Here is a 230,686-nt window from a genome sequence, read left to right as displayed (position 1 = left end):
ATCGAGAACAGCGCGCGATCCCAACCGAAGACGAAGCCGGCGCCCGACAAAATGAACAAATTGACGAACATGACGATCTCCCCGACCGAAAAAGGCGTTTTGCGCGACACGAGAATGGCGATGATCTCCGTTCCGTCGAGCGAGCCGCCGTTGCGGATCACGATCCCCGTGCCGACGCCGAGGAAAATGCCGCCGAACACGAACGCCAGCAGCGTATCCGTCACGAAAGCATCTACCGGGTGCAGCAGGACGGTGCCGATCGACAGAACGGTAATGCCGAGCAGCGTCGACAAAGCGAACGTTTTGCCAATCTGTTTGTAACCGACGATCAGGAACGGCAGGTTCAGAATGAACAGGAAGATCCCGAGCTTCCAACCGCTGAGGTACGAAGCCATGACGGAGATGCCGGTGATCCCGCCGTCGGTAATATTGTTGGGTACGAGAAACAACTCCAGTGCCACGGCCACCATGACTGCTCCGAATATGATAAAAAAGGTTCGGAGCAAAATTTGCGAAAACGGTCTTTTGTGATGGGCACGCGGCGCAGAAGGCTTGCGGGCAGGCGGCTTGGTTAACTTTTCATTCATTATTCACTGTCCTTCCCTCTATATGAATGCTTGCTAGGATAGGGATGCTTGCTATAATGTTCGTTCCCGTACGGTCGCGTACGGATAAGGTCATGCCGTATACTGCTGCATACAAATACGTATATTGTAATTATGCCATAATTTTTGACGGTTTGTCTCGTTTCTGCCTTGTTTTACTCCACAGCAAAAAGCCGCCTTCTCCCGAAGCGGGAAAAGACGGCTGTGATGGTTTAAACTGGCGGAGAGGATGGGATTCGAACCCATGTGGAGTTGCCCCCTAACGGTTTTCAAGACCGCCCCGTTATGACCGCTTCGGTACCTCTCCAAGTATTCAAATTGCATACCCCTATGGGCAAAGCGATTTGAAGAATTCTGCGCCTAGCCAAAATCTTTCTCCGTAAATGTCCGTTCCTATCATATCCCATCGCTTCGCTTCGCGCAAGGTCTATCGCTTGTCACGAAACGAAGCGCCGGATAGGAGTCAAGCTTTACGCGTTGGGAGCGATCACTTTCACGCCGCGCATATACGGTTGAAGCACTTCGGGAATGACGACGCTGCCGTCTTCCTGTTGGTAATTTTCCAGAATGGCGGCGACCGTGCGGCCTACGGCGAGGCCCGAACCGTTCAGCGTATGCACAAATTCCGGCTTGCCTTTCGGTTCGCGGCGGAAACGGATGCTGGCGCGGCGCGCCTGGAAGTCTTCGACGTTCGAGCACGACGAGATCTCGCGGTACATGCCGCTTTCCGGCAGCCACACTTCGAGATCGTACGTCTTGGCGGCGGTGAAGCCCATATCCGCCGTGCACAAGGCGATGACGCGGTAAGGCAGGCCGAGCAGCTGAAGCACGCGCTCCGCGTTCGCCGTCATCTGTTCCAGCTCGTCGTACGAATGATCCGGATGCACGATCTTGATCATTTCGACTTTGTTGAACTGATGCTGACGGATCAGGCCGCGCGTATCGCGTCCGGCGGAACCGGCTTCGGAACGGAAGCAGGCGCTGTAGGCGATATACTTTTTGGGCAGGTCGCCCGCTTCGATAATCTCGTCGCGGTGATAGTTCGTCACCGGCACTTCGGCGGTCGGGATCAGGTAATACTCCGTATCCTTCAGCTTGAACAGATCCTCTTCGAACTTCGGCAGCTGGCCGGTTCCGTAGAGGCTGTCCTGATTAACGATATAAGGAGGCAGCATCTCTTCGTACCCGTGCTCCTCGCTGTGCAGATCCATCATGAAGTTGATCAGCGCGCGTTCCAGACGGGCACCGAGCCCTTTGTAGAACGTGAAGCGCGAACCCGTCACTTTGGCGGCCGCTTCAAAATCGAGAATGCCGAGATTCTGCGCCGTGTCCCAATGGGCTTTCGGCGCGAAGTCGAACGTTCTCGGCTCGCCGACGCGGCGAATCTCGACGTTGTCGTCTTCGGAAGCGCCGATCGGCACGTCTTCGTTCGGAATATTCGGAATCGCCATCGTGATGGCGTCGATTTCCGTCTCCAGACCGCGGACTTCTTCGTCCAGCTGCTTGATCCGGTCCGAAACTTCGCGCATCTCGACGATCAGATCGTCGGCGTTCTCACGGTTCTTTTTGAGTCTGGCCACTTCGCCCGAAACGGTATTCCGGCGGTTCTTCAGCGTCTCGGCTTCCTGCAGCTTCTCGCGGCGTTCGCTGTCGAGGCGCGGGAAATTCGCGATCAGGTCTTCGGATTTGCCGCGGTTCGCGAGCGCCTGCTTGACCCGATCATAATCGTTTCTTAATATTTTCACATCCAACACGGGAGCTTCATCCTTTCGGTTCTCCGGTCCTGGACTGACGCACCATATCCGCAAAATAGGCATGCAGCCGGTAGTCGTCGGTCAATTCCGGATGAAATGACGACACGAGAAGATGCCCTTCGCGCGCCGTTACCATTTCTCCATTATAAACCGCCAACACTTCGACGTCTGCACCGATTTCACGAATTAAGGGCGCCCGGATAAAAACGGCACGCACCGGCTCGTCGATTCCTTCGATCGGCAGGTCGGTCTCGAAGCTCTCCCGCTGACGTCCGAACGCGTTGCGCGCGACCGTCATGTTCATGAGACCGAGATGCGGTTCTTCCTGCCCTTCGATCGATGTGGCGAGCACGATCAGCCCGGCACACGTGCCGAAGATCGGCCGGCCCGCCGCCGAAAACTCCCGGATGCGCTCGATGAAGCCGTACTTGCGCATCAGCTTGCCGATTACGGTGCTCTCGCCGCCCGGAATGACGAGGCCGTCGAGACCTTCGAGCTGCCCGACCGTCTTGACGGCGCAGCTCTCGGCTCCGGCCCGTTCCAGGCTGCGGATATGTTCGGATACGGCGCCCTGCAGGGCAAGCACGCCGATCTTGAGGTTCGAATTCGTCATCGTGCGATTACCAGCCGCGATCCTGCATGCGCTCGGAAGGAGCCAACTGCTTGATGTCGATGCCTTTCATCGGCGCTCCGAGGTTCTTCGATACTTCGGCGATCAGGCGGTAGTCGTCGTAATGCGTCGTCGCTTCGACGATGGCACGCGCGAATTTCTCGGGGCTGTCGGATTTGAAAATGCCGGAGCCGACGAACACGCCGTCCGCGCCCAGATGCATCATCAGCGCCGCATCGGCCGGAGTCGCCACGCCGCCCGCCGCGAAGTTCACGACCGGAAGTTTGCCGTTCAGGTGGATATCGAGCAGCACTTCGTACGAAACGCCCAGGTTTTTGGCTTCGGCGTACAGTTCGTCTTTGGACAGGTTCTTCACTCTGCGAATCTGACCGTTGATCAGGCGCATATGGCGGACCGCTTCCACGATGTTGCCGGTTCCCGGCTCGCCCTTCGTGCGGAGCATGGAAGCTCCTTCGCCGATCCGGCGCAGCGCTTCGCCGAGATCTTTGGCGCCGCATACGAACGGAATCGTGAATTCCTGCTTGTCGATATGGAACACTTCGTCCGCCGGTGTCAGCACTTCGCTCTCGTCGATATAATCCACGCCGAGCGATTCCAGCACTTTGGCTTCCACGTAATGCCCGATACGGGCTTTGGCCATGACGGGAATCGATACGACCTTCATGACTTCTTCCACGATGGTCGGATCGGCCATACGGGCTACGCCGCCCGCCGCCCGAATGTCGGACGGAACGCGTTCCAGCGCCATAACCGCCGTCGCTCCCGCCGCTTCGGCGATTTTGGCCTGTTCGGCGTTCATGACGTCCATGATGACGCCGCCTTTTTGCATTTCCGCCATGCCTCTTTTCACGCGCGATGTTCCTGCTTCCATTGTCGTAGCCCCCGTTGTGTTCCGATTTGGTCAAGCCGTTCTACCGGTGAATTTTACAGCAGGGGCTGCGCGCATACAATCGATTCGGCGCGATTTAGAACAGGTTCTTGATGCCTTCGAACAGATCGGAGAAGAATCCGCCGATTGCCCGCATCAGCTGCTTGAACCAGCCGGCTTTTTCGACGTCCGCGGAAGCGACGAGATCTACCGTTTTGGTCTGCGCTTCGGCTGCGCCTTTCGCTTGGTACGTATAGGTCGCGGTGCCGACCTTGTCGCCTTTGGCGATCGGCGCTTCAAGTGCGGAATCGATGCTGGCCTGCATTTTGAGGCTGCTGGCATCCGCTCCCTTTTGCACGACGAAGCTGAGCGCGCCGGCCGTCTCGTAGGCTACGGACTCTTCCTTGCCTTTGGTGACGACCGCGGGCGCTTCGCCTTCGATCGCCTGGTTCGCCGCGACCAACTCCTTGATCTCGAAGTTGTTGAAGCCGAAATCGAGCACTTTGCGCGTCTCGACGAAGCGGGAACCCTGATCGTTGGCGTCCGTGCCCATCACGACGCTGATCAGGCGCATACCGTCGCGGACGGCCGTGCCGGTAAAGTTGTTGCCTGCCGCTTCGGTATGGCCGGTCTTGAGGCCGTCAAGCCCTTCGTAGGCATAGGCTTTGAAGTTCGGCACTTCGGCGTTCGATTCGAGCATCCAGTCCAGATTGTCGATCCGCCCGCTGGCGCCGGGACGGAACTGGAAGAACGGAATCGTCGTGAATTCGTTGAAGTCGGGATGGTCGGTGACGATGTATTTCGCCAGCAGCGCGGCATCGATCGCCGACATGACCGTCTCTTTGCCGTCGGACGGCCGGGAATCGGCCGGCATGTCGGCAATGTTCAGGCCGGTGGAGTTGGCGAAGTGGGCGGTCTTCATGCCCATCCGCTTCGCTTCGCTGTTCATCAGCTTGACGAACTCGGTCTCGGTCGGCGCGACGGTCTCGGCCAGCGCCACGGTCGCGTCGTTCGCGGACCCGATCGCCATCGCGATGTACAGATCCTTCACGGTGTGCTGGTCGCCTTCGGCCAGGAACACGCGGGAGCCGATCTGGGCGGCCGCGTTTTTGCTGACCGTGACGACGTCTTCCCAGCTCATCTTGCCCTGCTTGACCTGTTCGGCCACGATGTATTCGGTCATCATCTTCGTCATGCTGGCCGGAGGAAGCGCCACGTCGGCGTTCAGGGACAGCACGATTTCGCCGGTCGTCGGCTCAAGCAGAACGGCCGATTTGACGGCGAGGTTCAGGCTCTCGACTGTGGGAATGGCTTTCGGGGCCGCGGCAGGCGTCTTGGCCGCCGGAGCCTCGGTCGTTTGCGATTTGGTCGTGTCCGCGGCTGCGGCACCGGCCAGATTGGCGGGAACGACGGACAGACAGAGCATATGGATAAGCAGAACGGAAGCCGCGCTTCTTTTGAGCAGTTTCGGCTGGTTGATCCGGTTCTTCTCGATTTTGGTTTTATGGGTGGAAGGCATGCGTTTCAATGGATTAAATACTCCCCTCGTGCTCAGTTTCTTGGTCAGGCCTTTCTAGTCTAACACAGGGTTGGGCGGCATGTCTTCCCACGGAATGTGACAAACGGGAAAGTCCCGGTCCGCGGCGGGATGCCCGTGCGCAGGCTTACGAACGTACTTTCGGAGGGCCTCAAGTTCCCGGGTTTCCGTCAAAAAAGCGGACCGGGCAAACAGCCCGGTCCGCTTCGAAAATGGTATGCGGTTCAATATGCGCTGCGCCCAGGCGCTCAAATGACGCTTAGACGGAATAGTTCGGCGCTTCCTTCGTAATCTGCACGTCGTGCGGATGGCTCTCGCGCAGGCCCGCTCCGGTGATACGGATAAACTGGGTATCGTCGCGCAGCACGGCGAGATCGCCGGCGCCGCAGTAGCCCATGCCCGAACGCAGGCCGCCGACCAGCTGGTTCACGGTGTCGGACAGCGGTCCTTTGTAAGCGACGCGGCCTTCGATGCCTTCCGGAACGAGCTTCTTGTCGTCGTCCTGGAAGTAACGGTCTTTGCTGCCCTGCTTCATGGCCGCGATGGAACCCATGCCGCGGTAGACTTTGAAGCGGCGGCCTTGATAGATCTCGGCTTCGCCCGGGCTTTCTTCCGTGCCGGCGAACATGCTGCCGAGCATGACGGCGTGGGCGCCGGCCGCGATCGCTTTGGTGATCTCGCCGGAGTATTTGATGCCGCCGTCGGCGATGATCGGGATGCCGTATTCGCGGGCAACCGTCGCGCAGTCGTAGATGGCGGTAATCTGCGGCACGCCGATACCGGCGATAACGCGGGTGGTGCAGATCGAGCCGGGGCCGATCCCGACTTTGACGACGGAAGCGCCGGCTTCGATCAGGTCGCGCGTCGCTTCGCCCGTCGCCACGTTGCCGGCGATGATCGTCAGCTCCGGATAGCGGCTGCGGATATTGCGGACCGCGTCGAGGATGTTGATATGATGCCCGTGCGCGGAATCGACGACGATTACGTCGACGCCCGCGGTCACGAGCGCGTCGATCCGGTCTACCGCGTCGCTCGACACGCCGACGGCGGCGCCGACCAGCAGGCGGCCCTGCGCGTCTTTGGCGGCGTTCGGGAACTGGATCGCTTTTTCGATGTCTTTAATGGTAATGAGACCTTTGAGCACGTTGTTCTCGTCGACCAGAGGCAGCTTCTCGATCTTGTGCTGCTGCAGGATGCCTTCCGCTTCGCGAAGCGTCGTGCCGACCGGAGCCGTCACCAGTTCTTCGTGCGTCATGACTTCCTTGATCGCGATGCTGTAGTCGTGGATAAAGCGCAAATCGCGGTTGGTCAGGATGCCGACCAGCTTCTCGTTCTCGTCGACGATCGGCACGCCGGAGATCCGATACTTGCCCATGAGGACTTCGGCATCGGAGACGAGGTGATCCGGACTCAGGAAGAACGGATTCGTGATGACGCCGTTCTCGGAGCGCTTCACGCGGTTCACTTCGTCCGCCTGCTTCTCGATCGGCATGTTTTTGTGAATGATGCCGATGCCGCCTTCGCGCGCGATCGCGATCGCCAGAGGCGCTTCGGTAACGGTATCCATGCCGGCGCTGATCAGCGGAATATTCAGCTTCACGCTGTCACTCAGTCTCGTGGACACGCTGACTTCCTTAGGCAGAACCTCCGACTTTCTCGGTACGAGCAATACGTCGTCGAACGTCAGACCTTCTTTGTCGAACTTGCTATTCCACACGCGATTTTGCCTCCTTTTTTGTCTGGTCCCAACTGCCGTTTTTTCCTTATATGGAAAGCTGAAAGGGCTTTTCTGAAAATATATTATTGCAATCTTAGCAAAGGGGGTATGGGCTGTCAAGGTGAAAAAGCTTGCAGGGACGCGGGCTCCGGGGCCGTTTCGGCAGGCCGGAAATCTGTCCGCCCCGTATGGACACGCCGCGTTTTTTCAATAATTTTCCTTTGCCTGCCTACCTGCTTGGAAAGTCCTCTTTTACAACGTATTTTCGCGGCCCAAAACGCTTTTCGCTTTCTGCTTGAACCCGGCTCCAAAAGCTGCGAATAAATCAAACATTATAACGTTATATTGTTTTTTGAAATAAGCGATGGTATGTTGGAATGGAATTCCATGCTTGATCCCGAATATCCGATCTCTTATCCCAGCGGAAGAAAGCAGGTGCTTCATGCCCAACAATTTCGTACTGCGTCAAGTCCGCCTGACGGACGGCCGCGCGGTGGATCTGACGGTGGAAAACGGCGTGATCGCCGGAATATCCCCGGCCGGCTCGAACGCCCGGGCGGCGGCCGCGTCCGGACCTTCGATCGACTGCGAAGGCCGGTACGTCTCCAGCGGCTGGATCGACCTGCACGTGCATGCTTTTCCCGAATTCGAACCTTACGGCGACGCGATCGACGAGATCGGCATTCGCTGCGGCTCGACCACGATCGTCGATGCGGGCAGCTGCGGCGCCGACCGGATCGCCGAGCTTGCCGCCAGCCGAAGCGGCGCCCGGACCCGGCTGCTCGCTTTTCTCAACGTGTCGCGTCTCGGGCTGCAGCGGGTCGACGAACTGTCGCGCCTCGACTGGATCGACCGCGAAGCCGCCCTCTCGGCGGCGCGCGCGCAGGCCGGCTTCGTCGTCGGCTTCAAAGCGCGCATCAGCGGCAGCGTCGTCGGCGACAACGGCCTCGAACCGCTGCGCCGGGCGGTCGCGATCGCAGATACCGCCGGGCTGCCGCTGATGACGCATATCGGCTCGGCGCCTCCGGCGATCGAAGACGTCATCCCCCTGCTGCGGCGCGGCGATATCGTCACGCATTACCTGAACGGCAAAGCCAACAACCTGTTCGACGACAGCGGGCGGCCGCTGCCGGTGCTGCGTGACGCGATCGCGCGCGGCGTCAAGCTGGACGTCGGCCACGGCACCGCCAGCTTCTCGTTCAAGACGGCCGAACAGGCGCGGCGCGCCGGCGTTTTTTTCGATACGATCAGCACCGATATTTACCGCGGCAACCGGCTCCACGGTCCCGTCTACGGCATGGCCAGCGTGCTGACCAAGTTCCTGTCGCTCGGTTATCCGCTGGCGGACGTGATCGACGCGGTCACGAAACGCCCCGCGGACTGGCTGAACCGTCCGGAGCTCGGCCGTATCCGGGTCGGCGACGCCGCGAACCTGACCCTTTTTTCCGTTGAAGACAAGCCGTCCCTGCTGACGGATTCCGAAGGAAGCACGCGCACGTCGCGTCAGACGATTCAAGCCGAAGGAGTGATTGTGAATGGGCAGTACACTGCATGCCAAGTACGGTCTTAAACGGGTCATCAACGCAAGCGGAAGAATGAGCATTCTCGGCGTGTCCGCGCCGACGGATACGGTGATGGACGCGATGCGGGCCGGCGGCCAGAGCTACGTCGAGATCGCCGATCTGGTCGACAAGGCCGGAGCACGGATCGCGGATCTGCTCGGGTTCGAATCGGCGCTCGTCGTCAACTCCGCCTCAAGCGGTATCGCCCTGTCGGTCGCCGGTATCGTCACGGGCGGGAAGGTCGGGGCCAGCCTGCGGCTGCACCGGTCTCCTCTTTTGCAAAATGAGATCGTCATGCTCAAAGGCCACAACGTCCAATACGGCGCGCCGGTCGATACGATGGTCTATCTGGGCGGCGGAACGGTCGTCGAAGCCGGCTACGCCAACGAAGGCACGACGGCGCAGCTCGAAGACGCGGTGACGGAACGCACGGCGGCGATCCTCTACGTCAAATCGCATCACGCGGTCCAAAAAAACATGGCGTCCGTCGAAGAAACGTGGGCGCTGGCGCAAAAACTCGGCCTGCCGCTTATTATCGACGCGGCAGCCGAAGAAGATCTTCGGCGTTACGCGTCGTGCTCGGATCTCGTCATCTTCAGCGGTTCCAAAGCGATCGAAGGGCCAACGTCGGGCCTCGTGGCAGGCAAGCGGCGTTACGTCGACGCGGTCAAAGTGCAGCTGCAAGGCATCGGCCGCAGCATGAAAGTCGGCAAGGAAACGACGTTCGGCCTGCTTCAGGCGCTGGACGAATACCTGGACAAACCCGACCGCAGTCAGCAGGAAAAAGAAACGCTGCAAACGCTGCTGCCGCTCGGCGAGCTGGACGGCATCACTGTAAGCCTTGTGCAGGACGAAGCGGGCCGCGCCATCTACCGGGCCCGCGTGCAGATCGACCCGCAGCTTGCGGGTACGGACGCGGTGCAGACGGTCGAAGCGCTGAAAAGCGGCGAGATCGCGATCTACACGCGCGATTACGGAGCGCGGCAGGGTTATTTCGATCTGGACCCGCGGCCGCTGCTCGGCGACGATATCCACGTGATCGAGCGCAGGCTGCGCGAACTATTCAAAGGGGGCAACTGAGCGATGGGCGAACACGGAAAGTTGACGAAACAAGACGGAGCGATCGCGAAGCGCCTGTACCGGGAACGGGCGGCGCTGAACGTGCTGGCGGGCAGCGTGGACAACGCACGGGACGTATTCGAAGCGGCCGAAGGCCATGTGCTGGTCGGCGTGCTGTCCAAAGCGTACAAGACGGTGCCCGAAGCGGTCGACGCGATGCGGGAATACGGGCGGGCGATCGACGACGCGGTCTCGATCGGGCTCGGGGCCGGCGACAACCGCCAGGCGCAGGTCGTAGCCGAGATCGCGCGCGAATATGCCGGCAGCCATATCAACCAGGTGTTCCCGTCCGTCGGGACGACGCGCGGGAACCTGAACGGCACGCCGGGCTGGATCAACGCCCTCGTCTCTCCTTCGGGGCGGCCGGGTTACGTGAAACTCTCCACGGGTCCGTTCAGCGCCGCGGCTTCGGAGCAAGCGATCGTGCCGGTCAAAGCGGCGATCGCGCTCGTGCGGGACATGGGCGGCAGCGCGCTCAAGTATTTCCCGATGAAAGGGCTATCGCTCGAAGCCGAATACCGCGCGGTCGCGCAGGCCTGCGGCGAAGAAGGCTTCGCGCTGGAGCCGACCGGCGGCATCGACAAAGACAACTTCGAAGAAATTGTGCGTATCGCGCTCGAAGCGGGCGTGCCGCAGGTGATCCCGCACGTCTATTCCTCGATCGTCGACGAAGCGAGCGGCGATACGATCGTGGCGGACGTGGCCGGGCTGCTGGCCGTCATGCGCCGGCTGGTCGACGACCATGCCTAAGAGCGTCGCGGCTTTTGGCGAAGTGATGATGCGGCTGGAGACGCCGGGATTTCGCCTGCTGTCGCAGACCGATACGCTGCAGGTGTCGTATTCCGGCAGCGGCGTCAACGTGCTGTCGGCGCTCTCGCGCTTCGGCCACCTCGCGCTGCCGGTCACGACGCTGCCGGACAATCCGGTCGGCGACGCGGCGGAAGCCAATCTGCGCAAGCTCGGGCTGCTGCCGCATTACATTCGCCGCGACGGCATGTATCTGGGCATGTACATTCTGGAAGCCGGCTTCGGCGCGCGGCCCGGCCGGGTCACGTACACGAACCGGCAGCAGAGCAGCTTCAACCTGGCCGCCGAAGGCGCTTATCCGTTCGACGAAGCGGCCCGCGCGGCAGACGTCGTCCATTTCTGCGGCATCGCCCTCGCCATGAACGATACGGTCCGGCGCAATGCGCTGCGGTTCGCCGAAGCGGTCCGCGCGGCGGGCGGCACCGTCGCGTTCGACTGCAATTATCGGCCGGGCCTGTGGGGACCGGACGGTTATGCGCAGGCGCGCCCGTGGTATGAAAAAATGTTACAATTGGCACAGATCGTCTTCATGAACGAAAACGACGCGATCCATGTGCTCGGCCTGCCGCTTCCGGGCGGGGACCGGCTGGAGCAGCTGCAGGCGCTGATGCCTGTCGTCGCCGGGCGGTACGGCACGGCCGTGCTGGCCGGCACGCACCGCGGCATCGAAAGCGACGGCCGGCACTCGCTGCTCGGCTATCTGTATCGGGCAGGCGAATTTCATTTCTCCGACCGGCTGACGTTTCCCGTCTACGACCGGATCGGAGCCGGCGACGCGTATGCGAGCGGTATTTTACACGGGGAACTGTCGGATTTTCCGGCCGATCGGACGGTCCGCTTCGCCGCCGCGGCCTCGATGCTGGCGCACACGATCGCGGGCGACACGCCTTTCTCCTCGGAAGCGCAAATCTTCCGGGCCATGAACGAAGGAGCCGGCGACATAGAAAGGTAGGAACGAACCATGGCGACAAGCCGTACCAAACAACCGCTGTACCTGAAAATCCACGGCATTCTCAAAGACCGCATCCTGCACGGCCAGTATCCGCTCGACGCCTACCTCCCTCCCGAGCCCAAGCTTGAGGAGGAGTTCGGCGTCAGCAAGATTACGGTCCGGGGCGCGGTCAAACTGCTCGTGCAGGAAGGGTATGTGGAGACGAGCAGCGGCAAAGGCACCCGGGTCGTCCGCAATACGTCCACTTCCAAACGGTTCACCTGGAAAAGATTTACGGAGATTCTGGTCGAAGAAGGCCACCGGATCGATAAAAAAGTGCTGGGCGCCGCAATCGTCCCTACCGGAAGCGACGAGCGGCTGCGGGATCTGTTCGGCGCCTCCTGCCTGCGGATCGAACGGCTCTATTCGCTCGACGACGCGCCGTACATCCACTACACGCATTATTTGCCCGCGCACGCGGAAGACGATCCGGCGCAGCCGGCGCTCGAAGGACAATCGCTGTACGGTTGGCTCGAAGAGCAGGGCATTGCCATCGCGCGGATGCGCGACGAATTTTCGGTCGGTTCGCCGGGGGCTGCGGCAGCCGAATCGCTCGGGGTGGAAAAAGACGCGGTGCTGCTGAAACGGGTCCGGCTCGCCCACGACGAGACCGGCCGCGCGGCGGAATACAGCGAAGGCTTTTACCGGGACGGGATGCATCCTTATGTGGTTTATTATGAGGTTTAGGTGGGGGGCCGCGAGTCCTTTTCGACCTGCGCTTCGTTGCCCTTTCCCCTTTTGATTGGAATAAGAGCCGTCGGTAAAGGGGAAAGGGCAAAGGCGCTCCGGTTCGAAAAGGACTCGCTCTGTGGGGTAGGGGAGAGCGCAGGTCGCGCAAGCTTGAAAGCGGACTAATTAAGGGATTGAGAGATTAAGGGATTGAGATCAAGGGATTAAGGTCAAAAGATTAAGGTCAAGAGATTAAGGTCAAAAGAGGACCACGGCTTCCGCTGTAGGCGGAGAGCGTGGTCTTTGGTTTGCGGTTTGGGGAAAGAAGAAGAATGAAGGGCGTATAGAAAATACCAAGGGCAAAGGGTGAAGACTAGAAACGAAAGCTAAGGGCAAGGGTGAGGGTTAGGTTGCTTTTTCGGCAGTGTGGAGGCTTTGAAAAGAAGGTTTATAAAGTCGAAACGCTCAAATTAAGCCGCATGGCCGGGGGAGTACAAAAATCAAAGAGGACCACGACTTTCCGGTGTACGCGGAAAGCGTGGTCTTTTTGGGTGCGGGCAAGGCTGGCCAATCAACTTAAGGGGGATTGGGTCGAGACTGATGGAGCAAGAAAGAGATCAAGACAGACGGGTCAAGAGAGATCGGATCAGATCAGGTCGTCGTTCATCGCCTTCACGATCAACGCGGCGAACAGGCTGTTGGACCAGGCGAACCATTCGCGGGAAAAATCGCTCGGGTCGTCGGGGTGGAAGCCTTCGTGCATGTAGCCGGTGCCGGCGTCGGTGGCGAGCAGCATCTCGATCAAGTCTTTGATCTCCTGCTCGTCGTTCGACGTCAGGGCCTGCATGGACAGCGCCATATGCCAGACGTAGCCTCCCGGCGTGTGCGGGCTGCCGATGCCTTTGGCGAACTTGCCTTCGAAATAGAACGGGTTGTCGAAGCTGAGCGCGAAGCGGCGGGTGTTCTGATAGACCGGATCGTCGGTGCCGACGTAGCCGATGTACGGAATGGACAGCAGGCCCGGCGTGCCGGCGTCGTCCATCAGCGAGTAATTGCCGTAGCCGTCGGTCTCGAACGCGTAGATTTTGCCGTGCTTCGGATGGTCGACGATGCCGTAGCGCCGGATGCCGAAGTTGATCTCCTTGATCAGCTTCGCGGCGCGGCCGGCCAACTCGTCGTCCCGGTAGATCTCCGACGCGATACGCTCGATATGGCCGAGGATGACGACGGCGAACATATTCGCCGGGATGTTGTAGCCGAATTCGCACGCGTCGTCGCTGGAGCGGAAGCCGGACCAGCTCATGCCGGTATAGTTGGTCGGCATGCCGCGTCCGTCGTTGTACAGCGTCTCCGTATCCTGCTTCGTGTCGCGGCGGAAGTAGTACGGCGATTTGTCGTCGTGCCGCTGCTCGGTCGCGATGACCCGGACGACCGTGCTGAGCGCCCGGTAGCAGTCGGTGTCGAACATGGACGTCCGCCCCGTTTCCTGCCAATACTGCGCCAGCAGCTGTACCGGGAAGCACAGCGAATCCAGCTCGTATTTGCGTTCCCACATCCACGGACTGAGTTCGCAGTCGTCGGAATCGCGGTAATGCCGGCCGTTGGCCGTCTCGTTGAACGCGTTCGTATACGGATCGATATTGATGTAGAACAGCTGCCGGGCGATCAGCCCTTCGATGATCCGCTGCAGGTCGGCGTCGTTTTTGGCCAGCGGAATGTAATGCCGGACCTGCTCCACGGAATCTCTCAGCCACATCGCCGGGATGTCGCCGGTATAGATGAACGTCGTGCCGTCGTCCAACAATTTGGTAGTCGTCTCAAGCGTATTGGGAAAACAGTTCCGGAAAACCTGCTGCAGCTTGGGGTGATGCGCAAGCCGTTGATCGGTCTGTTCGAGATAACGCTCGACCGCGCCTGGCAATTTGGGAATCGTGCTCATGAAAAACGCCTCCTGCTCGCAATAAAGGATAGGTGTTCGTAGGGTCATGGACAAGGGATCGAAAAAAAGCGGCGGAAACGGTCCCGCAAGCAGCTGCCAATTCCGCGGATTGCGGGTGCGGCTGCGGGTTCCCCGGGTGCGGACGGGTACGCGAGCGGCTGGATTGCCGGCTCTGCGGGTGCAGGTGCGCCACTCCGGCGGCCGGTTCTACTCGCGCACGAACGGCTCCAGCGCGAACGTCACAATCTTCGCCGCGCCGACCGCCGCTTCGATCCGGCTGCCGTTCGCGGACGATTCGACTGCCGCGTCTTCCCCGCTCTGCGCGGCCGGTTCGTGCCGGCGTTCCAGAATATCGCTGCCGTATACGCCGCCGACAGCAAAGTTCGGTTGGAACGCAAGCGCCGTCTCCCGGCCGGACAGATTGTACCAGCGTACGATCACGTCTTCATGTTCTTCGGACAATTTGAGGGCGGACAGCGCCAGATGCTCGCCGCTCCAGCTCAGGAGCCGGTATTCGGCCGGCAGCGGACCGGATTGACGTGCCAGCGCCCGGTGGAACCACGGCGTCTGGTATTGGTAAGCCTGCGCGAACGCGCCGGATTCGATCACGTCCCCGGCATGCGGGCAGACGGCGTATTCCAGCGTATGCTCGCCGAGGCATTGGGCTTCCGGCGTCTCGAACACGCCCCAGTCGCCGAGTTCGGACACGCTGCGCAGCAGCGTCACGGCGATTGTGCCGGTACCGCCCTGCAGCACTTCGTACTCGTTCAGTCCTTTGTTGGCGACGGTCAAGCCGTGCGTGCCGTCGGACAGGCTCACGAACGCCTGCTGATGCTGGGCGTTGCTCGGATTGATCCATTCCGGGGCGGGCACGATGTCCCGCTCCGCCGCTTCGAAGATCGAATCGGCGAGGACGGTCTCCGTCCGCAGGCCGGTCGGCAGCAGAACCCGCAGCCGATGGTCGCGTGCCCGATTGTCGAGCGACACGGATACCCGCACGCCGCGGCCCGAGCGGTCCAGCGAGACCCGCGTCGTCAGCTTCAGCAGCGTCGTTTTCGCAGAACGTCCGGCTTGGCGCTTGAGGAACGGAACGAGCTTACGCTTCTCGTCTTCGAACCGGTCTTCCGCCCCGACCGGAATCTCCCATTCGTGCACGATCTCGTACGTCACGCGGTACGCTTCGTCTTCGACGAGCGCTATGCTCGCCTGCAGGCTTTCGGTCGTCAGCATGCGGTCGCCTTCCGGCTGCCGGAATACGTATTCGTTGCCGATATCGCCGCAGTTCTCGTACAGGCCGAGGTTGTCGTACCGGCGGCCCGTGACTTTATCGGTCAGGGTATACGAGCCGTTCTCCGCGAAGCGGACGGCGAGAAATTGATTTTCCATGCCCTGCGGCGTCGAGACGACTTCTTCCGCTTCGGATTCGTTCGGCTGCCCTGCGGCTTCACGATTTGTCGATACGGCCCCGGCCGCTTCGCCGTAAGCCGAGCCGCCGTCCGCCTCCGGTACCCAGGCGTACAGCTTGTAGCCCAGCGCCGGCACGTCGGCCGCTTCGAACGTCAACCGGAACGTCCGCGCCATATAAGGCACGCGGAACCCGTCGTCCGGCAGGTCGTAGCCGAACTGCGCGCCGAGATCTTCGATCCGCGCCGCCACGAAGCGCCCTTGCGGATCGACGACCCGCCCCGGGCCGAGCGGCAGGGCATCCAGCTGCTCCGCGATGCCGTGCGGAGACGGCCCTTCCCGGAAGTCGGTGCGGGCCGCCTGCACTTCGACGGTCACGACGCCGCTGCGCGTCCAGCCCGTCGTATTGAACAGGGCGACCGGCCGCGCGTTCTCCGGCCACGCTTCGACCGTATCCGTGCCGATGGCAGCGCCGATCGCGCCGAGACTCTCGTCGATCAGCGCTTCGGCCATATGCCGGCTCTTGTCGAAGCGGGTCACCATCTCGCGGTGCACTTCGTCGACGCTGCAGCCGCAGATGCTGTCGTGCGGATGGTTCTGCATCAGCGTCTTCCACGTGTAAGCCAGCGGCTCGTGCGGATAAGGCTGACCGGCGGCAAGCTTCGCCATGACGGCCAGCGGTTCAGCTCCTTTTTCCAATATCGTCTGTCCGGTCTGGTTCAACTGCTTCAGATAGACGCGGGCCGAAGCGGTGTTGACGAGCGTCCCCCACCCGTCGGTGCGCGTGCTGCGCAGTTCGCCGTGCACGGTCACCCACTCTTCGCGGTTATGCCGGGCCAGCGCTTCGAGATACCGGTCGAACGTCGAATGCACGAAGTCCACGTCCGGATAGAGCGCCGAAGCGGTCTCGATCGCGTCGCCGAGATCGGTCTGGATCGGCTGGTGGTCGCATCCGTTCATAAACAGAAGCTCCGGCGTCGAGGCGTATTTTTCCGCGTCCGTAAGCTTCCGCTGCCAATAGGCCCGCGCTTCGTCTTCGCCGACGGGCACTTCGTTGCCGTTGCTGTACCAGTTCGCGAACAGGACGCCGACGACGCTCGAACCGTCCGGCGACTCCCAGTTCATCTCCGAATAAGGCGACTCGTATTCCCCCGGCGCATCGCTCACCTGATTGTCGAAGCCGGTCGGCTTGACGCCGCGCCCGAACACGGCCGCTTCGATATCGGCCTGCTTGAGCAGCTGCGGCGCCTGGCCCATATTGCCGAACGAATCCGGAAAATAGCCGAGCTTCGACACCGGACCCCAGCGGGCCGCTTCGCGGTGACCGATCAGCAGATTGCGCACATTCGCTTCCGAACTGGTCAAAAACTCGTCCTGCAGCACGTACCACGGTCCGATGATGATCTTTTGATCGCGGATCAATTTGGCCAACCGGTCCCGCTGATCCGGGTAAATCTGCAAATAATCGTCGATGATAATCGTTTGTCCGTCGAGATGGAAATAGCGGTAGCGCTCGTCCTGCTCCAGCGTATCCAGCAGTTGGTTCATCAAGGTCGTCAAGCGCAGATGGTGCGATTCGTACGGCAAATACCATTCCCGGTCCCAGTGGGTGTGGGAGATGATATGGGCGGTTTTTCGAGTCATGGACAACGTCCTCCTTGGTCTCGCTTCTATTCGTTGCGCGGTGCGTTTTATGCGTTTCCCTGTACGCTAGACATGTTGTCATACTCGCGGTGGAAGCGCAATATGTGGAATTTTCGTGGCTCCTTCCGGCTCATATTCGACACATTTCGCCCTGGGGCCGAGCTGACATCGCGGTTCTTTTTGACGTGGAAAAGCGCTCCACTGCGCGGTTTGTCAGCTTTTCGGAAATGACAATGCGCAATACACATATTTACGGTACCGCCCGGGCTTCGTTAAGCTTGGTCTTGTAAGCGTTATCCATCAAGCATGAAGCAGACGTGCACGCCGATCTGCCGGACGCCGCAAACGGCGGTCCGAGACGCATCCGGCGTACACGCCATAGAAGGGGGAAATCCATGAAGGCATCCAAAACACCCGGCGCCGAGCTTCCGCTTCTGAAGAAGACTTCGAGACGCGCGCAAATTCTCGGCAACTGGGAGCTGTACCTGTTCATGCTGCCGGCGGTCCTGTACTTCCTTATTTTCCATTACGCTCCGATGTACGGTATCCAAATCGCCTTCAAAAACTTCGTTCCTTCCCTGGGCGTTACCGGAAGTCCGTGGGTCGGCTTCGACCACTTCGAGCGGTTCTTCAATTCCTACTATTTCTGGGATCTGATCTGGAACACGTTCAGCATCAGCTTCTATGAACTGGCTATCGGATTCCCGCTGCCGATCATTCTGGCGCTGGCGTTCAACGAAGTGAGCAACGGCAAGTTCAAAAAGACGGTCCAGACCGTCACCTACGCGCCGCACTTCATCTCCGTCGTCGTCATGGCGGGCATGATCATCACGTTCCTCTCGCCGAGCAACGGCATGATCGTGATGCTGATCGAAGCGCTCGGCTTCAATGCGCCGCAGTTCCTGACCGATCCTGCCTGGTTCAAGACGATGTACGTGCTGTCCGGCGTCTGGCAAAGTACCGGCTGGGGCACGATCATCTACCTGGCCGCGCTGTCCGGCGTCGATCCGCAGCAGCACGAAGCCGCGATCGTCGACGGGGCGAGCCGCTTCAAGCGGGTGCTGCATATCAATCTGCCGAGCATCCTGCCGACGATCACGATCATGCTCATCCTCAATATGGGCAACATCCTGACGGTCGGCTACGAAAAGATCCTGCTGCTGCAAAACTCGCTCAACCTAGAGTCGTCCGACGTCATCTCGACCTACGTCTACAGAGCCGGTCTCGTCGACGCGCAGTACAGTTTCTCGACCGCGGTCGGATTGTTCAACTCGGTTATCAACGTCATCTTGCTGGTGACGGTTAACTGGATCGCCCGCCGCACTAGCGAAAACAGTTTATGGTAGTTCGTTAAGCGAGTTGAGTTTCTTGTTTAGATCAAAACATTTAACGCGCTTAATGGACCAAGTTCGTTAAGCGAGTTGAGTTTCTTGTTTAGATCAAAACATTCAACGCGCTTAATGGACCAAGTTCGTTAAGCGAGTTGAGTTTCTTGTTTGAGATTCAAACATTTAACGCGCTTAACGAACCAAGTACGCTTAACGCACCCGAAAGGAGAGACCTCCATGATCAAAGCGATCCAAGAGTCCAAAGGCGACAAGATCTTCCTGATCTGCACCTATGTCTATCTGTCCGTCGCCCTGCTCGTCGTGCTGTATCCGCTTATCTACATTCTCAGCGCCTCGATCAGCAGTCCGCAGGCAGTCAACTCCGGGCAGATGTGGCTGTTTCCCAAAGACGTTACCTGGGCCGGCTACGAGCTGGTGTTCAACAATCCGAAGATCTGGAACGGTTATCTGAACACGATCATCTATACGCTCGTCGGCACGCTGCTCAATCTGGCCGTCACCCTGCCCGCTGCGTATGCGCTCAGCCGGTCCGATTTTGTCGGCCGGGGCTGGTTTATGGCTTTTATCCTGCTGACGATGTTCTTCAGCGGCGGGTTGGTTCCGACGTATCTGGTGGTCAAAAACCTCGGCTTGATCGACACGATGGGCGCGCTCATCCTGCCGGTCGCCGCCTCGGTATGGAATATCGTCGTCGCCCGCACTTTTTTCCAATCGGCGATTCCCAAAGAACTGCAGGAAGCGGCGCATATCGACGGCTGTACGAATCTCAAGCTGTTCTGGCGCGTCGTCCTGCCGCTCTCGGCCCCGATCATCGCGGTCATGGCGCTGTTCTACGGAGTCGGACACTGGAACAGTTACTTCCCTTCGCTGATCTACCTGAACAGCGAAGACAAATATCCGCTCCAGATGGTGCTGCGCCAAATTCTCGTCCTGCAGGAAATGTCCGCGGAAACGACAGGCGCGGCGATCAGCGGAGACATCGCGCAGGCCATGAATTCCAAAGCCGAGACGGCCTCGCTGATCAAGTACGGGGTCATCGTCGTCTCGACGCTGCCGATCATCGCCGTGTATCCGTTCCTGCAGCGATATTTTGTCCAGGGGGTGATGGTGGGTTCGGTCAAGGGTTAAGTTGAAATCATCCATTCAAACACAGAGGGGGATTTACCATGAACATCCGAAGCAAAGCCTGGAAGCTGCTGATGGTTGGAGGGCTTGGCGCCTCGCTGCTGGCAGGCTGCGGAGGCTCCGACGAAGCGGCAAGCAGCGGGGAAAAAGTGACGGTCAGCAAGGAAGGATTCCCGATTGTCGAGACCCCGATCAAACTTACCATGATGGCGCCGGACGTCGGGATTCAGAACTGGGAAGACATGGTCGTCCTGCAGGAAATGGAGAAAATGTCGAACGTCTCTTTTGAATACAAAAACGCGCCCAAAGAAAGCTTCGATACGAAAAAGAACCTCGTCTTCGCCAGCGAAGATTACCCGGACGTCTTCTACGCCGCGGGCCTGACGCCGTCGGAGCAGCTCAAATACGGCGAACAGGGCGTGCTGCTCCCGCTCGAAGGACTGATCGACGAATACGCGCCGAACTTCAAAGCGCTGCTGGAAGAATACCCGGACGTGCGCAAATCGATCACGGCGCCGGACGGCCATATCTACTCGCTGCCGGTCGTCGAGTTCAGCCAGCACTGGTACCGCAATCCGATGTGGTACAACGGCGAGTTCCTGGACGCGCTCGGGATCGACAAGCTGCCGGAAACGACGGAAGAACTGTACGATTACCTAAAGCGGGTCAAGGAAGAAGATCCGAACGGCAACGGCGAAATGGACGAGATTCCGGTCTCTTCGGTAACGACCGCGGCCGCCAACGTGCGGGATATCCGGACCTGGCTGCTGGGCGCGTTCGGCATCTATGAAGAAGAAATTTACGTAGACGACAGCGACGTCGTGCATTACACGCCGGTCGAAGAAGGCTACAAACATTACCTGGAGTACATGAACCGTCTGTGGGCGGACGGCCTGCTCGATCCGGAAAGCTTCTCGCAGACCGGCGAACAGAAAAAAGCCAAAGGCCAAAGCAACCGGCTCGGCCTGTTCTCCGACTGGCATGCCTACATGACCAAAGGCGGCGAACCGTCCGACAAAGATCCGATGTTCCTGCCGGTACGCAGCGAGTTCGTCGACCAACCGGCGATCGCCAAAAACCGCGGCATTACGACCGGAGCTTTTGCCATCACCAAAACGAATCCGTCGCCGGAAGCGTCGATGCGCTGGGTCGATTACCTGTACTCCTACGAAGGTGCGCTGCTGTTCAACAAAGGACCGGAAGGCACGCTTTGGGAGTATGAGAACGAGGCGGATCGCACCAAAAAAGCACTGCCTGTTCCGGGCGGCGGAGATTCGGAAGAATACCGCTCCACGCTGACGCCGAACTACGGTATTCCGGCTCCGACCATCTCGATGGACGATATTACCAAAGGCCTGAAGAACGATTTCGATCTGTGGGTGGAAAAAGAAACGCAGACCAAACTGCTCGACAACGGAGCGCGCGCGCCGTTCCCGGCCCTGTTCCTCACCGTTGAAGAACAGTCCGAGATCAACAGCCTGAACTCCGACCTCAGCACGTACGTCAAGCAGATGGAAGCGAAGTTCATCACGGGCGCCGAGCCGATCAGCGGCTGGGACGCTTACGTCGAGACGCTGAACAAAATGGGCGCGAACCGCGTCAAAGAAATCAATCAAGCCGCGTACGACCGCTGGAAAGCGAACTAAGCGTCGCAAGCAATATCGTGTGGACGCAACACCGGTTGGACACACGATCGTGTGGACGCAAACTATGAACACGGCCGCGGGAGCCGCGGAAAATCGAAGTGCACGGACGGATCGTCGGCCGGGCGGGCGCGAACAGCGCTCGCCCCGGCGGCGGCCCGCCGCGCCTCCCTTTCCTGCTCCTGCGGCCGTTCTTCTATTTAGACGGGAAAGGCGCTGATGTTCTTATGGAACGGAAACCTGATGAATACGCAACGCGGGAAGCACGATTCGAACTGCAGCCGCAGCCCGGCAGGCGAAACCCGAGTCCGCGCCTCGAAGCGGCCCGGCCGCGGATCGAGGAACTGCTCGAACGCATGACGCTCGAAGAAAAGATCGGCCAGTTGGCCCAGCCGTTCGGCTGGACCTGTTATACCCGTCAGGCTGACGGCACCGTCGCCCTGACGGACAGCTTCAAGCGCCGGGCAGCCGCGGGCGGCGTCGGTTCGCTGTACGGCACGCTGCGCGCCGATCCGTGGACCGGCGTGACGCTTGAGACCGGGCTGTCGCCGGCCGAAGGCGCGCAGCTCGTGAACGAGATGCAGGCCTACGCGCTGGAGCACGGGCGGCACGGCATTCCGATCCTGTTCGGCGAGGAATGCTCGCACGGCCATATGGCGATCGGCGCCACCGTGTTCCCGGTGCCGATCTCGATCGGCAGCATGTGGAACCCGGATCTGTACCGGGAGCTGTGCCGGGCGGTGGCGCTGGAGACGCGCAGCCAGGGCGGGGCGGCGACCTATTCGCCCGTACTGGACGTCGTGCGCGATCCCCGCTGGGGCCGGACAGAAGAATGTTACGGCGAAGATCCGTATCTGACGTCCGTACTGGGCCGGGCAGCCGTTGAAGGGCTGCAGGGGCCGAGCGGCGATCTCGGGGCGGACGATGCTATTCTCGCGACGCTCAAGCATTTTGCCGCCTATGGCAGTTCGGAAGGCGGCCGCAATTCCGCGCCGGTCCATATGGGTCCGCGCGAACTGCACGAGATCGACCTGCTGCCGTTCCGCCATGCGGTAGACGCCGGTGCCCGGTCGGTCATGACCGCGTATAACGAGATCGACGGCGTGCCGTGCACGACGAACCGCCATCTGCTTCAGGACATTCTGCGCGACGCCTGGGGCTTCGACGGCTTCGTCATAACGGACTGCGGCGCGCTCGGCCTGCTGACCGCCGGACAGAATACGGCCGAAGACGGCGCGGAAGCGTCGGCGCAGGCGCTGCGCGCGGGCGTCGACATGGAGATGTCGGGCGAGATGTTCGACCGGCATCTGCTCTCGGCCGTGCACAGCGGGCGGCTGGGCGAAGCGGACGTGGACCTCGCGGTTCGCCGGGTGCTGGAGCTGAAGTTCGAACTGGATCTGTTCGAGCGGCCGTTCGCCGATCCGGACCGGGCGCGGCAGGTCATCGGCAGCGGCAAGCACCGGGAGCTGGCCCGCCGGGCCGCGGCCCAAAGCCTCGTGCTGCTCAAGAACGACGGCGGCGTACTGCCGCTTGCGCGGTCCGCTTTCGACAGCAGCGGCGGCCGTGCCGGCCTGGATGGCAGCTCCGCCGGCACGGACCTGCCGGAAGGCTTCGGCCGGATCGCCGTCATCGGCCCCAACGCCGACGCGCCGTACAACCAGCTCGGCGATTATACGTCGCCGCAGCCGGACGGCGCGATCACGACCGTGCTGGGCGGCCTGCGCGCCGCACTCGGCGATGCCGCCGGCGAACGCGTGCTGCATGCGCCGGGCTGCCGGATTCGCGGCGAATCGCGCGAAGGCTTCCCCGCCGCGCTGGCCTGCGCGGAGCAGGCCGACGCGATCGTGCTCGTGCTCGGCGGATCGAGCGCGCGCGATTTCGGCGAAGGCACGATCGACCTGCAGACCGGAGCTTCGGTCGTCACGGGCGACTCGTGGAACGACATGGAATGCGGCGAAGGCATCGACCGTTCGACGCTGAACCTGGCCGGCGTCCAATTGGAACTGGCGCAGGAGATCCACAAGCTGGGCAAGCCGGTCATCGTCGTCTATATCAACGGCCGGCCGATCGCCGAGCCGTGGATCGCGGAGCATATTCCCGCCATCTTGGAAGCGTGGTATCCCGGGCAGGAAGGCGGACATGCGATCGCGGACGCGCTGCTCGGCGACGTCAACCCGTCCGGCCGGCTGACACTCGGCATTCCTAAGCATGTCGGCCAGCTGCCGGTCTACCACTACAAGCGCCGAACCCGCGGCAAAAGATACCTGGAAGACGATTTCGAAGCCCAATATCCGTTCGGCTTCGGCTTGAGCTACACCTCGTTCGACTATTCGAACATCCGGTTGGACCGGTCGTCGATCGAAGCGGACGGACAAGCCGTCGTCTCGGTCGATATTCGCAACACGGGCAGCCGGGCCGGCGAAGAAGTAGCCCAGCTCTATGTGTCCGACCTTGCCGCATCCGTCGTCCGGCCGGAGAAAATGCTCAAAGGCTTCCGAAAAATCGCATTGGAACCCGGCCAGTCCCGCACCGTCTTTTTCCCGATCGGGCGCGAGCAGCTGGAATTCGTCGGGCCCGACCTGACCTGGATCGTGGAACCGGGGAATTTCCGCCTGACGGTCGGCCCGAGTTCTGTCGAAGGCTTGAGCATCGAACTTGCCGTACATGCCGACAAGCCCGCCGCGCGATAGCGCAGCCGGCTTGCACGGTTCAGCCTATGATTTATAGCATACTCGTTTCAACCCATTCTTGAAGCTGGAGGTCTTTTCCCATGAAAATCACCCGACATCCCGACAATCCGATCGTCGTGCCCGGTCTGTACGAATGGCGCAAAGCGACCGTCTTCAATCCCGCCGTCATCGTCGACAACGGCAAATTTTATATGATCGAACGGACCGCCGGATCGCTGACGCCGTGCAAAAATTACCTCGGTCTGCTCGAAAGCGAAGACGGCGTGCACTTTACCCACGTCAAGGAAGAACCGATCCTAACGCCCGATCAGCTCGGCTTCCCGTATGGCAGCGTGCAGGACCCGCGCGTCGTCAAGATCGACGGCACGTTCTACCTGAACTACGCCCTGCGTCCGTGCGCGATGAGCTATTACCCGACCGGCACCGGCATTCCGGAACGCTCGATCCCGACCTATCCCGACGGCTGGGGCGAACAGCCCGGCCACTGGTTGACCCGTTCGTCGATCGCCAGGTCCGATAACCTGATCGATTGGGAATTCGTCGCCGACACGACGCCGCTTGAGATCAACGACCGCGACAACATCCTCTTCCCCGAAAAGATCAACGGGCGATTCGTGCTGCTGCGCCGCCCCGAAGAATACGTCGGCGAAGCGTACGGCACGGAGAAAGCGGCGATGTGGATCACCTACTCCGACGACCTTATCCATTGGGACGAGCCCAAGCTGCTGGCTGCAGCGGAGAATCCCTCCTGGGAATCCCGCAAGATCGGCGGTTCCACGCCTCCGATCCGGACCGACGCCGGCTGGCTCGTGCTGTATCACGGCGTGGACGACGACATCGTCTACCGCGTAGGCGCGCTGCTGCTCGATCTGGACAATCCGGAGATCGTGCTTGCCCGTACCTGGGAGCCGATCATGGAACCGGAGACGTATTACGAAAAATTCGGCTACCAGATTCCCAACGTCGTGTTCCCGACCGGCAATATCGTCAAAGACGGGCTGCTGTACATCTACTACGGGGTCACGGACACGGCGATCGCGCTGGCGACGGTGCCCGTGGACGAATTGGTCGGGCATCTGCTGGAGCAGGTGGAGCCGGCCGGGCAGACGGGGCGGAATTAAGCTCTTTTCGACGCTTTCTGCTTGCGGTACTGCCCGGGGGTGAAGCCCATTTCTTTTTTGAACCGCCGGATGAAGTTGGGCGCGTCCAGATAGCCGACCTGCTCGATGATTTCTTTGAGGGGAGCGCTCGTCGTCTCCAACTGCCGGATCACTTCTTCGACGCGGCTGCGCCAAATGTACTGCGAAAAATTCAACCCGGTCTTTTCCTTGAAGCTGCGGCTCAGATAAGACGTGGATACCGAATACTTCAGCGCGAGATGTTCCAGGCTCAGCGTATAATCGGAGAATCGGTCGTCCACGTCTTTTACGATGTCGTCGATCAGCGTGTCGCGCGTCTCTTCCGTGTTGCGTTCGACCTGCGCGCAGATCTCGGAAGCAAGCGACAGCAGGCGGCTCTCCAGTTCTTCCAACGTTTCAAAAGAAGCCAGAACCGAAATGTCCGCAAACACTTCCCTCATGCCGAGTTCCGACGCCGTTCGCAGCAGCGAGTTCAGCACGTCGAAGCAGATACAGCGCAGCAGCGGCGCGGACAGCGGTTCTTTTTTGAGCGTATCCATGATGTCCGACAAGATGCGTACCGCTACAAGCGTACTGCCCTGCTTGAGGCTCTGATCCAGCTTGAGAATCAGTTTACGCGAGATCCAGAAGCTGCCTTCTTCCGCCTGTTCGGGCCCGGCCAGCTGCTCGAAATACGTCACCTGCCCGCGTCCGTTCATCTTGCGGTGTTCCAGCGCCGTAGCCGCTTCCACGAACGACTGGTTAAGCGAGTCCAGATCTGCATAAGCGGACCCAACCCCGATATGCGGCACGGACTGCAGCCCGTCGACCGCAAGCAGCCGGACCGCTTCGATCGTACGCGCGATTCTCTCTTGCAGCCCGTCCCCTCCTTCCTGCTCTTCCAGGGCAATCACCAGCGCAAGCTGGTCGACGGCGGAAAATTCGACCCCGAACACGCGCGCGCCGGTGCCTTCCACGACGAAATGACTAAGCGCATCGCGCACCGCATACCGTTCTTCCGAAATCCGGCGTCCCTCCGCAGGCTCGCTCCAGGACAGGATCGCCGTGAGGTATTGCCCTTGACCGTCCCCGAAGCCCAGCCCGATCCCGTCGATCGTCCGCATCATCTCCCGGTCGTCCGGACGGCCGTGCTTGAGCAGGAGCAGCAGGCATTGGTTGCGCACGAACGGCTGCTGCATATCGATTCTCGCATTGTATTCGCGGATCGTCTGCCGGATGGAATCCCATTCGTTCGACGCTTTGGCCGCCGCTCCGCTCTGGATGCCGACGAATTCCATCAGGTCTTTGACCGGATGGTACTGCCGTCTGGCCAGCATCATCGCCGCGAGGCTGCCCGTGACGACGACGAGGGCGAAGACAATCGCGATCAGCGTCTGCACATGGGCCACCCGTCCGAAAAACTGGTGGCTCGGCATCGCCATCACATACGTCCAGCCGTTTTCTTCCGACGTGACCGACACGACCGACTGCTTCTCCCCGGCCAGCGTCATGCTGTGAATGCCCGGCTCCAGATCGGCAAGCGTCCCCCATTCCGCGCCCGGCGTCTCCGTTCCGCGGCTGTTGGTCGTCAGCACTTCTCCTTTTTCGTTAAAAATGTAATTGCTGCCGTTCACGTCGTTCAAAATGGAGTCCATCACGCCGGTCAGCTTGGATTCCTTCATTAAATACACGACCGCTCCATACGGATACGGATCGTTGGTCTTGATCGGCACGATATACGTCAACATCGGCTCCTGGCGCGAATACATATTGACCATCTCCGCGGCGCGGATCAGCGGCTGATCGATCTCGTTCAGATTGCGCCGCACTTCTTCCGCTGTCCAATTCTCGAATCGGTACTCCCGGTTGAAGACGACGTCCAGATTCGCGAGTCCGCGGTAGGAATAGATCAGCGAATCGCCGTGCATGTACAGCAGCAGGTCTTCGACGATGCTGTTGCTCGCTTTGTAGTTGGCCAGTGTGCGGATCGCTTCCTGCGCATACAGCGTATGGTCCAGCATGTAGGGAGTGAGATGTTCGTCGTACGAAATCCGGCTGGCAAGCGCATGCAGTTCGTTCATCCGGTCGTCGATCGTCAGCTTCACTTGATTGAGCTGGTTGATCTTGGACTGCTCGATTTCGGAGCGCAAATTTTTGACAGCGCTATCATATACAAAGACGGTAAGAGCCGTCAAAGGAATCAGAAAGGCCAGTATATAAGAAAGCGCGTATCGGAACAAAAGCTTGGACTTCATTACGTTCCATCGTTCCTGAAAAACGAAACGGGATCCGTAGAAAGCTTGTATGCTGCGTTTCATGGTGTGCTTTTGCCCCCTTTCGACCGATGATGTTCTAAACATTATAACGTTATATTGAATTTGACGCTAGAGGGGGGAGCGCGCCTTTTTCGACCTGCGCTTCGTTGTCCTCCCCCTTTTCTCGATTGGAATAAGAGCATCTGGCTGGAAAAAGGGGAAGGACAAAGGCGCTCCGGTTCGAAAAAGGCGCGCTCCCAGGCGGGGAAGAGGGAAGGCCTCTCAAGCCTCTACGCGCTTGAGAGAGATTAAGAGCGGGAAGGGCGGGCGGCTGCAGCGAGCCGCCTAGAAGAGGCAGCGGCTTTGCCGGCTGCAAGGGCGCAAAATTAAGGGCAACAGCAAGGTACAAGTACAAGATCAACGGTAAAAATAACGATGAACAAGAAAAAAAGCCTTTACCGATTAAACGGTAAAGGCTTTTTCTTTTTGGCTTGGCGGCTTCCTACTCTCCCAGGACCCTGCGGTCCAAGTACCATCGGCGCTAGAGGGCTTAACGGTCGTGTTCGAGATGGGAACGTGTGGAACCCCTCTGCCATCACCACCAAACCTAGGCTTACGAAGTAAGCCGGAACAGATTGTCTTTAGGAAACGAATATCCCGATTGGGCCTGTGTTTCCTAAACAAGCTCTGTCTTGTACAAGGTTTGCACCTTGAAAACCGGATCCGAAACGATCCACTTCGCGTCATGAAGTGTTTGCCTGCGCAGTGTGCTCAACCGAAGCAGAGGCTTCCGAAGAGTCTGGCTGCGCAAGGCTGTAGGATAAGCCCTCGACCGATTAGTACAGGTCAGCTACACGTATTGCTACGCTTCGACCTCCTGCCTATCTACCTCGTCGTCTCCAAGGGGTCTTACCACTTGCATGTGGGAAATCTCATCTTGAGGGGGGCTTCACGCTTAGATGCTTTCAGCGTTTATCCCTTCCGCACGTAGCTACCCAGCGATGCTCCTGGCGGAACAACTGGTACACCAGCGGTGCGTCCATCCCGGTCCTCTCGTACTAAGGACAGCTCCTCTCAAATTTCCAACGCCCACGACAGATAGGGACCGAACTGTCTCACGACGTTCTGAACCCAGCTCGCGTACCGCTTTAATGGGCGAACAGCCCAACCCTTGGGACCTACTTCAGCCCCAGGATGCGATGAGCCGACATCGAGGTGCCAAACCTCCCCGTCGATGTGGACTCTTGGGGGAGATAAGCCTGTTATCCCCAGGGTAGCTTTTATCCGTTGAGCGATGGCCCTTCCATGCGGTACCACCGGATCACTAAGCCCGACTTTCGTCCCTGCTCGACCTGTCCGTCTCGCAGTCAAGCTCCCTTATGCCTTTACACGCTGCGAATGATTTCCAACCATTCTGAGGGAACCTTTGGGCGCCTCCGTTACATTTTAGGAGGCGACCGCCCCAGTCAAACTGCCCGCCTGACACGGTCCCTGTACCGGATCACGGTACGAGGTTAGAACTAGCATGCGATCAGGGTGGTATCCCAACGGCGCCTCCCCGAAGCTGGCGCTCCGAGATCTAAGGCTCCCACCTATGCTGTACAAATCGCACCCCAGTCCAATATCAAGCTGCAGTAAAGCTCCATGGGGTCTTTCCGTCTTGTCGCGGGTAACCTGCATCTTCACAGGTATTAAAATTTCACCGGATCTCTCGTTGAGACAGCGCCCAAGTCGTTACGCCATTCGTGCGGGTCAGAATTTACCTGACAAGGAATTTCGCTACCTTAGGACCGTTATAGTTACGGCCGCCGTTTACTGGGGCTTCAATTCAGAGCTTCGCGTTGCCGCTAACCCCTCCTCTTAACCTTCCAGCACCGGGCAGGCGTCAGCCCGTATACTTCGCCTTGCGGCTTCGCACAGACCTGTGTTTTTGCTAAACAGTCGCTTGGGCCTTTTCACTGCGGCCCCTCGTGCTATTCACACTACCGGGGCACCCCTTCTCCCGAAGTTACGGGGTCATTTTGCCGAGTTCCTTAACGAGAGTTCTTCCGCGCGCCTTAGAATACTCTTCCCACCCACCTGTGTCGGTTTGCGGTACGGGCGCCTTCACCTGGCTAGAAGCTTTTCTTGGCAGTGTGAGCCCAGGACCTTCGCTACTGTAATTTTCGCTCCCCATCGCAACTTGTTCTTAGAGCCGGCGGATTTGCCTACCGACCAAACTTGTTACTTGGACGGACATATCCATCAGTCCGCGTCCCTTCCCTCCTGCGTCACTCCATTGCTCGTAACGGTTTACGGCGGTACAGGAATATCCACCTGTTGTCCATCGACTACGCCTTTCGGCCTCGCCTTAGGTCCCGACTAACCCTGAGCGGACGAGCCTTCCTCAGGAATCCTTGGGTTTTCGGCGGATCAGATTCTCACTGATCTTTTCGTTACTCATACCGGCATTCTCACTTGAATACAGTCCAGCGCTCTTTCCAGTACACCTTCAATCCGTATTCAACGCTCCCCTACCCCTGATGCACAAGGCATCAAGCCATGGTTTCGGTGGTGTGTTTAGCCCCGTTACATTTTCGGCGCAGAGTCACTCGACCAGTGAGCTATTACGCACTCTTTAAATGGTGGCTGCTTCTAAGCCAACATCCTGGTTGTCTGGGCAACTCCACATCCTTTCCCACTTAACACACACTTGGGGACCTTAACCGATGGTCTGGGCTGTTTCCCTTTTGACAATGGATCTTAGCACTCACTGTCTGACTCCCGGATATAAGTTGATGGCATTCGGAGTTTGACTGGACTTGGTAACCCTTGGCGGGCCCCGCACCCAATCAGTGCTCTACCTCCACAACTCTCAATCCGAGGCTAGCCCTAAAGCTATTTCGGGGAGAACCAGCTATCTCCGGGTTCGATTGGAATTTCTCCGCTACCCCCACCTCATCCCCGCACTTTTCAACGTACGTGGGTTCGGGCCTCCAGTGCGTGTTACCGCACCTTCACCCTGGACAGGGGTAGATCACCCGGTTTCGGGTCTACACCTACATACTAAAGTCGCCCTATTCAGACTCGCTTTCGCTGCGGCTCCGGCTTCTCACCTTAACCTTGCATGTAAACGTAACTCGCCGGTTCATTCTACAAAAGGCACGCCATCACCCCTTAATTGGGCTCTGACTTTTTGTAAGCGCACGGTTTCAGGTTCTATTTCACTCCTCTTCCGAGGTCCTTTTCACCTTTCCCTCACGGTACTGCTTCGCTATCGGTCACCAGGGAGTATTTAGCCTTGGCAGATGGTCCTGCCGGATTCATACGGGGTTTCACGTGCCCCGCACTACTCGGGATCCGTCTCGGAGAGAGCTTGCTTTCGGCTACAGGGCTATCACCTGCTGTGGCGGGTCGTTCCAAACCTCTTCGCCTACCAAACTCCTTTGTCACTCCGTGTGAGACGTCCCACAACCCCAGAGAGCAAGCTCTCTGGTTTGGGCTGTTCCGCGTTCGCTCGCCGCTACTGACGGAATCACTATTGTTTTCTCTTCCTCGGGGTACTTAGATGTTTCAGTTCCCCCGGTCTGCCTCTGCCGAGCTATGAATTCACTCGGTCAGTAACTGGGTATGAGTCCAGCTGGGTTCCCCCATTCGGAAATCTCCGGATCAACGCTCACTTACAGCTCCCCGAAGCACTATCGCGGTTCGTCGCGTCCTTCGTCGGCTCCTGGTGCCTAGGCATCCACCGTGCGCTCTTACTTGCTTAACCAAACTTCATTAGGAAATCGTCTTCCGAAGAAGAGATCTTCCAGACGCGAAGTTTTTCGTTTCGGTATCCAGTTTTCAAGGAACAACTTTTGGGTGCCTCACTTCGTGTGGATCAAAAGTTGTTCTCGCGTTAAGCGAAAATCTCTTGACCTTCCCAAGTGAATCCAAAAGGAATTGAAAGAGTTCCCTCTCTCAAAACCGAACAGTGAGTGTTAGAGTGTCTCTATTTTTTATCTCCCGAGAGAAGCGGGACTGAATGTTTCCGTTGCAGGAAACGATTCTCCATAGAAAGGAGGTGATCCAGCCGCACCTTCCGATACGGCTACCTTGTTACGACTTCACCCCAATCATCTATCCCACCTTCGGCGGCTGGCTCCTTGCGGTTACCTCACCGACTTCGGGTGTTATAAACTCTCGTGGTGTGACGGGCGGTGTGTACAAGACCCGGGAACGTATTCACCGCGGCATGCTGATCCGCGATTACTAGCAATTCCGACTTCATGCAGGCGAGTTGCAGCCTGCAATCCGAACTGAGACCGGCTTTCTGGGATTGGCTCCACCTCGCGGCTTCGCGACCCTCTGTACCGGCCATTGTAGTACGTGTGTAGCCCAGGTCATAAGGGGCATGATGATTTGACGTCATCCCCGCCTTCCTCCGGTTTGTCACCGGCAGTCACTCTAGAGTGCCCATCCAAGATGCTGGCAACTAAAGTCAAGGGTTGCGCTCGTTGCGGGACTTAACCCAACATCTCACGACACGAGCTGACGACAACCATGCACCACCTGTCTGGCATGTCCCGAAGGAAAAGCTTATCTCTAAGCCGGTCATGCCGATGTCAAGACCTGGTAAGGTTCTTCGCGTTGCTTCGAATTAAACCACATACTCCACTGCTTGTGCGGGTCCCCGTCAATTCCTTTGAGTTTCAGTCTTGCGACCGTACTCCCCAGGCGGAGTGCTTAATGCGTTAACTTCGGCACCCAGGGTATCGAAACCCCGAACACCTAGCACTCATCGTTTACAGCGTGGACTACCAGGGTATCTAATCCTGTTTGCTCCCCACGCTTTCGCGCCTCAGCGTCAGTTATAGGCCAGAAAGTCGCCTTCGCCACTGGTGTTCCTCCACATCTCTACGCATTTCACCGCTACACGTGGAATTCCACTTTCCTCTCCTACACTCAAGCGGACCAGTTTCGGATGCGAATCGGGGTTGAGCCCCGATCTTAAACATCCGACTTAAGCCGCCGCCTGCACGCGCTTTACGCCCAATAATTCCGGACAACGCTTGCCCCCTACGTATTACCGCGGCTGCTGGCACGTAGTTAGCCGGGGCTTTCTTCTCAGGTACCGTCACTCCGGGTGCAGTTACTCACCCGGACGTTCTTCCCTGGCAACAGAGCTTTACGATCCGAAAACCTTCATCACTCACGCGGCATTGCTCCATCAGGCTTTCGCCCATTGTGGAAGATTCCCTACTGCTGCCTCCCGTAGGAGTCTGGGCCGTGTCTCAGTCCCAGTGTGGCCGTTCACCCTCTCAGGTCGGCTACGCATCGTCGCCTTGGTGAGCCGTTACCCCACCAACTAGCTAATGCGCCGCAGGCCCATCTCTCAGTGACAGCTTGCGCCGTCTTTCCTCATTCTCCGATGCCGGAAAATGATGTATCCGGTATTAGCATCCGTTTCCGGAAGTTATCCCAGACTGAAAGGCAGGTTGCCTACGTGTTACTCACCCGTCCGCCGCTAACTGTCAGAGAAGCAAGCTTCTCTTCCAATCCGCTCGACTTGCATGTATTAGGCATGCCGCCAGCGTTCGTCCTGAGCCAGGATCAAACTCTCCATTAAGGTGCAACCTCTGTTGCACCCGCGACTCCGATTAGAGACCCCATAGGGCCTGGATTCGGACAAAGCGGATGATCTTGAAGTTGACTTGTCAAGAAAGCACCATGTGCTCGTTAAAACGTGGCGGGAATTTGCATTCCCTATATTCACTCTAAACCGTCTTGTGCTCCAAGATTCAGATCCGAAGATCAAAACCCTTCGCTAAGCGCGGTTCCTCGAATCACTTGGCCCGGCTGGGTTCCGTGATTCTCGTTACTCACTGTTCAGTTTTCAAAGAACAAACTCGTTAATCTCTTGGGTATTACTCGGTCTTACTCGTGTGCCCCGCTCGCTTGTTTCGCTCGCAGCAGCAACTCTTATATATTAGCATGTCCGTTTCCGTTTTGCAAGCCTTTTTTGAAATCTTTTTTTCAACTTCTTGCGAAGCGTCTATTTCGATTTCATCTTTGTCCTGCTCACTCGTTCGAACCGCTCGGTCACTCTCTCAAGGCCGTTCCTAGAATATATCACGCTGGAACAAGGAAGGCAAGCACTTTTTTCAAAAAACGATTATTTCCTATATTCGCGCCGCCGCTCCTCTTCTATTCCCGCATTCTAAGCCCGCTTCCCCTCGGGTCTGGGCCACAGCGTATAGCTGAAGCTGATGACGAAGTCGATGCCCAGCACAATCGCCCAGCGCATAATCCACTGCTGCAAAGCTTCCGATCGCTGTGCATCCCCGATCAACAGAATCATAAGGGCAAGCAGCCCGCTGCCGATCGTCCAGGCCAACAGATGCCGATACCAACTCCGTCTCTCCATAGCCGCATGAGCCGTCCCTCGCTTGGGCTTGTCTTCCGGTGCCGGACCGTTCGCGAACTTGTGCGCAAAGCGCTCGTCCGCCCATCGGATCATGCTGTGCCCGAACGCGACCGTGCACCCGAGATAGACAGCCGCAAGCCCGTGTACGAAGCCCGCTTCGCCTCCCTGCCGGATATCGAGGATCGTAGCCGTGAGCAGCACCAGATCGACGACCGGCGTGAGCATCAGCAGCAGCGCACCCGCTTTCTTTTTCTTCAGTACGTAGCGGGTGACCAGCCCCGCCAGGATGATCACCCAAAATCCGATCTCGCACGCCACGATCAACCAACCGATCATCACTCTTCCCCCTCTTTTTTAACACAACCGTATTATATAGAACATAGTAACACACTCGTACCAAAAAAGAAACCGTTAAAATACATCTGTGTTATAATGGGGATATGCCAAAAATCGTCGATCACGAACAACAAAAAATCAAAGTCGCCGAAGCCGCCTGGAGAGTCATCCGCCGCTCGGGCATCGAACAGGCTTCCGTCCGCAACGTCGCGCAGGAAGCCGGCGTATCGCCGGGGTCGATGCGGCATTACTTCTCCACGCAGGCCGAACTCTTTTCCTTCTCCATGCATCTGGTCTCGGAACGCGTCACCCGACGGGTCTCGGCTTACTCTTTCGATCGTCCGGTGCCGGAAGTGGCCCGAGACGTGCTGCGCGAATTGGTGCCTTGCCATGAAGAAAGCCGTTCCGAAATGGAAGTATGGTTGGCTTTCGCGTCAAAAACGATGTCGGAACCTTCGCTGCGCGAACACGCGGACCGCGTCTACGAGCAGATGAAGCACGCGATAACGCTGATTCTTCAAGCGCTCGTCGAGTACGAGTTTGCTTCGAAAACGCTGCGCGTCGAAGAAGAAGCGGTGAAGATGCTGACGTTCGTCGACGGGGTCGCGCTGCACGGACTGCTGTATCCCGAACGCATGCCGCCCCCTTTAATGGAGAAACTGCTGGATGAATACCTCGATGCTTTGTGCAAGAAGACTGATTAATCCGCAAAAGGAGGACAAAAAAAGGAGAAGGCGCCGGGGCGCCTTCTCCTTTTTGGTGTATGTCGTTAGATGTGACGTATGCCGATTGCCGCGCCTACAGATTCCGCATGTGCGGGAACAGAAGGACGTCGCGGATCGACGGAGCGTCGGTCAGCAGCATGACCAGACGGTCGATGCCGATGCCGAGACCGCCCGTAGGCGGCATGCCGTATTCCAGCGCGCGGATAAAGTCTTCGTCCATCTCGTGCGCTTCGTCGTTGCCGTGCTCTTTCTCGACCAGCTGCGCTTCGAAGCGCTGGCGCTGGTCGATCGGGTCGTTCAGCTCGCTGAACGCGTTGGCGTGCTCCCGCGCGACGACGAACAACTCGAACCGGTCGGTAAAGCGCGGATCTTCGTCGTTCTTTTTCGCCAGCGGCGAAATTTCGAGCGGATGTCCGGTTACGAAGGTCGGCTGAATCAGCGTCTCTTCCACGAACTGCTCGAAGAAGGCGTTCAGGACGTGCCCGAACTTCATGTGCTTCTCGACCGGAACTTTATGTTCCTTGGCCAGCGCATGCGCTTCTTCGTCGGTCATAGGCGCGCCGAAGTCCACGCCGGTCACTTCCTTGACCGCATCGACCATAGACACCCGGCGCCACTGCGGCTTGAGGTCGATCTCCTGGCCCTGGTACTGGATCGTCGTCGTGCCGAGCACTTCCTGGGCGATATGCGCGACCATGTTCTCCACCAGGCTCATGATGTCCTTGTAGTCGGCGTAAGCTTCGTACAGCTCGATCATCGTGAATTCCGGGTTGTGGCGGGTCGACGTGCCTTCGTTCCGGTAGACGCGGCCGATCTCGTATACTTTCTCCAGACCGCCCACGATCAGGCGCTTCAGATGCAGCTCGATCGCGATCCGCATGTACAGTTCCATGTCGAGCGCGTTGTGATGCGTAATGAACGGACGAGCGGCCGCGCCGCCCGCGATGGAATGCAGCGTCGGCGTCTCGACTTCGAGGTAGCCGAGCGAATCCAGGTAGCGGCGCATCGACTGGATGATACGCGAACGCAGGATAAACGTCTGCTGCACTTCCGGGTTGACGATCATGTCGACGTAACGCTGGCGGTAGCGCAGCTCTACGTCCTTGAGTCCGTGATACTTGTCGGGCAGCGGCTGCAGCGACTTGGTCAGAACGGTCAATTCCGAGACTTTGACCGTCGTCTCGCCGGTCTTCGTCTTGAACACCGTGCCGCGGATGCCGACGATGTCGCCGAGATCGAGAATCGTAAACGCGCCGTATTGCTCCTCGGCCACGCTGTCTTTACGTACATATAATTGAATACGGCCGGTCAGGTCCTGAATATGGGCGAAGCTGGCTTTGCCCATCGCGCGCTTGGCCATGATGCGGCCGGCCAGGCGCACTTCGATCGCTTTTTCTTCCAGCTCGTCTTTGTCCATCGTGTCGTACTTGGCCATGATACCGGCTGCCGTCTCGTCGCGTTCGAACTTGGCGCCGAACGGATCGATGCCGAGCTCTTTCAGTTCACCCAGTTTTTCGCGGCGTACCTTAAGCAGTTCGCTCAATTCGACTTCCTGGTTTTCCTGGTTCGTGTTTTCTTCAGACACTTGTGTTTCAGCTCCTGTCCTTAGCGGCGGCCCGCATTGGAAATGCTTTGCCGGCCTCGCTTATCGTCAACCTATATTATCGTTGCAAATCGTCGCTTTCGTCAACCGCGAAAGCCGCAGCGCCGACAGGAAAAGGCGCCTGCTGCGCAAAGCGGCACAAAAAAAGCTCCCGCTTCCGCTTGGACAAGTGCCAAAACGGAGACGGGAAGCCCGGGGTACCGGAAAAGTGCTGCTTGTTTGTCCGGAATTGAATTATTTTCTGATGCCGAGGATCGTGTATTGAAGCACACCCGCCGGAACGCTGACGTCGACCGTCGCGCCTACGGATTTGCCCAGCAGCGCCATGCCGACCGGACTTTCGTTGGAAATGCGGTTCTCCAGCGGATTCGATTCCGCAGAGCCGACGATGGTGTACTCCACTTCGTCGCCGAATTCCAGATCTTTGACCTGAACGGTCGATCCTACGCTGACGACGTCGGTCGCGATCTCGTCGCTGTTGATGATCCGCGCGTTGCGCAGCATTTTCTCCAGCGTGATGACACGGCCTTCGATGAAAGCCTGTTCGTTTTTGGCGTCTTCGTATTCGGAGTTTTCGCTGATATCGCCGTAGCCGATCGCCACTTTGATCCGTTCCGCGACTTCGCGGCGTTTCACGGATTTCAGGTGCTCCAATTCATCTTCCAACTTCTTCAGCCCGTCCTGGGTGAGAATAACCTCTTTATCGCTCATCTGTACCGATTCTCCTGTCATGTGAATAGTAGATTTTCGCACTCTCACATCCGGTTAATTACGAAATCCCTGTAAAGACGGCGATGACAAAATAGAAACGATCACGCCTTTTAAGACATCGACGCACTGCGTTTCTCGACTTAAGAAAGATATTGACGGGCAGCCGGGGCCGAAGCCGTTATATCTCCAAGAACGTCGGCGCGGCACGTTGACCCGGCCCGAAGTTCTTTGCCCGCGGAAGTCCCCGAAAGGATTCGCCGGACTCAATGCCGGCAGCCGGGCAGCCAACGTACGAAGCACCGTTCGCGTCTATACAATGCCGCATCCAGGCAAAGCGCGCATATTCCGCATTTTGGAAATTATGTTGGTGAGGCGAATTTATACTGACAAATTATATGGGAAGCACTACGAAAAGTCAATGTGTTTCCGGGCCCAAATGAAAACGTTTTATTTATACAAAAAAGGACCGGATTTCCGGCCCTTTTCGTCGAATGATCGCGGATTTTGGCCGAAAATGTTCCACGGGGAGCACTCAGGCTTCGGCGGCGACAAGCTGCGGCAGATTGGCCAGGTATCCGTCGAGGATGCGTACCATCTGATCGCGGGTCGTGCCTTCCATGATCGTGTCCTTGATACTCGCGGAACCTTTGAGCCCTTTGAGGTACCACGACAAATGCTTGCGCATTTCGCGTACGGCGACGTTCTCGCCCTTGAGCGCGATAAGGCGGTCCATATGCAGGACGGCGATGCGCACTTTGTCTTCCGGCGGCGGATCGGTGAGCAGCTCGCCGGTCTCCAGGTAATGGATGGTGCTGTACAGCATCCATGGGTTGCCGAGCGCACCGCGGCCGATCATGACCCCGTCGCAGCCCGTCGTATCGAGCATGCGCTTGGCGTCTTCCGGCGTCAGGACGTCCCCGTTGCCGATGACCGGAATGCTGACGGAAGATTTGGCCAGCTTGATCCAGCTCCAGTCGGCGTGCCCGGTATAGAGCTGCTCGCGCGTACGGCCGTGGACGCTGATCGCGCTCGCCCCGGCCGCTTCGGCCGCTTTGGCGTTCTGCTCGATGAAAATATGCTCGCTGTCCCAACCGATACGCATCTTGACCGTGACCGGCTTTTGGACGGCGGCGGTCACGGCGGAGACCATCTCGTAAATTTTCTCGGGGTTGAGCAGCCAACGGGCGCCGGCATCGCATTTGGTCACTTTGGGAACCGGGCAGCCCATGTTGATATCGATAATGTCCGCGTTGGTCTCCTGGTCGACAACTTTCGCCGCTTCGACAAGCGAAGCGCGGTCGCCGCCGAAAATTTGCAGGCTGAGCGGCTTTTCGCGTTCGTCGACGAACAGCATCTCGCGCGTGCGCTTGTTGCCGTTGAGAATCGCTTTGTCGCTGACCATCTCCGCGCAGACGAGTCCCGTGCCGAACTCTTTGGCGATCAGGCGAAAAGCGGGATTGCAGACGCCGGCCATCGGAGCCAGCACGACACGGTTTTTCAGTTCGATCTCGCCGATTTTCAGCATCGTAAACTCACCTCATTTATCTATTGAAGCCCTTTCGGGCGAAGCGGCAGGACGGCATTAAGGAAACAGGGGGCCGGAAAAACGGGCGATGCCCGCTGCCGGGCCGAGCTCGGCCAACGAGCGGTCGACGAGCGCGCGCAGGCCGGAAGGCTCTTCCGGCGGCACGACGTCGTCGAGCGGCACGAGCACGAAGAAGCGTTCGTGCATACGCGGATGCGGCAGCGTCAGCTCGGTCGTCTCGACCGCGAGGCCGTTCATCCACAGCAGGTCCAGATCGGCGGTTCGCGGTCCGAAGCGGATATCGCGCACCCGGCCCAGGCGGTCTTCGACCGTCTGCATAATTTCGAGCAGCCGGTGCGGCGGCATCGACGTGCCGACTACCGCGGCCATGTTCAGAAAAGGCGGCTGGTCGGCGTAGCCGACCGGATCGGTCTCGTATACGTCGGAGACACGCAGCACTTCGATCTCCGGCTGTTCGTTCAACAACCGCAGCGCCTCGCGCAGCGTCTCTTCGCGGCGGCCGAGATTGGCCCCCAAAGCAATATAAGCCTCTGATTGCTCAGAGGTGGAAGTTCGGGCGTGTTCGTTCATCATGCCTGCTCTCTCTTTCGGCTCCGGCGAATCTCCACGGTCACGCCTTCGAAATGGATATCGAACGGAGGATGCGGCTTGGTGACGCGTACGGTCGCCGCTTCCACCCTAGTATAAGTGCGCAGCACCGCGGATGCAATACGTTCGGCGAGCGCCTCGATCAGCTTGACGGACTCGCCTTCGACGACGCTTTTGACCGTCTCGTGCACTTCGGCGTAATTGACGGCCTGCTCCAGATCGTCGGTCAATCCCGCCGCGGACAGGTCCATTTCAAGTTCCAAACCTACGTAGAACCGCTGTCCGAGCCGGCGTTCTTCCTCGAATACGCCGTGGCGTCCGTAATATTCCATGCGGGAGATGATCATTTTGTCCATAATAGTTCCGCCTTTCCGCGAAAAAGATTCAGGCTGCGCGGAGAGCCGGGAACGCTTCGCAAGAAGACGCCCGCGGCACTCGGTTCGCAGCCTGCCTGAATTTATGTACGGGGTTCGTAGGAGCGGCCGGACTCCGCGTACAGCATGGCGTCGCACATGGCCACGGTCCGTTTGATCGAAGCGACGTCGTGCACCCGCACGATCTGGCAGCCTTCGGCGATGCCGAAAGCGACGGTCGCGGCGGTGCCTTCGACGACGTCGTCCGCCGGCAGGTTGAGCACTTCGCGGATAAACCGTTTGCGCGACGTGCCGAGCAGCACGGGGAATCCCAGTTCGACCAGCCGGCCGAGCTGCGTCATGATCCGCAGATTCTCTTCGCCGTTCTTGGCGAAGCCGATGCCCGGGTCCAAAATGATGTTCTCGTCCAGCACCCCGGCGGCGCGGGCGATCTGCACGCTCTCCATCAGATCGGCGGCGACGTCGCCCAGCAGGTCTTCGTAATTCGGTTCGGGACGATTATGCGTCAGCACGATCGGACAGCCCGATTCCGCGGCGACCTGCGCCATGCGCGTATCGGCTTTGCCGCCCCACACGTCGTTGATGATATGCGCGCCGGCCGCCAGCGACTGGCGGGCGACTTCGGCTTTGTACGTGTCGACGGACAGCGGAATGCCCGGCATCTCGCGCCGCAGCGCTTCGATCACCGGCAGGATGCGCGACAGTTCTTCGTCCAGCGAGACGGGATCGGCGCCCGGACGGGTCGACTCGCCGCCGATGTCGATCAGGTCGGCTCCGGCCAGCACCATCTCGCGGGCATGGCGGACGGCCGCTTCGATGTTCACGTAACGGCCCCCGTCGGAAAAAGAATCGGGCGTGGTGTTCAGAATCCCCATGATTCGCGTGGCGCGGCCCAGGTTCAGGCGGACGTCGCCCCAAGCGTAATGACGGATATGAAGAATAGGCTTCATGTGTTAGTTCCCCGTTTCTTTCGTATAGTGGCCGTACTCCTCCGTCAGGCGAAGCGTCAGCGGGCCCGGCCTTCCCGCGCCGATCGCAAGCTCCGTGCCGTCGGGCTGCCGAAGCAGCCGCACCGGCACGATCCCCTGGACCGAGCCGGTCAGGAAAATCTCGTCGGCTTCGGCCAGTCGGTCCAGACCGTATCGGCCTTCCCGGACCGGAATGCCGAGACGTCGCGCCAGCTCAAGCACGAACGCCCGCGTAATGCCGGGCAGAATGCCGGTATCGACAGACGGCGTGTGCAGCGTGCCTCCGGCAGCGAAAAACACGTTCGCGACGATGCCTTCGGCGATATGCCCTTCGCGGGTAAGCATCAGTCCTTCGGCGCCTTCGGCGCCGGGAATGCCGTCCAGTTCGCGGCGGCCCAAAATGCCGTTCATGTAATGGAGCGATTTGAGCCGCTCCGCCCCTTCGGGCGTATTGCGGCGCGTATGCAGCACCTGCAGCGTGCGGCCTTCCGCGTACCAGGCGGCCGGCGGCGTCGGCAGCGCCTTGACGTAGACGATCCGGTTCGGCCGCTCATAGAAGCGGCTGGACGGCAGGCCCAGCTCGTCGCAGCCTGCGGTCAGCGTCAGCCGGACATAGCCTTCGGCCAGCCCGTTCGCCGCCAGCAGCGCGGCGATTTCCGCCCGCAGCGCCTGCGGATCGGCGTCCCAGCGGATACGCAGTTCGTCGCAGCCGCGAAGCATACGCTCCAGATGGCGTTCGAACATAAACGGCTCGCCGCCGTAGGTGCGGAACGTCTCGAACAAGCCCATCCCGTACATGAGGCCATGATCCATGACCGACACGGCGGCCTGCGCCGTATCGACGATCCGGCCGTTCAGCCCGACGTAATTCGCGGCGCCGCTCATGCCCGCACGTCCGCGGCGGGAGTCCGCCCGAGAAAGCGGGCCAGCATGCGGTGCCCATGCTCCGTCACGATCGACTCGGGATGGAACTGGACGCCTTCGACCGGATAGTCCCGATGGCGCAGTCCCATGATCTCGCCTTCCGCCGTCCAGGCGGTCACTTCCAGGCAGTCCGGCAGCGTGGCGGCCTCGACGATCAGCGAATGGTAGCGCGCGGCGGTCAGCGGCGAAGGCAGCCCTTCGAACACGGACGCGCCGCGATGCAGGATCGGCGAAGTCTTGCCGTGCATCAGACGGTCCGCGCGAATGACGCGGCCGCCGAAAGCTTGCCCGATCGCCTGATGGCCGAGACATACACCGAGAATCGGAATCTCCGCCTTGAACTGCCGAATGACGTCAAGCGTGATGCCGGCGTCGTCCGGCGTGCACGGTCCGGGCGAGAGCAGCAGGCGATCCGGCGCCAGCTCCCGGATGCCGGCAGGATCGATCTCGTCGTTGCGGCGGACGATCACCGTCTCGCCGAGCTCTCCCAAATACTGGACCAGATTATAGGTAAACGAATCGTAATTGTCGATGACCAGAATCAATGGGATTCCCCTTTCCCGTCTTCGGCCGCCGCCCGCTCGGCGCACCATACGGCCCGGCCGACCGACCTCGCCTTGTTATGGCTCTCGCGATATTCGCGGTACGGATCGGAATCGATGACGATGCCCGCTCCCGCCTGCATATGGCCCACGCCGTTTTGCACGACGAGCGTGCGAATAATAATATTTAATTCCATATTGCCTCCGTAGTCAATCCAGCCCATCGAACCGGTATACGGTCCGCGGCGCACCGGCTCCAGCTCCTCGACGATCTGCATCGTGCGCACTTTGGGCGCACCCGTGATCGTTCCGCCGGGAAATACGCCGGCGATAACGTCGTACGCCGTTTTGCCCGGCGCAAGGTCCGCTTCCACCTGCGACACCAGGTGCATGACGTGCGCGTAGCGCTCGATCGTCATCAGTTCCGGCACATGGACGGAACCGTAGGCGGCGACCCGCCCGAGATCGTTGCGCTGCAAATCGACGAGCATGATATGCTCGGCCCGCTCTTTCTCGCTGCCGGCCAGTTCCTCGGCCATGCGAAGGTCTTCTTCCGGCGTCGACCCGCGCCGGCGCGTTCCGGCAATCGGCCGGGCGGCCAGCCGGCCGTCTTCGAGCCGTACGAGCAGCTCCGGCGAACCGGAGACCAGCTGAAACTCCAGAAAGCGCAGCAGGCCCATGTACGGCGACGGGTTCACGAGGCGCATCCACTCGTAGACCTGTTCGGGCGAAGCTTTGAGCTTCCGCTGTTTGCGCAGCGACAGATTGATCTGGAACACGTCTCCGCTGCGAATGTATTCCTGCACGCGGCGTACCGCCTGTTGGAATGCCTCCTGGGCAAACGACGCTTCAAAGCCGTCCACGTCGCTGCGCCCGTCCATATGCCGCTCCGCTTCCGCGGCGATCTCGATCCGGCGCTTCGCGTCCCACGGCAGTGCTTCGCGTTCGAACTCGCGCCAGCGCCGCAGCATGCGCTCCGCTTCCCGCTCCGCCTGCGCGTAGGCGGACGCAAGCGAACGCCCGGCGCCGCCTGCCTGCGCCCCGGCTTCGGCCGAAGCTTCCGATTCGGCGGCCGGCAGACAGACCGAGACATATACGGCCTGCTCCTGGTGATCCACGATCCACAGCTGGCGCAGCCGCATGAACGCGTAGTCCGGCAGGCCGCCCTGGGCCAGGTCGTCTTCGGCCAGCGCCGGCAGCCGTTCCAGCGAACGCGCGACGTCGTACGCGAGGAAGCCCACCGCGCCGCCGCAAAATTTGGGGCCGCCGGGTACGCGCGGCGCGCGGTGCGGCTCCATCCAGGCGCGGATCACGTCGAGCGGGGCGCCCTGCACGGCCTGTTCCGCCGGCCCGACCGGCTCGGGATCGAGCCGGTCCGCAAAATCGGTAATTCGTGCCGCTTCGCCCCGTCCCTGCAGCACGGATTCGGCTTCCAGTCCGAGAAACGTATAGCGGCCTTCCTTCCCGCTCTCCAGCACGAAAGCATAAGGCGACGCTTCGCTCCAAGCCCGCAGCCAAGACTCGGGCAGCTTCTGCAAAGTGTCGCGCCGCAGATAAGGAAGCCGGGTATACCCCTGTTCTCTCCACTCCGTCCACTGCGCAAGGGATGTCATCGTCTCGCTCAACCTGACTGCACTCCTTCGGATATCGTCCAAACGATCGGATTCGATTTTTGTCCATTATACGACGAAGGGACGGCCTAAGGTAGCGGCAAAACGAAACGGGAGTTCGGGCAGGCGCAAATTCGGGACTTAAGCATGCAGGAAACCGTGAAAAACGAGCAGGAATTGGCCTTTACGCACAACACCCCCGCCTCATGCAAGCGCAAGGAGCGGGGGTGTTGGACATATTCGGTTAAAATCGTTCGGCTTCGCAGCCGTCGATCAGTTCTCGAAGTTGTACAGCGGCGTGCTGAGGTACCGTTCGCCGTTGCTCGGGATGATGACGACGATCCGTTTGCCCTTGCCGAGTTCTTTCGCCACTTTGAGCGCGGCGAATACGGCGGCGCCGGACGAAATGCCGGACAGGATGCCTTCTTCCTTCGCTACGGTGCGAGCCGTCTCGAACGCTTCGTCATTTTCCACGTGCAGAATCTCGTCGTAGATCTTCTGGTTGAGAATATCCGGAACGAAGTTGGCTCCGATACCCTGAATCTTGTGCGGACCCGGCTTGCCGCCGGCCAGAATCGGCGAAGCCGCAGGCTCGACCGCGTAGATCTTCACTTCCGGGAAGTTCGTTCTCAGCACTTCGCCGGCGCCGGAGATCGTGCCGCCCGTACCGATGCCCGCCACGAATGCGTCCAGCGTACCGCCGATCGAGTGGATGGCTTCCACGATTTCGGGTCCCGTCGTCTCGCGGTGGATCTTCACGTTCGCTTCGTTCTTGAACTGCTCGGCCATGAAGTAATCCGGATTCTCGGCCAACAGCTCTTCGGCTTTGCGTACCGCTCCGTTCATGCCTTCCGATCCCGGCGTGAGCACGAGTTCCGCTCCGTAGGCACGCAGCAGGTTGCGGCGCTCAAGGCTCATCGTTTCCGGCATGACGATCACGGACTTGTATCCTTTTGCCGCCGCTACCATGGCCAGGCCGATGCCCGTGTTGCCGCTCGTCGCTTCGATGATCGTGCCGCCCGGCTTCAGGCGTCCGTCCGCTTCGGCCGCTTCCACCATGCTGATCGCGATCCGGTCTTTAACGCTGGCGCCCGGATTCTGATATTCCAGTTTCAAATAAATCTCCGCGCTGTCTTCCGGAACGATCCGGTTCAAGCGGACGAGAGGCGTATCTCCGATCAGATCCGTAATGCTGTTAACGACTTTGGCCATGGTAAATCCTCCTTCGAAAGTGGGTACACTTATATCCGATTTCCCGGAACTTAATCCGAGTGAAAAAGTAGGTTTTCAACTTCTTTTATCTTAGCAAATCCGAATGCGGCCTGTCAACGAACACCGGGCATACGGAGACGGTCTATTTTTCGCTATAGCCGCCGTCTCCTTTGCTTCGGCGCGTTTCGCTCGCGGGGCAGGGGGTAAATCTCGAATAAGCTTATCTAAAATCAGGATTTGCCTACGAAGGAGGACGACGACATGAAACGGAACACCCTGCTCGGAGTCGCTGTCGGTCTGGGAGCCGCTTACCTGCTGCGCAGCAAGGAATCGCGCGGCAAGCTGATGACCCAGATCCAATCGATGGGACGCAAAGACGACAAGATCAGCAACAGCACCGTCATTTGACCTTGCAGCCCCGGCGGCAGGCGATGCGGACGGAGCATTCCGCATTCCGCCGCGCCCGAACGCCGATAGGCGCCGGCAGCTTGCGGAAGTTCGCGCAAGCCGCACTCGGCAAAAAGCCGTTCCCGGCAGGGAACGGCTTTTTGCTGTTCGTTTTGAGCGATTCCGACTTGGTAACGGCCGTCGATCGAAAGCTGTTCATTAAAAGCTGTTGATAGAAGGCTGTCGATCGAAGACTATTGATCGAAGGCTGTTACCGGCAGCCTGGACCGGCGGCTTTGTCAGCGGAACGCTTTTAGCGGCGGGTCTGTTCCAGAATGCTTTGCAGGTCTTCGCGCTCGAACTGGTACGCTTCGTTACAGAAGTGGCAGACGACTTCCGCCACACCCTGCTCGTCGATGATCGCCTGGATCTCTTCGGACCCGAGGCTGATCAGCGTACGTTCCACGCGCTCGCGCGAGCATTCGCAGCGGAAATCGATGTTCAGCGATTCCTGGATCTGCACGTCCGGCAGCACCCATTTGATCAATTCTTCCGGCGACAGCCCCTGATCGATCAATGCCGATACCGGAGGCAGCGAAGCGATAGCGCCTTCGATCGCGTCGATCTCTTCGTCGGCCAGGCCCGGCAGCAGTTGCACGATCAGGCCGCCCGCGCTGATGACCTGGCCTTCCGGCGCGACGAGCACCCCGATGCCGACAGCCGAAGGCGTCTGTTCGGACGCCGCGAAGTAATACGTGAAATCTTCGCCGAGTTCGCCCGACACGATCGGCACGCTGCCGCGGTAAGGTTCCTTGAGGCCCAGATCCTTGATGACGTACAGGAACCCTTCGGTTCCGACCGCGCCGGCCACGTCGAGTTTGCCCATGGCGTTGCTCGGCAGGTGGACATGCGGGTTATCGACATAACCGCGCACTTCGCCTCTGGCATTGGCATCGGCGACGATCTGGCCGAGCGGCCCGTCTCCTTTGACCTGAATCGTCAGTTTCTCTTCGCCTTTAAGCATCGCGCCCATCATGGCGGCCGTGGTCAGCGTGCGTCCCAGTGCAGCCGTGGCCGTCGGGAATGTGTCGTGACGCTTGCGCAGCTCTTCGACCAATTGGGTGCTCCGTACCGCGAACGCGCGGACTTTGCCGCCCAGCGCGGTTCCCCGCACGAGGTAATCGCGTTCTTCCGATGATTCGGACTCTCCGTTTTGTTGATGCATAGGCTCCAGATTTTCCATGAGCAGTTTCCTCCGCTTCCGGCCGCTCGCGTGAGCGGCCTCTATAGTTGGACCGTTATCGGGTCAAAGCTTTGTTGCGTTCGTAGATCAGGCGCAGCCCTTCGAGCGTAAGCAGCGGATTGACTTCGCGGACCGACTCGGTCTCTGCGCAGATCAAAGGCGCGAGTCCGCCGGTCGCGATCACCTGCAGTTCCGTATTCATCTCCTGACGAATCCGTTTGACGATGCCGTCCACCTGTCCCGCATACCCGTAGATAATGCCCGACTGCATCGCATGGATGGTGTTGCGTCCGATGACCTTCTTCGGCTTCTCCAGCTCGATTCTCGGCAGCTTTGAAGCTCTCTGGTACAACGCTTCGGTCGAGATGCCGATCCCGGGCACGATGGCGCCGCCCAGGTAAGTGCCCTGCGCGTCGATGCAATCGAACGTCGTGGCCGTGCCGAAGTCGACGACGACTACCGGCCCGCCGTACAGTTCCACGGCGGCGACGGCGTTGACGATCCGGTCCGCGCCGATCTCGCGCGGATTTTCGTAGCGGAGATTCAAGCCGGTCTTGATGCCGGGGCCGACGACCAACGGCGTCTTTTTGAGATAGGTGCGGCACATCTGCTCGATCACGCCGACGATCGGGGGAACGACGGACGAGATCATGACGCCTTCGATCCGCTCCGCTTCCACGCCCGCCATGCGGAACAGATTGTAGATCATGACGCCGTACTCGTCGCTCGTCGTCTGCCGGCTGGTGCTGATTCTGAAATGGTGCAGCAGTTCGCTGCCTTCGTACATGCCGAGCACGATATTGGTGTTCCCGATGTCCACTACAAGAATCACGCGGTTGTTGTCCCCCTTTGCGTTGATCTCATGCCTCATAACAAAAGACCGGAAAACGAGAATTCGTTTTCCGGTCTCGCTTGTGAAAGGTCGACCCTGACAAAATGGATCAGCGGATCAAGATTGCGTGCCGCTGCCGCCGGAGTCGCCGCGTTTGTTCATCGGATCGTTCGGGATATCGCCGTCTTTGCCGAGACCGACAGGATCGGACTCGTCCAGACGAACGTTCGTCTCGCCGATGCTGTCGAAAGTCGGTTCAGCCTTGGGCTCCGAACCTTCGCCGTCCGGCGTGTTCGTCGAGCCTTCCGGCCCTTCGAGCGTACCGGTCTCGATCAGATTGCGGATCTGGTCGAGTTCCAGCGTTTCGACTTCAAGCAGCGTATTCGCGATCAAATGCACTTCTTTGGCATGATCGGTCAGAACCTGACGCGCTCTCTCGTACGATTCGTTAATAAAGCGCTGCATTTCCTGGTCGATCTCATGCGCCACGGCATCGCTGTAGTTCGGCTCGTGTCCGAGATCGCGGCCCAGGAACACTTGGCCCTGGCCGGTTCCGAACTGCATCGGACCGAGCTTCTCGCTCATGCCGTATTCCATGATCATGCTGCGCACGATGCCGGTCGCCTGCTGGAAGTCGCTGTATGCGCCCGTGCCGATCTCGCCGATAAACAGTTCCTCGGAGACGCGTCCGCCCAGAAGGCCGGTTACGCGGTCGAGCAATTCCTGTTTCGTGACGAGCATACGGTCTTCCTTAGGCATCATAATGACATATCCGCCCGCGCGACCGCGCGGAATGATCGTCACCTTATGCACCGTGTCGGCATGTTCGAGGAAGTAACCCACGATCGTGTGGCCCGCTTCGTGGTAAGCCACGATGCGTTTCTCGCGATCGCTGATGACGCGGCTCTTCTTCTCCGTGCCGACGATAACGCGGTCGATCGCTTCGTCGATTTCTTTCATCGAGATGTCTTTGCGATCGCGGCGTGCCGCGATCAGCGCCGCTTCGTTCAGCAGGTTTTGCAGATCCGCGCCCGAGAAACCGGTGGTGCGCTTCGCGATCTTGTCGAGCTGAACGTCTTTGGTCAGCGGCTTGTTGCGTGCGTGAACGTGCAGCACCGCTTCGCGGCCTTTGACGTCCGGACGGTCGACCGTAATCTGACGGTCGAAACGTCCCGGACGCAGCAGGGCCGGATCGAGAATATCCGCGCGGTTCGTCGCCGCGATGATGATGATGCCTTCGTTTTCGCCGAAACCGTCCATCTCGACGAGCAGCTGGTTGAGCGTCTGCTCGCGTTCGTCGTGTCCGCCGCCGAGGCCTGCGCCCCGCTGACGTCCGACAGCGTCGATTTCGTCGATGAAGATAATACAAGGCGCGTTTTTCTTCGCGTTTTCGAACAAATCCCGAACCCGCGAAGCGCCGACGCCGACGAACATTTCGACGAAGTCGGAACCGGAGATGCTGAAGAAGGCTACGCCCGCTTCGCCGGCTACCGCACGGGCCAGCAGCGTTTTACCGGTACCCGGAGGGCCCACGAGCAGAACGCCTTTTGGAATTCTTGCGCCGAGCGCCGAGAATTTGCGCGAATCTTTGAGGAATTCGACCACTTCGACGAGCTCCTGCTTCTCTTCGTCCGCACCGGCCACGTCGTTGAAGGTTACTTTTTTCTTCTCTTCGCTGTACAGTTTGGCTTTGCTCTTGCCAAAGTTCATCACTTTGCCGCCGCCGCCCTGGGACTGGTTAAAGAGGAAGAAGAACAATACGAACATCAGGATAAGCGGAATGAACGAGGTGAATAAGGTTAACCAGATGCTTTGACCCTGCATCGGCTTCCATGTTACCTCTACGTTGTTCGCTTCCATTTTAGTCGTAAGATCGCTAACCACCGTTTCGGTGGATGGAATATACGTCGAGAACGTCTTTGGCGCGTCGGCTTTCAACGGAGCCTTGTACGTACCGGTCACCAAATAAGCGTAGTTATCGAATTGGAACGTAGCGTTGGCCACGTTGTCGTTCTGAACCTGCTCGACCAGTTCGTCGTATCTTGGAGCTTGGGCCGTATCCCGGCCGCCGTTCAAAAATTGAATGATGCCTACCACGACAAGAAAAAGGATTAAATAAAAGCCAGAATTCCGGATGAACCGATTCATCCCCAACCTCCTCTCAAGACACTGAATTTATTTTACCATAGTCCGTTCACACATCACAAATTCAGACGCGGAGCGGACTTCGAAGCGCAAATCCCGGTCTCGCCGCATCGGTCTCGCCGACCTTTCGGTCCCGATCCCGCCGCACGCCCGAACCGTCTATTCCTTGGTGTAAATCTCCGGTTTGAGTACCCCGATATACGGCAGGTTGCGGTAGTGTTCCGCGTAATCCAGGCCGTACCCGACAACGAATGCGTCCGGCAAAACAAAACCCGTATAGTCCGCTTCCATGTTAACCGAGCGGCCCGACGGCTTGTCGAACAGCGTAACGACCTTGACGCTCTTGGCGTTGCGGTTCTTCAGCAGTTCGATCAGGTGGCTGAGCGTCAGCCCGCTGTCGATAATGTCTTCCACGATCAGCACGTCGCGTCCTTCCACCGTCGTGTCCAGATCCTTGATGATCTTCACGACGCCGGACGACTTGGTTGCCGCTCCGTAGCTCGATACCGCCATGAAGTCGAGCTCGATCGGTACCGTAATGCGTTTGACCAGGTCGGCCATGAAAATGAAAGCGCCTTTCAACACGCAGATGACGAGCGGATTGCGGTCCGCGTATTCGCCGCTGAGCTGCGCGCCCAGTTCCTTGATTTTGGCCTGGAGTTCCTCTTCGCTGATAAGCACTTCCTGAATGTCGTTTTGCAACGTGCATGACCCTCCCACAATTGTGATCTGATTGAGACTTGATCTTCTTTCTATCTTATAAACCAAAACCGTCAACAAAGAGCCCGATCTATCCGAATATATAGAATCTTCTCGCTCCGCCCGTCTATCCAGGCATGTCCGGAGCGCCGCAGGCCGGCCAGCCACACGATGCGCCCCTGCGCGTCGCATACGACCGGAATCAGGCCGCGCTCGGACGGAGCGATCTTTTCGTCGATCAGCAGATCTTTGACTTTCTTCGTGCCGGCTCCTCGCGGAAGCTCGATCCGATCTCCCGGAAGGCGCGAACGCAAGGTCAGCGGGTACTGCAGCCGATCCGCGTCGAACGCGACTTCCCGGCGGTCCGGATTCCTCATCGTTTCGACGTCGGGAATTTCCCGCTCCTCCCTGAAGACCATATCGAAACTTCCGAACTGCAGCCTGCGCATACCCGGCTCCCTGTCGATGCTCACGGTTCGAAGAACGCCGGGCTCGGGTCTGCCGAGACGGAAAAACGCACGATCGTATTCGCGCGTGCAGGTCCGTCCGTATCCGAGGTCCAGCGTCCAGGTCGAATCTTCGGAAGAGACCAAGCGCCGGCGGACAAGCTCCACCTTGGCAAAATCGGTCTCCATGTCCGGTTCCGACAGGTAATTTAATATTAATTTAACGAGCCTGCGTTGTAAAGCGACGGGCTCGGCGGAAAAGGCTCCCGTCCGAAGCTCCGTGCCGTTCGGACCCTCCGCGCAGGTCCGCTCAAACGCAAGCGCGGCCTGTTCGTTCAAATAATCTTCTTCCGGGCCGAGCGTGTCGGCCAGCCGGTTCAGCGCCGCGGTCAGCTTCCCGTTGTAACTCTCCAGATGCGGGATCGTCTCCAGCCGAATCCGGTTTCGGACATAATCGGGCCGGGCGTTGCTGCTGTCCGTCACGTAGCCGATCCCGTTTTGTTCGCAAAAAGCAATCAAATCGGCTTTGCCGAAACCGAGCAGCGGCCGCACCAACCGAACGCCGTCCCATTCGCGTACCCGGCGCATGCCGCCCAGTCCGCCGGTTCCGCTGCCGCGCAGCAGATGCAGCAGGACCGTCTCCGCCTGGTCGTCCGCGTGATGGGCCAGCGCGATAGCGGACGCGCCGTGTCTGCGCGCCGCGTCCCGCAAAAACCGGTAGCGCAGCTCGCGCGCCGCCGCCTGGGTGCCGAGGCGCGCTTCGCGCTTGTACCCGCCGACGTCCGGTTCGCCGAGTTCGAACGGCAGGCCGAGCCGGTCCGCGGCTTCGCGCACCCGCTCGGCTTCCGCCGCGGATTCTTCCGGCCGCAGGCCGTGGTTCACGTGCGCGCAGACGAGGCGGAGATTCCGCCGCTGCGACAAGCCGTGCAGCAGATGCAGCAGCGCCATCGAATCCGGTCCGCCGGACACGGCGACCACGATCGTGTCCCCGCCGCGCCACATGCCGTATTCGCCGGCTTCGCGGTCCAGTCCTTCCAACAATCGGTTGTCGTCCTTCACCGTCTCCCTCCTCGTCTCATAGCGACAGCGCCGCGTACACGACAGCCCCGAGCAGCAGCAGGGAGCCGCAGAACGCGGCTGTCAGCATCCTGGAAGAGCCTCTCCGCGCTTTGGCGGGATGCAGACGGCAGAGCGCTTTCCAGTAGGCATGCGCTTCCCCGGAGCCCGTGAAGCGCCCGTGCAGCGCCCGCTCCAGCCAGGGGCGGAAGACTTGCAGCGCCGGAATCCGGCCGGCCAGCTGGACCAGGTCTTCCGCGCTGCGGGTCTGGGGCAGCAGCGCCCCGTCGAGCCGGCGCAGCCCCCGCTCGTCGAACACGTGCAGGCAGAGCACCGCAAAAGCGAACAGGTCGTAACCGGGATCGGCGGTGCGACTGCCCGCGTTCCAGTATTTGCGGTCGTACCAACCGCTGTACTGCTTCACGCTCGCGCCGATCGCGCTGGCGCCGCCGTAATCGACCAGCTCCACGGCGCCGCTCTCTTCGACCAGAACGTGGCATGGCTTGAGATCGCCGAAAATGAAGCCGGCGCGGTGCAGCCCGGACAGCCGGTCGAGCAGGCCGAGCCCGGCGGCTCCGATCTGGCGGTATCCGTATTTGCGAATATAGGCGTCGATCGGCATGCCGCGCACGAATTTCATTACGTAAAAAGGAATGGAACGATCTTCGGTCCGGAACCGGTCGGCGTCGAGCAGAAACGAACGATGGTCGCCGTTTTCAAGCTCGCGCTTTTTCAGCTCGGCCAGCACTTCGACTTCCGCTTTGAGTTCCGGCTTTTCCGGGCCGGCTTTGAGCGCTGCCGGATGGCCGGCCGCCGACCGCACCAGATAGACGTTGCCGTTCGCTCCGCGTCCGATCAACGCCTGTATCGTGTACTGCCCGCCCTGGTGTTCTCCGGTTACGACCTTGCCCGGTGTGAATTCCGGCAAATCTGGTGCTGCCACTTGGCATCCCGTCCTTTCCGGCGCGATTGCGGCCGATCTCACAGTTTCGGCAGTTTTTGCACATTTTGAAGCCCATCTTATCTTTTATCGGATAAAAAGCACGGTTCGCTGAACGCTGCCGCGAATCAAAGCAAAAAACCGCGAGCGGCTTGGCCATTCGCGGTGATCGCAGCTATACAAACCAAAGGATCGTCTTACGATCTCTTGGCTCCACGGCCTCCACGCTTGGATTCCGTGTTTTTCTTGATGGAAGAGATGCGTTCTTCGCTGTCTTTAAGGAAACGGGTCAATTTATCATCGAACGAAGGCTTACCGAATGCGGGCTTGCCGAATGCAGGTTTACCGCCGCCAGGAGGCCTCGAAGGTCGGCCGCCGCCACCGCCGCTGCCGCCGCGGTTGAATCCGCCACCACCGCCACCGCCGCCGCTACCGTTGTAGCGTTCGCCGCCACCGCCGCCGCTGCTCGGTCCGCGGTCGCGATCCGGTCTAGGAGGACGGGAGGAAGGAGCAGGTGCAGAACCGGCAGGTCGATCCACCGTTTGCTTGATGGACAAGCCAATCTTGCCGTCTTTGTCGACGTTGATGACTTTGACCGTCACCATATCGCCAATCTTCAGGTGATCGTTCACATCTTTTACGTAGTTGTCGGCGATTTCCGAGATATGAACAAGACCCGTGACACCTCCGGACAAATCCACGAATGCTCCGAAATGCGTAATGCCTGTCACTTTGCCCTCTAATTTGGTGCCTACTTCAATTGCCATAGAATGAAATGATCCTCCCTTAAAAATATACAGCCGAATCTGTCAAATTCCGGGCTGCGGTGATTTGATTATAACGGAAGCGGAAACGGCGGTCAACAAACAAAACCGCATAAAACCGCGGAAAACCTACTCTCCTCCGCCTTCTCCGGTGACCCGGATCGGGATTTCTTCCGGTTTGAACATATTGTATTCCTTGCGGGCAATTTGGGCGATATATTCAGGATCCTGAAGTCGCTTGATCTCCGTTTTGACTTCGCCCAGCGCCGTCTCGCTTGACGCTTTGGCCGTCGCTCGTTCTTCCAGCTGCGCGGACTTGTCCGCGATGACCGACGATTGGCTGATCAGGGTATATCCCGACCAGAGAATCAGAACCAGCATCAGGACAGCCCATAAACGAAGACGCTTCTTGCCGCTCTGCTGCCGGTTGGACGATGTTCGCCGGACCTCGGTCCGATCGTTCTTCGGTGCTCGTTCAGGCTGTTGTCGATTGGGATTTCTTGCTGCGGAAGTCGCTCTCATGCTTATGGAACCCTCCTTCACCGGACAGATGCCGGCCGTTATTGGATAGGAATGCAGCGTACCGATCTTCCCGCCGGAAAAGGAATCCGGCACGCGGCTTCACACTTTGTATCGGAAGAAAAGCCGCCAGACTCGATAGAGCGGCGAAAAGATTATCACTCTGCCTGGGCAGCGGTTCATAGTCCGCATGGCCTACCTTGAAGATCTACTTAGAACATTAACACAAAAGAAGAAGAATTGACGCGAAAACGCGCAAATTTAGCCTAAAAAGGCGTTCCCGCCGCAGCGGAAACACCTTTTTGGGTTTGTCAAACGACTTCGTTAAAAGTTAAAACCGTCTTCGCGGGGAATCGGTTCTTCCTTGACTAGGGTATACATGCCTGCCGCTTCATCTTTGCGGGTCGTATCCGCGAGGCGTTCGACCCGGACGGTGACGAGCTTCTGCCCGAACTGCACGGTAATTTCGTCGCCGACTTTCACCGAAGCGCTGGGCTTGGCCTCGCGGCCGTTGATCAGCACGCGGCCCTGCTCGGACACGTCCTTTGCTACGGTACGCCGCTTGATGAGCCTGGACACCTTCAGGAATTTATCGACACGCATAATTACTTAACCGCGTCTTTGAGTTTGTTGCCCGCTTTGAACGCAGGAACGCTCGACTCGGGAATCGTGATCGGCTCGCCGGTTTGCGGGTTGCGACCTGTACGGCCTGCGCGCTTGCGGGTCTCGAACGTGCCGAATCCGATCAGTTGAACTTTGTCTCCGCCAGCGAGTGCTTCGGTTACGCCGTCCATGAAGCCGTTCAGTACCGCTTCGACTTCTTTTTTGCCTACTCCGCTTTTTTCCGCGATGTTGTTGATCAGTTCGGTTTTATTCATTGCATTCATTCCTCCCGGGATTTTAAGGTCGCGTCCGCCTGTCCGCCAGGCCGGCTGCCGGATACGATCCGAAAGCGGGCGATGCCGGAGACGTAACGCTCAAAATGATAAGCGAAGCACGGGCAAGCCCTGCGCTGTCGCGTTTATCCGATTTGTCGGACGGCCGTTCGCGCCGGAAGGCACCGATCCTCGTCTTGCGGATTCGGCGCGCTGTTCCGGCGGCGGAAGCGGCCGCGGTCATAAGGGCGCTTCGTCTTACTCCGTCGTCTTCGCTTCGTTCCACAATGCGTCCATTTCCGCGAGCGTGCTGCCCTGCGGGGAACTTCCCCGCTCGCGCAGCTTGCGCTCGATGTAACGGAACCGGCGGCGGAACTTGTCGTTGACGAGCGAGAGCGCTTCTTCGGGATCGGCATCCAGAAAACGGGATGCGTTGACCGCGGAGAACAGCAAATCGCCCAATTCGAGCTTGAGGGCGTCGGCATCGGCCCCCTCGGCCAACCCTTGGCGAAGCTCGCCCAATTCTTCTTCGATCTTGGCGAAGACGTCTTCGATGTTATCCCAGTCGAAGCCGGCCTTCGCCGCCTTCTTCTGGATCTTGTACGCCTTCATAAGCGCCGGAAGATCTCTCGGCACGCCGTCCAGCAGGGAGGCTTCCGGAGCGTTCTCGCCCCGCAGCTTCTTCTCCTCCGCCTTCATGGCGTCCCAGTTCTTCAACGCTTCTTCGGTGCTGCCGGCCGCGGTATCGCCGAACACATGCGGATGGCGGAAGATCAACTTCTCGTTCAGTCCGCGAATCACGTCGTAGACGGTGAACGTGCCGACTTCCTCTTCCATGCGGGAGTGAAGCAGAATCTGCAGCAGCAGGTCGCCCAGCTCTTCGCGCATATGGTCGGGGTCGTCGTCGTCGATCGTCTCCAGCACCTCGTACGTCTCTTCGATCAGGTTCTTGCGGATCGAAGCGTGCGTCTGCTCGATGTCCCACGGACAGCCGCCCGGGCTGCGCAGAATGCCGACGATCTCGTGCAGCCTGGCAAAACTGCCGGCCCGAAGCGCTTCGTCGTCGCTCCGGGGAACGTACACGAGCGACAGGTTGCCGTATCCTTCGAGGCGGTCCAGCTCGTACAGCGGAACGCGAAGAATTTGCTCTTCGCCTTCCACGCCGAGCGCATGGCCCACGACGACCGGATGGTCGTCGGGATAAACTTCCATCAATCCGAGTTTAACCTCGGAAGCGGTCAGCGAATCGTAAACCTGGCCAATCAGCGTATGCAGGGAAGGCCGAATCAGCTCGGCCGTCACGCCCGAGGAGTCCAGCAGCTGGAATCCTTCGATCGGATCGAAGCCGAGCCGCACGAAAGCCTGGTCGAGGAAGCTCTCCCCGCCGAGCACCTTCAGGGCGACGCCGGACTGCTCCGCATATTCGCGCAGCAGCAGCACCGTCTTCTCGGCGACCATCGGATGGCCCGGCACGGCGTAGACGATCGGTTCGTCCGCCGCCAGCTCCACGAGCCTGCGCGCGATCGTCTCGTAGACGTCTCCGAACGATTCGTTGTCTTCGTAGACCGAGTCGAACGAATCGAACGCGATGCCTTCGGCGGCGATCCGGTTCATGACCGGATGTTCCTGCGTCCGGACATAGATCCGGCCCGCGCCCTGAAGGACTTTCCATATGCCCAGCGTCAGCTGGTCCGGATCGCCGGAACCCAGTCCGACTACCGTAATTCCCGTACTCATTGCCGATTCATCCCCTTCCGCTGCACCTCGCATTTTACCACTATATCACGGGTTCTCGCGAATTGCGAATCCTAAATGCGTACAAGCGTTCCCTTGAATAGAAAAATACATTTTTTCCCTCAAGCGTGTATTGCAGCCAGGGAAAAGGCGGCGAAATCGCGGCTCGACGGCCGATCGGCGCCGGTCTACGATTCGCGGCGCAGCCGCCGCGCGAAGGCGGCAAGCTTCGTGCCGCCGGGCAGCGCGGACAGCTCCGCGTCCGATACCGCGCGGGTGTAGATCAGCGCGGCGGCGAAGGCGATCACGCCTGCGGCGACGCCGGAGAGGCTGGTCAGCATCGCGCCCGCGCGTCCGTCGAGGCCCGCGGCGGTCAGCAGCCCGTCCGCCAGCAGGCGGACGGCATAGGCGGCAAGCGCCGTCAGCCCCGCCAGCAGCAGGGGCTGGAGCAGCGTGCGGCGCACGCCGCGGCGCAGCCCGGTCAGGCGGGCAAGCAGCAGGACGCCGAGCAGCGCGGCGACCATGTAGGACACGGCGCCGGCCAGAGCGGCGCCGGAGATGCCCATGTAAGGCACGAGCAGCAGGTTGAGCCCAAGCTTCAGCACGGCCGAGACGAGCAGGAACAGCGCGGGCGCCCGAACGGCGCCCATGCCCTGCAGCAGCGCGGCGGACACGATGCCGAGCGTACCGCCCGCGGCGGACAGCGCGGTCCAGCGCAGCGCGTCGGTGCCCTGGTCGTCGGCGTACAGCATGACGTTGACCGGGCCGGCGAGCACGGCCAGGCCCGCGGCGGCCGTCAGGCCGAGCAGCCACAGCCAGCGCAGCGCGACCGAAGCGGATACGGCGATCCGCCCTTCTTCGCCGCGCGCTTTCGCTTCGGCGATAGCCGGCAGCAGCAGCGTGGAGAGCGAAGTCGCCAGCATGAAGACGAGCTGCACGATCGGGATGCCGCGGTTATAGACGCCGAACTGCTCCATCGCCGCAAGGTCGCCCCACCCTCCGCTTTGCAGCAGCCGGGGCACGGTAAGCGTATCGACGAGGCTCAGCAGCGGCTGGGACAGCGAGCCGACGAAGACCGGCACGGCATAGATCAGCAGCGGCTTGATCCACCGCCACACGGAGCCGCCCTGCGGGTCGGCGGCCCCCGCCACCGGAAAAGCCGGCGGAGCAGCCGGCTGCTCCGCCCGCTCTGCGAATTCCGCCTGCTTGCGCTTGCGGTGCCGCCGCCAGAACGCCAGCATGACGAGCAGTCCGGCCAGACCGCCGGCAAACGAACCGAACGCCGCTCCCGCGGCAATCCGCTCGTCGGAAGCGCCGGCCGAGTTCAGCGCCAGCAGCAGCGCGATCATGACCCCGACGCGCACGATCTGCTCGCTGACTTGCGAGACCGCGGTCGGCAGCGCCTGCTGCTGCCCCTGGAAGAAGCCGCGCAGCGCGGCCATCGGCGGCACGACGAGCAGCGCGAGCGCGACCGCGCGCAGCGGCAGCAGCGTATGCTCGCTGCCGATCCAGCCGGACAGCAGCGGCGCGAGAACCCACATGCCGAGCGCCATCAGCACGCCGGCGACGCAGCCGGTCAGCAGGCCCGCGCGGAGCACGGCGCGTACGCCGCGTTCATCCGCGCCGGCGATCCGCTCGGCGACGTATTTGGAGATGGCCGCCGGCAGCGCGGCCGTGACGAACACGGCCAAAAAGGCGTAGAACGAATAAATGGTCGTGTAGATGCCGAACACGCCGTCCCCGCCCAGGTTTTGCAGCGGGATCTTCTGCAGCGTGCCGATCATTTTGGACAGGATTGCCGCGGCGCCGAGAATGAAAGCGCCCCTGAGCAAGCCGGACGAGGTGGACGTCTTCACGCCGCAGCCCTCCTTCTTGCCGGGAGCCCTTCGGGCTTCCGGCCGTTTTTTTGGCTCAAAAAAATAGCGCGTGGAAGCGCGCTATTTTTGAGTTTGACTATGGCTGCCGCCCGGGGGCGGCGCATGGGTTTACTTGCCGTCCGTTTTGGTCTCGGTACCGGCGTCGGTCGACGTGCCGGCAGCGCCGGATTCGTCGGTCGCCGCACCATCGGTAGCGGCGCCTTGATCGGCACCTTCCGTTACGGCGCCGTCTGTTCCTTCGACAGCTCCGGGAGCCGTGCCTTCGGCTGCAGGCGGCGTTGTGCCTTCCGGTGCAGCGCCGTCGGTTCCTTCAGGCGTCGTGCCTTCGGCCGCAGGCGGCGTTACCGGATCTTTGAACTCTTCCTTGCTCTTCGTGATGCCTTTCAAATCTTTTTCCATGAACGCGTTCAGCTTGTTGGACGCCAGGGTACGGCGAACCGAATCCTTCACTTCGTCCGTCAGCGTGTCGGTTCTTTTCTCGACCTTGATCACGTGGTAGCCGTATTCGGTTTTGACCGGATCGCCCACTACGCCGATTTTTTGTTCCAACGCCGCTTTTTTGAACGCGTCGACCCATTGGCTAACCGCGGCGCCTTCATACAGGCCGCCGTTCGAAGCCGAACCCGGGTCTTCCGACAATTCTTTGGCCACTTTGGCGAAATCTTCGCCGCCGTCGACTCTCGCTTTGGCTTCTTTGGCCAACTTCAGCGTTTGCGCTTCGGTGCGCTTTTTGCCTTCCGCATCCGTGAAGTTGATCAGGATATGGCGTACGTCCGCCGTGATGTACGATTCTTTGTTGGCGTCGTACTCTTTTTGCACTTCTTCGTCCTTGACCTGGTTGGACATGTACTGCACGGCCGTCATGACCTGGGTCATGTAGGTCGTCAGGTCCGCTTCGGTGATGTTCTGTTCTTTCAGCATGGTATTGAGCTGCTCCTGGTCGACCTGGGCTTTCATCTGGTCGAGCTGCTCGGTCGCCATATCGGCGCCCTTCTTCTTCTCTTCGTCCGTCGCTTTGCCTTCGAGATAGTTATAAGCAATCTGCTGGTCCAGCATATAGTTTTTGATATCGGCCGAATCCATCATCGACGCATAGGTCGGCTGCAAAAATTTCATGACGTTCAATTCTTTGTTGAACTGGTCTTCCGTGACGTTTCCCCCGTCGTAAGTGGCCAGTACCTTGCTGTCTTCGACCTTGGCCGTATCGTTACCGGAATCGGCTTTGTCGCCGCAGGCGGCCAGCACGGAAAAAGACAAGACCGCAACGGCTCCGAGCGACGCCAATTTTCCCCATTTTCTATGACTTGACTGCATCATGAAGTTCTCCCTTCGATTTGAACGCTTGTTGGAGGGCATCCAGAACCCGTTCCAGCGTCCCTAAACGCTCGGATTCCGGCAGGCTCCTGCCTTTGATTTGGAACGCAAGAGGCGTACCCTGCTTAAATTGTACACTGCTTTCGAACTGATTTCCAACTTGCGCGAGTTTGGAAGGATCGGCCGCTTTCTCCTGTCCTTCGTAGAACGTGACGAGAAGATCGTCTCCTCTTCGTGCGATGCTCTCGATGCCGTACGTCCGGCCGTAAATTTTGAAGCGCGCGACCTGCATCAGGCGCACGACCGCTTCCGGCAGTTCGCCGAACCGGTCAAGCAGCTCGTCTTCGAGTTCGAGCACTTCTTCGAAGGTGGTCGCCGCGGCGACCTTTTTGTAAATCTCGATCTTCTGGATGCTGTCGTAAATGTAATCCGAAGGCAGGTACGCGTCGATCGACAGGTCGATCATCGTGCTCCAGTGCTTGTCTTCCGCCGGCGCTTCGCCGAGCATCGAGATTTTGCGCTTCTGGATCTCTTCGGCCAGCATCTGCGAGTACAAGTCGAATCCGACCGACGCGATGAAGCCGGACTGTTCCGCGCCGAGCAGATTGCCCGCGCCGCGAATCGACAAGTCGCGCATGGCGATCTTGAAGCCGGAACCGAGTTCCGTGAATTCCTTGATCGACTGCAGGCGTTTCTCGGCGACTTCGGTCAGCACCTTGTCTTTTTGATAAGAGAAATACGCATACGCGATCCGGTTGGAACGGCCGACACGCCCGCGCATCTGGTACAGCTGCGACAGGCCCATCTTGTCCGCGTCGTGCACGATCAGCGTATTGACGTTCGGAATGTCCACGCCCGTCTCGATGATGCTCGTGCTGACGAGCACGTCCGATTCGCCTTCGAGGAAGTCGAGGATCGTCCGCTCCAGTTCCTGTTCGCTCATCTGCCCGTGACCCACGCTGACGCGCGCGTCCGGCACGAGCTCGGAAATTTCCGCCGCCTTCTCGTGGATGCCCTGCACGCGGTTGTACAGGTAGTACACCTGTCCGCCGCGCGCGAGCTCCCGTTCGATCGCTTCGCGCACGAGCGTCGGGCTGTATTCGACCACGTACGTCTGCACCGGGAAACGGTTCTCCGGCGGCGTCTCGATAACCGACAGATCCCGTACGCCCAGCATGGACATGTGCAGCGTACGCGGAATCGGCGTCGCCGTCAGCGTCAGTACGTCCACGTTCGTCTTGAGCCGCTTGAGCTTTTCCTTGTGCGTCACGCCGAACCGCTGCTCTTCGTCGACGATCAGCAGGCCGAGGTCCTTGAACACGAGATCCTGCGACAGGATGCGGTGCGTGCCGATGATGACGTCGATCGTGCCCTGCTTGACGCCCTTGATCGTCTCGTTCTGTTCTTTGCGCGAGCGGAAACGGCTGAGGACGCCGATATTGAACGGATACCCTTCGAAACGTTCCCGGAACGTCTCGTAATGCTGCTGCGCCAAAATGGTCGTCGGCACGAGGATCGCGACCTGCTTGCCTTCGATCGCCGCCTTGAACGCCGCGCGGATCGCGACTTCCGTCTTGCCGTAACCGACGTCTCCGCACAGCAGGCGGTCCATCGGACGGGTCATCTCCATGTCGCCCTTGATCTCTTCGATCGCCCGCAGCTGGTCGCGCGTCTCTTCGTAAGGGAACGTGTTTTCGAAATCGTTCTGGTCCGGCGTATCCTTGTCGAAGCTGTACCCGGCGGAAGCCTGACGCTCCGCGTACAGCTTGATGAGGTCGTCGGCGATGTCCTGCACGGACGAACGGACTTTGGTCTTCACTCTCGTCCACTCGTTGCCGCCCAGCTTGTACACTTTCGGCTCTTTGTCTTCGGCGCCGACGTACTTCTGGATCAGGTCGATCTGTTCGATCGGTACGGACAGCTTGTCGCCGCCGGCGTACATGATATGCATGTAGTCTTTATGGATGCCGCCGACTTCGAGCGTGCCGATGCCGAGGTATTTGCCGATACCGTGGTTTTGGTGCACGACGTAGTCGCCGACTTTCAGCTCGGTATAGCTTTTGATACGCTCGGCGTTGTCGATCTGCTTCGTGGACGTGCTTTTGCGCACTTTGCGCTGCTTCTGGGCGAACAGTTCGCCTTCCGTAATGACGACGAGATGGGCGGAAGGCAGCTCGAAGCCGCCCTGCAGATGGCCGCGCATAATCTCCGGCGTCTCGATCTCGTAGTCTTCGAGCACCTGGCGGATGCGTTCGGCCCGTTCGTCGTCGCCGGCCAGCATGATGACGCGCATATTGGATTTTTTCCAGCGTTCCATCTCGGCTTTCAGCACGTTCATCTGCCCGTGGAAGTCCTGCATCGTCCGGCTGACAACGTTGACGACCTGCCCCGGATGGGTGCGCGGAATCTGGCGGACGAACAGCGACAGGAACAGCGTCTGGAAGGGGCGCTGGTAGATGGCCGTGTCGCCTTCGAGCGCAAGCGGCAGGTCCGGCAGGCTTTTGCCGCTCTGCAGCAGGTGCAGGTTCCATTCGGCTTCGTCCCGTTCGAGCTGCGCGGCTGTGTCGAGCAGGCGCGAAGGCTCTTCCATCATCAGCAGCGTGTCGTCCGGCATGTAATCGTACAGCGTCCGGCGTTCCGGGTAGATCAGGGAGACGTATTTGTACATTTCCGGAAAATGGATCTGCTGGCGCAGCAGTTCGATCTCCCGGCCGATTTCTTGCTGCAGCGCCGTTTTGGCTTTGCGGTCGGTCATGCGCTCCAACTGCTTCTCCAGCAGCTCCGCCGCGGCATCGGCCGCCTGGGACATACGCTTGCCGCTTGCGACAAGCTCGCGACTCGGACGGATACGGACGCTTTTCACTTTATCGATCGAACGTTGGTCTTCCGGGTCGAACGTGCGGATCGAGTCCACTTCGTCGTCGAACAGTTCGATCCGGTAGGCAAGCGCGGACGTCGTCGGGAAAAAGTCGACGATTCCGCCGCGCACGCTCATCTCGCCCCGCGTTTCGACACGTTCCACGCGCGAATAGCCGAGTTCGACCATGCGCAGCAGGAAGTGTTCCAGGTCGAGCGTGCCGCCTTCTTCGATCGTGAACTGGGCGGCGCGGATCTCTTCCGGGTCCGGCACGAAGCGGCGCAGGCCGGAGAACGGCACGACCAGCACGCCCTTGAACCCTTCGGCGCAGCGAGTCAGCACTTCGATACGCTGCGCGATGGTCTCCGGACTCGAGATCGCCGATTCCGCCGCGACCAGTTCGTTGGCCGGGTAGAACAGCACGCTTCCTTCGGGAAGCGCTTCCTGAAGATCATCCGCGATTTTTTGAGCCGAAAAAATATTGTGCGTGACGATCAGCAGCGGACGTTCCAGCTCCTGATGCAGGCCCGCCATCATCAGCTGGCGCGCCGAGCCCGACAAGCCCGCGACCAACTGTTCCTTCATCCCGGCCGCAGCGGCCTTTTGAATCGAGATAAAGTCCTGGTCCCGGGCAACTTCTTTGATAAGCGCGTTTAACAAGGGGGCACCTCTCTTATGCTTGTAGAGTAAAAGAATGCAAGGCAAAGGCCTTGCGATGCGCCTGGGCGCATGGCGGTAAGGCCTTCTTGATTATCCGTTGAACCGGGCCATCGTCTGTTCGAACGTATGGTCCAGACTGTGTTCGAGCGCGTCGCACGTTTTTTCGATCATCTCGTCAAGCAGAGGCTGCTCCGCTTTGGCAAAAGGAGCCAGCACGTAATCGACGACGGCCATGCCGTTTTGCGGACGGGAAATGCCCATGCGCACCCGGTCGAACGTCTGCGTGCCGGTATGCTGAATGATCGACTTGATGCCGTTGTGGCCGCCGGCGCTGCCTTGATAGCGCAGCCGGACTCGGCCGACTTCGGTGTCGAGATCGTCGTAGACGACGATCAGGTCTTTGAGTTCGACTTTATAATAGTCCATGTAGGCGCGAACCGATTCGCCCGACAGGTTCATGAACGTCATCGGCTTGATCAGAACGATTTTCTCGCGGCCGATCATGCCTTCGCCGATCAGCGCTTTGCACTTGCTTTGATTGATCGAAATGCCGTGCTTTTGCGCCAAGCGGTCCAACGCCATGAAGCCGACGTTATGGCGCGTCTTCTCATAATTTTTGCCGGGATTGCCCAGCCCTACGATCCATTTCATCCGTTACGACTCCTCGCCTGCAATCGTTATGGTTCTGCTGCGTATTTTTGTTACAATATAAGGATAAAGCCTATTAGGGACACAGGCACGGCCCGCCGAAGCGGGTCCTGCCCGCCCGTTCACCAAAGGAGCTGTAAAGCCACATGTACGAATTCGGAGCCCTACTCAAGGACAACCGCCATTTTCACGATCATATGAACGCCGGAGTTCCCGTCGAAGTCTATCATCAGGACGTGCCTGTCGATATCGGACGGGTTACGGGCATTCACGAAAGCTTTATCGAAATCGGCCAATCGCTGTACCACCGCGGCCGTTACGTGTTTCTGTCGCGCCCGGGCTACTAAACGCCGCATCCCGCTTCCCGCAAGGGAGGCCCGGGCAAAATCACGCCGAGAAGGGTTACGCCTCCTTCCAGGAAGGAGGCGTAACCCGCCGCAGGCTTTATCGCAAAGCTGCCGAACTTACAGTTCGAACAGTTTGCTGATCGACAATTCTTCGTGCACGCGAATGATCGCTTCGCCCAGCAGAGGCGCGACCGACAGCACTTTCAGCTTGTTCGTCGGATTCGGATGCGTGATCGGAATCGTATCGGTCACGATCACTTCTTTGAGCGGCGAATTCTCCAGGCGTTCCATCGCCGGTCCGGACAGCACCGGATGGGTGCAGCAGGCATAGACTTCTTTGGCTCCGCCTTCGACCAGCGCGTTCGCGCCGAGCACGATCGTGCCGGCCGTGTCGATGATGTCGTCGATCAGGATCGCCGTCTTGCCTTCGATATTCCCGATAATGTTCATGACTTCGCTGACGTTCGGTTCCGGACGGCGCTTGTCGATGATCGCCAGCGGAGCGTTCAGCAGGTCCGCCAATTTGCGTGCCCGCACGACGCCGCCGTGGTCCGGCGAGACGACGATCGGATTTTCGATCTGCTTCGAACGGAAATACTGCGCCAGAATCGGTACGCCCAGCAGATGGTCGACCGGAATGTCGAAGAATCCCTGAATCTGCATGGCGTGCAGGTCCATCGCGATGACGCGGTGCGCGCCGGCTTTTTCGATCAGGTCCGCGACCAGCTTGGCCGTAATCGGATCTCGGGAACGCGCTTTGCGGTCTTGACGGGCATAACCGTAATACGGAATGACGACGTTGATGCTTTTTGCGGAAGCGCGCTTCAGCGCGTCGACCATGACCAGCAGCTCCATCAGGTTGTCGTTGACGGGCAGGCAGGTCGACTGGATGATGTAGACGTGGCTGCCGCGTACGCTCTCGGACAATTTGACCTGGATCTCTCCGTCGCTAAAGCTCGTCGTGTGCGATTCGCCCATCGGAATACCGATGTAATCGGCGATTTGGTTCGCCAGCTTGGGGTTCGAATTGCACGTGAATATTTTCAGCTTTGAATCGCAATAAGTCATAATAGTGTAAACCCTCCGTGCTGGTCATTAGTGGACAAGGCCGCCTCGGGCGGACCCTGTCTCCGGTAAAACGATGCCTCGCCCGCAAATTGCGGAGCTTCGAACTTCCCGACGTTGCCTATTTTCCCGAAAGGAGGCCCGGCTGCTCAGCCCGGCCTCCTTTTCGCCGTTTACTTATTCGAATTCGCTTCTTTTTTCGCTTTGGCGCGAGCCTTGATCTTGTCCGCGTAACCCGGCTTGTTTTCCTGCCGGGCTCTGCCGATCGCCAGATCGCCGGCCGGAACTTCCTTCGTGATCGTGGAGCCCGCAACCACGTAAGCGCCCTTGCCGACGTGAACCGGAGCGATCAGGTTCACGTTGCTGCCGACGAACGCGTCGTCTTCGATCTCGGTGAGCGATTTGTTGAAGCCGTCGTAGTTGACGGTGATAGCGCCGCAGCCGATATTGACGCGGCTGCCGACTTTGGCGTCGCCGACGTAGCTCAGGTGGGACACTTTGGAGTCCTGCCCGATCTCGGCGTTTTTCACTTCGACGAAGTTGCCGACTTTGACGCCGTCCGCCAGGGCGGAACCCGGACGAAGATGTGCGAACGGTCCGACCGACACGTGCGCACCGACTGTGGAGTCGCGCACGACGGAATGCGAGACCGTCGCGTCGTCGCCGATCTCGGCGTTTACGATTTCCGCGTTCGGCCCGATCGTGCAGTCTTCGCCGATCCGGGTCGATCCCGTCAGGACCGTGCCCGGATGCAGCACCGTATCCGAACCGATCGTCACGTCCGCGCCGATGTAGGTCGAAGCCGGGTCGATCACCGTTACGCCTCCGAGCATGTGCGTGCGCACGATACGCTCGCGCATCGCCGCTTCAGCCTGGGACAGCACGACGCGGTCGTTGACGCCGATCGACTCGGTGAGGTCTTCCGTCGCGTAGGCGGCGATCTTGTCGCCTTCTCCGCGCAGGATGCCGATCACGTCGGTAATGTAATATTCGCCCTGCGCGTTCTCGTTGGTCACTTTGGACAGAGCCTCGAACAGTTTGCGGTTGTCAAAGCAGTACGTGCCCGTGTTGATCTCTTTGACCGCGTTCTCTTCCGGCGTGCAGTCCTTCTGCTCGACGATGCGCAGCACGCCGCCGTCTTCGCCGCGAATGATGCGTCCGAGTCCGGTCGGATCTTCCGGAACCGCGGTCAAAATGGTCGCCGCGGCGCCTTCGCCTTCGCCTTCATGCAGCGCGATCATCGCTTCGATCGTCTCCGCGCGCACGAGCGGCGTGTCGCCGCAGATCAGAATCGTCGTTCCTTCTTCCCGGCCCAGAAGGGCCTCGGCCTGACGTACCGCATGCCCCGTGCCCAACTGCTCGGCCTGAAGCGCGTAATCGACCTGATCGCCCAGGTAAGCCTGGACTTCCTCCGCGCCGTGACCCACGATAATGACCGTGCGCTCGCTGTTCGTCCGGCGAACCGTATCCACCACATGACCTACCATCGGCTTGCCGCATACCGGATGCAGCACTTTGTACAGCTTCGACTTCATCCGCTTGCCCTTGCCGGCGGCAAGAACAATCGCCATCCTCTTCAATGCTCCGCCTCCTCTTTATTTACCCGGAAATAACCGTTGCCTCTGGAGGCGACGGTTATTGGGGATTCGGCCTTCGCCGTTATTTCTGCGTCTGCTGCGTGCCTGTCGTTTGTCCGCGCGCGAACAAGGTTCGCTCCCGGCACAAATGCGAATTTGAGCCTCATCCCGCTATGGGCGGCGACCGCCAAAGAACGGTTCGAAATCCGTTTCCTTCGCTTCGCTTTCCGATTTCGCGATAAGTATTTACTTATACTGAATATATCGCATTCTTGGCAAAAAGAAAAGGGAACCGAATCCCCCGGTTCCCTCTCCCTTTTGAAATTATGTGTGGCTTACGCGCCTTCTTCGATGACTTCTTCCACTTCCGCGCCTTCGACGCCCGCACGTTCGTATTCTTCCAGAACGGCAGCTTGAATTTTCTCGCGGGTTCCCGAAGAGATCGGATGGGCGATATCCCGGAATTCTCCGTCCGGCGTACGCTTGCTTGGCATCGCGACGAACATTCCGTTATTCCCGTCGATCACCCGAATGTCGTGCACGACAAACTCGTCGTCGATAGTAATCGAAGCGATCGCCTTCATTCTGCCTTCGGAGTTGACTCGGCGGAGTCTAACAGCCGTAATTTCCATTTCGGTTCACCACCTTTTTCGTTAGAGGACTTGTAGTTATGAATTCCACGCCGACTTCCAATATCCTTCTTTTTCCGGCCGGAAATTATGAAATCGCGGAATTTTTTTTGCTTTTATTCCCGAAATCTACGGATATCTCCGTTTTCCGCTGAAATTCGTTATCATTACGAATGAGTTTAGGTAAAATACCTACTTTATAGTAATGTATCCGCGATGTTTTGCCTCCGTTTTGAAAGAAAAGCGAAATTTAAATAAAAAAAGCATTTCCCGACGGGAAACGCTTTTCTGGCGCCGAAAGATCCGATATGCGGTATCGGGCGCTTATTTTTCGAAATAATTGCCCGGCTTCACGCCGACCGTCCGGTTTTTGGCATCGACCGTCTCCAACGTCACCAGCGACACGTAATCTTCGAACAGCCGCTCTTCCGAATCGACCGAGCCCGAATCGAGCAGCACGCCGACTCCGGCCACTTCCGCGTTGAACTCGGCCAGCAGGTCGATCATGCCGCGCACCGTTCCGCCCGCTTTCATGAAATCGTCCACGATCAGCACGCGCGACTTTTCCTTCATCGCCCGTCTCGACAGCGTCATCGTATGGATGCTCTTGTGCGAACCGGACACGTAGTTGATACTGACCGCCGATCCTTCCGTGACCTGATGGTCCCGGCGCACGAGCACGACCGGCAGATTCAGCTTCGCTCCTGTCGCGTACGCGATCGGAATGCCTTTGGTCTCCACCGTCATGACGACGTCGATATTTTTCCCGCCGAAAATGGTCGCGAAAATATCGCCGATCTCGTTCACCAGATGCGGCTGTCCGAGCAGGTCGGACATGTAAAGGTAACCGCCCGGCAGAATGCGCCCCGGTTCTTCCAGCTTGCCGCATACCTTGTGGATGATATCGAGCGCACGCTCTTCCGAGACGCGCGGAATGTATTTCACTCCGCCTGCCGCCCCGGCCAGCGTCTGAAGCTCGCCCATGCCTTCTTCTTCGAACACTTCCTTGATGATCGCCAGATCTTCGCTGATCGAAGACTTGGCCGCTCCGTACCGTTCCGCGAACGTCGTCAACGGAATCAGGGTATGCGGTCTTGCCAACAAAAACTGCGTTAACTCCACTAGCCTTGCACTGCGTTTTAATTTTTTCACTGGGGTTTCCTCGCTAAATCCGAATGTTTTATAAAAAATATATCATCCATGTACGTATTTGTACATGTGAATGTTTTAGAAAACGTTAAAAAAGCGAGGAAAAATTAGAGAATTTTAGGCGGAAAGCTGCCGCAGGCCGTCTTCGATCATCTTGAGGTTCGCTTAAGGTTCGCTTTACGTTCGCCCGGGGTTCGCTTGAGACCCGAACGCAGACCCTGCCCGGGTCCGCTCCGTTGGGCGCCGCTTGCCTCTTCTATCCCAGCGTCCTGACCGCGTAGACTTCAGCGCAGAAGCCTCTCAGCCCGTTGCAGATCCGCTTCGCCTTCTCTTCCTTCGAGACGAGCCCGAATACCGTCGGCCCGCTGCCGGACATCAGCACGCCGTCCGCGCCCAGATGCTCCATGACGCCTTTGAGCCGTCCCACGTCCGGGTACAGCTTCAGCGTGACGTCTTCCAGCACGTTGCCGAGGCCGCCGCACACGTCGGCGAAAGAGCCGCGCTCCAGCGCCTGCCGCATGCCGGAGGCGGAAGGATGCACGTCGATCTCCGCCGCCTTCAGATTGCCGTACACGTCCGCTGTCGAGACGTTGATCGGCGGCTTCGCCAAAATGACCCAGCAGCGCGGCGGATTCGGCAGCTCTTCCAGCCGCTCGCCCCGCCCGGTCGCCAGCGCCGTGCCTCCGCGCACGCAGAACGGCACGTCGGAGCCGAGCTCCGCGCCCAGCTCTTCCAGCTCGGCCATGGACAGCCCGAGCTCCCACAGCCGGTTGAGGCCGCGCAGAGCCGCGGCGGCGTCGCTGCTGCCGCCCGCAAGCCCCGCCGCGACCGGAATCCGCTTCTCCAGGTGCATATGCACGCCGCGGCTCACGCCGAAGCGCTGGCGCAGCAGACGGGCTGCCCGCACCGCCAGGTTCTTGTCGTCCAGCGGAATGTAGCCCGATTGGCTGGACAGCGAGATCCGGCTGCTGCCGGGATCGCTCAGCGTCAGCCGATCCGCCAGGTCGACCATCGTCATGATCATTTCCACTTCGTGAAATCCGTCGTTTCTTTTATGTAAAACGTCCAGCATCAGATTGATCTTCGCCGGCGCTTTTTCGTAAATATACACGCTCTCCACCGCCCCTGCATTCTGACCGGAATTCCGGCTTCCCTCTCGAATTGAACTTTAGCTATTATATGCAAAATCGGACACGAAGTCTATTGACCGAAAATGCCGCCGCCGTCTCCAAGACGAACAAAGGCGGTTTTCGCATAAGCGAAAACCGCCTTTCTAAAACCCGGGCGAATCAGACGCTGGCGTAAGCGATCGGCGTAGCCGAATCGTCTTTCATCAGAGAAAGTTCAACCGTCTCGGTCAGAACATCTGCATAACTATAAGAAACGCGGCCCGAAGCGTGTTCGGCTTCTTCTTCAAGCATAACCGTAAATACCGCCGGATAAGTTCCTTCAAGGATTCCGGTTTGCTCAACCGTCTTGCGTCTGCCTCCATTTGCGCGAAGCATGATACGGTGTCCTACGTGAGCGTCGAGACTGCGTTTGATATCCGATAGCGTTTGGTGTGCCATTCTTCTCAACCACCTCTCTCAATACACTCAATTGTAACATTTTGAGAGAAGTATGTCAAGCTAAATTAATCATTATATCAGGATCATTTCTACCTTGTCAACGGGGTATTTTTAGCCATTTATGACTCCCATTTCGCCTTCGTCAACGCAGTCCTTCCCGAAGGAAAATCCCGCTTAACCGGGCATATTCTTCGATCGAGACCGTCTCCGCACGCCGGGTCGGCGCGATCTCGGCTTCCTGCAGCAGCTGCTCCATCCGCTCGCGGCCTTCTCCGGGGAAGTAGCGGGCGCGCAAATTGTTGGCGATCGTTTTGCGGCGCTGCGTAAACGAAGCTTGCACGAGCGTGAAGAAATGCTCCTCGTCTTCCAGCTCCACGGGAGGCTTCTCGCGCACCTTGAGCCGGATCACGGCGGATTCGACGTTAGGCTGCGGAATGAACACCGTGCGCGGCACGATGCAGACCAGTTCCGGCTCGCTGTAATACTGCACGGCAATGCTGAGGCTGCCGTATTCCTTGCCTCCCGGCGAAGCGGACATCCGCTCGGCAACTTCTTTCTGGATCATGACGACGATATTTTCGAGCGGCAGCTTTTCTTCGAGCAGCTTCATGAGGATCGGGGTCGTCACGTAATACGGCAGGTTGGCAACAACGCTGACTTTCTCGCTGCGCACAAACGATTCCTCGAACAGCGCCTTCAGGTCCACTTTGAGCACGTCCGCCTGGCGGATCGTCACGTTGCCGTACGGACCCAGCACGTCCTGGAGAATCGGGATGAGCCTGCGGTCGATCTCGACGGCCGTCACTTCCCCCGCGTTCAGGGCAAGCTTCTCCGTCAGCGCGCCGATGCCGGGTCCGATCTCGAGCGCTCCCTTGGTCGCGTCCAGATCGGCCGCGCCCACGATTTTGGCGAGAATATTTTGATCGATCAGAAAGTTCTGACCGAGACTTTTTTTGAATGAAAACCGGTGCTTATCGATAATTTCCTTGGTCCGCTTCGGCGAAGCGATGCCTTCTCTTTCGTTCATGAACTCACGATCCTTCGTTTTCGATTTGGGACAGCGCGTCCACGAACTCCTGGCGGGAGATCTGGAACATGCGCAGCCGATTATGGAATTGCTTGCCGTTGCAGTAGCCGATGCCGAGCAGGTTGCCCATCGCCATGCGCCTTGCCGCCGCGTTCGGGTGCACGATCAGTCCGGTCTCGATCAGGTCCTGCCAGTCGATCTGGCTCTCCCCGCCCGGCATCTCCGTATGCACCCGCTCCAGCGCGCGGCGAATCGCTTCCGGCGAAGCGTTCTCGACGCCGATATCGCCTTTGCGCGTGGCATCGGCTTCGGGAATAAAAGCGTGCTTGCAGCCGGGCACTTTCTGTGCCACGATTTTGCGTATCCGTTCTCCCGCAAAATCCGGATCGGTCAAAATGATTACGCCCCGCCGCTCCATCGCCAGCTTGACGCGGCGAATTACCGCCGCCCCGATCGCCGACCCTCCGGTCTCGATCGTGTCCGCGTCGACCGCCCGCTTGATCGCGACCGTATCGTCGCGTCCTTCCACGACAATCATTTCTCTGATCATGTGTCCGCTCCTTTGGCTCTCATAACAAAAAGAAGAGGAGAACCTCCTCTTCTTCGGTTTCGTTTCCTATACGGTTGATTATAGCATCCGGCGGCCGTCAGCGTAAACGCCCGCTTCGGAAACGAACTTCGTTACGGCTTGTTCGGTCCGATCACGTAAATCGTCAGACCGGATTTGCGGCCAAAGTTCAGCGCCGCTCCGAGGCTGTCGTAGTACATGTCGATCTTCTTGCCTTTGATCGCGCTGCCTGTGTCTTCCGCTTTGCGGTATCCGTATCCTTCGATATAGACCCACCATCCGAGCGGAATTACGTTCGGATCGACAGCGATCGTACGGCCTTCGGCCACGGTCGTGCCCGTTGCGGTGCGCGTTCCGATACCCGGTTGTTCCGAAGAATAAGCGGTAGCGGCCACGCCGGTCAGCACGGTTTTATATTCGAATCCTTTGGCGGACGAGGAAGACTTGGCGGAGGCCGCTTTGGCCGACGGTTTGGCGGCGGCTGCCGGCGCAAACGTCTTCTCGACGACCGGCTCTTTCGTGCCGACGGCGATGATCTCGTCCTGCTTTTCGGTTTTGACTTTTTTGTCGACGACGTACTTGGTTACGAATTCTCCGTCTTGATACACCTTTTCGACCTTGTGGACCACGACGCCTTCGACGCCGGCCTGGACCGTTTTGGTTTTGCCTTTCAGCAGCGAGGAGTCTTCTTTTTCAATCGTCTTGTACGGTACTTTGACTTCCTGATCGGCCGTGAACTTGTTGATGCGGTACACGGACACGTCGGCGTTCTCCGTCAATGGAGCCGTAGCGCCCGGATACACTTTGTCGTGTTCGCCCAGCTCGATGTCCATCGCGGACAGCGCGCCTTCAACCGTTCTTTCGGTCGTCAGGGTCTTTTGCGATTCTCCGCCTACCGTCAGGTTGATCGGAATGGCGGTCGTAATCGCGATCTTGCTGTCCGCTTCGACGGCGGCGCTCAGCGGTACGGAGATCTTGTCGTGCGCGCTGAACGGGATTTCCCATCCTTCAAGCGCCGCGGCTACCGTTTTCTCGGCGGTATAGGCCTGCTTGCTTTTGCCGTCGACGGATACCGTGACCGGCACGGCCGTGGTGATGTTCACCGCTCCGCCGTTTTGGACGGGGGAGCTGACCGGTACCGAGATTTTATCGAATTGGCCGAGCTCGACGTCCCAGCTTGCGAGCGCCGCGGCTACCGTTTTCTCGGTCGTGAAGCGCTTCTCGCTTTTCTCGTCGATCGTCAAGGTGACGGGTACGGCTGTCGTGATCGCGATGCGATCGCCGTCCTGAACCGAAGCGCCGAGCGCCATCGATACGTCATCTTGAGGCTTCAGGCTGAGCGAATGCTCGTCCAGCAGTTCCTGAAGGCTGCCTTTATGCGTGCTTACCGCTTGTTCTTTTCCGTCTACGATCAGCACAATATGCTTCTCGGCCTGTGCATACAGTCCGAGCAGTACCATCGTCACGACTGCGACGACGAATAGTGCGACACCCAAAATTTGAAGCCCGTTCTGGCGTTTCCAACGCCAAGCGTAAGTCATGCTGGATGATCGTGAACCATGGGTGTCTTCTTTGGTGAAAATTCCCACTCTTCCGTCCTCCTCCATAGCCCCGCCGTCAAGTGCATACATAGAAAAATTGACGCGACTACTTGCTATTTTTTCGTAGAAACGGGCAGCGCAAAAAGCGTGCTTCCCGTATGTTCCTCCCGATTCCGATCGGAGAACACGTCTCTACGTTCATCCCGGTCTAAAAGTTCAGCCTTGAATCCCACCCTTATGTACGCTGTTCCCTCCGGCAGAACTGCCATAAAACAAAAGAAGCCTGTGGAAAGAGCGGCTTAAGAAAACTTAAGAGGACTCTTCCGCGGGCTTCCCTCTTATAAAATCGACAAGTTGACGATCTGAGGAAAACATAAGGCGCGTGGCTGCCTCTCTCTTATTGTGCGCTTACGAGGTTAGCTGTCGGGTTCGGACGAAGAGAGTCGTCCTATGTCGGTTCTTCCGCTCATGGCGAGAAGACCTCCAATTCACCCCGTAGACCCAGTTGAAAAGGAATCGACCACGGGCTGCTTTCGCCGAACGGTGAGTTCGGAAATCATAATCGGCAGACCGCTTCGGGTTCCCCCGTTCTTCGTCATTCCTGACGAAGATTCAGCGAGACGGTACATGAATTTGTCGGATTAACCGAACATACGGCCGGATTAATCACTGACAAGATAATAGCTTTTTTCACACTTGTTTGTAAAGCTGCTCGTTTTGACGTATTTCAGAGTAAAAGGTTAAAAATTTGTAATCTTCTGCCCTTTTTTGGACCTAAGAGATTAATATCTCGTAAATACTCTTCTTTTCACCGCATTTGCTCTCTTTAAGAACCGATACCAAAAAGTTTATTCGCATTTTTCATTGTCTGTTCGGCAATTTCTTCCAGAGAAATTCCTTTTAGCTGGGCGGCTGTCTCGGCGACGAGGCGAACATAAGCGGTCTCGTTGCGCTTTCCGCGGTACGGATGCGGCGTCAAATACGGCGCATCCGTCTCGATCAGCAGCCGGTCCATCGGCGTCTTCTCAAGCACCTCTTTGGGCTGCTTGGCGTTCTTGAAAGTGACCGGTCCGCCGAACGAGAGATGGAAGCCCAGGTCGAGGCAGATTTTGGCCGTTTCCCAGCTGCCGGAGAACGCATGCATGATGCCGCCGACTTCCGAAGCGTTCTCTTCCTTGAGGATTCGGATCGTGTCTTCGTGGGCTTCGCGGTTGTGGATCACGATCGGCAGCTTGACCCGTTTCGCCAGCGCGATCTGCTCCCGCAGCACCCGATGCTGAACGTCTTTGGGCGATTTGTCCCAGTGGTAATCGAGCCCGATCTCGCCGATCGCCACCACTTTCTCGTGAGCACAGAGCGATTCGATCCATTCCAGGTCGCCTTCCTGCATATCGATCGCATCGACGGGATGCCAGCCGATCGCCGCATAGACGAACGGGTACTTGTCGGCCAGCGCAAGCGTCGTCGGAATAGTCTCGCGGTTGAAGCCGATATTGACCATCCGGGTCACGCCCGCTTCGACGGCCCGGGCCATCGCTTCGTCCCGGTCCGCTTCGAATTCGGGCGCGTCCATATGAGTATGAGTATCAAATAACATAATGATCTCTCCTTTTCATAAAAATAGGCTGCCGAGACGCGGCCGCCTAATGTTTTTCACGAATTTACGACTGTTTTTCAAAACGGGAAAAGTTCGCGGATTTCGGATCGTTTTCGGCAAAAAAGTGCTTAGTCCGGCGAAATCGGGAAAATCGACGCGATTTTTGACGGCAGCTTCGAGATGACTTCGGCGAGTTTGTGGTGGGGGTAATACAAATGGTTTTTGCCCCGCTGCAGCCCGCTGATCGATCTAATAATATCGGAAACTTCGGAAATTTCTCTCAGTTTATCCTGCTTGCCGAGCAAAAGGATCTGGCTGCCCCGATTGGAATCGTTCGGCCGGAATACGTCGTACGGCAGGTCGGTCGGAAAGTCAATTTCGAAATCGTATTCCGGATGCAGGCCGACCTCGGCGAAGCTGCTCCGAATCTCTTCGATCGTCTCGTTGTCGATGTAATCGACCTCTACATATTTATACAGCCTGCGATGCAGGAATCGGCAGCAGAGCTCGCTCAGTATAGGATCGGGCTCCTCGCTCCACTGCATAAACGTCGTCTGGATCAGCGACTCGTCGAGCTTCAGATACTGCTTGACGGTCAGATCGTCTTCGAAGAGAGAAGGCAGCGGCTGCGGCAAGAATCCGAACGCGTAACCTTCCCGGTACAGCTCTCCCGCCCGGCGGAAAATCTGGCGCAGAATGATCTCCGAGCTGCGCGTCACCGGATGGAAATAGACCTGCCAATACATCTGGTAGCGCGCCATCAGGTAGTCTTCCACGGCGTGCATACCGGACTCCTTCACCACGATTCTTCCATTATAGGGACGCAGCATGCGCAGGATGCGATCGATATCGATCGTTCCGTAATTGACCCCCGTGAAATAGGCGTCGCGCAGCAGGTAATCCATCCGGTCCGCATCGAGCGGGCTCGTGATCAGGTTGACGACGATCTTCTTCTCGTAGTCTTTGCGAATGACCGAGGCGACGCGCTCCGGCAGATCCGGCGACGCTTCGCGCAGCACCCGGTTGACGTCGGTATCGCCGAGAATGATTTTGCAGGTCCAATCTTCGTGGTCCATATGGAAAGCTTCTTCGATCGAATGGGAAAAAGGTCCGTGTCCCAGGTCGTGCAGCAGGGCGGCGCACATCGCGACCAGATTTTCTTCGACCGGCCAATCCGGATAATTGTTGCGTTCGAATTGGGAAATGATACGCCGGGTAATCTCGTAGACGCCGAGCGAATGCGAGAAGCGGCTGTGCTCGGCTCCGTGGAAGGTCAGATACGTCGTCCCCAGCTGCCGGATTCGGCGCAGCCGCTGGAATTCAGGCGTGTTGATCAGCGACCAGATCGTTCGATCCTGCACGTGCACGTAATTGTGAACCGGATCTTTGAATACTTTCTCTTCCCGCAGCGGCTTGATGTCGTTCGGCATTTTTTCACTCCTTCGAATCAGAATGGAAAATATAGTTCCAATGTCGCATTTTGTCGTCGTATTGATGTTCAGGTCTGCTGCAAAATATCCGTAGAAATCGATGATTTATTTATTTTTTAGTCGATTTTTAGACAATTTTCTATTGAATTTGATTTTTTATCAAATTTTAAGGAAATATTCAGCGTTCTCGGGTTGACTGTTCTGGGAAACATTGTTATTATGAGGATCATAAAAGCTAGAACAATGTCGAAAAATGACATTGGATGGACGCATAAGCCCAGCACTCCTTCAAAAGACGGAATGATTCGCTGTTTGCGCAACCTTCCGCTATCCTTTTAAACTTATACTTCTTGGGAGGCAATATATCATGATGAAATCGACTGGCATTGTAAGAAAAGTAGACGAACTGGGACGGGTCGTCATCCCGATCGAACTGCGCCGCACCCTCGGAATCGGCGAGAAGGACGCGCTGGAAATTTACGTCGACGGCGAACGCATTATGCTCAAAAAATACGAACCGGCCTGCATTTTCTGCGGCAACGCCGACAACGTGACTTATTTCAGAGGCAAGATCGTGTGCTACGACTGCGTTTCCGAAATTCCTGCTCCAGTTACGAAATAAAAAGTCTCGATCCACTTTTTATCCCATCCCCATCAATTCTAACTTCTTTTGCTTCTCCTTGCACGTTTACGCCTCCGAACCGCCGATCTTCGGCTCCCGGAGGCGTTTTTTCATGGACTTTTCCACTTTTGCAATTTTCGCAGGCGTTGTTCTAACCCAGCAAAGCGTTATAGACGTCCCGCTTGGACAGTCCCCGATCCGCGGCCACTTTTTTCATGGCGTCTTTGCGATTGAGGTTCTCCTGCGCTTCGTAATGGGCCACATGCTCTTCGAGCTCCAACTCCTGCCACCAGGCGTCTTTGCGTTCCTGGGCTTCCTGCGCGCTTTCTCCTTCGACCCCAATGCAGTATTCGCCGAGCGGCGAATGATCCTTCATATGCTGCAGCAGTTCGTCCAGCGTGCCGCGTGCCACTTCTTCATGGCGCTTGGTCAGCTCGCGCGCCAGTACCGCTCGTCTCGGTCCCCACGCTTCCAGCATCGCTTCGACCGCCTTGATCACCCGATGCGGCGATTCGTAGAACAGCAGCGTGCCTTCCAGACGTCCCAGCGCATCCAGCGCTTCGCGCCGGTCTTTGTTGTCGCGGGGCAGGAACCCGGCAAATGTGAAACGTTCCGTGGACAAGCCCGACACGATCAGCGCCGACAGCGCAGCGTTCGCCCCGGGGATCGGAACGATGGCAATTCCGGCTTCGATCGCCAGTCTGACCAGGTCCGAGCCGGGGTCGGAAACGGCCGGCAGACCGGCGTCGCTGACGAGGGCCAGATTTTTTCCTTCTATTATATACCGAATTAATTCGGGGCCGCTTGCGGCCTTGTTATGCTCGTGGTAGCTGAACAATTTCTGGGGCACGATCTCGAAGTGGGTCAACAGCTTGCGCGTCTGCCGCGTGTCTTCCGCCGCGATCAGCTCGCACTCTTTGAGCGTGCGGATCGCGCGGTATGTCATGTCTTCCAGATTGCCGATCGGCGTCGCGACCAGATACAGCGTACCCGCTCCGCTTCCTCCGGGTTCGAAGCTTTTTTGAACCTGCATGTCAGACCTCCTTCTGCCCTCCGTAGTAGATGTCCATAATCTCGTCGCCGTACACGCCCTCTTCGTTATACACGATCAGGGGCGGCAGGATGCGCATCTCCGGCTTGCCGTCGCGCAGCCCTTCGACAAGCACCATATTCGCTTCCATGCCCGCGCGCGGATGCACGAAGCGCACCCGTTTGGGCTCGATCTTGTACTGGCGCATCAGCGTCAGAATATCCGCCAGCCGATGCGGCCGATGGACCATCGACACTTTGCCGCCCTGCTTCACGAGTCGGCCGCAGGCCTGCACCACGTCTTCCAGCGTGCAGTGAATCTCGTGCCGGGCGATCGCTTCGTGCAGATTGGCTTTGATATCGCTGCCCGTCAGCGCCGTATACGGCGGATTAACCGTGACCGCGTCGTACATGCCGTGTCCCGCGGTCTGATGGAACGTCTTGAGGTCGGCCTTATGAATGGCGATCCGCTCCTGCAGGCCGTTCATCGCCACGCTGCGCTCCGCCATATCGGCCAGACGTTCCTGAATTTCCACGCCTTCGATCTGCGCTTTCGTCCGGGTGGACAGCAGCAGCGGAATGACGCCGTTGCCCGTGCACAGATCGAGCACGCGCCCGCGCGCCGGCACCGAAGCGAATCGCCCCAGCAGCACGGCATCCATCGAGAAGCTGAATACGTCCGGGCTCTGGATAATATGCAAATTTTGCGTCAGCAGGTCGTCGACCCGTTCGCCTTCGCGCAGCGGAATATCGTCGTAACTTTTTTCCATCTTTCCAACGCTCCTCTTTCAAAAAAAAGCCGCCGGCAAAAAACGCCGCGGCTCTCAGACTGATTCCGGATCATTTATTCAAAAAAGACAGGCAGAACAAGCAGTCGCCTTCCGTACGCAAATGACCGTAGTACACGTTGCAGATATGGAATCCTTCGTGGTACAGGCGGGCCAGATTGTCGTAGCCTTCTCCGACCGTGTCGCTGACGTCCTCGCTTTTCTTTTTCGGTTCGCTGAGGACGTTGAACGGTTGGGAACGGGCACCGGAGTTCGCTTCTCCCTGGGCTTCCCTTTTCAAAATTTTCCGCAGACGTTCGTTTTCGGTAAGCAGTCGATGGTTATCTTCCATCAATTCCTTGACCGCCTGCTTCATCGTGCCGAGTTCGTCTCTGAAGCTTTCCACTTGCGTTTCCATCTCGTGTATTTGCGAGAAAACATTTTTCTTCTCCAAGTAAACTCCACCCCAGAGCGGTTCCGATTGACTTACTTGACGACGATGTCGTCCATGGACAATTCTCTAACCTTGCTGACCTCGAACAACTGGACATGCACCATGCGCTTACCGGCATTGATGCCAACGACCTTGCCTTCTCCGAGCGAAGTGACGACCAGCTTGCCGACGGCAGGCATTTCTTCCTTCGTGGCCTCGTAGTTATCGTGCTCAAACTTCAGACAGCACATCAGCCTTCCGCACAGACCCGAGATTTTGGTCGGATTCAGCGACAGATTCTGATCTTTGGCCATCTTGATCGATACCGGTTCGAAATCGCCCAGCCACGACGAGCAGCACAGTACCCGCCCGCACGGCCCGATTCCTCCGAGCATCTTCGCTTCGTCGCGTACCCCGATCTGCCGAAGCTCGATCCGGGTCCGGAAAATGCTGGCCAGATCTTTGACCAGTTCACGGAAGTCGACCCGGCCTTCGGCCGTGAAGTAGAAAATGATCTTGTTGCGGTCAAACGTGTATTCCACGTCGACCAGCTTCATTTTCAATCCGTGATCCTTGATTTTATTTATACAGGTGGCAAAAGCTTTGCGGGCGGCGTCCTTGTTCTCTTCCACCACGCGCGCGTCCGTATCGCCGGCGATGCGGATAACCCGCTTCAGCGGCAGCACGACGTCGCTCTCCTGCACCTGCTTCTTTCCTACCACGACCTTGCCGTATTCGACGCCCCGCGCCGTCTCCACGATCACGCATTGTTCCTGCTCGACGGGAAACTCCAGGGGGTCGAAATAATACACTTTGCCCGCTTTCTTGAAACGGACTCCGACTACACTGTACAAAGCTAAACCTCCCTTGCGCGCATTCAAAACGTTCGGCTGCCGGAACGTCCGCCCGGACTTGAAGCTTGACGTTCCGGCTGCTCCGGTCCATCGACCGTGCCGCAGCTTCCGTAAAGGCCGCGACGGATCGAAGGCCCGTTCCCTGCCCGCGTCACGGGATCAGGGAACCAGATTGACCAAAAACTGCTCAAGACAAAGCTGGTTGTTCATGTTGGACTTGAGCTTCTTTTTGCTATCGGCGGTCATGGACATACACGCTATCCAGTATTCCGCACTGCGGGAACCTGCCACTTGGGAGATGAACTCCGACTGATCTATGAAAACGATGTGCTCGCGCCGTTCGGATTGAACGTAAATCATATCTCTGAACCACAAATGGAAAAGATCGAACAGGCTGTCGAGGTGCTCGCCGAGTCCCGCCTTGAACACTTGCTGTTGGGCGGTAACGAGGCTTGCGCCGCTTCGGCCGATCGACTCCTTCCCTAATTGTATCACTACATTTCTTGTTTCTGCAAACCAATTCTCTGCCGCAAGCGCTTTGCATTCTTCGGCTCCCGGCGTCAGGTAAGCCGCGCAGCGCGCAGCCGGAGTCGCCAGCCCTTCGACCGCCAGCTCGCGGAGGATCGACTCCGCCCCGAGCGCCGTGAACGGGACGAGCTGAACCCGAGAGCGGATAGTCGGCAGCAGCGTCTGGGCATTTTCCGCCAGCAGGATCGCCACGGCCGGAGCCGGAGGTTCTTCAAGGAACTTGAGCAGGCTGTTGGAAGCCTGCACGGTCATCTTGTCGGCTTCGTCGATGATATACACTTTGCGCCCGCTCGATTCCGAGCGGTAAGCGAACATTTTTTGGAGCTCGCGGATCTGCTCGATCTTGATCGAAGCTCCGTCGGGACCGATCGCTTTCAGGTCGGGATGATTGCCGTGCTCCACTTTGCGGCAGCTCAGGCACTCGCCGCAGGCATCGCCAAGCTCCGAAGCCCGCTCGCACAGCAGCGCCTGGGCGAACGCATCCGCCGCCCGGCGCCGCGAGCTTCCGCCGGGACCGCTGAACAGGTAGGCATGCGAGATCCGCCCGCTGCGCAGGCTGACGCCCAGCATGCGCTTGGCGGTCTCCTGGCCGCTGATCGTTTGTAAAGACATGGGATGGAGGTCTCCTTTGTGGCACTTCGCGATATGAAGATGCGGATAAGTAAAAGAATGACGCCGCAGAGCGGCGTCGAAAGATCGAATGCACTTGGGTCGATACGCCTCAGAACAAGAGGTTCATCAGCAGGCCGCGAACTTCGCCCATCTGCTCCAGCAGGGCGATGCGGCCTTCTTCGCTGGCCAGCAGTTCGTCGGCCATGGCGAGCAGCTTGCCGTCGATCTCGTCGATCAGTTTGTAGCGCTTGGTCCGGCCGAGACGATCCCAGCCTTTGGTGTCTTTCATGCCGACGCCGCGGCGTACGGTATCTTCGAGGAACCGCTTGACCATCGTGCGGTAAGACTTCAGTTCGCGAATGGTCATGGAACGGGCCAGACGGTCTCCCTGACGATTGATTTCCTGCATGCGGCGGCCGAGTTCGTCCTGCGTCGACTGCGCTTCCTGATGCCGAATCGTATCGGCGAAGCTGCGCTGCTCGACGGGACGTGCGCCGGTATCCGGCGTAATCGGCGTATTGTTGAGGGGTCGGAACCCCGGATTGATTTTCATCGTTTATCCCTGCCTTTTTATCCGTGAAGACGAGCGGTCCCCCTGGGGAGACCATACCCTTCTCCAGGCCGGCTGTCCGCCGGTGTAATGGGTCGTTCCAACAGTCTTTTCTGCGGTTTTTCCAACGTCCGGCAGGACAGCCTTGCGCTTGCGTTCCCGTGCGGGAACCCGCGGCTTAGAAGTGTTCGAAACGGTCGACCGGAAGCACGAATACCGTCGCGCCGCCAACCTGCACTTCGACCGGAAGCGGCAGATACGAATCCGTCGTTCCGCTCATCGGCGTTACCGGCGTCACGAGCTGCTCACGAACTTTACAGCTGTTGCGAATGACGTTCATGACCGATTCGACTTGGCTGTCGTCCACCCCGATCAGAAACGTCGTATTTCCCGCTCGCAGGAAGCCGCCCGTACTGGCCAGTTTCGTTGCCCGGAAATTCGATTTTACCAGCTCGCCCGACAGACGGTTGCTGTCTTTATCCTGCACGATCGCGATAATCAGTTTCATCCGTGTTCCCTCCCTTTCGATTGGACTTTCCGCTTGAAGACGGAAAAAGTCGTATGTTCCATATTCGACACGGCCGCCGCCAAATCCTGCCCGGGGGAAGGGGATCGGCACCTTTTTTTATAGAAATTGTTGTAGAAAAAAGCTCGAACGCTTCAGTTTGCTTCCCGCTTGAACAGGAGAGTGTCCAGCACTTCTTTTATATCGGCAAAAACGTCGTCTTCGTTTTGCGAAGCGTCGACGGTCGTAAATTGGGATTCGTAGTCGCGCACCAGCTGCAAATATCCTTCGCGGACTTTCCGGTGAAATCCTTCCGCTTCCAGATCCAGCCGGTTGATCTCGCGCCCGTCGTTCTTCTCGTGAATGCGCTGCAGCCCGATCTCCGGCGTAACGTCCAGATAAATGTTCATGTCCGGCCAATATTCGAAGCCGTCCACGTTGATCGCGCGCTTGTTGATGTCCAGCACGGCGTCCCCCAGTTCGCGGCCGTACCCCTGATAGCTGAGCGACGACATGACGTAACGGTCACAGATCACGATCCTGCCCGCTTCGAGCGCCGGAATGACCTTTTGCAGCAGATGCTCCCGCCGGGCCGCCGCGTACAGCAGGCATTCGGTCAGCCCGCTCATCGCGTGGTCCACGCCGAGAATGACGCTGCGAATCTTCTCCGCCACGAGCACGCCGCCGGGTTCGCGCGTGGAGACAAAGTCGGCTCCGCGCTCGCGCAAATAAGTTTCGATTCTGCCGATCTGCGTCGTTTTCCCGCTGCCGTCCGGCCCTTCCAACACTATAAATGTACCCGAATGCTCCATGTTTGGTTACCTGCCTCTTTTATTTTGTGCTCCATCGGCGCTTGCTTTTCCCTCGATGTCTCTTTGCCCCTGCACGTCCGAACGCACGCGTACCGTCGCAAGCGACGCATCGGCAGCCCCCTGGAAACGGGCTCCCGCTTCGCGCAGCCGCAGCAGATGCGCCGCGGCCGCCTCCGTAATCCGCTCTCCCGCATAGACCAGCGGAATGCCGGGCGGATAAGGCACGATCATCTCCGCCGCGATCCGTCCGGCCGAATTCTCCAGCCGAACGGCTGCCGAAGCTCCTTCCGGCCGCAGATCGAACGCAACCGGTTCGGACACCGCAGGCGCGCCCGCGACCTCGGCTCCCGGCCGATACGGCTCCGGCCCGGCGTCCGGTAAGCCGGCCGCTTCTGCCGGCCGCTGCCCGCCTTCCGCCGCCTGCGCCTCTTCGGCTTCGGCTTCGGCTTCGGCTTCGGCGTCAAGTTCGCGCTGCAGCTCCCGCAGCGCGGCGATGAGCCGCCCCGCGTCGTCCGCGTCCGACCCCGGCCCGAACGCCAGCACCGTGCGGCGTTCGTCGCTCATCTCCGCGATGCACCCCGCGTCCGCCAGCTTCCGCTGCAGCGCATAGCCGCTCAAGAGCTGCCGATTGTCGCATACGACAATCTTGAGCGGGTCCTGCTCGGCGTAGACGCGCGGCTCATCGCCGCGCGGTTCGCCTGCCCGCTCCCGCGCGGCGGACGCCGGTCCCGCCGCGGGGCGGGGCGCAGCCTCCCCGCCTTCAAGGGCACCGTCCGGCATCTCCGGCCGAACGGTGCCGAACCGGGGCAGCCGCTCCAGCTCGCGGCGAACGTGCGCCGCGGCGTCCAGCGCGCCGGCGAACGCCGACGTCCCCCGGCGCTGCATTTCGCTGCGCGCCAGATCGAGCGAAGCCATGATCGGGTACGACGGGCTGGAGCTCTGCACCATCGCCAGACGCCGGCGCAGCAGTTCGCGGTCGATCCGGCCGCCCTGCACGTGCAGCATCGCGCCCATCGTCAGGGCGGCGAGCATCTTGTGCGTCGACTGCACGACGCCGTCGGCCCCTTCCGCCAAGGCGGACGCCGGCAGCTCCGGATGCAGGCCGTAATGCGCTCCGTGCGCTTCGTCGACGAGCAGCGGAACGCCGTGCCGATGACAAGTCGCGGCCGTCTCCCGGATGCTGCGGCCCATTCCGTAATAATTCGGCCGGGTCAGCAGCACGCCGCGCGCCTGCGGGTAACGCGCCAGCGCCGTCTCCAGCGCAGCGTCTCCCGGCAGCACCGCCAGTCCGCTGACCGGGTCGTGATCCGGCGCGACGAACACCGCCTGCGCGCCGGCCAGCATCAATCCGTTCAGCACCGACTTGTGCACGTTGCGCTGGACGATCAGCACGTCTCCCGGCTCCCGGCATACGGTCAGGATAAGCGCCAGATTGCCGACGGTGCTTCCGCCCACGAGCAAAAATGATTCCTCCGCGCCAAAAAAAGCGGCCGCTTTCTCCTGCGCTTCCCGGATCACGCCTTCCGGATCGTGCAGATCGTCCGTTCCTTCGATTTCCGTTGCGTCGATCTCCCAAATATCGGCCAACCCTTTCGGCAGGCCGCCTTCGCTATTTCGGTAAAAGCGCCCGTCCTTGTGGCCCGGCACATGAAAAGAAGCCTCTTTACGCGCGGCATAACGAAGCAGCTCCGCATAAAGGGGCGCATCGTTCGGCTCGAATTCGTTCATGCCGCACCTCCTGTCCCTGCATTTTCACTCTATCTATTGTACCTGATTTTACGACGCGTTCCCAGAAATCAAAAGGATTTTCAATCTTCCGCTTACCGCTCCGATACGTTATGATATAGACAGCAAGTTTCCCAATTTCGGGAAACGGTGATGAGAACGAGGAAGGAAGGTCGAACATGCTTGAGCAACCGCGCGAGAACGGCAACGCGACGATTTACCAATACCAGCTTATCCGCAAAATTCATATTTCCCGGGCGCTGCTGCTGTTATATTTATTAGTTCCTCTTCCGGTTCTTGCTGCCGGCGTCGTGTGGTATTCCTGGCCTGCTCTCCTGTATATGCCGATCGCTTTTTTGCTGGTGCTGTGGATTCATTTTGTCGTCTCGCACTCGGTTCTGCTGATCCGGGGCCCGCTGTATCGAAAAAAATGGCGTCTGCGCTTCTCCGGCGTCTGGTTCGGCTTCCTGCCGGAACAGCATACGGCGTACTCCGTGATCCAACAGGTGATGCTGCAAAGTTTGTGGATCGGATTCGTATTTATCGGCATTCTCGTCGCCTGGATTCCGCTTCCGCTGACGCTGTCCCTGCTGTTCTGGCATTTTTGGCTGATGGTTCCCCGCCTTATGGTCCTGCTCAGCATGCGCAAGCAGCGCAAGGATGTTATCATCAAGCTCAACTCGCAGGATATTTCCTATTACGTCCAATAACAGCCGTTTCGGCGCAGCCAAAGAAAGACCGGACTTCGACTCATGAGTCGGAAGCACCGGTCTTTTTATTCGACTTGTCTATTTCTGTTTCGAATTTGAGTCCTGCTGTCCTCAGTTTCCTTTGGGTACAAGAACCGTCAAATAGTCCCCTTCCAGAGATAAATGCACAGTCGTTTTGCCTTTGGAAAAAATGAGGATTGGATTCGGTTCTTCGAGATTTTCCAGATCTGTTTGTTCCGTCCAGCCCCAGGCTTTGATGACGTCCAAATAGGCTTCCGGAATCTGGCTCAGGCTATCGAGTCCCGGTACCGAGTAGCGTACATAGCTCATTTTGGTATTATCAGCCGTTACATCCGTTTTACTTGCTTCTTTGGGCACGGGAAAGCTTTCTTCAATCGTCGCACCGTCATAGACCGCCCAAGACGAAGGCTCCTCCGACGTGCATCCCGCTAGAAGAAGAAGTGAACTGCAGAATAGGCAAAAGGCCAAAGATTCCACCTTCCGCTTCATATTCAATTCCCCCTTACATGGCTCTGCGCAAGCTTGATGAATCCTGTATAGTTCTTCTCTCCCGGTTCCTAATTCCTTGCAAGAACCCGTGAGTCCCCTAGAAAAACCAGTGATTTTTGTGCAGACTCTGTCTTTTTTTCCCCGGATTAAAAGACTGCAAATGCCTTTTCATCCATTTCTCTATTATACCTACTATGCAAAAGTGAACGGTTACAAAAATGTAATCATGAGGGGAGCGTGCCTTTTTCGACCTGCGCTTCGTTGTCCTCCCCCTTTTCTCGATTGGAATAAGAGCATCTGGCTGGAAAAAGGGGAAGGACAAAGGCGCTCCGGTTCGAAAAAGGCACGCTCCCAAGCGGGGAAGAGGGAAGGCCTCTCAAGCCTCTACGCGCTTGAGAGAGGTTAAGAGAGGGAAGGGCGGGCGGCTGTAACGAGCCGCGGGGAAGAGGCAGCGGCTTTGCCGGCTGCAAGGGCGCAAGAATCAAGACCAATACAAGACAAGACCGAGACAAGATCAAGGGCAAAGGAAAGAAAAAACTACTTGTGGAACAACAAAAAAGCCTTTACCGAATGAACGGTAAAGGCTTTTTCTTTTTGGCTTGGCGGCTTCCTACTCTCCCAGGACCCTGCGGTCCAAGTACCATCGGCGCTAGAGGGCTTAACGGTCGTGTTCGAGATGGGAACGTGTGGAACCCCTCTGCCATCACCACCAAACCTAGGCTTACGAAGTAAGCCGGAACAGATTGTCTTTAGGAAACGAAGATCCCGATTGGGCCTGTGTTTCCTAAACAAGCTCTGTCTTGTACAAGGTTTGCACCTTGAAAACCGGATCCGAAACGATCCACTTCGCGTCATGAAGTGTTTGCTCGCGCAGTGTGCTCAACCGAAGCAGAGGCTTCCGAAGAGTCTGGCTGCGCCAGTCTATAGGATAAGCCCTCGACCGATTAGTACAGGTCAGCTACACGTATTGCTACGCTTCGACCTCCTGCCTATCTACCTCGTCGTCTCCAAGGGGTCTTACCACTTGCGTGTGGGAAATCTCATCTTGAGGGGGGCTTCACGCTTAGATGCTTTCAGCGTTTATCCCTTCCGCACGTAGCTACCCAGCGATGCTCCTGGCGGAACAACTGGTACACCAGCGGTGCGTCCATCCCGGTCCTCTCGTACTAAGGACAGCTCCTCTCAAATTTCCAACGCCCACGACAGATAGGGACCGAACTGTCTCACGACGTTCTGAACCCAGCTCGCGTACCGCTTTAATGGGCGAACAGCCCAACCCTTGGGACCTACTTCAGCCCCAGGATGCGATGAGCCGACATCGAGGTGCCAAACCTCCCCGTCGATGTGGACTCTTGGGGAGATAAGCCTGTTATCCCCAGGGTAGCTTTTATCCGTTGAGCGATGGCCCTTCCATGCGGTACCACCGGATCACTAAGCCCGACTTTCGTCCCTGCTCGACCTGTCCGTCTCGCAGTCAAGCTCCCTTATGCCTTTACACGCTGCGAATGATTTCCAACCATTCTGAGGGAACCTTTGGGCGCCTCCGTTACATTTTAGGAGGCGACCGCCCCAGTCAAACTGCCCGCCTGACACGGTCCCTGTACCGGATTACGGTACGAGGTTAGAACTAGCATGCGATCAGGGTGGTATCCCAACGGCGCCTCCCCCGAAGCTGGCGCTCCGAGATCTAAGGCTCCCACCTATGCTGTACAAATCGCACCCCAGTCCAATATCAAGCTGCAGTAAAGCTCCATGGGGTCTTTCCGTCTTGTCGCGGGTAACCTGCATCTTCACAGGTATTAAAATTTCACCGGATCTCTCGTTGAGACAGCGCCCAAGTCGTTACGCCATTCGTGCGGGTCAGAATTTACCTGACAAGGAATTTCGCTACCTTAGGACCGTTATAGTTACGGCCGCCGTTTACTGGGGCTTCAATTCAGAGCTTCGCATTGCTGCTAACCCCTCCTCTTAACCTTCCAGCACCGGGCAGGCGTCAGCCCGTATACTTCGCCTTGCGGCTTCGCACAGACCTGTGTTTTTGCTAAACAGTCGCTTGGGCCTTTTCACTGCGGCCCCCTCGTGCTATTCACACTACCGGGGCACCCCTTCTCCCGAAGTTACGGGGTCATTTTGCCGAGTTCCTTAACGAGAGTTCTTCCGCGCGCCTTAGAATACTCTTCCCACCCACCTGTGTCGGTTTGCGGTACGGGCGCCTTCACCTGGCTAGAAGCTTTTCTTGGCAGTGTGAGCCCAGGACCTTCGCTACTGTAATTTTCGCTCCCCATCGCAACTTGTCCTCAGATATGCGGATTTGCCTACATACCAGACTTGTTACTTGGACGGACACTTCCATCAGTCCGCGTCCCTTCCCTCCTGCGTCACTCCATTGCTCGTAACGGTTTACGGCGGTACAGGAATATCCACCTGTTGTCCATCGACTACGCCTTTCGGCCTCGCCTTAGGTCCCGACTAACCCTGAGCGGACGAGCCTTCCTCAGGAATCCTTGGGTTTTCGGCGGATCAGATTCTCACTGATCTTTTCGTTACTCATACCGGCATTCTCACTTGAATACAGTCCAGCGCTCTTTCCAGTACACCTTCAATCCGTATTCAACGCTCCCCTACCCCTGATGCGCAAGGCATCAAGCCATGGTTTCGGTGGTGTGTTTAGCCCCGTTACATTTTCGGCGCAGAGTCACTCGACCAGTGAGCTATTACGCACTCTTTAAATGGTGGCTGCTTCTAAGCCAACATCCTGGTTGTCTGGGCAACTCCACATCCTTTCCCACTTAACACACACTTGGGGACCTTAACCGATGGTCTGGGCTGTTTCCCTTTTGACAATGGATCTTAGCACTCACTGTCTGACTCCCGGATATAAGTTGATGGCATTCGGAGTTTGACTGGACTTGGTAACCCTTGGCGGGCCCCGCACCCAATCAGTGCTCTACCTCCACAACTCTCAATCCGAGGCTAGCCCTAAAGCTATTTCGGGGAGAACCAGCTATCTCCGGGTTCGATTGGAATTTCTCCGCTACCCCCACCTCATCCCCGCACTTTTCAACGTACGTGGGTTCGGGCCTCCAGTGCGTGTTACCGCACCTTCACCCTGGACAGGGGTAGATCACCCGGTTTCGGGTCTACACCTACATACTATATCGCCCTATTCAGACTCGCTTTCGCTGCGGCTCCGGCTTCTCACCTTAACCTTGCATGTAAACGTAACTCGCCGGTTCATTCTACAAAAGGCACGCCATCACCCCTTAATTGGGCTCTGACTTTTTGTAAGCGCACGGTTTCAGGTTCTATTTCACTCCTCTTCCGAGGTCCTTTTCACCTTTCCCTCACGGTACTGCTTCGCTATCGGTCACCAGGGAGTATTTAGCCTTGGCAGATGGTCCTGCCGGATTCATACGGGGTTTCACGTGCCCCGCACTACTCGGGATCCGTCTCGGAGGGAGCTTGCTTTCGGCTACAGGGCTATCACCTGCTGTGGCGGGTCGTTCCAAACCTCTTCGCCTACCAAACTCCTTTGTAACTCCGTGTGAGACGTCCCACAACCCCAGAGAGCAAGCTCTCTGGTTTGGGCTGTTCCGCGTTCGCTCGCCGCTACTGACGGAATCACTATTGTTTTCTCTTCCTCGGGGTACTTAGATGTTTCAGTTCCCCCGGTCTGCCTCTGCCGAGCTATGAATTCACTCGGTCAGTAACTGGGTATGAGTCCAGCTGGGTTCCCCCATTCGGAAATCTCCGGATCAACGCTCACTTACAGCTCCCCGAAGCACTATCGCGGTTCGTCGCGTCCTTCGTCGGCTCCTGGTGCCTAGGCATCCACCGTGCGCTCTTACTTGCTTAACCAAACTTCATTGGGAAATCATCTTCCGAAGAAGAGATCTTCCAGACGCGAAGTTTTTCGTTTCGGTATCCAGTTTTCAAGGAACAAGGCATGTCTTTTGGGTGCATCACTTCGTGTGGATCAAAAGGCATTCCCGCGTAAAGCGACAAGCTTTTCAATCGCTCAAGGCGATTCCAAAAAACATATTTAGTTGAAAGAGTTCCCTCTCTCAAAACCGAACAGTGAGTTAGAGTGTTTCTATTTTTTATCTCCCTAGAAAAGCGGGACTGAATGTTTCCGCTCTCCGGAAACGATTCTCCATAGAAAGGAGGTGATCCAGCCGCACCTTCCGATACGGCTACCTTGTTACGACTTCACCCCAATCATCTATCCCACCTTCGGCGGCTGGCTCCTTGCGGTTACCTCACCGACTTCGGGTGTTATAAACTCTCGTGGTGTGACGGGCGGTGTGTACAAGACCCGGGAACGTATTCACCGCGGCATGCTGATCCGCGATTACTAGCAATTCCGACTTCATGCAGGCGAGTTGCAGCCTGCAATCCGAACTGAGACCGGCTTTCTGGGATTGGCTCCACCTCGCGGCTTCGCAGCCCTCTGTACCGGCCATTGTAGTACGTGTGTAGCCCAGGTCATAAGGGGCATGATGATTTGACGTCATCCCCGCCTTCCTCCGGTTTGTCACCGGCAGTCACTCTAGAGTGCCCATCCAAGATGCTGGCAACTAAAGTCAAGGGTTGCGCTCGTTGCGGGACTTAACCCAACATCTCACGACACGAGCTGACGACAACCATGCACCACCTGTCTGGCATGTCCCGAAGGAAAGGCTTATCTCTAAGCCGGTCATGCCGATGTCAAGACCTGGTAAGGTTCTTCGCGTTGCTTCGAATTAAACCACATACTCCACTGCTTGTGCGGGTCCCCGTCAATTCCTTTGAGTTTCAGTCTTGCGACCGTACTCCCCAGGCGGAGTGCTTAATGCGTTAACTTCGGCACCCAGGGTATCGAAACCCCGAACACCTAGCACTCATCGTTTACAGCGTGGACTACCAGGGTATCTAATCCTGTTTGCTCCCCACGCTTTCGCGCCTCAGCGTCAGTTATAGGCCAGAAAGTCGCCTTCGCCACTGGTGTTCCTCCACATCTCTACGCATTTCACCGCTACACGTGGAATTCCACTTTCCTCTCCTACACTCAAGCGGGCCAGTTTCGGATGCGAATCGGGGTTGAGCCCCGATCTTAAACATCCGACTTAACCCGCCGCCTGCACGCGCTTTACGCCCAATAATTCCGGACAACGCTTGCCCCCTACGTATTACCGCGGCTGCTGGCACGTAGTTAGCCGGGGCTTTCTTCTCAGGTACCGTCACTCCGGGTGCAGTTACTCACCCGGACGTTCTTCCCTGGCAACAGAGCTTTACGATCCGAAAACCTTCATCACTCACGCGGCATTGCTCCATCAGGCTTTCGCCCATTGTGGAAGATTCCCTACTGCTGCCTCCCGTAGGAGTCTGGGCCGTGTCTCAGTCCCAGTGTGGCCGTTCACCCTCTCAGGTCGGCTACGCATCGTCGCCTTGGTGAGCCATTACCCCACCAACTAGCTAATGCGCCGCAGGCCCATCTCTCAGTGATAGCTTGCGCCGTCTTTCCTCATCTCTCCATGCGGAGAAATGATGTATCCGGTATTAGCATCCGTTTCCGGAAGTTATCCCAGGCTAAAAGGCAGGTTGCCTACGTGTTACTCACCCGTCCGCCGCTAATTATCAGAGAAGCAAGCTTCTCATCCAATCCGCTCGACTTGCATGTATTAGGCATGCCGCCAGCGTTCGTCCTGAGCCAGGATCAAACTCTCCATTAAGTTGCGAACACTTTCGCAACCGCGACTTCAAAGCCGGAACCCTTAGGGCCAAGGCTTTGAACCAAGCGGTCACTTGATCTTCGCTTTTTAAAGAAAGCACCATGTGCTCGTTCTAGCTAGACGCTGGAACTGCAAATCGCTTTGCCCAAAGGGGTCAGCAATTTTCGTTCCGGCTGGCGGGAATTTTCATTCCCTATATTCACTCTAAACCGTGCTGAAGTTTCAGAGTCTAGATCCGAAGATCAAAAACCCTTCGCTAAGCGCGGTTCCTCGAATCACTTGGCCCGGCTGGGTTCCGTGATTCTCGTTACTCACTGTTCAGTTTTCAAAGAACAAACTCGTTAATCTCATGGGTGTTACTCGATCTTACTCGTGTGCCCCGCTCGCTTGTTTCGCTCGCAGCAGCAACTCTTATATATTAGCATGTCCGCTTCCGTTTTGCAAGTCTTTTTTGAAATCTTTTTTCAACTTCTTGCGAAGCTTCGATTTTGACTTCATCTTTTCCCTGCTCACTTGTTCGAACCGCTCGGTCACTCTCTCAAGGCCGTTCCTAGAATATATCACGCTCACAAACAGATAGCAAGCCTTTTTTCAGATAAATTTCGATAACCATTGAAAAAGAGCCCCATTTCTATGAGGCTCTTGATTTTTCCTTCTAACATAGGGGCTATATCGGCTTATAGCACTTCCATGATAAACAGCTTGCGGTCCTGCATCAGATTAACGATCTCTCCGTTGATCGATACCATGGGACGGGTCGGCTGATGCGCGTCGGCATAGACGATCTCGCCTGTCTTGCGGTTGCTCAGCTTCACGCGGGTTCCCAGAGACAGCTGCGTCGTCTGTTTGATCAGCGTGCGTACGATGGCCGGATCGAGCTTGCCGAACGAATCTTTCTCAAGCTGTTCCAGCACCAGGTAGGGCGAAGTCGCGCCGCGATAGCCGCTGTCGAGCGTCATGGCGTGGAAGATATCCGCTACGGCCACGATCTTCGAATAGAGATGCAGCTTCTCTCCGGTCGAAGCCAACGGGTAGCCGCTGCCGTCGATCCGTTCATGGTGCTGAAGCGCCGCGAGCAGAACGCCTTCCTGCAAAGCCGTCGCATTTTTGAGAATCTGGTAGCCGTAGGTCGTATGATTGTTCATCTCGACTTTTTCTTCGGCATTCAGCGGAGTCGGCTTGTGCAGGACCATCGGCGAAATCTTGACTTTGCCCAGATCGTGCAGCAGTCCGGCCAGAGCGACCTGGATCCAGTTCTTCTGCGGAACGTCCAACCAGCGTGCCAACATATAGGAAGTCAACGCGCACAGAACGGCATGATGATACATATAGTCGTGCTTGTCCGGCATACGCGGGGTAAAGCCCAAAATCCGGTATCCCTGAATCTGATCGATCAGCTTCTCCAGTTGGGCGCGCCACTGGAAGATCGGGATCTCCATCGCCAGTACGGAAGGAAAACCGGTCTTGATAAGGGCTACCATCTGGTCGTATTCTTCCATAAAGCTGCGTTCCCTGCGATTCGGGCCCGAACGAGCCGCGTCGGTGCCCGGCGATGCGGATTCTTTGCCGTCGGGTTCCGTTCCTTTTTTGTCGCTGTCTCCGGCTTCGCCCTGAATCTCGACTTCATCGATCATGAAAGCCTGCAAAATCTCCAAATCTTTTGGAAGAAGGATCCTGCCTTTTTGAAACAGCAGATTCCCTTTATCGGTATAAACGTTAACGGCTATTTTAACTCCCGCTTCCAGCTCGTTTACGGGTACCCTTACCATGGCATACATCTCCTCTATTGCGGTCGATCGCTTGTCCAATCCGGCCGTTCTTGCTCCCGCTTGCTTACCATCTCGATTATATGCCGTGATACCAAGAGCAACAATACCAAAAATATCCGAAATCGGTTTTGGGTACGCTCTTTTAAAGAAAAGCGGATTTTCACGCAAAAAAGGGAAGTCCCGCAGGACCTCCCTCTTTTCAAACAGCCGGTTCATCCTTATTCGGACGCTTCCGGATCGGTATTCAGCATGTCCAGCATAGCCTTGGCTTCGACATCCGCCACAACCGTACCGGCCTGCTCTTCGGACAATTCGCCTTCGCCCAGTTCGTCTTCGTCCGGCTCGTCGCTCTTGTCGATCCGGCAGACCGTAGCTACCGCATCTTCGTCGCGAATATGAATCAGCCTTACGCCCTGCGCATAGCGGCCCATCGAAGAAACGCCGTCCATGCTTGTGCGGATCAGCGTACCGCTCGTCGTAATGATCATCAAGTCTTCTTCGGATTTGACGACTTTGAGACTTGCTACCGGACCATTTTTCTCCGTGACGTTGATCGTCTTGATCCCTTTGCCGCCGCGGGTCTGAATCCGGTATTCGCCGATCGGCGTGCGCTTGCCGTAGCCTTTGCTCGTCACGATCAGCACTTCGCGGTCCATCTTGACGACGTCCATACCGATGACCGTATCGTCGTCTTCGAGCGAAATGCCTTTGACGCCTGTGGCGCCGCGGCCCATGGACCGGACATTGCTCTCCTTGAAGCGGATCGACAGGCCCGAAGCGGTACCCATAATGATCTCCTGCTCGCCGTCGGTCAGCTTGGCTCCGATCAGCGAATCGTCGTCACGCAGCGTAATCGCGATCAGACCGCCTTTGCGGATATTGCTGTAGTCGGTCAGAGGCGTCTTCTTCACGATACCCCGGCCCGTCGCGAAGAACAGGAAGCGATCTTCCTTGAACTCGTGCACCGGAATGACCGCGTTGATCGACTCGCCCTGCTCGATCTGGATCAGGTTGATGATCGGCGTTCCCCGTGCCGTACGGCTGAGTTCCGGAATCTCGTAAGCCTTGAGCCGGTACACTTTGCCCCGGTCCGTGAAGAACAGCAGATGGTTATGGGAATTGGTCGCGAACAGATGCTCGACGAAGTCCTCGTCTTTGGTTCCCATGCCCATCACGCCGCGTCCGCCCCGTTTCTGGCTGCGGTACGTCGTTGCCGGCAAGCGCTTGATATAGCCGGTATGCGAAATGGTGATAACCACTTCTTCCTGCGGAATCAGGTCTTCGTCCAGAATGCTGTCTTCGCCGACCGTGATCTCGGTACGCCGCTTGTCCGCGAAACGTTCCTTGATCTCGTTCAGCTCGTCGCTGATGATCTGCACAAGCAGCGTCTCGTCCGCCAGAATCGCGCGGAATTCGCTGATCCGCTCCAGCAGCTCGTTGTACTCGCCTTCGATCTTCTCGCGTTCGAGTCCGGTCAGGCGCTGCAGGCGCATGTCGAGAATGGCCTGCGTCTGTTCCTGGCTGAGCGAGTAGCGCTCCGTCAGCTGCTCGCGTGCGGCGTCCGCCGTTTGCGAACCGCGGATCAGGGCGATGACTTCGTCCAGATGATCCAGCGCGATGCGCAAACCTTCGAGGATATGGGCGCGCGCTTCCGCTTTTTTGAGATCGAACTCGGTGCGGCGGCGCACCACGATTTTCTGGTGCTCCAGGTAGTGATACAGCACATCCCGCAGATTGAGGATCTTCGGCTCGTTGTTGACGATCGCCAGCATGTTCACGCCGAACGTCGACTGCATCGCCGTATGGCGGTACAGGTTGTTCAGCACGACGCTAGGGTTCACGTCGCGGCGCAGTTCGACCACGATCCGCATGCCGTTGCGGTCGGACTCGTCGCGCAGGTCGGTGATGCCGTCGATACGCTTCTCGCGTACCAATTCGGCGATCTTCTCGACCAGGCGCGCTTTGTTGACCTGGTACGGAATCTCGGTCACGATAATCCGTGCCTTGTTCCCGAATTCTTCGATTTCCGCTTTGGCTCGCATCGTGATGGAGCCGCGGCCCGTCTGATACGCCTGGCGAATGCCCGAGCGTCCGAGAATGTAGCCGGACGTCGGGAAGTCCGGGCCCTGGATATATTCCATCAGGTCCATCGGCGTCAGATCCGGGTTCTCGATCAGCGCCTGAACACCGTCGATGACTTCGCCGAGGTTGTGCGGCGGGATGTTGGTCGCCATGCCGACCGCGATACCCGACACGCCGTTGACGAGCAGGTTCGGATAACGCGCCGGCAACACGACCGGTTCATGCTCTTCGCCGTCGTAGTTCGGCTGGAAATCGATCGTTTCTTTGTTGATGTCGCGCAGCATTTCCATCGCGATCTTCGAAAGACGGGCTTCCGTATACCGCATCGCCGCGGCGCCGTCGCCGTCGACGGAACCGAAGTTCCCGTGTCCGTTGACGAGCATGTAGCGCATCGAGAAGTCCTGCGCCATACGGACCATCGTCTCGTATACCGCGGTATCTCCGTGCGGGTGATATTTACCGATAACTTCGCCGACGATTCTCGCCGACTTCTTGAACGGCTTGTCCGGCGACATGCCGAGTTCGGACATGGCATAGAGAACCCGTCTGTGAACCGGCTTCAGTCCGTCCCGGACGTCCGGCAGCGCGCGGCTGACGATGATGCTCATTGCGTAATCCATAAAGGACTCGCGCATTTCTACGCCGATATCCCGATCTATGACCTGCGATCTTTGTTCTTCCGCCATGACTGCCTCCTTCTATTTGGACACGGGTTCGGGTCTGCCTGTTTCCGAGGAAAAAAGCGGTTCGAACCCCGTACCGTTGGTGCCTGCATAATCACGTGGGATACTGCTTTTACGGCTGCTTTTGTATTTGAAAATAAAGCCTTGAAATCATCTTGCAAACGCCGGAATATGCGGCTTCCACATCCTTATTATTATACCATTAATCCGGCCGGATGTCCGTAATTTATGACGGAAAAGCAGCGCCAAAAAAACGTTTATTGCGCATTTTCAACCGTTTTGTATATAAAAAAAGAAGAGACGCCCTGCGGGCCGCCTCTTCTTTGCCCTCTCCCCGAAACGGGGGGAATCCGGCGTCAAATATCCAGATTCGTCACGTAGCGGGCATGCTCCTGAATGAAATCGCGGCGGGGTTCGACGTTGTCGCCCATGAGCGTGTCGAACAGCGTATCGGCCAGCATGGCATCGCCGATCGAGACCTGCATCATGGTCCGGCTTTCCGGGTCCATCGTCGTCTCCCACAGCTGTCCGGCATTCATCTCGCCCAGACCTTTGTAGCGCTGCACGTTGACTTTGACGCCCGGTCCGAAGCTTGCGATGATCTCGTCGCGTTCTTTCTCCGAGTTCGCGTAGACGACCGTTTTGTTGCGCTCGATCTTGAACAGCGGCGGCTGCGCGATGTAGACGTAGCCGGCTTCGATGATCGGGCGCAGGTAGCGGTAGAAGAACGTCAGCAGCAGCGTGCGAATATGCGCGCCGTCGACGTCGGCGTCGGTCATGATGACGACTTTGTGGTAGCGGGCTTTGGCGATATCGAAGTCTTCGCCGATGCCGGTACCGATCGCCGTGATGATCGCGCGAATCTCCAGGTTGGACAGAATCCGGTCCAATCTGGCTTTTTCCACGTTCAGGATCTTGCCGCGAATCGGCAGGATCGCCTGGAAGTGCCGGTCGCGGCCCTGTTTGGCCGAGCCGCCGGCGGAGTCGCCTTCGACGATGTACACTTCGCTGATCGAAGCGTCCTTCGACGAGCAGTCGGCCAGTTTGCCCGGCAGGGCGCTGACTTCGAGCACGCTTTTGCGCCGTGTCAGTTCGCGGGCTTTGCGCGCCGCTTCGCGGGCTCTCGACGCCTGAAGCGCTTTGTCGAGAATGCGCCGCGCCGCGGACGGATTCTCGTTCAGGAAGTCGGTCAGCTTCTCCGAGAAGAGCGACTCGACGATGCCCCGAACTTCGCTGTTGCCGAGCTTGGTCTTCGTCTGTCCTTCGAACTGCGGTTCCGGAATCTTGACGGAGATGATCGCCGTCAGGCCTTCGCGCACGTCGTCGCCCGTCAGGTTGCTGTTCGCGTCCTTGATCACGCCGGCTTTGCGCGCGTAATCGTTGATGATACGCGTCAGTGCGCTCTTGAAGCCGGATTCGTGCGTGCCGCCTTCGTGCGTGTGGATATTGTTCGCGAACGAATAAATGTTCTCGGCATAGCCGTCGTTATACTGAATCGCGATTTCGACCGCGATCATATCGCGCGAACCTTCGACGTAGATCGGGTTTTCCTGAATCACGATTTTGTTCTGGTTGAGGAACTGGACGTATTCGCCGATCCCGCCTTCATAGTGGAACGAAGCGTTCTCGCCCGTCCGCTCGTCGAGCAGCGAGATCATGATGCCTTTGTTCAGGAACGCCAGCTCGCGAATTCTCGTCAGCAGCGTGTTGTAGTCGTATACGACCGTCTCGGTGAAGATCTGCGGATCGGGCTGGAACGTGGTCTTCGTGCCCGTCTCGCCTTCTTCTTCCACTTCGCCGATGACGCGCAGGTCGTACTGCGGAGCGCCGTAACGGTATTCCTGCTCGTAAATTTTGCCGTCGCGCTTAACCTGAACGACGATTTTCTCGGACAAGGCGTTGACGACCGAGACGCCGACGCCGTGCAGGCCGCCGGACACTTTATATCCGCCGCCGCCGAATTTGCCGCCTGCATGCAGGACGGTCATGACGACTTCGAGCGCCGGACGTTTCATTTTGGGATGTTCGCCGACCGGGATGCCCCGGCCGTTGTCGATGACGGTCACGCTGTTGTTCTCGTGCACGATGACCTGAATATGGTCGCAGTGGCCGGCGAGCGCTTCGTCGATACTGTTGTCCACGACTTCCCACACGAGATGGTGAAGACCTCTGGCGCTCGTCGAACCGATATACATACCCGGACGCTTGCGCACCGCTTCCAGTCCTTCAAGGACCTGTATCTGACTGGCATCATACGATTGTTGATCCATTGACATGCTTCGTTCACCCACTCCTATAGTTTGCGAAATTGTGAGAAAAGAATACGAAACGCCCGCTCCCGCAGCCTGTCGAAGCTGCAGCGGGAAGGGCGGCGTATGAGGAAAAAAGATAAAACCCGATGCTGTATGCCGGCGATCGCCGGTGTCACATGCCTGCGCCGAACGTGGTGGAGCGCTTCTTCAGCGTCGCGGAAGAAATAGGCGAATAGTAAACGACGGACTTCGTAACGACGATGGACTTCGCTTCTTCCTCGCCGATCGATTCCACCTTTTTGCTTTCTTTGGCGGCGGTCACGAACTGCTTGGAGATGCGCGAAGACTTTTCGATGGACACGTCGAAAATGGCGATCAGTTCCGAAGAACGGATAATTTTTTCTCCGCCGAGATGAATATACATAAAAATTCGAAGCCTCCTCGAGGAACTTCTTCAGGATTCGACGATCCCTTCGCTCACCTGGTAAATATGCGCGCCCTGCAATTTCTCCGCATGGATCGTCTCGATCCCGGTCGCGGTAATAAAAGTCTGCACCCGACTCTGGAACGTCTCGATCAGTTGGGTCTGCCGATACGGATCGAGCTCCGACAGCACGTCGTCGAGCAGCAGAATGGGATATTCGCCGATTTCTTCATGGATCAGTTCGATCTCCGCCAGCTTCAGCGAGAGCGCGGTCGTGCGCTGCTGGCCCTGGGAGCCGAAATTGTGCACTTCTTTTTCGTTGATAAAAAAGGTCAGGTCGTCCCGATGGGGTCCGGCAAGGGTCGTCCCCCTGCGGATTTCCTGTTCGCGCACTTGTGATAATTTTATCATAAATTGTTCCAATAAGACAGCTTCATCTTCCTCTTCGACCTCGCCGAACGAAGGCATGTAACGCAGCAGAAGCTGTTCCTTCCCGCCGGTTATCCCCTTGTGGATATCTTCCGCCCAGATTTGCAGCTTGCGGATAAATCGCTTGCGCCGACGCACGATGCTGGCCCCGTGCGTGGCGAGCTGCTCGTTCCAGATATCGAGCATGACCGGGTCGGGCGTCTTGCCGTAGGACTGCTTGAGCATATTGTTGCGCTGCAGCAGCACTTTTTGGTACTGCTGCAGGTGGAACAGGTAGCTCGGCTGCACCTGTCCGATCTCCATATCGAGAAAACGTCTGCGAATGCCCGGCGTTCCCTTGACGATCTCCAGGTCTTCCGGAGCGAACATGACGACGTTCAGCGTCCCGATAAAGTCGCTCAGCTTGCGCTGCTCCAGCCCGTTGATCTTCGCTTTTTTGCCTTTGGGCGACAGCGACAATTCCAGATGGACGTTCCCGTATTTTTTCTCCACGTGGCAGCCCGCATAAGCGGACTCTTCGCCGAAAGCGATCAGTTCGCGATCTTTGGCGGTGCGGTGCGATTTGGTCAGCGCCAGCACGAACAGCGACTCCAGCAGATTCGTTTTGCCCTGCGCGTTGCGACCGATCATCAGGTTGACGCTTCCGAAGTTTTCCAGTTTCAGTTCGTCGTAGTTGCGGTAATTTTTGAGTGCGATGTCTCTAACTTGCACGTGGTTTCGATGCCTCCTGTGCGCCGCCGCAAAATGAAGACGGGGCCGCATTTGCACGTCGCAAAGCCGCCCCGTCTGCTGTGGATAGTGGATAACCCGCCCTTTGCGGATCTTGTACGCTGCTTGTGGATAACGGCTGCGGAGCGAAAGACTCAGCCTTCCCGGACCACCTTGAAGGAGTCTTCCCCGTCCACTTCGACCGTGTCTCCCGGATAGAGCTTGCGTCCGCGGCGTTCTTCGTTTTCCCCGTTGACCTTGATCAGGCCTTCGGCAATCAGTATTTTGGCGCTGCCTCCGGTGGAGATGCAGTCGGCCAGCTTGAGAAACGTGTCGAGCTTGATATACTCCGTGCGAATCGAAACTTCATTCATCATTTTGCCTTCCTTTCGGGGTTGTGTCAAAAAGAAAAGGCTGGAAGGCTGCAGGGAAGTTCCGTTACTGACCGGTGCTTCACCGGAACTTCCCCTCCGCCTGCTGCCTTTTCTTCGGAATTGGATTTTTGTTCAAAAACCAAAAAAAGTTAGTTGGTCGTCCGGTAAGGGAGGATGATGTACAGGCTGTTGCTGTCGTCCGTCGGCTCGATGATGATCGGGCTCATGACGCCTGTGAACCGGATCGTCAACTGTTCGCTTTCGATGACTTTGAGCACGTCGAGCATGTATTTCGAGTTGAACGACAGACGAAGCTGCTCGCCTTCGAATTCCGCCAACTGGATCTCTTCCTGCACGCGTCCGAGTTCCGTCGAGCTGGACGAAATTTCGATGCCGCCCGCTTCGAGCGTTTGCATGCGCACGATGTTCGTTTTTTCTTCGCGGGACAGCAGGTAGGCGCGGTCGATCGACTCGCTCAGGTTTTTCGTGTCGAGCAGCAGCCGCGTCTTGTGGCTCGAAGGGATGATCTTCGACGTGTCCGGATACAGTCCGTCGAGAATGCGCGAGTAGAACAGGACGCGATCGACTTTGAACAGCACCTGGTTGTCGGCGACGACGATGTCCACGAGTGTGTTCTGGTCCGGAATGATCTTGCTCAGTTCGTTCAGCGTTTTGCCGGAAATGACAACGTTGTTGAATTCCAGATCTTCGGTGCCTTCCAGGCGTACGGTGCGCGTCGCCAGACGGTGACGGTCCGTCGCCACGAATTTGAGCTGCCCTTCTTTGAGGCTCCACATGACGCCCGTCAGAATCGGAGTCGTCTCCTGGGTCGAAATCGAGAACACCGTTTGACGAATCATATGCCGCAGCAGATCGCCGGGTACGGACAAGACCCGATTTTCTTCGATGCTCGGCAGAACCGGGAACTCTTCCGGGTCCAGGCCTACGAGTTGAATATCCGTCGCGCCCGCGCGGATAAAGGTCTGGAATCCGCTGCCCACTTCCATCTCGATCTCCGAGGTCGGCAGCTTTTTGATGATCTCCACGAAAAATTTGGCCGGAAGCACGACGCTGCCGACTTTTTCTACAGCGACGACGGTTTTGTTGTCCTGCTCGGCCGGAATGAACGATTGGATCGAAATGTCCGTATCGCTTGCGGTCAGGGTCACGCCGTGATAAGCCACGTCGAATTTGATCCCTCCGAGAATCGGAATGGTCGTCCGGCTGGAAATGGCTTTGGATACATGTTGAATGGCGTCGCTGAGGTGGGATTTGGAAATGCTGATCTTCATCTCGTCACTCCTGTAATAGATAATATATTCTTTAAGATCTTTATAGTAAAAGTAGTAGGGGCACTGGATATGTGGATAACCTCATAAAAAGCCCGAAAAACATAACAAACTAAGCCTATCCACATGTGTATAAGTTGTGCATAGGCTTTTTGCTTATTCAGGACGGATTTTTGATTTTTTCCGTAAGGCTGTGGACAACTTTGGACAGCTCCTGGTCGATCTTCAACGACCGGGAGATTTTTTCGTGCGCGTGGATAACGGTCGTATGGTCCCGCCCGCCGAAAGCTTCGCCGATTTTGGGCAGCGAGTAATCGGTCAGCTCGCGCGACAGATACATGGCCACCTGGCGGGGAAACGCGATCGCCTTCGTCCGTTTTCTCGCTTTGAAGTCTTCCATCTTCAAGTTGTAATACTCGCCGACCCGCTGCTGGATATCCTGGATCGTAATAATCCGCGGCCGGCTGGAAGGAATGATATCCTTGAGCGCTTCGGCTGCCAGATGGGCGGTCACGTCCTGGTTCGTCAGCGACGAATAGGCGACTACGCGGATCAGCGCGCCTTCGAGTTCACGGATGTTCGTGTCGATCTGATTCGCGATGTACATCATCGCTTCGTTCGGGACGTCCAACTTTTCCGCCCGTGCCTTTTTGCGCAAAATCGCGATCCGCGTCTCCAGATCCGGCGGCTGGATGTCGGTGATCAACCCCCACTCGAACCTCGAACGCAGACGTTCTTCCAGCGTCGGAATCTCTTTGGGAGGCCGGTCGCTGGAAATGATAATTTGTTTGCTCTCCTCGTGCAGCGCGTTGAACGTATGGAAAAACTCTTCCTGCGTCGACTCTTTGCCGGCGATGAACTGGATGTCGTCGATCAGCAGGATGTCGATATTCCGGTACTTGTTCCGGAAACTTTCCCCGCGGTTGTCGCGAATCGAGTTGATGAACTCGTTCGTGAATTTCTCCGAAGAGATGTACACGACGCGGCTGCTCGGATTGTGCTGCAAAATGTAATGGCCGATCGCATGCATCAAGTGCGTTTTCCCCAGGCCGACTCCCCCATACAAAAACAGAGGATTATAGGCTTTTGCCGGCGCTTCGGCGACGGCGAGCGACGCGGCATGGGCAAAGCGGTTGCCCGAGCCGATCACGAACGTGTCGAACGTATATTTCGGATTGAGCATGTTCGTATTCGCCTCGACGCTGACCTGAACGGGCGTCGGCGGCGGCGAAGATTGCCTTTGCAGCGACTCTTCCTCATGTCCGGGTTCTTCGATGACGAACTTGACGGTCACGCTGCGTCCGAGCACGTCGAACGCCACCTGCGCCACCAATTTCGTATATCGGCTTTCCAGCCACTCTACGGCAAACGTTGTCGGGGCCGAGACGGTCAGCGCGCCCTGGGTCAGTTGAATCACTTCCGTTGCTTTGAACCAGGTGTCGAAGCTGGGTTTGCTCAGCTTGGTCTGGATGATCGATAGAATTTGTTGCCACAATTGAGCGGTATGGCTGTCCACAAACTGTCACTCCTTTGAAATCGTACGATGTGGCTTGAGCCGGAGCACCCGCCGAAATTTTTCGGAAATTTGGAAAGCCGAGAGAGGGTTATCCCCACTATCAAGAATAATGGGAACAAAAAAAGAAGGATAAATTGAACTTGTGCACAACCTTATCCACAGACTGTTGATAATATAGAGGCTAAAACCGGATATTCACACCGAAAAGTAATCTAATCATAGCAAAAGAAGCCGCCTATTTCAACGTTTCTCGTTATATTATCCACAATACCAATACCTTGTGCATAATAGATATCCACACCACAAGATATTGTTCATAACGTGTTCAGAAGCGAACTGTGAATAAATCGGCGGACGAAAATTATGCACAGGCCAAAAGGCAATATGGTGGAAAAGTGCATTACGCAAAAACGTTGTTTTGGACGGCAGCCCTTTGCTAGCTTGAAACGCCGATTGTGGATAACTTTCAAAGCGCTGGGAAAGGCCGAGCAAGCAGGCACGCAAGCGGGAAAATCGAAAAAGCCGGGGCAAAAGAGGGAGAGCAGGAAAACGCGAATTGGGGAAGGACGAAATGCGAGGGCGAGGAAGGGAAGCGTGGGAAGACCGCCGCCGCCGAGCGAAAAAGCGGAGAGGGAATCGGAAGAGGGAGAAGGAAGGCATGGAACGGGAGTGGAAAAGAGGGAGGATCGGCCGGGGGAATGTGGCGGGCGCGAGGAGCAGGAAGAACGGTGAGGCACGGCGGGGCCAAAGAGGGAGCAGCGCCGAAAAGGCCGTGAACAGACGCAGCCGATCGCGGCCGAATCTTTTTTTCCAGCGGCTCAAAAGAGGGAGAAGAAAGCGTTCCGGCCGGCCGCGAAATTTACCCTTCCTTATATAGAACCTTTTCGGCCCTTTTTTCGACAGGAAAAAGAGAAGACGATCGCAAGAACTTTGCTTGACTTTGCTGGAAACGCATGATTAAATGATAAAAGGCATGTTCTGCGAGAAGAAGAACGAATGTGTGAAACTATATTGGTTTAGCGATTTTGCAAAACCTGTACTACCTGTAAAAGGAGGTGCTATTGTAATGGGTCCTACTTTCAAACCAAACACCAGAAAGCGCAAAAAGGTGCACGGATTCCGTAAAAGAATGAGCACGAAAAACGGCCGCAAGGTGCTGGCTGCTCGTCGTCTCAAAGGCAGAAAAGTGCTGAGCGCGTAAGTTCAGGCACATGAGCGAAGACCACCTGGAGGTGGTCTTTTTTTTCTTAAACAAAGGGGACGCGAGAAAAGGTGCAAAAAAAGCTACGATTACGAAACCGTGCCGAGTTCACCCGCGTATACCGTCACGGCAAGTCTTTCGCGAACCGGCAGCTGGTCCTGTACTGGTTCCCGAAGCGTGACGTCGAGCAATTTCGCATGGGCGTATCGGTCAGCAAAAAAGTGGGCAATGCGGTCGTTCGCAACCGGATGCGCCGTCTTATGAAAGAAATCGTCCGGCAGCATGCCGACGAAATCATCGACCATCTCGACCTGGTCTTCATCGTCCGCAAGGGCGCGCTCGATCTGGAGTATAAGGAATTGGAGAAGAGCGTCATGCACGTGCTTCGCAAATCCTCGCTGCTCAAACGCAAAGGCCGCGAAACGGGCGGTCCGGGGGTCCGCGGATGAAGCGCTTTTTTGCGTTTCAAATAGCGCGCTAATTATGGTATGATTTTCACAACTGCCGACAGACGGTTCAGCGCGGCAGCAAGCCTCACGGGAGTGCAGGAACATGAAGGTCAAGAGAGGGGTTATCAAGTGTCTCATTTGTTCAAACGCAGAGGCAAGTGGCTGTTCGTTATCGCCGCGGTCCTGCTGATTACCGTCCTTGCGGGCTGTACGCCGACTACGGTGCTGCATACGACAGAAGACTTGAAAAACAGCGGCAGCTTCTGGCAGAGCAACGTGGTGTATTGGTTCGCTCTGGCTCTGGACACGTTCGCCGAATGGTTCGGGGGCGAGTATGGCCTGGCCGTACTGCTGCTCGTGTTGATCGTGCGTACGCTTATTTTGCCGCTGACGATCAAATCGGTCAAAAGCTCCAAAGCGATGCAGAAGATCCAACCGGAAATGCAGAAGCTGAGAGAGCAGTTCAAGGACGATCCGCAGCGCATGCAGCAGGAGCAGATGCGTCTGTTCCAGGAGAACAAAGTCAATCCGGCCGCAGGCTGTCTGCCGTTGATCATTCAAATGCCAATCTTTATCGCCTTGTACAACGCCATCATCTATAACAGCGATCTGGCGCAGCATTCCTTCCTCTGGATGGAACTCGGCAAGCCGGACATTCCGTTGACGCTGTTCGCGGCGGCAACGACTTTCCTGCAAACGTGGCTGATGATGCGTCAGAACCCGGCGCAGCAGCAGGGCCCGATGAAGTTCATGCTGTTCGTGTACCCGGTACTGATCTTCTTCATGGGTTACCAATTCCCGTCCGCCCTCCCGCTGTACTGGGCAATGAGTAACGTCTACACGATCGTGCAAAACTTCTTCCTGTACCGCAACAACGATCCGAAAGCCGCAGCTGCCGTTATCGCGCAGCAGGGCGGAACGAAGTCTGCGGGCAAAAACGGCGGCGTAAGCCTCGCGAAGGGCGCAGGCCCGGTATCGAGCCGTAAAAAGAAAAAGAAAAAACGTTAATTCCTTTTATAGAAAAAGACAAGATAACCATCCAAGCGACGAGCATATGCAGGGACGAAGCGTGAACACAAGGGGGCGCGGATTCGATGACGAGCAAAGTGACGGCTGTGGGAAAAACGGTAGAAGAAGCCATATCGCAGGGGCTGGCTCAGCTCGGCGCCGCGAGGGATCGCGTCGAGGTGAACGTGCTGGAGCATCCTTCCCGAGGATTTCTCGGGCTGTTCGGCGGCCGAAAGGCCAAAGTCGAACTCACGTTGATCCGCTCGAATCGTGCCGCTGCCGATCAGGCGCCGTCTTCCGCCCAAACGGAAGCGGGCAGTCGGCGGGATATGCCCGCCGACGAGCTTGCGCCGCGCCGCGAGCGGCCCAACCCGGCCGCGCCGGCACCCGCGAAGCCGACCGGCGAAGGCGGAACCGACGCGCCGCGCCGGGAACGGCCGAATCCGGCCGCACCGGGCCCTGCAGGGTCCGCCGCCGCGCCGCAGCGGGAAGCGTCGGCATCCGCCGGCGTCCGTCCCGAGGAACGCTACCGGGAAGCGGCCGATTTCATTCGCGACGTGGCCGAGTCGATGGGCCTCGAAGTCGAAGTCGATATCCGCAAGAACCGGGATGGCGGCCTGCTCGACATTTCGGGCCCGGATCTCGGGATGCTGATCGGACGCCGCGGCCAGACGCTGGATGCGCTGCAGCTGCTCGCAAGCGTCGTGGCGAACCGTGATTCGGACAAGTTCATCCGTCTGACGCTGGATGCGGAGAACTTCCGCCGCCGCCGCGCCAAGACGCTCGAAGATTTGGCCGATCGCCTGGCCGAACGCGTCGTTCGCTCACGCAAGGAAGTCGTGCTGGAGCCGATGCCTTCGCAGGAGCGCAAAGTTATCCATGCGCGTCTGCAGAATCATCCCGAAGTCGAGACGGGAAGCCGGGGCGACGAACCGAACCGGCGCGTCGTGATCACGCTCAAATAAGCCGACCGTTCCCGGCGAGCGCCCTCTTTGCCTTTACGGCGAAGGGGGCCTCTGCCGTTTGCGGAGTCGGACACCAACCATTGAATTCGAAGGAAACGGGCTGCGGAAGCTTCCGGGCTCTGCGCGGAACGTCCCGAATCGACGCCGCGCAGCGGCGGAAGCGGTCCGTTTCTTCTTGTATATAGGCATTCGAACGGACATGCCGAGAAAGCGAGGAACAAGCAGATGATTAGCGATACGATTGCAGCGATCTCCACGGCCGTCGGCGAAGGCGGCATTGCCGTGATTCGCGTCAGCGGGCCCGAAGCGGTCGGGGAAGTCAGCCGGTTGTTTCGCGGCGCCAAGCCGCTGACCGAAGTCCCTACCCATACGGTGCATTACGGCTTCATGGTCGATCCCGACACGAAGGAGAAGCTGGAAGAAGTGCTCGTCACCCTGATGCTCGCGCCCAAGTCGTTCACGACCGAAGACGTAGTCGAGATCAGCGCGCACGGCGGCGTCGTCTCGGTCCGGCGCATCATGGAACTGCTGCTGAAGCAGAAGATCCGTCTGGCCGAACCGGGCGAGTTCACGAAGCGCGCGTTCCTGAACGGCCGGATCGACCTGTCGCAGGCGGAAGGCGTTATCGACCTGATCCGCTCCAAATCGGACAAAGCGTTCTCCGTCGCGTTCAAGCAGGTGGAAGGCGATCTGTCCCGCCGCATTCAGGAACTTCGGCAGACGCTGATCGAGACGCTGGCGCATATCGAAGTCAATATCGATTATCCCGAGCATGACGTGGAATCGATGACCTCGCTGTTTATTCAGGAAAAATGCGGAGCCGTGCTGGAAGAAGTCGAACGGCTGCTTAAGACGTCCAATCAGGGTAAAATTTTGCGCGAAGGCATTACGACGGCGATCGTCGGCCGCCCGAACGTCGGCAAATCGTCGCTGCTCAACGCGCTGTCCGGCCAGAACCGGGCGATCGTGACCGATATTCCGGGCACGACGCGCGACGTGATCGAAGAATTCATTACGATCAACAATATTCCGCTCAAGCTGCTCGACACGGCCGGCATCCGCGAGACGCTGGACGTCGTGGAACGGATCGGGGTCGAACGTTCCCGCACCGCGCTGAACGAAGCCGACCTGATCCTGCTCGTGCTCAGCGGCGGCGATCAACTGGACGAAGAAGAAGTCCGGTTGATGGAGCAGATCAGCGGGCGCCAGTCGATCGTCATTTTGAACAAAATGGATCTGCCGCAAAAAATCGAGACGGAAAAAGTGCGCCAGTTCTACAAAGAAGAGCTGATCGTGCCGATGACCGTTAAAGACAGCGAAGGCATCGACCGGCTGGAAGAAGCCATCTCCTCGCTGTTCTTCGCCGGCAAACTCGAAAGCGCCGACCTGACGTACGTGTCGAACGTGCGCCATATCGCGCTGCTGCACCAGACGCAGCGTTCGCTGCGCGACGCGATCGAAGCGGCGGAGATGCTCGTGCCGATCGACATGATCCAGATCGACGTCCGCATGGCCTGGGAACAGCTCGGCGAGATCGTCGGCGATACCGCCCAGGACTCGCTGATCGACCAGATCTTCTCCCAGTTTTGTCTGGGCAAATAAACCGCAGCAGTCTTTTCTTTTACAATTACAGCGAAGTCGGCTTTTCACTTATGCGAACATACAGGCGAAGGCGCTTTTGCCCGCAGCCTTTCTCTACAACTATAGCGAAGCCAGCTTTTCACTTATGCGAACATACAGGCGAAGGCGACTTTGCCCGAAGCCTTTCTCTACAACACAACTATAGCGAAGCCAGTGAACGAGTAAGCGGAATGTCCTGAAGAAGCGAAGCGTTCGCCTCTGTTTTCGGAATATCTCCCTTAGGGAGCCTATTCAAATATTCCGAAAGCAGCAAGCGATCGTAAGGATATTTCGCGGCACGAGTTCACCCAGGCGAGCACCCCTTAAGGAGGGAAAACCAAATGACATACTCAGGCGGAGAATTTGACGTCATCGTCGTAGGAGCCGGACATGCCGGCGTCGAATCGGCGTTGGCCGCGGCCCGGATGGGCTGCAAGACGCTGATGGTGACGATCAACCTCGACATGGTCGCGTTCATGCCCTGCAACCCGTCGATCGGCGGCCCGGCCAAAGGCCATGTCGTGCGCGAGATCGATGCGCTCGGCGGCGAAATGGGACGCAATATCGACAAGACGTTTATCCAGATGCGGATGCTCAACACCGGCAAAGGCCCGGCCGTGCACGCGCTGCGCGCGCAGGCCGATAAATTCGATTATCAGCAGACGATGAAGGAAACGATGGAAAAAGAACGGAATCTCACCATGCGTCAGGGCATGGTGGAAGAACTGATCGTCGAAGACGGCAAATGCGTCGGCGTGCTGACCAAGACCGGCACGCGCTATACCGCCAAGTCGGTCGTACTGACGACCGGCACATACCTGCGCGGCAAAATCATCATGGGCGAGCTGATGTACGAGAGCGGCCCGAACAACCAGCAGCCGTCCGTGCGCCTGGCCGAACATCTGCGCGAGCTTGGTTTCGATCTCGTCCGCTTCAAGACGGGAACGCCGCCGCGCGTGCACAAGGACACGATCGACTTTTCCAAGACCGAGATCCAGCCGGGCGACGACAAGCCGAAGTTCTTTTCCTACGAAACGAAAGGGTCGACCAACGAGCAGCTTCCGTGCTGGCTGACCTACACGTCGCCGGATACGCATCAGATCATCAACGACAATCTGCACCGCGCGCCGATGTTCTCCGGTCTGATCGAAGGTACCGGCCCGCGTTACTGTCCGTCTATCGAGGACAAAGTGGTGCGCTTCAGCGACAAGTCGAAGCACCAGATTTTCCTGGAGCCGGAAGGCAAAAACACGGCCGAGTATTATGTGCAGGGCCTGTCCACCAGCCTGCCGGAAGACGTTCAGCTGAGCATGCTGCGCACGATCGCCGGTATGGAAAAGGTTGAAATCATGCGCAACGGCTACGCGATCGAATACGACGCGATGGTGCCGACGCAGCTGTGGCCGACGCTCGAAACGAAATTGCTGCCGGGCCTGTTCACCGCCGGACAGCTGAACGGAACGTCGGGCTACGAAGAAGCCGCGGGACAAGGCATCATGGCCGGCATCAACGCCGCGCGCAAAGCGCAGGGGCTGGACGGTATCGTGCTCGACCGTTCGCAGGGATATATCGGCGTCCTGATCGACGATCTCGTCACGAAAGGCACGAACGAGCCGTACCGCCTGCTCACTTCGCGCGCCGAATACCGCCTGCTGCTCCGTCACGACAACGCGGATCTGCGTCTGACGCCGATCGGCCGCGAGATCGGATTGATCGGGGAAGAGCGCTATGCAGCGTTCCTCGACAAAAAAGCGAAAGTCGATGCGGAGATCGAACGGCTGCGCAAAACGAAAGTGCATCCCGATCAGGTGAATCCGATGCTTGAACGGATCGGTTCGGCCGTGATCAACAACGGCTCCGACCTGCTGACCATTCTGCGCCGTCCGGAAGTGTCGTACGTCGATATCGAACCGATCGTTCCGACCGAAGTGGCACTGGACGAAGAGATGAAAGACCAGGTCGAAGTGCAGGTGAAATATGCCGGCTACATCGAGAAGCAGATGGCGCACGTGGAACGGTTGAAGAAAATGGAAAAGAAAAAGCTTCCGGAAGATCTGGCGTACGAAGAAGTGCGCGGTCTGGCGATGGAAGCGAAGCAGAAGCTGGCCGCGATTCGGCCGCTGTCGATCGGACAGGCTTCGCGTATTTCCGGCGTAACGCCCGCCGATATTTCGATCCTGCTCGTCTACCTGGAACAGGTTAACCGGGTAGCGGCGGTACGGGGGTAAGCATGGACGAGATACAACAACGGTTCACGGATCGGCTCAAGCCGCACGGGATCGAACTGAACGAACAACAGCTGAAGCAGTTCGAGACGTATTACGAACTGCTGGTCGAATGGAACGAGAAGATGAACCTGACCGGCATTACCGAGCGCGAGCAGGTGTACGAGAAGCATTTCTACGATTCGCTGACGCTGGCCTTTTACGTGAATATGAAAAAGGTGAACAGCCTCGCCGATATCGGCTCGGGCGCCGGCTTCCCCGGCATTCCGCTCAAAATCGCGTTCCCGCACCTGAAATTGTGCATTATCGATTCGCTGAACAAGCGGATTACGTTCCTCAAGGCGCTGTCGGAAGGACTCGGGCTCCAAAATGCCGAGTTCCTGCACGGACGCGCCGAAGAATGGGGACACAAACGCGGCTACCGCGATTCGTTCGATCTGGTGACGGCCCGCGCGGTAGCGCGCCTCGCCGTGCTGAACGAGTTCTGCCTGCCGTTCGTCAAGCCGGAAGGCATCTTCGCGGCAATGAAAGGCACGGACCCGGCTGAAGAAATCGCCGATGCCCAGAAGAGCCTGCGCGAACTGCGCGGCGAGATCGTGGGCGTCGAAGCGTTCCGGCTGCCGTCCGACGACTCGGATCGCCATATTATCCGAGTCTCGAAATTCGCGATTACGCCGTACAAGTATCCGCGTACGCCGGGTCTGCCGATGAAAAAGCCGCTCGTGTAACAGGCTTGTTTCACGTGGAACAGAAGTTCGGATCGAAGCTTCCCCGGCGTCGGGGAAGTTACAGCGCTGCCTTCGGGCGGCGCTTTTTTTGGCTGCGCGCATGGAAGTTTCCATGGGGCGCCGAACAGGTTCGGGGCGGATTCAGGATAGGATTCAACGCAGAAAAGTGATAAACTGGATTTGTCTGTCCGCAGGCTTTTTACAAGGTCGCGGGCAGTTTGCCACTTGGGAAGAAACGGGGGTCCAGACCGCCGGTTGGAACAAAGATACACGCTGCAAAAGACGGCAGGAGCAGGCTTGGCGGACGGCAGATCCGGCGGAAAAAGACGGCAGCCCAAGATGCGGGGGGAACGCATCGGCGGCCGGACTCCGCAGAGATCGCTGCCCGGCCGGGCCGGGAGTTGAAATTTCTTGGGAACGCCGGCGCATCATGCCGTTTTCCCGGAATGGGTGGTCATGTTCGGAATGAAAGAGCAATTTTCCAGGTTATTCGGGCTGACGGAACGTTCGGCCGGAGACGAAGTCAAACAGATCCCGATCGACGAGATCGTGAGCAGTCCTTACCAGCCGCGAACGATCTTCGACGAAGCCAAGATCGAAGAGCTGTGCCAGACGATTCGAACGCACGGCGTCATTCAGCCGATCGTCGTTCGCCTGCGCGGCGGCAAGTACGAGATCATCGCCGGCGAACGGCGCTGGCGCGCCGTGCGGAAGCTCGGCCTTCCGGCCGTTCCGGCGATCGTGCGCGAGTTCAACGATTCGCAGACGGCTTCGATCGCGCTGATCGAAAATTTGCAGCGCGAAGGGCTGACGGCGATCGAAGAAGCGGCCGCTTACGAGAAGCTGATCGAGCTGCATCAGCTGACCCAGGAAAGCCTGGCCCAGCGTCTCGGCAAAAGCCAATCGACGATCGCCAACAAGCTGCGCCTGCTGCAGCTGCCGGAGCCGGTCAAGCTGGCGCTGATGGAGCGCAAAATTACGGAACGCCATGCCCGCGCGCTGCTGCCGCTCGGCAGCGGCGAACTTCAACTCAAGCTGCTGAAAGAAATCGTCGACAAAGAGCTGAACGTGAAACAGACGGAAGCCCGGGTCGCTTTTTACAAAGAAGCCGTGCCGGTCAAAAAGTCCAAGCGCGTCTCCTACACCAAAGACGTGCGGCTTGCGCTGAACACGATCCGTCAGTCGATCGACATGGTATCCGGATCGGGCCTGGATATTCGCACGACGGAAGCCGACCAGGGGGATCACTACGAAATCGTGATTCGGATTCCGAAGCAGACCTGATTGCGGAAATCAAATGCCAACCGAGGTGAATCCGATTGTCCAAAATCATAGCAATCGCCAACCAGAAAGGCGGAGTCGGCAAGACGACGACGTCTGTCAATCTGAGCGCGGGCCTGGCCAAGCTGGGCAAGCGCGTGCTGCTGATCGATACCGATCCGCAGGGCAACACGACAAGCGGGGTCGGCATCAATAAAGCCGACGTAGAACGGTGTATCTATGATATTCTGATCAACGAAGCCGATCCCCGGGAAGTGATCGTGCCTACGCCGATCGCAGGGCTCGACGTTATTCCCGCCACGATTCAACTCGCCGGCGCGGAGATCGAGCTGGTACCGATCGTCTCGCGGGAACTTCGGCTCAAGAAAAGTATCCATGCGGTCAGACAGGACTACGATTACGTCATCATCGATTGCCCGCCCTCTCTGGGTATCCTGACGATCAACTCGCTGACGGCCGCCGACTCGGTCCTGATTCCGATCCAATGCGAATATTACGCGCTGGAAGGCTTGAGCCAACTGCTCAACACGGTGCGTCTCGTACAGAAGCATCTCAATACGGAGCTCCAGATCGAAGGCGTGCTGCTGACGATGCTCGACGCGCGGACCAATCTCGGCCTGCAGGTCATCGAAGAAGTGAAGAAGTATTTTCAGGACAAAGTATACGAGACGATCATTCCGCGCAACGTGCGTCTGAGCGAAGCGCCTTCGCACGGCCAGACCATCATGACCTACGATCCCCGGTCCAAGGGAGCGGCGCACTATATGGAGCTGGCAGAGGAAGTGTTGATCAATGAATAAAAAAATCGGCAAAGGGCTCGGCCGCGGGCTGGATGCGCTTATCCCTTCGTTATCGGTAGGGGAAAACGATCCGATCGTCGATATTCCGCTGGACCGGCTGCGCGCCAATCCGTATCAGCCGCGGCATCACTTCGACGAAGACGGGCTGCGCGAACTGGCCGAATCGATCCGCCAGCACGGCGTGATCCAGCCGATCATCGTGCGCAGCGTGCTCAGAGGCTACGAGATCATCGCCGGCGAACGCCGGACACGCGCTTCGGCGCTGGCGGGCAAAAGCCGTATTCCGGCTGTCGTGCGCGAGTTTAGCGATCAGCAGGTGATGGAGATCGCGCTGATCGAGAACGTGCAGCGGGAAAATCTGAACGCGATGGAGATCGCGGTCGCTTACCAGTCGCTGATGGACGAGTTCAAAATGACGCAGGAAGAGCTGTCCGCCAAAGTCGGCAAGTCCCGTTCGCATATCGCGAATTTTCTGCGGCTGCTGTCGCTGCCGGACGAAGTGAAAGAGCATGTTTCACGTGGAACGCTCTCGATGGGCCATGCGAAAGCGATCGTCGGCCTCAAAAATCCGGCGTTCCAAATCGAGCTTGCCGAAAAAGCGATGCGCGAAGGCTGGAGCGTGCGGGAGCTGGAAGAAGCGGTGCAGGAACTGGGCACGAAATCCGGCGGCACGGTGAAAAACAAAACGAAAAAGCGCGATCCGTACATCGCCGACGTGGAAGATTCGCTGCGCGAACATTTCAAGACGACGGTCAAGATCAAACCGGGCAGCAAAGAAAAAGGTAAGATCGAACTGAGTTATTACGACCAGCAGGATTTGCAGCGGCTGCTTGATCTGCTGCAATAAAGTCCACGGCCAGAAGCCGCCGCCATACAATCCGCGTTGATCCGAAGAACGGATTCGATCCGCGAAAAAATTCCTTCATTATATACGGAATACACGGAAGGGAGGGAAGCCGAACATGGAACAGACCGACAAGCCGGTGATCTATCTGGATCATGCGGCGACTTCCTGGCCGAAGCCGGCTTCCGTGCTTGCGGCCATGGAGCATTCGATGCGCGAAGAAGCGGCTAACCCGGGACGGGGCGGCCATCGCATGGCGGTCTCGGCCGGCCGGGTGCTCGTACGCACGCGCATGCTGCTCGGCCGGCTGTTCGGCGTGCCGAATCCGAGCGATATCGTCTTCATGCCGAATACGACGGCAGCGCTCAACCAGGCGATCAAAGGACTGCTGCGTCCGGGCGACCACGTCATCTCCACGATGACCGAGCACAATTCCGTGCGCCGTCCGCTGGAGTATATGCGGCGGGAATGCGGTGTGCAGGTCGATTACGTACCGGCGGACGAAGCGGGGCGGATCGATCTGGACGGGCTGTCGGCGCTCTGCCGGGCAAACACGCGGCTGATCGTATGCAATCACAGCTCGAATCTGCTCGGAAGCATTCTTCCTGTCGCGGACATCGCCGAGATCGCGCGCAGCCGCGGAGCCTTACTGCTGGTCGACGCCGCGCAGAGCGCGGGCGTGCTCGATATCGACGTCGGCCGCCTCGGGATCGACCTGCTGGCTTTTCCCGGGCACAAAGGGCTGCTCGGTCCGCAGGGCACCGGCGGGTTGTATATCCATCCGTCGATCGACCTTCTGCCGCTGATCCACGGCGGAACAGGCAGCCAATCCGAAGAAGCCGACCAGCCTTCGGTGCGTCCCGACCGCTACGAAGCGGGCACGCCCAACACGGTCGGCATCGCCGGATTGGGAGCGGGAGTCCGGCATGTGCTGGCGGAAGGGCCGTCCGTTATCGGGCGCAGGGAATGGGAGTTGACGCAGGAGTTAATGGGACATTTGTCCGCTGTAGAAGGACTATCTTTGCTCGGGCCCAAGCCGGGCGAACCGAGGACAGGCATCGTCTCCTTCACGCTGCAGGGAATCGATTCCGCCGAGATCGCTTTTCGGCTGGACCGCGAATACGGCATTGCCGTGCGCGCCGGGTATCATTGCACGCCGCTTGCGCATCGGGCGGCCAAGACGATCGACGGCGGGGCGGTCCGCAGCAGCGTAGGGTTCGATACGACCGGGACAGAGACGGAAGCATTGGCGCAGGCCGTTCGGGAAATCGCGCGCTCCGTTTCCCGTTGATCCACCGGGAATTTTGTAAAAGACGGCTCTTGCGAAGCGGGCGAGCGCGGCCAAGCGGATCTTCCGCTTGTGGGAGCAGCCGTGTAGGGTGCGCTCAAATCGGGTAAATACCGAAAATGCACCCTCCTGCGCGTATATTCGACGGAAGCCGCAAGCGCCGATTTTACAAACTTCCACTAGACAAGCGACAGAAGGGAAAGAGTCGAAGCATGGCAGAATTGAATGAGTTGATTGCGCAACAATTATTTGGGGTCGTGGCCGTTCTGGCGGTATTGGTTATCCTCCTTCTGATCATCGTGTTGGCCCAGTCCGTCAAAGTGAGCCGGCTGCGCAAGCGTTACGAACGCATGATGGCGGGCGCGGGCGTGGAAGATCTGGAATCGCTGCTGCTGAATTTGAAAATGCAGACCGATTCGGTGGAAGACGAGCAGGAGAAGCAGCGCCGCGCGATGACGTTGATCGAGCAGCGGCAGCGGATGGCGAAGACGAAGCTCGGCATGAAGCGCTACAATGCTTTTTCCGACCAGGGGAGCGATCTCAGCTTCTCGTTCGCGCTGCTCGACGAGCTGGACAACGGCATCGTCATCAGCGGCCTGCACAATCGGGACAGCTCCTACGTGTACGCCAAGCCGCTTGAGCAGGGCGCTTCGAAGTACGCGCTGTCCGCGGAAGAAAAAGAAGCGGTCGAACTGGCACGCCGGGAGGGAACGCGGTGAACGGGGAGCTGCTTGTAATGGCGTTCGATTCTTCCCAGCAGGCGCTGCGCGCCGAGATGCTGCTCGAAGAACAGCAGATCGGCTTCGAACTCATTCCGACGCCCGGAGAGATTACGGCCGGCTGCGCGATGAGCTTGTCTTTTGCCGAATCCGGGCTGGAACCGGTCCTTGCCGTCGTCCGGCGGGAGCATGTCGAGATTCGCGGCATCTTCCGCAAAAACGGCGCGGGATACGATCGACAGGTGTAAATCGACTCGAATGAAATGCCCGCGCCCGGAAGACACCCCTCTACGTAATAAGGGGATGTTCTCCGGGCGCGGTGTCAGAAAGGAGAGCTGAAATGAGCTATGGATTTTTGAATGTCTTAACGGCTGCGGCCGCGGCAGCGGGAGGTACGACCGACACCGGCACGAACGACGCTAACGCCGTGCCGGAAGAGCCCAGCACGCCGATCGATTCGGTCCAAAAAGCGGTGTCGTTCACCGAAGGACTGTGGAACAAGCTGACGGATGCCGCGACCTGGATCGGCCTGGCCGATACGGCGCTGCGCATCGTGCTGATCATTCTGCTGGCGCAGATCGCGATCCGCCTGACGTACAAGATCATCGACCGGGCGCTGCTGCGGCAAAAAGAAGACGCCGGCGACAGCAAGTTCCGCGTCAAGCCGAGACGGTTCGTGACGATCGGCAAGCTGCTGAAAAATATGGTGGTCATCGTGCTCAACTTCATGATGATGCTGCTCATCATCTCGGAGCTTGGTTACAATCTGGCTCCGCTGATCGCCGGGGCCGGCGTGATCGGCCTCGCAATCGGCTTCGGCGCACAAAGCCTCGTCAAAGACGTTATTACCGGATTCTTCATCGTGTTCGAAGATCAGTTCGCGGTCGGGGACGTCGTGCAGATCACGACGTTCAAAGGCACGGTCGAAGTGATCGGCCTGCGGACGACGCGGCTGCGCAACTGGAACGGGGAAGTGTACGTCATCCCGAACGGCATCATTACGAACGTGACGAACTTCTCGCTCGCCGACGCCAAAGCGGTCATCGATATCCCGATGAGCGCGGAACGTCCGCTGGACGAAGCGACCCATCTGGTAGCCCGTTCGCTGGAAAAGGTGCACGACAAAAACGCCAAAGTATTGGCGCCGCCGAACATCCTCGGGGTGCAGGCGATGACGACGGGCGAGTACACGCTGCGCATCTCGGTCAGCTGTTCGCCGAATGCCCAGGCGGAGGTCGAGAGCATGATCCGCGGAGAGATCAAGCGGGCCATGGAACGCGACGATGCGCTTAAGCAGGCGCTGGCCGAAGAATCCGAGCGCAAAGCGCATACGGAAGAAGAAGCCAAAGCCAAGCCGGAAGAAGCATCCAAAGCGGAAGCGGCACCGGCGCCGGTGCGGCAAAATCCGGAAGGACCGGGCAAACCGGAGTCCGAGAAGACGGATGCGGAGAAAACGCCGAATACGGAAGACAAACCGCATTCGGCGCAGTAAGGAAAAGGGGGGGTCCGGTTGGAACGCAAAGTATTCGCTCTGGGGGACATCGTACAGATGAAAAAGCCGCACCCGTGCGGCAGCAACGAAATGGAGATCATTCGCATGGGCATGGACATCCGCATCAAATGCACCGGCTGCCAGCACAGCGTCCTGATCCCGCGCGCGAAGTTCGAGAAGAACATGAAGAAAGTGCTGAGATCCGCCGAAGCGGAAGAACGGCAGGAATAACGGCGCGCAGACCGCGCGCCGGCTTGGGGACCAGGTCCGGAACGCCGTATGGCCGCTTCGATAAGCCGAAGTGCCGCGGTATTCCGGGCTTTTTTGCCCCATCAAATACTTTTCGAAAAAAATCGGTAAAGCGCTTGATTTCATCCGCAGCTTACTATATAATAAATCTTGTTGTGAAACTTGCTTCGTGGAGAGGTACCCAAGAGGCCCAAGGGGGCTGACTCGAAATCAGTTAGGCGTGTCAAAGCGTGCGTGGGTTCGAATCCCACCCTCTCCGCCATATTTTACTCAGACTAACGACCATGGGTCGTTTTTTTGTTTTTACGGGCTGGAAGTTTCTGTTGCTTGCGACAGAGTAGTCTGGTATAATAATACGGTCCGGGCTTACAGCCCGTTCCTTGCTCCCAACCCGATTGGGGGCCTTAGACCAAAAGGAGGTGAAACATATGCGTAACTATGAAGTGATGTACATCATTCGTCCAGACGTTGAACAAGAAGCGGTAGACGCTGCTATCAATAAATTTTCTGGCGTTATCACTGACGGTAACGGCGAAATTACCAAGCACGATGCTATGGGTAAACGCCGCCTCGCGTATGAGATCAAGAAATTCCGTGATGGATTCTACGTTCTGACTAACTTTACGGCAGCGCCGGAAGTCATTCTCGAACTTGAACGCATCATGAAAATTTCCGATGATGTCATCCGCTATCTCATTACCGCAGTACCAACGAAGTAATCGTCGAACCTAGAGCCTGATGCCAAGCGCGGCGGATTCGCCGCTGCGCGGCACAGGCTCCACCGGCAAAGGAGGGGACCGAGATGTTGAACCGAGTCATTTTGATCGGCCGGCTGACACGTGACCCTGAGCTGCGGTACACGCCTGCGGGCGTAGCCGTAACCCAGTTTACGATTGCAGTCGACCGTCCGTTTACGAGCCAGGGTGGAGAACGCGAAGCGGACTTCATTCCGGTAGTCACCTGGCGCCAACTGGCGGAGACCTGCGCAAACTACTTGCGTAAGGGACGTCTGACGGCGGTGGAAGGCCGTATTCAAGTACGGAACTACGAGAATAACGAAGGCAAACGTGTATACGTAACCGAAGTTATTGCCGATAATGTCCGTTTCCTGGAATCGCCGAACCGCGAAGGCGGCGGCGGATCGGGCCGCGAAGAGTCGTCTTCCAATGGAGGCGGCAACAGTGGCAGCAGCAATAGCGGCGGCGGAAATCGTCCCGAACCATCTTACGGTGGTGGCGGAGGCGGCGGAAATCGCGGCGGCGGCAGCCAAGCTCCTCGTGGAGGCGGCAGCAGCAACAATCAGGATCCTTTTTCCGATGACGGAAGACCGATCGATATTTCGGATGACGACCTGCCATTCTAACAACAGAAAGGACTGAATACAATGAGCTTTAGACAACGTGATGCCGGAGACGGCGAAAGACGTCCTAGCGGCGGCCGTCGTGGCCGCAACAAGCGTCGTAAAGTGTGCTATTTCACTGTAAATAAGATCACTTTCATCGACTATAAAGATACGGACCTGCTCCGTAAATTTATCAGCGAGCGCGGCAAAATCTTGCCTCGTCGTGTAACAGGCACAAGCGCGAAATACCAGCGCATGCTGACTGTTGCCATCAAACGTTCGCGTCAGGTAGCCCTGCTGCCTTACACGACAGAATAGAATCAATGCCCAAGAGACGATCGGCCTTTGCCGTTCGTCTCTTTTTTTTGCGTTCGGGCAGATCGTTTACCGCGACAAAAAAAGCTGTACAAATATCGAAACGTTCTTATAATAGAAGGAAAACTAAAAAGCCTCTACCCGTAAAGCTACTGCCTGCCACCGAACCGTGACAAAAAAGACTATTCTTTTTCCAGCAGTATGCTAAAATGAAAAAACTCCCTATTTTACGGTCTTCTTTCTCAAATCTTTTCTGGCATCGTACTTATTTGTTAGTTTACCTAACATGAAAAGGAATTTTGCTTGCATGAATGTTGCGAAAAGGTTTCATTCGTGTACATTTATCCGTGTTTTTATGCACAAAAGAGATAAAAGATGCAGATTAAACTTTGAAATATCGGAGAAAAAGGGTTTTTACCGCAAAAAAAGTGTTGACGTGAGTATATTTTACACGTAGTATTTACATTAAATTTACCGTTGGTTCATTAAGGACATGCGCTAAAGCAAGCCCTGGTGCGGTTTTGAATCGACCAAAGGTTAAATGTAAAGGCCCGTAGATGTTTTATACATTTATGCTAAGCCGTCATTGCCGCGAACGAGTCATCTTCCGGCAGGCTGCCGACTTGGCGCCAGAGAGAAGCAGTTACGGTCCGCTTGTCACCCGTCGTCAAAGGTTAGTACGAAATAATCAGAGCGCTTCGCGATTTCCGATTATTTTCATAGCTTTTACAGCTTTTAAACTTCGATTAGGGGGATCTACATGAAAAAGAGATTATCTTTGATGCTCGTGACGATTATGGCCTTCGGTTCCATTCTGGCTGCTTGCGGCGGTGGAGAAGAAGCGGCAGCACCCGCAGACAACGGTACGGAAGCAACGGCACCGGCCGATAACGCCGGAGAGACAGGCGAGACCGGAACCGAACCTGCGGAAGGCGGCGAAAGCGCGATCGGCCTGACGGAAGCGGAAGACATGAGCATGAACCCGGCTCCCGCATTGGCCCGTACCGATTCGGCCATCCTGGGAACGGTAGCGCCGCAGGGCGTATTCAATCCGCTGTTCCAACAGACGGCGTATGACGTAGCCATCGACGATACAATCTTCTCTTCCATGATCAAAATCAAAGCTGACGGCACGTACGAGAACGACCTGGCCGAAGAAATCGAAATTTCCGAAGACAACAAAACATATACGTTCCACCTGCGCGACGCGAAATACAGCGACGGCACTCCGGTAACGGCCAACGATTACCTGTTCACGATGAAAATGTACATGGATTCGAGCTATGACGGACAATCCGATCCGCTGAGCTGGAACGTCGTGGGCGCCAAAGAATACAACGCAGGCACAGCCAAGGAAATCTCCGGCATCAAAGTCATCGACGACAAAACGGTATCCGTTACGGTCAGCGATTACGACGCGATGACCCAGATCAACCTCGGCGCAGTAGCACCGATGTCCGAAGCTTACTACGGAGCCGGCTACAAACAGGGCGACCTGAGCAGCGTCAAGCAGCTCAACAACAAGCCGATGGGATCCGGTCCTTACAAGCTGACGAAGTACACGGCAGGTCAGGAAGTGGATCTGCAGGCGAACGAGAACTACTACGGCGACAAAGCCAAAATCCCGAACCTGATCTACAAAGTAACGACCGATACGACGAACATGGCGATGCTGCAGTCCGGCGAGACGGATCTCGATAACGTAACCGTTAACGAAGACAACGTCGAAGAACTGAAAAGCATGGGCTTCCTGGACGTCAACGTATTGAAAAACAACGGCTACGGCTATGTGGCGATGAACAACAAAAACCCGCTGTTCTCCGACAAAGCCGTGCGTCAGGCGCTGACTTTCGGTCTGAACCGCGCCGAAGTCGTCGAAGCGGCTTACGGTCCTTATGCCGAAGTCATCAACATCCCGCAATCCGACGTTTCGTGGGCTTACACGGCTGACGGCATCGAAGCGTACGACTACGATCCGGAAAAAGCGAAATCGATGCTCGACGAAGCCGGTTGGACCGTAGGGGCCGACGGCATCCGCGAAAAAGACGGCAAGAAATTCGAGATCAACTTCTCCGCAACGGCAGACAACCCGGTCGTTGACGCGCTGATCCCGATCATGACGGAAAACTATGAAGCGCTGGGCATCAAGCTCGTGACCGAAACGCTCGACTTCAACGCCATCATGGAGAAAAAAGACAAAGGCGACTACGATATGTTCTTCGCCGCCTGGGGCCTGACTCCGGACCCGGACACGACCGTGTACATCACGGACGGCGCGCAGAACAACTCCGGCTATTCGAACCCGGCCGTAGACGAACTGTACGCAAAAGGCAAAAAAGAGCTGGATCTCGAGAAGCGCAAAGCGATCTATGCCGAAGCTTACCAAACGATCAACGAAGACGCTCCTGAAATCCTGATGTACCAAAGAACGAACATGCTGGCCATCAACGGCAGACTCGACGGCTGGGACGTGACTCCTTACAAGGAATACCAACACAGCTTGAACCAAGTCGAAATCGCCCAGTAATCAGCGACGGCCCAGGCCGATATTTGGACATCCGATATGCTCAGCTCAAGAGAGCTGGGCATATCGATTTATATGCCAGAAGGAGACGAGTCAATGAGTCAGTACATCATCCGGCGGCTGCTGCAGATGATCCCGACTTTGATCGGTATATCGATCATTGTTTTTGCCATTTCACAAATGGTTCCGGGAGACTATATCACCGCATCCCAGAATCCGAACATGTCCGCCGAACGCGCAGAACAGCTGCGGGCTATTTACGGACTGGACAAACCGGCCGTACAGCAATATTTCATTTGGGCCAAAAACATGTTGACCGGCAACCTGGGGGATTCGTTCCAGCATAAGATGCCCGTTACCGAAGTCATCAATACGTATGTATGGAACTCGTTCATTATCGCTTTCGTCACGTTGATCCTGAGTTGGGTCATCGCCGCTTTCGTCGGTGTGTTTTCCGCGCAATTCCAGTATTCGTTTTTCGATAAAGTCGTGACCCTGCTCGTGTTCCTGCTGATGTCGCTGCCTTCGTTCTTCATCGGGCTGCTGGCCATCAAATATTTCGCTCTCGATTTGAAATTATTTCCGACCGGTGGGATGACAACGGCCGGATTGAATGCCAGCGGTTGGGCTTACATCAAAGACGTTGCTGGCCATATGGTACTTCCCGTAGCGGTGATGACGACGCTGAGCATCGGCGGATTGACCCGTTATTTCCGCACCGGCATGCTCGAAGTCGTGCGCCAGGATTATATTCGTACCGCGCGCGCCAAAGGTCTCAAAGAACGCACGGTCATTTTCAAGCACGCTTTCCGCAACGCCCTGCTTCCTGCGATCACCCTGCTCGGATTCGAACTGCCTGCCTTGTTCGGCGGCGCGATGATCCTCGAACGCGTCTTCACCTGGCCGGGTATCGGTCAGATTTATCTGGCTTCGATCAATCTGCGGGATTATCCGCTGATGCTTGGATTCACGATGTTCCTGGCGGTATTGACGCTTCTCGGGAACCTGATTTCCGATATTCTGTACGGGGTTGCCGACCCGAGAATTCGTCTAAAGTAGGAGGAGATTGAAAGTGGAACAGCCGCAAAATCGCATGGAGCAGCTTCAGGAGCAGCTCAAAATCGTCAAACCCGAATCTCCGTGGAAAATCGCGATCCGGCGGTTTTCCAAAAATAAATTGGCTCTGATCGGCCTGTTCATTCTCGTTCTGATGTTCCTGCTTTGTTTTGTCGGACCGTTGTTCTCGCCGTACGAGCTGAACCAGACGAACGTCCGCAACAAAAACCAGGCGCCGAACGCTTCGTATTGGCTCGGTACCGACAAGCTCGGCCGCGACATCCTGCTGCGCGTCATGCTGGCCGGACGAATCTCGCTGACCGTCGGCCTCGTGGCAACGGCGATCTCCGTGGCGATCGGCGCCACGCTCGGCGCGGTCGCGGGCTTCTATAGAAAATACGCCGATACGATCATCATGCGGATCGCCGACATTTTCCTCGCCCTGCCGACGCTGCCGATCCTGATCACGCTCGGCGCGATCCTGTCCGACCTCAAGGTCGACCCGGGCCAGCGGATTTACTTCCTGATGCTGATCATCGGCCTGCTCGGCTGGGTCGGCCTGGCCCGCCTCGTGCGAAGCCAGATCCTGACGCTGCGCGAGCAGGAGTTCATGCAGGCGACCGAAGCGTTGGGCCTGCGCGACAACCGGAAAATTTTCCGCCATCTGCTTCCGAACACCGTGCCGATCATCATCGTCTCTGCGACGCTCGGCGTCGCCGGAGCGATCCTGACCGAATCGGCGCTCAGCTTCCTCGGCCTCGGGGTCGTTCCGCCTACGCCGTCGTGGGGCAACATGATCACCGCGGCGAACAGCCTGATCGAATTCCGCAAAAGACCGTGGACGTGGATTCCTCCCGGCATCTGTATCCTTGTGACTGTTACGGCAATCAACCTGATCGGCGACGGTCTGCGCGACGCGCTCGATCCGAAAATGAAAAATAGATAAGCAGTCCCATACTGAAAAAGTAGGAGAGACGAAATGGCCAAAGAACTAGTCGCATTCCGAAACCTCGAGACCCATTTTAAAACGTCCGCGGGCACCGTCAAAGCGGTTAACGACGTCAGTTTTTCCATTCGCGAAGGCGAGACGCTCTGCGTCGTCGGCGAGTCCGGCTGCGGCAAAAGCGTGACGGCCATGTCCTTGATGCAGCTGATCGAATCGCCTCCGGGCAAAATCGTCGGCGGCGAGATTCTGTTCGAGGGCAAAGACCTGCTCAAGCTCAGCAAAAAGGAAATGAGCCGTCTGCGGGGCAACGACATCGCGATGATCTTCCAGGAGCCGATGTCTTCCCTGAACCCGGTCTTCACGATCGGCAAGCAGATCTCCGAACCGCTGCTGCACCATTTGACGATGTCCCACAAAGAAGCGAAGGCGCGCGCGATCGAACTGATTACGATGGTCGGCATTCCGCGTCCCGAGAAAATCTACGATTCGTATCCGCACGAACTGAGCGGCGGCATGCGCCAGCGGATCATGATCGCGATCGCGCTGAGCTGTAATCCGAAGCTGCTGATCGCCGACGAGCCGACCACGGCGCTCGACGTGACGATCCAGGCCCAGATTCTCGACTTGATGCGCGATATCAAAGGCAAGATGAACACCGCGATCATGATGATCACGCACGACCTCGGCGTCGTGGCCGAAATGGCCGACTTCGTCGTCGTCATGTACGCCGGCAAAGTGATCGAAGAAGCGTCGGTACTGGAACTGTTCCGGGAACCGAAGCATCCGTACACGCAGGGCCTGCTCAAAGCCAAGCCGATCATCAACCAGCGCCAGGAGCGGCTGTATTCGATTCCGGGCCAGGTCCCGAACCCGGTCGATCTCGGAGACAACTGCCACTTCCACGACCGCTGCGAATTCTGCATGGAGATTTGCAAAGTCAAGACTCCGCCTCTGCGCGCGCATGCGGACGGACACAAGACGGCCTGCTGGCTGTACGAAGAGGAGGGACAGCGCAATGAGCGAAACGCCGGTTCAGTCGAAGCAAGAGCCTAACAGCGGACACGGCCAACCCCTCGTTCAGGTCGAGAACCTGAAAAAGTACTTCCCGATCACGGGCGGCGTGTTCCAGCGCCGCGTCGGCGACGTCAAAGCCGTCGACGGCGTATCCTTCACGATCAACAAAGGCGAATCGTTCGGCCTCGTCGGCGAGTCCGGCTGCGGCAAAAGCACGATCGGCCGCACGCTGCTGCGCCTCAACGACAAAACGGACGGCAGCGTTCACTTCGAAGGGCGCGACCTGCATAAGCTGTCCAAGTCCGAGCTGCGCCATATGCGCACCAAAATGCAGATCGTGTTCCAGGACCCGTTCAGCTCGCTGAATCCGCGGATCAAAGTCGGCGACGCGATCGGCGAAGCGCTGCTGGATCACGGCCTCGCCAGCCGCCAGGACATCAAGGAACGCGTCATCGAGACGATGAAGATTTGCGGCCTGGCCGATTACCATTACGACCGGTTCCCGCACGAATTTTCGGGCGGCCAGCGTCAGCGCATCGGGATCGCCCGCGCGCTGATCATGGACCCGGAATTCATCGTCGCCGACGAGCCGGTCTCCGCGCTCGACGTGTCGATCCAGGCACAGATCATCAACCTGATGAGCGATCTTCAGCGCGAGAAGCAGCTGACGTACCTGTTCATCTCCCACGATCTCAGCGTGGTCGAACATTTGTGCAACCGCGTGGGCGTCATGTACCTCGGCACGATGATGGAAATGGCGCCGACGGACGAGCTGTTCAGCAATCCGCTGCATCCGTACACCAAAGCGCTGATGTCCGCTATTCCGGTGCCGGACCCGACGCTCAAGCGCGAACGCATCGTGCTGCAGGGCGATATTCCGAGCCCGGCGAATCCGCCGTCCGGCTGCAAGTTCCATACCCGCTGCCCGATCGCTTCGGATATTTGCAAAGAGCAGGTGCCGGAGTACCGCAATATGGGCAACGAACATTTCGTGGCCTGCCACTTTGCCTGAGCTTTCGGCCTGACCGCTTCGGCGTCGGGTACGCGTTCTCAATCCCGGCCGATATTCGAGCATTCGCTCGAATATCGGCTTTTTTGTGCGTTTTTCCACCGCCGGCTTCTCTCTGGTTGAGTGCGTTTGGCGTGCGAATCGGTTAACCGAAACGGGAACATTACGCGAAAAAAGCGTCGTTTTCGAAAAATTCGGGTAATTTTTGATTTTTGCAGACTAAATTCCGTTTTCGTACGTCTATAGAAGTAATGAGGGGAGCGGATCGGGTCATGAGCGGTGGAATTTGGAAAAAAGGCATACTTGTCGTGCTGGTCGCTGCGCTGCTGCTGATTCCCCAGCAGCTGCTGGCCGGACGTCCCAAAGTCGAAGCGGCAGCCGCCGTTCTGATCGATGCGCGGACAGGGAAAGTGCTGTGGCAGGTGGAAGGCGACCGGGCGCTGCCCGCTGCCGGAATGTCGCAGCTGATGACGCAGTGGCTGATCCTCGACGCCGTCCGCAGCGGGCGGGTCGACTGGGAAGATTCCGTTCGCGTCGGAGGCAAAAAGCAGGCCGTGCAGGTCTCAAGCGGCCACGGCAGCCGGTCCGATGCCGGGCTGATGCTGCGCGCCGACGACAAAATCCCGCTGAACGAACTGTTCATGGGACTCGCGGTGTCGTCTTCCGGCGAAGCCGGACAGGCTTTGGCCCGGTACACGGCCGGATCTGAAGCTTCGTTTGCCTGGATGATGAACGAGAAAGCGCACCGGATCGGCTTGTCCGCTTCGACGCTGTTCAAGCCCGACCGGGCGGGAACAGCGGACGCCGATGCGCAAGAACTTCCGGGCGGCAGCCGGATCACGGCCAAAGACGCGGCGGTGATGTGCCGGGAGTTGATTCAGTCGCATCCGGAGATGCTGCGGATGTCCTCGGTGACGCAGACGGAGATCCGCTCGCGCGGCATCTACCTGACGAACCGCAACGCGATGCTGCCGGACTTCGCCGGTCCGCATGCCTACCGCGGCATGGACGGACTCAAGGCTTACGGTTCGGACAAAGACGGTTATTCGCTGGCCGGCACGGCGCAGCGGGGCGACCAGCGGTTGATCGTGGTCATTATGGGCGCGGAGAGCCGGGAGAAAAGTTTCCAGGCCGCCGGCCGTCTGCTCGACTACGGCTATGCGCGCTCCGGATCGTTCGCGGAGCGGGCCGCTTCCTGGCTCAAACTCGTGTAATCCGCGGCCCTTTCGCGGCGAAGACCCCCAATCGCAAATCGAAATTCCTGCATCAGCGGCCGCTTCCGGAACCGCTGATTTTTACTTTCTGCACCCACTTTACGCTATAATAGAAAGGCGGACCGGCAAACCGGAATCCGGCGCGATTAAGGCTGCCGTTTTCGGGGTGATGAACAGGAGAATATTCATTTGCCGCCGAGTTCAACAATAGAGAAGGAGAAATCCGTTATGAATATTGCTTTTTTCCTGCTGCCGAAGCATGAGGTTGCGTTCGTCACGATCGATGCGACGCTTCGTCAGGTTATTGAACGCATGGAACATCACCGCTACACCGCCATTCCGATTATCGACAAGGAAGGCGAATACGCCGGTACCGTGACCGAAGGAGATATCCTCTGGCATATGAAGCATTCCGAGGGCCGCATCACTTTTGAGAACGCTTCACGTTTTACGTTGAAGGAAGTGCCGCTGCGCATGAACAATAAGCCCGTCTCGATCGAATCGGACATGGCCGATCTGATCAATTTGTCCAAAACGCAGAACTTCGTGCCGGTCGTCGACGACCGCGGCCGCTTTATCGGCATCGTCCGCCGCAGCCAGATCATCGAATACTGCGCAAGCTTCGTCGCCAAGCATAACGGTGCCGCGCAGAACCGCTGACGCCGCGTCCCGGGAGCCCGGTATCGGCGCGCGCCGCGAATATGCTATAATGAATGTCAAACTTTCGATCATAAGGAATTTCGCATGCCGCCCGTTCGGGAAACGGTATTCGTATCCGCACAAGAGGTGAATCTACTTGAAATTGCGTTTATCTTCGGCGATGTGGGCGATCCTGTACCTGCTTGTCCTGCTGTCGCTGTTAACGCCGCTGTCCGCGATCACGCTGCTGGTGATGGTCGTTCCGGTGGCTGTGCTCTACGCCTCTTTGCGTGTCAACGTATTTTGGCTGCATGTCGCGCCCGTGTTGGCAATTTTGGGCGTTATCTCGGGTTCGCTCGCTCCCTACACGCTGATTCTGGCCGCGTATTTCCTCGTGCCCGGCATCGTGATGGGACATCAGTACAAGAAGCGCGCGCCCGCGCTGCAGACGATCATCTACGGAATGGGCTCGCTGCTCGGCATGCTGCTGATTCTGCTGGCCGGCGCCAAGCTCGTACTCGGCTTCAACCTGTCGGATTACGTGAGCGACTTCGTGCATCAGACGTTCGATCCGCTGTTGGCCGTAGCCGAGATGAATCCGGTATTGAGCGGCCAATGGGACCCGGACTTCATCTTCGCGCTGGCCGACCAGACCGTCATGATGATTCCGCTCGGCATGACGGTCAGTTCGTTCGTGCTGGCGGTCGTCACCCATTCGATCGTGCGCCCGACGCTTGCTGCGATGGGCGCGGCTGTGCCGAAACTTCGGCCCGCGCACGAATGGAAACTTCCGCGCGCGCTCATCTTTTACTATTTTATCGTCCTGATCGTGGATCTGATTACGTACAACCAGGGAGACGGTTTCTGGAGAACCGCCGCCGTCAACCTGCTTCCGCTGCTCCAGTTCTGCTTCATCGTGCAGGCAATCGGCTTCTGGTTCTTCCTCGGACACGTCAAGAAGTGGCATCGGGTAATTTCCATTCTGTTAGCAATCGTTACGGTCGTTTTCCCTCCGATGCGCATCATCGGAATCATCGACTTGGCGTTCCCGCTGCGCGAGTTCATTACGAGACCTAGACGATAGGGTGAGGAAACGATGCCAAACTTTTTGCTGAAACGCTGGTACGGTTATCGGACCGTCTGGGCGCTTCTCCTGCTGCTTGCGCTGACGATCTTCGTCACGGTCTACAACTGGCCGCTCGGCCTGCTGTCGCTGTGCCTCGTGTTCGTCGTCGTGTTCGTCATGCTGCGGGCCGAGCTGAAATTCAGGCAAGAACTTGCCGAATACACGTCCGCGCTCTCTTACCGCGTGAACAGCATCGAGGGCGAGATTACGCACCGTCTGCCGTTCGGCCTGCTGCTGTACGATACCGATCGGGCCGTGGAATGGCATAACCGCCAGTTCTCGCAGCTGTTCAATCTGGAGACCGCCGTCGGCCTTCCGCTGTCGGAACTGCTGCCGGGGCTGCCCGCGTTGACCCGCGACCGAAAAGACGGTTCCAAAGAGCCGCTGCAGCTGGTCCAGGCGGAGATCGAAGTCGGACCGGACACGTACGACGTGCGGGTCTATCCGGAAGAACGTCTCGTCTACCTCCAGAAAATGACCGAAATGGCCGAACTGCGGGAGCGTTACGAGAAGGAAAGTCTGGCGCTGGGCATTCTGGTGCTGGACAATCTCGAAGAAGCGTTTCAGGGCATGGACGATCAGCAGCGCACGCTGACGATCGCCCGCGCGACCAGCCTGATCAACGGCTGGGCGCGGCAGTACGAAGTGTATTTGCGCCGGTTGTCTAGCGAACGCTACATGATGCTGCTCAACCAGGCGTCGCTGGAGAAGCTGGAGCACAGCCGCTTCGTCATTCTCGACGAAGTGCGCGAAGCGACGAGCGACCTGAAAGTGCCGATGACGCTGAGCATCGGGCTTGCGTGCGGCAGCGAGAAGATCAGCGAGCTCGGCGCGCTGGCGCAGTCCAGTCTCGACATGGCGCTCGGCCGCGGCGGCGATCAGGCCGCGGTCAAAGCCGGACAGCGCCTGTCGTTCTACGGCGGCCGGTCCAACGCCGTCGAGAAACGGACCCGCGTCCGGGCGCGCGTTATCGCGCACGCGCTGCGCGACCTCATGAAGCGCAGCGACCGGGTCCTGATTATGGGTCACCAGAATCCGGACATGGACGTGATCGGCGCCGCGATCGGCATGCTCAAAGCGGCCGACCGGCTCGAAGTGGAAGCGAGCATCGTCCTGGACGGGGATAACCCGTCCATCACGAAGATGATGGAGCGTATTCGCGCCGACCTGACGCTGGCAGACCGCTTCGCCACGCCGGAGGAGGCGCTTGCGCTCATGACCGAGCGCACGCTGCTCGTCGTCGTCGACACGCACAAGCAGTCGCTGACGATCGAACCGAAGCTCGTCCAGCGGGCGAAGCAGGTCGTCGTGATCGACCATCATCGCCGCAGCGAAGAATTTATCAACGAAGCGGTGATCGTCTATCTGGAGCCGTACGCGTCTTCCGCCAGCGAGCTGGTGACCGAACTGCTGCAGTACATTCACGACAACATGACGCTGACGCCGCTCGAAGCGACTACGCTGCTGGCCGGCATCACGATGGATACCAAACATTTTACGCTGCATACCGGTTCCCGCACGTTCGAAGCCGCAGGTTTCCTGCGCCGCAGCGGAGCCGATACCATTCTCGTTCAGCGCATGCTGAAAGAGGATTTGGGCGAGTACATCTCGAAAGCTGAAATTATCAAAAACGCCCGCGTCGTCATGGGCGGCGTCGCGATTGCGGTCACGGACGAAGGCCGTCAGTTTCCGCAGCTGCTGATCGCCCAGGCGGCCGATACGCTGCTTAACATGACGGACGTGAACGCGTCGTTCGTCATCGGCAGCCGTCCCGACGGCCTGACGGCCATCAGCGCCCGATCGTTCGGCAAGATCAACGTTCAGGTCGTGATGGAACGCCTCGGCGGCGGCGGGCACTTGACCAACGCGGCGGTGCAGCTCGACATTTCCCCGCAGGAAGCGGAGAAAAAGCTGCTTGCCGTGCTTGAAGATATTGAAAAGGAAGAGGGGCTATTCGAATGAAGGTTATTTTTCTCAAAGACGTAAAAGGGCAAGGCAAAAAAGGCGACGTGAAGGAAGTATCGGAAGGTTACGCACAGAACTTCCTGTTCAAGAACGGAACGGCGAAGCCGGCTACGCAGGGCAACGTCAAGACGCTGGAGAACCAGCATGCGGCCGAAGAAAAGCGCAAGGAAGAAGAAAAGCAGGAAGCGGTCGAACTCGGCAAAAAGCTGGAAGCCGTTACTGTGCAGATCAACGCCAAATCCGGCGAAGGCGGCCGTCTGTTCGGCGCCATCACGAGCAAGCAGATCGGCGAAGCGCTGTCCAAGCAGGGCTTCAAAGTCGACAAGCGCAAGATCGAGCTCGACGAGCCGATCCGGACGCTGGGCATGATCCAGATTCCGATCAAGCTGCACAAGGACGTCAAAGCCACGCTCAAGGTTCAGGTTTCGGAGGAATAAGATGAGCGAGGATCTCTTTTTCGACCGGATTCCGCCACAAAATCTGGAAGCGGAGCAGGCCGTGCTTGGCGCGGTACTGCTCCAGGCCGAAGCACTTATTACAGTCATGGAGAAAATCACGGCCGACGATTTCTACGACAAGTCGCACCAGATGATATTCGAGGCCATGGTCCAACTCGGGGAAGAGAGTCAGCCGATCGATCTGGTGACGCTGACCTCGCTGCTCAAAGACAGGGGCCAGCTGGAAGACCTCGGCGGCGTTAGCTATTTGTCCAAGCTGGCGCACGCCGTCCCGACGGCGGCCAACGTCGAGTATTACGCGCAGATGATCGAAGAAAAAGCGATGCTGCGCAGACTGATCCGTACCGCGACGCAGATCGTCAGCGAAGGATATACCGGCGGCGAAGACGTCGGCCTGATGCTGAGCGACGCGGAACGCAAAATCCTCGAAATTTCCAACCGCCGCTCAAGCGGCGGTTTTGTCGCGATTCGCGACGTGCTGATGGAAGTGTTCGACCGCGTCGAAATGCTGCATCAGAACCAGGGCGGCGGCGGTACGACCGGCATTCCGTCGGGGTTCGTCGATCTGGACGGCATGACGGCCGGCTTCCAGCGCAACGACCTGATCATTCTCGCGGCCCGTCCTTCCGTCGGCAAAACGGCGTTCGCGCTGAACGTCGCGCAGAACGTGTCGGTGCGGGCGGGCGAGACGGTGGCTATTTTCAGTCTGGAAATGTCGGCGGCGCAGCTTGTCCAGCGGATGATTTGCGCCGAAGCGAATCTCGACGCAAGCGTCATGCGGACAGGCGATTTCAAAAGCGACGAAGATTGGACCAAGCTGACGATGGGCATCGCTTCGCTGTCCGAAGCCGAAATCTATATCGACGACACGCCGGGGATCACCGTAGCCGATATCCGTTCCAAATGCCGCCGGCTCAAAAAGGAAAAAGGCCTCGGCATGATCGTCATCGATTATTTGCAGCTGATTCAGGGCCGCGGCAAATCGGGCGAGAACCGGCAGCAGGAAGTCTCCGACATTTCCCGGACGCTGAAGCAGATCGCGCGGGAACTGGAAGTTCCGGTCATCGCGCTGTCCCAGCTCAGCCGGGGCGTCGAGCAGCGTCAGGACAAGCGCCCGATGATGTCCGACCTTCGGGAATCCGGCTCGATCGAGCAGGATGCCGATATCGTCGCGTTCTTGTACCGGGACGATTACTACAATGCCGATACGGAAAAAAAGAACATCATCGAGATCATCATCGCCAAGCAGCGGAACGGCCCCGTCGGGACTGTCGAGCTCGTGTTTCTCAAAAACTTCAATAAATTCGTGAATTACGAACGAGCCCACTCGGACTCGTTTGCGGGATAGAAAAAGGTCCGCCGGAGAATCCGGCGGACCTTTTTCTAGTCAAACTTAAGGGGACTTCGAACCCGAAAAGAAAATTTTGCTTTATCTTTTATGTGGTAAAGCTCAACGCTGAGTACGAAACCGCGTATGCTCTTCATTATTTTTGCGCCCGGGAATCCCGTCTTGCAGCAGCCAAATATGGAAAAAGAATTCGAAAATACCGACGACCAGCGCCACGACGAACATGTCGAAGTACGACAGGTTCCAGTCGAGCATGGAAGACGCGGCCCAGAGGACGACGTAGGTCAGGGCGGCATCGCCCAGCGTGGCGGCGGTATTGCCCGCGGCCGGAAGAATCAGCATATCGCCGAGGACGTAAGCGAGCGCTCCGAGAATGACGGTCACGATCAGGGCGCTGACGAAGTCCGCTTCGGAGAACCACATCGTCAATCCGATGACGACGACGGCGTTGGCGAGCATTTTGACAGCAATCTTAGTCATTTCTTCACCTTCTCTTCGTTGTTTTCTCATGCGGATGAAAGATCGGGACGACTGGGGACTGTAGGTAGGCGGCGGGGCTGTACGCAAACTTCGTCGTTGGGTCCGCCTGCCGCTTGAATAGCGGCGTGAGGACCGTTATTTCGGTCTGCCTGTCCACGCTGTGCGCAAATAGCGTCGTAGAAGCAGTTATTCCTCCTGTTTGGCACCGAAATCCTTCTTTTTTCGCAAAATAAGTGGATCTGCGTCGTTATTTACGCTTTTGACGTTTTTTTCGTGCAAATAACTGCTCTGAGGACGTTAATCCCGCTGCGCTTTGCCTTTGGTGGACCTTTGGTGGATCGGAATCCCTATCGGGCGCTTTATTTTTCCTGCAAAAAAGACTCGAAGGCTCCGGTAACGTGCATCTGCGTACAAGCCCATGCCCAACCAAGTGATTTTCGTTATTTTTATTTTAAACGGATCGCATGGATTAAAACCCTTTTCTGGAAATTGGAAGGATAAATTTAAAGGTCTATAAACTTGCTAAGACAATAATGCAAATTCAAATCATATGTGTTATAATAAAGTTAGTAAGTGCTAATAAGTGTGTTTGTTGGACCCCAACTTCTGAGAGGACGTGTTATTTATGAACAGATTCGAACATAAAGTCGTGATCATTACCGGCGCAGGCTCGGGCCTCGGCCAGTCTTCCGCGCTGCAAATCGCCAAAGAAGGCGCCAAGCTCGTGCTGGTCGACCTCAACCCGAACGGCCTGGAAGAAACGAAGCAGCAGGTTCTCGCAGCCGTGCCGCAGGCGGAACTGCTGATCGTGACGGCGAACGTCGCCAAGGAAGAAGAAGTGCGCAGCTACGTCGACCAGACGATGGAGCGGTTCGGACGGATCGACGGATTCTTCAACAACGCCGGCATCGAAGGCAAGCAGGACCTGACCGAAGATTTCGGCATCGACGAATTCCACAAAGTCGTCAGCATCAATCTGGACGGCGTCTTCTACGGCATGAAATACGTGCTGAAAATCATGAAGGAACAGGGCAGCGGTTCGATCGTCAACACGGCTTCCGTCGGCGGTATCCGCGGAGTCGGCAGCCAGTCCGGCTACGCGGCCAGCAAGCACGGCGTCGTGGGCCTGACCCGCAACTCCGGCATCGAATACGGCCAATACGGCATCAGCATCAAAGCGATCGCGCCCGGTGCGATCATGACTCCGATGGTCGAAGGCTCGCTGCGCCAAATCGGCGGCGACGACTGGGAAGCGGCCGGCGAAGAGTTCATTCAGCCGAACCCGATGAAACGTTACGGCAAACCGGAAGAAGTCGCTTACCTCGTCGCCTTCCTGCTGTCCAACCAGGCCGATTACATCAACGCCGCGGTGATCCCGATCGACGGCGGCCAATCGTACAAATACTAAGCTAAGCTCGCCTGTGCATCCTTCGTGGGGAGGGACCATAAGAGCCGGCTTTATACGCACGGCCCCAAGCGGAAGAGTTTCTCTTCCGCTTTTTTTACGTTCTTTTTCCCCATTCTCATTTCCGAACATTAAATTCATTCCCTCTCTAATTCGTTCGTTATTTATTTGACTTTGAAAAAACGGGCTGGTACACTATGATTGCTGCGTTAAAGCAGCGCAAGGAGCGCTTTTTCGTGTTTTGCGTCCTTTTTTTCAGGCAAAAATGCGTACAAAAGCCGTCTCCGCTCGTCCGTTAGCACGCTTCTCCGCCGGTATTTTCCACTGACGAAATTCCTGCCGGGATAGAGGACGGACGACCAATACAAAGGTGCAAAGGCACCCACGGAGGAATGTAAAATGTCAACGGTAGTCGTAGTGGGAACGCAGTGGGGAGACGAAGGCAAAGGCAAGATTACGGACTATTTGGCGGAAAGCGCCGACGTGGTCGCCCGTTATCAAGGCGGCAACAACGCGGGCCATACCATTTTGATCGAAAACAAAAAATACAAATTGACGATGATTCCATCGGGCATTTTCTATACGGACAAAGCCTGCGTAATCGGCAACGGGATGGTTATCAACCCGAAAGCGCTGATCGAGGAAATCAACTACATTCACGATAACGACTTCACGACGAAGAATCTCTCCATCAGCGATCGCGCGCATATCATCATGCCGTATCATATGGTGCTGGACGCGCTCGAAGAAGAACGCAAAGGCCCGAACAAAATCGGAACGACCGGCAAAGGCATCGGCCCGTGCTACATGGACAAAGCGGCCCGGATCGGTATCCGCATGGCGGACCTTATGGACGCGGAAGAGTTCGAGCTCAAGCTGCGCCATCTGGTGAAGGAAAAGAACCATATGATCGAACAGGTCTACGGCGGCGGAACGGTCGACGTGGAACAAATTCTCAAAGACTATCTGGAGTATGCGGAAATTTTGCGTCCTTACGTCTGCGACACGTCGGTCGTGCTCAACGAATATATCGATCAGGACAAAAAAGTGCTGTTCGAAGGCGCGCAGGGCGTCATGCTCGATATCGACCAAGGCACGTACCCGTTCGTCACTTCGTCCAACCCGTCCGCGGGCGGCGTCTGCATCGGTTCGGGCGTCGGCCCGGCACGTATCAACCAGGTTATCGGCGTAGCCAAAGCCTACACGACCCGCGTCGGCGACGGTCCTTTCCCGACCGAGCTGCATGACGCCATCGGCGACACGATCCGCGAGACCGGCCACGAGTACGGCACCGTTACCGGCCGTCCGCGCCGCGTCGGCTGGTTCGATACCGTCGTCGTGCGCCACGCGAGACGCGTTAGCGGCATCACGGGCCTGTCCCTGAACTCGCTGGACGTGCTGACCGGCCTCGATACGGTCAAGATCTGCACCGGCTACAAGTTCCGCGGCGAGATCATCTCGCATTACCCGGCAAGCCTCAAGCAGCTGGCCGAATGCGAAGCGGTCTACGAAGAAATGCCGGGCTGGAGCGAAGACATCACGGGCGCCAAGACGCTTGAAGACCTTCCGGAGTCGACGCGCAATTACGTGAACCGCGTCAGCGAACTGACCGGCATTCCGATTGCCATCTTCTCCGTCGGCCGCAACCGTGAGCAGACGAACCCGGTTCTTCCGATCTACGTCTAAACCGGACTTCGTCCCAGCAGTACCGCGCCTTGTGCGCCGAACCACCTAGTTAGAACGCTCAAACCCGCGCCCCGCGCGGGTTTTTTGCTTTGTCGTAAAGTTGAAAAAAGCGCGGAATCTGTGGTAAGGTAGACGGAGGTTTTTTAAAGGTTAAAATTTTGACACTATTTCTAACGTTAGTCTGCGAGGCAAAGGAGAAGATCGAAGAACATGGAGAGTCCGAACAACAACAGCCGAGTCGAAGCCGCATCCTCCGAGCAGTCGGAAATGCAGCAGGGGAGCAAGGTCGTCTTGGCAGGGGGAAAGCCGGGGAAGATTCGCCGCTGGACAGCGGGAATCGTGGGCGGTGCCGTGCTGGCAGGCGGACTGACCTTCGGCGGATTCAAATACGTAGAAGCGCATACGCTGCCTTATTATAACGTGTATTCCGGAGATACGATCGTCGGGACGATCGCCGATCGAACCCAGCTTGACGAGCTGATCGCGAAGAAACGCGCGGAGTTCGCGGCCAAATATCCGAACGCGGACATGAAGCTGTTCACGGCGAACATCCGGGCCGAGCAGGCCGAAGGCTACAAAGTCGTGCCGGAGACCGAAGAGACGCTGCGCAAGCTCGAAGGCACGATCAAAGCTTACGCTACCGGCGTCGAGCTGGTTGTGGACGGCAAAACGATCGGCATCGTCAAAGACGAGCAGACCGCCAAAAAGCTCGTCCGCAAAGCCGAAAAGTCGTATATCAAGCAGGGCACGCAGACGGCGGGCGCCGCGACCAAACGTCTGGCGTCGACCGGCCGTTCCGCGTCGGCCGACGCGTCGACGTCCAAGCTGAATTCGATCAAGATCAACGAGAAGATCGCGTACAGCCAGACCGAGACGTCGCCGACGCGTCTGCTGACCGAAGAAGAAGCGTACAAACTGCTGACAGTCGGGCAAAAAGATCCGGTGACCTATACGGTCGCCGAAGGCGATACCGTCAGCTCGATCGCGGCAAGGTTCGGTATCACGCAGGACGACCTCTACGCGAACAACACCGATATTAAGGAGTTCACGCTCCAGATCGGCCAAGAACTTCGCATTACGCTGCCGGACCCGGCGATCACCGTCACGACGGTCGAATCCGTCTCGGAGATCATTCCGACCGCGCCGGAACTCGTCATTCGCCGCAATTCTGATCTGGCCGCGGGCAAACGAATCGTCGCTTCTCCCGGCAAAAGCGGAGCGAAGCGCGTCGATTACCGCCTGACCAAAGAAAACGGCGAGATCGTGCGCGAAGCGTGGGTCGGCCAGGAAGTCGTTCGCCGCTCCGCGCCGATCGTCATCGTCAAGGGAACCAAAGAGATCGTCGAAGAAAAGCCGGTCGTAGAACAAGCTCCGCAGCCGGAACAATCGGCCGAACGAAGCGCGGAAGACTCTTCGTCCGACCGCGAACAGTCCCGGTCTTCCGAGCCGGACCCGTCGTCTTCGTCCGAATCGTCTTCCGAATCGTCTTCGGACCGCGACGATCAGGAAGAAGTGACGTCCGGCGGCAGCGGCTTCAGCTGGCCCGTCAGCGGCGCTTCGATCTCCAGCACGTTCGGCAAGCGCTGGGGCAAGATGCACGCCGGAATCGACCTGACCGGTCCGTCGACGATTAAGGCGTCCGCACCGGGTACCGTCACGTACGCCGGCCAGATGAGCGGCTACGGCAATATCGTCATCGTCAGCCACGGCGACGGCTTCGAGACCCGCTACGGCCACCTGAGCGTTATCAACGCGAGCGTCGGCCAGTCCGTCTCCCGCGGCGAGTCGATCGGCGTAATGGGCAACACCGGCCGCTCCACCGGCACGCATCTGCATTTCGAGATCCGCAAAAACGGCTCGCCGGAAAACCCGTTGTCCTATTTGCCTTAAAAGGGCTGCGGGCGAGGGGCTTTGTATGCCCGGAAGGTTGTCATTGTGGAGGCTGCCAAGGCAGAGGAGGAAGTCCGTGGAGGAGCGAAGCGTTCGCCTTTGAAATCGGGAAGCCTCCACCTCAGCCTCATCCAGCTTCCCGATTTCAACCAGCGACCGGAACGGATCTTCCTCCGGCGCCTATGCGCCTTCCGGTTTTGAATGTCACGTTCTCGGATATTAAGCGCCTCCGGACCTTTCCCGGCGGCGCTTTTTCCCGTCTCCTATGGTAAAATAACGAAGATATCCCCGGGAAAGATCCCGAGAAGAACGGGGAATCGAGCAAGGGGGCCAATCGAAATGCAGGGCAAAATCCTGGTTGTGGACGACGAGCAGCCGATTGCGGATATTTTAAAATTCAATCTGGAAAAAGAAGGCTACGAGGTCATCTGCGCGTTCGACGGCATTCGGGCGGTGGAACTTGCGCTGAGCGAGAAGCCGGACCTGATCCTGCTGGATCTGATGCTGCCCGGCAAGGACGGCATGGACGTCTGCCGCGAAGTGCGGACCCAACTGCCGGTGCCGATCATCATGCTGACCGCCAAGGACGGCGAGATCGACAAAGTGCTGGGGCTGGAGCTGGGCGCGGACGATTACGTCACCAAGCCGTTCAGCACGCGCGAACTGCTGGCCCGGGTCAAAGCGCAGATGCGCCGCCACCAGCCGGGCGCGGCGCTGCATCCGGGCACGGGTGCGCAGCCGCAGCAGCGGCAGGGACTGACCGTGGATGCCCTTTTTATCGATACGGATATGTATATGGTGTACAAGAACGGCGAGCCGCTCGACCTGACGCACCGCGAATACGAGCTGGTGTATTACATGGGCAAAAACGCGGGCAAAGTCATGACGCGCGAACATCTGCTTCAGGCGGTGTGGGGCTTCGAATATTTCGGCGACGTGCGCACGGTCGACGTGACCATCCGGCGCCTGCGCGAGAAGATCGAAGACGATCCGAGCAAGCCGGAATACATTTTGACGCGCCGGGGCCTCGGCTACATGATGCGTTCGAACAAGCCGGGAGGATTTTAGGCCATGTTTCGCGGAGCCGCTTTTTTCCGTTCCGTGCAGGCGAAGCTGATCATCGTCTACATGCTGCTGATCCTGATCGCGATGCAGCTGATCGGCGTCTATTTCGTCAGCGCGATGAAGACGTCGCTGACGAACAATTTCACGAACGACCTCAAGGAACAGGCCGAACTGCTGTCCGTTCTGGCGGGACAGAACTGGACGGGCAGCGGGGAAGCGGCCGAGGACAAGACCGCGAGCCTGCGGACGCTCGTCGACAACTTCTCCAGCATGAGCAGCGGCGAGATCCAGGTGCTCGACGTCAGCGGCCGCGTGCTGATCACGTCGCTGTCGACGCACGCGGATCTCGTGAACAGCAAAAACACGCAGACCGTCGTCAGCCGTGCGCTGCAGGGCATCGACGATAACGAAGAATATATTATCGACGAAGACAACGTCCGCAAAAAGGTCGTCGCCAAGCCGGTCGTCAGCGCCGGCAAGATCGTCGGCGCGATCTATATCGTCGCTTCGATGCAGAGCCTGTACGACACGATGCAGCGTATCAACGGCATCTTCATCTCCGGCGTGCTGATCGCGCTCTGCCTGACGGCCGTGCTCGGCGTCATTCTGGCGCATACGGTCACGCAGCCGATCAAGGAGATGACCAAGCGGGCGACCGCGGTCGCCGAAGGGCGGTTCCACGTGCGGATGCCGGTATTCGGCAGCGACGAGATCGGCCAGCTCGGCGAAGCGTTCAACCATATGACGAGCCGCCTGCAGGGCGTGCTGGCGCTCAACGAAGAAGAGAAAGAGAAGCTGTCTTCGATTCTGACGAATATGAGCGACGGGGTGATCGCGGCCGACGAATCCGGCTCGGTCATTCTCGTCAACCGGGTCGCGAGCGCCATGCTCGGCATGCGCGAAGCCGATATTATCGGCCGCGGCATCTCCGGGCTGCTCGACCTGCCCGAAGACGACGAAGAACTGCCGTCCGCCGGGCTGCGCAGCATCATTCTGGGCGGCAGCGGAGGCACGCCGGATTCGCCCGGAGGCCCGGGCGGGCGCGAAGACCTGACGATCAAGGCGACGCTCAGCCCGATCCACCGCCGCGAGAGCGGCACGGAAGTCGGCGTCAGCGGCACGATCGCGGTGCTGCAGGATATTACCGAGCAGGAACGGCTCGACACGCTGCGGCGGGAATTCGTCGCCAACGTGTCGCACGAGCTGCGCACGCCGCTCACGACGATCAAGAGTTATACCGAAGCGCTCGAAGACGGCGCGCTGGACGACCGGGCCGTGGCCGGACGCTTCGTCGGCGTTATCCAGAACGAGACGGAGCGCATGATCCGGCTCGTCACGGACCTGCTTCAGCTGTCGCGCATGGATTCCAAGGAGACGGCGCTGCGCCGCAAAAAGGCGGACCTGTTCGAACTGGTCGAGGAAGTGGCGGAACGCTTCATGTTCCCGCTGCAGGGCAAAGGCATCGGCATCCGGCTGAAGGCTTCGCCGGATCTCGGCACGGTCAACGTCGATCGCGACCAGATCGACCAGGTGCTCGACAACGTCGTGTCGAACGCGATGAAATACACGACCGAAGGCGGCGAAGTGACGCTGGACGCCTACCGGCTCGAAGACGGTCTGCGCTATGCGGTCGTCGTGTCGGATACCGGCATCGGCATCCCGAAGGAAGAGCTGGGCCGGATCTTCGAGCGGTTCTACCGCGTCGACAAAGCGCGCTCGCGCGGAATGGGAGGCACCGGGCTGGGGCTTGCCATCGCGCGCGAGATCGTGGAGGCGCACGGCGGCGATATCGCGATCGAATCGGAGCTCGGGCAGGGCACGCGCGTGACGTTCACGCTGCCCGCCTATGCGGAAGGAGGCGGCGAATAAGTGAAAGAACGGCTCAAAACGGCGGTGCTGACCGTGCTCGTCGCCGTCAGTCTCGTGCAGAGCTACCTGCTGATCTATCGGCTGCCCGGCACGGGTTCGGTCGTCGTCTCGTCGGCCGGCTACGTCCGGACCGACGAGATGGGCGAGCTGCGAAGCGTCGAGGATACGCTGTATCCCGACCGCATGATCATTCATATGGGCGAAGACAAGCATACGATTTTCTATCCGGATTCGGCTTTTTACAAGCTGATCTACGCGCGCATTCAGGCACGCGACTTCGCCGCGTTTCAGGTGCAGCTGGTCTCGGGAGCGGATTGGGCGAAGATCGCGGCCGACAATCCGGGCATCGAGCTGTCGTTCGGAACCGGCCTGCCGGTGCCACTGCTGCAAAAAACGATGCGGCTGTCCGCGGACGCGGCGTTCGAGACGGCGGATATCGACCGGATCTGGATCTACACCGGCCGCGGTGACGAGAAGCCGCGCGCCTTCTTCTTCAGTGCCGACGGCCGGGACGTGTACGAGGCGAAGCAGCTGGACCTGACGGTGCAGGACGTGCTGCAGCACGTGGCGTTCGGCGAAGAATGGACGCCGTACACGCCGCTGGACAAGCATACGCTGTACGTGCCGTCCAAGCCGATCGTGCTGGCGGAAGCGGTGCTGGAGACCGACTCGTTCACGAGCGACCAGATGCAGCGCAACCTGTTCGCCGATCCGGCCGTGACGCGCAACATTCACGAACAGGACGGTTCGGAGATCTACACCGACAGCAAGCGCAGCCTCCAGATCGAAGACGAGGCGCGCTGGATGACCTATACCGATCCGGCCGCCGCGCCGGCGATCGAAGCGGACGCGACCGAAAGCGTACTGTCGGCCGTCGACTTCGTCAACCAGCACGGCGGCTGGAACGGGCGCTACCGCGCCGAACTGCCGGGCGGCGGCAATTCGGACAACGATTCCGATTTCAGCGTCCGGTTCCAGCAGTATTACGGCTCGCTGCCGATTCTCGGCAGCGGCAGCGTGCGCTACGGCTTCATGAACCTGATTTTGCAGCAGGGCACCGTCTCGTTCTACGAGCGGTCGCTGCTGGAGACGGCGGACGTCGGGAAGCAGGGTCCGCAGTATACGCTGCCCGGCGGGCAGATGCTGATCGACCGCATCACGAATATCGAGGACGTGCACGGCCGCAAGGTCGTCGATCTGTACCCGGCGTACACGCCGCGCATGAACGGCGATACGCTGCGGCTCGTGCCGGGCTGGGTGGCCGTGCTGACGGACGGATCGATCGCGACGTTCAGCTAGGCTGGGCTTCGGCAGCAAGAGCAAGCGGCAGTTGAGGCGGCGAACCGCCGCATCGGGCGGCCGGGCGAAAGGGGGAGAGTGGACTTGGATTGGGGAAGGGCGAAGAACGTATTGATCTATGCGTTTCTGCTGCTGAATCTGGTGCTGGGCTACCAGCTCTGGAACGACTTCCGCGAGCAGCAGGGCGTAAGCCTCGGCTTCGGCTCGCTGAGCGAGAGCACGCAGCGCGCGATGGAAGAGAAGAATATCCAGGTGCTGACTTCGATCCCGGCCGATACGCCGAGCCTGCCGAAGATCTCGTACCGCTACGTCCGCCAGGCTTCGAGCGAACCGGTGCAGCTGGAAGTTCCGGCCGACAGCAAGCTGATCTTCGCGCCGAACGACCTGGCTTCGGCTTTGAAAAACGAGATCCCGCAGATCGGGACGTACAGCTACGACGCTTTTGCGGCGGGCGGCAGCGGGGACGGCTCGTTCACGCTGCATCCGCTGTTCGAGCGGCAGTGGCCGCTGTTCAACGCAAGTCTGGAACTTTTTTATACCGATCAGAAGATTACCGCTTACCGCGGCGCCCCGGTCGATATCCAGGGAGCCGGCGGCGAGACGGAAGTGCTGCCCGCGCAGAAGGCGCTCGGCACGCTGATCGAGAATTACCTGCCCGAAGGCGCGGTGGTGAAGGAGATCGTGCTGGGCTTCTACGGCCAGACGTTCGATTCGCAGACGCAGGTGGCGGCGCCGGTGTGGCGCTTCACGATCGAGAGCGACGCGAACCCTTCATACAGCGTGTACTACGTGCAGGGAGCAAGCGGAGACGTTATCAGTCCCTGAGCAGCGGAGAGAAGGAGATTATCAATGAGTATGGGAATGCGTTTTACCGTATTGTCGAGCGGATCGACGGGCAACGCCACGGTGATCGAGCTGGGCGGCACGACGCTGCTCGTCGACGCGGGGCTTAGCGCGAGAAGGGTGGAAGACCTGCTGCGTGAACGCGACGTGTCGCCGGAGCAGCTCAGCGGCATCCTCGTCACGCACGAACACACGGACCACGTCAAAGGGGTAGGGGCGCTTGCGCGCAAGTACAAACTGCCGATCTACGCGAACGAGAAGACGTGGGAAGCGATGAAAAAATACGTCGGGCAGATCGAGCCGGCCCAGCGCAAAATTCTGGAAACGGGCACGGCGGCGGATTTCGGTTCGCTGCGCGCCGAATCGTTCGGCATTTCGCACGACGCGGCGGAGCCGGTCGGCTACACGTTCGACGACGGCATCCACAAGCTGAGCCTCGCGACCGATCTCGGCTACATGAGCGACCGCGTCAAGGAAGCGATCTACGACTCCGACGTGCTCGTGCTGGAGTCGAACCACGATATCGAGATGCTGCGCATGGGGCGTTACCCGTGGAACATCAAGCGGCGGATTCTCAGCGATATCGGCCACTTGTCCAACAACGCGGCGGGCGAAGCGTTAAGCGAGCTGCTGAACGGCCGCTTGAAGCGCACGTATCTGGCCCACCTCAGCCGCGACCACAATATGATGGACATCGCGCGCATGACGGTACGCTGCTCGATGGAAGACAGCGGCGTCTTTTTCAAGGACAGCGAATTCGAACTGCGCGACACGTACTGGAACATGCCGACGCCGTGGGACGAAGTCGGCAGCAAAAGCGGCGAATAAGCATGCAATAAGCGCGGCAGGGTACGAATCGGCGTCGGCAGGCAAGCAAACGGTTTAATGGATAGAGGACCATGCGCAGTCAACGAGAGTTCGAAGCTGCCGCTCCGGACGACCGGTCCCAGACCGGCCGATCCCGCGGCGGACGGCGTGCATAGATGGAAGGAAGGATGACCATGAGCCTGTTTGACGACGAATATTACGGCGGAAGCGGACGCAGCAGCGGCTTCGCCGAGCGCGGCACCCGCCGCGGACGACAGGGCTCCGGCAGAAGCGGCCGCGGCCGAAGACCGGGCGGAGCCGGCAGCGCCGTGCTCGGCGCGGTCATCGGCTCGCTGCTGACCGTGCTGCTGCTCGGCGGCCTGTTTGCCGCATTCGTGCTGCCCCGGGTGAACACGGGCGCGCTGGCTTCGGCGGCGTCTTCGGGCGATCCGTACGATCGCATCGTGCAGGCCGCCGCTTCCGTGCGGCCCGCGGTCGTCAGCGTCGTGAACCACCGCACGGCCGGCGAGACGACGCTTGAGAACGCCGCGCTCGGTTCGGGCGTCGTGTTCCAGAAGCAGGGCGGCAAAGCGTATATCATTACGAATCACCATGTCATCGCCGGCGCCGAAGAATTGGAAGCGGTGCTGACCGACGGCACGCGCCTCAAAGCGAAAGCGGTCGGCTCGGATCTCATCACCGATATCGCCGTGCTGGAAGTCGACGCCGGCAAAGTCCGGGCCGTGGCGAAGATCGGCAATTCGGATCAGCTCGATCTCGGCGAGACGGTGATCGCACTCGGCAATCCGCTCGGCCTCGGCGATACGCTGACCTCCGGCATCGTCAGTTATCCCAAGCGGATCATGCCCGTCTCGCTCAACGAAGACGGCGTCTACGACTGGGAGCAGCAGGTGATCCAGACGGACGCCGCGATCAACGAAGGCAACAGCGGCGGCGCGCTGGTCGACCTCGACGGCCGCCTGATCGGCATCAACACGATGAAGATCGCCAGCACCGGCGTGGAAGGCATCGGCTTCGCCATTCCGGTCAATCAGGTTATGGCGACGGCGGGTGAGCTGCTCAAGAGCGGACGGATCAGCCGGCCTTACCTCGGCGTATACTCGCTCGATCTGAACAATCCATATGCGCCGATGGCCGAAGACCAGGTCGACAAGCTCAAGCTGCCGAGCGGCGTCGACAAAGGCGTCGTCGTGCTGGAATCGCTCGGCCCCGCCAAGGACGCCGGCATCAAGCTCAACGACGTGATCGTCGGCTTCGACAACCGGTCGATCGATTCGACGCTCATGCTGCGCAAATACTTATACGGCTACAAAAAGATCGGCGAGAAAATGAGCATCAGCTATTACCGCGACGGCAAAAAGCAGAAAGCGACCGTGACGCTCGGGGAACGTCCGGAAGCGAGCGAATAATTCCTTTTTGCGCCGCCCCTCTTTTTTCAAATCCAACAACCGGGAGTGTCTGTCATGTACTGTGTATGCAAGCAGCATATCGAAAACGCGCTTGAACAATTTCTGGACGAATACGCGGAAGCGCCGGATCTGGTGAACCTGCAGGAGACGGAATTTTCCGATTGGGACCCGCCGCTCCAATGCGCGCACTGCGAGGAGCCGGCCATCGTGCTGGTCGTGTAGACCGCATTCCATATTCTACGACCGACGGACGGGGCCGCCCGCATGATCCGGCAATGCCGGGCCTGCAGGCGGCCTGTTCGGCCTTCGGGACGAAAGGGAGCTTTAACAACCGATGATCTTCCTTTTTAGCTATGGGCTGACCGCCCTCATTCTGCTGGCTTTCGTCGTCAGCTATCTGCGCGACAAACGCCGCATCCGCGTCGGCATGCTGCTCACTTCCGGGCTGCTGCTGCTCGCTTTTTCCCTCATGATCAGCGTGATCCAGGTCGCCGACGACAATGCCGCCGTCATGTATGCCGCCGCCTTCGGCGCGCTGGCCTTCGTCGTGCTGCTGCCTCTGCTCGTTATCGGCACCGGAGCCGGACTGCTCTACAACGCGCGCATTTTATGGAGAAAAGAAGGCTTCAAACCGAAAAACCTGCTCACGCTCGGTCTCGGCCTGCTAATCTTCGCGTACCTCGGACTGCTGCTGTTCTCACCGCTGTGGACCGACCGCGAAGAACTGGCGCTGCCGATCGGCCTGATGACGGCGGTCACCGCGTATTTCGGCTTCGTGTTCCTGTGCTACCTCGTCTCTTGCGTGCTGTACAATCTGGTGCGTCCGCGCGCGCCGCGCGACTACATCGTCGTGCTCGGCGCCGGGCTCAAAGGCGACAAAGTGACGCCGCTGCTCGCCGGACGGCTCAAGCGCGGCATCGCTTTTTACCGCAAGCAGGAAGATCTGCTCTACACGCCGCCCGTATTCGTCGTCTCCGGAGGCAAAGGCTCGGACGAGATCATCTCCGAAGCCGCCGCCATGCGCAATTACTTGCTGGAACAGGACATTCCCGACGCGCAGATCCGTATGGAAGACCAATCCGTGAACACGCTGGAGAATATGGCTTTTTCCAAAAAAATCATGGATGCCGAAAGCGGCGCAGGCAAGTACACGTGCGTGTTCGCGACCAACAACTTCCACCTGTTCCGGGCCGGCGTCTACGCGCGCAAAGCGGGGCTGCAGGCTGACGGGATTGGGTCGAAGACCGCTTTCTACTATCTGCCGAACGCTTTTATCCGCGAGTACGTCGCCATCTTGTCCATGTACCGCAAATGGCATATGCTGCTGCTCGGCACGCTCGTGATCCTGTTCGGTCTCATGGCGCTTGTGCTCTGGTGGTCGAACCGCTCGCTCGGCGCCTAATTTGGCAATGGGTCGATTGTTGGCGCGAAAAAGGGTACACTAGGGAGAGAAGTTATTCGAGTGGGGTGAGCAAAAGCATGGCAGACGAAGAAGTGGTAGTACTGACCCAAGAAGGATTCGACAAGCTCCAGGCGGAGCTCGACGACCTTAAATACGTGAAACGCAAAGAGCTGGCGGCGCGCATCAAGCTCGCGATCAGCTACGGCGACCTGAAGGAAAACAGCGAATACCATTCGGCCAAGGACGACCAGGCTTTCATGGAGACGCGCATCATGCAGCTGGAGAAAATGCTGATCAAAGCCCGGATCGCGGAAGCGAGCAGCGGCAGTTCCGGCATTATCGTCGTCGGTTCGAACGTCGTCCTCAAAGACATCGAGTTCGGCGACACGCTGGATTACCAGGTGGTCGGCCCGGCCGAAGCGGACGTCGCAAACGGCAAGATCTCGTACGAAAGCCCGCTCGGCAAAGCGCTGATGGGCAAAAAAGTCGGCGAGAAGATCAACGTCGACGCCCCGATGGGCACGATTCATTACGAGCTGCTGGAAGTGAAAGGCTCGTAGGGAACTGCGCTTGGGCAGGATGGGCGTTCAAAGCTGAACAGATCGGAAAAGAAAAGACGGCTGACCGGCGGATACGCGCGGGGGTCGTCTTTTTTGCGCTGTCAGGCGCACTCTATCGTATAATGAAAGCATCACATCACGAACGGAAATCGGGAGGACTTATGTTCATTCAAATCATCGGAGTCGGCAAGTTAAAAGAAAAATACCTCGTTCAAGGCATCGCGGAATACAGCAAACGGCTGACGCCGTACCTCAAGCTGCAAATCGTCGAAGTGCCCGACGAGAAAGCACCGGATTCCCTAAGCGACGCGGAAGTGAAGATCGTGAAAGACAAAGAAGGCGAGCGCATCCTGAGCCACATCAAGCCTGACGCCCACGTCATCGCTCTGGCGCTGGACGGCAAGATGTGGAGTTCCGAGGACCTCGCCTCCGAGCTCGACCGACTGGGCACCTACGGCAGCAGCCACGTCGTCTTCGTGATCGGCGGCAGCCACGGCATCAGCGACGACGTCCTGAAGCGCGCCCAGCAGAAGCTGTGCTTCGGGCGCATGACGCTGCCGCACCAGCTGATGCGTCTGGTGCTGGTGGAGCAGGTGTATCGGGCGGTGAAGATTAATCGGGGGGAACCTTATCATAAATAACGGCAACGGGAAGTAGTATCTCTCAATTGTAGCAAGCCATCTTATATACTTTTATACTCGTTTTTGTTATTTTTATAAATATAGAATCTAAATTGGAAACCAAGCAGGGGGATTATTGATGCCTAGAATGTTGTTTGTCCCTGGTATAAAAGGGACAGAACTGATATACAACGAGGATAATGTTTGGTTCCCAAAAAACCGAAGAGATATGAATACGTTAAACTTCAAAAATGAGTTAGTTCCAGGAGACTTGATTAGGACAGTTCATGCTTTTAATTTTATGCATGTAGATGTGTATAAGGGGATCTTAGATGAGTTTGGTAGTGAGTCTTTTGACACATACTGTTATGACTGGCGCCAAGATATTCGTTATCATGTTAAAGGTCTTGTAGACTTAATTAAAAACTATAGTGATGCTGGTGAAGAAGTAATTCTAGTAGCTCATAGTATGGGAGGAATGCTTGCAAAGCTTGCTGTATTGGAACTAGAAAGAATCGGTTGCTTGAAGCAACTTAAAAAGCTTATCACTTTAGGAACTCCTTGGCATGGTGCTCCAGACGCTTATAAAGCTTTAGCTTATGGTGAACCTGGTATCTATCCTAAATGGTTTCAATTTGGGGATTTTCTTGACGATAAAAGAACAAGAAAAATGGCGAGACAATTTCCAGCTACCTTCCAATTGCTGCCTAGCGAGTATTACTTCAAATCCGAGCTCGGAAATTTCCTTAGTTATGCCGGAGAGCAAAAGCCATATAGCGAGATATTAGACAAAGTGAACAAGTTCTTTACTGAAGATAACGAAGATAAAATTGATGTGTGGACAGAGTATATAAAACCCGTACATGAAGCGATGTTAGAGCCGTTACCAGAAGGTTTTGAACATGATTGCTTAATAGGAAACCAGTATGCCACGCTCTATCAAGTGCCAGATAATAGCGTAGTAGACTGGAGAGTATTCTTTAAGTCCGATGCCAGCTTTATGAATGGAGATGGTGTAGTACCTTTGTTCAGTGCTATTCCTAATCATGTGGCCAAAACTTACTTTGTTCAGGGACAGCATAACGAATTAGGGTCTCATCCGACTGTCATGCAATTTATTAAGTGGTCTATGAATAATTGTATTGGTGAAAAACCAGACGGGATTGAAATAGCATCAGGAGAAACAGATCTTAAGAAAGGATTTATGGCAAGAGTTAAGTGTCCTGTAGATCCTACTTTCTTAGATAAGGAAGGGAAATACCTCGCAGGTCAGTTCGATCCTAACTTAAATGGTGTAAGTGAATTAGCGTCTAATCCTAGGCTTAATTACTTCTCTATAGGAGAGTCTAAATATTTGTTTATACCTGAGGATCTGGATAGCGATATCAATGTGAAAATCACTTCTTATGAATCTGGTATTGCAGATATTTCGATTCAAGCTTTTGATGAAGAAATTACAGAAGTTAAATTTGAACCACTACCTGTGAAAAAAGGAGAGACAGCATTTGTTTCTCTAACTATAACTAATGATGTAGAGAAATCTACATTAAGAAAAAGAAACGGTCATTCATATGAGCATACAATTAGTAAGAAAAAAACACTCAAAGAGGATATCGTTTCTGAAAAGCCGGTTCTACCTACTATTGAAGCGGTCTTTACAAAGTGTAAAGATACAGAAAAGGTTTCTTACCTTCCTGTATTTTCCGGACCAATTAAGATGAGAATTAATTCTACTAATCAAGATCAAACTGCTTCTATTTATTATATTGTTGACGAGGGCCCACTTGAGTTATATAGCGAACCAGTAGAGTTAAAACTCTCTTCAGGACATCACAACATACAAGTATTTGGTAGGGATATTCATGGAAGACCTCTTCGTACAAAAGACTATCCTATATCGATAGATACTATTGCCCCATTTACTAAACCGCATTTTGTAGCTACACCGGATGGATTAGATCTTTTCTTTTCTACGCGGACATTAGGCACAAAAGCTGTCACTTATTATAGATTCATAGAAGAATCTTCGACAAATAATCAAGAGTCGCATAAAGTGTCGTCAGAAGAAAAAGAATGGGAAACCTACGATGCTTCTACTAAACAAGTTGTAGGGAAAGCTTGGGGAAGGTTAATGGATGACCGAGAGAATATGCTACGCTTAGAATATTTTTCGGAAAATCCATTTGGGCCTAAGGAAGAAGTGAAATTTGTCAATATTCGCTTAGGTGATATTCCCCTTTTAATGTGGCAAGACGAGTTGCCAGCTTTAACCCCAAGAGTCGCCTGGACTAATCTTCTTGGGGCTAATGATTATTCTATAGAGAATTTTAACACTTCTCTTCTAACAAAGAAGCCAGAAGATTCAATACTAGATGAGAACATTGGAGACAATGTAAAAAGCATTACTTTCGATTCTGAATATCTTGCCTTGGAAGTAAGATATGCTGAGAAATATGCTTTATTTTTCACTAAAGCGCCTAAAGAAGCCTTGAGATCGGGCGAAGTTTGTGAGTTTTCTTTTGAATTATTAACAGAGCGAACGAAGGAAAAGATAACAAGAACAGCCCCTAGGGTCTCTTTAAGAACTATTAAAGGAGAACTTGCAGATAAGCAAATAGATTTACAGTCTCTTGATGGCACGTATAGTGGAGAATTCACGGTGGGTGAAGATTTTGAACGTTTTAGGTTTAAGTTAGTAGTAACGGATCAAAACAATGTAAAGCCAGCATTAAGAGAAATTCTGCTTACGCTTAAAGAAGATATGGGAAGTTAATAGAATATGAAACTATAAAGCTCTAAACTAAGAAACTGGTAGTCTATTTTATAATAGAATAAAGAAGGGGAGTGCTAAGATGTCGACTTCATTGTTAATAGAAATTGTATTATTAATAGCATGTTTACTTTTAGTCTCCTTGTTCTATTATAGAAAAGGCTGGAAAGCCAGTTTTCCTTTCAAAAATACAGATATCTTCAAGTTATTGTATACTCTTGTTTTCCCTATGTTATGGGGGAGTTCTTCAGTCATATGTGGATTTATATACTTGTTCTTATCCAAAAATTTTAATTCTTTAGATTTCTTATTTTTATTTGGATTTCCTACAATTTTAATGACGTTTACGTTTTGGAAGTTCAGAAAAAACAATAAGCATATTGAGGAAATAAAAAGAGAAGAAGATACGAAGGTAAGAGATAAGAGTAAGAAAACAGAAGATTGGGTGCATCAGTTTTCTTTTGTTGAAGAACAGGATTTTAATATAAAAACTTATATTTCTAAAGGCCGACCTATAAGTCGGTTATTTATTTATAATGTTAATAATGAGCAGCAAAAAGAATTGAAAAATAATGAAGATTTATTACCAGATGGAGTCTATTTAGAAATTTTCATGAAGAAATTAGACAGTGATAATAACTCGCAAGTATAATTTTATCTTTTTATTCTAAAAGATCAGGCTACTCTTTAACATAAGGAGGGTAACCTGACTTTTTGTCATACGAGTAAGTGTATTCTTTCTATTTGCTTATGTTTGCTTATAATTACTTCTTTAATCAACATGTGCGCCAACTGCTTCTTCCGCGTATTACTCATCTGATCCCAGAGTCTCGTGAACTCCCCTAGCATCCCTCGCACATATGCGATATCCACACTTCCCGCTTCTTGACGCTCTGCCACATCCTCAATCGCCTCTTTCCGTCTGACCAATGCTTTCTCCTGCTCCGCCAGTTCCTCGATACGCTCCTTGAACAGCCGCTTATCCAGCATATCCTCCTCATACAACTCAAAGTACTTCGCCTTCTTTCGAGCCACTTCAGCCAATCCCTTCTCGATCTGCTTCAAGTCGTCTTCAGACGCATTTTCGCCTAAGCACTCTCTACCCTGAGCCGCTCGGGTGACATCTTCAATCAGCTTCGGGTCATCGACGAATTCTTGGATACGTCTCAATATTTCAGCTTCCGCGTAGTCAGCTCGTATACTGTTTGCTCTACAAACTGAGCTACCCTTATTGGCAAACTGGACGCATTGATAGTACAGCGTGTAATATCGTTCGCCATTCGCGCGTTTTCGTGTAGCCCGCTGAGACACCATCCCATGCCCGCACACTGGACAGCGAAGTATACCTGTAAACGGGAAGCTGCCAAAGAAGACACGATGATGGTAATAGTTCCTTTTGCCATACATAGACTGTACCTTGTCATAGAGCTCTTCCGAGATAATAGCCTCGTGTATCCCTTTTACCAGGATCGGATTTGGGTTGGTACCTTTACGCCGCTTGGTATTCCAATCCTCTTGTTTATTGAAGCGAATCTTGCCCGTGTAGAGCGGATTAGAGAGGATCGTTTTGATCGTATTCACACTAAAGGGCCGGCCATGCTTACTGCGATAACCAACGCCATTTAGCTCATTGGTGATTGCTTTAAGCCCTTTACCATCTGCATAGTAGTTGAATATCTTTTGGATCAACTGAGCTTCTTCCGGATTAATCACCAGCTCCGTCTCTCGTCGCCTACGATGCTTGCTGTCCTCTACCTCCACCACGTCATAACCAAGTACAACCCCGCCATTCCACTTGCCTTCCCGAGCACGTTGCTTCATGCCCATTTTCACATTGTCCACGATCTGGTTCCGCTCCAGTTCCCCAACTGCTCCCATCATCTGAAGAGCAAACTGGCCCATAGGCGTCTCCGTTTCGAAGTTCTCGGAATAACTGCGGAAAGTTACTCCATTTTGCTTTAACTCGTCTACGATCTTTAGTAGATCCAATTGTTTGCGAGAGACCCGATTGATCTTCCAAACAATAACCTGTTGAAAGCGTCCCTTTCTTGCATCTGCCAGTAATTTCTGGAGTGCTGGGCGATTTTCCATAGACTTTCCGGAAATACCTTCATCTCTATACTCATCGTATATGCGATAATTTTTTGCTTGAGCATACTATCGTAATGTCTCCAACTGTGCCTGTATGGAGAATACTTCCTCATTTATAGATGTTAACTGGCAGTGGAAAAACATCTATAGTGTGTTAATTATTCCGGATTCCTCTCGTAAGCTTGGGGAGGCGGTGATTGCATGAGCGAGCTTGTTCAGCGGCTGGGTGAATGTATCCGGCAGCTTCGCAAACAGCGGAATTTAAGCCAAGATCATTTGGAGAACGCGTCAATTTACATAACAACTACATCGGGCAGGTTGAACGCGGCGAAAAGAATGTGACCATCGACAGTCTAAGTAAGATTGCGGCTGGGCTGGAGGTATCACTGGAAGAGCTTTTCCGACATATAGACCCGATGGAAGGCGAAGACGATCTGGCCCAGATTCACCGCCTGCTAGCCGAACGTCCCGCAGCAGACCATACGATGGCGCTTAAGGTGATTCAGACGGTGTTTGGATGGGCAGAGAGCCAGAATAAATAGGCGGTGGGGCAACGGGTCTCCCTTTATTCTTCGACTGGTTCACGTCCACGCTGCTGCTTAGCATGTCGATAGGAGAGCATCGATTTCTCCAACCGAAGGTTGAGCAGATCGTTCTGGAGGCGCTCACGGATCTGCTGGATTTCCGTCAAGATGTTCCGGCAGGTCGAGAGACTGATCGCATCTCCACGTTGAAATAGCAGATAGAAGATTGTGTTGCTGGTCTCTTCGCAGATCCAGACACGTTTGACGAGTTGGTCCTCCTGTTCGACGAGTTTTTCATAAGCATCCATATGAGGGGTCATTTTTTCACCTCCCGAGAGCTGGTTTTTGGATTAGAGGCTCTCGGGTTTATTTTTTCATCAAAAGATAGATTTTCAACTTGTATCGTAATACTTATGCCGTTTGATCGAGTGAAAAAGAAGAATATAATATAGAAAAAAAGAGAAGAGGGTTTGCAATGGAAAAGTGCTTAGTAGTAGCGGCTACAAGATCTAGTTTTAGCTTTAAAGAAAACGCGAATTACAAATTTGTTATTGGTGATATTAAAGTAGGATTTAAAAAAATATCAGATGAAAGAGATCAAGCTTTTACAGGACTAAAGTATGGCTGGATAATCCAACTTGAATTGAATGCAGATGGTATAGAGTCTGCTATTACACTAGCTAACAATCTTATAGATTTCTTTTTATCTACTATTAGTCTAGAATCAGGCTTAGAAACTCATGAGAAAAAGCTTTTAATCGTTCTGGATACAAGCAATGAAGTAAAAGAGAGGGAGTTTAGACAATTTTTTTATGATCAATCTTTTTCACGGGGCGACACTATAGAAGTTTCGGAATTTACTGAGCATGTAGGAGCAATTTGGCTACGGTACGAAGGAAAAGATAGAGACCGATTTCTGCGTGCACTACATTGGTTTAGAAAAGGTTTAAACGAAGGAGACGTTCTAGATCAGTTCCTAGCTTTTTGGCAAGGAGTCGAAACGCTAAATCCACTTTTGATTGAACACTTTGGTTGTGAGAAAACTGGCTATGAGCAGATTGAAAAAACATGCTGTGTTACTGGTAACGTATTTTACGAGATGAGAACAACAAAGCAAGGTATGGAAGAATTAGTGAAACACATTGGTTTAGAAGGAGAGGCGTGGAAACAGATAAGTAAAGCAAGAAACGGAATTTCTCATGGTTTTAAGTCATTAAAAGATGTTCAAGCTGAATGTGAATACTTAATGCCAAAGATTGCAGAGCTTTTGTATAAAGGTATCTTGCTCTTACTGAATAGAAGTGAGAAGGACACCACTTTAAAAAACCTTTCTTATATTTCACCTTTGAAGCTTGGAGAAGTTCACTTTATAGACGTGATAATAAAGGAAGAAGATGTTGAGAAATTGTTAAGTGACTATTATCCCTACTTTCAAATGAGTATGGAATTAGCACCTCAAGAAGATGGCTACATTTCAGAAGCAAAATTTTCTGCAAAACTAGAAAGTGAATGTGTTTTGCTCAGCCTAAGTGCATCGGGGCGAGGGCTTCGTATGGAGCACTTGTCAGAAGATGAAGGGTAGAATAGAGCAATTAGGCAGAGACCAGTCTCTGTCTTTTTCCGTTGCCGAAACACCCAACGAGGGAAACCGTACCACAAGTAAGGCAAAACCTTTCAACTTCCGCAGGCCTACAGCCTAGCGGATTTTTTTATTAATCCCCTGCAATCTGTCGAATCAGACAAAAACCCCGACGGAAAGGGCAAAGACCGCAGGATTCCATCGCCTATACTTAGAGCAGCCGAGAATGAAGATTTGGCGGAAGGGGCGATTTTTTTGTTGATTTCAGTGACACGGGTGCGATTGAAGGGCATGTGGGCCCTTCCGTTTTTTATGTACCATATCGTTCGGTCAACCAAGCAGCTGAATAGCACTGCCGGGTTGCTGCATTCCGACCTCACACGCGACGGTTGGATCATAGGTTGGACGATATCGGTATGGGAGAACAAGGATCGCATGCTGGAATACCGCAATCACGGTAATCACGCCAAGGCCATGCGGATCGCGCGCCGAATCGGAGATGAATTCGAGGCTGTCCATTGGGAAGCCGATACGATTCCAAGCTGGAAGGAAGCGAAGATCCGGTTGCATCAAAAGTACGGCAGAAGACCGGATCCGCACAAGCAGTGAAGGATTTCCCTACAGCAGCGGAGGAGGAGCATGCCTATGGCAAGCAAAAGGATTCGGGCACTCGTGCTCATTCTCGCATTTTCGATTGCCGGATACGCGATTGTTCAGTATGGCGTTCTTGGAGCCGGTCATGCCGGACTTGTTTCTTTCAAATTGCAAAAGCCGGATTTTGAACTCAAACCGTGGGTCTATGTGCTGTATACTCACATTTTCACCGCGGTGTTTGCTTTGGCGATAGGACCTTTTCAACTATTTATCAAGCCGACAAAAGCCAGGAGACGTTGGCATCGTCGATTGGGGTATGGATATGTTCTTTCGATTACGGTTAGCGGGATCGTGAATGTGTATTTATCCCTTTTTGCGACAGGCGGTTGGATTTCTGGACTCGGGTTCATGTCTCTCGATGTGTTGTGGGTGGCGACTACGCTTACGGCAGTGAGAAAAATTATGGTCAAAGACATCCAGGCTCATAAAGAATGGATGCTTCGCAGTTACGCGCTTACTTTTTCGGCGGTCACGCTTCGAATCTTTTTAGCACCGCTGGCTTTGCTGCTTGGCGATTTTGAAGCGGCATTTCGGGTGGTCGCTTGGCTGTGCTGGATTCCGAATCTGCTCGTCATGGAAGCCGTGATTTACAGAATGAGGCTGCGGATTGAACCGCGCTGATCTGAGCAGCTATAGCCAGTAAGTAAACGAAAGACGGCTTTCCGGCGCATCCAGCGCCGGGGCCGTCTTTTTTATCGATCAGATTTGCGCCAACCCGCCATCCACGAACAATTCGATGCCGTTCACATAGCTGCTTTCTTCGGAAGCCAGGAACATGACGGCCTTGGCAATCTCCTCCGCCCTGCCCAAGCGGCTCAGCGGAACGCTGTCCTTCGCCGATTTAAGCACTTCATTCAGCGCTTCGCCGAACAGATCGGGATAAGCCGGGGTATGCACCATACCGGGGCTCAGCACGTTCAAGCGTATGCCGGTGCCTTTCAAATCCATGATCCAGTTTCTCGCCATCTGGCGAAGAGCCGCTTTGGTTCCTCCGTAGACGCTGAACCCCGGATCTCCGATCGTGCCCGCCGTGGAGCCGGTCAAGATGATGTTTCCCGTCCCCTTTGGAAACAGTGGCAGAGCTTTTTGGATGGTGAACAGGGTTCCTTTTACATTCACGTCGAACGTCTTGTCGTACTGCTCTTCCGTAATTTGGCCCAAAGGCAGAATGCTGCCGATGCCCGCGTTGGCGAACAGAATATCCAGATGGCCTTTCTCCCGCTTAACCGTATCGAACAATCGGTCCAAGTCGTTCAAATCGGAAATATCGCCCTGCACGCCGGTTACCCGCTCACCGATCAATCGAACGGCCGCGTCCAGCTCGCTTTGTCTGCGGCCGGTAATGAATACATGGGCCCCTTCGGAGACGAACTGCTGCGCCGTGGTCAGTCCGATCCCGCTTGTCCCTCCGGTGATCACCGCTACTTTTCCTTCGAATTTACCCATATCGATAAGCCTCCTGTACGTTTCGTATCTTGCCGTCCTGTCCGTTACGGGATTTATCATAACGCGGGCTGAAGAATTGAACCGCAATGTAGATTACGTTGGAGTATCCAAGAAAAAGAATAAGGTCTCAAGCCAGTTCGTTCAGTGCTTTTTCGGTATGAATACGGATCGTTCTGCGGCTCGTCAACAGAATGCCTTCGTTGGACAGTTCTTTGAGGGTTAGCGATACCGCTTCCCGGGTGGCTCCGATCATGTCCGCCAATTCTTGATGGGTCAGAGGAATATCGATTTTGCGGTAGCCGTTTTCTTCCGTACTGAACTTGTTGGATAGCCGGTTGAGAAAATACAGCACTTTGCCGCGCAGGTCTTGGAAAACCAACTTTTCTACCAATTGATCCTGCTCTCGCAGCCGTTTGCTGAGTTCCGATAAAAACAGCAGCGACAACTCCGAATGCTTGCGTAAAAGCGGGTCGAATTGTTCGGCGGGAATGAACAAAACGATCGAATCTTCCATCGTCTCGACGTAACTTCCTCTTGCGCCTAACGAGAACGTTTCGATTTCGCCGAAGATACCGTCTTCGCTGAGGATGCAGACCGTATGCTGTTTGCCGTCCGAATAGGTTTTGTAGAAACGGAGCTTGCCGGCGATCACGAAAGACAAGCCTCTTTTTTCATCGTCCGGCGTCTGAAGGATCGAATTTTTGGGAAGCGTATACGTATGGGATCGGGTAACCGATTGTTGGATGACCCCAACGGCCTGTTCCGTAATGCAGATTACAAACGGCCTGCCCCAGCTATCACCCAACCATATGACCAGACATGCTTTTTTCGTATGACCAGAATTCCTTCCCCTCATGGTATACTCGTTACAACAAACAGGCAGAAGGAGCAACGGATATGATACCTTTTCGACATGATCACGTAGGCAGCTTTTTACGTCCTGCCGACTTAACTCAGGCACGCGAACAGTATAAATCGGGCGAACTCACGCATGAGGCATTGAGAGCCGTGGAAGATCGGGAGATTATCCGGATCATTGAAAAGCAGAAGGAGAACGGCGTGCTGGCGGTTACGGATGGCGAACTGCGCAGAAGCTGGTGGCATTTCGACTTCTTGGGCGGGCTGGACGGCGTGGAGCTGTACGAGCAAATAGACGGTCCGAAATTCCACAATATGCAGACGCGCAAGGGCGGCATTCGCGTTGTCGGCAAGGTCGATTTCTCGGCGCATCCTTTCTTGGAAGATTTCAAGTTCGTGCAGAAGCATGCGGGCGGCGCGGTGGCGAAGCAGACCATTCCGAGTCCGAACATGCTGCTGTATCGCTTGGAGAACGGCGCCAATGTGTATACGGACCGCGAGGCTTTTCTGCAGGACACGATCGCGGCGTATCAAAAAGCGATTCAGGCGTTCTACGACGCGGGCTGCCGCTACCTCCAGTTGGACGATACCGCCTGGGCGGATCTGTTCTCGGAAGCCGGCCATGACAAGCTGCGCGCCAAAGGGCTGGAACCGGCGGAAGAGTTGAAGACGATGCAGCGCATGATCAACGAATCTTTGGCGCACAAACCGGCTGATTTGGTCGTGACGATGCATATTTGCCGCGGCAACTACAAATCCAACTTTTTCTCGACAGGCGGTTACGATTACGCTTCGGAGGTGATCTTCGGCGGCTTGGACGTGGACGGATTGTTTTTGGAATTCGATGACGAGCGCTCGGGCAGTTTCGAGTCGTTGAAGCATGTGAATCGCAAAGATTTGAAAATCGTGCTCGGTCTGCTCACTTCCAAAACGGGACAGTTGGAAAACAAAGAACAGATCAAAGCCCGGATTGCCGAGGCGGCCACCTATGTTCCTCTGGAGCAGCTGTGCTTGAGCCCGCAGTGCGGATTCTCGTCCACGGAAGAAGGCAATATTTTGACGGAAGAACAGCAGTGGCGGAAGCTTCGTTACGTGAAGGAAATCGCGGAAGAAGTTTGGCAGTAAGATCGTCTCATCCAACTCACTCACGGGGGAATCTACCATGACCATTCAAGCAGGCCAGGAACCGGTTACCGTTGAAGCGCTTATTAACGGTCAGTCTGTCACATCCTTTTCGCAGTCCGCCAAAGAGAATCCGACCGACCCGGCAGAGATCGTCGGTTACTTCCCGGTCACGACGAAGGAACAAGCCGTCGAAGCGATCGAAGCGGCGGCCGGAGCTTTTCAGACGTGGAAGAAGACCGGCATCGAAGAACGCGTAACGAGAATGCGCAGAGCGATCGAGAAGATCAGGGCCGCCGAGAACGAAATCGTGCATTTGCTGTGCAGGGAGCACGGCAAGCCGCTGTACGATGCGCACGGCGAGATTTACGTCTCGTTGATGTGGATGGAGTTTGCCTGCAAGGAAGCGGCGTCGGCTCTGCAAGAAGAGGTCACCGAGCATGAGAACGGCAAAACGATTCTGGCTTACGATCCGATCGGCGTCGTGGCCGCGATCAGTCCGTGGAACTATCCGATTGCGCTGTCCACGATCAAGATCGCTCCTGCTCTGCTGGCGGGCAACGCGATCGTGCTGAAGCCGAGTCCGTATGCGCCGCTCGCGGCAGCGAAGGTGGCGGAGATCATCGCGAGCGAGTTCCCGGCCGGCGTGATCAACGTGGTTCATGGCGGTGCGGATGTGGGCGTTGAACTGACGACGAATCCCCATGTGGCCAAAATCGCTTTTACCGGCGGAACCGAAACGGCCAAGCATATTATCCGGGCGGCTTCGGAGACGATTAAGGATATGACGCTGGAGCTTGGCGGCAACGATGCGGCGATTTTCCTGGACAGCTTCGACGTGAACGATGAACGCGCCATGCGCCGGATCGTCGTGTCCAACTTCCTGACGACCGGTCAGATCTGCATGATCGCCAAACGCGTGTATGTGCATCGTTCGATCTATGAAGCTTTTGTGGAAAAATATATCGAGGCGGCCAATCGCTGGATCCGGATCGGCGATCCGTTTGATCCCGATACGACGGTAGGCCCGCTCAATAACGTGAAGCAGAAAGAGTACGTGCTGGGTTTGGTCGAAGACGCCAAGCAGCGCGGAGCCAAAGTCATTCCGCTCGGCCGGATTCTGGATCAGCAGGTGTTCGACCAGGGGTACTACCTCCAGCCGACGCTTGTGTTGGGCTGCGACGTGCATGACCGGATCGTCGTGGAAGAACAGTTCGGGCCTACCGTTCCGATTCTGCCGTTCGACGACGAAGAGCAAGTCATTCGTCTCCATAACGAGAGCATCTACGGATTGACGAGTTCCGTGTGGGGGACCGAAGAACAAGCGATTTCCGTTGCGCGCCAACTCGAAGCCGGAACGACGATGATCAATACGGCTGCCGTGCAGGGACTGGACGTCCGCTTCCCGTTCGGAGGCTTCAAGCAGTCCGGGATCGGCCGCGAATACGGCGTGGAAGGCATTCGCACGTATACCGAACAGCATGTGATCAATGTGCCGAAGATGCTGGATCTTCCTTATATTCCTGAGTAAAAAACGATAAAGGCTGGATCAATTTGATCCAGCCTTTTCTGATTCCCTATTCAAGGAGGCCGTAAAATGAAAAAGCAAAAGAATAAATTTCTGGTGTGCCTGTTGTTGATTGTTGGATTCGTTGTGTCGCCTGCAGCCAATCTTCCCGCGCAAGCGCTCGTCTCCTCTTCGGATCGGTTGTTAAGTTCGGAAGTCCAGGCGTTATTCGTGAACGACACCAAGACGCTATTCGTAGACAAAGAGTTCAAGCAGGTGCAGCTTTTCGATGTCCACACCGGCAAAGTTGAATGGACGAAGAAGTTTGGCGCTGTGTACGACTGCGAAGTGCTTTTGGGCTCGGGGAAAATCGTGGTTCTTACCGACTCGGGCAGACAGCTTCAGAAACAAGTGTTCACTACGGCAGGCAAAGTGGTGAGCACACAAAACTTGCCGGGGATCAAGAAAACGGCCGCATCGCAAATTCAATGGTCTGCTGCCGGGGCCGCGGCCAAAGAAAGTATTGCCGTTACGGATGGGCAGCAGCTGTCCCTATATCAATATCCTTGGAAAAAGCCGGTTCAAAGCCTGTCCCTGGCCGCGAGCGAAGATCAAAAACACGAAAATGCGATTGTGCAGGACGTTCAATTTCAATTCCCTTATGTGATCGCGAAGGTGAACGGAATGAGTCTTGGGCAGACCAAAGAATATTATAAAATCATGAATGTAACGACCCGACAACTCAAGTTGATTACGCCGGGATCGAATGCAAGAAGCAGCTTCGTCACAGAAGGCACGGCTCTGGTCGTGAACACTTCCAGCATCAGCGGCACCCCGCTCGGCATAGAGACGAATACGCCGCAGATCCTGTATGCCCGGTACGATCTGCACACGGGTCAGATGACGAAGAGCCTCAAACGTACCTTTACGCAATCGGACTCCAATTGGTCTTCCAGTTATTTTGCCGGACGGCTTCTGCTTACCGATACGGAAAAAAGCAAGCAGTCTTTTCTGGCGCAGGACGGCAAGTTAATCGCAGAACGATCCTCGACTCCTACTCATTTGAGAGATAAGTTGATTGCTTCCGCCGACGGGAAAGCGGTGATCCTTGTTCCAACCGCCAATCAGGGAACGGAATTGCAAAAGCCTTTTTAAAAGCGGATCTTTATTTTGGGAGTCTACGGGTGCAAACCCACAAACCAATTGTACGAATCGAAAAAGTAACCCAGCTAAGGGGGAGTGATTTAGCTGGGTTTTTTATTGTGTTTAAGTGAACTTCAAAATTGGCAGCTGTTTGCTGCTCGGACAGTTCTTCAATACGCGCTTTGAAGAGCCGCTTATCCATAATGTTTTCCTCGGCTGATCATATCCTGTTCAAATCTCCTATAATGAATTCCTTATTTTTTAAAAATTGACTGATCCCCAAAGTCGTATTATGGTAAAGAAAGCTATATAGCATAGGCCAAAGCATGGCCCCGACTTAACCATTCAGAGGCGCAAATTCCTATTCAAAGGGAGAAATGCCTCTTTTTGCTTTTAAGCAGGATCCTGATTTGGTTCCTCTGTATTTAGGATGTTAACAGAATAGGAGAAAGTCATGAGAGAAGAGCTTATCGAGAAAATCCTCGCTTTTCGTCAGGAACGAAACTGGGAGCAGTTTAATAACCCCAAAGACTTAGCTATTTCGTTAAGCCTGGAAGCTTCGGAATTGTTGGAAACCTTTCAATGGAAATCTTCGGATGAAGCCGTTGCTTTGAAAAAAGAAGAAATGGCAAGCGAGTTGGCTGACATCTTGATCTATGCGGTTTATTTGGCACACGATCTCGATCTGGACATCGAAGAAATCATCTTGGCTAAACTCCAAAAAAATGCAGTTAAATATCCAATCGCTAAAGCATTCGGCAAAAAGGACAAATACACTAACCTATAGGAGCATTCAACATGATTATTTACAGCAGCAGCGCTTTGGCTTTTCGTGAAAAGGTAGACAACAATCAACTAACGGCCGAGATCGAAGAAGCTTTTATTAGTAAAATGGGTAAGCGGCCGAACCCGAGTGAACGACGGGCATGGAACAATTCCATGCAGTTTATGGAACGAATCGTACGCAATTCCCGAATTGCCGACGATTGCGGCGTAATGATCGAATACAATATTCCTTCAACAAGCAAACGAGTAGATTTTATCGTAGCGGGCAAAGACGAAGCAGGCAAAGACAACTTTATTATCGTGGAATTGAAGCAGTGGGAAAGAGCCAGCGAGACAGATCGCGAAGACGTCGTCGTGACTTACCTTGGCGGACAAGAGCGCGAAACGACTCATCCTTCTTATCAGGCATGGTCTTATCGGCAGCATCTGGAAGATATGAACGAAGCCGTTCATTCCAGCGATCTTGTTAGCCATTCTTGTGCGTATCTGCATAATTATCGCTCGCCGCAGCCTGATCCGTTAAAAAGCGAGAGATATGCGCATTACATAAGCAAAGCCCCTTTGTTTATGTCTGAAGACACACAAAAGCTGCAAAATTTTCTGTATAAACATATTGGTCAAGGAGACGGAGTTAATCTGCTCTATCTGATTGAGAACGGTAAAATTCGCCCTTCCAAAAAATTGATCGATCATGTGGATGGACTGTTTAAAGGTAATTCTGCATTCGTACTCTTGGATGAACAGAAAATTGCTTATGAAACCATTATGAGCTTGGCTAAAAATGCGAACCGCAAGCGTACGATTCTGATCAAAGGGGGACCGGGTACAGGCAAATCGGTTATATCCATGAACGCGCTTGGAGGATTGCTGAAGCACAAGTTGAACGTAAAGTTCGTCGCGCCTACTGCGTCTTTCCGAACCGTTATGGTGGAGACGTTAGTCAAGCAGCAGCCCAAAGATAAAGGAAGAGCCCGCTCGCTTTTTGCCGGATCGGGACAATTTTGGGATAGCCCCGAAAACTTTTTCGATGTCATGGTCGTCGATGAAGCGCATCGTCTCAAAGGCAAAGGTGCTTATCAATACAAGGGCGAGAATCAAATCGAGGATATCGTCAAAGCTTCTAAAGTAAACGTGTTTTTTGTTGACGATTTTCAGAGAATTCGCCCGGACGATATCGGATCGACGGATGAAATCAAACGAATTGCTGAACGGTATGGTTCGGAAATTCATGAATATACGCTTACTGCGCAGTTTCGCTGTTCCGGTGCCGAAGGATTTATCAATTGGATCGATCATATTTTGCAAATCCGCGAAACGGGAAATTTTAATGGCTGGGATCGCAATGCGTTTGAATTCAAGCTGATGGACAATCCGCATGAACTTTATGAAGCGATTAAGCAAAAAACGGCCGAAGGCAGTAATGCGCGGATGTTGGCTGGTTTTGCCTGGGATTGGTCGAAGAATGAAGACGGGAATTACAACGGTGAAATTGAAGACGTCATCATAAAAGAACACGACTTCAGAATGCCCTGGAACGGAAGAGCCATCTCCAGCAAATGGGCCATTCATGAAAGCGGAGTAGAACAAATCGGGTGTGTGCATACCTCTCAAGGTCTGGAATTCGATTATGTTGGCGTCATTGTCGGCAATGATCTGAAATTCGATCCGGAAAGCATGCAGATCTATGCCGACTATGATGAATATAAAGATACAATGGGCAAGCGCGGCCTCAAAAAGAATAATGAAAAATTGACGGCGTTGATCAAAAATATATATAAAGTCCTGATTTCAAGAGGAATGAAAGGGTGTTACCTGTACTGCCGGAATCCTGAATTGAGAACGTATCTGCAGGATCAGTTGGACAGAACGCTTACCGAGGCGCATCCTTCGTAGGCTGATTTAGTTCTAACTCTTTCCCGCAAAAAGGACTTTACACCAATATTTCATTTACGCTTGAAGAAGGGCCGCACTGCTCCTTCATCGGAACAAGCCTTTTTACTGATCGATATGTGCAACTGCGCTTACTTCCACCCACTGCTCCGGAAGTGCCAGATACGTTACGCCGATCATGCTTCCTGCCGGACGATGGTCCGCGATGTATGCTTTGAACATCTCGATCGCGCGTTCTCCATGTTCCTGCGCATGAGTCAGATAGATTTCGACATAAGCCAGGTTGGATTTGGTTGCCCCAAACTCCTGCAATACCGTATCCAGGTTCTCCAGCGTCTGCCGCATCTGGGCTTGAATATCGCCCGCTCCGACAAATTCGCCTGCCGCATTATGCGCGAACTGTCCGGAGATGTACAGCGTGTTGCCTGCGCGGTAGCCCTGGGAAATCCCGTGATCCCAGAGAGTATGGTTGTACGTTTGAATAGTTGTCATTGTTGTGCGCCCCTTTACTTGAAAGTAAGGCTAGTATAAACTGGGCGAAAATCAAACAATAGTACGCACAAATAAGTAGGGTACTATCAGAAAGGGTAGTGCAAGCATGAGCATATCCGACTTGAAAGGGAAGGAGACGGTCATCGGGGACACGCCGTTCGGCTATACGATGTCCGTGATCGGCGGGAAGTGGAAGATGGCGATTCTGTACCTGTTGGCAGCCAATCAGCCGGTTCGTTTCAACGAGATGCAGCGGCAGCTCGGGTCGGTCACTTACAAAGTGCTCAGTGCGCAGCTCAAAGAATTGGAAGCGGATGGGCTGGTGCAGCGCAAAGAGTATCCGCAGGTTCCGCCCAAAGTGGAGTATTCGTTGATGCCGAAAGGACAGACGCTGCTGCCGGTACTGGAACAGCTGTGCGAATGGGGCGTGCAGAATCGACAGCCTGAAGACACTGAGCCCTTTCTGTTCTTGTAAGCAAAAAATCCAAAAACCTCAAAACGCTACTGACATTATGTTGTCAGTAGCGTTTGTTTATGATTGAACCTGTTCACGCCTCACTCATCGATAAAACAGAGTGTGCCACGGTTGTGCCAAACAGCCGAACTTATACGCAAATCGCAGAAAGGATGATTGTTTATGAATTTCGCATCTGTACGCATCATCACGGACGATGTAGACGGTCTGGCCGAGTTTTACGAAAAAGTCACGGGAATCGCGGCCGAGCGGCCTGCGCCCGTATTTGCCGAAATCGTTATGCCTTCGGGCACACTCGCTATCGGTCACTCTCAGACCGCGCAGCTCTTCGGAGCGGATTCCGCGGTGGCAGCCTCCAATCGCACGGTGATCATCGAGCTTCGTGTAGAAGATATCGAAGCGGAGTATGCGCGGCTCAAGCCGTGGGTCGGCCAATGGGTGCAGGAACCGACGACCATGCCGTGGGGGAACCGGTCGATGCTGCTGCGCGATCCGGACGGCAATCTGATTAATCTGTTCGAGCCGGTCAGCGAGGCCGCGATCGAACGGTTCAAAGACCGATAACCGGATCATCCGCAGCGACCCTCCCTTCGACAAAGGGCCGGACGGATTGCAGCAAGTTCTGATGCAGAGCGGGGATGCCGGGCATCCTCTTGTCGCCGACATCCCTTCACTCCGTCCGCATTTTTACTGACTTGCCGCTTTTACGTCGGTCACCCCGTATCTTTTCCGTAAAATGCACATTGAAAAAATGAATGATCGGTCCGAGTCCGAACATGCACACCAGCGTCCCCAGCCCGATGATGCCTCCGAACAGGAAGCAGATCAGCGCGCAGAGAGCGTCCGTGAACATGCGATGCCAGAAATAGCCGACTCGCGGGAAGCGATCTCTCATGATCAGCGACAGACAATCGTAAGGCGCGATGCCGACGTTGGACGTCTGATACAGGGATACGCCGAAACTGCAGATGACGACGCCAACCGCTACCGTAATTACGCGCTGCCACAGCAGTTGGGGTTCGCCGGGCAGGTCGATCCAGATGTTATAGAAAAACGTAACGATGTAGCCCAGAAATACGGCGTTGACCACGGTGCCGATTCCGATAAACCGTCGTCCCGCGATCAGCTGGATTACGAACAAAGACAGGTTGAGCAGGATCAGAAATCGGGCATACTCGATCCCGCTCGTATCCGCAAGGGCCATCACCATACCGCTAAAAGGATCGTTCCCCAAGCCGGACAGTTTGAAAATGCTAATTCCCATACCCAAAAAAATATTGCCAACCAACATAATCATTAACCGTCTTGGCTCTGCCAGCGTATTCAAAAAGCTTTTCATATGAACCGTCCTAAAGTCAGATTGTCGTGCAGGGTCATGCTTCCTCGCGCAAACGACGCCGTCATTATAGCACAGTTTGTACAGCCGGGTTGTACCGTCCTGTGCACGCGCCGAACGCTCCATTCCGAATTCTCTTCTCCACAAACCAATTGTACTTCCTCCCAATCAGTGGTACTCTGAAGAGTGGTAAACGCGGCAACAACGCACTTCCCTGACTCCTCAAAAATTATGACCACTTTAGCTATCAAGAAAGGTAACACTATGATAAAAGTTGAAAACCTATCGTTCTCTTTTCCGCAAAAAGAACTGTACAGCAACATCTCGTTCACGCTCGAAGAAGGCCAGCACTGCGCGTTTATCGGGACGAGCGGCAGCGGCAAAAGCACGTTGATCGACATCCTGATGGACCCGGAGCGGTATTTGTTCGAAGGCAAGCTTGAGATCGAGCCGGGCTTCACGATCGGACATGTGAGCCAGTTCTCGCAGGTGGACAACAGCCGGCCGATGACCGTGTTCGAATATATCGGCGAAGAGTTCATCCAGGTGCAGGACGAAATCACGGCGATCTATGCGGAGATGGCGACGTCGTCGGATCTGGATGCGCTGATGGAGAAGTCCCAGTCGGCTTTGGACGCTTTTGAAGCGATGGACGGGGACAATTACGAGAATACGATCAACAAGCAGCTGAACCTGGCCAACCTGATCAAGCTCCGGGATGCGGACGTATCCGCTCTGAGCGGCGGCGAGTTCAAGCTCGTGCAGGTCATGAAGCAAATGCTGCTGCGTCCGGACCTGCTGATCATGGACGAACCGGACGTCTTTCTGGACTTCGAGAACCTCAATGCGCTCAAGAAGCTGATCAACGCGCACAAAGGCATGCTGCTCGTCGTGACGCACAACCGCTATCTGCTCAACCACTGCTTCAACAAGATCATCCACCTCGAAAATACGGAACTGCAGGAGTTCGACGGACGTTATATCGATTACAACTTCTACCTGCTTCAGACGAAAATCGAGCTGCAGGAGATCACGGTGGCGGAAGCCGAAGAGATCGCGCGCTACGACGGCATTATCGACAATCTGCGCGAGATCGCGACGTACAATTCGGAAGCTTCGCGCGGCCGGGCGCTCAAAGCGCGGGTGCGGTTCCAGGAGAGACTGGAAGCGCGCCGTATCAAGGAGCCGTTCGTCGACATCAAGCAGCCGAATATCCGCTTGGGCATGGACGAGGCGCCGGAAGAGACGGTACTGGTCAACGTTGAGGACTACAGCGTTTCTTTTGACGAGCTGCTGCTCGAACACGTGACTTTCGAGATCAAATCGACGGACAAAATCGCCCTGATCGGGCCGAACGGCACCGGGAAGACGACGCTGCTGCGCGATATTTTCCGCGGCACGCATCCGGCGATCCAGGTCAGCGACGAGGCCCGGCCGGCGTACCTCTCCCAGCTGCAGGGCGAGACGCTTCAGGATTCCAATACGATTCTGAACGAATTTATCGACGCCGGCTTCAAGACGTACGACGAGATCCGGGCACATCTGCTTCAATACGGCTTCGAAGGCGAGATTCTGGAACAGAAGATACAATCGCTGTCCGGCGGGGAGAAAAACATGCTCCAGTTGGCGAAAGCCGCAGGCAGCGGGGCCAATCTGCTGCTGCTGGACGAACCGACGAGCCATCTGGACCTCTATTCGCAGATCGCGCTGGATCAGGCCATTCAGGACTACAAAGGCGCGATCCTCATGATCTCCCACGATTTCTATTCGGTCGTCAACGGCATGGATTACGTGCTGATCATCGACAACAAGACGGTCCGCAAGATGAGCATGCGCAAGTTCAGACAGATGATCTACAACCGTCACTTCGATCGCGGCTATCTGGAAGCGGAGCAGAACAAGAAAGCTGTCGAGCTGAAAGTCGAGCTTGCGTTAAAAGACAAAAACTTCGAGCTGGCCAAAAAGTGGGTCGACGAACTGGAACAGTTGATCAAGCAGCTGTAAGCGATTGGCATGGTAAAAGAGTTCCCGGCGTAAAAGAAGTTCGTTATAGGCACAACGCGAAAAGACACCGAAGAGTAAATCTTCGGTGTCTTTTCGGCTGCGGAAATTCAGGCAGGGCAGGGGATCGAGCGCAGCCGCGGCATACAGATCAGCCAACCATGACATGTACGTACAAATATCTTTTTTTTGAAAGTGAAAGAGAGAATATTGACAGATGTACGTACAAGAAAATATACTGGAAGTATCATTTTGAAACCGCATACTTTTGGATCACCTACCGTAGGCCCAGCAGGAACAGGAGAGGGGACAGTTGTCATCATGAACCAAGTCAACGTACAGGAAGCGATCGCCGGCGGCCGCACTTCGCTCGGCATCGAATTCGGATCGACCCGGATCAAGGCGGTGCTGATCGATTCGACGTTCGAGACGATCGCTTCGGGAAGTTACGAATGGGAGAACCGGCTCAAGGACGGGTATTGGACGTACGACCAAAGCGAGATTCTCGGAGGGCTGCAGGCCGCTTACCGCGAGATGAAGCAGGACGTGCAGCAGCGCTACGGCGTGAAGCTGACTACGGTCGGCGGGATCGGATTCTCGGCCATGATGCACGGGTACATGGCGTTCGACCGTGCAGGCGAGCTGCTGGTGCCGTTCCGGACGTGGCGCAACGCCACTACGGGCGAGGCGGCGTGCGAGCTGACGGAGCTGTTCCAATTCAATATCCCGGAACGCTGGAGCATCGCCCATCTGTACCAGGCGATCCTCGGCGGGGAAGAGCATGTGCCAAGCATCGACTTCGTGACGACGCTCGCCGGCTATATCCACTGGCTGCTGACGGGCGAGAAGAAGATCGGGATCGGCGACGCTTCCGGCCTCTTCCCGATCGAAGAGTCGAGCCATGCGTACCATCCGGCGATGGTGGGACAGTTCGACGCGTTGATCGCGGGCAAAGGGTATCCGTGGACGCTCTCGCACGTACTGCCGCAGGTGCTGAGTGCCGGCGAACAAGCCGGCACGCTGACCGCGGAAGGCGCGAAGCTGCTCGACCCGGACGGCGACCTGCAGCCCGGCATTGCGCTCTGTCCGCCGGAAGGCGACGCGGGCACGGGCATGGTGGCGACGAACAGCGTGAAGAAGCGCACGGGCAACGTGTCGGTCGGCACGTCGGTGTTCGCCATGATCGTATTGGAGCGGGAACTGTCGAAGCTGTATCCCGAGATCGACATGGTCACGACGCCGGACGGCAGTCCGGTCGGCATGGTGCATGCCAACAACTGTTCCAGCGATCTCAACGCCTGGATGGGATTGTTCCGCGAGTTTGCCGCGGCGATGGGCTTCGAAGCGGATTCCGGCAAATTGTTCGGCGTCCTGCTGAACAAGGCGCTCGAAGCCGATCCCGACGGAGGCGGCCTGCTGAGCTACGGGTATCTGTCGGGCGAGAACATCACGGGGCTTGAGCAGGGACGCCCGCTGTTCGTCCGTTCGCCGGAAAGCAGCTTCACGCTGGCGAACTTCATGCGGACGCATCTGTTCACGGCGTTCGGGGCGCTCAAGCTCGGCATGGACATCCTGACCGAGAACGAACAGGTCGCGATCGACAGCCTGCTCGGCCACGGCGGCTTGTTCAAGACGCCGGTCGTGGGCCAGCGGATGCTGGCCGCCGCGCTGAACGTGCCGATCTCGGTCATGTCGACCGCCGGCGAAGGCGGAGCGTGGGGCATGGCGCTGCTCGCGGCTTACATGACGGACCGCGAAGCGGACGAGAGCCTGGAGCATTTCCTGGGTGAAAAAGTGTTCAAAGACGTCGAAGGCGAAGAAATCTCGCCGGACGCATCGGATGTTGAAGGTTTCCGGACGTTTATCCAGCGTTATCGGGCCGGACTTGCTATCGAGCAGGCGGCTGTCGACCATCTTAACTAGAACGGGAGGAATTGACCTTGTTGGAACAGCTGAAGCAAGAAGTCTACGAAGCGAATCTGGAGCTGCCGAAGCACGGCCTCGTCAAGTTCACGTGGGGCAACGCCAGCGCCGTCGACCGTGAGAGCAATCTGTTCGTCATCAAGCCGAGCGGCGTCAGCTACGAGACGATGAAGCCGAGCGATATGGTCGTGGTCGATTTTGACGGCAACGTGGTCGAAGGCGACATGAGACCTTCGTCCGATACGGCGACGCACGCCGTCTTGTACAAGCATTATCCGCAGATCGGCGGCATCGTGCATACGCATTCGACCTGGGCGACGATCTGGGCGCAGGCGGGGCTGGACGTTCCGGTCATGGGCACGACGCATGCCGACACGTTCTACGGAGCGGTACCCTGCGCGCGCTTCCTGACCCAGGAAGAGATCGACCGCGGGTACGAAGCGGAGACGGGCCGCGTCATCATCGAGACGTTCGACAAGCTCGGCGTCGACGTGCTGGCGATTCCGGCCGTGCTGCTGCAAGGCCACGCGCCGTTCACCTGGGGCAAAGACGTCAAGTCGGCGGTCGTGAACAGCGTCGTGCTGGAAGAAGTGTGCAAGATGAACCTGTACGCGCGCCAACTGAACCATTTTGCCAAAGAACTGCCTCAGGGCATTCTGGACAAGCATTATTTGCGCAAACACGGCAAAGACGCCTACTACGGGCAGAAATGATCGGTTGACGATACAAACTTCGCGATAAAAATCCATGATAAAAATGCACCATAAAAAATTCAACGATGAAAAGAGGCTGATTGGGATGACGGGAACAGCGGGAAAACAGTTTTGGTTTGTCGTGGGGTCGCAGCATTTGTACGGAGAAGAAGCGTTGGGCGAAGTCAAAGCGCACGCCCAGAAGATGACGGACGCGCTCAATGCGAGCGGCGTGCTGCCTTATCCGCTCGTGCTGCAGGATCTGGCCGTGACCGCGGACAAGATCACGCAGCTCATGCAGGAAATCAACTACCGCGACGAAGTCGCCGGCGTCATTACGTGGATGCATACGTTCTCGCCTGCGAAAATGTGGATCCGCGGCACGCAAAAGCTGCAAAAGCCGCTGCTGCATCTGGCGACCCAGTACAATGAGAGCATTCCGTGGGCGACGATCGACATGGACTTCATGAACCTGAACCAGGCGGCCCACGGCGACCGCGAATACGGCTTTATCAATGCCCGTCTCAAAAAGCAAAATAAAGTCGTCGTCGGCTATTGGGAGCGTCCGGCCGTGCAGCAGCAGATCGCGGACTGGATGGACGTCGCGGTCGCTTACAACGAAAGCTTCAATATCCGCGTAGCCCGCTTCGGCGACAATATGCGCAACGTCGGCGTAACCGAAGGCGACAAGGTCGAAGCGCAGATCCAGTTCGGCTGGACCGTGGATTACTACGGCATCGGCGATCTCGTGGAAGTCGTGAACGCCGTTGGCGAGCAGGAAATCGACGCATTGATGGCCGAATACGCCGATCTGTACGAGTTCGAATACGGCGACAACAGCAAGGAAGCGTGGGAAGCCAGCGTGCGCGTCCAAGCGGGTTACGAGATCGCGCTCAAGCGCTTCCTGGACGAGAAAGGCTATAACGCCTTCACGTCGAACTTCGAAGACCTGCACGGCATGAAGCAGCTTCCGGGCCTGGCCGTGCAGCGGCTGATGGCGCAGGGTTACGGCTTTGCCGGCGAAGGCGACTGGAAGACGGCGGCGCTTGATCGCCTCATGAAAGTCATGAGCCACAATCAGAACACCGGCTTCATGGAAGACTACACGTACGAGATGGCGGCCGGGCAGGAAGCGATCCTGCAGTCCCACATGCTCGAAGTGGACCCTTCCCTTGCCGGCAGCAAGCCGAAAGTCGTCGTGTCCCCGCTCGGAATCGGCGGCAAAGAAGATCCGGCCCGCCTCGTCTTCGACGGCAAAGCCGGCGACGGCGTCGTCGTCTCGATGGTGGATCTCGGCACGCATTACAAGCTGCTGATCAACGAAGTGACCGCGTTCGAGCCGACGGAACCGGCACCGAACCTGCCGGTTGCCCGCGTATTGTGGAGCGTGAAGCCGAACTTCCAGGACGGCGTCCGTGCCTGGATCGAGAACGGCGGCGGCCACCACACGGTCGTGTCGCTCAACCTGACGACCGATCAGATCGTCACTTACGCGAAGCTCGTGAATCTGGAGTATGTCGTGATCAAGTAAGGACGTTGCTCTCCTGACAAGAAATAAGAAGTCCTTTTCATCGTAAAAGTTCTCTTTCCTAATAAAAAGTTCTCGGACAGAGTCCGACAAGGCAGAACCGTTTTCCGATAAATGAGCACGTTCATTTGTCGGGAAGCGGTTCTTTTTATTTTCCAAAAAAAGGGCTTCAGAACGGCGAAATCGACCCTGCTTATAATGAGAGCGTTACCAAATTGCGAGAAAAATAAAAGCGTTGACAGGTGCCTTCGAATACGGATAATGTATGTAGACCGATTGGTATAATTATTCCGAAGGAAGTGGCTTTTGTTGGGTGAAAAGTCGAATGCCAAAGAGTCGATTGTCAACACCGCCGCACGGCTCTTTTTTTCACAAGGCTATCATGCGACCGGGCTGAATCAGATCATCAAGGAAAGCCATACGCCCAAAGGATCGTTGTATCATTATTTCCCGCACGGCAAAGAAGAGCTGGCGCATGTGTGCATTCGGAAAACGAATGAGCATATTTTGCAAAAGTTCGAGGACACGTTCGCTGCGCACGACAATACGGCGGACGGGATCCAGCAGTTCGTGCACGATATGGCGTACGAGACGGAGGCGTCCGGCTTTACCGGATTTTTGCCGTTCAGCTTCTGGGCCGCGGTGGAGACGTCCTGCATCAGTCAAAGTCTGCGCGTCGCCTGCCAGGGCGTGTTCGCCGATTGGCAGAAGATCATCGCCAAACATCTGGTGGTCGACGGCATGAGCGAAGCGCGGGCGGACGAGACGGCGCTGCTGGTCGTCTCCCTGATGGAAGGCGCGCTGATCATCAGCCTGACGAATCAGGACAAACAGCCGCTGCTCACGGCCGCCGATTACCTGGCCGCCGTGACGAAGAATGCCGGAGAAACCCGGTAAGAAGAAGCAAGAAGAAGCAAGAAGAAGCAACGACCAGTAAGAAGAAGCAAAAAGAGAAAGTTCGATATGTTCGAGGAGGATGGAATCGTGAGTGGTTCAATGACAGCTGATTCGGTAGAGAATCAACCAGAAACGCAATCTTATAAAGTATTTCCGATTTTGTTCGCCATGCTGCTGAGCGGCTTTATCGGCCTGTTCGGCGAAACGGCTTTGAACGTCGCTTTGACGCCGCTGATGGCGATGCTCGAAGTCGGACCGACAACCATTCAATGGCTGACGACCGGCTATCTGCTCGTACTGGGCATCCTGGTGCCGGTATCCGGCATGCTGCTGCAATGGTTCACGACCCGGCAGCTGTTCACGACGTCGCTGATCTTCTCGATCGCCGGCACGCTCGTGGCGGCGCTTGCGCCCAACTTCGAAATCCTGCTCGCGGCCCGCGTGCTTCAGGCAGTCGGCACGGCGCTGCTGCTGCCGCTGATGTTTAACACCATCCTCGTGATTTTCCCGATCGAAAAACGCGGCGCCGCCATGGGCCTGATCGGTCTGGTCATCATGTTCGCGCCGGCAAGCGGCCCGAGCATCTCCGGCCTGATCCTCGCCAACCTGAGCTGGCACTGGATCTTCTGGATCTCCCTGCCGTTCTTCGCCATCTCGTTGATCTGCGGCCTGCTGTTCCTGCCGAACATCTCCAAGCTGACCAAGCCGAAGATCGACATTCTGTCGATCGTGCTGTCGACGCTCGGCTTCGGCGGTATCGTCTACGGCTTTAGCAGCGCGGGCGGACACGGCGAAGCCGGCAGCGGCTGGACGAGCCCGATCGTCATCGGAACGCTCGTGATCGGCGTTGTCTCCCTGATCCTGTTCAGCGTGCGCCAGCTGAGAATGAAGCAGCCGCTGATGGATCTGCGCGCGTTCAAGTACCCGATGTTCACCATCGGCCTGATCCTGATCTTCATCTCCATGATGATGATGCTGTCTTCGATGCTGATCCTGCCGATGTATCTGCAGCAGGGCATGGCGGTTACGGCTCTGACGGCCGGACTCGTGCTGCTGCCGGGCAGCCTGCTCAACGGCCTGCTGTCTCCGGTCATGGGCCGGTTGTTCGACAAATTCGGTCCGAAATGGCTCGTCGTCATCGGCTTGGCCATCGTAACGGTCGTGCTGTTCCTGTACACGGGAATCACGCCGACGACGACGCTTGCCAAGATCATTACGCTGCACATCTTCATGATGGTCGGCATCTCGATGATCATGATGCCGGCGCAGACGAACGGTCTGAACCAGCTGCCGCGCGAGTATTACCCGCACGGCACGGCGATCATGAACACGCTGCAGCAGGTGTCCGGCGCGATCGGAACCGCTGTGGCGGTCAGCATTCTGAGTGCCGGCCAATCCCGCTTCCTGAGCGGGGTCACGAATCCGGAGAGTCCGGAGAATCAACTGGCCGGCTTCACGTCTGGCGTGCAGAACGCGTTCGTGTTCGCGCTCGTGCTGTCGATCATCGGTCTGATCACTTCGATCTTCATCAAGCGCGTCAAGGTCGGATCGGCCGCGAAGTCGCAGGGACCGATGCATTAATTTCCAGGTTCCTTGCGCGTGATTCAAGCCTGTTCTTGCGTCATACAAGTCTGTTTAAGAGCGATGTCCCCCGGCGGGATATCGCTCTTTTTTGCGTCCGGCAGGCAACCTTGTGAAAGAAGTGGAATACATGATAAATGCGCTTCTCCCGAGGAAGTGTATGCGGTGTACAACGAATACGTATCGAAAGGAGCCGTAGGCATCGCGGAGCCGAAAGTCGTAGCCTGGGGACATACGACGGGCTTTTTTGCGGACCCGGAAGGCAATATCCATTCGCTGTTTGCGGTCAATCCGCCCAATCCGCTTAACCCGTTGGAACCGGTCAGCGGCTGAGCGCTTATCCGTACTTCTTCACCATCTCCAGCAGATACTCCCGAAACTTTTCGACGTAAGACGGCGGCTCCGCGATCTCCACATCCGTCCCGAAGCCGGCCAGAAATTGAAACCCGATCGGACTTTGCGGCACATGGATCGTGGCCCGGAATTTCCCGGGACCGTGCGGCCGGACGCTGCGGTGACCGTATCGTTCAATAAACCGGTCTTTGACGCCGGGCGTAATCCACGCTTGGACTTCGACAAGTTCCGGCCGATACCCGGGTTCCGGCGCGGACTCCGGCCGGACTTCCCGGGGGACAAACGTCTGCGGCTTCACCGTTAGCCGGTCGATCCGGGAGAGCTTGAATATCCGCTCGGCCCTGCGCTCCAGACAGAAGCCGTGGAGATACCAGCTGTTCTCGCTGAAATGCAGCTGGGCCGGTTCGACTGTTCGGTGAGTGGCTGTCCCGTTTTTGTCGATATAATCGAAGGCAAGCACTTTTTTGCCCGAGATGGCTTCCTGGCAGCTTTTCAGGATATGGCGAAGTTCGGACCGGCCTGCCCAATCGTAAAAAGACAGCTGAATCGTTCCCGTAGAAGCCGATGGGTTCACCATGGCTTCTATTTTTTTGATCGTAATCTCCACTTCTTCGCTGAGCAGAATTTGTTCGAGTCCGCCGAGGGCGGTCAGAATATGCTCCAGATCGGCGCTGCTCAGCAGACGTTTATCCATCTTGTACGTGTCCATGATGCCGTAGCCCCCGTGTGCGCCCGCGACCGCGTAGATCGGGATATTGGAGAGGCTGAGCGTCTCCATATCGCGCAGAATCGTGCGTTTGGTGACGCCGAACAGCTGGGCGAATTCGCGGCTCGGGACGATTTCTTTGCGCAGCAGGATCATAATGATCGAGATCAATCGTTCTACCTTTTCCATAAAGACTCCTTTTTTTGGCATCGGCCTGGAATGGTGACATACAGTCGTCATCTATCCCAGATTATCATAGATGTATACCCAAGAGGAGGCTAACCATTATGGCGGCAATCGCATATTTGAACTTTGACGGCAACACGGAGCAGGCGATCGGATTTTATAGAGAGGCTTTGAACGCAACCGAGGTAAAAGCAGTTAAATTTGGAGACATCCCGCAGGATCCGAACTACCCGATGCCCGAGCAGGAGCGCAATATGATTATGGAATCTTCCCTGGCATTCGATGGGGGCCGAATCATGATGTCGGATATTCTCCCTTCGATGAAGCCGGTCACGGGTGAATGGATTCAGGGCAACAGCATGCTGATCAGTCTGGTCATGGACGACAAATCGAAGCTTGAAGAGTATTTCAGCCGGCTGTCCGTTGGCGGACACGTGATCATGCCGCTGTCCAGCGTGCCCTGGTCGTCGTGCTTCGGCATGCTGGTCGACCGGTTCGGCATCAACTGGAAGTTCAACAGCGACGCGGATCAGTTTCTCGATCAGGTCATTGCCGGTCAAGCGTAACTGATTTTAAGAAAACGGTCCTGTACGCGGAGGCCGTTTTTTTATTTGGATAAGGAGGTTCGATGAAATGAAGAAAAGTCATGCTGTGCTGATTTTCTGCTTGGCTCTGGGAATCTTCGGCATTATCACAACGGAAATGGGCATGATTGGCGTACTTCCGCAGCTTGCTCAGAAATTTGGGATTTCGCCTGCCCAAGCTGGGCTTCTGATCAGCGTTTTCGCTCTGACCGTAGCTGTGGCGGGTCCATTTGTCACGCTGTTTGCCTCCGGTCTCAACCGAAAAACCATACTGCTTGTGTCCGTCTTGATGTTTGCTGTCTCTAATGCAGTCTACGCGTATACGACAAATTTCGAAGTTATGCTGCTTTTTCGAATTCTGCCCGGGATTTTTCATCCTGTTTTTTTCTCTATTGCGCTTGCGACGGCTGCCGGACTCGTTCCTCCCGAGAAAAGCGGCCAAGTCGTTACACGGGTAATGGCCGGTGTCACTGTCGGATTCGCTTTCGGAATTCCGCTTACGGCTTATCTAGGAGCCTACTTTTCGCTGGAAGCCGCATTCGGATTCGGAGCGCTTGTGAGCGCGGTTTCCTTTTTCGGCCTGGCAGTCGGGCTGCCTAACGCTCCTTCAACACGGAGGAAGTCAGCTGGCAGTCAACTCGGTATCCTGCGCCTTCCGCAATTAAGACTGACGCTGTTGATCGTGCTGCTGATCTTTGCGGCGATGAGTTCGGTGTACAGCTACTTCGCCGAATACCTACGGGACATCACCCATATGAACGAGACCTGGATCAGTGCCATGCTGATGGTGTTCGGTATCACGATGATCGCCGGGAATTTCCTGTTCGGATTTTTCCTGAACAAAAGCCCGATGCGCACGGCGACGGTCCTCCTTCTTGTCTATGCGGCAGTATACGCAGCGGCTTATTACGGAGGGGCTTCGATAGGGCTGATGGCAGTTATCATCTTCGTATGGGGAGCGGTTCATGCCGGAGGACTGATTATCGGCCAAGGTTTGTTGATACGCGATGCGAGCGCAGCTCCCGAGTTTGGAAACAGCTTGTTCCTTTCTTTTTCCAACATCGGTATAGCGGCAGGAACCTGGATCGGCGGTTGGTTCATTTCTGCTTGGGGTACGCATCAACTCGTCTTGAGCGGCGTTTTGGCTTTGTCGTTTGCTTTTGTCCTTCTCATCCTTCGGATTTCTATCTTTTCCTCCTCAAGCCGGCAGTCCAACTGACCGAAATATCGGATATCAGCGAACAGGAGGTGGACGGAGACATGAACATGGACAATCTGCTGCCCGATGCTTCGATCGAGACGCTGCGGCTGTGGCTGGCGGAGCACGGCAGGTCCGAGAAATCGTGCTGGGTCGTAGTGAGTCTGACGCCCAAGCCGGACACGCTGCTGTATCTGGACGCTGTCGAAGAAGCGCTCTGCCGGGGCTGGATCGACGGGGTGAAGCGGAAGATCTCGGACACGGAGCTGGCGCAGCGGCTGTCTCCGCGCAGCGCCCGCAGCTCGTGGACGGAGCTGAACAAAGAGCGCGTCCGGCGGCTGGAGCGGTTGGGCAGGATGACGGACGAAGGGCGACAGGTTCTACCCGATCTGGGCCCGGATTCGTTCCGTATCGATCCCGAAATCGAGCGCAGGCTGCGGGAAGATCCGCAGACGTACGAGAATTTTATGGCTTTGCCCGGACTTTATCGCAGGGTGCGGGTCGACAACGTACAGAACTGCCGGAATCAACCGGAGCTGTTCGAGAGCCGGCTGGACAAATTCATCTTCAACACGCAGGCGGGCAAAATGTACGGGCAGTGGAACGATAACGGACGTCTATGGGGCGAAGGGAAGACGGATGAAGTTTAAGGCTTCCGAACAAAAAGAGCGGACCGCTTATGGCGGTCCGCTAACGTGTCGAGAAAGTCTGATTCTGAACAAAGTGAGGAGGCGGAGGGAGAAATTCAGTGTAGGAGCGCCAGCGTTCGCCTTTGAAATCAGGAAAATCCCATTAAAATTTGATCCTTTTTCCTGATTTCAACACGCGACCGGAACGAATTTCTCCCGCAGTCGACAAACTTCTCATACGTATAGGACTTTCTCGACAGCCTGAGCGGACCGCTTATGGCGGTCCGCTTTTTTGTCGGTCAGGAAGTCAGGCCGATCAGGCCGGGACGACCGGAATCCACATCTCGCCTACAACCCGCCCGTCCCGCTGCTCCATCTCGACCGTTGCATTCGGGCCGCCGACATAGATGAAATCTTTGACTTCCGGAAGCGCTTCGGCAAAAGCCGCGTAGGTCAGCGCATGGCTCAGTTCTTCGGCCGTCGACCCTTCGCCGCGTACGACCAGATAGTCTCCCGCAGGGAATTCGATCACGCGGGATTCCTGGGGAACGGATTCGTCGGTTATGACGCCGGCGTAATGCATCATCTTGTTGTTGACCGCTTCGTTCACGGCAAAAATGTAGTCGTTCGTCGAGATGGCTTTTAACGTATCCAGTCGTCCATCTTGAGCAACGGCCGACCAGAACTCCGACTTCTCGCGGGCAATTCCGGCAGAATCCGTGTAATCGCTGAGCAGTTCGGTTCCCAGACCCAGAACGTTGAAGCGATCTTTTTTCTCAAGCGTGTAATTGGCCATGATAGACACCTTCCTTTTCCGGTTTTCGGGCGAATTGTTTTTTCCTCCCGGTAGGTATAAGATAAACCTGAATCCTGTCAAAAAATGGTACTGTTTAGGAGCTGCCATGAAAAAAGTCGAACGAATCAACGTGATCATGCGCTACATCAACAACCGCTCCCAATTTACGATCTCCGAAATTATGCGCGAATTCGGCATTTCCCGTTCTACGGCTGTACGGGATATTCGGGAGATCGAAGCTCTCGGTATGCCGCTGGTTGCCGAAGTCGGCAGGTCCGGCGGTTATTTTGTCATGAGCAATTCGATTCTGCCCACGGTGCGCTTTACCGATAACGAGATCAAAGCTCTTTTTATCGCTTTTATGGCTACGCGGAATCAGCAGCTCCCCTATCTCAAGATTCGCCAGGCTTTGGCAGAGAAGCTGCTCGGTCTGATCTCGCACAATCAGCAGGAAGACCTTCTTCTGCTCAATCGGATTCTGCTGTTCGAAGGAACCAATCCGCACAATCCCGAGCTGCTTGATTTGTCCGATCTGCCGCATCCCATGCTGGAGAACTTGATCCGGATTCTGCTGACCGACCGCTATCTGTGGATTACCTTCACCGAAGGCCGCGAAATCAGGCGTTACCCGGTTTACCTGCTGCATCTGTACCGCGAGAAAAGCGTCTGGCAGGTCGAAGTTTTTGATATGGAAGCGGAAAAAAGACGGGTTCTGCCTGTGGACAGCCTGATTGAGATCGAACCGTACAGGGCGAAGAAAAGAATGAGTCCCAAAAAGATGGCGGAAAAATGGAGTCGGCAGGAAGAAGCCTGCAATCTCGTGCTGGAACTCGGCCCCAAAGCGATCGCCCAATTCAAGAAGTATCATCCGCTGAAGATGTCCCTCTCCTATACGAATCCGTATCAGACGACCGCCCGGCTGAAGACTTTCGTTCCGATCCAACCGGCGGAGCAGTTGGCGGAGCTGACGGATTGGCTGCTGTTTCTCGGAGAAGACGTTGCATTCAGGGAAGTGCCGGGGGAAGTGCGGACCGCGATCCGGAAGCGGCTCGAACGGTGCGGCGTGTGATCGAACCTACAGGAAAAGCTCCCGAATCTCTTCACTGGCGAAGAGGTCCGGGAGCTTGGCCGCGCCTTCGTCCGAACGGGCAAGCCCGACGACCGCATGCCCCGCGCCGAGCAGTTCGCGGACGACGGCGGAACCGATATAGCCGGTCGCGCCCGTGACGAATACGCGCATGGGCTTTACCACGCGACCGGTCCGTCTTCGTCGGAGAACGTCCCGGTCGGGCCGTCCGGTCCGAGCGTGGCGAGCCGGACCGCTTCGCGGGCTCCCTGCTCGACGGTGCGGGTGCCGGCAAAGTTATTGAGTGCCGTCGACGTGAAGCCCGGGCAGGCGGCGTTGACCTTGATGTTCGTCGCTTCAAGCGCCGCGGCAAAAGCGAAGGTAACATGTAGGGTGCTTTTTTATCTCCATGCCTGTATGAGGCGAAGGGCAGGACGCAAATCGATCAGCTTACTTTGGCTTTTGCGTTGGCCGCCGGCTGTCCGTTCAGCTCGTCCGGCGTCTTGAGGTAAGGCGTCAGGATCGCGCTGAGCACGTAGAATCCGGCATAGATGAAGATGACCACTCCGGCCCCGAAAGGCTGGAAGAAGATCGATACGATGGCCGGCGCGATGAAGGTGCTCAGTCCGGCCCCCAGATTCAAGATGGACATCGCGGCGCCTTTGTTGTCCGGAGCCAACATGGGGAACAGCGCCGACAGCGGCACGTAACCGGCCATGGCCACGCCGCACAGGCTGAGCGTTGCGGTCATGATCAGGTAATTGTGGCCGACCCACTGCGGCATGAAGTAGACGAGGATCAGCACGACGGCGTAGAAGTATCCGCCGACCCATTTGATCGTCGTTCTCCAGCCCAGCTTGTCTCCGAGGTAGCCGAACACCAGATTGGCGACGATGGCGACCGAGAACACGGTGGACCACATCCGCAGCCATTCCGTCGTGGAATAGCCGAAGTCCAGCAGATAGATCGGCAGGAACAGAAGCAGACCGTACTGGGCGAAGCCGTTGATCGATTTGACGACCAAGCCCAGCGCGATCACTGGCCTTTTGAGGATTGTTATCGCTTTCGCGAATTCCGAGAGCGAAATTTTGGTAATCTCCGAAGCCGGAACCTGATCTTTATTGACGACAATGGCCAGGAAAGCGCCCAACACGGTGAAGATGATGCCCGACCAGAGCACGTTCACATGACCCAGAACGGGGATCAGGAGAGACGAATACAGCGGACCGGCTACGCTGAGGCCGAGAGAGAACATGAACCAGAACCATCCGACCGCGCGGCTGCGGCGTTCCAGCGGCGTGCTGTAATTGATCCAGACAAGAAACGAGTAGGCAAACAGCGGATAGCCGAAGCCCCGGATCGCATAGAAGGGAATCATCAGGGACAAGTTAAGCGTATACATCCCGAGGCCGATAAAGCCGATGCTTCCGATCAGGAACGCGATAAATCCGTACAGCATCGCTTTGCGCGGTCCGAGCGTCTGAACGAAGACGCCCGACAACCACGCCGCGATCGTAACCGTAACGCCGTATACCGTAATCAGCAGGGAGGCATGCGTGACCGACATGCCTTCCTCTACCAGATACGGAACGATCCAAGCTTGTTCAATCCCGTCGCCGATCATGAACAGCATAAGACCGATGAATCCCCATACTAAATTTCTCGGTAATCCGATTTTTTCGATCATGATTATCATCTCCGCTTTTTTGGCTGTTTAAAAAAGATTACGCAAGGAAAGCATCGAGCAGGAATTGCTGCACTTTTACGCCGCTTTTTTCCCGGATCAGCTGTTCGATCGCGTCCATGCCCGTTTTCTCGATCAGCGCATCCAGTGCTTGGTAGATGCGGATATTTTGTTCGCATTCCGCTACCGGATCTTCGCGTTTCGGGAACGTATCAAAGTAGATCAAGCCGGTATAGTTGTATTTTTTGGCGTAATAAATGAATTCGAGCGTCTGCATCAGGTGAACGCTGCCAAGCATGATGCCGTCGTCGGCGTCTTTGTATCCGTCGTTGAGGTGGAAGCCCATCAGACGGTTTTTGCGTGCGGCCAGAGCGACCGAGTATGCCGGATTTTCTTTTTTCATCAGCATATGGCAGAAGTCGAGCGTGATGCCGACGTTCGGCAGGCCGACTTCTTCCACCAGCAGGAGGGACAGACCGATATCGCCGACGAGCGAGAACGAGCGGGGCTCGTAGGGCTTATACTCGAAGCTGATATTCATGGACGGGTAGGCCGAAGCGATTTCCCGCAGGGCGGAGACCGTCTGATTCCAGGCCTGCTCATAATCAAGCTGGAACGAGTAGTCGAATCCGTCGTTGGCGAGCCAGATCGTCGTGGTCGTGCCGCCGAGCTGCTGACAGACTTCGATCGCTTCCTTGGTGACGCGGATTGCCTGGCTGCGGATCTCTTCATTGCTGTTGGTGAACTCGCCGTTCAGGTACGTGTCGTCGAAACGCAGCGCGATTCCGCTAATTTCGAGACCGGCCCCGGCAACGGCTTCTTTCACTTCGTCCGGCGTGTTCTTTTTGAAATGTTCGGGATAATTCAATTCGATATGGGTTAATCCGTTGACCGTGGAGATTCTCCGGATCAGATCGACGGTAGTCAGTTCTTGATCTTCAGGGAAGAACAAGCCTTTTTGGGCTTTGAATGAATTGAGACGCGTGGAGAACATCATGCGGTATTCATCACCTTTCGTGTGGGTATGCCGTTTGGTTACGCTTACGTCGTGGCAACGGCTTTGTCTCTGTAGTCTATAAGTAATTTTACTCTGGTGTAAACAAAAATAAATTTAAACACCGATAATATTTTATATAGCTTTATAAACGTCTTTTTACATTACTTTTGTAATCATAAAAGTAATGTAGGGGTTTTCATCTGCGGACAACGATGCTATGATCGAAGGAGTATACGGAAGCAGGGAGGTAGATCCTGAATGGAAGATAAGCCGTTATCGGGCAAGGAATGTATCTTGTTCGCGCGCAGCATTTCGCCTTCCCTCGGCAACAAAGAGAGAAGGGTTACGCAGTTTATCAGCAACAACTATCAGGAGTTGGCGATCAGCACAATCAGCGAGGTGGCTCTCCATCTCAACGTCAGCGAAGCGACCATCACGAAAGTATGTAAAAAGTTAAAATGCAAAGGCTTCCACGAATTGAAAAAAGCGATCGAGCAGTATGTCGGCGGCCAAAAAGACGAAGATCAAAGCGATCTGGATTCGGAGTTCACGCTGGAAGATTCCAATGCGAAAGTATTGGAAAAGGTCATGATTAACGCGATCGTCGCGATCCAGGATACGCTGGATATCGTCGATTACGTCACGTTCGACAAAGTGGCCGGGATTTTCCGCGACAAACCGGACGACAAACAGATTTTCTTGGTCGGCAACGGCGGGTCCGCGATCCTGTGCGAAGATTTCCAACATAAATTGCTGAAGATCGGCATTTTTGCCCATGTCTACAAAGACACGCATATGCAGTTCATGTTCACTTCCCTGATCCGGGAAGGCGATATCGTGCTGGGGATTTCGCACACAGGGGCGACGAAGAATATCGTACAGATTCTCAAGCTGGCCCGGCAGCAGGGAGCGCGCACGATCAGCCTGACCAATTATATGCACAGCCCCATTACCGAAGTATCGGAGATGAGCCTGGTCTCCACGGCCAAGAATCATCCGATCACCGGCGAAAATGCGGCGGCCCGGATCGTGCAGCTGAGCATTCTCGATGCGCTGTACACCAGCCTGGCCCTGAAAGATTCCGGAGAATCGTACAAAAAACTGACGCTGACGAGCGAGTCGGTCAAACATTATCGGGGATAAAAAAGGAGAATCGAACATGAATAATCCGCAAGTAACCGTAATCGGCAGTCTGAATTACGATCTGTTGTTGAAGCAGGAACGCCTGCCCCAAAAAGGCGAGACGTTCACGGCCGACGAGCTTACGCAGGGACCGGGCGGCAAAGGCGCCAACCAGGCGGCCCAGTGCGGCAAGCTCGGACTGTCCACGGTCATGGTCGGCAAGGTTGGCGAAGATAAATTCGGCGACGCGCTGATCCATTCTTTGCAGGCCGCCGGCGTCAACGTCGATGGCGTGGGCCGGGAAGGCGCGACCGGTCTCGGCATTGTAAACGTTCTGCCCGACGGCGATTACCACAGTACGCTGCTGCGGGGAGCCAATTATCGGCTGGAGAACGAAGATATCGACCGAAGCCTGCCGGCGATACTTGGCAGCCGGTACGTGCTGCTCCAGCAGGAGATTTCTCCTTCCGTGACGGATTACATTCTGGAGCGGGCGAAAGATGCGGAATGCCGTATCGTATTGAACAATGCGCCCGCCCGCGATATTAGCGAACACAGCCTGGCGGCCGTCGACATTCTGGTCGTCAACGAGACGGAAGCCGCCTTCATGAGCGGCTGTCCGGTAGATTCTGTGGAATCGGCTCATGCAGCCGCACGGAAGCTGGTCAACCAAGTCAAAAGTCTGGTTATCCTGACGCTGGGCGCGCTGGGCGTCGTCGTCGCCGACCGGGAAGAATCGTTCTACACACCTGCTCGCAAAGTGGACGCGGTAGACGCGACGGGAGCCGGGGATTCCTTCATCGGAGCGTTCGTATTCAGCCTGGTCGAAGGATGTGCCCTGCGGCAGGCCGCCGAATTTGCGACCCTGACGAGTTCGATCACCGTATCGAAAATCGGAGGCAGCGAATCGTTTCCGACGCTTGACGAACTGCGGGCCGCCCAGGCTTCCTTGGCAGGACAGGAACTCGGCCGATGAACCTCACCTGGAACTGGCTCACCCTCCGGGTGCGCGACCTCGAAGCTTCGATCGCTTTTTACAACGGAGTGCTCGGCCTGCCGGTCGATCGCCGCTTCGAGAGCCGGGGCCGGCTGATCGCCATGCTCGGCACCGCGGAGCAGCCGAAGATCGAGCTGATTCAGGGCGGCGACGTCAACGTCCGGCCCGGCAGCGGCATCTCGGTCGGGTTCGAAGTGGAGTCGCTGGATGCGGCCATGGCGGAACTTGCGGACCGGGGCATTCCGATCGCCCGCGGGCCGGTATCGCCGAATCCGCGGCTGCGCTTTCTGTACGTACTCGATCCGGACGGATTCGAAGTACAGCTGGCGCAGCACCTCTGAGCTTTTTATTTGCCGCTGCGGCTATCCCCGCCCGGGAAACTCGTTTATGATAAAACTTAAAAAAAGCGGCAGCTCAGGGGGATGAAGCTTTGGAATTCAATGACGTCATACACGGACACCGTTCCATTCGGCAGTACGAAGATCGCGAAGTAAGCCAGGACGTACTGGATGAGATTCTGAACGCAGGCATTCGCGCTTCGTCCAGCGGCAACATGCAGTCCTACTCCATCGTTGTCACAAGAGACAAGGAACTGCGCAAGAAGCTGTACACGCCGCATATGGATCAATCGATGGTGCTGGACGCGCCGGTGCTGCTCACGTTCTGCGCCGACTTCAACCGCATGCGCCGCTGGCTGGAGTTGAACGACGCGCCGGTGCATTTCGACAACTTCATGAGCTTCATGATCGGCGCGATCGACGCGACGCTTGCGTCGCAGAACTGCGCGCTGGCCGCGGAGAATGCCGGCCTCGGCATCTGCTACATGGGGTCGACGCTCGCCAACTGCGACCAGATCGGCGAACTGCTGAACCTGCCGCCGAACGTCGTGCCGGTCGTCGGTTATTCGCTCGGCTATCCCGCCGAATCGCCCGCGGTGCGCGACCGCCTGCCGCAGCAGGGGCTTGTCCACTACGAGCAGTACGAGGACTATACGGACGAGCGGATTCTCGACATTTACGCCGAGCGCAACGAAAAAGGCTGGCAGCGCTACATGGACGTGCCGCAGCTCAAAGAAATGACGGAGCGGCTCGGCCTGCAAAATCTGGCCCAGATCTACACGATCGCCAAATATACGAAGGAATCCCATCTCGGCTACTCGCAGACCGTGCTCGATTACCTGGACAAGCAGAACTTCATGCGCAACGACGAGTCCAACTAAACTTCACTTGAAAAGCGCCGTATCGCGATCCGCCGCATCCATTCCAACCCCTCATAAGGAGCCGATCCCATGAACCGACAAGCCGCAAGCCGAGCCGCCAACGAGACACCCGAAGGAACCCAGATCCTGTACGGCGAATTCGCCGAAGGCGGCACGTATTATGCTTGTACCTACGAGCCTGACGTCGTCTACGCGACGCACGCCGGCACCGAACGACGACTGCAAATCATCCGGCCGCAGCAGGAAGGCGTCGCTTTCCCGCTGATCGTATTCATTCAAGGTTCGGCGTGGCGTCCCCAGAACGTCTATGCCGCACTCCCGAACCTGTCGCAGATTGCGGCCAAAGGCTACGTGATTGCAAGCGTCGAGATCCGGAATACGGACCTCGCGAAGTTCCCGGCCCCGCTCGAAGACGTCAAAAGCGCGCTGCGCTTCATGCGGCACCATGCCGAACAGTACGGCGTCGACCGGGAGCGGGCGGCCGTCTGGGGCGATTCGTCGGGCGGGCATCTCTCGCTCATGACGGGGCTGACGATCGGCCGTTTCAACGAAGGGGCGCACGGCGAACAGTCGGACGAAGTACAGGCAGTCGTCGATTATTACGGCGTGTCCGATCTGCTGACGCTTGGCGCACATAACGATATTCTCGACCACGATGCCGCCGATTCCCCGGAAGGGCTGCTGATCGGAGGGCGTGTGCAGGAACACGTCGAAGCGGCCCGGCAGGCGAGCCCGATCCATCAGGATCTCGACCGGGAGCTGCCGCCGTTTCTGCTCGTGCACGGAGACTGCGACCGGATCGTACATGTCAGCCAGAGCATCGAAATGTACAAAGCGCTTAGAGCACATGGGCAGAACGCGCTTTTCTATAAAGTGGCGGGCGCGGATCACGGAACCGGTATCTGGAGTCCGCAGGTGCTTGAGGTGACGGCGAAGTTCTTGGCGGCCTATCTCAAAAGCCCGTCCGCGCAGCCGCTGCCGTTCCAGCACGAGGCGGAGTAGGATGATATGGGAAAAGAACGCGAAGAAGTGCTGACGATCCGGATCTCGACGGAAGAGGCGCTGCGCCTCGAGAATCCGCAGGGCGATTCCGTCGTCATGATCCCGTTCAGAGGACAGGCGGCCGGACCGTATTTTGAAGGGGAGGTGCTTCCCGGCGGCGTGGATACGCAGATCATCGGACAGCCCGGGAATCGGCATACGCTGTCGGCGCGCTACATGCTGCAGGGCACGGATCGCGCCGGCCAGCGCTGCGAGCTGTATATCGAGAACAACGGCAGCTTCGGCGGGGTACCGGAAGCGGAAGGGCTGTTGTTCCGTACGACGCCGAAGATCATCACGAACAGCGAAACGCTGTCTTTTCTGAACGGGGCACGGCTGGTTGGGGAAGGTCGGCCGTCGGAAGACGGCGTGGAGATCAGGATTTACCGGCTGGAAGCCTAAAGCGGAGTTCAGGCGGCGGCGCCGACGGTTAATAGGGGAAATGACGGGTCACAGGCCCGGTTCATCACGATTCCGCATCGAAACGGAGGCCGACACATCCATGAACAACTCCCCCGATCATCCGCATTCGCCGCCTTTTGTGCCGCCGGATCGGTCTTTGCCCGCGCACCGTTCACCGGTGTGGCAAGACGACGGTGCCGACCTGCTGCTGCCGGTGCCGGACGAATTCAGCTTCGCGCAGAACTACGACCATCTGGCGACCGCGACCAACGAAGCGCTTTATACGCTGCGGGAAGGCCGGATTCGCAAAGCGATCGCGGTCGGCACGCAGGCGACGGTCGTCGAGATCGCGCCCGAAGGCCAAGCGCAGCTGCGGATCCGGTTTGTCGCAGAACCGAATGCCGATTCGCCGGCGCTGCGCGCGGGCGTCGCCGAATACGTACACGACTGGTTCGATCTCGGCACGGACCTGAAGCCTTTTTACAAGATGGCCAAGACCGATCCGCTGCTGAGGCAGGCGGTCGAATCGTTCTACGGGCTGCGCAATATGGGCATTCCCGACCTGTACGAAGCGATGTGTTGGGGCATTCTCGGCCAACAGATCAACCTCGGCTTCGCCTATACGTTAAAAAGACGGTATGTCGAGCGGTTCGGTCAGGCGCTGGAGCGCGAAGGCGAGACGTACTGGCTGTTCCCGACCGCCGTGCGCATGGCCGCGCTGACCGCCGAAGACCTGTCCGCCGCGGGCATGACGACGGTCAAGAAATGCGAATATCTCGTCGATACCGCCCGGTTGATCGCAAGCGGCGAACTGACCAAAGAGCAGCTGCTTGCGGCCGACAGCGTCAAGGAAGCCGAGAAGCGGCTCGTGCGGATCCGCGGCATCGGACCGTGGACCGCCCACTACGTGCTGATGCGCTGCCTGCGGAGACCGGACGCTTTTCCGATCGACGACGTCGGGCTGCATCATTCGATCCGCCACGTGCTCGGCCTCGACGCCAAGCCCGGCAAGGAGCAGATTCTCGAATGGTCCGCCGGCTGGAGCATGTGGGAGTCTTACGCGACGTTTTATCTATGGCGGTTTCTGTACTGAATGCCGAAGAAGAGAGAGACGGGTCGAGCCGGCAGGTTGAGCAGACCGTCGGCAGACCGTTGACAGGCCATAGACAGACCATAGACGGGCAGTGGTGAGGCAAGGCGGCAAGTCTACCCCATAAGTGCACGGAGGCGTTGAGATGGCAAAGGTATGGAAAAAGAGAATGGCGGCGGCAGGCAGTCTGCTGCTGGGATCGACGCTCGGCGCTTACGCGCCGGTCTCGGCCGAAAACGGCGATTATCCGCCGTTCGATACGGAAGTGGTCGTCCGCACGGTGAATCAGTTCGCGGACGAAGCGGACGTCGAAGCTTTCGTCGAAGCGGCGGAGCGCCGCGGCGTCGACGTGATCAGCATGAACGTGAAGCAGGACGAAGACGACGAAGTGCCGTCCGGCCAGGTGTTCTACGACAGCCGGATCGCGCCGGTCGCCGAAGGCTACGAAGAGTTCGACGCGCTGCGCGAAGTCGTCGGGCAGGCGCATGCGGCGGGGATCAAGGTTCACGCCTGGATTCCGCAGTTTCACGATCAGGAAGCGTTCTTGCAGCATGAAGAGTGGCAGATGCAGTCTCTCGTCGACGGGAAAAGAGTGCCTTTTACCGGATCGAACGGCAGCGAATATTTCGTCAATCCGCTGCATCCCGACGTGCAGCGGTACGAACGCTCCATCATCCGGGAAGTGGTCGAAAATTATGCGGTCGACGGCGTAGCGCTGGACTGGATTCGCTTCGACGATTACAACATGGACGTCAGCGATCACACGATTGCCCGCTACCAAGCGCAGTTCGGCTATTCGCCGCTTGCGATCGACTTCGAAGCGGATTCGCCGCGGCGCCGGCAGTGGAACGAATGGCGCACGGACCAGATTGCGGCTTACGTCGCCGACGTGCGCCGCGATCTGCTTCAATCTTCGAACCCGGACGTGCCTCTCGGCCTGTACGCGCTGCCGCCGGAATTCGGCGAAGTCGGGCAGGACGTGTCCAAGTTCAAGCATTCGATCGATTTCGTTGCGCCGATGGCGTATTTCGACGATTGGGGCTTTGAACCGGACTGGGTCTACGGCCGGGATTCCGGGCTGCTGAAGCAGGTGCAGAGCAAGCTTGCGGGCTCGGACGCGCAGATCGTGCCGACGCTTGACCCGGACTGGACCGACGCCGAATACGCGGAGATCTACGCAGGGCTGCGGCAGCAGGTGCCGAACGTGCGGAGGCTTTCCTTCTTCGCCTACGGCGCGTGGACGGAAGACGAACTGGCCGCGATCGACGAACGCACCGGCTGGCCGGAGTCGGGCGAAGCCGATTATGCCGCCAAGCTGCCGGCAGGGTGGAGCGCCCGCAATATCGGGTCGATGCCGGGCAAAGCCGGCTACGCCGCGTCGAGCAAGCAGATTACGCTCAGCGGCAGTTCTTCGGACGTCTGGGGCGAAGCCGATCAGTTGAACTTCGTCTACCGGCCGCTGACCGGCGACGCGGAGCTGGTCGCGCAGGTGAAGTCGCCGAGCCGTCTGGACGAGTGGGCGAAGTACGGCCTCTCGATCCGGGAATCGCTGGCGGCGGATGCCCGCCATGTCGATCTGGTGCTGACGCCGGAACATGGAGCGTCTTTCCAGTATCGGGAGCAGACCTCGGGCCTTACGGCCGACCGTACGGCGGACGCGCCCGCGACAGGCTGGCTGAAGCTGAGCCGCAAAGGCGATACGTTCGTCGGCTCGATCTCCGCGGACGGCAAACGCTGGGAGCGCGTCGGAACCGTCCGGATTCCGTTAAGCGACCGGGCGTATATCGGCCTTGCGCTCAGCAATCCGGGCGAGAACGCGGCCGGCAAAGCCGTGTTCGGGAACGTGAAGCTCACGCCGGCCCGGTGATTCGGGCGGGGTGCGGATCGTACAGGCAGATTTGACGGTAGGCTTCGTTGGTTGGAAGCGTGACCTTGTTGGATCGGCAAGTCGACGCATCGAAGAATCAAAGAATCGACAAGTCGAAGAATCCACAAGTCGAAGAATCGACGCAAAAAGACTCTTCCGCCACAACGGAAGAGTCTTTTTTGTTGTTCGACATGCCGAGCGTCAATCCGCGCCGAACACGCTGCCGAAATTCGATCCGCGCCGAACATACTGCCGAATGTTCGGCTCGACGGTTCCGTTCGGGTATCCGGCTCGAACGACTGCGCCGCCCGCGGATCAGAAAGCGCCGAATCGGCCGCCCGCCGCCGCGCCCTTGGGCGAGATCCGCTCGATCCCGGCCAGATCTTCCGCGCTCAGCTCGACGTCCAACGCGCCGAGGTTCTCGCGTACGCGCTCAAGCCGCTTCGTGCCGGGAATCGGCACGATCCGCTCGCTGCGCGACAGCAGCCAGGCGAGGCCGAGTTGAGCCGGCGTGACGCCTTTTTGCGCGGCCAGCTGCTCGATCAGGGACACGATCTCCACGTTCTTGGCGAAGTTGTCGCCCTGGAATCGCTCGTAATAGCGGCGGTAATCGTCGGCCGGCAGGTCTTCGAACGTCTTGATCTGTCCCGCCAGGAAGCCGCGGCCGAGCGGGCTGTACGGCACGAGGCCGATGCCCAGCTCGCCGAGCACGGGCAGCACTTCGTCTTCCACTTCGCGGCTCCACAGCGAATATTCGGTCTGCACCGCCGACAGCGGATGCACCGCATGCGCGCGGCGGATCAGGTCGGCCGGCGCTTCGGACAAGCCGATATAGCGGATCTTGCCCTGCTTGACGAGATCCGCGAGCGTGCCGACCGTGTCTTCGATCGGCGTGTTCGGATCGGGACGATGCTGGTAATACAGGTCGATATGATCGAGCCCAAGGCTGTAGAGGCTGGCATCGACCGATTTTTTGATATACGCCGGATCGCCTTTGGGGCCCTGCGTGTGCGTCACGCCGAACTTCGTGGCGACGATCGCTTCGTCCCGCCGTCCGCGCAGCGCGCGGCCGAGCGTCTTCTCGTTGCCGCCGAACTGCCCCAGCGTGTAATCGCCGTACAGGTCGGCCGTGTCGAACATCGTGACGCCCAGGTCGAGCGCGCCTTGAATCGTACGTACGGATTCGTCGTTATCCGGCATCATCATCGTGCCGAGGCCCAGTGCGGATACTTCCAGCCCCTGACTGCCCAATAGTCTGCGTTGGATCATATGGATACACCTTCTTTTCTGCGGCGAAAAGATAACACAAAGCCGCGGTATGCTTTTATCCTAAGCGATCCCGTCCGATCCAGCCACGCTCTGCTCATACGGGTAACGGGAGTAATAGACAAAACACTTGACTGTTCGAACAAACAGGATTATGATATCGCTATAAACTGACTGTTCAATCAAACAGTATGAAGGAGACTTTTATGACCCACGTATCTTCAACGCCTCAAGACGAACGCAAACAGGCGATCCTGCAGGCGGCTTACACGCTGTTCGGCCGCAGCGGCTACGCCAAATCGTCCATGAAAGACATCGCGGCCCAAGCCGGCGTGGCGCAGGGGCTGATCGGCTACCATTTCGGGAACAAAGAAACGCTGTTGGTCGAAGTCGTGCGGGAATGGATGATCAACCGCGGCATGAAAGAAGCTTTTGCCAAGCTGGATCTGCAGTCTTCGCCCCAGGAGATGCTCGGACAGGGACTGCTGCACGTCGTCGAATTCCGCAAAGCCAATCCCGAATGGTTCACGCTGCTCGTCAGCCTGTGGTCGGAGAGCGTGAACAACGAGAAGCTCGCGGCGGAATTGGTCGGCATCTACACCGAAATGCGCGCCGGCGTCGTCCAGGTCATCGACCGGTTGGAACTGCCGCTCGACGCGCAGGCCAAAGAAAGCCTGGCCGGACTCATTCAAGCCGTATTCGACGGATTGACGCTGCAAGCCCCGGCCCTGCTGTCCGACCAGCCTCTGTCCCACGCCCAAGTCTCGCAAGGCATCCACTGGATGCTGCAGGGCATTCGAACGTCATCCGCGGAAAAAGGGGAGTAAACCGATGAACCGAAACCTGATTCGTATCGAAGGGCTGATCGTCCTTGCGCTGAGCACCTATATGTATTTCTGGAACGGGTACGGCTGGCTCGCTTTTGTGCTGCTGCTGTTCGTTCCGGACGTCTCCATGCTCGGCTACGCCGCCAACGCCAAAGTCGGCGCCTATCTGTACAACGCCGCCCATACGTACACCGTACCGCTGTTCCTGCTGCTCGCCGGCATCGTCTTCAAGGCCGATTGGCCGCTGATGACCGGCCTGATCTGGACCGCCCATATCGGCTTCGACCGGATGATGGGCTACGGACTCAAGTACGAGACCGGCTTCCGGGATACGCACGTGCAGCGGCTGTAACGGCGTCCGCCCCCGCCTCTGACCCCGCCTGACTTCGCGCCCGGCTTCGCGCCTGCCGCAGCGTCTACCGCAGCACCTAACGCAGCCCGACCGCAGCCCGCTACCGCCGAAGCGCATTCGCTTCCGCCAGCACGTCGCGGCCGCCCGCTTCCAGGAATTCAAGCACGAATTCGTCGAATTCCGCCAGCGGCCGCTCTCCCGTGATAAAAGAAAGATACGCTTTGTCTTTGAGCCGGATCAGCGCTTCGCCGCTGCTCGCAAGCGACGGCGTCGATCCTTCCAGCGCGTTATAGATGCCGTCCCGGTCGAGTCCGAGCGTGGACGCCCACTGCTCGCGGCGGCCGGTCGGCGGATACGGAACGGACATGCCGAGATTGGCGCCGATGACGTTGAGATAGTCGGGCGTCCGTTCGTACGGCGGCAGCGTGACGATGTCCTGCTTGGAAGCATCGGCCCAGGCCCAATGCTTGCCGATGACGCCGTTTCTGAGCGCGGTCCGCTCGTCCGGGTCCGGATTGGCGCTGACGTCGTCGAGAATATGCAAAATTTTCTCCAGCTTGCCCGGTTCTTCCGTCGCGTTCGCGCCGATCGCCGTGAAGCTCATCAATCGGTCGTACGCTTTGGACCCCCGCTTGCCGCCCGGCCCGCTGAACGGACGCCCGAACGAGACGCGGGCGTCCGGATTTTTGGCGTTCAGCTCTTTGACGTTATACGTCGATTCCACCGGAATCTCGTGGCTGCCGCCGCGTCCGTCCACCGTCCACGCCTTGTAATCGCCGTCGCCGATCCAATGGTAATAGTTGCCCATGGACGTCATGCCGATTCTTCCGTTGATAAAAGAATGCGACAAATGTTTGTATCCGCCTTTGTTCTCGCCCGTGACGAACTCCGGATCGATCACGCCGTCCGCGTACCATTTGCGCAAATAGCGCAGCGCTTCCTTCATCTCCGGCTCCAGCGCGCCCACGACCAATGCCCCGTCTTTTTCGCCAAAATAGAGCTGGTCCGCGAACACGACCTGCCCGAACGCGCCGAACACGACGTTCATCCCTTCGCGCGACAGTCCGTACGTGTCCTTGATCCCGTTGCCGTCGGGATCTTCGTGGGCGAACGCGTAGATTACCCGCTCGAATTCCGCGAGCGTCCGCGGGCTGTCCAGCCCAAGCTTGTCCAGCCAATCCTGCCGGTACACGACCGGAATGCGGTACACGTTCGTCGGGCTGATCGCGGGAATGCCGTAGATCCTGCCGTCGATGACGCCGTAATCCGCGTAAACCGGCGCGTATTTCCGAATCGCCGCCATCAGATTGGGCGCGTGCCGATCGAGCGTCGCCTGCGGAATCTCCGCGAGCAGTCCCTGCTGCCGGTACTTCAGCAGATCCTGCGGCTGACGGATGCGCAGCAGGTCCGACGGGCCTTCCCGCGCAAGCCTGAGATCGAGCAGCGATTCGTAGCGGTTATTTTGCAGATTCCAGATGTTAAGCTTCACGTTGTGCTTCTCTTCCACGTACCGCAGCATCTCGGCGTCTTCGGGCACGTTCCGGTTCTGGTGCATCGTCCAGGAGATTTCGTATTCGGGAACGGGCGCGGCGGGAATGTCGGCGTCGGAACGCGTCTCGCAGCCGGCGCTTCCCGCGATCGCGGCGGTCAGCATGAGCGCGGCGCCGCTCCGCTTCCACGTCTTTTTCATCGTAACCCTCCTGTTCCTTCTACGAAGAATGGGCCTGCTTCGCTTGCTCCCGCAAGTAATTGCCGGGCGTGCAGCCGTAGGCTTCCTTGAACTTTTTGATAAAATACGCCGGGGTGCCGTAACCGACCGCCGCCGCCACCTGCTCGATCGTGAGGCTGCCGAGCTCGACCAGATTTTTCGCCGTTTCCATCCGCCGGGCCGTGACGTATTCCGTATAGGTCACGCCCAGTTCTTCCTTGAACAGCCGGCTCAAATATTTGGCGCTGATGAACACGCTGGAAGAGACCGCTTCCAGGGAAAGGTCGCCGGACAGATCGCGCTCGATATGGCGTTTGGCCGCTTCCAGCGTATCCGTCGCCCGCTCGCCGTGCCGTTTTTCGGTATTGGCCAGAAAAGCGGACACCGAATGAAGCAGCCAGCGGCGAAAATCGTCGATATGGCCCAGTCCGACATACTGGCGGTGCAGGTCGGGCCGGCCGCCGCTCGGCGGGTTGTAACGAATGCTTTTGAGATGGTCCGAATAGACGAAGACCAGATTGGCGAGCACGAAGTGGCAATAATCGGCCGAATAAGGTCCCGTGCGCATCGCTTCGAGCAGGTCGTCGACCGCCGCCGCAATTTGCTCGAACGGCTGCCGCGCGGCCAGCTTGTCGCGGAAGCGCGACAGCATCGGCTGCGGAATCTCTTCCGTGCTGAGCTCCCGCTCCAGCAGCCCGGCGCCGGACAGGACTGCCGTGCCGGGCAGGAAATACGCGTATTTCAGCCGGCTTTCGGCTTCGCCGAGACTGAGCGGAAGCCGGTCCGGCCGATCGACTTCGCAGCCCCACGCCAGTTGGACGCGCACGTCCAATCGCCGCAGGCCGTCGTCGGCGAGCCGCTGCGCGAACGCCTGCAGGGCGTCTTCTTCGCGCCGCAGACCCGCTTCGCCCGCCGCCTCCGTCGCTGCCGCGCTGCCATGCCCGTTCGCGCCGCTGGCCGTCCCTTTCATGCCGCCCGCCGGCCCGCCCGCACTCCCGGATTCCCGGTCGGCGACAATTGCGGCGAGGCGCCGGTCCGACAGCTCCGCGGTCACGATCCGGCGCTGCGCGGTCTGCCGCTCCTCCAGCAGCTTGGCCAGCTCCCGCAGAGCGGCAGGGCGCGCCGCCGAATCGCCGGCCGGCCGGCTTCCGATATCGAGCACCACGCAGCGCAGATGCGTGTATCCGCCGAACCCGTCGCCGAGCAGGCGCGTCTCCTTCGGCGAAGGCCCGGCGGAATCGCCGCGCAGCAGCTTCAGCAGCGCGTCGCGCTGCACGAGCGGACCGGCCGCGTGCAGCGTCTCTTCCAGGCTGACGACCCGGCCGCTCAGATGTTCCAGAGCCGTATCGATCAGGCCGTATTCGTTGGCTCCGGCTGCTGCCGGCTGCCCCGCCAGATGGCGGATTTTGCCGACGAGACGCTTGAGCGGGCTGTAGATCAGCCGCGTCATGACGCCCGACAGCACGAGTCCGATCACGATCGCCAGCGCGCAGATGCCGAGCATCAGCTTGAGCACGGCCGCCGACCGCTCCCGATAGAAGCTGTGGGGCGTGGCGCTGTAGAGCGTCCAGTCCGCCGTCGGAAGCGGCTCGCGGAACACCGTATGCGAGTCGCTTTCGATCCAGCCGCCGGCCGCGCCCGGCGCAGCCGCAAGATCGGCATTCGCGATCAGCGCGGGCAGGGCGGAAGCGTCCGCGGCAGGAGCGGTCGCCCCGCCGGCGGCGGCTTCCGCAGTTCCGGGCACGATCGCGCCCGAAGCGCCGCGCAGCCACGTCTCTTCATATTGAACAGGCAGCATATTGCGCAGCACCGCCTGGATCGCGTCTTCCTTGACGTCGATCGCCAGAATGAGCTGGCTGTCGGCTCCGGTCGATTGGAACGGATAAGCGTGCGCATACGTCAGCAGCCGCTGCCCGCTGCCGCCGGGAATGCGCGAAAAAGCGTCTTTCGGCACGAAGCGAGGCGGCGTCCACAGACTGCTCCCCGGGGTGCCGAGCATGCCGTCGATCCAGTCGGACGGCAGGGACGGATTCGCTGCCCGGCTTGCGGCGTCCACGAGTCCGTACAGCGAAGACAGCGTCGCGCCGCTCGCCGGTTCGTACAGATGGATCGCTTCGATCAGCTCCGCGTTGCCGGACACTTCCGCCTGGAGCAGTTCCTGCAGCCCGATCAGCCGCGAAGGATAGGTCTGCCACGAACCGCCGCGCAGCTGCCGCAGGTCTGTCGTCTTGTCCAGCGCGAGGCCGAGCGCAATCCGCTCCACGCGTTCGAACACTTCGGCGTCGAGGGTCCGCGCCGCATTTTCGAGCGTCATCCGGCTGCGTGCGTTGAGCTGTTCCCGGTCGCGACCGGAGTCGTACAAATAAAAAACGGAACACAGCGAGAGGACGATCACGAGCACGATAGCTATGTAAGACACGGCCAGACGGGCCAGAACGGAATGGTATGTTTTCATCGCGTATTCTCCTCCCGCCGGGATTATACAAACCACGATCAACTCTTGTTCACGACTTTTGTTAAACATACGTTAAATTCTGCGTAATGAGCAACATTTGAGCAAAAACCTCCCAAAACGATACAAAGGGGAAATCGTTGCATTGCCGAAATTCGGTCCCGGATGCTACATTTTGAGCGATTCGAATACACAAGCCGCCAATATGCACATCCAACCCAACCGAAGAGGAGCAACCCTACCGTGAAAAAAAGACCGATGAAACAAATGCTCGCCGTTGCGCTGGGCTTCGCCATTCTGTCCAATACGGCGCTCGTCCACCCCGCGATCGCGGCACCCGATTCCTATACGATCGAACTTCCGGCCGCGCCGGCCTGGGGCTACTTCACCGACAAATACAAGACGAACCAGAACGAGTTCACGACCGTCGAGACCAACGCCGCTTACGGCACGCTGTCCAAGTTCCTGGAACTGTGGACGCCGGGCAGCTCGTGGGACCAGGGCACGAAGCTGCGGGCGGATGTGCTCGACTATAACATTCAATACGTGGTGGATCTCGCCGCTGCCCGCACCGCTGCCGACGAAGAGATGGCGTATCTCGTCGACCGCCGCGGCCAGACGTACGGAGCGACCGAAGGGCTCGGCGCGCTGGCCGACGTTTACCGTACGCTCAGCGGCACGACGACCGTTATCAAAGACGTCCCGGCCGATGCGACGACCGTCAAATACGACGACGTCGGCAGCACGAACAAAGGCGGCGATTCCAATTCGCAGCTCGGCAAAGTGGTCGATCTGGTCGGGATCGTGCGCGGCAACTTCGCTTCGACCAATCCGTCCAAAGGCTTTTTCCAATATATGCGTCCTTACCGCTGGGTGAACCAGCAGGAAGGCACCAACGCCAACCGCATCGTCGTGCCGACGCTCGTCCCGGCGATCAGCACCACTCCGGAAAAAGACGGCGGCTTCCCGAGCGGGCACACCAACGCTTCGTACCTCGCTTCGCTGTCGCTGGCCTATGCCGTGCCGGAACGTTATCAGGAGATGCTGACCCGCGCTTCGGAAATGGGCGACAGCCGGATCGTGTCCGGCATGCACTCGCCGCTCGACGTGATGGGCGGACGGATGCTGGCGACGGCGCTTGCGGCGGCGGCTTTGTCCGATCCGGCGAACGCCGACCTGAAGAAGCAGGCTTACGAGCAGGCGCAGAACGTGCTGATGAAGCAGACGGGTACGTCGGAAGACCGCTTCGCGGATTACGGAAAAAATAAAGCGGACTACTTCAAGCGGCTGACGTACGGCTTCCAGCCGATCGGCGATACGACCCGGGCAATGGTCGTTCCGAAAAACGCCGAGGTGCTGCTGGAGACGCGCCTGCCGTACCTGAGCGGACCGCAGATCCGCGAAGTGCTGGCGACGACGGGCCTGCCGTCCGGCTATCCGCTGCTGGACGACCCGGAAGGCTGGGGCCGGTTGAACCTGTTCGAAGCGGCCAACGGCTACGGCGCGTTCAAAAGCGCCGTGACGGTGAACATGGACGCTTCGCTCGGCGGCTTCCACGCCGAAGACCTGTGGCGCAACGACATCTCCGGCGCCGGCAGCCTGATCAAGCGCGGCAGCGGAAGGCTGAGCCTGTCCGGCGCCAACACGTACGGCGGCGGTACGCAAATCGAAGGCGGCACGGTGGAAGCCTTGTCCGCATCGGCGTTCGGTACCGGCAGCGTCGTCAACAACGGCGGCACCGTGACGGAGAACGTGTACGGAGGCGGCACGGTGACCGCCAATGTCTACGGCGGTTCCGGCAAATTGACGATCGGCGGGAACTTCTCGCAGTCCGCGAACGGCACGCTGGAATTGAACGTGACCGCGCCGGGCGACACGCTTGCAGTCAAAGGCAGCGTGCAGGCGGGCGGCACGCTCCGGGTCAACTTCGCGAACGGCTACGTGCCGGCCGCCGGCGACTTTACCGTGATCACCCAGGCGCCGGGCTTGTCTTCGGGCCGCTTCGACAAGCTTGAGACGTCCGGCCTGCCGGCGAATTACACCGCCGCGCTTGGTTATCGCAGCGAAGGCATCGTGCTGACGCTTACCGACACGACGGCCGTTCCGTCGAACCCGGGCACGACCAATCCGCCTTCGAGCGGAGGCGGCACGTTCACTCCGGCACCGACGCCGGCACCTACGGCTCCGGTCACACCGCCGACGCCAACGACGCCGCCGACCGTGCCGGTCACGCCGCCGACCCAACCGGGCGCGCCGGACCCGCAGGCTCCGCTGCCGACCAGTCCGTTCCGTTCGAACGTCGTCGATCCGGCAGCGCTGCTGCAATCGCTGACGCAGGCCGCGGCCGGCGCATCTTCCGCCGACGGCACCTTCTCCGACCTGCCGTCCGGCCACTGGGGCAGCGCCTCCATCGCCAAAGCGGCCAAGCTTGGCATCGTAAGCGGCTACGCGAACGGCACGTTCCGTCCGAACGCGCCGGTCACCCGTGCCGAGTTCACGGCCATGATCGCCCGCGGCTTCGGTATCCAGCCGGCCGCTTCCGCCGCCGCGTTCGGCGATACGCGTTCGAGCTGGGCCGCCGGTTATATCGGCGCCCTGTCGAACCTCGGCGTCGTCGCCGGCTACGGCGACGGCAGCTTCAAGCCGAACGCGACGATCTCGCGCGCCGAAATGGCCGCGATCATCGCCCGCGTCGTGAACCTGGGCGCCCTGCCGGGCACGTCGGCGCCGGCCAACTTCGGCGACGTCCGCGGCGACCATTGGGCCGCCGGCGTCATCAAGCAGGCCGCGTCTGCCGGCCTGCTGAACGGCACGTCGGCGTCGGCTTTCGCGCCGGACCAAAACGCCAGCCGCGCCGAAGCGATCGCGCTGATCGTGCGCACGCTGGAGACGGACGAATCCGTCAAGGCGCTGCTGGCCGGACTGTAAGTTCCGCGGCGCTGCCGGGCTCGGCCGCCGGATTCTGCCGCCGGGCTCCGCGCCGGTCGGCTCGTTCCGCAGCCAGCGGCCCGGCGTCGAGCGACCCGGCTTCCTGCCAAACGGAGAAAACCCCGTCCTTATGGACGGGGTTTTCTCCGTTTTTCACTGTTTTTCGAAGTTTTTCACCGTTTTTCGCCGTTTTTTTGCCGGAGAAGCGAGGTCGCGCCGCGCCTGCGCCGGATCGAAACCGGATCGAACAAGCCGAAGCGGCCGATCGATCTTTCCCGCGCCTCCTAAGTGCCTGAATCCAACTAATTCAGGCCGCCGAAGGGAGCACAGCCCGAATAACGGCCTGAATCCATCTATTCCGCCTCCCGAGAAGCCGAAAACGCAAAAAGAGCAAAATTAACCGCTTCTGCGCAGTTATTTGCCCGAATGCGAAAAATAAAGCCGGAATAAGTGCAGCTGCGCAGTTATTCGGAGCGGAACAGAGTTAACGCGAACCGTTCGCACCGCTTTTTTTCCAAAAACGAAAATCGCTCCCGACGAATCGCTCCCAGCAGCCGACTCTCAACAAACCGCTCCCAACAAATCACTCCCGACAAACCGCCCTAAAAAACAAAAACCCCGGCGTCTCCGCCGGGGTTGGAAAAATCGAAAATCACCTTGCTTGAACGCGGACTTCCATGCTACGATGGGAGAACCGCTGTGAACCAGTAGATGAAAACATAGTTATTGCATCTTACTTATACTTTAATATTACCACGGGCTGCGGCGGGCTGTCAAATCGAATTTTGCGGAGCATGACTCGGAGTATCACAAGGGAGGGGTCGGGCAATGATCGGACGCGAAGACTTGGAGAAGGAACGGCAGCGGCTGACGGACGTCGCGCGCCAATTGGAGGAAGCGCTTGAGAAGCTTGCGCCGCAGGTGGACGGGCTGCAGGAACAGGCGGCGGACATGCGCAGACGTTTCTGGGAAGAAGTCAGCGTCAGCACGGGCACGAACGAGGATTTCGAGGAGAGCGTCTACAGTATCGAGCAGCAGGAAGCGCTGCTGTCCGAACGCGAGCGCAGCCACCGGCAAAAAGCGGTGCAGTACCGCAAACTGGGCCGGCTGCGGGAATCGCCTTATTTTGGGCGGATCGATTTTCGCGAGGACGGTACCGGGTTCGCGGAACAGGTCTATATCGGCGTCTCTTCCTTCGTCGACGCGGAAGGGCTGGAGTTCCTGATCTACGATTGGCGCACGCCGATCGCGAGCCTGTATTACGACCATTCGCCGGGGCGTGCCGGCTACGAGACGCCGGGCGGACCGATCTCGGGCCGCATGGAGCTCAAAAGGCAGTACCGGATTCGCGGCGACGAGCTGCTCGGCGCGTTCGACACGAACGAGACGATCGGGGACGAACTGCTCCGGCAGGTGCTCACGGGGGAAGCGGACCACCGGATGAAGACGATCGTGTCCACGATTCAAAAAGAGCAGAATGCGATCATCCGCGACGACAAAAGCGGCATGCTGATCGTGCAGGGAGCGGCCGGCAGCGGCAAGACGTCGGCTGCGCTGCAGCGGGTCGCCTATTTGCTGTACAGCCACCGGGACCGGCTCGGCGCCGACCAGATCGTACTTTTTTCACCCAACAGGATGTTCAACAGCTACGTCTCGACCGTGCTGCCGGAACTCGGCGAAGACAATATGAAGCAGACGACGTTTCAGGAGTATCTCGACAGCCGGCTCGGCCGGACGTTCAAGGTGGAAGATCCTTGCGACCAGATGGAAGCGGTGCTGTCTGCGGCGGAGGCTCCGGGTTACGAAGCGCGCTTGAGCGGTATCCGGTACAAAGCGTCGGAGCGCTTCTTGGCAGAGCTTCGGCATTATGCGGGCGGTCTGGAACGGTCGGGCCTGAAGTTCGTCGATCTGGATTTTCGGGGCAAACGTCTGATCGGCGCGGAACAGATGGCGGAGGCGTTCGCGGCTTGCGATCCGTCGCTGCGGATCGCTAACCGCGCGGCCAGGCTGCGGGAGTGGCTGCTCGGCGAGCTGAAGCGGCTGGAGCACGCGGAATACGAAGCGGACTGGGTCGAAGAAGCGATCCATTTCGCCGACAGCTCCCTGTACGAAGAAGCGTACCGCAAGCTGCACGAAGAGCGGAACGTCTTCGATTTTTCCGAACAGTACACGGCGGCCCGCGCGCGGATCGAAGGCAGGCACCGGCCGGACGAAGGCGATTTCGATTTTGGACAGCGGGAAGAAGACTGGCTGCGCCGCAGGCTGGTGGGCGAAGCGTTCAAGCCGCTGAAGCGCAGCGTGAAGCGGATGGCGTTTATCGACATGCCGGGGCTGTACGCGGCGTTTTTCGAAGCGGACCGCGATAACGGACCGTCGGGTGCGCCGGAGTCTTCTTTGTCCGCGCCGCACTCTTTTGCCGATATGCCTGCCTCTTCCTCTTCCGGGCCTGCCGACCCCAAGCCTCTGCACTGGAACGAGATGTGCCGGCAGACGCGCGACAAGCTTGGACGGGGCGAGCTGTTCCACGAAGACGCGACGCCGTATCTGTATCTGAAAGAACTGATCGAAGGGCAGCGGAGTAACTCGGACGTGCGGCATGTGTTCGTCGACGAAGGACAGGATTATTCGGCTTTTCAGTACGCTTTTCTCAAAAAGATGTTCCCGCGCGCCCGCATGACGATTCTCGGCGACTTCGGCCAGGCGATCTTCGCGCAGTCGACGGAGCTGTCCGCTGCCGACTCGCCGCTGCTGCGTCTGTACGGCGAAGCCGACACCCGCGTGTTCCGCCTGAACCGCAGCTACCGCTCGACGCGCGAGATCGTCGCTTTCGCCGCAGCGCTGCTGCCCGAAGCGGCCGGCGTCGAACCGTTCGAGCGCGGCGGCGCCAAGCCGCTGCTGATCCGCTCGAACACGCCGCAGCTTCATGCCGCGAACGTCGCGGACCGGCTGGCGCGGCTGCGCGCGGAAGGCTTCGCTTCGATCGGCATCCTGACGCGCACCGCGGCCGAAGCGCATGAAGCCTGCGAGAAACTGGCCGCCGCCGGCTGCGCCGGCCTCAAGGAAGTGACCCGCGATACGCCGGAGTTCGAACAAGGCGCGCTGGTGCTGCCCGTCTACCTCGCCAAAGGGGTCGAGTTCGACGCCGTGCTTCTCTACGACGCTTCCGCCGCGGTCTATGGCCGGGAGAGCGAACGCAAGCTGCTGTATACCGCCTGCACCCGCGCGATGCACCGGCTGGTGCTGCTGGCCTCGGGCGAATGGAGTCCGCTGCTCGCGCATGTCGACGCCGACCTGTACGAAACGCAAAGAGGCGAAGATCCGGCAGATCGGGCATAATGAACCTTACAGGCCGCTTGCTGCGTAGAAGAGTCCCGGCCCTGCAAGTCATGAGTTACGAGTTACGAGTCACGGGAAGATTCAATCCGCAAGCACGGGGAAAAGAGGAATGCGATGCCGACGATACTGGTCGCCGACGACGACGCGAATATTCGCGAGCTCGTTTGTTTGTTTTTGCGCAATGACGGATGGATGGCGGTGGAAGCCGCGGACGGGAGAGAAGCGCTGGAGGCGTACGATTCGACGCCGATCGATCTGGTCGTGCTCGATATTATGATGCCGGTGCTGGACGGATGGGAATTGTGCCGCGAGCTGCGCAAGCGAAGCGCCGACCTGCCGCTGCTCATGCTGACCGCAAGAGGCGAGACGTGGGAAAAGGTCAAAGGCTTCGAGCTGGGCACGGACGATTATCTGACCAAGCCGTTCGATCCGCTGGAGCTGACGGTGCGCGTGCGTTCGCTGCTCAAGCGAAGCCGGACGAACGCCGGACGGAGCGTGCAGCTCGGAGGCGTTACGCTGGATCGCAGCACGTACAAAGTGACGGTCGCCGGAGGTCCGTCGCTCGACCTGCCGCTCAAAGAGTTCGAACTGCTGTACAAGCTGGCCGAGACGCCGGGTCAGGTATACACGCGCGAACAGCTGATCGAGAGCATCTGGGGACTCGATTACGCCGGAGATAACCGGACGGTCGACGTGCATATCAAGCGGCTGCGGGAACGCTTCGCGGATACGGCGGACTTTGCGATCGAGACGGTGCGGGGACTCGGATACCGGCTGGAGGCCGCCAAGTGATCCGCTCGCTGTATACGCGGGTCGTCCTGATCTTTCTCGTCTCCGTCATCGGCGGGACGCTGCTGTCGTTTTTTATCGCGACGTGGGCGTTCCGGGAGCCGTTGAACGAGAATTTGCAGATTCCGCTCGTCCATTTCGCGCAGGACGTGGCCCGAATCTATGAGGTGCTGCCGACGGACGAAGCGGATGCTTTTGTCGCGGGCATGCACCAGCTCAGTTCTTACCATATACGCATTTACGAATCGCCGGACGTTTTCCGCTCTTTCGGGCAACTTGACGGAGAAGGGATTGCCGATATTACGAGCGAAGAAGTGCGGCGGGTATTGAGCGGCGAAAAGATCCAGAGAAACCCGAACGGGTTGACCATATCGCTCGTGGGGCTGCCGTTCGAGACGAAAACCGGCTCCCAGGCGATCTTCATCGATCCGATGGGATCGCCGTCGTCCCTGTTCGTGCTGAAATGGCTGCTGAACTTTTCCGTCTATGCGCTGGTCGCCGGCAGTCTGGTCATTTTGGCCGCGGCGTATTTCCTCGTTCGGCCGATCCAAAAGCTGACGGGAGCGACCCGGCGGATCGCGGAAGGCCACTTCGACGTCAAACTCGATATTCGGCAAAAAGGCGAGCTGGGCACGCTTGCGCGCAGCTTCGAGCAGATGATACGCGAGTTGGGGCAGCTTGAGACGATGCGCCGGGACTTCGTCTCGAACGTCTCGCACGAAGTGCAGTCGCCGCTGACTTCGATTTCCGGGTACGCGGTCGCGCTCAAGCAGGTCAAACTGAGCGAGGAGCAGCGTATCCGCTATCTCGACATCATCATCGGGGAGGCGGGGCGCATCTCCAAGATGAGCGACAGCCTGCTGAAGCTCAGCGCGCTCGAAGCGCAGTCGCCGCAGCTCCGCCGCGAACCGTTCCAGCTCGACGAGCAGCTTCGCCGCGTCGTCATCGCGCTTCAGCCGCAGTGGCAGGAGCGGCAGATCGCGTTCGAGCTGGATCTGCCGGACGTGCGGCTTGCGGGCGACCGCGATCAGCTCGACCAGGTCTGGACGAACCTGATCGGCAACGCGATCAAGTTCTCCCCGGACGGCGGGCAGATCGCTATCCGGGTAGAGACGGACGAAAGCATCGTCACGGTGCGCGTAGCCGATCAAGGCATCGGCATCGCGCCGGAAGACCGGGAACGCGTTTTCGAACGCTTTTTCAAAGCCGACCGGGCCCGCAGCCGCAAGTACGAAGGCAGCGGGCTCGGACTCGCCATCGTCAAACAGATCGTCACGCTGCAGGGCGGAGAGATCGCGGTAGAAAGCGAATTGGGACAGGGCACGACGTTTGTCGTGAGCCTGCCGCTCGCCCCGCCGAATTAAACGTCCTGTTCATGCTGCGTTCATACTGCCGTCACGAAGCGTCCATGCGGACCGGTTATGCTTGGTGTATCGGCAGCTTGAAGCGGCCGGAATACAGAAATGGAAACGGGAGTGGATCGACATGGCGGCAGCACAAAGCGAGAACGGAAACGGCGCGGCAGAGACGGGCAAAATCAAAAAAAAGCGTAAACCGCTTCGAATCATAAGAAACGTATTGGGCATCTTCGCGGGGATCATCGTACTGTTCTTCGCGATCGTGTTCGTGACGGACAAAGTCGCGGGCAGCATGGAAGAAGCCCGGATCGAGCCGTACGGGCAGTTCGTCGAAGTGGACGGCAAGCGGATGAACGTGCGGATCGACGGGGACGGCGCCGAGACGATCGTGCTGCTGCCGGGCTACGGCACGGCGGCGCCGGGGCTCGATTTCGAGCCGCTGATCCGGGAACTGGAAGCGAAAGACTACCGGATCGTCACCGTCGAGCCTTTCGGCTACGGGCTCAGCGACGGAACGGACAAAGAGCGGACGACCGACAACATCGTCGGCGAAGTCCATGAAGCGGTGCAGCAGCTCGGACTGACACGCTACGTGCTGATGGGCCATTCCATCGCGGGGCTGTACGGCCTGGAGTACGCGAACCGCTATCCGGACGAAGTGATCGCGTTCGCCGGTATCGACACCAGCGTCCCGTCGCAGGGCGGCATGGACACGGAGCTGCCGATCGGCACGTTCAAATTTCTGCGCCAGTCCGGCCTGATGCGGATGCTGACCAAAATCAGCGGCGATCCCTACGCGGCGCTCGATTACGACGAGTCGACCAAAGAGCAGATGCGCATGATCACGAACCGCAAAGGCAACAACAAGACGATGCTGAACGAGATGAGCCATATCTCTTCAAACTTCAATCAGGCCAAAGAAGCCGGCGCGACGTTCCCGGCCGACCTGCCGCTGCTGCTGTTCATCAAGCAGGACGACGTCGAAGTGACGAACTGGACCGACCTGCACGAAGAGCAGGTGGCCCATTCGGCGCACGGCAAATTGATTCCGATGGAAGGCGACCATTATTTGCACCATACGCTTTCCCAGGAGATTGCGACCGACTTTGACGCTTTTATGGACGGGCTTGGGAAGAAGAATTGATCTATTATTCCGGAAAATCGCAACGAAAAACCCCCGATCCGCGCCGGTGCGCGATCGGGGGTTTTTCGTTGCGTCGTAAACGGCGCCGCCGGGACAGTACGGGCAGAAACGCAGCAGCGTACGAGACCGAAGCGACCGGCAGACTTACAAAGCCGCTCTCGTCTCCATATGATGCCGCCCTTTGGGCACGACCATCGGGCTGCCGGAGACGGGGTCGTCGATCACTTCGCAGTCCAGCCCGAACACGTCCTTGATCCGCTCGCTCGTGATCACTTCGGACGGCGTGCCTTCGGCGACCAGCCGTCCTTCCTGAAGCGCGAAGATATGGTCGGCGTAGCGCGCCGACAGATTGATGTCGTGCAGCACCATGACGATGGTCGTGCCGTGCTTGCGGTTGAGGTCGGTCAGCAGGTCGAGAATCTCGACCTGGTACGTGATATCGAGAAACGTCGTCGGTTCGTCGAGGAACAGGATGTCGGTCTGCTGCGCCATGGCCATGGCGATCCAGACGCGCTGACGCTGGCCGCCCGACAATTCGTCGATATTGTGGTTGGCGAACTCCGTAATGTCCATCAGCTCCATCGCTTCGGCGACAGCGGCGTAGTCCTGCTTGGACCAGCCGCCGAGCAGCGACTGGTGCGGGAAGCGTCCCCGGCCGACGAGATCGGCGACGGAGATGCCTTCCGGCACGATCGGGGACTGCGGCAGCAGCCCGATGATCCGGGCCAGCTGCTTGGACGGATATTTGGCGATCGGCTTGCCGTCGAGCGTAATGCTGCCCGAAGTCGGCTTGATCAGCCGGGCGAGCGCTTTGAGCAGCGTCGATTTGCCGCAGCCGTTCGAGCCGATGATGACGCTGATCCGGCTGCCCGGAATCGTCAGGTCCACGCCGTTGATGACCGTCTTGTGCTCGTAGCCCGCGACGACCTGCTCGGCCCGGAAAATATGGTTCGGCTTCATCACAATTCCCCTTTCTGATTCATGCGGATTAACAGGAAGATCAGGTACGGCGCTCCGAGCAGGCCGGTGACGACGCCCACGGGGAAGCGGTAGACGAAAGCGAACTGCCCGATCAGATCGGCGGCCAGCACGAGATTGATGCCGACGAGCCCCGCCGGGATCAGACCGTGGAAGCCGCTGCCGACGAGCCGTTTGGCGATCGGTCCGGCCAGAAACGAGACGAAAGCGATCGGTCCCGTCGTCGCGGTCGCGATCGAGACGACGAACACTGCGCAGACGATCAGCGCGATGCGCGTCTTGTCCGTGCTGACGCCGAGCGAAGAGGCGGTCTGTTCGCCGAGTTCCAGCACGTGCAGATGCTTGCCCAGCACCATCAGGATCGGCGTGCAGATCAGCACGATGAGGACGAGCGGCGGCAGTTCGCTCATCTTGGAACCGTTCAGGCTGCCCGACAGCCAGCGGATCGCCGCCGGGACGTCTTTTTCCGAACTGATCAGCAGCAGGTACGAGATGACCGAGTCGAGCATGGCCTGAATGCCGATGCCGATCAGGATCAGCCGCCCGATCGAGAAGATCTTGCCGCGGGCCAAGATGTAGATGACGATCACGGTGACAAGTCCGCCGCCTACAGCCGCGGCGGACGTGACCGCGCCGCTTGCCTGAAGCACGGTCAGGCAGAAGACGGCGGCCGCGCTTGCGCCGGACGTAACGCCGATCACGTTCGGATTGGCGAGCGGATTGCGCAGCAGCGTCTGGAACGTGTAGCCGGCGATGCCGAACGCGAAGCCGGCGAACAAGCCGGCCAGCATGCGCGGCAGGCGAAGCGTGCCGACGGCGAACGAGACGCCTTTGATCTTCTCGCCGGACAGGGCGCGAACGACCTGGTCGAGCGGATAGATCGTATTGCCGAGCATCAGCATGGCGGCGCACAGCGAGACGGCGATCAGCGTGAGGATGCCGGTCACGAGCATCCAGCGGCGCGCCCGCTGCCGCCGGCCCGCGCGGATGAATTCGACGGACGCCGCCGGCACCGCGAGTTTGGAAGTCAGGGTCATAAGGAACGCACCTTCGCTCTCATCGCCAGAATGATCAGAATCGGAGCGCCGACGAAGGCGGTCACGACGCCGACTTCAAGTTCGCCCGGACTGCCGATCAGCCGGCCGAAGACGTCGGATACCGTCAGGATGATCGCGCCCGCGACGGCCGACAGCGGAATGACGAAGCGCAGGTCCGGTCCGACCATGAGGCGGACCACATGGGTCGCCAGCAGGCCGATGAAGCCGATGGGCCCGGCCAGCGCGGTCGTCGCGCCGCACAGGATCACGCCGGCGAGCGCCGCGATCAGCCGCAGCGTGCCGGTCTTGACGCCGAGGCCTTTGGCGGTCTCGTCGCCGAGCGCCAGCGCGTTAAGCGCCGGCGAAGTGAGGAAGCCGATCAGCAGGCCGACGAGCAGGAACGGGAGGAACGTTCCGATACTGCTCCACGTGCCCGACCCGACGCTGCCGACCTGCCAGAAGCGGAACTGGTCCATGACGTGGGAACGCGGGATCAGGATGGCCGTGACGAGCGAGGAGAGAGCCGCGCTCGTGGCCGCTCCGGCCAGAATCAGCTTGATAGGCGTGGCTCCGCCGCGCCCCAGGGAACCGACGCCGAACACGAATACCGCCGTAAGCGCGGCGCCGGCCATTGCCAGCCAGATGTATTGGCTGGCCGTCGTCATATTCAGGAAAGCCATGCCGCACACCACGAACAGAGAAGCTCCCGTATTCACGCCCAGTATGCTCGGATCGGCGATCGGATTGCGCGTCACGGCCTGCATCAGCGAGCCGGATACGCCGAGCGCCGCGCCGCAGAACAGGCTGAACACGGTCCGGGAGATCCGTTTTCGAACGATGTTCGCTTCGTAGGAGTCGTTCTCCGGACGAAACAAACCGTCGATCAAATCGTGAAACGGCACTGCCCGCGAGCCGAATGCGAGGGAGGCGAGAATACTCGCTCCCAGCAGGATCAGGCTCACGATCAGTACCGTAAGGAAATGCTTCGGGATGTGCGGACTCGGACGGTGATCGCTCGAGACCGTAATCGGGTTCATCTTGTTTATTTAACCTTGTCGGCGGCAGCGCCGAGCAGCTTCATGTAATCGTCGATCGTGTACGCGATCGACAGCGGCGTCGGCGTTCCGGCCGCGACGAGCGGCGTATCCGCCGTGATGAAAGCGACGGAACCGCGTTCGATGGCCGGGATTTTGCCGAGCAGCGGATCGGCCTGCAGCGCTTCGAGCAGCTGGTCGTCGCCGTAGCCGACGATCAGGTCGACGTCGTTCAGCGCCTGGGCGTTCTCCGCGCTCAATTCAAGCGAGTAGCTGTCCGGATCGGTAATCAGCGAAGTGATGCTCTCCGGGTAAGTCAGGCCCATCTCTTCGAGGAACGAGACGCGCGTATCGACCGGCGTGTAGATGTGCAGCTTGGACAGATCGTCGGAGGAGAAGTTGACCCAGGCGATTTTTTTGTCCTTGAGCTGCGGGTAGGCGGCGAATTTCTCGTTAATGAGCGTTTCGGTGTCGGCGATCAGCTTCTCGCCTTCGGCCGGCATGCCCATGCCCTGGGCGATCAGTTGAACCTGCTCGCGCCATTTGGTCGTCCACGGGGACGTCGGGTAAGCGACGACCGGAGCGATCTCGCTCAGCGTGTCGTAATCTTCCTGCGTGATGCCGGAATAAGCGGCGAGGATCACGTCCGGCTTGGTATCGGAGATCGCTTCGAAGTCGAGGCCGTCCGTGTCCTGGAACACGTTCGGGTCGGCTGCGCCGAGCTCGTCCAGCTTTTCCTTCGTCCACGGCAGCAGTCCGCTGTCGTCCTGTACGCCGAAGTTGGCGGCGGAGAAACCGTCCGGTACGACGCCCAAAGCGAGCGCTACGTCCTGGTTGCCCCATTGGATCGTGACGATCCGTTCAGGCTTGCTCTCGATCACGGCATCGCCCAGCGCGCCCTTGATCGTAACCGGGTATTCCATGGCCGAAGCGTCGGCGGCAGCCGGTTCTTCTTCGGCAGCTGTCGTCGTGTCCGCGGCCGGAGCCGTTTCGGTCGTCGCCGAATCGGGAGTCGTAGCGGCCGGCTGCGCGCCGCAGCCGACGAGCGCCAGAACCAGCAGAATCGAGATCATGGCGGTCAGGAGCGAATATTTTCTTTTTCTGTTCATGATGAACCCCTCTCTGTGTGGAAAGCTTATTGGGTGGAGCAAAAGTCTACGCGGTGAATAAAAATGCAATAAAATGAGAAATATGATTCTGATAATGATTATCAACATCACTAAATATATCGGTATACAGGGAGCGCTGTCAATCGCAAATTTGAGCGCTCAGCCGGAAATACGTACGTATTTTCATAGCAAAACCTGACATTGGACGCGGAAAAGAACGGATCGAGCCGCAATTTTCGAACATTCGCAGACCAGGCACGCCAAAAATGCCCGTCGCACCAAGATCGGACATTTGGAAGGGAGAGCATACGAAAACGCCCCTACTGAAGTACGGACGTTAGCAGGCAGGGCATACCAAAAACGTCCGTACTTGGAGTACGGACGTTCGCGGCACGCAGGTTTAAAGTTCCGGACTTGAACATGCATGCTTATACGGAATTATACGAAAAGCGCAGGAAGCGGAACGACCGGCCCGGGCCGCTTGGATTTCACCAGACAGCCCGATGCTCCGATGGTTCGCCGGCCAGTCGGCTTACCGCCCGCTTACCGGCCCCAGGCCGATTCGGGCAGCTCGACCGGCAGGCTGAACGAGAAGCAGCTGCCTGTCGCCGACGAATGCTTCAGCCGCAGCTCGCCGTTCATCAGGTCGACGAGCTGCTTGCAGATCGACAGGCCGAGCCCGGTGCCGCCGTAGCGGTTGACGTAGTTGGCCGTATGCAGCTGCGTGAACGCCTGGAACAGCAGCGGCTGCTTGTCTTCCGAGATGCCGCTGCCGGTATCGGTGACGGTGAACGTCAGATGCACGTTGGCCTCGCGGTCGTCTTCGAGCGCGGCGCCCGAGGCGGACGACAGCGGCAGCACCGCTAGACTCGTCTCCCGGCCTGTTCCGGATTCGGCGGAGACGTAAGCTTCGATCCGGATCTCGCCTTCTTCCGTGAACTTCAGCGCGTTGGACAGCAGGTTGATCAGGATCTGCCGGATTTTGTTCTCGTCCCCGATCCAGAGATCCGGCATATGCATCGGAATGACCTCGTTCAGCTTGACGTTTTTGCGGGCGGCTTCCGAGCGGAACAGCTGCAGCACTTCGACCAGGCAGCCCCTGAGCGAGAACGGTTCGTACACGACTTCCATTTTGCCGGAATCGAGCTTGGAATAATCCAGGATCTGATTGAGGATCGTCATGAGGGAACTGCCGCTGGAATGGATCAGCCGCAAATACTGCCGCTGCGTCTCCGACAGATGCGTCGATTCGAGCATCTCGCCCATGTTCAGAATCGCGTTCATCGGGGTGCGGATCTCGTGGCTGAGAATGGCGAGCAGATTCGCTTTTTCTTCGAGCGTCTTTTTCCGTTCCTGCTCGGCTTCGCGCCATTTCTGGTACGTATGGTCGAGGGTTAGCATATTTTCGAAAAAAGCGGCCAGCGATTGCAGCAGCTCGACGTCCTGCGGTTGATACGCGTAAAAGTTGTCGTCGAACGCGCACAACGAGCCGAACACGCGGCCGTCGCCGTCCTTGATCGTGACGCCCATGAACGAGCAGCCGCCGATAAAAGGGGTCACGTCCATATTCCGGGTCAGCGGGTGGTTCCGGTTGTCGTCGATCACGAGCGGCTCGGGGCCGTGTTCGGTCACCAGATGGCAGTAGGAATCGGTGTGGTCGATCACGAGTCCTTCCTGTAAAATGACGGCGCTCCGGTTGATCGTATTGAGCACTTTGGTCTCGTATTCGTCGCTCAACGCGATGCAAAACGTGTTCGCGGGAATGATCTTGCAGGCCGTATCCACGATTTGGGCGGCCGAGGCGTACAATTTTTCGGACAAAACGTCCATCACGTCGATATAACTCGTCTTAAGCAAAGCGCACCTCCAAATAAATAAACGTTTCGGGACAAAGAAAAAACCATTTATTAAAATATTTGCGTAAAATAGGAATAGGAGTATGAAAAAGAGAGCGAATAAACGTAGATAATGTCGGAAAAAGACGGATTTCTACTAAGTATGTTCTGTTATAAACTCATAACGGCTTCTCCTAAACAGGTATCGCGTACGCTTGGCGCAAAAAAAGTCGAATCGCCGGCCGATCTCCCCGTTGCCAAGCGTCGAACGATTCGTTATGCTGAATTCAAACCGAATATGAATGCGGGTGCTGGATGAAGTCCGGCTGAGATGGGAGCCTTGTGCCCCGGACCGTTAATCTGATCCAGGTAATGCTGGCGTAGAGAACCTCATTCGAATTGTTCAAGCCATTCGTGTATTCTCCGAATGGCTTTTTTGTTTGTTCACGCACAAAGCGGGGAGGACGATCATGAACGACGACCTATCGAAAACAACGGAAATAACCCGGAACGCCGCTGCGCAAGCAGGCGGCGGGGCGGACGACGAACGGTACTCCCGGCAGAAGCTGTTCGCGCCGATCGGCGCCGAAGGACAGCGCAAGCTGTCGGAACGCGCCGTGTGCATTGTCGGCATGGGCGCGCTCGGCACGGTGCTGGCGAACCATATGGTCCGCGCCGGCGTCGGCAAGGTGCGCATGGCGGACCGCGATTACGTGGAGCGCAGCAACTTGCAGCGGCAGATGCTGTACGACGAAGAAGACGCGGAGCGGTCGCTGCCCAAAGTGGTGGCGGCAGAGAGCAAGCTGAAGCGGATCAACTCGTCCGTGGAGATCGAAGCGGTGTTTGCCGACGTGACGCCCGGCAATATCGCGCAGCTGCTGGACGGCGTCGACCTGGTACTGGACGGAACGGACAATTTCCGGACGCGGTTCCTGCTCAACGACGCCTGCTACGCGCACGGTATTCCGTTCGTGTACGGCGGCGCGGTCGGGTCGAGAGGGATGAGCGCGATCTTCGTGCCGGGCGAGACGCCGTGCCTGCGCTGCTTCATCCCGACCGCCGATTCCGGCGGCGAGACGTGCGACACGGTCGGCGTGATCGCGCCGATCGTCGATATCGTCGCTTCCTACCAGGCGGCCGAAGCGCTCAAATATCTCGTGGGCGACCGCGAAGCGCGGCGCGGCACGCTGCTGTCCATCGACGTCTGGAACAATCGCCAGCACGAACTCGGTTCGGTGCGCGCGCGGCCGGACTGTCCCTGCTGCGGGCTGCGGGAATATCCGGCGCTCGCCCGCGAAGCGGAGACGACGCTGTCGCTGTGCGGCCGCGATTCGATCCAGATCGCGGGACACGCGCCGTTCGAGCTGGAATCGTGGCAGCGGCGCCTTGCGCCGGCGGCGCGCAGCCTCAAAGCGAATCCGTACCTGATCCGGGCCGAGCTGCCGGGCGGCGAGCGGATCGTGCTGTTCGCGGACGGGCGGGTGCTTGTGCAGGGGACGGACGATCCCGTTCGGGCGCGCACGATTTACGACCGGTATGTCGGGGATTAGGCCGGGTTGCCCAGCAGGGCAGACGCAGGCGCAAGACAGGGGCATAGAACGGAATCGAAATCGAAATCGAATGTGAAAAAACAGGGAGGCGAATCTTTTGCGGGACTTCAGATTATATGCGATTACCGGCGAGAACTTTCATCCGGGACGCGAACTTGCGGACGTCATGGAGCAGGCGATCATCGGCGGCGCCGACATTGTCCAGTTCCGGGACAAGCACAGCGATCCGGCGGAGCGGCTGCGCAAAGCGCGATCGCTGCGGGAGCTGACACGGCGTTACGGCATTCCGTTCATCGTGAACGACCATATCGACCTGGCGCTGGAAGTGGACGCGGACGGAGTGCATCTGGGACAGGGCGACGTGCCGCTCGAAGAAGCGCGGCGGCGCATGGGCTCCAAAATCGTCGGCATCTCGACGCATGCGATCGAAGAAGCGCTGCTGGCGCAGGAGCAGGGCGCGGACTATATCGGCGCCGGTCCCGTGTACGCCACGCAGACCAAAGCCGACGTCGTCGCGCCGGTCGGGCTCGGTTATATCCGCGAAGTGTCCGAGCGGATCGGCATTCCGTTCGTGGCGATCGGCGGCATCAAGCTGCACAATGCGGACGACGTGATCGCGGCCGGCGCGACGCGGCTGTGCGCGGTCAGCGAGATCGTCGGCAGCGACGATCCCGCGGAGGCATGCCGGGCGTTTATTCGCATACTGGACAGGAAAGGGTGAGCCTTCGAATGGTGGAATTGATCATAAACGGAAGCAGGCAAGAGCTGGAAGCCGCCACTTTGGCGGACGTCGTGGAGCGGCTCGGTCTGACCGGGCGGCCGATCGTGGCGGAAGTGGACGGCGAGGTGCGCACGTCGGAGCAGTGGGCGTCGACGCCGGTCACGCCGGGCATGAAGATCGAATTGGTCCATTTTGTGGGAGGAGGCTGAACCGATGAACGAATATGAAGATGAATACGGATACGACAACGGCCAAGCAGCAGCGGGAGCAGAGGGCCGCGCCGACTCGGCGCGGCCGGCAGAGCGGATCGAACCCGGCGGCGACGGCTGGAGTCTCGGCGGCCTGAACATGCAGTCGCGCTTTTTCCTCGGGACAGGATTGTTCCCGAACCCGTTCGTGCAGACCGAAGCGATCGCCGCGTCCGGCACGGAAGTGCTGACGTTCGCGATCCGGCGCGTCGATCTGGAAGCGGCGGAAGACGATTCGATTCTCCAGCATCTGGAGCAGGGCGCTTACCAATTTCTCCCGAACACGTCGGGCTCACGCACGGCGGAAGAAGCGGTGCGAATCGCGCGGCTTGCGCGCGCGTCGGGCCTTAGCGATTGGATCAAGGTGGAGATCTGCGCCGACGAGCGGACGCTGCTGCCCGATCCGATCGAGACGCTGCGGGCGACCGAGATTCTCGTCAGGGAAGGCTTTACGGTGCTGCCGTACATCTCGGACGATCCGGTCATGTGCCGGCGCCTGGAAGAAGCGGGCGCGGCGGCGGTCATGCCGGGAGGCGCGCCGATCGGCACCGGCCTCGGCATCTTGAATCCCTACAATATTAGCCTGATCGTCGAGCGGTCGAACGTGCCGGTCATCGTCGACGCGGGCCTCGGCACGGCCAGCGACGCGGCGCTGGCGATGGAACTCGGCGCTTCGGCGATTCTGATGAACACGCCGGTCGCCAAAGCGCAGGACCCCGTCGGCATGGCACGGGCGATGCGCCTTGCGATCGAAGGCGGCCGGCTCGCCTATCTGTCGGGCCGGATGCCGAAGAAGCGGTACGCGTCGGCCAGCAGCGGCTTCGAGTCGCTGATCGTGGAATGAGCGGGGGAGCGGCCATGAACGATTCGTTCCTCGTGCTTGGCGGAGGTATCATCGGCTTGTCCTGCGCGCTGGAGCTTCGGCTGCGCGGCGCGGACGTGACGCTGCTCGAAGCCGGCGCCTGCGGCGGGCAGGCGTCCGGCGCGGCGGCCGGCATGCTCGCGCCGTATTCCGAAAATCCGGATTCGCCGGACGAGTTCTTCGCGCTGTGCCGCGCAAGCCTCGACCTGTATCCGGCCTGGCAGCGGCAGGTCCGGGAGCTGTCCGGCCGGGACTTCGAATATACGGAGTGCGGCAGCCTGTACGCCGCTTACCACGAAGCGGACCTGGCGGCGCTTGAGCGCCGGCTGGACTGGCAGCGCAGCCGCGGATCGAGCGGCACGATCCTGCGCGGCGGCGAACTGCGCGCGGCCGAGCCGGGCTTGTCGCCGGCCGTGGTCGCGGCGCTGCATACGCCGGAAGAGAGCCATATTTACGCGCCGGACTTCGTCGAAGCGCTGAAAAGCGCCTGCGTGAAAGTCGGCGTGCAGATCCGCGAACGGCTCGGCGAGCTGGAGCCGACGCAGTGGGCACGCGGCGTGGAAGTCCGGGCGAGCGGCCGGGGCGTAGACGGGGCATCCGGGCTCGGCGCGCGGAACGCCGGCGCGGAAGCGGGCGGGGAGCGGCAGCCGGCGATGCAGGCGGGCGGGCAGGGCGCGGCGCGCGAAGGCTGGGCAGCCGAACGCAGCCCGGCGGACGCGGCCGGAGCTTCCGGCGCGACCTTCCGGGCGGACCGGCTCGTGGTCTGCACGGGGGCCTGGGCCGGCGGATGGGCCGGCCGCTTCGGGCTGCGCCTGCCCGTGCAGCCGATCCGCGGGCAGATCTGCGCGTACGCCTGGGGCGCGGAGCAGGTGCCGCTGCGGCACATGGTGTTCGGCAGCCAGGGCTATCTGGTGCAAAAAGCGAACGGGACGCTCGTCTGCGGCGCGTCCGAAGACGTCGCGGGCTTCGATACGAGCGTGACGGAGCACGGCATCGCGCGATTGACGCGCTGGAACAAGCGGATGCTGCCCGCGCTGGAAAAGGCGCAGCCGTTTCACCGCTGGGCGGGGCTGCGCCCGGCGACGCTCGACGGCCGGCCGCTGATCGGGCGGCTGCCGGGCGCGGAGCGCGTGATCTTCGCGGCGGGCCATTACCGCAACGGCATCCTGCTGAGCCCGGTGACGGCGAAGAGGGTCGCGGACTGTGCCGAAGGACGGGAAGCGGAGCCTTGGCAGCACGCTTTTCGGCCGGAACGGTTCGGTTGGAACCCGGCAAAGTGAGGCCGGGTTCCGGCCAACCTCAAATTTACTTCAAATTTTAATATTTTCATTATGAAAGCGTGGGCTCCGGTCGATGTCAACAAGGTAGGATATTCGGCGAATTCAGAGGAGATCATAGATAATGGAGATTAATTGGAAAGCCTGGCTGTTCGCAAGCGCTATTTTTACAGCAGCAGCAGGAACAAGCAGCACATCTGCGTTTGCGGCGACCCCGAGCACGGACGTATCGTTCAATGACCTGGCCGGCGTATCGCCGGAACAGACAGAGGCGATCCGGGAAGCGGCCCGTCTCGGGTTAATTACGGGCTTCCCCAACAACGAATACAGACCGGGCCAGGCACTGACGCGCCAAGAGTTTGCGATCCTGCTGGTCAAAGCATTGGAGCTCCCGCTTGAGAGCGGCACGACTTCTTCTTTTACAGACGTTACTGCGGCAAGCTGGAGCCTTCCTTATATCGAAGCGGCCCGCCGGGCGGGTCTGATGAACGGAAGCGGATCAGCTTTCCGGCCGCAATCTTTCGTGTCCCGCGAAGAAATGGCTTCCGTCCTGCTCCGCGCCGTAAACGGGCAAAATACATCCGGCGGATTGACCGTCAACCCCTCCTCGATCGGAGCGGTCAGCAGCTGGGCGCGCGGCTCGGTCGAAGCGGCCGCCCGCCTCGGATTGATCGAATCTTCGTTCGCGAACCTCAACCTCAAAGGACGCGTGACCCGCGCGGACATCGCGCCGTTCCTCGTCAACATCTTCCCTGAAAAAGAAGTGACGGCGACCGTAACGTCCGTAAGCGGCGATACGATCATGATCGACGGCCGCCCTCTCCTCGTGACGGATTCGCTCAAACGGCTGCTGCTCGGAAGCGACAACGTTCAAGCTCTCGAAGGCGCGAAATTGATGTTCAAAACGTCGCGTCACAGCGTAGGCGGAATCAGCGAAATCGAGATCATGGATTCCGGTACGGCCGAGAACCGGCTGACCTTCAATGCCGACGGCTTCCCGGCCTCCGGCGAATTGAAAATTTCGGGCAATCATGTCACCGTGAACGGTTCTTCGATCTCGAATATGACGCTTCAAAATTCGGCTTCCGATATCGAGCTGAACGCCAATGTCGCCAAGCTTCAGGTCGGCGGCGCAGGAGAGCTGAAGCTGTCCGGCAAAGTCAATTTTGGAGAGCTTCGCGTAACGAATACCAACGCCAAGCTGACGATCGGTTCGGAGGTGCAGATCGAGCGCGTCGTGCTTCCGGTCAATGCCAATCCCGCATCGATCTTCACCAATCTGCCGCAGGTCACCGGCCAGATCAAGCAGGCAGTCACGACTTCGGGGACTCCGGTTAATCTGCCGGGTCAAGCGGCAGCGGCTCAACCTTCGGTTCCGACGCCAACGGCCGCGCCGGTGTCTACCCCTGTTCCCACTCCGACGCCTGTTCCTACTCCGACGCCTGTTCCCACTCCCACGCCTGTTCCTACGCCTATACCTTCCGATCCCGTAATCGTCACGCCGCCGGTCGATTCGAATCGACTGGCCGTCGAGCAGGACCGCGCAAGCTTGGCGATCGGGTTCCAGGCAGGCGACGACGCGGACTCCGTAACGAGTTCGGTTCAACTGCCTCGTATGGGCGAGCAGGGTTCCGCCATTTCCTGGATATCCGACAACGAAAGCCTTTTGTCTTCGAACGGAACGGTGACCCGCGCGGTGTACGGTTCCGGCGATTCGGTCGTCACACTGGCGGCGACGCTGATCAAAGGAAACGTGACGCAATCGCGCGACTTTACGTTGACGGTGAAAGCGGCGGAATTCCCGGTTACGGATAAAGCGGCTTTGTCGGCGAAGATCCGCGATGCCAGGCTTGTGCTGGAGCTTACGCCGGTAGGCGGCGGTGAAGGCCAAGCGCCGGAACAAGCCGCAACCGCGCTCGCTTTGGCGGTTCGGGCTGCCGAGCAGGTGATCGACAATCGATTTGCCTTGCAGGCCGAAGTCGATCTGGCGGCAGTCGTGCTGGGATCGGCGATTACCGATTTTGAACAAGTCTTTGACGGGGTGAACACGCAGCTGCTGACGCAAAAGATTTATGATGCGCAGGCGCTGTTGGCCAATACCCCGGTCGGCGACGGAAACGGCAGCGTCCCGGAAGAAGCGAAGCAGGCGTTCCAGCTCTCCCTGACGAGCGCGCAGGGCGTGGCGAGCAATCCGAATCCGGGCAAGCAGGCGGTGATCACGGCCCGAATCGCTTTGTCGCAGGCGATTGATACGTTTAACGCATCTAAGATCGTTGTCGACAAAAAGGCGCTGTCGGGTAGAATCGACGAAGCGGCATTCCTGCTGAGCGATCTGAAGGTCGGCACACGCCAGGGACAAGTCGGGCAAGCTCCTTATCAGGAATTGGGCACGGCGCTCCAAACAGCCCAAGCAACCTACAACGACGAGACCGTTTCGCAGCAAACGATCAACAACCGTGTCGCGGAATTGGGCGGGAAAATCCAGGCGTTGAAAGATTCGATCGTTCTGACCGATATCGAACTGCTGAAGTCCACAATCTATGCGGCAGAGCTGATGCTGCAGAATACGGTAGTCGGCACCGATCCGGGAAAAGTAACGATGTCGGGAGCGAATGCTTTGACTTATGCGAAGCACGCTGCGATCGTAGTGCGTGACGAACCGGCTTCTACCGCGGCGCAGATCACGGCCGCGATCGACTCGCTGAATCTGGCGGTGGTGGCATTCGAGCAGGCCCGAGTGCCGGAGCTGACGATCTCGCTCGCGCCGAACGCGGAGTTCGTCTTGAACAATACCGAGAGTGCAAAAGTGTATATTTCCAATCTGGCAGGCACAAATAACGATACGACCTACCAATACACCATGAGAAACATTTTGGATCTGGTACGGGTGAAAAAAGGCGATCAGGAACAGTTCCTTAAATACCAGCAGGGATCAGGGGAGTACATGATATACGATGACGCCGCTTTCCAATATGAGACGGGCCGCACTTTGACGATCACCAGCGTTGATCCGGAACTGCGGATCGTCGGAGCGTTTAAGGGGACTGAAATCTCGCAAATCAATCTGTCGGACAACACAAAAGCGAACATCGAGATTAGTCTGTTCAAACAAGGCGTCGAAATTTCCGGCGTGAAGATCCCCGTTACGATCAATCACGATAAACCGGTATGGACGAGCGCCGTATACGATCCGAGCACGACGAAGTTTGTACTGACCAGCAGCAAACCGATTGCTCTTGCTAAAAGGGGTTACATGGAGCCGAGCGAGGTCAAATCCTCAAGCGTGACTCTCCAATATTCGCAAATGGGCTGGTTCGAACGTGGATATTTCGAGGAATACCTTGATGTAAAATTCGAGGTCAACGGCAATCAGCTTACGTTGCTGCTGGATCCTAATTTGAAAGGGAAGTACCGGCCTGAAGGCAGCCTGTTCCGCGTGATCCTGAACGATATCACCGACCGTGCCTACAACGAAGCCGATATCCAGAAGTTTGACTTCGATGTGCCTCAATAATTTCAAACCCTTCGCAGCCTTAAACGGCGAGGCTTCAAGCTTGTCCACGTTTTGTCGATGTTAAAGCGTACGATATCCCAACTCACCTAGAGGAGACTTGTTAATGGAGATCAATTGGAAAGTATGGCTGGTCGCAAGTGCCGTTTTGACGGCAGCAGCAGGAGTGAATCACGCATCGGCCGCCACGCCGGCAGCCCCGGGTTCGGATACCGCGTTTACGGATCTGGCGGGGTTGTCGCCCGAGAAAGCGGAAGCGGTACGCGAAGCGGCCCGCCTCGGATTGATTACGGGCTTCCCGAACAACGAATACCGACCGGATCAGGTGCTGACGCGCCAAGAGTTCGCGATCCTGCTCGTCAAATCGTTGGATCTTCCTCTCCCTGCCTCGAATGTCTCTTCGTTCGGAGATATCAAATCTTCCAGTTGGGGGGCGCCTTATATCGAAGCGGCCCGCGCGGCGGGACTGATGACGGGCAGCGGCGCGAACTTCCGGCCGCAGGCTCCCGTATCGAACGAAGAGCTCGCTTCGGTCTTGGTGCGCGCGATCGACGGACATAACACCCGCGGCGGACTGGAGGTTGACGCCGGCAGCATCGGCCCGGTGAGCCGTTGGGCGCAAGGCTCGGTGGAGTCGGCCCTGCGGCTCGGCCTGTTCGACGCGCAGTTCGCCGGCGCCAACCTCAAAGGGAGCGTGACGCGCGCAGACATTGCGCCGCTTCTGGTCGACATTTTCCCGGCCAAAGAAGTGACCGCTACCGTTACTTCCGTGGACGGCGACACGATCATGATCAACAATCAACCGCTGCTCGTAACGGAATCGCTGAAGCAGCTTCTGCTGAACGGCGGTAACGCCCAGGCGCTTGAAGGTGCCGTGCTCAAGTTCAAATCGGCCCGCCACAGCGTCAGCGACATCAGCGAGCTGGAGATCGTCGCTTCCGGCACGAACTCGCAAAAATTGAAGCTGAACGCTTCGGGCCTGCCGTCTTCCGCGACGCTTGCGCTGTCGGGCGACCAGATCGCCGTGAACGGATCTTCGATCCCGAACGTCAAGCTGCAAAAAGCGGCGGCGCATATCGAACTGAACGCCAACGTAGGCAAGCTTCAGGTCGATAACGCCGGCGTCCTCGATTTGACGGGCACCGCCGCGTTCGAAGAAGTTCGAATCTCGAACCCGGCCGCCAAAGTCACGATCGGCTCGAACGTGCGGATCAATCAAATCGTCCTTCCGGTTAACGTCGCGCCGGGCTCGGTCATCGCGAACCTGGCGCAGGTCAGCACGCAGATCAAGCAGGCCGTATCGACGGCCGGCGTCAATCTGCCGCTGACGCCGCCGGTCGACGCTCCGCCGGTCGCGCTGACGCCTGCCGTCTCGGACGCCGCGCCGACGCCTTCCGTTCCGGTCACGCCCCCAATCACCCCTCCGGTCGATTCGAACAAGCTTGCGGTCGAACAGGATTCGGCCAACCTCGCGATCGGCTACCTGAACGGCGATACCGCGGACCGGGTGACGCAGTCGATCCTGCTGCCGCTTACGGGCGCGCAGGGTTCGGTCGTCTCCTGGATGTCGAACAAAGAAGAGACGTTGTCTTCCAACGGAACGGTGACCCGCGCCGTGTACGGCTCCGACGATACGCCGGTGACCTTGACGGCGACGCTGACCAAAGGCAGCGCCGTTACTTCCAAAAACTTCGACTTTATCGTCAAAGCGCAGGAATCCGCCGCCGTCAACAAACAGATTTTGTCCGCGAAATTGGATGAAGCGACGCTTCTGTTCAACAGCCTTAACATCGGAACGGCTCAGGGACAGATCGCCGAATCCGAGTATCTGAACCTGGAAGCCGCGATCGCTTCGGCCTCTTCCGTCTACAACAAGGATTCCGCCGACCAGGCAGAAGTCGACGCGGCCGTGTCGGAACTGGACCTGAAAGTTCAAGCTGCCCGGGATGCGATCGTTACGGCCGATTTCAGCGGCCTAATTGTCCAAATCGATAGCGGCTACTCGGCTCTGGGTACCGCAACCGTGGGCTATGTGCCGGGCAACATCAAGCCCGGCGCGGAGCTTGAACTGAATCTGGCGCTGCAAAAAGCGCAGGGGGTTCGCGGCACTTCCAACGCCAAACAGTCCGCAGTCGATGCGGCTGCCGCCGAATTGGCGCAGGCGATCGTGAAGTTCGGGCAGTCCATAACGCCGGAGCTGACGATTACGCTGCAGCCGGACGCGGACTTTATTCTCAATAATACCAAGCCGTCAGATCAAGTGAAAATAAACGCCAGCGCGCTGACAGAGGGGGAAACGAGTTACGAGTATGGCAAACGCAGCATTTTGAATTATATCAAAGTGACAAGCGGCAGCGAGGAAGAGATCATCAAGTACGATTCGGGTACCCAAACGTTCAGGATCTACGCCCAAACGCCGCAAGGTCAGAGATACACCGGCAGATCGATTACGCTCTCGTCGACGTCTCCCGAACTGAACATAACCCGCGACGGCAGCGGAGCATTCGTCAAGCAGAACAACCTGCAGGACGACACGACGGCCGTGATCGAATTCAATCTGATGAACGGCAGCACCGAAATTTCGGACGTGAAAGTGCCGGTCAAGGTCGACCGTGTCGCGCCGACATGGACGGGCGGCACGTACGCAAACGGAAAATTGACCTTTACCAGCACCGAAAAGGTTGCGAGTTACACGGCCGAGGTTCCGTATCTGGCTTATTCCGCTTCCGGCTTTTCCGATAGCAGCGATACGGTAGTGCTTACCTATAGCAGCGACATAAAAAAAACCTATGCTTTTGGCAAAACCGTGGTGATCGAGTTGAGCGATGCGTGGGTAAGCAGCCATCCGGACATGAAGCCGGGCAGCAAGTTCCGCGCCGAGCTGCAAAACTTCAAAGACTATGGAGACAACGCGGCCGTCAATTCGACCGTCACCATAAACGCCGGTCCTCCGCTCCCGATCGCGCCTTAACCCATGAAGCTGCAGGCTTTTCAAGGCACTCTGCCGGAGAGCTGGACGAAGTTCGTGCTTCCCGAAGCGAAGGCGCTCGTGCCCGCGCTTGCGCATGACTGCCTGGCGGTCGGCGCGGCGGACGGGGAACGGCCGCTCGGTCTGGTCATCGTCCGCCGCGCCGCCGGAGACGAGACGGCGCACGTCGTCTCGCTTGTGGTGGCGGAAGAGGTCCGGCGCAGCGGGATCGGCCGGCATCTGCTGGCGGGGCTCGGCAATCTGCTGGCGGCGAACGGAATCCGTTTTCTGGCTGTGGAGTACATGGCCGGCGACAACGATCCGGGCGATGTCGGCTCGTTCCTGCAATCGGCCGGATTTGCTCCGCCGATACTTGGCGTGGCGGTCTGGAACGGACCGCTGAACATTTTCAGCGATCTGCCGTGGATCCGGCGCATGCCGCTGCCGAGCCGGTTGTCCGTCGAACCGTGGTCGGCGTTGACGCCGGAGCAGCATGCCGCCGTTCGCTCCGGCGAAGGCGATTGGTATCCGGCGATCCTGTCGCCGCTGATCGATACCGAAGGGGTGGACCGCGAACGCAGTCTGCTGCTTCGGGACGGTCAGCGGGTCGTCGGCTGGATGATCGTGGAGCCGTTCGACGAGCGCACGCTCACGTTTACCTCGATGTTCGTGCACGAGACGTACCGCCGCAAAGGACGCGGCATCGCCCTGATGGCGGAAGCGTTCCGGCGTTTTCTGACGGACGAACGGTATACCGAAGGCATTTTCTGCGTCGAAGGCGACAATGCCGACATGCGGGCCTTCATGCACAAGCATTTGTCCCATCCGTCCATTCAGGAAAACGGCATGTGGCGCACGTTCAAAAGTCTGTAACATGAAGGGAAAGATCCGGTTTGCCCCTCGGGGCGGACCGGATTTTTTGCCGTGCGACCGCCTCATTGGCGCTTTTTTCTTTTCCGCGTAAAATAGAACCCAAACAGGTCTGCATACAAGGAGGGGTCGCACGATGAAAAGCGCCACGATTCTGATCGCCGACGACGAGCGGGAGATTGCCGATCTCGTCGCGCTGCATTTGCAAAAAGAAGGCTATCGCACGCTTACGGCGGCGGACGGCCGCGAAGCGGTGCGGCTCGTGCAATCGCAGCCGGTCGACCTGATCATTTTGGATATTATGATGCCGGAGCTGGACGGATACGAAGTGACGCGGCAGATTCGGGGCGAGCAGCACCGGATGCCGATCATTTTTCTCAGCGCGAAGACGTCGGATCTGGACAAAATCACGGGACTTGTGATCGGCGCGGACGATTACATGACCAAGCCGTTCAACCCGATGGAACTGGTCGCCCGGGTCAACGCGCAGATGCGCCGGTCCACCCAGCTGAACGTGCCGGAGAAGCGCAGCGCCGTGCTCGAAGCGGGCGGCCTGACGATCGATCCCGAGCAGCGCGAAGTGACCGTGTACGGACGGGTGGTCGAACTCACGCCCAAGGAATTCGATATTCTCCACCTGCTCGCCGGACATCCGAAAAAAGTGTTCAGCGCGGAAAATATTTTCAGACACGTGTGGGAAGACGATTATTACGAGAGCGGCAACACCGTGATGGTGCATATCCGCACGCTGCGCCGCAAGCTCGGAGAGGACGACGACAAGAACAAATGGATCAAAACGGTGTGGGGCGTCGGGTACGCGTTCAATGGCTAGAGTGACGAGCAGCTTCCGCTTCCGCATGATCCTGCTGCTCGGGTTGAGCATGCTGCTGTCCGGCGGCGTCACGTACGCGATCTACAAAGGGCTGCAGGTGTACTACGTGGAGAACGCCAAATTCGGCGATCCGCTCAGCCGGTTCCGCACGTTCATCCGGGACTTCGGCGATTTGAACTTTTTCCTGATCTTTTTCGTGCCGCTGGCCATTTTGTTCTTCTTCTGGCTGACCAAGCCGTACTCCCGCTATTTTCGCGAGATTTCGACCGGTATCCACCGGCTGGCCAACGGCGATTTCGAAGGGCGCGTGGAGATTCGGTCGAGCGACGAGTTCGGCAGCATCGCGGCGGACATGAACGCGGCGGGCGAAAAGTTGAAGAAAGCGGTGGAACGCGGCGACTTCGCCGAGAGCAGCAAAGACCAGCTCGTGCTGAACCTGGCCCACGATCTGCGCACCCCGCTGACGTCCGTGCTCGGGTATCTGGATTTCATTTTGCGAAACGAAGAACTGACGCCGGAGCAGATCAAGCACTACACCACGATCGCTTTTACCAAATCCCGGCGGCTGGAAAAGTTGATCGACGAGCTGTTCGAGATCACGCGCATGAATTACGGCATGCTGACGCTCGACACGCGGGAGCTGGATCTCGGGGAACTGCTGGTGCAGATGAACGAGGAACTGTATCCGGTATTCGAGCAGAACAGGCTGACGGCGCGGCTCGGGATCGATCCCGGCGTACGCATCCAGGGCGACGGGGAGATGCTCGCGCGGGTGTTCGAGAATCTGCTCATCAACGGCGCGCGCTACGGCCGGGACGGCCGCTACCTCGATATCGACTGCCGGATCGAAGGCGGCGACGCCGTCGTGCGCGTGACCAATTACGGCGATTCGATCCCCGAAAGCGACCTGCCGCATCTGTTCGAAATGTTCTACACCGGCGACCGGGCGCGCGTGCAGGATCAGCAGGGCGGAGGCACGGGCCTGGGACTGTTTATCGCGAAAAATATCGTGGAACGCCATCAAGGGGTCATCGTCGCGAGCAGCGATGTCGTGCGGACGTCGTTCGAGGTGCGGCTGCCGAGGGCAGACAGCGGCGTGCCGGCAGAAGCTTCCGCCCTGCGCGAGTCCAAACCGATTTAAGAGAAACTTAAACTTTGCCGCCTTTTTTCTTAAGCTGTGTCTTCTATGCTAAAAGCAGAAGAGACACAGAGGGAGGACACAGGCATGAAAAGGCGCGGGTTGCTGGTCTTGGTCATCGCCCTGCTGCTTGCGGCTGCGATCGTCAAAGTCATGCAGCGGGGGGACGACGGGTACGGCGCGGCGGAAGGACTGATTCAGGAGATCGCGCTGCGAAGCAGCGGGGAGAAGCTGCTGGCGAGCGAGGAGCAGCTGTACGAAGGCGATCTGCTGCTCGTGAACGGCGAATATCCGATACATCCAGAGAGCGAAGCGCCGGACGTGGTCGAGCTAAGCGGCCGTCCGGAATTGACGGGCGGAGCCGTACTGCTCGACCATGATATCCGCTTGTCGCGCGGGGTGGCGCTGAAGTTCGCCGTCATGGCGGAAGCGGCGGCGCAGGAAGGCGTGAACCGCTTCATGATCAGCAGCGGCTACCGCGACCGGGCGGAGCAGAGCCGGCTGTACAAGGAAAAAGGGGCGGATTACGCGCTGCCGGCCGGCTATAGCGAGCATAATATGGGGCTTGCGCTCGATATCGGCTCGACGCGCGGCCGGATGGCCGACGCCGAAGAAGGCAAATGGCTGGAGCAGAACGCGGCCCGGTACGGCTTCGTACTGCGTTATCCGGCGGACAAGACCGACGTGACGGGCATTTCGTTCGAACCGTGGCATTTTCGGTACGTCGGCCTGCCGCACAGCCTGATCATGAAGCGGAGCAATCTGGCGCTGGAAGAATACGTGGAGCTGCTGCGGGACAAAAAAGCGGTCTCGACTACGGTGGACGGCCGTTCGTACGAGATTCGATACTACGATTCCGGCGAGATTCCGCAGCTGCGCGTGCCCGAAGGGCGCGAATACGCGCTGTCGGGCGACAACAAAGGCGGCCTGATCCTGACGCTCTATCCGTAGAGCGCGCTCGGGAAGGGGCCGCGAACGAACAAGGAGGATTCATAAGCGCATGGCAAAAATCAGACTGGCCGTGATCGGCCTCGGCAATATGGGCCGCAATATGGTTCACCGCCTCGTTCCGCAGTATGCGGAGCAGGTACAATTAATCGCGCTGTGCGACAGCAGCGCGGACAGCCTGCGGCGCGAGAGCGAAGCGGCAGGCGGCGGCCTGAAGCTGCATACGGATTACCGCGAACTGTTCGGGCAGAACGAACCGGATCTGGTCTATATCGCGGTGCCGCCGTCCATGCATGACGAAGTGGCTCGGGAGGCTTTTGCGCGGGGCATTCACGTGTTCTGCGAAAAGCCGCTCGCGAACAGTCTCGAAGAAGCGAAACAGATGCTGGAACTCGCGCGGCAGGCCGGCGGCCTGCTGAACGTGGTCCATTTCTCGTTCCCGCTGGAAGCGGCGGTGCTGGAATTCCGGCGGCGCGTCGAACGTGGCGATGCCGGGGAGATTCGGCGGATCGACCTGTACCTGGAGTTTCCGCAGTGGCCGCGCGCGTGGCAGCAGAACGACTGGATCGCGACGCGGCGCGAAGGCGGCTATCTGCTCGAAGTGGGCATCCACTGGATCCAGATGATCCAGCAGGCATTCGGTCCGATCGTCGCCGTGCGCAGCGACGTGGAGTTCCCGGCGGACCCGCGGCTGAGCGAGAGCGTGACCCGTGCCGTGCTGCGGCTGCAAAGCGGCGCGGAGATTCATCTGTCCGGCACGGACCGCCGGCACGGCGAAGAGCGCGTATCGCTCGTCGTGCAGGGTTCCGGCGGCACCGTGGCGCTGGAGAACTGGGGCAGCCTGTATGCCGGCGCGGCCGGCGAGGAGCCGCAGCCCGTCGAAGTGCCGGAAGAAGACGGCGAACTGCCGATCTTCAAGCAGGTGCTGCGTCTGCTGCGCGGCGAACCGGGCACCGCGTACGATTTCCGCGACGGCTACAACGCGCAGGTCGTGCTCGAAGCGCTGCGCGATCCCGCGCCGGGCGGCGGATTCGTCGATCTGACGGAGCGGTTGATCGGCCCGGATGCTTAAGCCGGGCAGCCCGGCGGACTGAACGGGCTTGCGTTCCGGGAACAGGCGCCGTTATAGTGGAATCAGCATGTAACCGCATTCAAAAGGAGCTGATTCCATGTCCGTCCCGTCTGCCTACAATGAAGCTTCCGATATCCGGCATCCGCGAACAGGCCACCGCCTGTCCGATATGCCTGTCCATGATCCGTTCGTGCTCGCCGATGCCCGCAGCGGAACCTATTATCTGTACAGCGGAGCGTCGCCGACGCTGAACGGCGTGGATCGCCACGGGGTGTTGGTGTACAAAAGCACGGATCTGGACGAATGGGAAGGGCCGTACGCCGTGTTCGCCGTTCCGGACGGCGTCTGGGCCCATCCGCAGCACGGCGCGTGGGCGCCGGAAGTACACGAATACGGCGGCAAATATTATCTGTTCGTGACGCTGCACAACGAGGAACGCCTGCTTGAAGGCGAGCCGGTGCAGGGCTACGCCAAGCATTGGCGGGGTACGGCGACCGCGGTGGGCGATACGCCCGAAGGGCCGTTCGAGCTGCTGAAGCCGGATTCGCCGGTAGTGCCGGCCGAGCGGATGACGCTCGACGGCACGCTGTACGTCGACGAAGCCGGCGCGCCGTGGATGGTCTACTGCCACGAATGGATCCAGACGTTGGACGGCACGATCGAAGCGGTACGGCTGACGGAAGATCTGTCGTCCGCCGCCGGCGAGCCGACCTTGCTGCTGCGGGCTTCGTCCGCGCCGTGGCTTGGCTCGGCGCCCGCGGCGGATACTCCGCTTGCCCC

192 protein-coding genes, 2 tRNA genes, 6 rRNA genes, 2 pseudogenes and 2 riboswitches (2 of these 204 only partly in view) are annotated in these 230,686 nt (G+C 57.7%); of the genes and pseudogenes, 110 read left to right on the top strand and 92 right to left on the bottom strand.

What is annotated here, in order from left to right:
- The 7 genes from FFV09_RS11050 to guaB all read right to left on the bottom strand — a co-directional run.
- Nucleotides 1–587 carry the 5' portion of a YitT family protein gene (locus tag FFV09_RS11050; protein WP_141447882.1) on the bottom strand. 322 nt of this gene lie to the left of the window's left edge, so the window shows 587 of its 909 coding nt (coding positions 1–587); it begins with the start codon at nucleotides 585–587; the stop codon falls past the left edge of the window.
- A gap of 236 nt (nucleotides 588–823) precedes the next feature.
- Nucleotides 824–912, bottom strand: a tRNA-Ser gene (locus FFV09_RS11045).
- 163 nt (nucleotides 913–1,075) lie between these two features.
- Nucleotides 1,076–2,359, bottom strand: coding sequence for a serine--tRNA ligase (serS, locus tag FFV09_RS11040; RefSeq protein WP_141447881.1), 1,284 nt, complete (start codon nucleotides 2,357–2,359; stop codon nucleotides 1,076–1,078).
- A 7-nt stretch (nucleotides 2,360–2,366) separates the two neighbouring features.
- Nucleotides 2,367–2,972, bottom strand: coding sequence for a pyridoxal 5'-phosphate synthase glutaminase subunit PdxT (pdxT, locus tag FFV09_RS11035; protein WP_141447880.1), 606 nt, complete (start codon nucleotides 2,970–2,972; stop codon nucleotides 2,367–2,369).
- Between the two features lie 7 nt (nucleotides 2,973–2,979).
- On the bottom strand, nucleotides 2,980–3,861 hold the full coding sequence (gene pdxS / locus FFV09_RS11030) for a pyridoxal 5'-phosphate synthase lyase subunit PdxS (RefSeq protein ID WP_141447879.1): 882 nt from the start codon (nucleotides 3,859–3,861) through the stop codon (nucleotides 2,980–2,982).
- A 94-nt stretch (nucleotides 3,862–3,955) separates the two neighbouring features.
- Complete coding sequence (locus FFV09_RS11025; protein WP_141450434.1) at nucleotides 3,956–5,377, bottom strand: D-alanyl-D-alanine carboxypeptidase family protein; 1,422 nt, start codon at nucleotides 5,375–5,377, stop codon at nucleotides 3,956–3,958.
- A gap of 277 nt (nucleotides 5,378–5,654) precedes the next feature.
- Nucleotides 5,655–7,112 carry an IMP dehydrogenase gene (gene guaB, locus FFV09_RS11020; protein WP_141447878.1) on the bottom strand — a complete coding sequence of 486 codons (1,458 nt, stop codon included), beginning with the start codon at nucleotides 7,110–7,112 and terminating at the stop codon, nucleotides 5,655–5,657.
- Nucleotides 7,113–7,554: 442 nt separating this feature from the next.
- Here guaB and FFV09_RS11015 point away from each other — a divergent pair, with 442 nt between their 5' ends.
- Genes FFV09_RS11015 through FFV09_RS10995 form a run of 5 tightly spaced genes read left to right on the top strand, consistent with a single transcriptional unit; the run spans nucleotide 7,555 to nucleotide 12,278 of the window.
- Nucleotides 7,555–8,682 carry an amidohydrolase/deacetylase family metallohydrolase gene (locus FFV09_RS11015; protein WP_141447877.1) on the top strand — a complete coding sequence of 376 codons (1,128 nt, stop codon included), beginning with the start codon at nucleotides 7,555–7,557 and terminating at the stop codon, nucleotides 8,680–8,682.
- Complete coding sequence (locus FFV09_RS11010; protein ID WP_141447876.1) at nucleotides 8,648–9,754, top strand: DgaE family pyridoxal phosphate-dependent ammonia lyase; 1,107 nt, start codon at nucleotides 8,648–8,650, stop codon at nucleotides 9,752–9,754. The genes FFV09_RS11015 and FFV09_RS11010 overlap by 35 nt, the downstream gene beginning before the upstream one ends.
- A 3-nt stretch (nucleotides 9,755–9,757) precedes the next feature.
- A complete protein-coding gene (gene dagF / locus FFV09_RS11005) occupies nucleotides 9,758–10,543 on the top strand; it encodes a 2-dehydro-3-deoxy-phosphogluconate aldolase (RefSeq protein ID WP_141447875.1) in 786 nt (261 codons plus the stop codon).
- A complete protein-coding gene (locus tag FFV09_RS11000; RefSeq protein WP_141447874.1) occupies nucleotides 10,536–11,552 on the top strand; it encodes a sugar kinase in 1,017 nt (338 codons plus the stop codon). Before dagF ends, FFV09_RS11000 begins: the two co-directional genes overlap by 8 nt.
- Nucleotides 11,553–11,561: 9 nt before the next feature.
- Complete coding sequence (locus tag FFV09_RS10995) at nucleotides 11,562–12,278, top strand: GntR family transcriptional regulator (RefSeq protein WP_141447873.1); 717 nt, start codon at nucleotides 11,562–11,564, stop codon at nucleotides 12,276–12,278.
- Between the two features lie 628 nt (nucleotides 12,279–12,906).
- Here FFV09_RS10995 and FFV09_RS10990 read toward each other — a convergent pair.
- Together FFV09_RS10990 and FFV09_RS10985 are read right to left on the bottom strand one after the other, a co-directional pair.
- Complete coding sequence (locus FFV09_RS10990; protein ID WP_141447872.1) at nucleotides 12,907–14,199, bottom strand: glycoside hydrolase family 125 protein; 1,293 nt, start codon at nucleotides 14,197–14,199, stop codon at nucleotides 12,907–12,909.
- A 207-nt stretch (nucleotides 14,200–14,406) separates the two neighbouring features.
- On the bottom strand, nucleotides 14,407–17,247 hold the full coding sequence (locus FFV09_RS10985) for an alpha-mannosidase (RefSeq protein WP_141447871.1): 2,841 nt from the start codon (nucleotides 17,245–17,247) through the stop codon (nucleotides 14,407–14,409).
- A 395-nt stretch (nucleotides 17,248–17,642) separates the two neighbouring features.
- Between FFV09_RS10985 and FFV09_RS10980 the strand changes: the two genes are divergently transcribed.
- The 5 genes from FFV09_RS10980 (at nucleotide 17,643) to FFV09_RS10960 (ending at nucleotide 25,175) form a co-directional block, all read left to right on the top strand.
- Nucleotides 17,643–18,593, top strand: a complete 951-nt coding sequence (locus FFV09_RS10980; RefSeq protein WP_141447870.1) for an ABC transporter permease — start codon at nucleotides 17,643–17,645, stop codon at nucleotides 18,591–18,593.
- Between the two features lie 219 nt (nucleotides 18,594–18,812).
- A complete protein-coding gene (locus FFV09_RS10975) occupies nucleotides 18,813–19,724 on the top strand; it encodes a carbohydrate ABC transporter permease (RefSeq protein WP_141447869.1) in 912 nt (303 codons plus the stop codon).
- A gap of 38 nt (nucleotides 19,725–19,762) precedes the next feature.
- Nucleotides 19,763–21,367, top strand: coding sequence for an extracellular solute-binding protein (locus FFV09_RS10970; protein ID WP_141447868.1), 1,605 nt, complete (start codon nucleotides 19,763–19,765; stop codon nucleotides 21,365–21,367).
- 353 nt (nucleotides 21,368–21,720) lie between these two features.
- Nucleotides 21,721–24,054: a glycoside hydrolase family 3 N-terminal domain-containing protein gene (locus FFV09_RS10965; protein WP_246098557.1), complete on the top strand. Its 2,334-nt coding sequence runs from the start codon at nucleotides 21,721–21,723 to the stop codon at nucleotides 24,052–24,054.
- An 80-nt stretch (nucleotides 24,055–24,134) separates the two neighbouring features.
- Nucleotides 24,135–25,175 (top strand): glycoside hydrolase family 130 protein, encoded by a 1,041-nt coding sequence (locus FFV09_RS10960; protein ID WP_141447866.1) that lies wholly within the window; start codon nucleotides 24,135–24,137, stop codon nucleotides 25,173–25,175.
- Here the strand turns inward: FFV09_RS10960 and FFV09_RS10955 are convergent.
- The 5 genes from FFV09_RS10955 to FFV09_RS10935 form a co-directional block, all read right to left on the bottom strand.
- Complete coding sequence (locus FFV09_RS10955; protein ID WP_342782101.1) at nucleotides 25,172–27,322, bottom strand: helix-turn-helix domain-containing protein; 2,151 nt, start codon at nucleotides 27,320–27,322, stop codon at nucleotides 25,172–25,174. The two genes, FFV09_RS10960 and FFV09_RS10955, sit on opposite strands and share 4 nt — an antisense overlap.
- Nucleotides 27,323–27,916: 594 nt before the next feature.
- Nucleotides 27,917–28,033: ribosomal RNA gene (gene rrf, locus FFV09_RS10950) — 5S ribosomal RNA — on the bottom strand.
- Between the two features lie 210 nt (nucleotides 28,034–28,243).
- A 23S ribosomal RNA gene (locus FFV09_RS10945) occupies nucleotides 28,244–31,178 on the bottom strand.
- Nucleotides 31,179–31,465: 287 nt separating this feature from the next.
- A 16S ribosomal RNA gene (locus tag FFV09_RS10940) occupies nucleotides 31,466–33,017 on the bottom strand.
- The 16S, 23S and 5S rRNA genes sit together here, the layout of an rRNA operon.
- A gap of 591 nt (nucleotides 33,018–33,608) precedes the next feature.
- Complete coding sequence (locus FFV09_RS10935) at nucleotides 33,609–34,151, bottom strand: hypothetical protein (protein WP_141447864.1); 543 nt, start codon at nucleotides 34,149–34,151, stop codon at nucleotides 33,609–33,611.
- Nucleotides 34,152–34,255: 104 nt separating this feature from the next.
- On the opposite strand from FFV09_RS10935, the gene FFV09_RS10930 reads away from it, so the two are divergent.
- On the top strand, nucleotides 34,256–34,855 hold the full coding sequence (locus FFV09_RS10930) for a TetR/AcrR family transcriptional regulator (RefSeq protein ID WP_246098528.1): 600 nt from the start codon (nucleotides 34,256–34,258) through the stop codon (nucleotides 34,853–34,855).
- Between the two features lie 94 nt (nucleotides 34,856–34,949).
- Here FFV09_RS10930 and lysS read toward each other — a convergent pair whose 3' ends face one another.
- From lysS to cysK, 10 genes are all read right to left on the bottom strand, one after another.
- Complete coding sequence (gene lysS / locus FFV09_RS10925; RefSeq protein ID WP_141447862.1) at nucleotides 34,950–36,461, bottom strand: lysine--tRNA ligase; 1,512 nt, start codon at nucleotides 36,459–36,461, stop codon at nucleotides 34,950–34,952.
- 252 nt (nucleotides 36,462–36,713) lie between these two features.
- Nucleotides 36,714–37,190 (bottom strand): transcription elongation factor GreA, encoded by a 477-nt coding sequence (gene greA, locus FFV09_RS10920; RefSeq protein ID WP_141447861.1) that lies wholly within the window; start codon nucleotides 37,188–37,190, stop codon nucleotides 36,714–36,716.
- Nucleotides 37,191–37,722: 532 nt separating this feature from the next.
- Nucleotides 37,723–38,715, bottom strand: coding sequence for a tRNA dihydrouridine synthase DusB (gene dusB / locus FFV09_RS10915; protein WP_141447860.1), 993 nt, complete (start codon nucleotides 38,713–38,715; stop codon nucleotides 37,723–37,725).
- 57 nt (nucleotides 38,716–38,772) lie between these two features.
- Entirely contained in the window at nucleotides 38,773–39,306 is a 534-nt protein-coding gene (folK, locus tag FFV09_RS10910) for a 2-amino-4-hydroxy-6-hydroxymethyldihydropteridine diphosphokinase (RefSeq protein ID WP_141450433.1), read from the bottom strand.
- Nucleotides 39,306–39,680, bottom strand: coding sequence for a dihydroneopterin aldolase (gene folB / locus FFV09_RS10905; RefSeq protein WP_141447859.1), 375 nt, complete (start codon nucleotides 39,678–39,680; stop codon nucleotides 39,306–39,308). The genes folK and folB overlap by 1 nt, the downstream gene beginning before the upstream one ends.
- A 101-nt stretch (nucleotides 39,681–39,781) precedes the next feature.
- Nucleotides 39,782–40,648, bottom strand: a complete 867-nt coding sequence (folP, locus tag FFV09_RS10900) for a dihydropteroate synthase (protein ID WP_141447858.1) — start codon at nucleotides 40,646–40,648, stop codon at nucleotides 39,782–39,784.
- 3 nt (nucleotides 40,649–40,651) lie between these two features.
- A complete protein-coding gene (locus tag FFV09_RS10895; protein ID WP_141447857.1) occupies nucleotides 40,652–41,551 on the bottom strand; it encodes an aminotransferase class IV in 900 nt (299 codons plus the stop codon).
- Nucleotides 41,548–42,135: an anthranilate synthase component II gene (locus FFV09_RS10890; protein WP_141447856.1), complete on the bottom strand. Its 588-nt coding sequence runs from the start codon at nucleotides 42,133–42,135 to the stop codon at nucleotides 41,548–41,550. Before FFV09_RS10890 ends, FFV09_RS10895 begins: the two co-directional genes overlap by 4 nt.
- The gene (locus FFV09_RS10885) at nucleotides 42,132–43,745 is read right to left on the bottom strand and encodes an anthranilate synthase component I family protein (protein ID WP_141450432.1); all 1,614 of its coding nucleotides are present in this window, start codon (nucleotides 43,743–43,745) and stop codon (nucleotides 42,132–42,134) included. The genes FFV09_RS10890 and FFV09_RS10885 overlap by 4 nt, the downstream gene beginning before the upstream one ends.
- Before the next feature lie 270 nt (nucleotides 43,746–44,015).
- Nucleotides 44,016–44,954: a cysteine synthase A gene (gene cysK, locus FFV09_RS10880; protein WP_141447855.1), complete on the bottom strand. Its 939-nt coding sequence runs from the start codon at nucleotides 44,952–44,954 to the stop codon at nucleotides 44,016–44,018.
- 261 nt (nucleotides 44,955–45,215) lie between these two features.
- On the opposite strand from cysK, the gene FFV09_RS23735 reads away from it, so the two are divergent.
- Nucleotides 45,216–45,362 carry a hypothetical protein gene (locus tag FFV09_RS23735; RefSeq protein ID WP_170314997.1) on the top strand — a complete coding sequence of 49 codons (147 nt, stop codon included), beginning with the start codon at nucleotides 45,216–45,218 and terminating at the stop codon, nucleotides 45,360–45,362.
- A 292-nt stretch (nucleotides 45,363–45,654) separates the two neighbouring features.
- Here the strand turns inward: FFV09_RS23735 and hslO are convergent, their stop codons facing one another.
- The 15 genes from hslO to pth all read right to left on the bottom strand — a co-directional run bounded on the left by hslO (nucleotide 45,655) and on the right by pth (nucleotide 63,953).
- Entirely contained in the window at nucleotides 45,655–46,584 is a 930-nt protein-coding gene (gene hslO, locus FFV09_RS10875; protein ID WP_141447854.1) for an Hsp33 family molecular chaperone HslO, read from the bottom strand.
- A gap of 55 nt (nucleotides 46,585–46,639) precedes the next feature.
- Entirely contained in the window at nucleotides 46,640–47,416 is a 777-nt protein-coding gene (locus FFV09_RS10870) for a type III pantothenate kinase (RefSeq protein WP_141447853.1), read from the bottom strand.
- Nucleotides 47,417–47,533: 117 nt separating this feature from the next.
- A complete protein-coding gene (gene ftsH / locus FFV09_RS10865; RefSeq protein WP_141447852.1) occupies nucleotides 47,534–49,564 on the bottom strand; it encodes an ATP-dependent zinc metalloprotease FtsH in 2,031 nt (676 codons plus the stop codon).
- 156 nt (nucleotides 49,565–49,720) lie between these two features.
- Nucleotides 49,721–50,263, bottom strand: a complete 543-nt coding sequence (gene hpt, locus FFV09_RS10860; protein ID WP_141447851.1) for a hypoxanthine phosphoribosyltransferase — start codon at nucleotides 50,261–50,263, stop codon at nucleotides 49,721–49,723.
- A 71-nt stretch (nucleotides 50,264–50,334) separates the two neighbouring features.
- Nucleotides 50,335–51,765 carry a tRNA lysidine(34) synthetase TilS gene (gene tilS / locus FFV09_RS10855; RefSeq protein WP_246098527.1) on the bottom strand — a complete coding sequence of 477 codons (1,431 nt, stop codon included), beginning with the start codon at nucleotides 51,763–51,765 and terminating at the stop codon, nucleotides 50,335–50,337.
- 16 nt (nucleotides 51,766–51,781) lie between these two features.
- Complete coding sequence (locus tag FFV09_RS10850; RefSeq protein ID WP_170314996.1) at nucleotides 51,782–52,705, bottom strand: protein kinase domain-containing protein; 924 nt, start codon at nucleotides 52,703–52,705, stop codon at nucleotides 51,782–51,784.
- A 194-nt stretch (nucleotides 52,706–52,899) separates the two neighbouring features.
- Entirely contained in the window at nucleotides 52,900–53,469 is a 570-nt protein-coding gene (locus tag FFV09_RS10845; protein WP_141447849.1) for a S1 domain-containing RNA-binding protein, read from the bottom strand.
- Between the two features lie 126 nt (nucleotides 53,470–53,595).
- On the bottom strand, nucleotides 53,596–53,988 hold the full coding sequence (locus FFV09_RS10840) for an FtsB family cell division protein (RefSeq protein ID WP_141447848.1): 393 nt from the start codon (nucleotides 53,986–53,988) through the stop codon (nucleotides 53,596–53,598).
- A gap of 321 nt (nucleotides 53,989–54,309) precedes the next feature.
- Nucleotides 54,310–54,588, bottom strand: coding sequence for an RNA-binding S4 domain-containing protein (locus FFV09_RS10835; protein ID WP_141447847.1), 279 nt, complete (start codon nucleotides 54,586–54,588; stop codon nucleotides 54,310–54,312).
- 2 nt (nucleotides 54,589–54,590) lie between these two features.
- On the bottom strand, nucleotides 54,591–54,863 hold the full coding sequence (locus FFV09_RS10830; RefSeq protein ID WP_141447846.1) for an HU family DNA-binding protein: 273 nt from the start codon (nucleotides 54,861–54,863) through the stop codon (nucleotides 54,591–54,593).
- Nucleotides 54,864–55,118: 255 nt separating this feature from the next.
- The gene (yabN, locus tag FFV09_RS10825) at nucleotides 55,119–56,597 is read right to left on the bottom strand and encodes a bifunctional methyltransferase/pyrophosphohydrolase YabN (protein ID WP_141447845.1); all 1,479 of its coding nucleotides are present in this window, start codon (nucleotides 56,595–56,597) and stop codon (nucleotides 55,119–55,121) included.
- A 185-nt stretch (nucleotides 56,598–56,782) separates the two neighbouring features.
- Complete coding sequence (locus tag FFV09_RS10820; RefSeq protein WP_141447844.1) at nucleotides 56,783–58,450, bottom strand: putative polysaccharide biosynthesis protein; 1,668 nt, start codon at nucleotides 58,448–58,450, stop codon at nucleotides 56,783–56,785.
- A gap of 129 nt (nucleotides 58,451–58,579) precedes the next feature.
- Complete coding sequence (locus tag FFV09_RS10815) at nucleotides 58,580–59,788, bottom strand: peptidylprolyl isomerase (protein ID WP_170314995.1); 1,209 nt, start codon at nucleotides 59,786–59,788, stop codon at nucleotides 58,580–58,582.
- A complete protein-coding gene (gene mfd / locus FFV09_RS10810) occupies nucleotides 59,769–63,302 on the bottom strand; it encodes a transcription-repair coupling factor (RefSeq protein WP_141447842.1) in 3,534 nt (1,177 codons plus the stop codon). Before mfd ends, FFV09_RS10815 begins: the two co-directional genes overlap by 20 nt.
- Before the next feature lie 90 nt (nucleotides 63,303–63,392).
- A complete protein-coding gene (gene pth, locus FFV09_RS10805; protein ID WP_141447841.1) occupies nucleotides 63,393–63,953 on the bottom strand; it encodes an aminoacyl-tRNA hydrolase in 561 nt (186 codons plus the stop codon).
- Nucleotides 63,954–64,096: 143 nt separating this feature from the next.
- On the opposite strand from pth, the gene FFV09_RS10800 reads away from it, so the two are divergent.
- Entirely contained in the window at nucleotides 64,097–64,297 is a 201-nt protein-coding gene (locus FFV09_RS10800) for a hypothetical protein (RefSeq protein ID WP_141447840.1), read from the top strand.
- Nucleotides 64,298–64,414: 117 nt separating this feature from the next.
- On the opposite strand, the gene FFV09_RS10795 is transcribed toward FFV09_RS10800, so the two are convergent.
- The 11 genes from FFV09_RS10795 to FFV09_RS10745 form a co-directional block, all read right to left on the bottom strand.
- Nucleotides 64,415–65,365, bottom strand: coding sequence for a ribose-phosphate diphosphokinase (locus tag FFV09_RS10795; protein WP_141447839.1), 951 nt, complete (start codon nucleotides 65,363–65,365; stop codon nucleotides 64,415–64,417).
- A gap of 170 nt (nucleotides 65,366–65,535) precedes the next feature.
- Nucleotides 65,536–66,933 (bottom strand): bifunctional UDP-N-acetylglucosamine diphosphorylase/glucosamine-1-phosphate N-acetyltransferase GlmU, encoded by a 1,398-nt coding sequence (gene glmU, locus FFV09_RS10790; RefSeq protein WP_141447838.1) that lies wholly within the window; start codon nucleotides 66,931–66,933, stop codon nucleotides 65,536–65,538.
- Between the two features lie 341 nt (nucleotides 66,934–67,274).
- Nucleotides 67,275–67,571 carry a septation regulator SpoVG gene (gene spoVG / locus FFV09_RS10785; protein WP_141447837.1) on the bottom strand — a complete coding sequence of 99 codons (297 nt, stop codon included), beginning with the start codon at nucleotides 67,569–67,571 and terminating at the stop codon, nucleotides 67,275–67,277.
- Between the two features lie 321 nt (nucleotides 67,572–67,892).
- Nucleotides 67,893–68,720, bottom strand: coding sequence for a pur operon repressor (gene purR / locus FFV09_RS10780; protein ID WP_141447836.1), 828 nt, complete (start codon nucleotides 68,718–68,720; stop codon nucleotides 67,893–67,895).
- 253 nt (nucleotides 68,721–68,973) lie between these two features.
- Entirely contained in the window at nucleotides 68,974–69,828 is an 855-nt protein-coding gene (ispE, locus tag FFV09_RS10775; protein WP_141447835.1) for a 4-(cytidine 5'-diphospho)-2-C-methyl-D-erythritol kinase, read from the bottom strand.
- A gap of 178 nt (nucleotides 69,829–70,006) precedes the next feature.
- The gene (locus tag FFV09_RS10770) at nucleotides 70,007–70,285 is read right to left on the bottom strand and encodes a Veg family protein (protein WP_141447834.1); all 279 of its coding nucleotides are present in this window, start codon (nucleotides 70,283–70,285) and stop codon (nucleotides 70,007–70,009) included.
- Between the two features lie 142 nt (nucleotides 70,286–70,427).
- Nucleotides 70,428–71,312: a 16S rRNA (adenine(1518)-N(6)/adenine(1519)-N(6))-dimethyltransferase RsmA gene (rsmA, locus tag FFV09_RS10765; protein ID WP_141447833.1), complete on the bottom strand. Its 885-nt coding sequence runs from the start codon at nucleotides 71,310–71,312 to the stop codon at nucleotides 70,428–70,430.
- A gap of 4 nt (nucleotides 71,313–71,316) precedes the next feature.
- Nucleotides 71,317–71,862, bottom strand: a complete 546-nt coding sequence (gene rnmV, locus FFV09_RS10760) for a ribonuclease M5 (protein WP_141447832.1) — start codon at nucleotides 71,860–71,862, stop codon at nucleotides 71,317–71,319.
- A 131-nt stretch (nucleotides 71,863–71,993) separates the two neighbouring features.
- Nucleotides 71,994–73,421, bottom strand: a complete 1,428-nt coding sequence (locus tag FFV09_RS10755) for a ubiquitin-like domain-containing protein (protein ID WP_170314994.1) — start codon at nucleotides 73,419–73,421, stop codon at nucleotides 71,994–71,996.
- A 389-nt stretch (nucleotides 73,422–73,810) separates the two neighbouring features.
- Nucleotides 73,811–74,049: riboswitch (cyclic di-AMP (ydaO/yuaA leader) on the bottom strand.
- Between the two features lie 198 nt (nucleotides 74,050–74,247).
- A complete protein-coding gene (locus FFV09_RS10750; protein ID WP_141447830.1) occupies nucleotides 74,248–75,018 on the bottom strand; it encodes a TatD family hydrolase in 771 nt (256 codons plus the stop codon).
- Between the two features lie 128 nt (nucleotides 75,019–75,146).
- Nucleotides 75,147–76,448: an HD domain-containing protein gene (locus tag FFV09_RS10745; RefSeq protein ID WP_141447829.1), complete on the bottom strand. Its 1,302-nt coding sequence runs from the start codon at nucleotides 76,446–76,448 to the stop codon at nucleotides 75,147–75,149.
- A 367-nt stretch (nucleotides 76,449–76,815) separates the two neighbouring features.
- Between FFV09_RS10745 and FFV09_RS10740 the strand changes: the two genes are divergently transcribed.
- Nucleotides 76,816–77,070: an AbrB/MazE/SpoVT family DNA-binding domain-containing protein gene (locus tag FFV09_RS10740; RefSeq protein WP_141447828.1), complete on the top strand. Its 255-nt coding sequence runs from the start codon at nucleotides 76,816–76,818 to the stop codon at nucleotides 77,068–77,070.
- Between the two features lie 151 nt (nucleotides 77,071–77,221).
- Here the strand turns inward: FFV09_RS10740 and rsmI are convergent, their stop codons facing one another.
- From rsmI to FFV09_RS10695, 9 genes are all read right to left on the bottom strand, one after another.
- On the bottom strand, nucleotides 77,222–78,103 hold the full coding sequence (gene rsmI / locus FFV09_RS10735; protein ID WP_141447827.1) for a 16S rRNA (cytidine(1402)-2'-O)-methyltransferase: 882 nt from the start codon (nucleotides 78,101–78,103) through the stop codon (nucleotides 77,222–77,224).
- A gap of 1 nt (nucleotide 78,104) precedes the next feature.
- The gene (locus FFV09_RS10730) at nucleotides 78,105–78,869 is read right to left on the bottom strand and encodes a tRNA1(Val) (adenine(37)-N6)-methyltransferase (RefSeq protein WP_141447826.1); all 765 of its coding nucleotides are present in this window, start codon (nucleotides 78,867–78,869) and stop codon (nucleotides 78,105–78,107) included.
- A 70-nt stretch (nucleotides 78,870–78,939) separates the two neighbouring features.
- On the bottom strand, nucleotides 78,940–79,320 hold the full coding sequence (gene yabA / locus FFV09_RS10725) for a DNA replication initiation control protein YabA (RefSeq protein WP_141447825.1): 381 nt from the start codon (nucleotides 79,318–79,320) through the stop codon (nucleotides 78,940–78,942).
- A gap of 32 nt (nucleotides 79,321–79,352) precedes the next feature.
- A complete protein-coding gene (locus tag FFV09_RS10720; protein ID WP_141447824.1) occupies nucleotides 79,353–80,153 on the bottom strand; it encodes a PSP1 domain-containing protein in 801 nt (266 codons plus the stop codon).
- A 159-nt stretch (nucleotides 80,154–80,312) separates the two neighbouring features.
- Nucleotides 80,313–81,293, bottom strand: coding sequence for a DNA polymerase III subunit delta' (holB, locus tag FFV09_RS10715; RefSeq protein ID WP_141447823.1), 981 nt, complete (start codon nucleotides 81,291–81,293; stop codon nucleotides 80,313–80,315).
- Nucleotides 81,294–81,402: 109 nt separating this feature from the next.
- Nucleotides 81,403–81,846, bottom strand: coding sequence for a YaaR family protein (locus FFV09_RS10710; RefSeq protein ID WP_141447822.1), 444 nt, complete (start codon nucleotides 81,844–81,846; stop codon nucleotides 81,403–81,405).
- 175 nt (nucleotides 81,847–82,021) lie between these two features.
- Nucleotides 82,022–82,351 carry a cyclic-di-AMP receptor gene (locus tag FFV09_RS10705; protein WP_141447821.1) on the bottom strand — a complete coding sequence of 110 codons (330 nt, stop codon included), beginning with the start codon at nucleotides 82,349–82,351 and terminating at the stop codon, nucleotides 82,022–82,024.
- A 152-nt stretch (nucleotides 82,352–82,503) separates the two neighbouring features.
- On the bottom strand, nucleotides 82,504–83,160 hold the full coding sequence (tmk, locus tag FFV09_RS10700) for a dTMP kinase (protein ID WP_141447820.1): 657 nt from the start codon (nucleotides 83,158–83,160) through the stop codon (nucleotides 82,504–82,506).
- 6 nt (nucleotides 83,161–83,166) lie between these two features.
- Entirely contained in the window at nucleotides 83,167–84,888 is a 1,722-nt protein-coding gene (locus FFV09_RS10695) for an aminotransferase class I/II-fold pyridoxal phosphate-dependent enzyme (protein WP_141447819.1), read from the bottom strand.
- Between the two features lie 176 nt (nucleotides 84,889–85,064).
- On the opposite strand from FFV09_RS10695, the gene FFV09_RS10690 reads away from it, so the two are divergent.
- The gene (locus FFV09_RS10690) at nucleotides 85,065–85,595 is read left to right on the top strand and encodes a hypothetical protein (protein WP_141447818.1); all 531 of its coding nucleotides are present in this window, start codon (nucleotides 85,065–85,067) and stop codon (nucleotides 85,593–85,595) included.
- Between the two features lie 111 nt (nucleotides 85,596–85,706).
- Here the strand turns inward: FFV09_RS10690 and FFV09_RS10685 are convergent, their stop codons facing one another.
- From FFV09_RS10685 to dnaA, 12 genes are all read right to left on the bottom strand, one after another.
- Nucleotides 85,707–86,105 (bottom strand): hypothetical protein, encoded by a 399-nt coding sequence (locus tag FFV09_RS10685; RefSeq protein ID WP_141447817.1) that lies wholly within the window; start codon nucleotides 86,103–86,105, stop codon nucleotides 85,707–85,709.
- Between the two features lie 597 nt (nucleotides 86,106–86,702).
- Nucleotides 86,703–86,819: ribosomal RNA gene (rrf, locus tag FFV09_RS10680) — 5S ribosomal RNA — on the bottom strand.
- A 210-nt stretch (nucleotides 86,820–87,029) separates the two neighbouring features.
- A 23S ribosomal RNA gene (locus FFV09_RS10675) occupies nucleotides 87,030–89,963 on the bottom strand.
- A gap of 301 nt (nucleotides 89,964–90,264) precedes the next feature.
- Nucleotides 90,265–91,816: ribosomal RNA gene (locus tag FFV09_RS10670) — 16S ribosomal RNA — on the bottom strand.
- Between the two features lie 677 nt (nucleotides 91,817–92,493).
- Nucleotides 92,494–93,585 carry an HD-GYP domain-containing protein gene (locus FFV09_RS10665; RefSeq protein WP_141447816.1) on the bottom strand — a complete coding sequence of 364 codons (1,092 nt, stop codon included), beginning with the start codon at nucleotides 93,583–93,585 and terminating at the stop codon, nucleotides 92,494–92,496.
- Between the two features lie 218 nt (nucleotides 93,586–93,803).
- Nucleotides 93,804–96,353, bottom strand: coding sequence for a DNA gyrase subunit A (gene gyrA, locus FFV09_RS10660; protein WP_141447815.1), 2,550 nt, complete (start codon nucleotides 96,351–96,353; stop codon nucleotides 93,804–93,806).
- 353 nt (nucleotides 96,354–96,706) lie between these two features.
- Nucleotides 96,707–98,626 carry a DNA topoisomerase (ATP-hydrolyzing) subunit B gene (gyrB, locus tag FFV09_RS10655; RefSeq protein WP_141447814.1) on the bottom strand — a complete coding sequence of 640 codons (1,920 nt, stop codon included), beginning with the start codon at nucleotides 98,624–98,626 and terminating at the stop codon, nucleotides 96,707–96,709.
- A gap of 148 nt (nucleotides 98,627–98,774) precedes the next feature.
- The gene (gene remB / locus FFV09_RS10650; RefSeq protein WP_141447813.1) at nucleotides 98,775–99,026 is read right to left on the bottom strand and encodes an extracellular matrix regulator RemB; all 252 of its coding nucleotides are present in this window, start codon (nucleotides 99,024–99,026) and stop codon (nucleotides 98,775–98,777) included.
- A 30-nt stretch (nucleotides 99,027–99,056) separates the two neighbouring features.
- A complete protein-coding gene (recF, locus tag FFV09_RS10645; protein ID WP_425472316.1) occupies nucleotides 99,057–100,217 on the bottom strand; it encodes a DNA replication/repair protein RecF in 1,161 nt (386 codons plus the stop codon).
- Between the two features lie 101 nt (nucleotides 100,218–100,318).
- Nucleotides 100,319–100,537 carry a S4 domain-containing protein YaaA gene (gene yaaA, locus FFV09_RS10640; RefSeq protein ID WP_141450430.1) on the bottom strand — a complete coding sequence of 73 codons (219 nt, stop codon included), beginning with the start codon at nucleotides 100,535–100,537 and terminating at the stop codon, nucleotides 100,319–100,321.
- Nucleotides 100,538–100,686: 149 nt separating this feature from the next.
- The gene (gene dnaN, locus FFV09_RS10635; protein ID WP_141447811.1) at nucleotides 100,687–101,829 is read right to left on the bottom strand and encodes a DNA polymerase III subunit beta; all 1,143 of its coding nucleotides are present in this window, start codon (nucleotides 101,827–101,829) and stop codon (nucleotides 100,687–100,689) included.
- Nucleotides 101,830–101,986: 157 nt separating this feature from the next.
- Nucleotides 101,987–103,342, bottom strand: coding sequence for a chromosomal replication initiator protein DnaA (gene dnaA / locus FFV09_RS10630; RefSeq protein WP_141447810.1), 1,356 nt, complete (start codon nucleotides 103,340–103,342; stop codon nucleotides 101,987–101,989).
- A 1,066-nt stretch (nucleotides 103,343–104,408) separates the two neighbouring features.
- Between dnaA and rpmH the strand changes: the two genes are divergently transcribed.
- The 30 genes from rpmH to dnaB all read left to right on the top strand — a co-directional run bounded on the left by rpmH (nucleotide 104,409) and on the right by dnaB (nucleotide 133,167).
- Nucleotides 104,409–104,543 (top strand): 50S ribosomal protein L34, encoded by a 135-nt coding sequence (rpmH, locus tag FFV09_RS10625; RefSeq protein ID WP_018976936.1) that lies wholly within the window; start codon nucleotides 104,409–104,411, stop codon nucleotides 104,541–104,543.
- Between the two features lie 71 nt (nucleotides 104,544–104,614).
- Nucleotides 104,615–104,992 (top strand): ribonuclease P protein component, encoded by a 378-nt coding sequence (gene rnpA, locus FFV09_RS10620; RefSeq protein ID WP_141447809.1) that lies wholly within the window; start codon nucleotides 104,615–104,617, stop codon nucleotides 104,990–104,992.
- A gap of 129 nt (nucleotides 104,993–105,121) precedes the next feature.
- Entirely contained in the window at nucleotides 105,122–106,000 is an 879-nt protein-coding gene (locus FFV09_RS10615) for a YidC/Oxa1 family membrane protein insertase (protein WP_246098526.1), read from the top strand.
- An 86-nt stretch (nucleotides 106,001–106,086) separates the two neighbouring features.
- Nucleotides 106,087–106,965, top strand: coding sequence for an RNA-binding cell elongation regulator Jag/EloR (gene jag, locus FFV09_RS10610; protein ID WP_141447808.1), 879 nt, complete (start codon nucleotides 106,087–106,089; stop codon nucleotides 106,963–106,965).
- Between the two features lie 225 nt (nucleotides 106,966–107,190).
- On the top strand, nucleotides 107,191–108,567 hold the full coding sequence (mnmE, locus tag FFV09_RS10605; protein ID WP_141447807.1) for a tRNA uridine-5-carboxymethylaminomethyl(34) synthesis GTPase MnmE: 1,377 nt from the start codon (nucleotides 107,191–107,193) through the stop codon (nucleotides 108,565–108,567).
- A gap of 359 nt (nucleotides 108,568–108,926) precedes the next feature.
- A complete protein-coding gene (gene mnmG, locus FFV09_RS10600) occupies nucleotides 108,927–110,813 on the top strand; it encodes a tRNA uridine-5-carboxymethylaminomethyl(34) synthesis enzyme MnmG (RefSeq protein WP_141447806.1) in 1,887 nt (628 codons plus the stop codon).
- Nucleotides 110,814–110,815: 2 nt separating this feature from the next.
- Nucleotides 110,816–111,538, top strand: a complete 723-nt coding sequence (gene rsmG / locus FFV09_RS10595) for a 16S rRNA (guanine(527)-N(7))-methyltransferase RsmG (RefSeq protein WP_141447805.1) — start codon at nucleotides 110,816–110,818, stop codon at nucleotides 111,536–111,538.
- Between the two features lie 465 nt (nucleotides 111,539–112,003).
- Entirely contained in the window at nucleotides 112,004–112,822 is an 819-nt protein-coding gene (gene noc / locus FFV09_RS10590; protein ID WP_141447804.1) for a nucleoid occlusion protein, read from the top strand.
- Between the two features lie 35 nt (nucleotides 112,823–112,857).
- Nucleotides 112,858–113,619 (top strand): ParA family protein, encoded by a 762-nt coding sequence (locus tag FFV09_RS10585; RefSeq protein ID WP_141447803.1) that lies wholly within the window; start codon nucleotides 112,858–112,860, stop codon nucleotides 113,617–113,619.
- Nucleotides 113,620–113,623: 4 nt separating this feature from the next.
- The gene (locus FFV09_RS10580; protein ID WP_141450428.1) at nucleotides 113,624–114,466 is read left to right on the top strand and encodes a ParB/RepB/Spo0J family partition protein; all 843 of its coding nucleotides are present in this window, start codon (nucleotides 113,624–113,626) and stop codon (nucleotides 114,464–114,466) included.
- 115 nt (nucleotides 114,467–114,581) lie between these two features.
- Nucleotides 114,582–115,754 (top strand): aminotransferase class V-fold PLP-dependent enzyme, encoded by a 1,173-nt coding sequence (locus FFV09_RS10575; RefSeq protein ID WP_141447802.1) that lies wholly within the window; start codon nucleotides 114,582–114,584, stop codon nucleotides 115,752–115,754.
- A gap of 209 nt (nucleotides 115,755–115,963) precedes the next feature.
- Nucleotides 115,964–116,470: a DUF4446 family protein gene (locus FFV09_RS10570; protein ID WP_141447801.1), complete on the top strand. Its 507-nt coding sequence runs from the start codon at nucleotides 115,964–115,966 to the stop codon at nucleotides 116,468–116,470.
- Nucleotides 116,467–116,718, top strand: coding sequence for a putative Se/S carrier protein (locus tag FFV09_RS10565; RefSeq protein ID WP_246098525.1), 252 nt, complete (start codon nucleotides 116,467–116,469; stop codon nucleotides 116,716–116,718). Before FFV09_RS10570 ends, FFV09_RS10565 begins: the two co-directional genes overlap by 4 nt.
- Nucleotides 116,719–116,810: 92 nt before the next feature.
- Nucleotides 116,811–117,962: a mechanosensitive ion channel family protein gene (locus tag FFV09_RS10560; RefSeq protein ID WP_141447800.1), complete on the top strand. Its 1,152-nt coding sequence runs from the start codon at nucleotides 116,811–116,813 to the stop codon at nucleotides 117,960–117,962.
- A gap of 18 nt (nucleotides 117,963–117,980) precedes the next feature.
- A complete protein-coding gene (locus tag FFV09_RS10555; protein ID WP_141447799.1) occupies nucleotides 117,981–118,193 on the top strand; it encodes a DUF951 domain-containing protein in 213 nt (70 codons plus the stop codon).
- 189 nt (nucleotides 118,194–118,382) lie between these two features.
- A tRNA-Ser gene (locus tag FFV09_RS10550) sits at nucleotides 118,383–118,473 on the top strand.
- A gap of 166 nt (nucleotides 118,474–118,639) precedes the next feature.
- Nucleotides 118,640–118,930 (top strand): 30S ribosomal protein S6, encoded by a 291-nt coding sequence (rpsF, locus tag FFV09_RS10545; protein ID WP_141447798.1) that lies wholly within the window; start codon nucleotides 118,640–118,642, stop codon nucleotides 118,928–118,930.
- An 83-nt stretch (nucleotides 118,931–119,013) separates the two neighbouring features.
- Complete coding sequence (gene ssb / locus FFV09_RS10540) at nucleotides 119,014–119,574, top strand: single-stranded DNA-binding protein (RefSeq protein WP_141447797.1); 561 nt, start codon at nucleotides 119,014–119,016, stop codon at nucleotides 119,572–119,574.
- Between the two features lie 21 nt (nucleotides 119,575–119,595).
- Entirely contained in the window at nucleotides 119,596–119,871 is a 276-nt protein-coding gene (gene rpsR / locus FFV09_RS10535; protein WP_018976953.1) for a 30S ribosomal protein S18, read from the top strand.
- Nucleotides 119,872–120,628: 757 nt separating this feature from the next.
- Nucleotides 120,629–122,395 (top strand): ABC transporter substrate-binding protein, encoded by a 1,767-nt coding sequence (locus FFV09_RS10530; RefSeq protein ID WP_141447796.1) that lies wholly within the window; start codon nucleotides 120,629–120,631, stop codon nucleotides 122,393–122,395.
- Between the two features lie 93 nt (nucleotides 122,396–122,488).
- The gene (locus FFV09_RS10525) at nucleotides 122,489–123,451 is read left to right on the top strand and encodes an ABC transporter permease (RefSeq protein WP_141447795.1); all 963 of its coding nucleotides are present in this window, start codon (nucleotides 122,489–122,491) and stop codon (nucleotides 123,449–123,451) included.
- A 34-nt stretch (nucleotides 123,452–123,485) separates the two neighbouring features.
- Nucleotides 123,486–124,394, top strand: a complete 909-nt coding sequence (gene opp4C / locus FFV09_RS10520; protein ID WP_141450426.1) for an oligopeptide ABC transporter permease — start codon at nucleotides 123,486–123,488, stop codon at nucleotides 124,392–124,394.
- A 33-nt stretch (nucleotides 124,395–124,427) separates the two neighbouring features.
- Nucleotides 124,428–125,447 (top strand): ABC transporter ATP-binding protein, encoded by a 1,020-nt coding sequence (locus FFV09_RS10515; RefSeq protein WP_141447794.1) that lies wholly within the window; start codon nucleotides 124,428–124,430, stop codon nucleotides 125,445–125,447.
- A complete protein-coding gene (locus tag FFV09_RS10510) occupies nucleotides 125,410–126,420 on the top strand; it encodes an ABC transporter ATP-binding protein (protein ID WP_141447793.1) in 1,011 nt (336 codons plus the stop codon). Before FFV09_RS10515 ends, FFV09_RS10510 begins: the two co-directional genes overlap by 38 nt.
- A 269-nt stretch (nucleotides 126,421–126,689) precedes the next feature.
- Nucleotides 126,690–127,631, top strand: coding sequence for a D-alanyl-D-alanine carboxypeptidase family protein (locus tag FFV09_RS10505; RefSeq protein WP_170314992.1), 942 nt, complete (start codon nucleotides 126,690–126,692; stop codon nucleotides 127,629–127,631).
- A 228-nt stretch (nucleotides 127,632–127,859) separates the two neighbouring features.
- Entirely contained in the window at nucleotides 127,860–128,291 is a 432-nt protein-coding gene (locus FFV09_RS10500; RefSeq protein WP_141447791.1) for a CBS domain-containing protein, read from the top strand.
- 136 nt (nucleotides 128,292–128,427) lie between these two features.
- Entirely contained in the window at nucleotides 128,428–129,354 is a 927-nt protein-coding gene (locus FFV09_RS10495; protein WP_141447790.1) for a DUF2232 domain-containing protein, read from the top strand.
- A 12-nt stretch (nucleotides 129,355–129,366) separates the two neighbouring features.
- On the top strand, nucleotides 129,367–131,358 hold the full coding sequence (locus FFV09_RS10490; RefSeq protein WP_141447789.1) for a DHH family phosphoesterase: 1,992 nt from the start codon (nucleotides 129,367–129,369) through the stop codon (nucleotides 131,356–131,358).
- Nucleotides 131,355–131,798, top strand: a complete 444-nt coding sequence (gene rplI, locus FFV09_RS10485; RefSeq protein ID WP_141447788.1) for a 50S ribosomal protein L9 — start codon at nucleotides 131,355–131,357, stop codon at nucleotides 131,796–131,798. The genes FFV09_RS10490 and rplI overlap by 4 nt, the downstream gene beginning before the upstream one ends.
- Nucleotide 131,799: 1 nt before the next feature.
- Nucleotides 131,800–133,167 (top strand): replicative DNA helicase, encoded by a 1,368-nt coding sequence (gene dnaB, locus FFV09_RS10480; RefSeq protein WP_141447787.1) that lies wholly within the window; start codon nucleotides 131,800–131,802, stop codon nucleotides 133,165–133,167.
- 102 nt (nucleotides 133,168–133,269) lie between these two features.
- Here the strand turns inward: dnaB and FFV09_RS10475 are convergent, their stop codons facing one another.
- Nucleotides 133,270–133,647 carry a DUF2512 family protein gene (locus FFV09_RS10475; RefSeq protein ID WP_141447786.1) on the bottom strand — a complete coding sequence of 126 codons (378 nt, stop codon included), beginning with the start codon at nucleotides 133,645–133,647 and terminating at the stop codon, nucleotides 133,270–133,272.
- A 625-nt stretch (nucleotides 133,648–134,272) separates the two neighbouring features.
- On the opposite strand from FFV09_RS10475, the gene FFV09_RS10470 reads away from it, so the two are divergent.
- From FFV09_RS10470 to FFV09_RS10400, 15 genes are all read left to right on the top strand, one after another.
- Nucleotides 134,273–135,055, top strand: coding sequence for an SDR family oxidoreductase (locus tag FFV09_RS10470; RefSeq protein ID WP_141447785.1), 783 nt, complete (start codon nucleotides 134,273–134,275; stop codon nucleotides 135,053–135,055).
- A 396-nt stretch (nucleotides 135,056–135,451) separates the two neighbouring features.
- Nucleotides 135,452–136,738 carry an adenylosuccinate synthase gene (locus FFV09_RS10465; protein ID WP_141447784.1) on the top strand — a complete coding sequence of 429 codons (1,287 nt, stop codon included), beginning with the start codon at nucleotides 135,452–135,454 and terminating at the stop codon, nucleotides 136,736–136,738.
- A gap of 210 nt (nucleotides 136,739–136,948) precedes the next feature.
- Nucleotides 136,949–138,628 carry a M23 family metallopeptidase gene (locus FFV09_RS10460; protein WP_141447783.1) on the top strand — a complete coding sequence of 560 codons (1,680 nt, stop codon included), beginning with the start codon at nucleotides 136,949–136,951 and terminating at the stop codon, nucleotides 138,626–138,628.
- 339 nt (nucleotides 138,629–138,967) lie between these two features.
- The gene (yycF, locus tag FFV09_RS10455; RefSeq protein ID WP_141447782.1) at nucleotides 138,968–139,696 is read left to right on the top strand and encodes a response regulator YycF; all 729 of its coding nucleotides are present in this window, start codon (nucleotides 138,968–138,970) and stop codon (nucleotides 139,694–139,696) included.
- A 3-nt stretch (nucleotides 139,697–139,699) separates the two neighbouring features.
- Entirely contained in the window at nucleotides 139,700–141,562 is a 1,863-nt protein-coding gene (gene walK, locus FFV09_RS10450; protein WP_141447781.1) for a cell wall metabolism sensor histidine kinase WalK, read from the top strand.
- The gene (locus FFV09_RS10445; RefSeq protein ID WP_141447780.1) at nucleotides 141,563–142,861 is read left to right on the top strand and encodes a YycH family regulatory protein; all 1,299 of its coding nucleotides are present in this window, start codon (nucleotides 141,563–141,565) and stop codon (nucleotides 142,859–142,861) included.
- 84 nt (nucleotides 142,862–142,945) lie between these two features.
- Complete coding sequence (gene yycI, locus FFV09_RS10440) at nucleotides 142,946–143,686, top strand: two-component system regulatory protein YycI (protein ID WP_141447779.1); 741 nt, start codon at nucleotides 142,946–142,948, stop codon at nucleotides 143,684–143,686.
- 30 nt (nucleotides 143,687–143,716) lie between these two features.
- Complete coding sequence (locus tag FFV09_RS10435) at nucleotides 143,717–144,532, top strand: MBL fold metallo-hydrolase (protein ID WP_141450425.1); 816 nt, start codon at nucleotides 143,717–143,719, stop codon at nucleotides 144,530–144,532.
- Between the two features lie 173 nt (nucleotides 144,533–144,705).
- Nucleotides 144,706–145,941, top strand: a complete 1,236-nt coding sequence (locus FFV09_RS10430) for a S1C family serine protease (protein WP_141447778.1) — start codon at nucleotides 144,706–144,708, stop codon at nucleotides 145,939–145,941.
- Between the two features lie 54 nt (nucleotides 145,942–145,995).
- Nucleotides 145,996–146,163 (top strand): CxxH/CxxC protein, encoded by a 168-nt coding sequence (locus tag FFV09_RS10425; protein ID WP_141447777.1) that lies wholly within the window; start codon nucleotides 145,996–145,998, stop codon nucleotides 146,161–146,163.
- Nucleotides 146,164–146,275: 112 nt separating this feature from the next.
- The gene (locus FFV09_RS10420) at nucleotides 146,276–147,343 is read left to right on the top strand and encodes a YdcF family protein (RefSeq protein WP_141447776.1); all 1,068 of its coding nucleotides are present in this window, start codon (nucleotides 146,276–146,278) and stop codon (nucleotides 147,341–147,343) included.
- A gap of 77 nt (nucleotides 147,344–147,420) precedes the next feature.
- Nucleotides 147,421–147,903: a transcription elongation factor GreA gene (gene greA / locus FFV09_RS10415; protein ID WP_141447775.1), complete on the top strand. Its 483-nt coding sequence runs from the start codon at nucleotides 147,421–147,423 to the stop codon at nucleotides 147,901–147,903.
- Between the two features lie 161 nt (nucleotides 147,904–148,064).
- Nucleotides 148,065–148,544 carry a 23S rRNA (pseudouridine(1915)-N(3))-methyltransferase RlmH gene (gene rlmH / locus FFV09_RS10410; RefSeq protein WP_141447774.1) on the top strand — a complete coding sequence of 160 codons (480 nt, stop codon included), beginning with the start codon at nucleotides 148,065–148,067 and terminating at the stop codon, nucleotides 148,542–148,544.
- 118 nt (nucleotides 148,545–148,662) lie between these two features.
- The gene (locus FFV09_RS10405) at nucleotides 148,663–151,296 is read left to right on the top strand and encodes a lipase/acyltransferase domain-containing protein (protein ID WP_141447773.1); all 2,634 of its coding nucleotides are present in this window, start codon (nucleotides 148,663–148,665) and stop codon (nucleotides 151,294–151,296) included.
- A gap of 79 nt (nucleotides 151,297–151,375) precedes the next feature.
- The gene (locus FFV09_RS10400) at nucleotides 151,376–151,945 is read left to right on the top strand and encodes a hypothetical protein (RefSeq protein WP_141447772.1); all 570 of its coding nucleotides are present in this window, start codon (nucleotides 151,376–151,378) and stop codon (nucleotides 151,943–151,945) included.
- A gap of 65 nt (nucleotides 151,946–152,010) precedes the next feature.
- On the opposite strand, the gene FFV09_RS24335 is transcribed toward FFV09_RS10400, so the two are convergent.
- Both FFV09_RS24335 and FFV09_RS24330 read right to left on the bottom strand, forming a co-directional pair.
- On the bottom strand, nucleotides 152,011–152,700 hold the full coding sequence (locus FFV09_RS24335) for a recombinase zinc ribbon domain-containing protein (RefSeq protein ID WP_281288497.1): 690 nt from the start codon (nucleotides 152,698–152,700) through the stop codon (nucleotides 152,011–152,013).
- Nucleotides 152,701–152,706: 6 nt separating this feature from the next.
- Nucleotides 152,707–153,438: pseudogene (locus tag FFV09_RS24330) on the bottom strand (recombinase family protein); the annotation flags it as partial.
- A 176-nt stretch (nucleotides 153,439–153,614) separates the two neighbouring features.
- Here FFV09_RS24330 and FFV09_RS10390 point away from each other — a divergent pair.
- Entirely contained in the window at nucleotides 153,615–153,926 is a 312-nt protein-coding gene (locus tag FFV09_RS10390; RefSeq protein WP_246098524.1) for a helix-turn-helix domain-containing protein, read from the top strand.
- 23 nt (nucleotides 153,927–153,949) lie between these two features.
- On the opposite strand, the gene FFV09_RS10385 is transcribed toward FFV09_RS10390, so the two are convergent.
- Entirely contained in the window at nucleotides 153,950–154,228 is a 279-nt protein-coding gene (locus FFV09_RS10385) for a hypothetical protein (protein ID WP_141447770.1), read from the bottom strand.
- 155 nt (nucleotides 154,229–154,383) lie between these two features.
- On the opposite strand from FFV09_RS10385, the gene FFV09_RS10380 reads away from it, so the two are divergent.
- The 3 genes from FFV09_RS10380 (at nucleotide 154,384) to FFV09_RS10370 (ending at nucleotide 156,762) form a co-directional block, all read left to right on the top strand.
- Nucleotides 154,384–155,490 (top strand): HEPN domain-containing protein, encoded by a 1,107-nt coding sequence (locus FFV09_RS10380; protein ID WP_141447769.1) that lies wholly within the window; start codon nucleotides 154,384–154,386, stop codon nucleotides 155,488–155,490.
- Between the two features lie 252 nt (nucleotides 155,491–155,742).
- Complete coding sequence (locus FFV09_RS10375; protein ID WP_141447768.1) at nucleotides 155,743–156,096, top strand: DUF3291 domain-containing protein; 354 nt, start codon at nucleotides 155,743–155,745, stop codon at nucleotides 156,094–156,096.
- A 36-nt stretch (nucleotides 156,097–156,132) separates the two neighbouring features.
- Nucleotides 156,133–156,762, top strand: coding sequence for a DUF2306 domain-containing protein (locus FFV09_RS10370; RefSeq protein WP_170314991.1), 630 nt, complete (start codon nucleotides 156,133–156,135; stop codon nucleotides 156,760–156,762).
- A gap of 78 nt (nucleotides 156,763–156,840) precedes the next feature.
- On the opposite strand, the gene FFV09_RS10365 is transcribed toward FFV09_RS10370, so the two are convergent.
- Both FFV09_RS10365 and FFV09_RS10360 read right to left on the bottom strand, forming a co-directional pair.
- Nucleotides 156,841–157,587 carry an SDR family NAD(P)-dependent oxidoreductase gene (locus FFV09_RS10365; RefSeq protein WP_141447766.1) on the bottom strand — a complete coding sequence of 249 codons (747 nt, stop codon included), beginning with the start codon at nucleotides 157,585–157,587 and terminating at the stop codon, nucleotides 156,841–156,843.
- A 127-nt stretch (nucleotides 157,588–157,714) separates the two neighbouring features.
- Complete coding sequence (locus FFV09_RS10360; RefSeq protein ID WP_141447765.1) at nucleotides 157,715–158,443, bottom strand: Crp/Fnr family transcriptional regulator; 729 nt, start codon at nucleotides 158,441–158,443, stop codon at nucleotides 157,715–157,717.
- 41 nt (nucleotides 158,444–158,484) lie between these two features.
- Here FFV09_RS10360 and FFV09_RS10355 point away from each other — a divergent pair, with 41 nt between their 5' ends.
- From FFV09_RS10355 to FFV09_RS10335, 5 genes are all read left to right on the top strand, one after another.
- Nucleotides 158,485–159,570, top strand: coding sequence for a 5-methyltetrahydropteroyltriglutamate--homocysteine S-methyltransferase (locus FFV09_RS10355; protein WP_141447764.1), 1,086 nt, complete (start codon nucleotides 158,485–158,487; stop codon nucleotides 159,568–159,570).
- 37 nt (nucleotides 159,571–159,607) lie between these two features.
- Nucleotides 159,608–161,098, top strand: coding sequence for an aldehyde dehydrogenase family protein (locus FFV09_RS10350; RefSeq protein WP_141447763.1), 1,491 nt, complete (start codon nucleotides 159,608–159,610; stop codon nucleotides 161,096–161,098).
- 66 nt (nucleotides 161,099–161,164) lie between these two features.
- The gene (locus tag FFV09_RS10345; RefSeq protein ID WP_141447762.1) at nucleotides 161,165–162,229 is read left to right on the top strand and encodes a hypothetical protein; all 1,065 of its coding nucleotides are present in this window, start codon (nucleotides 161,165–161,167) and stop codon (nucleotides 162,227–162,229) included.
- A gap of 442 nt (nucleotides 162,230–162,671) precedes the next feature.
- On the top strand, nucleotides 162,672–163,004 hold the full coding sequence (locus FFV09_RS10340; RefSeq protein WP_141447761.1) for a nucleotide pyrophosphohydrolase: 333 nt from the start codon (nucleotides 162,672–162,674) through the stop codon (nucleotides 163,002–163,004).
- A gap of 11 nt (nucleotides 163,005–163,015) precedes the next feature.
- Nucleotides 163,016–164,896 carry a DUF2075 domain-containing protein gene (locus FFV09_RS10335; RefSeq protein WP_141447760.1) on the top strand — a complete coding sequence of 627 codons (1,881 nt, stop codon included), beginning with the start codon at nucleotides 163,016–163,018 and terminating at the stop codon, nucleotides 164,894–164,896.
- A gap of 102 nt (nucleotides 164,897–164,998) precedes the next feature.
- Here FFV09_RS10335 and FFV09_RS10330 read toward each other — a convergent pair whose 3' ends face one another.
- Nucleotides 164,999–165,385, bottom strand: coding sequence for a RidA family protein (locus tag FFV09_RS10330; RefSeq protein ID WP_141447759.1), 387 nt, complete (start codon nucleotides 165,383–165,385; stop codon nucleotides 164,999–165,001).
- 106 nt (nucleotides 165,386–165,491) lie between these two features.
- Between FFV09_RS10330 and FFV09_RS10325 the strand changes: the two genes are divergently transcribed.
- Both FFV09_RS10325 and FFV09_RS10320 read left to right on the top strand, forming a co-directional pair.
- Nucleotides 165,492–165,860, top strand: a complete 369-nt coding sequence (locus tag FFV09_RS10325; RefSeq protein ID WP_141447758.1) for a winged helix-turn-helix transcriptional regulator — start codon at nucleotides 165,492–165,494, stop codon at nucleotides 165,858–165,860.
- A 162-nt stretch (nucleotides 165,861–166,022) separates the two neighbouring features.
- A complete protein-coding gene (locus tag FFV09_RS10320) occupies nucleotides 166,023–166,424 on the top strand; it encodes a VOC family protein (RefSeq protein ID WP_141447757.1) in 402 nt (133 codons plus the stop codon).
- Nucleotides 166,425–166,530: 106 nt separating this feature from the next.
- Here the strand turns inward: FFV09_RS10320 and FFV09_RS10315 are convergent, their stop codons facing one another.
- On the bottom strand, nucleotides 166,531–167,157 hold the full coding sequence (locus tag FFV09_RS10315) for a YczE/YyaS/YitT family protein (protein ID WP_246098522.1): 627 nt from the start codon (nucleotides 167,155–167,157) through the stop codon (nucleotides 166,531–166,533).
- A gap of 303 nt (nucleotides 167,158–167,460) precedes the next feature.
- Here FFV09_RS10315 and FFV09_RS10310 point away from each other — a divergent pair, with 303 nt between their 5' ends.
- The 7 genes from FFV09_RS10310 (at nucleotide 167,461) to FFV09_RS24480 (ending at nucleotide 176,151) form a co-directional block, all read left to right on the top strand.
- Nucleotides 167,461–169,200 (top strand): ABC-F family ATP-binding cassette domain-containing protein, encoded by a 1,740-nt coding sequence (locus FFV09_RS10310; RefSeq protein WP_141447755.1) that lies wholly within the window; start codon nucleotides 167,461–167,463, stop codon nucleotides 169,198–169,200.
- 318 nt (nucleotides 169,201–169,518) lie between these two features.
- Nucleotides 169,519–171,120: a xylulokinase gene (locus FFV09_RS10305; protein WP_141447754.1), complete on the top strand. Its 1,602-nt coding sequence runs from the start codon at nucleotides 169,519–169,521 to the stop codon at nucleotides 171,118–171,120.
- A 17-nt stretch (nucleotides 171,121–171,137) separates the two neighbouring features.
- Nucleotides 171,138–171,833: an L-ribulose-5-phosphate 4-epimerase gene (locus FFV09_RS10300; protein WP_141447753.1), complete on the top strand. Its 696-nt coding sequence runs from the start codon at nucleotides 171,138–171,140 to the stop codon at nucleotides 171,831–171,833.
- Nucleotides 171,834–171,918: 85 nt separating this feature from the next.
- Nucleotides 171,919–173,343 (top strand): L-arabinose isomerase, encoded by a 1,425-nt coding sequence (gene araA / locus FFV09_RS10295; RefSeq protein ID WP_141447752.1) that lies wholly within the window; start codon nucleotides 171,919–171,921, stop codon nucleotides 173,341–173,343.
- Nucleotides 173,344–173,649: 306 nt separating this feature from the next.
- Nucleotides 173,650–174,237, top strand: coding sequence for a TetR/AcrR family transcriptional regulator (locus FFV09_RS10290; protein ID WP_141447751.1), 588 nt, complete (start codon nucleotides 173,650–173,652; stop codon nucleotides 174,235–174,237).
- 99 nt (nucleotides 174,238–174,336) lie between these two features.
- Nucleotides 174,337–175,818 (top strand): DHA2 family efflux MFS transporter permease subunit, encoded by a 1,482-nt coding sequence (locus FFV09_RS10285; protein WP_141450424.1) that lies wholly within the window; start codon nucleotides 174,337–174,339, stop codon nucleotides 175,816–175,818.
- A 63-nt stretch (nucleotides 175,819–175,881) separates the two neighbouring features.
- Nucleotides 175,882–176,151, top strand: a complete 270-nt coding sequence (locus FFV09_RS24480; protein ID WP_342782111.1) for a VOC family protein — start codon at nucleotides 175,882–175,884, stop codon at nucleotides 176,149–176,151.
- A gap of 4 nt (nucleotides 176,152–176,155) precedes the next feature.
- Here the strand turns inward: FFV09_RS24480 and FFV09_RS10280 are convergent, their stop codons facing one another.
- Nucleotides 176,156–177,067 (bottom strand): helix-turn-helix transcriptional regulator, encoded by a 912-nt coding sequence (locus tag FFV09_RS10280; RefSeq protein WP_141447750.1) that lies wholly within the window; start codon nucleotides 177,065–177,067, stop codon nucleotides 176,156–176,158.
- A 98-nt stretch (nucleotides 177,068–177,165) separates the two neighbouring features.
- On the opposite strand from FFV09_RS10280, the gene FFV09_RS10275 reads away from it, so the two are divergent.
- From FFV09_RS10275 to FFV09_RS10265, 3 genes are all read left to right on the top strand, one after another.
- The gene (locus FFV09_RS10275; protein WP_141447749.1) at nucleotides 177,166–177,630 is read left to right on the top strand and encodes a VOC family protein; all 465 of its coding nucleotides are present in this window, start codon (nucleotides 177,166–177,168) and stop codon (nucleotides 177,628–177,630) included.
- 67 nt (nucleotides 177,631–177,697) lie between these two features.
- On the top strand, nucleotides 177,698–178,867 hold the full coding sequence (locus FFV09_RS10270) for an MFS transporter (protein WP_141447748.1): 1,170 nt from the start codon (nucleotides 177,698–177,700) through the stop codon (nucleotides 178,865–178,867).
- A 41-nt stretch (nucleotides 178,868–178,908) separates the two neighbouring features.
- A complete protein-coding gene (locus tag FFV09_RS10265) occupies nucleotides 178,909–179,496 on the top strand; it encodes a YdeI/OmpD-associated family protein (protein WP_141447747.1) in 588 nt (195 codons plus the stop codon).
- 295 nt (nucleotides 179,497–179,791) lie between these two features.
- On the opposite strand, the gene FFV09_RS10260 is transcribed toward FFV09_RS10265, so the two are convergent.
- Complete coding sequence (locus FFV09_RS10260) at nucleotides 179,792–180,271, bottom strand: GyrI-like domain-containing protein (RefSeq protein WP_141447746.1); 480 nt, start codon at nucleotides 180,269–180,271, stop codon at nucleotides 179,792–179,794.
- 106 nt (nucleotides 180,272–180,377) lie between these two features.
- Here FFV09_RS10260 and FFV09_RS10255 point away from each other — a divergent pair, with 106 nt between their 5' ends.
- The gene (locus FFV09_RS10255) at nucleotides 180,378–181,340 is read left to right on the top strand and encodes a helix-turn-helix transcriptional regulator (RefSeq protein ID WP_141447745.1); all 963 of its coding nucleotides are present in this window, start codon (nucleotides 180,378–180,380) and stop codon (nucleotides 181,338–181,340) included.
- A gap of 51 nt (nucleotides 181,341–181,391) precedes the next feature.
- Here the strand turns inward: FFV09_RS10255 and FFV09_RS10250 are convergent.
- The 3 genes and pseudogenes from FFV09_RS10250 to FFV09_RS10235 form a co-directional block, all read right to left on the bottom strand.
- A pseudogene (locus tag FFV09_RS10250) lies at nucleotides 181,392–181,511 on the bottom strand (NAD-dependent epimerase/dehydratase family protein); the annotation flags it as partial.
- 271 nt (nucleotides 181,512–181,782) lie between these two features.
- Nucleotides 181,783–183,033 carry an MFS transporter gene (locus FFV09_RS10240; protein ID WP_415663143.1) on the bottom strand — a complete coding sequence of 417 codons (1,251 nt, stop codon included), beginning with the start codon at nucleotides 183,031–183,033 and terminating at the stop codon, nucleotides 181,783–181,785.
- A 28-nt stretch (nucleotides 183,034–183,061) separates the two neighbouring features.
- Nucleotides 183,062–184,018, bottom strand: a complete 957-nt coding sequence (locus tag FFV09_RS10235; protein WP_141447743.1) for a sugar phosphate isomerase/epimerase family protein — start codon at nucleotides 184,016–184,018, stop codon at nucleotides 183,062–183,064.
- 258 nt (nucleotides 184,019–184,276) lie between these two features.
- On the opposite strand from FFV09_RS10235, the gene FFV09_RS10230 reads away from it, so the two are divergent.
- The 8 genes from FFV09_RS10230 (at nucleotide 184,277) to FFV09_RS10195 (ending at nucleotide 191,756) form a co-directional block, all read left to right on the top strand.
- On the top strand, nucleotides 184,277–185,161 hold the full coding sequence (locus tag FFV09_RS10230; RefSeq protein ID WP_141447742.1) for an SIS domain-containing protein: 885 nt from the start codon (nucleotides 184,277–184,279) through the stop codon (nucleotides 185,159–185,161).
- Between the two features lie 16 nt (nucleotides 185,162–185,177).
- Entirely contained in the window at nucleotides 185,178–186,116 is a 939-nt protein-coding gene (locus tag FFV09_RS10225) for a ribokinase (protein ID WP_141447741.1), read from the top strand.
- Complete coding sequence (locus FFV09_RS10220) at nucleotides 186,113–186,478, top strand: VOC family protein (RefSeq protein WP_141447740.1); 366 nt, start codon at nucleotides 186,113–186,115, stop codon at nucleotides 186,476–186,478. Before FFV09_RS10225 ends, FFV09_RS10220 begins: the two co-directional genes overlap by 4 nt.
- An 89-nt stretch (nucleotides 186,479–186,567) precedes the next feature.
- Nucleotides 186,568–187,356, top strand: coding sequence for a nitroreductase family protein (locus FFV09_RS10215; protein WP_141447739.1), 789 nt, complete (start codon nucleotides 186,568–186,570; stop codon nucleotides 187,354–187,356).
- Between the two features lie 69 nt (nucleotides 187,357–187,425).
- The gene (locus FFV09_RS10210; RefSeq protein WP_141447738.1) at nucleotides 187,426–188,358 is read left to right on the top strand and encodes an alpha/beta hydrolase; all 933 of its coding nucleotides are present in this window, start codon (nucleotides 187,426–187,428) and stop codon (nucleotides 188,356–188,358) included.
- Nucleotides 188,359–188,364: 6 nt separating this feature from the next.
- On the top strand, nucleotides 188,365–188,799 hold the full coding sequence (locus tag FFV09_RS10205; protein WP_141447737.1) for a DUF3237 domain-containing protein: 435 nt from the start codon (nucleotides 188,365–188,367) through the stop codon (nucleotides 188,797–188,799).
- Between the two features lie 100 nt (nucleotides 188,800–188,899).
- On the top strand, nucleotides 188,900–189,892 hold the full coding sequence (locus FFV09_RS10200) for a DNA-3-methyladenine glycosylase family protein (RefSeq protein WP_170314989.1): 993 nt from the start codon (nucleotides 188,900–188,902) through the stop codon (nucleotides 189,890–189,892).
- A gap of 142 nt (nucleotides 189,893–190,034) precedes the next feature.
- A complete protein-coding gene (locus FFV09_RS10195; RefSeq protein ID WP_141447736.1) occupies nucleotides 190,035–191,756 on the top strand; it encodes a family 10 glycosylhydrolase in 1,722 nt (573 codons plus the stop codon).
- Between the two features lie 315 nt (nucleotides 191,757–192,071).
- Here the strand turns inward: FFV09_RS10195 and FFV09_RS10190 are convergent, their stop codons facing one another.
- A complete protein-coding gene (locus FFV09_RS10190; RefSeq protein WP_141450422.1) occupies nucleotides 192,072–193,022 on the bottom strand; it encodes an aldo/keto reductase in 951 nt (316 codons plus the stop codon).
- A gap of 206 nt (nucleotides 193,023–193,228) precedes the next feature.
- Here FFV09_RS10190 and FFV09_RS10185 point away from each other — a divergent pair, with 206 nt between their 5' ends.
- Together FFV09_RS10185 and FFV09_RS10180 are read left to right on the top strand one after the other, a co-directional pair.
- A complete protein-coding gene (locus FFV09_RS10185; protein ID WP_141447735.1) occupies nucleotides 193,229–193,849 on the top strand; it encodes a TetR/AcrR family transcriptional regulator in 621 nt (206 codons plus the stop codon).
- Between the two features lie 4 nt (nucleotides 193,850–193,853).
- Entirely contained in the window at nucleotides 193,854–194,201 is a 348-nt protein-coding gene (locus FFV09_RS10180) for a DUF4260 domain-containing protein (RefSeq protein WP_141447734.1), read from the top strand.
- A 100-nt stretch (nucleotides 194,202–194,301) separates the two neighbouring features.
- Here FFV09_RS10180 and FFV09_RS10175 read toward each other — a convergent pair whose 3' ends face one another.
- Nucleotides 194,302–195,891 (bottom strand): extracellular solute-binding protein, encoded by a 1,590-nt coding sequence (locus FFV09_RS10175; protein ID WP_141447733.1) that lies wholly within the window; start codon nucleotides 195,889–195,891, stop codon nucleotides 194,302–194,304.
- A 19-nt stretch (nucleotides 195,892–195,910) separates the two neighbouring features.
- Nucleotides 195,911–198,364, bottom strand: coding sequence for a helix-turn-helix transcriptional regulator (locus tag FFV09_RS10170; RefSeq protein WP_170314988.1), 2,454 nt, complete (start codon nucleotides 198,362–198,364; stop codon nucleotides 195,911–195,913).
- 255 nt (nucleotides 198,365–198,619) lie between these two features.
- Here FFV09_RS10170 and FFV09_RS10165 point away from each other — a divergent pair, with 255 nt between their 5' ends.
- The 5 genes from FFV09_RS10165 to FFV09_RS10145 all read left to right on the top strand — a co-directional run bounded on the left by FFV09_RS10165 (nucleotide 198,620) and on the right by FFV09_RS10145 (nucleotide 207,916).
- A complete protein-coding gene (locus FFV09_RS10165) occupies nucleotides 198,620–201,289 on the top strand; it encodes an S-layer homology domain-containing protein (protein ID WP_141450421.1) in 2,670 nt (889 codons plus the stop codon).
- Nucleotides 201,290–202,117: 828 nt separating this feature from the next.
- Nucleotides 202,118–204,625 (top strand): RNA polymerase recycling motor HelD, encoded by a 2,508-nt coding sequence (gene helD, locus FFV09_RS10160; RefSeq protein ID WP_141447731.1) that lies wholly within the window; start codon nucleotides 202,118–202,120, stop codon nucleotides 204,623–204,625.
- A 114-nt stretch (nucleotides 204,626–204,739) separates the two neighbouring features.
- Nucleotides 204,740–205,417, top strand: coding sequence for a response regulator transcription factor (locus FFV09_RS10155; protein ID WP_141447730.1), 678 nt, complete (start codon nucleotides 204,740–204,742; stop codon nucleotides 205,415–205,417).
- Entirely contained in the window at nucleotides 205,414–206,778 is a 1,365-nt protein-coding gene (locus FFV09_RS10150) for a sensor histidine kinase (RefSeq protein ID WP_141447729.1), read from the top strand. Before FFV09_RS10155 ends, FFV09_RS10150 begins: the two co-directional genes overlap by 4 nt.
- A gap of 121 nt (nucleotides 206,779–206,899) precedes the next feature.
- Nucleotides 206,900–207,916, top strand: coding sequence for an alpha/beta hydrolase (locus tag FFV09_RS10145; RefSeq protein WP_141447728.1), 1,017 nt, complete (start codon nucleotides 206,900–206,902; stop codon nucleotides 207,914–207,916).
- A 144-nt stretch (nucleotides 207,917–208,060) separates the two neighbouring features.
- Here the strand turns inward: FFV09_RS10145 and FFV09_RS10140 are convergent, their stop codons facing one another.
- From FFV09_RS10140 to FFV09_RS10120, 5 genes are all read right to left on the bottom strand, one after another.
- Nucleotides 208,061–208,876 (bottom strand): ABC transporter ATP-binding protein, encoded by an 816-nt coding sequence (locus FFV09_RS10140; protein WP_141447727.1) that lies wholly within the window; start codon nucleotides 208,874–208,876, stop codon nucleotides 208,061–208,063.
- Complete coding sequence (locus FFV09_RS10135) at nucleotides 208,876–209,931, bottom strand: FecCD family ABC transporter permease (protein ID WP_246098520.1); 1,056 nt, start codon at nucleotides 209,929–209,931, stop codon at nucleotides 208,876–208,878. The genes FFV09_RS10140 and FFV09_RS10135 overlap by 1 nt, the downstream gene beginning before the upstream one ends.
- The gene (locus tag FFV09_RS10130) at nucleotides 209,928–210,968 is read right to left on the bottom strand and encodes a FecCD family ABC transporter permease (RefSeq protein WP_141447726.1); all 1,041 of its coding nucleotides are present in this window, start codon (nucleotides 210,966–210,968) and stop codon (nucleotides 209,928–209,930) included. Before FFV09_RS10130 ends, FFV09_RS10135 begins: the two co-directional genes overlap by 4 nt.
- Nucleotides 210,969–210,973: 5 nt before the next feature.
- Nucleotides 210,974–212,074, bottom strand: coding sequence for an iron-siderophore ABC transporter substrate-binding protein (locus FFV09_RS10125; RefSeq protein WP_141447725.1), 1,101 nt, complete (start codon nucleotides 212,072–212,074; stop codon nucleotides 210,974–210,976).
- 543 nt (nucleotides 212,075–212,617) lie between these two features.
- Nucleotides 212,618–213,931, bottom strand: coding sequence for an ATP-binding protein (locus tag FFV09_RS10120; RefSeq protein WP_141447724.1), 1,314 nt, complete (start codon nucleotides 213,929–213,931; stop codon nucleotides 212,618–212,620).
- Between the two features lie 272 nt (nucleotides 213,932–214,203).
- Nucleotides 214,204–214,314: riboswitch (TPP riboswitch) on the top strand.
- 65 nt (nucleotides 214,315–214,379) lie between these two features.
- On the opposite strand from FFV09_RS10120, the gene FFV09_RS10115 reads away from it, so the two are divergent.
- The 13 genes from FFV09_RS10115 to FFV09_RS10055 all read left to right on the top strand — a co-directional run.
- Entirely contained in the window at nucleotides 214,380–215,459 is a 1,080-nt protein-coding gene (locus FFV09_RS10115) for a ThiF family adenylyltransferase (protein WP_141447723.1), read from the top strand.
- A gap of 97 nt (nucleotides 215,460–215,556) precedes the next feature.
- Nucleotides 215,557–216,180, top strand: a complete 624-nt coding sequence (gene thiE, locus FFV09_RS10110; RefSeq protein ID WP_141447722.1) for a thiamine phosphate synthase — start codon at nucleotides 215,557–215,559, stop codon at nucleotides 216,178–216,180.
- A gap of 8 nt (nucleotides 216,181–216,188) precedes the next feature.
- Nucleotides 216,189–216,389 carry a sulfur carrier protein ThiS gene (gene thiS, locus FFV09_RS10105; RefSeq protein ID WP_141447721.1) on the top strand — a complete coding sequence of 67 codons (201 nt, stop codon included), beginning with the start codon at nucleotides 216,189–216,191 and terminating at the stop codon, nucleotides 216,387–216,389.
- Nucleotides 216,390–216,393: 4 nt separating this feature from the next.
- Nucleotides 216,394–217,272 (top strand): thiazole synthase, encoded by an 879-nt coding sequence (locus FFV09_RS10100; protein WP_281288485.1) that lies wholly within the window; start codon nucleotides 216,394–216,396, stop codon nucleotides 217,270–217,272.
- A 14-nt stretch (nucleotides 217,273–217,286) separates the two neighbouring features.
- Entirely contained in the window at nucleotides 217,287–218,570 is a 1,284-nt protein-coding gene (locus FFV09_RS10095; RefSeq protein WP_141447720.1) for an FAD-dependent oxidoreductase, read from the top strand.
- Nucleotides 218,571–218,691: 121 nt separating this feature from the next.
- The gene (locus FFV09_RS10090; protein ID WP_141447719.1) at nucleotides 218,692–222,081 is read left to right on the top strand and encodes an S-layer homology domain-containing protein; all 3,390 of its coding nucleotides are present in this window, start codon (nucleotides 218,692–218,694) and stop codon (nucleotides 222,079–222,081) included.
- 103 nt (nucleotides 222,082–222,184) lie between these two features.
- Nucleotides 222,185–225,049: an S-layer homology domain-containing protein gene (locus tag FFV09_RS10085; RefSeq protein ID WP_141447718.1), complete on the top strand. Its 2,865-nt coding sequence runs from the start codon at nucleotides 222,185–222,187 to the stop codon at nucleotides 225,047–225,049.
- A gap of 3 nt (nucleotides 225,050–225,052) precedes the next feature.
- Complete coding sequence (locus FFV09_RS10080; RefSeq protein ID WP_141447717.1) at nucleotides 225,053–225,919, top strand: GNAT family N-acetyltransferase; 867 nt, start codon at nucleotides 225,053–225,055, stop codon at nucleotides 225,917–225,919.
- A gap of 133 nt (nucleotides 225,920–226,052) precedes the next feature.
- The gene (locus FFV09_RS10075) at nucleotides 226,053–226,748 is read left to right on the top strand and encodes a response regulator transcription factor (protein WP_141447716.1); all 696 of its coding nucleotides are present in this window, start codon (nucleotides 226,053–226,055) and stop codon (nucleotides 226,746–226,748) included.
- Complete coding sequence (locus tag FFV09_RS10070; protein WP_141447715.1) at nucleotides 226,741–227,889, top strand: sensor histidine kinase; 1,149 nt, start codon at nucleotides 226,741–226,743, stop codon at nucleotides 227,887–227,889. The genes FFV09_RS10075 and FFV09_RS10070 overlap by 8 nt, the downstream gene beginning before the upstream one ends.
- Before the next feature lie 84 nt (nucleotides 227,890–227,973).
- Complete coding sequence (locus tag FFV09_RS10065) at nucleotides 227,974–228,837, top strand: M15 family metallopeptidase (protein WP_141447714.1); 864 nt, start codon at nucleotides 227,974–227,976, stop codon at nucleotides 228,835–228,837.
- Between the two features lie 49 nt (nucleotides 228,838–228,886).
- Nucleotides 228,887–229,906 carry a Gfo/Idh/MocA family protein gene (locus tag FFV09_RS10060; RefSeq protein ID WP_141447713.1) on the top strand — a complete coding sequence of 340 codons (1,020 nt, stop codon included), beginning with the start codon at nucleotides 228,887–228,889 and terminating at the stop codon, nucleotides 229,904–229,906.
- Between the two features lie 97 nt (nucleotides 229,907–230,003).
- A protein-coding gene (locus FFV09_RS10055; RefSeq protein WP_141447712.1) for a glycoside hydrolase family 43 protein crosses the window boundary here: on the top strand, nucleotides 230,004–230,686 show its 5' portion. It continues 328 nt past the right edge of the window; 683 of the gene's 1,011 nt are visible here — the first part of the coding sequence; its start codon is at nucleotides 230,004–230,006; the stop codon falls past the right edge of the window.

It is taken from the genome of Saccharibacillus brassicae, from assembly GCF_006542275.1.
Classification (GTDB): Bacteria; Bacillota; Bacilli; order Paenibacillales; family Paenibacillaceae; genus Saccharibacillus; species Saccharibacillus brassicae.
The sequence above is the reverse complement of the archived record's forward strand: the minus strand, read 5'-3'. Positions and strand labels throughout refer to the sequence as shown.

Coding starts and splice junctions, on each gene's coding strand:
- pdxT (WP_141447880.1), bottom strand. CDS start 2,972: ATGACGAATTCGAACCTCAAGATCGGCGTGCTTGCCCTGCAGGGCGCC.
- pdxS (WP_141447879.1), bottom strand. CDS start 3,861: ATGGAAGCAGGAACATCGCGCGTGAAAAGAGGCATGGCGGAAATGCAA.
- FFV09_RS11025 (WP_141450434.1), bottom strand. CDS start 5,377: ATGCCTTCCACCCATAAAACCAAAATCGAGAAGAACCGGATCAACCAG.
- FFV09_RS11015 (WP_141447877.1), top strand. CDS start 7,555: ATGCCCAACAATTTCGTACTGCGTCAAGTCCGCCTGACGGACGGCCGC.
- FFV09_RS11010 (WP_141447876.1), top strand. CDS start 8,648: ATGGGCAGTACACTGCATGCCAAGTACGGTCTTAAACGGGTCATCAAC.
- dagF (WP_141447875.1), top strand. CDS start 9,758: ATGGGCGAACACGGAAAGTTGACGAAACAAGACGGAGCGATCGCGAAG.
- FFV09_RS11000 (WP_141447874.1), top strand. CDS start 10,536: ATGCCTAAGAGCGTCGCGGCTTTTGGCGAAGTGATGATGCGGCTGGAG.
- FFV09_RS10995 (WP_141447873.1), top strand. CDS start 11,562: ATGGCGACAAGCCGTACCAAACAACCGCTGTACCTGAAAATCCACGGC.
- FFV09_RS10990 (WP_141447872.1), bottom strand. CDS start 14,199: ATGAGCACGATTCCCAAATTGCCAGGCGCGGTCGAGCGTTATCTCGAA.
- FFV09_RS10985 (WP_141447871.1), bottom strand. CDS start 17,247: ATGACTCGAAAAACCGCCCATATCATCTCCCACACCCACTGGGACCGG.
- FFV09_RS10980 (WP_141447870.1), top strand. CDS start 17,643: ATGAAGGCATCCAAAACACCCGGCGCCGAGCTTCCGCTTCTGAAGAAG.
- FFV09_RS10975 (WP_141447869.1), top strand. CDS start 18,813: ATGATCAAAGCGATCCAAGAGTCCAAAGGCGACAAGATCTTCCTGATC.
- FFV09_RS10970 (WP_141447868.1), top strand. CDS start 19,763: ATGAACATCCGAAGCAAAGCCTGGAAGCTGCTGATGGTTGGAGGGCTT.
- FFV09_RS10965 (WP_246098557.1), top strand. CDS start 21,721: ATGACGCTCGAAGAAAAGATCGGCCAGTTGGCCCAGCCGTTCGGCTGG.
- FFV09_RS10960 (WP_141447866.1), top strand. CDS start 24,135: ATGAAAATCACCCGACATCCCGACAATCCGATCGTCGTGCCCGGTCTG.
- FFV09_RS10935 (WP_141447864.1), bottom strand. CDS start 34,151: ATGATCGGTTGGTTGATCGTGGCGTGCGAGATCGGATTTTGGGTGATC.
- FFV09_RS10930 (WP_246098528.1), top strand. CDS start 34,256: ATGCCAAAAATCGTCGATCACGAACAACAAAAAATCAAAGTCGCCGAA.
- greA (WP_141447861.1), bottom strand. CDS start 37,190: ATGAGCGATAAAGAGGTTATTCTCACCCAGGACGGGCTGAAGAAGTTG.
- dusB (WP_141447860.1), bottom strand. CDS start 38,715: ATGCTGAAAATCGGCGAGATCGAACTGAAAAACCGTGTCGTGCTGGCT.
- folK (WP_141450433.1), bottom strand. CDS start 39,306: ATGAACGAACACGCCCGAACTTCCACCTCTGAGCAATCAGAGGCTTAT.
- folB (WP_141447859.1), bottom strand. CDS start 39,680: ATGGACAAAATGATCATCTCCCGCATGGAATATTACGGACGCCACGGC.
- folP (WP_141447858.1), bottom strand. CDS start 40,648: ATGAAGCCTATTCTTCATATCCGTCATTACGCTTGGGGCGACGTCCGC.
- FFV09_RS10895 (WP_141447857.1), bottom strand. CDS start 41,551: ATGAGCGGCGCCGCGAATTACGTCGGGCTGAACGGCCGGATCGTCGAT.
- FFV09_RS10885 (WP_141450432.1), bottom strand. CDS start 43,745: ATGACATCCCTTGCGCAGTGGACGGAGTGGAGAGAACAGGGGTATACC.
- cysK (WP_141447855.1), bottom strand. CDS start 44,954: ATGGCCAAAGTCGTTAACAGCATTACGGATCTGATCGGAGATACGCCT.
- FFV09_RS23735 (WP_170314997.1), top strand. CDS start 45,216: ATGAAACGGAACACCCTGCTCGGAGTCGCTGTCGGTCTGGGAGCCGCT.
- hslO (WP_141447854.1), bottom strand. CDS start 46,584: ATGGAAAATCTGGAGCCTATGCATCAACAAAACGGAGAGTCCGAATCA.
- ftsH (WP_141447852.1), bottom strand. CDS start 49,564: ATGAATCGGTTCATCCGGAATTCTGGCTTTTATTTAATCCTTTTTCTT.
- FFV09_RS10845 (WP_141447849.1), bottom strand. CDS start 53,469: ATGGCAATTGAAGTAGGCACCAAATTAGAGGGCAAAGTGACAGGCATT.
- FFV09_RS10840 (WP_141447848.1), bottom strand. CDS start 53,988: ATGAGAGCGACTTCCGCAGCAAGAAATCCCAATCGACAACAGCCTGAA.
- FFV09_RS10835 (WP_141447847.1), bottom strand. CDS start 54,588: ATGCGTGTCGATAAATTCCTGAAGGTGTCCAGGCTCATCAAGCGGCGT.
- FFV09_RS10830 (WP_141447846.1), bottom strand. CDS start 54,863: ATGAATAAAACCGAACTGATCAACAACATCGCGGAAAAAAGCGGAGTA.
- yabN (WP_141447845.1), bottom strand. CDS start 56,597: ATGAGTACGGGAATTACGGTAGTCGGACTGGGTTCCGGCGATCCGGAC.
- FFV09_RS10815 (WP_170314995.1), bottom strand. CDS start 59,788: ATGATGCAGTCAAGTCATAGAAAATGGGGAAAATTGGCGTCGCTCGGA.
- pth (WP_141447841.1), bottom strand. CDS start 63,953: ATGAAATGGATCGTAGGGCTGGGCAATCCCGGCAAAAATTATGAGAAG.
- FFV09_RS10800 (WP_141447840.1), top strand. CDS start 64,097: ATGTACGAATTCGGAGCCCTACTCAAGGACAACCGCCATTTTCACGAT.
- FFV09_RS10795 (WP_141447839.1), bottom strand. CDS start 65,365: ATGACTTATTGCGATTCAAAGCTGAAAATATTCACGTGCAATTCGAAC.
- glmU (WP_141447838.1), bottom strand. CDS start 66,933: ATGGCGATTGTTCTTGCCGCCGGCAAGGGCAAGCGGATGAAGTCGAAG.
- spoVG (WP_141447837.1), bottom strand. CDS start 67,571: ATGGAAATTACGGCTGTTAGACTCCGCCGAGTCAACTCCGAAGGCAGA.
- FFV09_RS10770 (WP_141447834.1), bottom strand. CDS start 70,285: ATGGCACACCAAACGCTATCGGATATCAAACGCAGTCTCGACGCTCAC.
- rsmA (WP_141447833.1), bottom strand. CDS start 71,312: ATGAACGAAAGAGAAGGCATCGCTTCGCCGAAGCGGACCAAGGAAATT.
- rnmV (WP_141447832.1), bottom strand. CDS start 71,862: ATGATCAGAGAAATGATTGTCGTGGAAGGACGCGACGATACGGTCGCG.
- FFV09_RS10755 (WP_170314994.1), bottom strand. CDS start 73,421: ATGACTTACGCTTGGCGTTGGAAACGCCAGAACGGGCTTCAAATTTTG.
- FFV09_RS10750 (WP_141447830.1), bottom strand. CDS start 75,018: ATGTTATTTGATACTCATACTCATATGGACGCGCCCGAATTCGAAGCG.
- FFV09_RS10745 (WP_141447829.1), bottom strand. CDS start 76,448: ATGCCGAACGACATCAAGCCGCTGCGGGAAGAGAAAGTATTCAAAGAT.
- FFV09_RS10740 (WP_141447828.1), top strand. CDS start 76,816: ATGATGAAATCGACTGGCATTGTAAGAAAAGTAGACGAACTGGGACGG.
- rsmI (WP_141447827.1), bottom strand. CDS start 78,103: ATGCAGGTTCAAAAAAGCTTCGAACCCGGAGGAAGCGGAGCGGGTACG.
- FFV09_RS10730 (WP_141447826.1), bottom strand. CDS start 78,869: ATGGAAAAAAGTTACGACGATATTCCGCTGCGCGAAGGCGAACGGGTC.
- holB (WP_141447823.1), bottom strand. CDS start 81,293: ATGTCTTTACAAACGATCAGCGGCCAGGAGACCGCCAAGCGCATGCTG.
- FFV09_RS10710 (WP_141447822.1), bottom strand. CDS start 81,846: ATGAAAATCAATCCGGGGTTCCGACCCCTCAACAATACGCCGATTACG.
- FFV09_RS10705 (WP_141447821.1), bottom strand. CDS start 82,351: ATGAAACTGATTATCGCGATCGTGCAGGATAAAGACAGCAACCGTCTG.
- tmk (WP_141447820.1), bottom strand. CDS start 83,160: ATGGAGCATTCGGGTACATTTATAGTGTTGGAAGGGCCGGACGGCAGC.
- FFV09_RS10695 (WP_141447819.1), bottom strand. CDS start 84,888: ATGAACGAATTCGAGCCGAACGATGCGCCCCTTTATGCGGAGCTGCTT.
- FFV09_RS10690 (WP_141447818.1), top strand. CDS start 85,065: ATGCTTGAGCAACCGCGCGAGAACGGCAACGCGACGATTTACCAATAC.
- FFV09_RS10685 (WP_141447817.1), bottom strand. CDS start 86,105: ATGAAGCGGAAGGTGGAATCTTTGGCCTTTTGCCTATTCTGCAGTTCA.
- FFV09_RS10665 (WP_141447816.1), bottom strand. CDS start 93,585: ATGGTAAGGGTACCCGTAAACGAGCTGGAAGCGGGAGTTAAAATAGCC.
- gyrA (WP_141447815.1), bottom strand. CDS start 96,353: ATGGCGGAAGAACAAAGATCGCAGGTCATAGATCGGGATATCGGCGTA.
- gyrB (WP_141447814.1), bottom strand. CDS start 98,626: ATGTCAATGGATCAACAATCGTATGATGCCAGTCAGATACAGGTCCTT.
- remB (WP_141447813.1), bottom strand. CDS start 99,026: ATGTATATTCATCTCGGCGGAGAAAAAATTATCCGTTCTTCGGAACTG.
- recF (WP_425472316.1), bottom strand. CDS start 100,217: ATGCGGCCCCGTCTTCATTTTGCGGCGGCGCACAGGAGGCATCGAAAC.
- yaaA (WP_141450430.1), bottom strand. CDS start 100,537: ATGAATGAAGTTTCGATTCGCACGGAGTATATCAAGCTCGACACGTTT.
- dnaN (WP_141447811.1), bottom strand. CDS start 101,829: ATGAAGATCAGCATTTCCAAATCCCACCTCAGCGACGCCATTCAACAT.
- rpmH (WP_018976936.1), top strand. CDS start 104,409: ATGGGTCCTACTTTCAAACCAAACACCAGAAAGCGCAAAAAGGTGCAC.
- jag (WP_141447808.1), top strand. CDS start 106,087: ATGACGAGCAAAGTGACGGCTGTGGGAAAAACGGTAGAAGAAGCCATA.
- mnmE (WP_141447807.1), top strand. CDS start 107,191: ATGATTAGCGATACGATTGCAGCGATCTCCACGGCCGTCGGCGAAGGC.
- mnmG (WP_141447806.1), top strand. CDS start 108,927: ATGACATACTCAGGCGGAGAATTTGACGTCATCGTCGTAGGAGCCGGA.
- rsmG (WP_141447805.1), top strand. CDS start 110,816: ATGGACGAGATACAACAACGGTTCACGGATCGGCTCAAGCCGCACGGG.
- noc (WP_141447804.1), top strand. CDS start 112,004: ATGAAAGAGCAATTTTCCAGGTTATTCGGGCTGACGGAACGTTCGGCC.
- FFV09_RS10575 (WP_141447802.1), top strand. CDS start 114,582: ATGGAACAGACCGACAAGCCGGTGATCTATCTGGATCATGCGGCGACT.
- FFV09_RS10570 (WP_141447801.1), top strand. CDS start 115,964: ATGGCAGAATTGAATGAGTTGATTGCGCAACAATTATTTGGGGTCGTG.
- FFV09_RS10560 (WP_141447800.1), top strand. CDS start 116,811: ATGAGCTATGGATTTTTGAATGTCTTAACGGCTGCGGCCGCGGCAGCG.
- rpsF (WP_141447798.1), top strand. CDS start 118,640: ATGCGTAACTATGAAGTGATGTACATCATTCGTCCAGACGTTGAACAA.
- ssb (WP_141447797.1), top strand. CDS start 119,014: ATGTTGAACCGAGTCATTTTGATCGGCCGGCTGACACGTGACCCTGAG.
- rpsR (WP_018976953.1), top strand. CDS start 119,596: ATGAGCTTTAGACAACGTGATGCCGGAGACGGCGAAAGACGTCCTAGC.
- FFV09_RS10530 (WP_141447796.1), top strand. CDS start 120,629: ATGAAAAAGAGATTATCTTTGATGCTCGTGACGATTATGGCCTTCGGT.
- FFV09_RS10525 (WP_141447795.1), top strand. CDS start 122,489: ATGAGTCAGTACATCATCCGGCGGCTGCTGCAGATGATCCCGACTTTG.
- opp4C (WP_141450426.1), top strand. CDS start 123,486: ATGGAGCAGCTTCAGGAGCAGCTCAAAATCGTCAAACCCGAATCTCCG.
- FFV09_RS10515 (WP_141447794.1), top strand. CDS start 124,428: ATGGCCAAAGAACTAGTCGCATTCCGAAACCTCGAGACCCATTTTAAA.
- FFV09_RS10510 (WP_141447793.1), top strand. CDS start 125,410: ATGAGCGAAACGCCGGTTCAGTCGAAGCAAGAGCCTAACAGCGGACAC.
- FFV09_RS10505 (WP_170314992.1), top strand. CDS start 126,690: ATGAGCGGTGGAATTTGGAAAAAAGGCATACTTGTCGTGCTGGTCGCT.
- FFV09_RS10500 (WP_141447791.1), top strand. CDS start 127,860: ATGAATATTGCTTTTTTCCTGCTGCCGAAGCATGAGGTTGCGTTCGTC.
- FFV09_RS10490 (WP_141447789.1), top strand. CDS start 129,367: ATGCCAAACTTTTTGCTGAAACGCTGGTACGGTTATCGGACCGTCTGG.
- rplI (WP_141447788.1), top strand. CDS start 131,355: ATGAAGGTTATTTTTCTCAAAGACGTAAAAGGGCAAGGCAAAAAAGGC.
- dnaB (WP_141447787.1), top strand. CDS start 131,800: ATGAGCGAGGATCTCTTTTTCGACCGGATTCCGCCACAAAATCTGGAA.
- FFV09_RS10475 (WP_141447786.1), bottom strand. CDS start 133,647: ATGACTAAGATTGCTGTCAAAATGCTCGCCAACGCCGTCGTCGTCATC.
- FFV09_RS10470 (WP_141447785.1), top strand. CDS start 134,273: ATGAACAGATTCGAACATAAAGTCGTGATCATTACCGGCGCAGGCTCG.
- FFV09_RS10465 (WP_141447784.1), top strand. CDS start 135,452: ATGTCAACGGTAGTCGTAGTGGGAACGCAGTGGGGAGACGAAGGCAAA.
- FFV09_RS10460 (WP_141447783.1), top strand. CDS start 136,949: ATGGAGAGTCCGAACAACAACAGCCGAGTCGAAGCCGCATCCTCCGAG.
- yycF (WP_141447782.1), top strand. CDS start 138,968: ATGCAGGGCAAAATCCTGGTTGTGGACGACGAGCAGCCGATTGCGGAT.
- walK (WP_141447781.1), top strand. CDS start 139,700: ATGTTTCGCGGAGCCGCTTTTTTCCGTTCCGTGCAGGCGAAGCTGATC.
- FFV09_RS10435 (WP_141450425.1), top strand. CDS start 143,717: ATGGGAATGCGTTTTACCGTATTGTCGAGCGGATCGACGGGCAACGCC.
- FFV09_RS10430 (WP_141447778.1), top strand. CDS start 144,706: ATGAGCCTGTTTGACGACGAATATTACGGCGGAAGCGGACGCAGCAGC.
- FFV09_RS10425 (WP_141447777.1), top strand. CDS start 145,996: ATGTACTGTGTATGCAAGCAGCATATCGAAAACGCGCTTGAACAATTT.
- FFV09_RS10420 (WP_141447776.1), top strand. CDS start 146,276: ATGATCTTCCTTTTTAGCTATGGGCTGACCGCCCTCATTCTGCTGGCT.
- greA (WP_141447775.1), top strand. CDS start 147,421: ATGGCAGACGAAGAAGTGGTAGTACTGACCCAAGAAGGATTCGACAAG.
- rlmH (WP_141447774.1), top strand. CDS start 148,065: ATGTTCATTCAAATCATCGGAGTCGGCAAGTTAAAAGAAAAATACCTC.
- FFV09_RS10405 (WP_141447773.1), top strand. CDS start 148,663: ATGCCTAGAATGTTGTTTGTCCCTGGTATAAAAGGGACAGAACTGATA.
- FFV09_RS10400 (WP_141447772.1), top strand. CDS start 151,376: ATGTCGACTTCATTGTTAATAGAAATTGTATTATTAATAGCATGTTTA.
- FFV09_RS24335 (WP_281288497.1), bottom strand. CDS start 152,700: ATGTATGGCAAAAGGAACTATTACCATCATCGTGTCTTCTTTGGCAGC.
- FFV09_RS10390 (WP_246098524.1), top strand. CDS start 153,615: ATGTATCCGGCAGCTTCGCAAACAGCGGAATTTAAGCCAAGATCATTT.
- FFV09_RS10385 (WP_141447770.1), bottom strand. CDS start 154,228: ATGACCCCTCATATGGATGCTTATGAAAAACTCGTCGAACAGGAGGAC.
- FFV09_RS10380 (WP_141447769.1), top strand. CDS start 154,384: ATGGAAAAGTGCTTAGTAGTAGCGGCTACAAGATCTAGTTTTAGCTTT.
- FFV09_RS10370 (WP_170314991.1), top strand. CDS start 156,133: ATGGCAAGCAAAAGGATTCGGGCACTCGTGCTCATTCTCGCATTTTCG.
- FFV09_RS10365 (WP_141447766.1), bottom strand. CDS start 157,587: ATGGGTAAATTCGAAGGAAAAGTAGCGGTGATCACCGGAGGGACAAGC.
- FFV09_RS10360 (WP_141447765.1), bottom strand. CDS start 158,443: ATGAGGGGAAGGAATTCTGGTCATACGAAAAAAGCATGTCTGGTCATA.
- FFV09_RS10355 (WP_141447764.1), top strand. CDS start 158,485: ATGATACCTTTTCGACATGATCACGTAGGCAGCTTTTTACGTCCTGCC.
- FFV09_RS10350 (WP_141447763.1), top strand. CDS start 159,608: ATGACCATTCAAGCAGGCCAGGAACCGGTTACCGTTGAAGCGCTTATT.
- FFV09_RS10345 (WP_141447762.1), top strand. CDS start 161,165: ATGAAAAAGCAAAAGAATAAATTTCTGGTGTGCCTGTTGTTGATTGTT.
- FFV09_RS10340 (WP_141447761.1), top strand. CDS start 162,672: ATGAGAGAAGAGCTTATCGAGAAAATCCTCGCTTTTCGTCAGGAACGA.
- FFV09_RS10335 (WP_141447760.1), top strand. CDS start 163,016: ATGATTATTTACAGCAGCAGCGCTTTGGCTTTTCGTGAAAAGGTAGAC.
- FFV09_RS10330 (WP_141447759.1), bottom strand. CDS start 165,385: ATGACAACTATTCAAACGTACAACCATACTCTCTGGGATCACGGGATT.
- FFV09_RS10325 (WP_141447758.1), top strand. CDS start 165,492: ATGAGCATATCCGACTTGAAAGGGAAGGAGACGGTCATCGGGGACACG.
- FFV09_RS10320 (WP_141447757.1), top strand. CDS start 166,023: ATGAATTTCGCATCTGTACGCATCATCACGGACGATGTAGACGGTCTG.
- FFV09_RS10315 (WP_246098522.1), bottom strand. CDS start 167,157: ATGATTATGTTGGTTGGCAATATTTTTTTGGGTATGGGAATTAGCATT.
- FFV09_RS10310 (WP_141447755.1), top strand. CDS start 167,461: ATGATAAAAGTTGAAAACCTATCGTTCTCTTTTCCGCAAAAAGAACTG.
- FFV09_RS10305 (WP_141447754.1), top strand. CDS start 169,519: ATGAACCAAGTCAACGTACAGGAAGCGATCGCCGGCGGCCGCACTTCG.
- araA (WP_141447752.1), top strand. CDS start 171,919: ATGACGGGAACAGCGGGAAAACAGTTTTGGTTTGTCGTGGGGTCGCAG.
- FFV09_RS10285 (WP_141450424.1), top strand. CDS start 174,337: ATGACAGCTGATTCGGTAGAGAATCAACCAGAAACGCAATCTTATAAA.
- FFV09_RS24480 (WP_342782111.1), top strand. CDS start 175,882: ATGTCCCCCGGCGGGATATCGCTCTTTTTTGCGTCCGGCAGGCAACCT.
- FFV09_RS10280 (WP_141447750.1), bottom strand. CDS start 177,067: ATGGAAAAGGTAGAACGATTGATCTCGATCATTATGATCCTGCTGCGC.
- FFV09_RS10275 (WP_141447749.1), top strand. CDS start 177,166: ATGGCGGCAATCGCATATTTGAACTTTGACGGCAACACGGAGCAGGCG.
- FFV09_RS10270 (WP_141447748.1), top strand. CDS start 177,698: ATGAAGAAAAGTCATGCTGTGCTGATTTTCTGCTTGGCTCTGGGAATC.
- FFV09_RS10265 (WP_141447747.1), top strand. CDS start 178,909: ATGAACATGGACAATCTGCTGCCCGATGCTTCGATCGAGACGCTGCGG.
- FFV09_RS10260 (WP_141447746.1), bottom strand. CDS start 180,271: ATGGCCAATTACACGCTTGAGAAAAAAGATCGCTTCAACGTTCTGGGT.
- FFV09_RS10255 (WP_141447745.1), top strand. CDS start 180,378: ATGAAAAAAGTCGAACGAATCAACGTGATCATGCGCTACATCAACAAC.
- FFV09_RS10240 (WP_415663143.1), bottom strand. CDS start 183,033: ATGATAATCATGATCGAAAAAATCGGATTACCGAGAAATTTAGTATGG.
- FFV09_RS10235 (WP_141447743.1), bottom strand. CDS start 184,018: ATGATGTTCTCCACGCGTCTCAATTCATTCAAAGCCCAAAAAGGCTTG.
- FFV09_RS10230 (WP_141447742.1), top strand. CDS start 184,277: ATGGAAGATAAGCCGTTATCGGGCAAGGAATGTATCTTGTTCGCGCGC.
- FFV09_RS10225 (WP_141447741.1), top strand. CDS start 185,178: ATGAATAATCCGCAAGTAACCGTAATCGGCAGTCTGAATTACGATCTG.
- FFV09_RS10220 (WP_141447740.1), top strand. CDS start 186,113: ATGAACCTCACCTGGAACTGGCTCACCCTCCGGGTGCGCGACCTCGAA.
- FFV09_RS10210 (WP_141447738.1), top strand. CDS start 187,426: ATGAACCGACAAGCCGCAAGCCGAGCCGCCAACGAGACACCCGAAGGA.
- FFV09_RS10205 (WP_141447737.1), top strand. CDS start 188,365: ATGGGAAAAGAACGCGAAGAAGTGCTGACGATCCGGATCTCGACGGAA.
- FFV09_RS10200 (WP_170314989.1), top strand. CDS start 188,900: ATGAACAACTCCCCCGATCATCCGCATTCGCCGCCTTTTGTGCCGCCG.
- FFV09_RS10195 (WP_141447736.1), top strand. CDS start 190,035: ATGGCAAAGGTATGGAAAAAGAGAATGGCGGCGGCAGGCAGTCTGCTG.
- FFV09_RS10185 (WP_141447735.1), top strand. CDS start 193,229: ATGACCCACGTATCTTCAACGCCTCAAGACGAACGCAAACAGGCGATC.
- FFV09_RS10180 (WP_141447734.1), top strand. CDS start 193,854: ATGAACCGAAACCTGATTCGTATCGAAGGGCTGATCGTCCTTGCGCTG.
- FFV09_RS10175 (WP_141447733.1), bottom strand. CDS start 195,891: ATGAAAAAGACGTGGAAGCGGAGCGGCGCCGCGCTCATGCTGACCGCC.
- FFV09_RS10170 (WP_170314988.1), bottom strand. CDS start 198,364: ATGAAAACATACCATTCCGTTCTGGCCCGTCTGGCCGTGTCTTACATA.
- FFV09_RS10165 (WP_141450421.1), top strand. CDS start 198,620: ATGAAACAAATGCTCGCCGTTGCGCTGGGCTTCGCCATTCTGTCCAAT.
- helD (WP_141447731.1), top strand. CDS start 202,118: ATGATCGGACGCGAAGACTTGGAGAAGGAACGGCAGCGGCTGACGGAC.
- FFV09_RS10155 (WP_141447730.1), top strand. CDS start 204,740: ATGCCGACGATACTGGTCGCCGACGACGACGCGAATATTCGCGAGCTC.
- FFV09_RS10145 (WP_141447728.1), top strand. CDS start 206,900: ATGGCGGCAGCACAAAGCGAGAACGGAAACGGCGCGGCAGAGACGGGC.
- FFV09_RS10140 (WP_141447727.1), bottom strand. CDS start 208,876: ATGAAGCCGAACCATATTTTCCGGGCCGAGCAGGTCGTCGCGGGCTAC.
- FFV09_RS10135 (WP_246098520.1), bottom strand. CDS start 209,931: ATGACCCTGACTTCCAAACTCGCGGTGCCGGCGGCGTCCGTCGAATTC.
- FFV09_RS10130 (WP_141447726.1), bottom strand. CDS start 210,968: ATGAACCCGATTACGGTCTCGAGCGATCACCGTCCGAGTCCGCACATC.
- FFV09_RS10125 (WP_141447725.1), bottom strand. CDS start 212,074: ATGAACAGAAAAAGAAAATATTCGCTCCTGACCGCCATGATCTCGATT.
- FFV09_RS10115 (WP_141447723.1), top strand. CDS start 214,380: ATGAACGACGACCTATCGAAAACAACGGAAATAACCCGGAACGCCGCT.
- thiS (WP_141447721.1), top strand. CDS start 216,189: ATGGTGGAATTGATCATAAACGGAAGCAGGCAAGAGCTGGAAGCCGCC.
- FFV09_RS10100 (WP_281288485.1), top strand. CDS start 216,394: ATGAACGAATATGAAGATGAATACGGATACGACAACGGCCAAGCAGCA.
- FFV09_RS10095 (WP_141447720.1), top strand. CDS start 217,287: ATGAACGATTCGTTCCTCGTGCTTGGCGGAGGTATCATCGGCTTGTCC.
- FFV09_RS10090 (WP_141447719.1), top strand. CDS start 218,692: ATGGAGATTAATTGGAAAGCCTGGCTGTTCGCAAGCGCTATTTTTACA.
- FFV09_RS10085 (WP_141447718.1), top strand. CDS start 222,185: ATGGAGATCAATTGGAAAGTATGGCTGGTCGCAAGTGCCGTTTTGACG.
- FFV09_RS10080 (WP_141447717.1), top strand. CDS start 225,053: ATGAAGCTGCAGGCTTTTCAAGGCACTCTGCCGGAGAGCTGGACGAAG.
- FFV09_RS10075 (WP_141447716.1), top strand. CDS start 226,053: ATGAAAAGCGCCACGATTCTGATCGCCGACGACGAGCGGGAGATTGCC.
- FFV09_RS10070 (WP_141447715.1), top strand. CDS start 226,741: ATGGCTAGAGTGACGAGCAGCTTCCGCTTCCGCATGATCCTGCTGCTC.
- FFV09_RS10065 (WP_141447714.1), top strand. CDS start 227,974: ATGAAAAGGCGCGGGTTGCTGGTCTTGGTCATCGCCCTGCTGCTTGCG.
- FFV09_RS10060 (WP_141447713.1), top strand. CDS start 228,887: ATGGCAAAAATCAGACTGGCCGTGATCGGCCTCGGCAATATGGGCCGC.